Below are 224,831 nucleotides of genomic sequence, written 5' to 3'. Positions count from 1 at the left end.
CGAGTTCATCGACATCACGATGCGGCCGGAGATCCAGGCGATCATCGGCAACAACGGCGGCCTCCCCGTCGCGGCAGACACCGCCGACATCACCGATGAGAAGAGCGCGGCCCTGATCGAGACGTTCAACGGCGTGCTCGACGCCGACGGACTCTCGTTCTACCCCGACTGGCCCGCCCCCGGCTTCTACGACGTGATCGTCCAGGAGCTCCAGGGTCTGATCACCGGCACGCAGGACGCCGAGACGACCAACACCAACCTCGGCGAGCAGTACGACGAGGGCACGGCCGAATTCCGTTGATCCACTCGCGGGGGCGGCGACCGCACGTCGCCGCCCCCGCATCCTCCTGGAGATGAACATGTCACTCGTCACCCGCCGCGAGGGCCGCACGAAGCTGCCGCCCGAAGAGCCGTCGATCCCGCAGCGCAGCGGTGGGACCGGCGCCTACTGGATGTACCTGCTCCCGGGCTTCGTCCTGCTCCTCGTCGTCGTCATCGTCCCGCTGATCTGGAACGTGTATCTGACCTTCACGAAGTGGAAGGGCGTCCGCGCACCGGAGTTCATCGGTCTCGAGAACTGGCAGAAGATCCTCACCGACAGCGACTTCTGGACCTCGTTCACGAACTCGGTGTGGATGATCGTCGCCATGGTCGTGGTGCCCACGATCGTCGGTCTCATCGTCGCCGCCCTTCTCTTCGACGTCGTCGGACGCAAGTTCGGCGGCAAGGTGGGCAGCTTCCTGCGGGCGACGTACTACCTCCCCCAGATCCTCCCGATCGCCGTCGCCGGCATCGTGATCGGCTGGATCGTCCGGCCGGGTGGCGACGGCGCGCTGAACCAGATCCTCGGATGGTTCGGCATCCCCGCCTACGACTGGCTCGGCCAGATGCCCTCGGCCCTCATCGTGCTGATGGTCGTCATGGTGTGGGTGCAGCTCGGCTACCCCGTGGTCGTCTTCATGGCGGCGCTGCAGCGCGTCGACCCTGAGCTCTACGAAGCCGCCGAACTCGACGGCGCGAACTGGTTCCAGCGATTCTCGGCGATCACGATGAGCATCATCCGCCCGGAGATCTTCGTCGTCACTCTGACCTGCACGATCGCGGCACTCAAGGTCTTCGGCCCCGTCTACATCATCACCCGCGGCGGCCCCGCAGGCGCCACCCTGGTGCCCGCGTACTACGCCTACCAGGAGTTCTTCACGAAGCGGAACGTCGGCTACGGCGCGACCATCGCCACCGTGCTGACCATCGTCGTGGTGATCGTGTCGATCATCTTCATCCGCGTGCAGAACTCGCTCGAGCGCAAGGAAAGGGCGGGTCTCTGATGCACGCCACCACCGCCATCGTCACCGGCAAGCCGGCCACCAGCCGTCCGCGCGGCGGCATGACCAAGAAGCGTCCGATCGACTGGCTCATGCTCGCCCTCGTCGTGATCGGTGCGCTGCTGATCATCGCGCCGTTCTACCTCGTGCTGGTCAACTCGTTCAAGTCGCCGGTCGACTACGCGACGTCGGGTCCGCTGGCGTTCCCCGAGACCCTCGACTTCGGCGGGATCATCAAGTTCTGGGAGAGGGTGAACTTCCCCGAGAAGGTCTGGAACTCGCTCTTCATCGCTGGCGTGGTCTCCGTCCTCGCCGTGGTCATCTCGATGCTCAACGCCTTCGCGATCGGCATCGGGCGAGTCCGCGGACGCAGCTGGATCGTGCTGCTCTTCCTGCTCGCGAACCTGCTGCCCCAGGAGGCCCTCCTCTACCCGCTCTACTACATGTTCAAGTCCGTCGGCCTGTACGACAACGTGTGGTCGGTGATCATCGTCTTCACCGTGATCCAGGCGGCGTTCGGCACGTATCTGCTGTCGTCGGTCTACGGGACGTTCCCGAAGGAGATCCTCGAGGCGGCGTCTCTCGACGGCGCGAGCCGCTGGCAGATCCTGTGGCGGGTCGTCTTTCCGATCAGCCGTCCGACCCTGTCGGTGCTGCTCATCTTCTTCTTCATCTGGACGTGGAACGAGTTCCTGATCCCGCTGACCTTCCTCGCGTCGAACGCCAACCAGACGGTCCCCGTGGCGATCAGCGTGCTGCAGGGCGACCGGCTCATGGACGTCACGACGACGAGCGCGTCAGCGCTGCTCGGCATCATCCCCACGCTCATCTTCTTCCTCATCTTCCAGCGCACCCTCACGCGCGGCATCACGGCAGGAGCAGTCAAGTAATGAAGTTCACCGACGGGTTCTGGCAACTGCGTCCAGGGGTCACCGCGCTGTACGCGCAGGAGGCCTATGACATCGCCGAGACCACCGACACCCCCGACGGGCGAGGGATCGTCATCACGGCGCCCACCATGGTGATCGCCAAGCGCGGCGACACCCTGAACCGTCCCGTGCTCACGACCACGCTCTCCTCTCCCGCCGAAGGGGTGGTGCGCGTGCGCATCGCACACCACGAAGGCGGCCGCTGGCACGGCGGATTCGGCCTCCCCGGCGCAGGAGCGGGGGCCGCCTCCGTGTCCGTGAGTGAGGCGGGCGGCGTCCTGGATGCCGGTTCGCTCGTGGCGCGGATCACCCACGGTGCGCCGTGGGGCCTGTCCTTCGAGGTCGACGGCAGGCGTGTGACCGGAAGCGGGCACAAGGCCCAGGGCTACGTCCGGCTCGCTCCGGACGCGCAGGTGGATGCCGGAATCGTCGACAACGCCCGCCAGGGCGGCTCGACCCCCAGCGGATCCGTCTTCGTGCACGAACAGCTCGACCTGGGAGTGGGCGAGCTCATCTACGGCCTCGGCGAGCGCTTCGGCCCGCTGGTGAAGAACGGTCAGTCGGTCGACATCTGGAACGCCGACGGCGGGACCTCGAGCGAGCAGGCGTACAAGAGCATCCCGTTCCATGTGTCGAACCGCGGGTACGGGGTTCTCGTGAACGATCCGGGTCACGTGTCGTACGAGATCGGCTCGGAATCGGTCGAGCGCGTGCAGTTCTCGGTCTCGGGCGAGGTGCTCGAGTACTTCGTCATCGCCGGTCCGACGCCGAAGGAGGTGCTCTCGCGCTACACGGCTCTCACCGGACGGCCGCCGGTGGTTCCCGCCTGGTCATACGGGCTCTGGTTGTCGACGAGCTTCACGACCGACTACGACGAGCAGACCGTCAACTCGTTCATCGACGAGATGGCGGCGCGGGAGCTGCCGGTGTCGGTGTTCCATTTCGACTGCTTCTGGATGCGGGAATTCAACTGGACCGACTTCGTCTGGGATTCGCGGGTGTTCCCCGATCCCGAGGGCATGCTGTCGCGACTGCACGACAAGGACCTGCGCGTCTGCGTCTGGATCAACCCCTACATCGCCCAGCGCTCCCCGCTGTTCCGCGAGGCCGCCGATCAGGGCTTCCTCGTGCAGCGCCCCGACGGATCGGTCTGGCAGTGGGACCTGTGGCAGGCGGGTATGGGTCTCGTGGACTTCACGAACCCCGAGGCCACCGCCTGGTACCAGTCGAAGCTCCGTGGGTTGATCGACCAGGGCGTGGACTGCTTCAAGACCGACTTCGGCGAGCGCATCCCGACCGAGGTCGTCTGGGCCGACGGCTCCGACCCCGAGCGCATGCACAACCTGTACACCGATCTCTACAATCGCGCGGTGCACGACGTGCTCGTCGACGCCCGCGGCGCGGATGACGCCGTGCTGTTCGCGCGCTCGGCCACGGCGGGCGGACAGAGCATGCCGGTGCACTGGGGCGGGGATTCCACCTCGACCTATGCGTCGATGGCCGAGACCCTGCGCGGAGGGCTGTCGCTGGCGCTCAGCGGCTTCGCCTTCTGGAGTCACGACATCGGGGGCTTCGAGGGCACTCCGGATGCCGGGGTCTTCAAACGCTGGACGGCGTTCGGCCTGCTCGGCTCGCACTCCCGCTTCCACGGCTCGAGCTCGTACCGGGTGCCGTGGGCCTTCGACGAGGAGGCCGTCGACGTGACGAGGCGCTTCACCCACCTCAAGATGCAGCTCATGCCCTACCTCTATCAGCAGGGCATCATCGCCTCGAGAACCGGGCTGCCGGTGATGCGTCCGATGCAGCTGGAGTTCCCGGACGACCCGGCCGTCGGCTACCTCGACCGGCAGTACATGCTGGGCTCTGACCTGCTCGTCGCGCCGGTCTTCTCGGAGGACGGAACGGTGGAGTTCTATCTCCCGGAGGGCGAGTGGACGTCGCTGCTGACCGGAGAGACGGTCGCGGGTGGCGGATGGCGCCGGGAGACCCATGCCTTCGATTCACTGCCGCTGTACGTGCGCCCCGGCACCGCGCTCCCCTGGGGCGCCCGCACCGATCGGCCGGACTACGACTATCACGACGGCCTGCGACTGCGCGTGTTCCCCGGCGGATCGGGGTCGACGACGGTGACGGTCACGAGCCCCGACGGCCGTGAGAAGATCTACGAAACCGACCTGACGGAGGTGACCCGGTGACTCTCTCCCCCGCCGATGACTACCGCGGATCCGGACTCGTCCTCCCCGAGGGCTTCACGTTCGGATCGGCGACCGCCGCGTACCAGATCGAGGGTGCCGCAGACGAGGACGGCAGGACGCCGTCGATCTGGGACACGTTCAGCCGAACGCCGGGCAAGGTGTGGAACGGCGACACCGGCGATGTGGCCTGCGATCATTACCATCGCGTCGATGAGGACCTCGACCTGATGTCGGATCTCGGACTGCAGGCCTACCGATTCTCGATCGCCTGGCCGCGCATCGTCCCTGCGGCAGACGGACGAGTCAATCAGGCGGGCATCGACTTCTACTCGCGTCTCGTCGACGGACTCCTCGAGCGCGGCATCCGCCCCGTGGCGACCCTCTACCACTGGGATCTTCCGCAGTACCTCGAGGATGCGGGCGGGTGGACGTCTCGCGCCACGACCGATGCCTTCGAGCGATACGCGTCGATCATGGGCGCAGCACTGGGCGACCGGGTGCACACCTGGACCACGCTCAACGAGCCCTGGTGCTCCGCCTACTTGGGCTACGGTCAGGGCGGTCACGCGCCGGGTCGTCACGAGCCCGCCTCCGCGCTGTCGGCCGTGCACCACCTGAACCTCGCGCACGGGCGCGCCATCCAGGCGCTCCGGGCGACGTCGACCGGTGACCCGGACTACTCGGTGACGTTGAACTTCCATGTCCTGCGCGGCGTCGGCGACGGCGCTGACGAGGCCATGCGCCGGATCGACGGTCTCGCGAATCGCGCCTTCACCCACCCGATGCTGCGCGGCGAGTACCCCGCAGACCTCCTCGACGACACGGCATCGGTCACCGACTGGTCGTTCGTACAGGATGGCGACCTCGCCACGATCAACCAGCCGATCGACGTGCTCGGGGTCAACTACTACTCGACGGCGACCGTCCGCCTGTGGGACGGGGTGTCGGAGAAGCAGCAGAACGACGGGCACAAGGGCACGGCCGGAGGCACGGCGTGGCCGGGCAGCGATCAGCTGGTCGAGTTCGTCGAGCAGCCGGGGCCGTACACGGCGATGGGATGGAACATCGCGCCCGAGGGACTGGAGGAGCTGCTCGTCTCGCTGTCGGAGCAGTTCCCGTCGCAGCCGCTCATGGTCACCGAGAACGGGGCGGCGTTCGACGACGAGGTGGCTGAGGACGGCTCCGTCCCCGATCCCGAGCGCACCGACTACCTGCGCAGGCACTTCACGGCCGCTCATCGTGCGATCCAGCGCGGTGTCGACCTGCGCGGCTACTTCGTGTGGTCGCTCCTCGACAACTTCGAGTGGGGCTACGGCTATGCCAAGAGATTCGGCATCGTGCGCGTGGACTTCGACTCGCTCGAACGCACCGTCAAGGACTCGGGGCACTGGTATCGACAGCTGATCGCCTCACGGACGATCGGCGCCTGAGGCACCGCACTCACGTGAGCATCGAGCGCCGTCTTCGCCCTGCGGAGGCGGCGCTCAGCGCTTGTCCGGGCGTTTGCGTTCGTTCCACGCGGCGAACGCCGATGCGGCGGCACCGGCGGCACGGTCGATCGCCTCGGCCGACCGACTGATCACATCCTGCGCGGCATCCTGCCAGGTGGACGATGCCGAGGACGCCTCTCCCGCGTGCACCCGAGCGGCGTGCTCGGCCGCTTCGAAGGCCCGCTCGAGATCGGCGACGGCGTCGCGGTACGCGGCGAAGTCCGCCGCGCTGACCCTTCCGGTGGCGGCGCGGCGCATCTCGACCGCGTGCGCTGCCGCGCGCAGATACGCCGCAGTCGCCGGCTGTCGGACGTCGGTCATCTCCGGGTAGGCGATCTGCAGCCCCGGATCGGTCTCGTAGCTCATCCAGCGCACGACGATCGCCTCGTGCTGCGCCTGAAGCCTCTGCAGGGGGCGTGGTGCGGATGCCGTCGGGATCGCCGCACGGGCGGCGTTCAGGCGCACCTGCTTGGCGCGGACGTCGGCGGACGCGGCTTTGGCGTCGTTCTCCTTCGCCCGCAGCATCCGCTTGGCACCCGCGACCTGCTCCGGGGTCGCACGCCGCGCGCTGCGTTCGGCCGAGATGCGTGCGACGTCGGCGCGCGCCAGCTTGACGGCCATCCGCCTCTCGACCGCCGTCTGCCTGGCGGCTTTGAGATCATGCCGAGCCGCGTCGTACTCGAGTCGGCGTCCGCTCTTGATGCTGCGGCGACGCAGGCCGACCGCGCCGGCTGCGACACCCCCGGCTGCGGCGGGCGCGATCCACCACAACTCGACGGCGAGCAGCAGCGGATCCATACCTCGATGGTACCCAGAGCCAAGGCTCGTGTCCCTTCCCCCTCTCTCCTCCCCTCTCCCCCTCCTCCCTCGTGTCCCCCTCCCCCTCCCCACATCTGCGGCTTTGGTCACCTTCTGCGGCCAGGGCCGAAGCTCACGGCCGCAGAAGCTCACCCGAGCCGCCGAAGTGGAGGGCGTGACTGCCCCTCCACATCCCGCTTCGGCAGTCGGTTCTCCTCAGGATGCGGGTAGCCGGCTTTCGAGGAGGTGGGCGGGGCGGCATCCTGAGGCGATGGATCTGAGGGAATGGCTCACTGCGCGAGGCGGCATCGCCCACCGATCGGACGCTGCCGAACACGGTTTCGCCCCGAGACAGGTTCGTGGGGCGATCCGCTCCGGAGCAGTGCGCCGCCTGCGCGCTCAGTGGGTGGCCCTGGCATCGGCTCCCGACGACCTGGCGGCGGCTGCCGCGGCATCCGCGCGGCTGACCTGCGTGTCGCTCGCACGTCGTCGCGGGTGGTGGGTGCCGGATCGAGCGCCGGACGGTCTGCACCTGCAGGTCGGGCCCAATGCGCACCGCCACCGAGATGACGCGACCCTGCATTGGGGCGCGCCGCTCGTCGACTGCGGCCCGCGGCGACTCACGGCGTCCGTCGAAGACGCTTTGGCGCACATCGCCGGCTGCTGCCTCCACGAGGACGCACGGGTGATCTGGGAGTCGGCCGTCCGCATCGAGCGGCTCGACGTCGAAGCTCTTCGACTGGTGGAATGGCGTGAGCCGCGGTCGCGCGCACTGGCCGAGGAGGTCATCGGACTGTCGGACTCCGGCCTGGAGACGATGGTGGTCGTACGGCTCAGTGGTTGGGGTGTGCCCCTGCGCCAGCAGGTCCGGCTCGCGGGTCGCCGGGTCGACATCGTGATCGGCTCACACCTGGTCGTGCAGATCGACGGATACGCACATCACTCCTCGTCGGCGCAGCGGGGATCCGATGTCGCCCATGATGCCGAGCTGCGCCTGCGCGGGTACACCGTGTTGCGCCTGTCCTATGCGCAGATCGTGCACGGGTGGGAAGACGTCGAGCGCACTCTGCAGGCCGCGATCGCGCGGGGGTTGCATCTTCCACCCCGTCAGCGCCGATGATGGCCAACGGTTCGTGCGGCCAGAGTGACCTTCTGCGGCCACGACTTCTCGTCGTGGCCGCAGAAGTGCGCCCTGGCCGCAGAAGACGCGGAGGGCGACAGCAGTCGCGCTCGCTCAGGCGACGGTCACACCAGCGTCTGCTGCCAGGCGGCGTGCAACTGAGCGAACTTGCCCGTGCCGCTGATGAGGGTCTCCGGGGTGTCGTCCTCGATGATCTTGCCGTGCTCCATCACGAGCACCCGGTCGGCGATCGCGACCGTCGACAGCCGGTGCGCGATGATGATCGCCGTGCGGTCCTTGAGGAGCGTCTGCAGCGCATCCTGGATCAGACGTTCCGAGGGGATGTCGAGCGACGCGGTCGCCTCGTCGAGGATCAGCACCGCAGGGTCCGCGAGGAATGCCCGCGCGAACGAGATCAGCTGACGCTGCCCCGCCGACACCCGGCCACCCCGCTTGTTGACGTCGGTGCCGTATCCGTCGGGCAGCGACGAGATGAACTCGTCTGCCCCGACCGCACGGGCAGCCGCACGGATCTCATCCAGCGAGGCATCGGGCTTTCCGAGAGCGATGTTGTCGGCGACCGTGCCGCTGAACAGGTAGGCCTCTTGCGTGACCATCACGATGGCGCGACGCAGGTCCTTCGGATGCAGGCTGCGCAGGTCGACTCCATCGAGCGTGACCGTGCCGATCGACGGGTCGTAGAACCGGGAGATCAGCTTCGCCAGAGTGGACTTGCCCGCGCCCGTGGTACCCACCAGCGCGATCGTCTGCCCGGCAGGGATGTCGAGCGAGAAGTTCGGCAGGATGGTCTTCTCGCCGTTGTATCCGAACGTGACCTCGTCGAACCGCACGTGTCCGCGCGACTCCCACAGGTCGACCGGCTTCTCGGGATCCGGAACCGTCGGCACCTCTTCGAGCACTCCGGACACCTTCTCCAGGGCCGCGGTGGCGGACTGGTAGGAGTTCAGGAACATCGCGATCTCCTGCATCGGCGCGAAGAAGTTGCGCACGTACAGCACGGCCGACAGCAGCACGCCGACGGTGAGGGTCTCGTTCGAGACCCTGATGCCGCCCCACAGCACGACGATTCCGAGCACGAGCGCCGCGACGCCCATCAGGCCGGGCTCGAACGTGCCGAACAGCAGCATCGAGCGTCGGTTGACGTCCCGGTAGTCGCCGGCGATCTTCTGGAAGGTCACGTCGTTGCGAGGCTCCTTGCGGAAGGCCTTGACGGCACGGATGCCGGTCATGGTCTCGACGAACTGCACGATGACCTTCGCGCTGATGACGCGCGACTCACGGTAGACGAGCTGCGAGCGCGAGTAGAACCAGCGCATCAGGAAGAACAGGGGTACGCCGCCGATCGCGAGGATGAGCCCGGACTGCCAGTCCCACACGCACAGCGCGATGAAGGTGAACAGGCCGAACAGCACGCCGGAGACGAGCTCGTTCAGCCCGCCGTCGAGCAGCTCCTTGATCGAGTCGAGGTCGCTCGTCTGACGCGAGATGATGCGACCGGACGTGTAGGACTCATGGAATTCCAGGCTGAGGCGCTGGGTGTGCAGGAAGATCCGCTTGCGGAGGTCGAGCAGCACTGCCTGCGTGAGCTTGGCCGCGATGATCACGTACCAGGCGATCATCGCCGCCGCGACGGCGCCGGCGAGAAGGTAGATCCCGCCGATCATGAAGGTCGGCATCCAATCGGCGCGCTCGAGCACGGCGGGCAGGGCACGGTCGAGACCGATGCTGATGAGGATCGGTCCCGCGACCTGGAGCGCCGTCGAGATGACGAGAACGATGGCCGCCAGAGTGATCTGCGGCTTCAGCGGACGCACGAGCGATCCCAGCAGTCGGAGCGACCGGCGACGGATGGCCCGGCTCTCCTCCTTGGTGTAGCTGGAGCGGTCTTCGTCCTGGGTTCCGGTGATCGCGGAGCTCATCGCTGCACCTCCTTCTCGGTGATGATGTCTTCGTCGGCGGCGTCCTGGCGGATCCCGTCCTGCACGACGGCGTCGATCTCGTCTTCCTCATCGCGGATGATCGGGATCGCGCCGGTGCGCGCCGCCTCCTCAGCCTCGAGGCTGGAGATGACGTGGCGGTAGTGACGACTCGTCTTCAGCAGCTCGCTGTGCGTCCCGACGGCGGTGACTCGGCCCGATTCGAGCAGCGCGACCCGGTCGGCCAGAGCCACGGTCGAGGGCCGGTGCGCCACGATCATGGCGGTCGTATCGGCCAGCACGTGCCGCAGCGCCTCCTCGACGAGAGCCTCGGTGTCGACGTCGAGCGCCGACAACGGGTCATCGAGCACGAGCACCTTCGGCTTGGCGGCGACCGCCCTGGCCAGTGCGAGACGCTGACGCTGTCCGCCGGACAGGCTCAACCCTTCCTCGCCGATGACGGTCTCGACCCCCTCGGGGAGCGAGTCCACGAAAGAGGCCTGTGCCACGTCGAGCGCTTCGCGCAGCACTCGTTCGGCCTCGTCGCTGTGCACGTCGAGATCGGCCCGACCGAGCAGGACGTTCTCGCGCACGGTGGCCGAGAACAGCGTGGCGTCCTCGAACGCCATCGCGATGTGCTGACGCAGCTCGGCGAGCGGCAGGTCGCGCACGTCGACGCCGTCGAGCGTCACGCGCCCGCCGGTGACGTCGTAGAGGCGCGTGGGCAGGGTGGTCAGGGTGGTCTTGCCGCTGCCGGTCAGCCCCACGAGCGCCATGGTCTCGCCCGGGCGCAGCACGAGATCGATGCCGTCGAGCAGATCGCGCTCGTTCGCGCCCGCGTCCTGGTACCGGAAGTGCGCCTTGTCGAATGCGAGCTCGCCACGGGGTTCCGCGATGTGCACGGGGTTCTCGGGGTCGGTGATGCTGTTCGTCTCGGAGTAGATGTCGAACACGCGATCGGTCGCCGTGCGGGCGTCGAGCATGAACGAGAACAGGAACCCGATCGATTCGATCGGCCAGCGCAGCACGACGGCCATGGCGAAGAACGCGAACAGCTGAGCCTCGTCGATCTGTCCCTGCGAGATCAGCCAGATGCCGGACATCAAGCTCAGCCCGAACGCGATCTGCGGCATGAGATCGAGCCAGAACCAGATCGACGCGATCGCGCCGGCCTTGCTCATCTCGGTCTCACGCAGCGTCTCGGCCTGGCGGCTGAAGCGGCTCAGAGCGTGCTTGCCCCGACCGAACGCCTTGAGCACGCGGATGCCGTGCACGCTCTCCTCGACGCTGGTGGCGAGATCGCCGGCCTGGTCCTGGCTGCGGCGAGTGAGCGCGCCGTAACGCTTCTCGAAGAGGTAGCCGCGGATCCAGAGCGGAATGGCGGTGACGATGAAGATCACTCCCAGCAGCCAGTGCCAGCGGAACAGGAGCACGGATCCGATGATGATGGTCAGGACGTTCACCACCAGCAGGACGAGGCCGAAGGCCAGCCACCGGCGGATCAGGCCGATGTCCTGCATCATCCGGCTCAGCAGCTGCCCCGACTGCCAGCGGTCATGGAAGGAGACCGGCAGCGTCTGCAGGCGCGAGTAGAGCTCGGTGCGCATCTTGTACTCGACCTGTGTTGCGGGGTTGAGCACGAACTGGCGGCGCAGCCAGACCATGAGCGCCTCACCCAGCGCGAGGCCGAAGACCGCGAGCGCACCCCAGGCGATCGCATCGATCGCGCCCGTCCGCACAGGACCGCGGATGATCTGCTCGAGGACGATCGGAATCATCAGTGCGATGATCGCGGCGACGAGCGCGCTCGCGGCGCCTCCCGCGAGCCGCCAGATGACGGGCTTGACGAAAGGCTTCAGGCGCCACAGTGCGGCCGGTGTGGAAAGGGAGGAGGAAGGGGAGGCGTTCTGCGATGAAGGCGAGGAAGACATGTCTCTCAGACGAGTTTCGTATGGGGAAGCGGTTGCTGAAGGCGGCAGACGCAGCGAAGGACTCTCGGAGTCCGGCATCCGGTGGTCGTGCGTGTCGGAAAGTGGCTCTAGCGGAGCGGGCGCACCGGGGTCGAGCCGAGAGCGGCGATCTGCACAGCGGCGATCGATGTCATGGTGTCCTCCTCAGGGGCTCGGCTATGTCGTCCCGGTCGGTGCGACAGCCCACCAGCCTATTCCTGTGAACAAGCTGAGCACAAGAGAGATTCCCGATTCATCCCCGCGCGGCTTCTCGCTCCAGCAGGCTCGCCTTGACACCGAGGCCCCAGGCGAACCCGCCGAGGGTGCCATCCGATCGCAGCACACGGTGGCACGGCACGAAGAGCGCGGGGGCGTTGCGGGCGCAGATCGATGCCGCGGCGCGCACCGCACGGGGGTTGCCGAGCCGCGCTGCGAACAAGGTGTAGGTCAGCGGCTCCCCCGGCTCGATCGACCTCAGCGCCGACCATCCGGTGAGCTGGAGCGCCGTGCCCGTCTGCTTCACGGCGACCGCGTCGATCGCCGAGAGGTCCCCGGCATAGAAAGAGAGCGCAGCGGCAGCCGCATCCGTCTCGCCCTCGCGCACCTCCGTCGGCCGCACCGGGACGGCGAGCCGTGCGAGGATCGTCGCCTGGTCGGCCGTCCATCCAGAGGCGAGCACCCGCTGACGGTCGTCGGCGAGGATGGTGAACGGTCCGTCCAGCGTCTCGACGGTCTGGATGATGGCGTTCATGAGGTCTCCTTCACAAGGGCGGTGGTCTGTCTCGCGCTCGGCCGTCGAACCGGACGTGCGGGCGCTGCTCGCCAGAGGTGAGCACTGAGATAACTGCGCCACGGGGCAGCCCGCTCGGCCCACGCGACCAGCGGCAGCGGATCCGCCGGCAGTCCGGACGCGGCGGCCCCCGCACGAAGTGCGACGTCGCCGGGGAGCAGCACGTCGGGGTCGCCCAGCACCCGCATCCGGACATAGTCGGCCGTCCAGGGGCCGATGCCGGGCATCGCGAGCAGGGCAGCGCGCTGCTCGACTCCGTCGTCGCCGACCGTGAGAGCGAGGCTGCCGTCGGCGAGGGCCGTGGCTGCGCCGACGATCGCCCTGATGCGGGCGGCCGGTCCGCGCAGCACCGAGGCCCCGTGCTCGGCGATCGCCGCCATCGTCGGGAAGAGCAGCCCCTGCTCCGTGCGCTCCCCCAGCGCGTCGGCGAGCGCGGTGAGGGCAGTGCGCGCGGCGACGACGGTGATCTGCTGACCGACCATGGCACGGATCAGCATCTCGTGCGGATCCGCCGAGCCCGGCACGCGGATGCCCGGAGTGCGCGCGACCAGCGGAGCGATCTCGGGGTGGGCGCTCAGCGCCTCGTCGACCGCGAGAGGGTCGGCGTCGAGGTCGAAGATCCGTCGCACGGTCGACACCAGCGGAGCGAGGTCGCCGAGCTGAGCGACGCGCGCCCGAAGGTGCAGTCGCTGCGTCGAGTCCTGATGCACTTCGAACCACGCGGGCCCGCCCGCCATACGCAGGTGCCGAGAGAAAGATGTGGTCGCGGCCTCTTCGACCCCCGATACCGCACGCGCAGCCATCCACTGGAAGATTCCGGACGCATCGAGCGGCCCGCGGTACGGGAGGACGAGGTCGATCGCACCGGGAGCAGCGGACGCCGGGGGCTTCCGTCGAGCCCTGAGCTCGCCCGGAGTCAGAGTGAACACCTCGCGGATCGTGTCGTTGCACTGCCGAATGCTCGCGAAACCGGCCGAGAAAGCCACATCCGAGATCTGCATGTCCGTGCCCACCAGCAGCATGCGCGCCGTGTGCGCGCGATGCGCCCGCGCGAGGGCGAGCGGACCTGCCCCCAGCTCGGTCGAGAGCAGTCGGGTCAGGTGCCGTGTCGAATAGCCGAGACGCACGGCGAGGCCCGACACTCCCTCGCGCTCGACGACGCCCGAGGCGATGAGACGCATCGCCCGCGCCGCGACGTCACTGCGCAGGTCCCACGCAGGCGAGCCCGGGGCAGCTTCGGGCAGACAGCGCTTGCACGCCCGGAAGCCCGCCTCGTGCGCCGCTGCGCTGGTGGGATAGAAGGTGACGTTCTGCGGCTTGGGCGTGCGCGCGGGGCAACTCGGACGGCAGTAGATCCCGGTAGAGCGCACGGCGGTCACGAACTGCCCGTCGAAGCGGGTGTCGCGCGCGCTGATCGCACGGTATCGCTCATCGAAGTCGGTCACGGGGAAGCTCATGCCTCCACTCTGCCACCGCCCTCCGACATCGACTGGCGGAAATCGGACATCACGGTGGACATCGGGATCGGCCGCATCATCCGACGACGAGACCCCTCGCACCTGCATCGGCGCGAGGGGTCTCGGATGTGCCTGGGCCTCAGGGCCGCCGCACTCAGTGGAAGAAGTGACGCTCCCCGGTGAAGAACATCGTGACGCCGGCCTTGCGTGCGGCGTCGACGACCTCTTCATCGCGCACCGAGCCACCGGGCTGCACGATCGCGGTGACGCCCGCATCGATGAGCACCTGCGCACCGTCGGCGAACGGGAAGAAGGCATCGGAGGCAGCGACAGAACCGGCTGCACGATCACCGGCGCGCTCGACCGCGAGGCGGCACGAGTCGACACGGTTGACCTGACCCATGCCGACGCCGACCGTGGCGTTGTCCTTCGCGAGCACGATCGCGTTCGACTTGACGGCGCGGCACGCCTTCCACGCGAAGATGAGGTTCTCCATCTCCTCGTCGCTGGGGCGCTCGCCCGAGACGAGCTCCCAGTTCTTCGCGACCGAGACGATGTCGTCGGGGAAGCGATCGGCATCCTGCAGCAGAAGTCCGCCCGAGACGAGGCGCACATCCATGCGCTCCTGCTGCCAGTCCTCCGGCAGCTGCAGCAGACGCAGGTTCTTCTTCGCCTTGAACACCTCGAGGGCTGCGGGTTCGAACGACGGCGCGACGATGACCTCGGTGAAGATGTCCTTCAGATTCTCGGCCATCTTGAGGGTGACGGTGCCGTTCGCGGCGATCACTCCCCCGTAGGCCGACACCGGGTCGCACTCGTGGGCGCGGATGTGCGCGCTCGCGATCGGGTCGAGGGCGTTCGGGGCGGTCGTGGCGATGCCGCACGGGTTCGCGTGCTTGATGATCGCGACGGCCGGCTTCACCATGTCGTAGGCGGCGCGCAGCGCGGCATCCGCGTCGACGTAGTTGTTGTACGACATCTCCTTGCCCTGCAGCTGCGTCGCCTGGGCGATGCCGTGGCCGCCGACACGCGTGTAGATCGCGCCGCGCTGGTGCGAGTTCTCGCCGTAGCGCAGCGTCGCCAGCAGCTCGGCCTGGATCGTCAGGTGCGTCGGCAGGTCCTCGCCCTCGCCGAGCGTGCCCTCCGCGAACCATGAGGCCACCGCGGTGTCGTAGGCGGCGGTGTGGGCGAAGGCGCGGGCCGCGAGCTCGCGGCGCTGCGTCAGCGTGGTGCCGCCGTTCTCGATGGCGCTGATGATGCCCGGATACGACTGCGGCGAGACGACGATCGCGACGTTCGCGTGGTTCTTGGCCGCGGCGCGCACCATGGCGGGGCCGCCGATGTCGATCTGCTCGACGACGTCGTCGCCCTCGGCACCGGAGGCGACCGTCTCGACGAAGGGATACAGGTTCACGACGACGAGCTCGAACGGAGCGATGTCGAGATCCGCGAGCTGACGTTCGTGATCCTCGAGGCGCAGGTCCGCGAGCAGACCGCCGTGGATCTTCGGGTGCAGCGTCTTCACGCGGCCGTCGAGCATCTCGGCGACTCCCGTGACGGCGGCGACGTCGGTGACCTCGAAGCCCGCCTCGCGGATCGTGGAGGCCGTCGAGCCGGTCGAGACGATCTGCACGCCCGCGCCGGCGAGAGCGGCGGCGAGATCGAGCAGACCGGACTTGTCGCTCACCGAGACGAGTGCGCGGCGAACCGGGACGGTGTCGCGATCGCGGTACAGCGAGTGGTCGTGGCGGGGGCCGGCCATGATGGGCTCCTTCGTGCGAGGGGGGCGTGCGTGGATCGGTTCAGGATGCTGAGGTCAGCGAGAGCTCACCGATCGCGATGCGGCGCACCACGTCGATGAGAAGTCGGCGCTCGACGGGCTTGATGCGCTCGTGGAGGCTGTGCTCGGTGTCACCGGCGACGACCGGCACGCGCTCCTGCGCGAGGATCGGGCCGGTGTCGACGCCGTCGTCGACGACGATCACGCTCGCGCCGGTCTCCGAGACGCCCGCGGCGAGCGCGTCGCGCACTCCGTGTGCGCCGGGGAACTCGGGCAGGTATGCGGGATGCGTGTTGATCAGTCGTGGCGAGAGGTCGGCGACGAGGGCGGCAGGAAGCAGACGCATCAGGCCGCTGAGCACGACGAGGTCTGCGTTCCAGACGGCGAGCTGGCGGCCGAGCTCTTCGCCCCAGGCTTCGCGCGATTCGTGCTCGTGCCACGGAACCGTGAAGCTCGGGATGCCGAATTCCTCGGCGTGAGCCAGGCCGTCGGCTTCGCGGTCGGCGCCGACGACCACCACCCGCGCAGGGAAATCGGGGTGGCGAGCAGCCTCGAGGAGGGCGCGAAGGTTCGAGCCGGTGCCCGAGATGAGAACGGCGACCGTGAGCACGCGCCCAGTCTACCGGGGCCGATGGGAGGCCCCGAGCCGCATGTCAGCCGACGGGATCGCGCGGATCGCGCCGCGGGAGCCGGAATCCGCCCGCGTCATCCAGCGGCGCCGTGTCATAGGTCGACGGTCCGTCCGGCCAGCCGACCGTTCCGTCGCTGGGATCCGTGCGTGCGTTCGACACCGCATCGGATGCCGTCATCTCGGCGACCCAGCGGTCGGTGCGCTCTTCCGCGAGCTCATCGCGATTGCGGGGCGACAGGAGCAGGATCGCTGCGCCGAGCAGGACCTCTCCCCCCAGCGCGAGAGCGAACGGCAGCGGGGCAGGCCCGGCTTCGGAGAGCCGCCCCGGCCCCATCGACCCTCCGGCGAACAGGGCGGCGATCGCGGCGACAGCGGCGGTCAGCACGCCGATCCCGATGGCGATCGTCGCACGGGGGGCGAGGCCGAGCGGCGTGCCCTCCCAGACGAGGCGGGACCGGACCGCCCAGCCGGCGAAGGCACCGGCGCCGATCGGGAGGATGATGACGATGAGCATCCAGATCGACGTGCTCTCGGGAAGCAGCCCCAGCACGGGGATTCCGGGGACCACGCCGAGCTGGGTGCCCGCCGGGGACACCGCTGTGCCGACCCCCACGGCGAATCCGGGTCCGGCGAGCCAGGACGCCGCCCAGACGAGGATGGTGGGCAGATAGGCGAGATGCCCGAGAGTGATGACTCCGGCGCCGAGCGCATCGACCCGCGCCGCCTGGAAGAGGGCCACCATCTCGCCGCCTCGTGCCGCCGTGAGCACGGCGACAGCAACTGCGGAGACTGCAGTGGTCCCCACGACGGCGAAGGCCGCTCCGCGCACAGCCGCACTCGGAACCGGCCCCCAATCGCCCCACGAGTCGACGACGTCGTGGATCCGGTCGAGGAAGCCGCCGTCACCGTCCTCCCAGGCGATGCGGACGGCACCGCACACGGCGCCCACGAGATAGACGGCTGTCGGAAGCAGGATCGCCTCGACGACGGGCGTCTCGACGGCTCCGAGATGCGCGGTCAGTGCGACTCCGGTCGCGATCGCCGCGAACGTGAGGGAGCCGGAGAGCGAGCCGAGGAGCCAGGCCCCCGCGCGCGCGGCGCGGGTGCCGGAGCGGGCTGCGAAGAGCAGCGTGAAGATCAGGAACGCGAGCGGTGTCACCGAGAGTGTGAAGGCGGCGGCCGCCGGTGCGATGCCCGTCGTGCGGAGCACCTCGGTCGATACGTCGATGCTCAGCGGCACGCCGTGGCCGAACTGCCACAGGGTGCCGGTGAGCGGCCAGAGCGCTCCCCAGTCGGCCGTGACGCCGAACGAGAGCGTCCAGAGCAGGGTGAGCGGCGCCAGCAGGACCACGAGACCGACCGCCGCAGCGATTGCGGCATCGAAGGCGGCGAGGAGCGCGACGAGGAGGCGTTGCATATCGAATCGAGACTACGACGAGAACCCTGTCGTCGCCTGTGGGCGCGCGCGACTCGGGCGACACGATATCGTCTCCAGCGGAGGTTTCCCGATGACAACTGCCCCGTCCCCCACCCGCTCAGAGGCCCAACCCAAGAACGCCCTCGACCGCTTCTTCGAGATCAGCAAGCGCGGATCCACGATCGGCACCGAGATCCGAGGGGGCCTGGTGACCTTCGTCACGATGGCCTACATCGTGATCCTCAACCCGATCATCCTGTCCGGCTCGGCCGACGTCGCCGGCGACACGCTCGATTTCAGCGCCGTCGGCGCCGCCACCGCGTTGACCGCCGGCATCATGACGATCCTGTTCGGTCTCATCACCCGCCTGCCGTTCGGCTTCGCCGCCGGCCTCGGCATCAACGCCTTCGTGGCCTTCTCGGTCGTCGGTCAGGTCACCTGGCCCGAGGCGATGGCTCTCGTGATGATCAACGGTCTCGTCATCGTGCTTCTCGCGGCGACCGGCCTGCGCAAGATGATCTTCGACGCGGTTCCGTTCCAGCTGAAGATCGCGATCACGGTCGGAATCGGCCTGTTCATCGCCTTCATCGGGTTCGTGAACTCCGGCTTCGTCACAGCGACCGGCAGCGCATCTCCGCCGGTCGGTCTCGGCGTCGGCGGATCAGTCGCGACCGTGCCCACCGTGCTGTTCATCGTCACGCTCATCGTCACCGGCATCCTGGTCGCGCGCAAGGTCAAGGGCGGGCTGCTCATCGGCCTCGTCACCGGCACCGTCCTCGCGGTGATCGTCGAGGCGATCTGGCATCTCGGAGCCGCATCCGACGACAACGCGGGCGGCTGGGGGCTCACGGTTCCGACTCTCACGGGATCGCCGTTCGGTCTGCCCGACCTGAGCCTGGTCGGCGCGGTCGACTTCAGCTTCGACTTCAGCAAGGTGAGCCTGGTCGCGATCGTGATGATCGTCTTCACCCTCGTCTTCTCGAACTTCTTCGACGCCATGGGCACCATGACCGGTCTCGCCAAGGAGGCCGACCTCGCGAACGAGAACGGCGACTTCCCGCGCATCAAGTCGGCGCTGGTCGTCGAAGGTGTCGGCGCGATCGTCGGTGGTGGTACGTCCTCGTCGTCGAGCACCGTGTTCATCGAGTCCGGAGCGGGTATCGGCGAGGGTGCGCGCACCGGATTCGCCAACCTGATCACGGGTGGCATGTTCCTGCTCGCGATGTTCCTCACGCCGCTCACCTCGATCGTCCCGACCGAGATCGCGGCCGCCGCGCTCGTGATCGTCGGCGCGATGATGATGGCGCAGATCAAGTACATCGACCTCACGGAGTTCGACGTGCTGCTGCCCGTGTTCCTGACCGTGACCGTGATGCCGCTGACCTACTCGATCGCCAACGGAATCGGCGCCGGCTTCGTCAGTTGGGTGCTCATCCAGGCGTTCTCCGGCAAGGCCCGCAAGATCAGCCCGCTGCTGTGGATCGTCGCCGTCGGCTTCGTGATCTTCTTCGCCCGAGGTCCCATCGAGGCGCTCTTCGGCGTCGCCTGAGCGACGACGAACAACACGAAGGGCGGATGCTGCGGCATCCGCCCTTCTTCGTCCTACGCACATGGCGTGTCTAAAGCGTCCGGGCATAGAAGAAGGCCCCGGAGTGGAGTCCAGGGCCTTCTCCTACAGTCTAGCGCTTAGAGCGACTCGACGATCTCACGCATGAGTGCCGCCGTCTCGGACGGCGTCTTGCCGACCTTGACCCCGGCGGCCTCGAGGGCCTCCTTCTTCGCCTGGGCGGTGCCCGCGGAGCCCGACACGATCGCGCCGGCGTGGCCCATGGTCTTGCCCTCGGGAGCCGTGAAGCCCGCGACGTAGCCGACGACCGGCTTGGTGACGTGCGCCTTGATGTAGTCGGCCGCGCGCTCTTCGGCGTCGCCGCCGATCTCGCCGATCATCACGATCGCCTTGGTCTCGGGGTCGGCCTCGAAGGCGGCGAGCGCGTCGATGTGCGTCGTGCCGATGACGGGGTCGCCGCCGATGCCGATGGCCGTCGAGAAGCCCAGGTCGCGCAGCTCGAACATCATCTGGTACGTCAGGGTGCCCGACTTCGACACGAGCCCGATCGGTCCCTTTCCGGTGATGTTCGCCGGCGTGATGCCGACGAGCGCCTCACCGGGGGTGATGATCCCGGGGCAGTTCGGTCCGATGATGCGAGTCGTGTTGCCCTTGCTCTGGGCGTACGCCCAGGCCTCTGCCGAGTCGCCGACGGGGACGCCCTCGGTGATCACGACGAGCAGCGGGATCTCGGCATCGATGGCCTCGATCATCGCGTCCTTGGTGAAGGCGCCGGGCACGAAGGCGATCGACACATCTGCACCGGTCTCCTTCATGGCCTCGGCGACCGAGCCGAAGACGGGGAGCACGAAGGCGTTGCCGTCCTTGTCGGTGTGCGCGACCGTCGTGCCGGCCTTGCGTGCGTTCACGCCGCCGACGACCTGGGTGCCGGCCTTGAGCATGAGCGCCGTGTGCTTGGTGCCCTCGCCGCCGGTGATGCCCTGGACGATGACCTTGGAATCCTTATTGAGGTAGATCGACATTTCTCTAGTCCTTGTGTCTCTCTGCGATCAGGCGTTGGCGAGTTCGGCGGCCTTGTCGGCGCCTTCGTCCATGGTGCTGGCGAGCGTGACGAGCGGGTGCGCGTACTCGGCGAGGATCGCACGACCCTCGTCGACGCGGTTGCCGTCGAGGCGCACGACCAGCGGCTTGGACGCCGTGGAGCCGAGCGTCTCGAGTGCGCCCTTGATGCCGTTGGCGACGGCGTCGCACGCCGTGATGCCGCCGAAGACATTGACGAACACGCTCTTGACCTGCGGGTCGCCCAGGATGACGTCGAGGCCTGCGGCCATGACCTCTGCCGAGGCGCCGCCGCCGATGTCGAGGAAGTTCGCGGGCTTGACGCCGTTGTGGTTCTCGCCGGCGTAGGCGACCACGTCGAGCGTCGACATGACGAGACCTGCGCCGTTGCCGATGATGCCGACCTCGCCGTCGAGCTTGACGTAGTTCAGACCGCTCTTCTTGGCCTTCGCCTCGAGCGGGTCCGCTGCGTCCTTGTCCTCGAGCGCCTCGTGCTCGGGGTGGCGGATCTCGGAGGCGTTGTCGTCGAGCGTGACCTTGCCGTCGAGGGCGATGATGTCGCCCTCTTCGGTGCGGACCAGCGGGTTGACCTCGACGAGAGTCGCGTCCTCGCCCTTGTAGACGTCGAAGAGCTTGACGAACACGTCGGAGACCTTCTCGATGAGGTCCTCCGGGAAGTTGGCGGCGCGAGCGATCTCGACGGCCTTCTCCTTGTCGATGCCGGTCAGCGGGTTGACCTCGACGCGCGCGAGCGCCTCGGGACGCTCGACCGCGAGCTCCTCGATCTCCATGCCGCCCTCGACCGAGCAGAGGCTCAGGTACGAGCGGTTGGCACGGTCGAGCAGCACGGAGAAGTAGAACTCCTCAGCGATGCGGGCACCCTGCGCGACCATGACGCGCTTGACGATGTGGCCCTTGATGTCGAGACCGAGGATGGCCTTGGCCGCCTCGTACGCCTCGTCGGGGGTCTTGGCGACCTTGACGCCGCCGGCCTTGCCACGACCACCGGTCTTGACCTGGGCCTTGACGACGACGACGCCGCCGATCTTCTCAGCGGCTGCCTTCACCTCCTCAGGGGTGTCGGCGACGATGCCGGCGAGGACCGGCACTCCGTACTTCTCGAAAACGTCTCGTGCCTGGTACTCGTACAGATCCACTGTGCTTCCTTCACTGGGCTGCGGCCTGGAATTCTCTCGATGTCGAGACATCGATCAATCCCCCAGCCTACTACCGCCGCCTGAGCGCCCCTACGTCCGCAGAGCGCGGGCGACGAGCCGATGCCGTCCGGTAGCATTCTTGTGCGTTGAATCAGGGGGAGACAATGACGGACACGTTCGACTGGTCGGATCCGATCGCCACACGGGCCCGCATCGAGCAGCAGGTCAGAGACGCAGAGCGCCGCGCGGCACAGGCCGAGCAGGTGCGCGACGACATCGCTGCCGTGCGTGAGCGGGCGACGTCGCCTGGCCGTGATGTCGCGGTCACGGTGGATTCCTCCGGTCGGCTCGCCGAGGTCACGCTCACGGATGCCGCATTCGACCGATCCCCCGCAGCGCTGGGCGCTCTGATCGTCTCCCTCGCCGGAGATGCGCAGCGTGCGGCCGGCGCGAAGGCCGTCGAGATCGCCGCCGAGGCGTTCGGCGCGGACGACGCAGCCGTCGAGCACCTGCGTGAAGAGATCGCTCAGCTCCCCGACCCGAGTCAGGACGGCCAGCCACGGATCGAGTACCGCTGATGGCGGAGCTGATCGCGGTAGACACCGAAACGGTGCGCAGGCACGCGCAGCGCGTCGGCCAGATCGCGTCGGATGTCAGGCTCGCCGAGAACGCCGCCGGGTCGATGAACGTCGGCGGCGGGGCGTTCGGGGTGATGTGCGCGTTCCTGGTTCCGCCTGCGCAACTCGTCTCGTCGATCGCCATCGGCGCGATCTCCGCCGCGGCGACCATGCTCGAGCAGTCCGAGGAACAGCTCAAAGGTCTCGCCGATGACTTCGATGAGGGCGAGCAGCGACAGCTCGACACGATCAGCGGTCTGATGGCATCGGTCGAGGGCGGCGTCCGATGACGCCGCCGAACCCGCTGGTGGCCGGACCGATCGATCCGACGACGCCGTTCAGCGGCGCAGGGCTGCTCGAGGACGGCTATGAACTCGTCAACGCCATCGAGAGCGGAGACTGGGTGGCCGGAGGACTCGCATCGTTCTCCGCCCTGGCGAACACCGTCGCGACGGCGATGGATCCGCTCGGATCGCTGATCGCGGCGGGTCTGGGCTGGCTCATGGACCATCTCGAGCCGCTCAAAGGCTGGCTCAACGACCTGACCGGCGACGCAGGTGAAGTCGCCGGATTCGCCGCGACGTGGGGCAACATCGCCCAGCATCTGCAGCAGGCGGGCGAGACACTCGATTCCCGACTCGCCGACGTGAGCTCGATGTCGGGCGAGGCGATCGCCGCGTACCTCCGACTCCAGGCGGACGTCGCCGCTCATATCTCCGCCGCGGGCGCGTGGGCGGGCGGCATGAAGACCGGCATGGAAGCGGCATCCATGCTCGTCCAGGTCGTTCATGAGCTCGTGCGCGACACGCTCTCGCAGCTCGTGGGCTCGCTGATCTCCTATGCGAGCACGCTGGTGATCTCACTGGGCACTGCAACCCCGTACGTCATCGCGCAGGCGACGAGCCGGGTCTCGGCGATGACCGCCCGGATCTCCGGCACGGTGCTCAAGCTCGTCGACGCCGTCACGGCTCTCGCCAAGCACCTGGACGAACTCAAGGCGCTCTTCCAGCGCCTCGGAGACCTCTTCTCGCGCGGACCGGGCGGCGGAAACGCTCCCTCCGGCCCCGGAGCACCGCACAGCCCGAACGGCACGCCTCCACACAACCCGCCGGACGGCACGACGCCGGACGGGCCCACCTCGCCCGGTCCCAGCGTGCGCGACCAGAGCATGCTCACCGACGAGCAGCTCCAGACATATCTCGAGCGCAACTACCCGCAGTACGCCGACGACTTCGCCGACACCGGCACGCTCCCACCCGACGTGCAGATCCCCAAGGGGCCTGAGGTCCTTCAGCCGGATGGGAGCATCGACTGGAGCCAGGTGCCCGGCGGCGGGTACGTGCTGGATGCCAACGACAATCCGATCCGACAGCCGCACACGCCGCAGCCCGGTGATGTGCTCGACCGCTACGGTCCCCCCGACGGTCGATACACCTCACCGGTGCCGGATGACGGGCCGTACACGTACGACCAGCGTTCCCTGCCCTACGTCGAGAATCCCGCGCATTACCACCGCTACGAGGTCGTCGGCGATCTGTCCGATCTGCGTGGTGCGTTCGACAGCGCCCCTCAGCACGTCAAGGACGAACTCCTGGCGGGCGGTCTCAAGCCCGAATACCTCGGTTCACAGGGGTACCAGGGAGACATCGCGCCCGGATTCGGCTCGCCGGGTGGCGGCTCCCAGGTGCAGCTTCCGCTCACCGCCGAGCAGCTCATCGCGCTGGGCCTGCTTAAGGAGATCCCATGACGAACCTCACCGCCGCCGACGCACAGCGCATCATCCAGGACGAACAGCTCACCGCCACCGCGAACTGGTTCGGGCGCACCGGCCGTCGCGAACGGTCGGCATGGATCGATCGCGACGGCGATGAGTGGATCGTGTGGGACACCGACGAGCGCGGCGACCGGTTCTTCGGCCCGTCGCGCTTCTCCTCCGAAGCCGAGGCTCTCGACCAGTTCCTGCGGATGGCACGGTCGCACAGGGCAGCGGATTCCACCGCTGTGCGCCGGATCGGGGACTCCGCATGACCGAGCTCTGGATCGGCCCCGACGGCCGCGCCCTCACTCGCGAGCCCGTGCCGGCCGGCGCGGAGGTCTGGGACATGTACGGCCCCGTGAACACCCGCTATGTCTACCTCGTCGAGAACGGGCAGCCCGCTGCGTATCCTGAGCGCTCGCTCCCCTGGGTCGAGAATCCGTCGGCGTACCACCAGTTCATCGTCATCGGCGATTGCGTACACGTCCGTGCCGCATACGAGCGATCCGGCGATGCCGCGCTTCGCCGCGACCTGGATGATCTCGTGGACATCGGCTACTACCGCTGGGACGAGCCCATCTACAGCGGCAGCGTGGCTCCCGCATTCGGCGAACCCGGCGGCGCCACCCAGCTCGTGCTGCCCCTGCCGCTCTCGTTCTATCTGCGACTCGGACTCGTGCGCGAACTGAGCGTCCCTGGAGGACTGGCATGAACCGTGACACCGTGCTCGCCGACCTCCGCGCACGCGGCCATGCCGGGTACTCCCTCTTCGAGGACCCGCGCGGCAAGCCGAACGTCATCGTCCTGACCTTCGGCAGGAACGGTTTCCAGACCTGGATCCAAGACGAACGCGCACAACCCATCGCCGGTTCGCTCCGCGCCTTCGACGCGGAATCCGAGGCCCTCGCCGACTTCACCCACCGGGTGGAGATCTGGAACCGCGTCAGCGGCGTCCGTCCGACGGCATAGACGGCCACGCCTCCGTCCGGTCGCCACGGCCTCACGCCCTACGGCGACCGCCCATGATCGTCGACGACATCGACAGGTCTAGGCTCATTCCATGCACGAATCCGCAGAACTGCGCACCGGCGTCGTGGCCGCTGCACTCGAGCTCTTCGCGTCACAGGGCTTCGACCAGACCTCCGTCGAGCAGATCGCGAAGGCCGCAGGCGTCTCACGCTCGACCTTCTTCCGCCAGTTCGGCGGCAAAGAGGATGTGGTCTTCGCGGACCATGAGGTGCTGCTCGACCAGTTGCGGACCTTCCTCGCGGAAGGGCATGACGATCCCTGGCGTGCGGTCTGCGCGGCATCCGAGTCGGTCTTCGCCCACTTCGCGCACGATCCCGAACTCGCGCGTCGCCGCTATCAGATCGTCCGCCAGGTGCCGGTGCTCCGTGAGCGCGAGATCATCACGGTGTTCCGCTACGAGCGGCTGTTCGACGACTATCTGCGCAGCTCGCTCCCCGGGATCGATCCTCTCGATGCCGTCGGGTTCTCCGCCCTCGTCACCGCCGTGCACAACCATGTGCTGCGGCAGCTGCTGCGCGGCAAGAAGAAGGTGCCGCTCTCGACGCTGCAGACGGCGCTCGCCGACGTCCGCCGCCGCTACGGGGTGCCTTCCGACGCGGTCTCCGAGGCTCCGGATGACGTGGTCGTCGCCGTGTTCCCTCGCTCGATGCCGATCGCCGAGGTCACCCGGCGCCTGCGCTCTCAACTCGACTGAACCAGGACTCTCTCCACCGGAGTCGTGAAACCGAGTTTCAGAGCGTACGATACTTGGTGTCACGAAGGAGTCACCATGAGCACCGCAGCCTCTCCCCTGCCCGGCGAGCGCGTCTCGTCGTACGACATCACCGGGCGACAGGACAGCGATTATTACGCCGTCTTCGCCGACATCCCCGACGCCGACCGGTCGGCCTGGGATCGCGCCAAGGCCTACATCGACGAGGTCGGGCCTCAGATGGCGGACGCCTGGGATCGCGCGGAGTATCCGCTCGAGGCCGCGCGCCGAATGGGCGAGATGGATCTCGTCGTCGATGGCATCGAGCATCCTGCTCTCACCCGGCTCTCTCCCCTCGCTGCCGGGCTCGTGAACATGGAGATCTCGCGCGGCGACGGGTCGCTCGGCACCGTGCTCGCCGTCCAAGGCGGGCTCGCGCTGCGCACCCTGGCGCTCTTCGGATCCCCCGCTCAGCAGGAGAAGTGGCTCACGGCTCTGGCAGACGGCTCGGTCTTCGGATCCTTCGCCCTCACCGAGCCCGACCACGGGTCTGATTCGGTATCGCTGGAGACCGTGGCCCGCCGCGACGGCGACGAGTGGGTCATCCGCGGCGCGAAGAAGTGGATCGGCAACGGCGCCTCGGGCGGCATCACTTTCGTCTGGGCCCGCGTCGACGACGAGACGGCGCCCGAACACGGTGCGGTCCGGTGCTTCCTCGTCGAACAGGACACCCCTGGATACTCAGGGACCCCGATCCGCGGCAAGGCCTCGCTGCGGGCGATCCACCAGGCTCACATCGTGCTCGACGACGTCCGGGTGCCGCTCGACTCCGTACTCCCTGGCACCAAGAGCTTCAAGGACGCGTCGGTCGTCCTCTACGCCACCCGCTCAGGGGTCGCGTGGTCGGCCCTCGGCCACGCGACGGCCTGCTACGAAGCGGCGCTCGCCTACTCGACCCAGCGCATCCAGTTCGGCAAGCCGCTCGCCAAGTTCCAGATGGTGCAGGAGCGCCTCACGCACATGCTCGAGGACCTCACGGCCATGCAGCTGTACTGCCGTCGCCTCGCAGACCTCGAGACCGCGGGTGAGCTTCGCCCCACGCAGGCCTCGCTGGCGAAGTTCCACAACACGCGAGCAGCTCGACGCGTGGCATCCGTCGCCCGCGACCTCCTCGGCGGCAACGGCATCCTGCTCGAGAACGGTGTGATGCAGCACATGGCCGACATCGAGGCGATCCACACCTACGAGGGCACCGAGAGCGTGCAGGCGCTGCTGCTCGGGCGCGACATCACGGGGATGAGCGCCTTCACCTGAGCGCTCACCACCGCGGTGCCGACGAGGACGTCAGTCGCAGCCGCAGCCGCCGGCCGGCGTCTTCACCATGAAGCAGACGTCGCACACGCCGTAGTCGCGCTCTTCCGTCTTGGTCGCGCGCTCGGCCTTCGGCGCAGCCGCGACACGAGGGGTCGTCGATCTCTTCGCCTTGACAGGCGCGATCGGGCGGAACTCGCTCGGGTGCGTCACGTAGAAGTACGGTGCGCGGCCCTCGCTCGGCTGCAGTCGCAGGGGCGTCGAGCCGATGACGATCGTCTCGTCCTCGGTGAAGCCGTTGGTGTAGGTCTTGCCGATGTGCAGCGGGGCGCCGTCGCCGCGGCGGATCGCCTCGATGTAGCGACCGCGGTCGATATAGGAGGAGATACCGACGGCGTCGGTGATCGCGGAGATGAACTCGTGGTTCTCCTCGGCGATGCGATGCGCGCGGAGCGCCTCCGCGAGGGTTCGGTACGGACGGGAGTTGCCTGTGGGGGTCGGGCCCTGAACTTCATTCATTTCCTCAAGGATCTCACGCCCGGGCATGGAAGACTGGCCGAATGGCACGCGCGACGATCATCGGCTCCGGACCGAACGGCCTGGCGGCGGCTGTGTCCCTCGCGCGCGCCGGCTACGAGGTGCACGTGCTCGAAGCTGCCGACACGATCGGCGGCGGAGTCCGCACGACGGAATCGACACTCTCGGGCTTCCGGCACGACGTCTGCGCCGCCGTGCACCCGGCCGCGCTCTCTTCGTCGTTCTTCCAGGCGTTCGGCCTCGCCGAACGGGTGGACTGGATCCTCCCCGACATCTCGTACGCGCACCCGCTAGACGGTGGCAGAGCCGGAATCGCATGGCGCGACATCGAACGCACCGCGGCAGGGCTCGGCGTCGACGAGCGGGCCTGGCTGTCGCTCCTGCGCCCGCTCAGCACTCACGTCGAGGGTGTCGTCGACTTCACCGGCAATCAGATGCTCAGGGTGCCTCGCGAGCCGATCACGGCTCTCCGGTTCGCGCTGCGGATGCTCGACCAGGGCACGCCGCTCGCCCGGCGCAGCTTCCGCACCGAAGAGGCCGCCGCGCTGATGGCCGGTGTCCTGGCGCACGCGAACACCCCGCTCCCCTCGCTCGCCGGTGCCGCAGCCGGGCTGCTGCTCGCCGCGCAGGCGCACGCCGGCGGATGGATGTACCCGCGAGGCGGCGCGCAGCGCATCGCCGACAGCATGGTCGCCGATATCGAGGCCCATGGCGGATCCGTCGAATCGGGCATCCACGTCACCGACCTGGGATCGCTCGACTGGGGCGACCCCGCCCGTGGTGATCTGCTGATGCTGAACACATCGCCCCGCCTCACCCTCACCCATCCGGACATCCCCGCGGCCTACGCGCGGGCGATCCGCAACTACCGATACGGCCCCGCCGCTGCGAAGGTGGATTTCGCTCTCGACGGGCCGATCCCCTGGGCGAATCCCGACGTCGCCCAGTCGCCCACCGTCCACATCGGCGGATCGGCGGCGGAGACGTGGGCGAGTGAGAACGCTGTCGCCCGGGGACGGATCAGCGACCGACCGTACGTCCTGACGGTGCAGCCCTCGGTCTTCGACCCCAGCAGGGCGCCGGAGGGCAAGGCGGTGCTGTGGGCGTACATCCATGTTCCCCAGGACTCCGATCTCGACGCCACCGAACTCATCACGCGTCAGGTCGAGCGATTCGCACCGGGATTCCGGGACCTCATCCTCGCGCACCACTCGGTGCCGGCGTCGTCGCGCGAGGCGGTCAACCCGTCGGAGATCGGCGGCGACATCCTCGGCGGGGCGTTCACGATCCCGCAGGCGCTGCGGCGCCCGGTCCTCGGCATCGCGCCCTGGCGCACTCCGATGCACGGGGTGTACCTCGCGTCGGCGTCGACACCGCCCGGCCCGGGCGTCAACGGCATGGCGGGATGGCATGCCGCCCGCACGGCGCTCAAGGATGCCGGCATGCGCGTCTCCCTCGACGACCTCTTCTCCTGACGGGCGAAAACACCCTTCTGCCACGACGCGACCGACGCCAGGATGGATCCATGCGCTACGAGATCCCGTCCCCGATGCTGGCGAAGGCGGCAGCATCCGTCCCCGATCCCGCGAAGACCGCCGGAGGGCTGCTGTTCGAGCCCAAGTGGGACGGATTCCGCGGGCTGATCGCCTGGGACGGCGAGACCATCGAGATCGGCTCCCGCGGCGCGAAACCGCTGACGAGATACTTCCCCGAGCTCGTCGAGGCGATCCCGCGACTGCTTCCGAGGCCGTGCCTGCTCGACGGAGAGATCGTCGTGGCCACGGGACACGAGGGGGCGCAGCGACTCGATTGGGAGGCGCTGAGTCAGCGCATCCATCCCGCGGCCTCACGAGTGGCGAAGCTCGCCGCGGAGACGCCTGCGATGTTCATCGCATTCGATCTGCTGGCCGTCGACGACGAAGACCTCCTGAGCACTCCGTTCGCCGAACGCCGCGCGCGCCTGGAGAACCTGATGGAAGGGGTCGAGCATCCCCTGCACATCACGCGCACCACCCGCGATCGGGACGCCGCCGTGCGCTGGCTCGCCGAGTTCGAGGGCGCAGGGCTCGACGGGGTCGTCGCCAAGCCACTCGATCAGCCGTACGCGCCCGGAAAGCGCACCCTCATCAAGATCAAGCATGCCCGCACCGCTGACGTGGTCGCGCTCGGCTACCGCGTGCACAAGTCCGGGTCGGGCGTCGGGTCTCTGCTCGTCGGCCTCTACGACTCCGACGGCACCCTGCGGCAGGTCGGCGGCGTGGCCGCATGGAGTGATGTGCGCCGCCGGGAGCTCGTCGAGGAGCTCGCCCCGCTCGTGCAGCGCGACGACTCCGGCGAGGCCCTCACCGGCGAGGGTGAGCGTTCGCGCTTCAGCGGGTCCAAGGATGTCTCGTTCGTCCGGCTGCGCCCCGAGCTCGTGCTCGAGGTGCGCTACGACCAGCTCGAGGGTTCGCGGTTCCGCCATACGGTGCAGTTCGACCGCTGGCGTCCGGACCGGGATGCGCGCTCGTGCACCTACGACCAGCTCGACACCGTGGCCGGGTACGACCTGGCCGAGGTCATCGGCTGAGGCTCACTCCTCGACGGGATCACCGTTCGCATCCCAGTGGGCGTCGACCTTCTTGCTGGGCTGCACGCGTGGGGGCTCTCCGGGCATCTTGGGGAACTCGGGCGGGAACGACAACTCGCCGAGGCCCGCCGCCTTGTCCCGCTCCCACCACTCGAGAAGCGTGTCGATGCGCCCCGGCTCGTCCTGCTTGCCCGCCCAGGGATCACCGACCTCGGCGAGTCTCTTCGGGATGCTGCGGACGGTGAAGACCGCGGGGTCGAGACCGTCCAGCTCGTCCCAGTGCACGGGCGTCGAGACCGTGGCCCCGGGAAGCGCGCGGGGGCTGTAGGCACCGGCCATCGTGCGGTCGCGGTTCGCCTGGTTGAAGTCGATGAAGACCCGCTGACCACGCTCCTCCTTCCACCAGCTCATCGTGACCTGCTCCGGCATCCGTCGCTCCAGCTCGCGGCCGGCTGCGATCACGGCGTGCCGCACATCGAGGAACTCATGAGTCGGTTCGATGGGCGCGAACACGTGCAGTCCACGGTTGCCGCTGGTCTTCACGAACGCGGTGAGACCGACCTCCTCGAGCACCTCTCTCAGCGCGTGCGCGGCGGGGATGGCATCCGCGAACCCCGTGCCGGGCTGCGGGTCGAGGTCGATCCGCAACTCGACGGGATTGTCCGGGTCGGTGGAGAGGGACGCCCAGGGGTGGAAGACGATCGTGTTCATCTGCGCCGCCCAGACGATCGCGCTCGGGCGATTCAGGACGATCTGCGGATGCCGACGCGCACTGTTGTAGGTCACGGTGACGGCGTCGACATAGTCGGGCGTTCCCTTGGGCGGGTTCTTCGAGAAGAACCCGTCGCTTCCCACGCCGTCGCGGAAGCGCTCGAGCGAGACGGGCCGATTCCCGTTCGCCTCGAGGAACGGCACGCTGACGAGCTGGAAGTACTCCGCGAGCTCGGCCTTCGTGATGCCGTCCTTCGGCCAGACGACCCTGTTCGGGCTCGAGAGCGCGACCTCGCGCTCTCCATCGGGATCGATGACTGTCAGGGTCACGCGTTCTGAGGCCATGCTCCGACCCTAGAGGGCCGGTGCGACGCGGGGGAAGCCCGTCAGTCGTCGATGTCGATCGCGAGGATCAGCACCGAGGTGAGAGCGTCGCGCTCGACCACGATGCTGGGGCCGGCCGGATCGATGATGACCCCGGCCATATCGATGTGGCTGGAGAGGATCTTGGCCAGCTGCAGCGGCTCGAACGGCAGCGGTCGATCGCCCCGACCGAGCGCGAGCACCTCGAGCGGGTGCGAGAAGAGCTGGAGGAACCGCTTGCCGTCGGGAGTCTGCGCTTCGGCGATCCCGACCTGTCCGCCGGGGTTTCCCTCGTTGACGGCGACCCACATGCGCTTCGTCGCGAGCGCCTCGCCGACCTTCGATGCGGTGTCCTGCTCACGCGGCGCGGCGATGAGCGACTTGACCGTCATGTCGACGTCTGCCTGCTCGAGCGCCTTCTGCAGGAGCTCGGACGGGAACACCACGCGGTGCGGCGCAGAGGCGTTGTCGACGATGAGGCCGGCGAAGTCACCCGAGACGACCTGCTGCAGAACGGACGTGACGGGCTGGGCGACGGCAGATGTCGCCGTCGGGTCCTTCTCGAGCTGCACGGAGTCTCGGACAGCGGCGGCCGAACTGAAGGCGAGCATGAACTGACGATCGCCATCACGCACGACCGCGACAGCGAGAGGCTTGCCCTCACTGATCTGCGCGCGTGCATCACCGTTGACGCGGATGTACATGTGCCCCTGCAGCGCCTGGCGGAGCACTCCGAGCAGCTGCTCGTTCGTGGCGCCCTGCTCGACCTCTTTCAGGGATTCACGCAGCAGGACGTTGTCCTTCATGCCCGGGACGGTCTCGGTCTGCTCGGGCGGCATCGCGGGCGCCAGCGGCAGTCGACGCTCGGGCTCGGCCACGGGGGCGGGTGCCGGCGCAGCGGGAGCAGGGGCGGGTGCTGTCGCAGGCGCCGATGCTGCCGGCGCGTCAGGACCGGGCAGCTCGACCTCCGGTCCGGCCTGAGCACCGACCCCACGGAACGCCTGGACGGAGATACCGATGGTGGGCGTGGCCTCGGCGGCGTCCGCCGGCGCCTCCGCACCGTCCGGAGTCTCGTCGGCGGACTCCTCGGTCTCGGTGTCGAACTGGTCGGCGACGACGTCGTCGGCGGACTTCTTGCGGCGGGAGAACAGGGCCATATCAGCCAGCCTAACCCGCCAGAGGGCTAGATCTTCTCGATCGGCGCGACCTTGATCAGGAGCTTCTTCTGGCCGGCGGAATCGAAGCGCACGTGCGCGATGCGCTTGGCACCCTCGCCCGTCACCGCGTCGACCCGTCCGTCGCCGAAGTCCGTGTGGCGGATGCGATCCCCGGCGGCGAGTTCGAGGTCGCCGTTGTCACGCATCTTCGCCGTCACGCGGTTGGGGAACTTGTCCATCGCGGTCGAGAGCGGCTTGAGAGAGTCGCGCCCCGGCAGCTGCTTCACCGCGAAACGGTCGCCGGAACCGGAGCCGCCGGAGCCGCCGAATCCGCCTGCCCGGCGCGCATTGAGCGCACGGGACTGCATGCCTCCCCGGGAGTTGACGTCGCCGGGCGACTGGCGCCAGTCGATGAGTCCGGCGGGGATCTCCTGCAGGAAGCGGCTGGGCATCGCGACCGAGACCTCGCCGAACTGGGCCCTGGTCATCGCGAGCGACAGGTGCAGGCGCTTCCGCGCGCGCGTGATGCCGACGTAGAAGAGCCTCCGCTCCTCCTGAGGACCGCCCGGCTCCCCCGCCGAGATGCGGTGCGGGATCAGATCCTCTTCGACGCCGGTCACGAAGACCGCGTCGTACTCGAGCCCCTTCGCGGTGTGCATCGTCATCATCGACACCGACCCTGATTCGTCATCGAGGTCATCGGCATCCGAGACCAGGGCGACCTCCGTGAGGAAGTCCACGATCGTCCCGTCAGGATTGTTGCGCGCGAAGTCCCGCGCGACGGCGACGAACTCGTCGAGGTTCTCGACGCGCGCCTCATCCTGTGGGTCGCGGCTCGCCCGCAGGGCGTCGAGGTAGCCGCTCTTCGACAGCAGCACGCTGAGCCCGTCGGCGACGGTGGTCGGAGCGGGAACCTCGCCGGAGGCGGGGAGCATGATCTCCGTCGCCTCGGCCAGCACGGCATCGAGCTGGGCGATGCCGGCCTGGATCTTCGGACCGAAGCCCAGCTGCTCGGGCACGGACAGGGCCTGCCGGAACGTGATGTCGTGGTCTTCGGCGAACCGGGCGATCGCCGTCTCGGTCACATCGCCGATGCCGCGCCTGGGCTTGTTCAGGATGCGGCGGACAGCCATCTCGTCGGCCGGGTTCGCGACGGCGACCAGGTAGGCGAGGGCGTCCTTGATCTCGGCACGCTCGTAGAACTTCGTGCCGCCCATGATCTTGTAGGGCACGGCGGAGCGGATGAAGATCTCCTCCAGCGCACGCGATTGCGAGTTCGTGCGATAGAAGACGGCCATCTCGGAATACGGCATGCCGGCGCGATGCAGCGCCTCGACCTCGTCGGCGACGAATTGGGCCTCATCGTGCTGGGAGTACCCGGTGAAGCCGACGATCATGTCGCCGTCGCCCTTGTCGCTCCAGAGCTTCTTGTCCTTGCGGTCGAAGTTGTTGCCGATCACCGCGTTCGCCGCCGAGAGGATGTTCTGCGTCGAGCGATAGTTCTGCTCGAGCAGCACGACGCGAGCGCCGGGGAAGTCGCGCTCGAACTCGCTGATGTTGCGGATGTCGGCGCCGCGGAACGCGTAGATCGACTGGTCGGAATCACCCACCACGGTGAGTGACGCGCCTTCGAGCTCCGGTGTGGTCTCCGGCTCGAAGATCATCATGCCGTCGGAGGCATACGGGTCGGGCGAATCGCCCGAGACCGGACGCGTCAGCTCGTGGATGAGGGCGTACTGAGCGTGGTTCGTGTCCTGGTACTCGTCGACCAGCACATGACGGAACCTGCGCCGATAGGTGTCGGCGACCTGCGGGAAGGCGCGGAACAGATAGACGGTCTGGCCGATCAGGTCGTCGAAGTCGAACGCGTTCGCCTTCTGCAGCTGCCGCTGGTAGTCGGCGAAAAGCTCGACGAAGATCCGCTCGGCCGGGTCGTTCATGTTCGCCTGTCGCGCATACGCGTCGGCATCCGACAGCTCGTTCTTGAGCTTGGAGATGCGCGACTGCACGGCCCCGGGCGTGAGACCGTAGGCATCGGCCTCGTGCTGCTTGACCAGCCGCTTGATGAGCGCCCGCGAATCACCGGAGTCGTAGATCGTGAATGACTTGGTGAACCCGAACTGCTGAGCCTCACGCCGGAGGATCCGCACGCAGGCGGAGTGGAACGTCGAGATCCACATGCCCCGCGCCGCGTCGCCCACGATCGCCTCGACGCGCTCGCGCATCTCACCGGCGGCCTTGTTGGTGAAGGTGATCGCGAGGATCTGGCTGGGCCATGCCTCGCGTGACCTCAGCAGAGAGGCGATGCGCCGTGTCAGCACGCTGGTCTTGCCGGAGCCTGCACCCGCGACGATCAGCAGCGCGGGTCCGCGGTAGGTCACCGCTTCGAGCTGCTGCGGGTTGAGGCCGGCGAGGAGGTCGTCCTGTCCCTGCGCTCCGGTGGAGCGAGGGCCGACGGATCCGGGGACGATGAGGGGGGCTTCGGTCATGGCTCTACGAGTCTAGGCCGCGCCACCGACACTGCCGGCGGATGGGGCGGATGCACGGGATCCCGTGCATCCGCCCCATCCTCGTCGCGTCGCTCGTGTCAGCTGACGCGCCGGCGCCGACCGGCGACGAGCGCACCGCCGACGACGAGCATCAGGGCCAGAGCGATCAGGGCCACGGGCGCCTCCGCGCCGGTCGCAGCGAGGCCGGCGGCACCGTCACGGTCGTCACCGGAAGGCGCGCCGCCGGGCTGGCTCGAGACCGGGCCTTCGCCAGGAGTCTGCCCCGGGTTCTCCCCGGGCCCTTCGCCGGGCGTCTCTCCGGTCACTCCGGGAAGGGTGCCGACTCGCAGCGCCTCGGCGGCGAAACCGTCGGCGAACCACCAGACCGGACGCTCACCGTCGACCGACAGCGAGGCCGGGGCGGTCGCGAATCCCTCGTTGTTGATGTCGGGCATGCCGGCAGGGCGGGCGAAGTGCGCGATGCCGGGCTGTTCGGTGCCGTTCAGCGTGATCTGGGCCGACTGCCCCTGGCAGCCGTCGTCGCAGACCGCCCACAGCACGTCGAGCACGCTGTCGTAGTCGAGCGCCATGACGCCGGGCAGACCGGGTGCGATCTCCGACACCAGCGTGGCCCGGCCGTCGGCGCCGAGCGCGAACGCGTAGACGTGACCGTTGTCCTCGACCGCGACGAAGAACAGGCCGCCGCCGTGTCCGGCGTAGTCTGCCGAGTCGTACGGGGCCGCGGTGTTGACGTCGAAGAGTGCGCCGTCAAGAGCGCTGTCCGGCACCCACTGCACCGCCTCCATGCCGAGGTTCGCTCCCACGTCGGGGAGCGACGAGGTCAGATCCCACTCCTGCTCGGCGACGAGGTCGTCGGCGGAGGCTTCAGGGTCGACCTTCAGGATGGTGTTCTGGTTCACGCCCTTGGCGCTGTTGTCGCGCTCGGAGGCGACGTAGACCGATCCCTCGCCGTCGACGGTGATGCCCTCGGTGTCGGGGCCGGCGGCGTTCGGGTCGCCGGCATCCTTCTGGAATCGCACGCGCTTGCCCGACTCCCACCCGGCGATCTGCGAGAACGAGCCGTCGGCGTGGGCCTCGAGCTTCCAGATGCGCCCCTCGCCGTTGTCCACGGCCCAGAGGAACGATCCGTCCGACGTCTCCTGCACGTCGAGACCCGAGCTGTCCTCGAGGAACGTCGGCGCGGTGTCGAGCACCCGGACGTCGGCCGAACCCGGCCATGGCGAGACGGGGATCTCGCCGGCGCAGATGTTCGCCGCGCCCTTCGTGCTCTCCGCGGTCGCCGCGAAGGTGCCGGCGACGTCCGGGCAGCGCCCCCACGTGGTGGCTGCGTGCCCTGCGCCCCACGTGGTGGAGTCGATGAGCAGATCTCCATCGAAGACGCGCACGGAGTCGCCGTCACCCAGACCGAAGCCGAGGTCCGCGCCCTCGATGACGAGGTATCCGCCCGCGGCGATGGTGGTCGCCGCCGGAATGACGTAGGAGTGGGTGTCGTCGTCGTCCTTCACGACGACGCCGGAGACGTCGAGGGCGGATGCGGTGGGGTTGACGAGTTCGATCCAGTCACCGGGTGATCCGCCGTCGGACTCGACCTCGTTGATCCGCACCGGGTTCCCGCACGCGTTGCGCTGGCCCTTGGTCGAGACCGCGATGTCGGCGAACTCTCCAGCTCCGTCCGCGCATCGCGCGAGGACGCCCGCCGCATGCGCCGCGTAGACGTGCTCGTCGACGATGTTGAAGTTCGCGTCGCGCAGCGTGACGGTGTCGCCGTTGCCCAGACCGAACACGAAGTCCTTCGGCTGGTCGAAGACGAGGTACGCGCCGGGTGCGAGCACCGTGCCCGCGGGCAGCGGCGTCGTCTCCGCCGCGTGGCCGACCGGGTCGCCGTCCATGACGGTCCAGCCGGAGAGGTCGACCGGTGTGCTGCCCGAGTTGACGACCTCGGCCCAGTCGGTCGCGTCGCCGTCGGACTCGATCTCGTTGATCACGACGTCCGGCATGACGCACGTGTTCGTCGCCCCCGGGGTCGCATATGCGAGCACGAAGGCGCCCTCTCCGTCGGGGCAGCGAGCGAGGGTCGCGGCGATGGCGTCGCCGTCGATGGCGGCATGGCCGCTCCATGCCTGCGTGTCGTCGACCAGCACGCCAGCCGTGTCGAACAGGCGGATGCGGTCGGCGCTGCCGATTCCGATCGGATCGCGGAAGGCCGTCTCGACGCCACCGACGAGACCGATGGTGCCCTCCTCGACGACGAGGAACTCGCCCGCGGCGATCTCCGTGCCCGGCAGGAACTGCCAGCGGTGGTCGTCGGAGTTGTCGCGGATCTCGTAGCCCGAGATGTCGAGAGGGGCATCGCCCGCGTTGTGGAGCTCCACCCAGTCCGCCGGCTGCGAGTCGACCTCATTGATCGCGATGGTGCCGCCCAGAGGTTCGTCGGATGCGAAGACGTTCGCCGCGCCCTTCGTGGACTCGGACGTCTCCGCCCATTCGACGATGCCGTCGACCTCCCGCGCTCCCCAGGACACTGCAGCGTGAGCCGCCCACGATGTCTCGTCCACGAGCACGGCGCTCGGGTCGAACAGTCGCACCTGGTCTTCTTTGCCGAGGCCGAAGGCGAAGTCGCCCGCTCCGGCATCGGCCTGGTCGAGAACGAGATGCGCGCCGGGCTCGATCACCGATCCGTCCGGGAACGTGTACGCCTCATCTTCGCCGTCGTCCTTGACGACGAAACCGCTCAGGTCGACCGCGACGGCCGACGTGTTGACGAACTCGATCCAGTCGCCGGGTGCTCCCCCGCTCGACTCGACTTCGTTGATGCGGACACCGGGTTCGGCTCCGGTGGCGGCGAGCGGCACGGCGAGCAGGGCGGCAGCGCTGAGTGCGCAGACCGTCGTGACCGCAGCCGCAGAGTGCAGGCGGGACATAGGGCTCCTGAGGGAATCAGTCGGGTAGGACTCCACATCAGCGATTCCGCATGGCCGAACGACGGCGTGCAGGTGCACGGATGGTGAACGACCGGTGGCGGTTCGCCATCGGCCCGGGAGGCCGCGAACAGGCGGATGCTCAGACGTCGATGCGAGAATCGGCCCGTGCGCACGATCCTCAACATCATCTGGCTGGTCTTCGCCGGACTCGCTCTCTTCCTCGGCTACATGCTGGCCGGCATCCTGCTGTGCATTCCGATCGTGACGATCCCCTGGGCCATCGCCTCGTTCCGCATCGCCCGCTACGCGATCTGGCCGTTCGGGCGTGAGATCGTCAGCAAGCCGACCTCCGGAGTCGGCTCGTTCCTCGGCAACGTGCTCTGGGTCATCCTCGCCGGCTGGTGGTTGGCGATCGGACACATCGTCTCCGGCCTCGCGCTCTGCATCACGATCATCGGCATCCCGATGGGCATCGCCGACTTCAAGATGGTGCCCGTCTCGCTGATGCCTCTCGGCAAGGAGATCGTGTCGCGCCGCGGCGCCTTCGACCGCACGCTCTGACCGCGGATGCCGGCTCTAGAATTGCCGGGATGAATGCCGATCGCCTGATCGCCTGGGACGCAGAGCTGCGCCGGGCGCACACGAGACTCCGCGCCGCCCTCGAGGCCACGAGGGAGGCGGTGCAGGACGGTTCGGATGCTCCGGATGCCGCGCGCGAGCTCGCGCTGTTCTGCATCGGCTTCTGCTCGGCCCTCGATGGGCATCATCTGAGCGAGGACCGCGCCCTGTTCCCCGCGCTGCGCGACCAGCACCCGGAACTCGGCGATGTGATCGCCAAGCTGATGCAGGATCACTCGATGCTGGCCCACCTGCTCGGAGGACTCCGCACGGCCGTCGAGAGCGGAGAGGGCAGCGAGACGCTGAAGCGCCACCTCGACGGCATCGGCGCGATCATGGAGTCGCACTTCCGCTTCGAGGAGCGCGAGATCCTCGAGCCGCTGCGAGCGCTCCACCTCGATCGCCCCGTTCCGGACGTGCTCGGCCCGTTCTGATCGAGGTCAGCCGCGAAAGAATCCGACCCCGAGGTCGGGGTGATCGACGAAGACCCCGTCGACTCCCGTGCGAGCGATGACGCCCCATTCGGCCTCGTAGTCCCCGTAGGCGCTCTTGCCTCCGTGGCCGCGGAACTCCGCCGAGAGGAAGGCGTTCTCCGGCCGACAGGTCCATGTGAAGACCGTGAGCCCGCGCGCGTGCGCATCGGGGACGATCGAGTTGCCTGCGGCGAGCAGCATGCGCTTGTCGACGCTGATTCCGTCGACCCGGCCGACGAGCGCATCGAGTCCCTGCGGGGTGACGGTGGCCGCATACGTGGGCGCCTGCGTGCCCTGAGCGACGACCAGATCGTACGCGCGTCCCGACGCCTCGATCAGATAGACGTACGACGCCGCGATGCCTCGGGCCGTCAGCTGTCCGAGGATCGTCGACTCGAAGGACTCCACGATCAGCGGCAGCTCGCCCTCGGCCCACCCCGCCGCACGCAGGTCGCGTTCGATCAGCGGCGCGAGGTCGAGGCCGATGCTCGCGAAGTATGTGGCGTGCTTGACCTCGAGCACCACGCCGATCTCGCGTCCGTGCTCGACCGAGCCGGCCCGGACGATGTCGAGCACGTCGGTCAACCGCAGGATCGCCTGCGAACCGTCGAAGCTCGCGCTCGACACGCGCACCTTCGGAAGGCGCTCCCGGCTGCGCAACGTCGTGAGCTCATCCCAGGTGAAGTCCTCGGTGAACCAGCCGGTGAGGGCCTCGCCGTCGACGCGCTTGGTCGTCTTCCGGTCGGCGAACTCCCGGTGCTCGGCCACATCCGTGGTGCCGGAGATCTCGTTCTCGTGCCGCACGATGAGCACGCCGTCCTTCGTGGCGACGACGTCGGGTTCGACCGCATCGACTCCCATCGCGAGGGCGAGCTCGTATGACGAGCGACTGTGTTCCGGACGATAGCCGGGCGCACCGCGATGCCCGATCACGAGAGGCGATTTCCTGGGCACGCTCTCAGCGTAGAACACCCTGATGACCTGCCCTTCCGGGTATCGTGGAGGAAAGCGACCTACAACCCACTTTGGAGTGAGGCCCACATGAGCAACTTCGCCTTCAACAACCCGGCGTTCCAGCAGCAGGATCCGCGCAACGTCGCGACCTACCCGGGTGCCCCGCAGGGAGCGCAGGGGGCGCAAGCCGCGTCGTTCCAGCACGGCACCATGGACGCCGCGGCGAACGCACAGCTGGAGGGCATGTACGCGGCTCCCCCGGCCGGAGCGATCGAGACCGACCGCATGTCCGTCGAGGACACCGTCTGGAAGACCGCCGGACTCTTCGCCATCCTGCTCGTCACCGCCGCCGTCGGCTGGTTCCTGACTCTGGGCGGCGTCGCCGCTCCCGAGCTGAACCCTTACAACCGCTTCGAGCCGAACCTCATGCCGTGGATCGTCGGCGCACTCGGCGGCTTCGTGCTCGCGATGGTCATCACGTTCACCTCGCGCAAGAAGGTCCGCCCCGCGCTGATCTTCGCCTACGCCGCATTCGAGGGCCTCTTCGTCGGCGGCATCTCGGCGTTCTTCGAGGTCATGTGGCCCGGCATCGTCGTGCAGGCCACGCTCGCCACGGTCTCGGTCGTCGGCGTGACCCTCGCTCTCTTCGCCAGCGGCAAGATTCGCGCGTCGAAGAAGGCCACCAAGATCTTCATGATCGCCATGGTCGGCTACCTCGTGTTCTCGCTGCTGAACCTCGTGCTCATGTGGACCGGCGTCCTCCCCCAGGGTCAGGCGTTCGGCCTCTACAGCCAGCCCATCTTCGGCATCCCGCTCGGTCTGATCATCGGCGTCCTGGTCGTCATCATGGCGGCCTACTCGCTGGTCCTCGACTTCGACCAGATCCAGCAGGGCGTGCGCAACGGCGCTCCCCGCAAGTACGGCTGGCTCGGCGCCTTCGGCATCATGGTCACGGTCGTCTGGCTCTACGTCGAGATCCTGCGCATCATCGCGATCGTCCGCGGCAACAACTGACCGCGAACCGCCTCACTCAGAGGCCCGTCCCTTCGGGGGCGGGCCTCTTGGCATATCCGAGGCCTCCAGCGCAAGGGGTTGGCTGATAATCAGCTGAGAGGGCACAGTGGATCACACGAGCCCTGGCACCCCAGGGCTCACGAAACAAAGGAGCTGAACATGAGCTTTCTCGGATTCCTTCTTCTCGGCCTCATCGCCGGAGCCATCGCGAAGCTGATCCTTCCCGGCAAGCAGGGTGGCGGATGGTTCATCACCCTCCTGCTCGGCGTGGTCGGCGCCCTCCTCGGCGGCTGGCTCGGAAGCCTGATCCTGAACCGTCCTCTCACGGAGTTCTGGGACCTGGGCACGTGGCTCCTCGCCATCGGCGGCTCGATCATCGTGCTGCTGATCTACGGCCTGATCGTCAACCGCGGCAGCAAGGCCCGCAGCTGACCTCATAGCAACACAGGAAACCGCCCTCTTCCCCAGCGACGCTGGTGAAGAGGGCGGTTTCTCTGTGTGCCGTCTGCTCAGCGCGCGTCGGCCTTGGCCTGCAGCAGCGCCCGCTCCCTGTCGTTGCCTGCGAGCGCTGCGGCGACGGCGAACTCGCTGCGCGCCTCCTCCGCGCGACCGAGTCGCAGCAGCAGTTCCCCCCGCGTCGCGGGCAGCAGGTGGTAACCGGCCAGCGCACCCGAGGCGCTGAGCCGGTCGATGATCTGCAGAGCGGATGCCGGGCCCGTCGCCATCGCGACGGCAGCCGCCCGGTTGAGCTCCACGACCGGCGAGGGAGCGATCCGACCGAGCGCCTCGTACAGGAGCACGATCCGCTCCCAGTCGGTGTCGTCGACGGACGCGGCTGTCGCATGGCATTCCGCGATCCCCGCCTGAAGGCCGTAGGGGCCGCGACCCGAGCCGAGTGCGTCAGCGGCCGCGAGCGCAGCACGTCCCCGCGCGATGCGGCTGCGATCCCAGCGACGACGGTCCTGGTCGGACAGGAGCACCGGTTCGCCGTGGGCATCGATCCGGGCGGGGAACCGCGCGGCGGTGAGCTCCATCAGGGCCAGCAGGCTGTGCACGTCGCGCTCGCGCGGCATCAGCGCGGCCAGCACCCGCGTGAGTCTGATCGCCTCGAGACTCAGCTCGGGGCGCATCCAGTCGGGACCGCTGCTCGCGGCGTGCCCCTCGTTGAAGATCAGGTAGAGCACGCCCAGGATCGCTCCCAGGCGCTCTGCGTGCTCCTCCCGTGGTGGCATCTCGAACGGGACCTGCGCCGCACCGAGAGTCTTCTTGGCCCGCACGATGCGCTGCTGCACGGTCGCCGTCGGCACGAGGAACGCCCGGGCGATCTCCTCGCTCGACAGGCCGCCCACCACGCGGAGGGTGAGCGCCACCTGCGCCTCGCGCGAGAGCACCGGGTGGCACGAGATGAAGATCAGCCGCAGCACGTCGTCGTCGACCGCATCCGGGTCCCAGGGCGGCGCGTCTGCGGCATCCGCCTGCTCTCGCTCGAGGTCGTGGGCGAGCACGGCCATCCTGTCGTCGAGACGTTCGCGGCGCCGCCAGCCGTCGATCGCCTTGCGCTTCGCGACCGCCGTGAGCCAGGCGGCGCCGTTGCGCGGCACGCCCTCGACCGGCCACTGCCGCAGGGCATCGAGCAGCGCCTCCTGCGCGAGGTCCTCGGCGAGGCCGAAGTCGCCGACCACACGCGTCAGGGTCGCGACGATCTTCGCCGACTCGATGCGCCACACGGCGGCGACGGCCCGCCGCACGCCCTCGTCGGGTGCGTGGCGGACCGTCTCGCGGTGTGCGGAGTCGGTCATCTCACTGCTGGGCGCGACGCGCCTCTTCCTCTTCGCGCCAGCCCTTCTCCTTCTCGATCCACTCGTTGTCGGCCGGGAAGTCGGACTCGTCGGTCACGCGCCGCACCTCGAGGAACGACCCCTTGCCGAGGGGAGCCCTGCTCGCCCACTCCGCCGCCTCTTCACGACTGGAGACCTCGAGGATCCAGAAGCCGTTGAACAGCTCCTTCGTCTCTCCGTAGGGGCCGTCGGTGATGAGAGGCTTCTCGGCGCTGAAGTCGACGACGAATCCCTCCGCCGCGTCGCTGAGGCCCTCGCCCGCAGCCAGCACGCCGGCCTTGATCATCGACTCGTTGTACTTGCCCATCGCCTCGATGACCTGCTCGAACGGCATCTCCTTGTACGCCTCGACCGCTTCGTCGTTCGAGCGCATGATCAGCATGTACTTCATGGTGTTCTCCTCGGTGGTGGGGCCGCCTGTCGACCCTCTCATTGAAGACGTCGAACGAAGATGCCGCAGATCGACATCTCCGCGAAAAAACTCTGGGAATCTCCGGTGGCCGATCAGTCGAGCTCGTCGACCGCAGCCCGGATCGCGTCGGCCGAGGCCCGCAGCAGTGCGAGTTCGTGCTCGCTCATGGGCGTCTCGGCCAACGGCACGGCCCCGGCAGCGCCCACCACCGAGGGCACCGACAGCGCGACACCGCGAAGCCCGTATTCGCCGTCGAGCACCGTCGCGACCGGAAGCACCGCCCGCTCGTCGTGCAGCACTGCCTCGGCGATGCGGGCGCAGCTGACACCGATCGCGAGATTCGTGGCTCCCTTGCCGCGGATGACGGCATAGGCCGCATCGCGCACCTCGACGGCGATGCGGTCGAGCTCGTCGACGGTGAACGGCTCATCGGCGGGCCAGTCGAGAATCGGCACCGAGCCGATGGTCGCGTTCGACCAGAGCGGGAACTCCGTGTCGCCGTGCTCGCCCACGATGTCGGCGTGCACGCTCGCGGTGCTCACATTCGCGCGATGCGCGAGCCGCCAGCGCAGACGCGACGTGTCGAGCACGGTTCCGGATCCGAAGACGCGATGCGGCGGCAGGCCCGAGACACGCTGGGCGACGACCGTCATCACATCGGCCGGATTCGTGACGATGATGAAGACGGCGTTCGGCGCGCGCTCGACGAGCTGCGGCATGAGCTTCTCGAGCAGACGAGCGTTGATGCCCGAGAGCTCCATGCGGGTCTGTCCCGGCTGCTGCTTCGCTCCGGCGGTGACGACGATCACGTCGCTGCCCTCGACGACGGCGAGGTCGGAGCCGCCGCTCACGGCCGCGGAGGTGAACTGCGTCCCGTGCGCGAGATCGAGCACCTCGGCATCCACCTTGTCGGTGGCGATGTCGTAGAGCGCGACCTCGGCCGCACTCCCCCGGATCAGCGCCGCATACGCGACGCTGACGCCCACACTGCCTGCACCGATCACCGTGATCTTCGTCCGCGCCTTGGTCATACGCTCATCCTGCCCGAAATAACGCGAACGGGCACGGACCGTGATGGTCCGTGCCCGTTCGAGATCAGGTGAGCGAGACGCTCACTCCCATTCGATGGTCCCCGGCGGCTTCGACGTCACGTCGAGCACGACGCGGTTGACGTCGCGCACGCCGTTGGTGATCCGGTTGGAGATCTTGGCCAGCACGTCATAGGGCAGGCGTGTCCAGTCGGCGGTCATGGCGTCTTCACTCGACACCGGACGCAGCACGATCGGGTGGCCGTAGGTGCGTCCGTCGCCCTGCACGCCGACCGAGCGGACGTCGGCGAGGAGAACGACCGGGCACTGCCAGATGTCCTGGTCGAGTCCGGCCTTGGTGAGCTCCTCGCGAGCGATGGCATCGGCCTCGCGGAGGATCTCGAGGCGGTCCTGCGTGACCTCGCCGATGATACGGATTCCGAGGCCGGGGCCGGGGAACGGCTGGCGCCCGACGATGGCCTCGGGGATGCCGAGCTCGCGGCCGATCGCACGGACCTCGTCCTTGAACAGCGCGCGCAGCGGCTCGATGAGCTCGAAGTCGAGGTCATCGGGCAGCCCGCCGACGTTGTGGTGCGACTTGATGTTCGCGGTGCCTGCACCGCCGCCCGACTCGACGACGTCGGGGTAGAGCGTGCCCTGCACGAGGAACTTGACCGGGGCGCCGCCCGAGGCCTTCGCCTCGGCGACGAGGTCGAGCTGCACCTTCTCGAAAGCGCGGATGAACTCGCGCCCGATGATCTTGCGCTTCTCCTCGGGGTCGGTGACGCCCTCGAGGTGACCGAGGAAGACATCTGCCGCGTCGACCGTGATCAGACGCACGCCGGTCGACTCGACGTAGTCCTTCTCGACCTGCTCGCGCTCGCCCTTGCGGAGAAGGCCGTGGTCGACGAACACCGCAGTCAGCTGGTCGCCGATCGCCTTGTGCACGAGCGCGGTCGAGACCGCCGAGTCGACACCGCCGGAGAGGGCGGAGATGACGCGGGCGTCACCGACCTGCTCGCGGATGCGCTCGACCTGCTCGGCGATCACGTTGTCGCTGTTCCAGTCGGAGGCGAGCCCGGCTCCCTTGTGCAGGAAGTTCTCGAGCACCTGCTGTCCGTGGTCGGAGTGCTTGACCTCGGGATGCCACTGCACACCGTAGAAGCCGCGCTCCTCGTTCGCGAACGCCGCGACCTTCGTCGCGTCGGTCGTGGCGAGCACGTCGAACCCCTCGGGCGCCTTGGCGACCTGGTCGCCGTGGCTCATCCAGACGTTCTGCGCTGCCGGCTGGCCGCCGAGCAGCGTGCCGCCGTCGCCGGAGATGACGGCATCGGTCGCGCCGTACTCGCGAAGCCCGGTGTTCGCGACCTCGCCGCCGAGCGTCTGCGCCATGTACTGGAAGCCGTAGCAGATGCCCAGCGTGGGCACTCCGAGGTCGAACACGGCCGGGTCGAGGCGCGGGGCGCCCTCTTCGTAGACCGACGACGGACCACCCGAGAGGATGATGGCGACGGGGTTCTTCTCGGCGATCTCGGCGGCCGTGGCAGTGTGCGGCACGATCTCGCTGTAGACACCCGCCTCACGCACTCGGCGGGCGATCAGCTGCGCGTACTGCGCGCCGAAGTCGACGACGAGCGCGGGGCGCTGCTGGGTCTCGGACTGTTCGGTCACCGGACACCTTCCGTGGCAGGGGCGGGGGCCGCGGCGGCCTCCCGGGAAGCGAGGTAGGCCTTGACGTCGCGGGCGACGATGGCCTCCATGAAGAACGACAGCAGCGGGATGACGCCGCCGAGCGCGAGCAGGATGAAGCGCAGGAACGGCCAGCGCATCAGGCTCCACATCCGGAAGCACGCGAAGAGGTAGACGACGTAGAACCAGCCGTGCGCGACGAGGATCGAGAGCGAGATGTTGAGTCCGTCGCCGGTCGATTCGAGGCCCTCGGGTCCCTCGACCACGGGTGCGAACCACAGCAGACCGCCGGATCCCCCTGCGAAGAGCTCGAGTCGGATCGGCGTGTACTTCAGCACCATCTCGGCGACCAGCAGGAGCAGCATGACTCCGGTGATGATCGACGCGATCTGGTAGAACTTCAGCGCACCACGGATCGCCGGAAAGCTGGCGACTTTCGGTTCGGGCATGGCTCCAGTCTAGCCGGGGAGAGTCCGCGTCGATTCCGAGTCAGGGCGCGGGCGGGCGGGCGACGAGAAGCTCGCCCGCGCCCGTCGCCTCGAGCACCCCGGCCGCGTCCGGCACGAGCAGCGAGGAACCGATGCGGAGTCTCCGTCCGTCGATCTCGATGTCACCGCCGCTCACGATCACGATCGAGAAGCCGCGACCGACGACGGTCGAGCCGTCGACGGGGATCCGCTCGAGTCGGAAGTAATCGTCCGCGGCGGCTGGAAAGACGGAACCGGAATCGGGGGCGGTTCCGATCAGCGCATCCAGGTCGGCCGCCGAACGCCCACGGGTGTTCACCGCGGCGAGCGCCAGCTCGAAGCCGAGGCCGAGATGCCCGGCCTCCGCACCGTCGATCGCGAAGCCGTCCCACTCGAGAAGGATCGACAGATCCTCGGGCTGCTGGAGTTCGAGCAGCAGGATTCCGGCGCCGATCGCGTGCAGTTCGCCCGGCGGCACCCAGACGACGTCGCCCGCAGCGACCTCCACCTCGTGCAGCAGACCGAGCAGTGCGTCCACGTCCTGCCGATCCACGAGGTCGGCGAGCGCCGCGGCATCGACGTCCTCCCGAAGTCCCACATGCACCGTGCCGCCCTGCAGCATGTACCACGCCTCTGCCTTGCCGTGTGCTCGACCGAGATGCGTCGCTGCGAAGTCGTCGTGCGGGTGCGCATGCACCGGCAGTCGCTGCCCCGCGTCCAACAGCTTCACGAGCAGTCGTGTGTCCGCACCCCACCGTGCGACGTGGGCATCGCCCAGCCAGGCCGTCGGATCGTGCTCGATCACGTCACGCAGCACGCGGCCGTCCGGGAGCGTGGTGAGCCCGAGCAGGGGCTCGCCGTTGACCGTGGTCGTCGAGCCGATCCAGTCCTCCGGCTCGCGGGGAGCGTCACTGGCTTCGCCGCGGAAGGCGCTGATGCGCGCACCGCCGCGGTAGAAGCGCTCGGCGGGCCGGTTGGACGACAGCAGGATCGGGTTCACACGTTCTCCTTCGATCGCACGGCTCCGGCGAGGAAGCCGCCGACGAACGTGTCGCCGAGTCCGACGGTCGTCGGTGTGGCGACGTCGAGCGAGAATGCGGCGACCCCGACGGAACCGGGCAGACGGGCCTCGACGGCGGCGACGAGCGCCTCCCCTCCCCCGTGGCGGGGCATCGCATCGGTGTCGTCGACGTCCGCGGCGGTCAGGCCGTCACCCACGCGGTAGCGGGTGGCGGCGACGCGGACGGCGGAGTCGAGGGCGGCACCGTGCCGAGCGGCATCCGGTCCGATGGCGATCGCCCAGTAGCGGGTGTGTACGACGAGTGCCCGCGCGGGGATGATCGCGTGCACCGCGCGGAGGGCGCGGATGACGTCGTCGGTGTCGAGGAGGTTCACCGCGCGTCCGAGGTACTCCTGCAGCTCATCCTCGTTCATGCCGTAGACATGGATCTGCGGCAGCAGATGGCGGCGCACGGTGTCGGCGAAATCGCGCGTGTAGAAGCCCGCGTCCTCGTAGTAGACGAGCGCGTCGTCGGGGAGGCTGCGCATCGCGCCCTGCACCTCGGCGAGCCGGAGCTCCAGCAGGTCGTGATCCTGCATCGTGTTGAATCCCGAGACGAGGAAGATGCCCGCGTCGGCCAGCGTCGTCGGCAGATCGGTGGCGAGCAGCATCCTCCGGTTCGGCGGATCGTTCGCGAAGATCAGCCGATTGGACGCGGGCGACAGGACGTCGCCGTCCGTGAGGCGCACGTGCGCGCCGACCGGATACTGCACGATCAGATGCGGGTCGAGGGTGTCCTCGGTCGCCGAGCAGATGTAGGAGATCGTGTCCGGCAGCAGACGACGGACGTTGTCGTCGATGCTGACGAGGTGCTGCACGCTCGGGATGCCGAGGGCGTCGAGCACGAGCCCCGCTCGCACACCGGTGCCCCCGAGCGTGATCGCGTGCTCGAAGTGCGACACGAAGTCCTCGATCACCTCGGACGAGGCGACGAAACGCTCCGCCCCGGTCCCCGAGGCGACGAACGCGAGCACCGCCACCAGCAACGACCGTTCGTCGGTGATCGGCGCCGTGGTGGTGAGCTCGTGCCGCCGCACTCCGTGCGCGTGCGCCAGCCTGTCGAACACCGACGAATCCCACTTCAGCTCGTAGTCGACGGTGCCGCCGAGTCCGAGTACGAGAGTTCTGCCCACGTCGCCGATCATCCTTCCGAGATCCGGGATTCAGTACAGCGACGCCTTGCCGTCCGCACCGAACAGCTCGATCTTCTCAGCAGCGGTGGCTTTCATGGCCTCGAGCGCCGCCGGCTGGATCGCGTTCGGCTCGCGCAGACGCTGATCGGTGCCGAGGATCTCGCGCATGCGGTTGTGGTACGAGACCTTGATGTCGCTCGAGATGTTGATCTTGTTCACACCCAGCTCGACGGCGCGGCGGAGTTCCGCATCCGGGTTCGAGGATCCGCCATGCAGCACGAGCGGGATGCCGACCGCGGCCTTGATCTGCTCGAGCAGGTCGTGACGCAGCTCAGGGTTCTTGTCGCTCGGGTACAGGCCGTGCGACGTGCCGATCGCGATGGCGAGACTGTCGACGCCTGTCTCCTCGACGAAGCGCACCGCGTCTTCCGGGTTCGTGTAGATGATCTCGGCCGCTCCCGACTCGCCGTAGCTGTCGTTGGCGCCGATCGTGCCGAGTTCGCCCTCGACCTGGATGCCGACGGCATGCGCCGCGTCGACCACCTTGCGCGTGAGCGCGACGTTCTCGTCGAACGGCAGCAGCGATGCGTCGATCATGACCGAGGTGAAGCCGGCCTTGATGGCCGAGATGATCTCCTCGTAGCTTCCGCCGTGGTCCCAGTGGATCGCGACGGGCACGCTCGACCGGTGGGCGCGGGCGTGCATCGCGGGGATGAGGTCGGTGGTGATGTGCGACACCTCGTCGGGGTGGATCGCGATGATGACCGGAGCGGCCTTCTCCTCGCTGATGTCCATGATTCCGTTGAACATCGCCCAGTCGCTGATGTTGAACGCCGGGATGGCGAAGTTGTTGGCATTGGCGACATCGAGGATGGATTTGCCGGTGTAGAGCACGTGATTTCTCCTGTTTCGTGGTGGTCGTGGATCCGTCGGGACGACGTCAGCTCTTCACGGACCCCGCCGTGAGACCGCTGATGAAGTACCGCTGGAAGATGAGGAAGAGGATGAGGACCGGGATCGAGCCGAGCACGCTCATCGCCATGATCTGGTTCCACTCGTATGAGTGCTGCCCCATGAGCAGCTGGATGCCGATGGGCACCGTGCGCATGTCGATCGTGCGGGTGAGGGTGAGAGCGAAGAGGTACTCGTTCCACGCGATCATGAACGTGTAGATGCCGACGGACACGATCCCGGGGATCGAGATCGGCACGAGGATGCGCCACAAGGCGGTCATGGATCCGGCGCCGTCGACGCGGACGGCCTCGTCGAGCTCCTTGGGGAGGGTGTTGAAGTAGCCGGTCATCATGATGATCGCGTAGGGCAGCGTGAACACCATGTAGGTGAGGATCAGCCCGAGGTACGAGTTGTACAGCCCGAGCGCCACCATCAGACCGAAGTACGGGATCAGCAGGGTGATGGGTGGCACGGCCTGCACGCTGACGATGACCACGTTGAGGATGCGCTTGCCCCGGAAGTCGAACCGGCTGAACGCGTACGCCGCCTGGATCGCGACGAGGAGGGTGAGGATCGTGACGGAGCCCGCGACGACGTAGCTGTTGAAGAAGAACCGCATCGTCTCGGGGTTCGTGAAGATCGCGATGTAGGCGTCGAACGAGAACGTGTCGGTGACCAGACGAGGAGGCAGTTCGAAGATCTGCGTGTTCGACTTGAACGAGCTCGACAGCATCCACAGCACGGGCCCTGCGGCGAACACTGCTCCGAGGATGAGGCCGATCATGACCCCGGTCTTGGCGACGCGGCGCTGGTTCTGCACGGTGAGAGCCATGGTCAGTCCCTCGCTTTCTGGTGACGGACGTAGAAGACGGCGAGCACCATCGACATGAGCAGGACCAGCACAGCGGAGGTCGCCGCGAGCGAGAAGTCGTACTTCGCGAAGGCGAGCTTGTAGGTGAAGGTGCTGAGCACCTCGGTCACGTCGATCGGTCCGCCACCCGTGGTCATCCAGATGAGCGCGAACTGCTGCGACGTCCAGATCAGGTCGAGCAGCACGAGGCTGACGATGATGGGACGCAGCTGCGGGATGGTGACGTTCCAGAAGCGCTGCACGGCACCCGCGCCATCGACGGTGGCAGCCTCGTTCAGCTCATTCGGGATGCCCTGGAGGCCGGCCAGCAGGCTGACCATGAAGAAGGGGTATCCCGCCCAGATGTTGATGAAGATGATGGTGCCGAGCGCGAGCTGCGGCGATGCGAGCCATTCGATGTCGGTGTTGAGCAGGAAGTTCACCACACCGTTCGGGGCCAGGAGCATCCGCCACAGCACGGCGATCACGGCGACCGTGAACAGCCACGGCAGCACGTACAGGGCCCGGAAGAAGGACCGTGAGAACCGACCGAGCAGCGGGCTGTTGAGCATCATCGCGAAGGCGAGACCGAGCACCAGGTGCGCCACCACGCTGGTCACCGTGAAGAGGATGGTGTTGCCCGTCGCCTTCCAGAAGCGCGGATCCGACAGGATCTCGACGTAGTTGCCGATGCCGACGAACTCGGGCGACTTGTTCAGGATCACGTTGTCCTGGAACGAATAGCCGATCACCATGACGATCGGCACGATCATCAGCACGAACAGCAGGATGATGGTCGGCGAGAGGAAGGCGTACGACTCGGTCGTCTTGCGCAGCTGCCGTCGGCGACGCGACAGCGCGACTCCGGTGACGATCACCTCGGTGTCGTCGGACGTTCTCAGGCTCATGGGAAGCGTGGCTCCTTGGTTGGTCGGGTGCCGCATCGCATCGGGAGCGATGCGGCACCCCGTTCAATGCGGGTCGTGGGAGATCAGAACTCCGCGACCCACGCGTCCTGCGCCTTCTTGAGCGCGTCGTCGATCGACTGCTGACCGTCGAAGGCCGACTGCAGCTGCTCGCCGAGCTGACGCATCAGCTCCTCCGCCACGGGGAGCCCGGTGAACTCGTTCGCCGGGTAGCCCGCCTGGTAGATCTCGAACGCCGTCTTGAACAGCTCATCGTCCTCGACGAATCCGGGGACCGACTTCGAGTTGCCGGGGAACGCGTTCGCCATCGTCGAGAGCTCCGAGTTGGTCTGCTCGCTCATGAGGAACTCGACCAGCTTGAATGCCGCCTCCTTGTGCTCCGAGTTCTCGGCGACGCCGATGCCCCAGGATGCGTAGGGGATGCCGCGCTCGCCGTCGTATCCGTCCTCGGCCGGCAGCGCCGAGATCGAGAACTTCAGATCGGGGTTCGTCTCGCGGATCAGGTTGATGTGCGCGAGCGAGTCGATCATCATGCCGACACGACCGTTGGTGAACTCCTCGACCTTGTCCTGCTCCTTCATCGTGAAGGAACCGGAGGCGATCGAGCCGTCATCCCACATGCCGCCGATGAAGTCGACCGCCGACGTCACGTCGTCGTTCGTCAGATCGGGCTGACCGTCTTCGAGCATCGAGCCTCCGGAGGCCCACACCCACGACATGACGTCGTTCTGCACGCCGTTCGGCGCTTCCAGGGAGAGCGGGAGCACCCAGCCCGACACGTCGCCGCCGAGCGCCGAGACCTTCGATGCCGCATCGGCGAACTCCGTGCGCGTGGCCGGCGGGGCGGTGACGCCCGCATCTGCCAGCAGCGTGTCGTTGGTGAACATCGGGTAGACGAAGTTCACCACCGGGATCATGTACGTGCTGTCGTCGACCTGGATCTGGCTCGCCAGCTCGCTGTCGTCGTAGTCGTACTCGTCCATGAGTGCGGTGAGGTCTGCGATCACTCCCTGAGAGGCGAAGTCGTTGACCCACGCGCCGTCGAGGCCGACGACGTCCGGCATGGTGCCGGAGGCCGCTCCCGCGAACAGCTGCTCCTTGGTCGATGCGTACGGTCCGCTCACGAGCTTGACCGTGACGCCCGGGTTGGCGTCCTCGAATTCGTCGATGAGCGCCCGGAACTCACCGTCGGGGAGCTCGGGCTCCCACCACTGGGCGAACTCGATGGTGACGTCTCCGCCATCCCCTCCATCGGTTCCGCTGTCGCCTGCCGCGCACCCTGCCACGGCCAGGACTGTCACGGCTGCTGTCGCTGCGCCGGCGAGCTTCAGAATGCGTCGCCCTCGCCCCACTGTGATCATCACTTCTCCTCTTCGAGATCGTGCCGCATTCGCGCTTCAATGCTTGTTCATGCGGTTTTGAGCAATGTTATGCCGTAGTTTGCGAGATCGTCAAGCATTCTCTGCATCTATTTCGACTTGTAACTACAGATTTCACGACTGTACCCGCATTGTCACGGCGAAAACCAAGTTGGTCGCGTGGATACGTCGGATGCCGATCTCTGCCGAAGTCTGCCGGTTTATCTGCGCACCTGTGCTAGAGATGTCTGCATGGAAGCAACTCCGTCGCCCAAGCGTCGACTCCCCGCCGGCCGCAAAGCCGACCTCGCCGCCTACGTCGAACAGGTCGGCGAAGTGACCGTCGGAGGTCTCGCAGAGCACTTCCACGTCTCGATCGACACGATCCGTCGGGACCTCGATCAGCTCGACCGAGAGGGCGTCGTCATCCGCACCCACGGCGGAGCGGTCAGCGCCGAGGGGCAGCTCAAGGACCGGGCGCTCGACGTCCGTCTCCGGCTGCAGACGGAGGAGAAGGAGACGATCGCGCGTCTCGCGGCGGGACTCATCGACGACGGAGCGGTCGTGATGCTCAACGCCGGAACGACGACGCTGGCTCTCGCTCGGGCGCTTCGCAACCATCGCGACCTGACGATCGCCACGAACAACCTGCGGATCCCCGCGGAGATCTCGCCATCCGCCTTCCGCGACCTCTACGTGTTCGGCGGGGCCGTGCGGGCGATCACCCAGGCCACCACCGGACCCGTCGCGTTCATGATGACCCCGGGCGGCCCGGAAGTGGACATCCGCTGCGATCTGGCACTGATCGCCGTGGGCGCCATCGACGAGGCCGGGTTCTCGACGTCGAACATGGGGGACGCGAACATGATGGCCGAGATGATCCAGCGGGCCGAGCGCACCGCGATCCTCGCCGACTCGTCGAAGTTCGGCCGACGCCTGTTCGCTCAGGTCACCACGCTCGACCGAGCCGACTACCTGGTGACGGATTCGTCCCCGGCGCCGGCGTTCGCCGCCGCTCTCGCGCAGGCAGAGGTCGAGGTCATCAGCCCCTCAGCCTGACCGCTCTCGTCATCGGGAGGCGACCGGGCCACCGGGGGTGGGGGGAACAGCCGCGATCAGGCGCGACCCGGTGATCGCGGCGGCGACGATCGCCGCCGTGCCGGCGACCGGCAGCAGGGCGAGCGCGAACGCCGCGCTCGGACCGAAGGCGAACGCGAAGACCAGGAACGCCGCCCAGGCGACCACGCCGACTCCGACCCACGTCCACTGCATCCTGGTCGTCGCTGTGCGAAGTGCCGTGGCCGTGATCGGTCGCCCGTGATGGATCACGTTCTCCGTCCATTGGCGACCGTCCCACCACCTCTGGGTGCGTCGATGGACGTCGTACCAGCCCGGTGCAACGGGTCCGCCGCCGCTCATGAGGCGAGCGAGGGCTGGGGCCACGAGGGCAGGGCGGTGGACGAGAGAACCCCCGAGAGCACGGATGCGCGAGACTCCGAGTCACCTCGTCCGATGAAGTACCCGATCACGTTCAGCAGCAGTCCGACGATGCCGATCGCCAGTCCCACCCACGCGACGGGCGTCGCGAAACCGCCGACGATGGCGACGACGAGTCCGGCGATGCCGACGACCCCGCCGATCGCGTTGAACAGGTTCGAGGAGTACCAGGCGTCCTGCGATGCTGCCGCATCCCGGAGCACGCGTACCAGCGCGTCGATCGACGTCTCGAGTTCGTCGATCTGATCCTCATGGAGGTCATACGCCGACAGGTAGTGCCGTGCCGCGTCGGAGTCCCATGCTCCGCTTCCCAGCCCGGCCAGTCGAGCCGTGGTGCATTCCGCATCGACGCGACTCTGCACAGTGCCGATCCCGTGCACCAGCTTGTCCGCTTCGGCGCGCAGAACGGTGGGAAGACCCATGCGTGCGACCCTGTCGCGCATCGCATTGAGTATCTCCCGCATGATCCCGATGTTGGCGAGGAGCGCTGCCATCGCTGCGTGATACGCGGCGTCCTTAGCCCAGTCCGGCCAAGGAACACCGAACGTCGAAAGGCTGTCGGCCCACTCACGCGCCACGGCCGGTGCCCCTCGCTCCGCCCTGTCGAGTTCTCTGAGCCCATCGTCGATCACGTCGAGGATCCATTGCCCCATCGCCTCCGGATGCATACCTCACGCCCCCCTGATGTCGCGACCGACCTCGTCTTCGGTCTTCTCATAGATCTCCGCCACCTGCTCGAGCCGCGACCCCATGGCACGGAAGAGCGCGCCGCCGTCACGAACCTTCTGCCGGAGGTCGGCCGCCGCCGCGAGATACTCGTCGCGAAGGGCTTCGAACCCCGGCTGATCCGAGAACGCCCAGTATTCGAAGGTGTCCGAGATGCTGTCGGCGCCGGCCGCGAGAGTGTCGCCCCAACCCCGCCAGAGTTCGGCGTCAGCCCTCAGCACCCCCGTATCGACTGCGTACCCGTCACTCATCGTCGCCCCCGTCATCAACGCCTGCGCGTCGGGTGATCACCGTGTTCACGGTCGTCTTCACGGCATCCACGAACTCGACCGCGGTGGCGGACGCCCTCCACGCCGCATCGATCGTGACCGAGAACTGACCCAATGCGTCGACCTCGACCGTCACCTCGGGGAAGACGTGCCGCTCGGATTCGCCGTGAGGCTCGGCCACCACGGCGTCGATCGCATCCTCAGCCGGCAACCCGCCCTGCAACAGCTGCATCACCTGGTGCGCTTTCGCCGAGACATCGGGCATGGCTGAGATGCCCGCGAGCGCAAGAGCGGAGTCTGTGGCTGCGGCGAGCGCGGTGGCCGCCGCGTTCATGTAGCCGCTCGGATCGACGGCAACCGACGAGACGAGCCCCCGGGCATCGGCCTCGATCTCGACGAGTGGGCCACGCTGAGCGACCTCGCGGGTCAGCCGCGCCATCTCGGCCGAGAAGTCCGAGGCGATCTGTCGGGACCGGCCGCGGAGAACGTCGATGCGGGCGGTCAGGTCGTCTGAGGGAGTCATGCGAGAGGCATCCTGGTTCGTGTCAGGCGACGAGGTCGATGATGGTCGCTTCGGCGTGGCGATAGCTCGCGAGTGCGCGCTGCAGGGCCCTGATCGCGCTCGTCAGCTCGTCGAGACTGTAGGCATGGTCCGCTTGCCACTGGTCGTGCCGACTCTCGTAGGCGTCTGCGGCTTCGCCGTCCCAACCTGCGAGCATCACCTGCGAAGCGCTGTCGAGAGCGGCACCCTCGGCCCGCAGATCGGAAAGCGACCCGAGCAGGACATCGATCATGGTCTGGATCTGGTCGAAATCGACCTCGACTGCTACCCCCATGCCAGCACCATAACATCCCTCCTCCGCGCTGCAACGCGGCACCCTGACGAACCACGGGAACGACGAAGGCCGCCGGGATCACTCCCGACGGCCTTCGTGCGTGTCAGGCGGGCGTGCCGCCTATCGAGGTCAGAACCAGCCGGAGATGAGGTCCCACAGCCAGTCGATGATGCCGCCGATGATGCCGCCCGCGCGGTTGACGGTGACGGTGGCCGTCGCCTCATCGCCGTCGGCCTGAGCGACCGCGACCGTGTACTTGCCCGGCTGCGTGCTCTTCGGCACCGTGACGGTGGTCGAGAACGTGCCGTCGGCGGTGACCTGAACGGTGCCGACGTCGAGGGCCGCGCCCTTCTTCGGTCGCAGCTGCACGGTCACCGTCTCACCCGGCTGGTAGCCCTCGCCGGTGATCGTGAGCTTCTTGCCCGCTGCCACCTTCGACGAGCCGAGGTCGATCGATCCTGCGAACTCGACCGGCTCCTCCCCCGCGATCGAGAACGGCACCTGCACGGTGGTCCCGGTACCGGCGACGGCGACGGTGAGCAGCTGCTCACCGAAGACACCCGCCGGAACCGTGAAGCCGAGCGACGCGCGCCCTGCCTCATCGGTCGTGTCGACGATCGTGGGATCGACGGCGCTCGCAGCGAGCTGGGTGCCGCCGAGCGACAGGGTCACCTCGCCGGGCGCCTGCTCCCCCGCACTGAACGCCAGCGACGAGAGAGCGACCGTCACCTGGTCGCCGGCGCTGTAGCCGTCGGCATCCGGTGCACTGACCGAGACTCCCACCGCGCGCTGCGCGAGGTCGGGGGTCGCCGTCTTGTTCGCATCGAACCAGTCGACCATCGACTGCAGGTCGATCTTGCCGGTGTCACGCTTGCTCGAGCCCTCCTTGAAGGTGAAGAAGTTGTCTCCACCCCCGGCGAGGAACGAGTTCGCTGCGACCGTGTAGTTCGCCGCAGGGTCGATCGGCGTGCCGTTGAGCGTGATCGACGTGATCCTCGATCCCTGAGCCGCGGCCGGATCGTAGGTGTAGACGAGACCACCCGATACGCCGAGCTTCAGGAACGGACGGGCCGAGCCTGCCGGCTGCCACTGCTCTTCGAGCACGCCCTTGAGCTGCACGCCGCTCAGCGACAGGGTCACCAGCGTGTTGGCGAACGGCTGCACCGTGGCCGCCTCGCGGTAGGTGACATTGCCGTTCGGGTCGTTGGCGTTCGACGAGGCGTACGTCAGGTTGGCGCGGATGCCTCCCGGGTTCATCAGCGCGATGTCCGCACCGGTGGACCACTTCTGCACGTCGGCGACGAAGTTGCCAATGGTGGACTCCCCTCCGCGGTTCTCCGAGCCGTTCGTCTGACGAGCGCGGTTGAAGTCGGCGGTGATGTCTCCGACCTTGACCGCGCCGAGCACGTCGGCCTCAGCCTTCGCCTTCGCGACGATGTCGGCGACCTCCGGGACGGCCGGGTAGAGCGCCTTCCCTGCCGAGGTGAGGGGCTTGATCTCGTTGGTGATCGAGATCAGGTCCTTCGTCTTCGGGTCGACCTGGATGTTCATCAGTCCGAGGTTCTCGCCGTACTGCCCGGCCGAGATGACCGGACGCCCGTCGATCACGTGGTTGTAGGCGAGGTGCGTGTGTGCCGAGACGATCGCGTTCACGTCATCGTCCACGCCGTAGACGATCTCGCCCAGGGGCGAATCCGGTGTGATGCTCGACAGCTCGACGCTCGACGCGCCCTCGTGAACGAGAAGGATGACGACATCCGCTTCGCCGTTGGACGCGTCTCCGTCACGCAGGTCGTCGGCCACGGCGTTCACCGAATCGACGATGCTGCGCACCTCGAGATCCGCGATGCCCTCAGGCGACACGAGCGAGTCGAGGTCCTCGGTGACGGCGCCGACGAAGCCGACGCGCACGCCGTCGAGCTCCTTCACCCAGGCCGGTGCGAGCGCGGGCTCGCCCGTCTCGGTGACGAACACGTTCGACGAGATGTACTCCCAGTCCGCGCGGTCCTGCACGCGGTCGCGCAGGTCCTCCCAGCCCTGGTCGAACTCGTGGTTGCCCGCGGCACTGACGTCGAGGCCGGCGGCGTTGAGCGCGTCGATCGTCGGGTTGTCATCGTTGATGAAGGAGGTGAACGTCGATGCGCCGATCAGATCGCCGACACCGGCGAAGATCGTGTTCGGGTTCTCGGAACGGAACTGCTGCACGGCTCCGGCGACGACCGCCGCGCCTGCGGCAGCGCCGTCGGCCTCGATGCGACCGTGGAAGTCGTTCATGGTGACGACGTCGATGCTCACCGGCGGGACCTCGGAGGAGACGCCGACGATGATCGGGTCGTGGTCGCTGGAGCGGAACGGTGTTCCCGCCTCGGTGGCGCCGAACGCGTAGCCGCGGTCGCTCCACTCCGGAGAGTTGATGCTCCACACACCCGCGCCCGTGATGGATGCGGCGAGCGACGGCGACGCGAGCACGTGGTCGAGCGAGCCGAGCTCGCCGTCGAACGTGTACGTGTGCTGTTCCGGAGCCTTCTCGCGTGCGACGTCGCTCCACCCCTCGCTCGTGAAGACCTCGATCGGGTCCTCCTTCGCGTAGGCGTTGAAGTCACCGATCAGCAGGATGTCGCTGCTGCCTGTCGTCTCCTCGATCTCGGTGGTGAAGGTCTTGAGCGAGTTCGCCTGCTTCACGCGGTCGGCGTTGAAGAAGCCCTGGCCGTCTGCCGGCTCGGCGCCGCCGCCCTCGGGTGCCGACTTCGACTTGAAGTGGTTCGCCACCACCGTGACGACGCGTCCGTCGATGTCGAACGCCTGCGCGATCGGCTCGCGGGCGTTGCCCCAGACGCTCTCGTCCGTCACGGTCAGGCTGTCGCCGACCGTCTCGACCGCGTCCTTCTTGTAGATGATCGCGCTCGTGATGAAGTCGGTCGTCGCCGAGTCGTTCAGCTCATCGGGAGTGCGGACGTAGTCCCACTCCGCGCTGCCGAGTGCGTCGTTGAGCCCGTCGACCAGATCGGCCAGCGCCTCGTCGAGCGAGCCGCCGAGCTTGATCGAGTTCTCGATCTCCATCAGCGACACGATCTCGGCGTCGAGGCCGTTGATCGCCGCGACGATCTTCGACTTCTGGATCTCGAACTGGGCAGCATTCGCCGCGCCTCGTGCGTTCGAGTTCTCGCTCTTCAGCGTGGTGAAGTAGTTGAAGACGTTGAACGACGCCACCTGCACGTCGCCGCCGACCGTCGGGGCGGTGTCCGTGCGAGGGTTCGTGGGCTGGAAGCCGACCTTCAGGTCGGCGGACGACGTGCTGTCGATCGGCACGACCGGCTGAAGACGCCAGTCGTCGAAGCCGTACTGGAGCACGTACCCGTTCTCGCTGAAGTCGACCGTGTCGCCGTTGCGGACGACGAGGTCCTTCGTGAAGTACGGCTGGTCGTTGGGGTGCCCGCTGTTCGAGACCTGGATCGACCACCCGTCGTCGAGCAGGATCCGGTTGGCGCGGTTCGCCGCGGTGATCGCCGCCGCCTCGGCTCCCGGGCGCACAAGCTCCGTGCTCTTGACGTTGAGATCCGCCCCGGCGTTCAGCCAGAGGGTTCCGAAGTTGAAGAGCTGGTGGCTGGAAGCCAGGCGATAGGTGCCCGCCGGGGCCACGTACATGTTCTCGTACTGCTCACGGTCGCCGCCGACGGCGGCGTCGGGAAGCGGGGTGACCTCGGGAACGCCCACCCCTGCCTGCAGGACCGAGATGCCGGTCAGCGCTGCCGGGTTGATCTGCGTCTGGCCGAAGTACTCGCTGACCGAGCCGGTGACCGAGACGCGATCGCCGATCGCGAGCGTGGGAGCGAGCGCGTTGAGGAAGACGAAGACGCCGTCCGATGCGCCGGGGGTCGCGTCGACCGCACCGCCGGAGCCCTCTGTCTGGATCACGATGCCCTTGTAGCCGCCGGTCCGATAGTCGGCGGTGACGATGCCCTCGACCGTGACGGTCTGGCCGTTCAGCGGCGAGACATCGGTCGTTCCCTGGACGTCGGCGATCGACACGTCGGTCGGCTCGGGCTCAGGCTCAGGATCCGGATCGGGGTCGGGAACCGTGCCCGCATTCTGCGGCGTGATGGAGGCCGACAGGCTGAAGTCCGCCTTGTTGTCGTCGGTGTCCTTGCCGCCCGTGCGGTTGAGCGACTTGACGTCGGTGTTGCCCGTGGGAGGAGTCGCGGCGGCAGTCTCGAATGTGTTCGAGGTGCCGTAGCCGAGCACGTCGATGACGCCGTCGACACCCGTGACCGAGCCGGGGGTCAGTGTGACCGCCGCGGTGCCCTCGACCAGCGCGAGAGTGCCGTTCGTTCCGCTCGGGTTGAGGGTGCTGACGACGTCGGCCGTCGGCAGTGCTGCGCCGTTGGCTCCGTTGCTGCCCGCCTGCACGAGATAGTGGCCGCCGGCGGGGATGACGCCGGTCAGCGGCGCGACGCCGTTCGAACCGCCCGTTCCTGTCGCGGATCGATACTGCAGCGAGAGCCCGTCGAGGGTGACGGGTGCCGCCGTGGGGTTGTAGAGCTCGACGAACTTGTTGGTGAACGCCGCCCCGGCACTGCCCCCGGAGAGGTAGGCCTCGTTGATCACCACCCCCGTTCCCGAGACGTCTGCGGAGGCTGGCGCGGCGATCAGGGCGCTGGCGCCCAGTGCGGCGACGCAGGTGGCGGCGAGAACGCCGAGACGCCCCCGACTTCTGCGGTCTGACCCGGGAACCTGATGGTTCGCGGCGTCGGGAGCGGACATCATCTGTGTTGTCTCCTCGGGTGTGTTCTGGCGACGGCTCTCGTGAAACCGGGCGGTGCGGGCTCTCAGCCGACGCACATGTGAGCGAGCATACGGAGGCCCTCCGACAACCTCAACGGAGTTTTCCGATTGGTAACCAAGCCCTCACCGAACGTCCGGACCCGCCCCTGACGAAGGTGGAATATCGGACCGCGAACCGCTCACATGCGCGCGCAGCGCCGCGCGGATGCGGGTCAGGTCAGGCGGAATCAGACGGAGTCGCCGGCGGCGGTCGCTGCGTCCTCGAACTCCTCGACCTCACGCTCCCAGGCGTCCTTGGCGAGTCGATACCAGAGGTAGAAGGCGAACCCGGCGAAGATCGCCCACTCCGCGGCATAGAAGATGTTGAGCCAGTTCACCGGCGACTGCTCCTCGGGTGCAGGCGAGGAGATGTCCGTGAGACCTGCCGTCGCCGTGATCGAGGCGAGGTACGGCCGATACACGTCGAGCTCGTCGACGTCGTGCCAGTGGCTGAGCAGCGCAGCGGTCGACATGCGGTCCATGCGCTGGGGATCGTCCTTCGGCGGCACCGATGGCCCCTCGTCCGAGATCACCCGACCGACGAGGGATACGTCCTCTGCGCTCTCGTCGAGCTTCTCGACGGCCGCCTCGGCGACGGCACGGTCGGCGGTCCAGCCGATCGCGACCGCGATCGACGTGCGCTCCGCGACCCGCAGCTGACCGGTCACCCAGTAGCCCTCGACGCCGTCGTTGAACCGGCTCGACACGATGAGGAAGTCATCGCGGATCCAGGTCCCCGACGTCTCGACCTTCTGCCCGACCAGCGGCTCGGGGAGGTACGCACCCGGCTCGACCACATCGGTCAGCGGTCGCACCTGCTCGGTCGCTCCTGCGGGCGGCGGATCGGTCTCGATCGCGCGCTCGAGCTGCCACTGCCCCAGCCACGCGAACACGCCGGCCACCACGAGGCACAGCACGAGCATCCCGATCCAGCGTCCCCGGAGCATGACCTCGCGGAGAGTCGGGGGGAACAGAGCAGCAGAAGTCACGGCGTGGTGCGGGCCTCAGGCCTCGTACGGTGCGAGGACGACCTCGACCCGCTGGAATTCCTTGAGGTCGGAGTATCCGGTGGTGGCCATCGACTTGCGCAGCGCCCCGATGAGGTTCGCCGTGCCGTCGACGACGGGCGCCGGACCGTAGAGGATCTCCTCGAGCGTGCCGATGCCGCCGACCTCGACGCGACGACCGCGCGGGAGCTTGGGGTGATGCGCCTCGGGACCCCAGTGGAAGCCACGACCCGGTGCATCGGTGGCGCGTGCGAGGGCGACGCCGAGCATGACCGCGTCGGCACCCATCGCGAGTGCCTTGACGATGTCACCGGACGTGCCGACCCCACCGTCTGCGATGACGTGCACGTAGCGTCCGCCGGACTCGTCGAGGTAGTCACGGCGGGCCGCGGCCACGTCCGATACGGCCGTGGCCATCGGAGCGTGGATGCCGAGGGTCGCGCGCGTGGTCGACGCCGCTCCCCCGCCGAACCCGACGAGGACACCGGCCGCACCCGTGCGCATCAGATGCAGGGCCGCGGTGTAGGTGGCTGCGCCTCCGACGATGACGGGCACGTCGAGGTCGTAGATGAACTTCTTGAGATTCAGTGGCTCGTCGACGCTCGAGACGTGCTCGGCCGACACGGTGGTGCCGCGGATGACGAACAGGTCGACCCCTGCGGCGGCGACCGTGTCGTAGAACTCCTGCGTGCGCTGCGGCGTCAGCGATCCGGCGACGGTCACTCCGGCTTCACGGATCTCGGCGAGACGCTGCGTGATGAGCGCGGGCTTGATCGGCTCGGAGTAGAGCTGCTGCATGCGCGCGGTCGCCTCTCCCTCGCCGAGGGATGCGATCTCCGCAAGAAGGGGCTCGGGGTTCTCGTAACGGGTCCACAGTCCTTCGAGGTCGAGGACGCCGAGTCCGCCGAGCTGCCCGAGCATGATCGCCGTCTGAGGGCTCACGACGGAGTCCATCGGTGCGCCGAGCACCGGGATCCCGAAGCCGAAGGCGTCGATCGTCCAGGCGGTCGACACGTCCTCCGGGTTGCGGGTGCGCCGCGAGGGCACCACCGCGATGTCGTCGAACGTGTACGCGCGACGCGCACGCTTGCCTCGGCCGAGCTCGATCTCCATGGTCACCACCCCAGACTACCGGGCGTACGCGATGACACCGACGGCTGGGAGACTGAGTGCGAGGTCGGGAGGCAATATGTCGGATTCGGTGGAGGTCGCCGTCGTCGGTGGCGGCGTGATGGGCCTTGCGACCGCGTGGGAGCTCACCCGACGAGGGATGAAGCCCGTCGTCTTCGAGCGCTTCGCCCGTGGCCACCACCAGGGCGCCTCGCACGGCGCCACGCGCAACTTCAACAACGCCTACGACGAGGACCACTATCTCGACCTCCTCGTCCGCGCACGCGCCGGATGGGACGCCCTCGGGCAGGTGGGCGGCGAGCCGCTGCTGCGTCTGCACGGCCTGGTCACCCACGGAGATGTCGACGTCGCCGCGATCGAACGGCGGCTGACCGAGCGCGGCATCCACGCCGAGATGCTGACGGCGCACGAGGCATCGTCGCGATGGTCGGGTATGCGCTTCGGCGACGATGTGCTCTTCTCCCGCGACGCGGGCGTCGCCCGCGCATCCGCCGCGCTGGGCGAGTTCGAGCGACGGATCGTCGCCGCGGGAGGCGAGGTGCGCTGGGAGACCCCCGTGACGCGGATCGACGAGACCGAAGACGGCGTCGACATCGTGCTGCCTGACGCCCTCGTGCGGGCAGACGTCGTCGTCGTCGCGGCCGGCGCCTGGACCGAGCGGATGCTTCCCGGCATCCCGCTGCCGCGCCTGGAGGTCACCGAGGAGTTCCCCGCGCACTTCCGCCCCGCCGCCGGCTCGGTGTGGCCCTCGTTCAATCACTACGTCGATCCCGGCCGCTACCCGGCGACGGTCTACGGGATGCCGACGCCCGGCGAGGGCGTCAAGGTCGGGTTCCACCGCGTGGGCGACGTCGTCGACCCGGATGCCCGCCCGCACGCGGTGACGCACGCGCAGGCCCTCGCCGACTATGTGGGCGAGTGGATGCCGGGCCTCGACCCGGCATCCGCGGAGCCGATCAGCTGCACCTACACCTCGACCGATGACAGCGCCTTCGTGCTCGACCGATCGGGGCGGATCGTCGTCGGCGCCGGCTTCTCCGGCCACGGCTTCAAGTTCGCCCCTGGCGTGGGCGCGACCCTCGCCGATCTGGCCCTCGATCCCTCCGCTCTCGCGGCGGAGCCGTTCCGACTGCGCTGAACTCAGCGGGCTCGCACCACGCGGCGCTCGTCCCACACGGGGGCATCGGCTTCGTACACCTCGCCGTCGGAGCCGAACACGAGGAACCGGTCGAACGAGCGGGCGAACCAGCGATCATGCGTGACCGCGAGCACGGTCCCCTCGAAACGACGCAGAGCGTCTTCGAGCGCCTCGGCCGACTCGATGTCCAGGTTGTCCGTCGGCTCGTCGAGCAGCAGCAGCGTCGCACCGGAGAGCTCGAGCAGCAGCACCTGGAACCGGGCCTGCTGGCCGCCCGACAGCGATTCGAAGGTCTGCTGCGCCTGCCGCACGAGTCCGTACCGGTCGAGCGCCGAGCTCGCGGCATCCCGCGGCATGCCGGCCCGTCGTTCGTCTCCCCTGTGGAGGATCTCGAGCAGCGTTCGGCCGACGAACTCGGGATGCGCATGCGTCTGCGCGAACAGCCCCGGCACGACGCGCGCTCCCAGCACGGCCTGCCCACGGTGATCGACCGTCGCGAGCTGCTCCCCGGTGGACGTCACGTGACCCAGCGTCGGGTCCGGATCGCTGCCCCCGCGTGCGAGGAGGCGGAGGAAGTGCGACTTCCCCGATCCGTTCGACCCGAGCACGGCGACCCGATCGCCGTACCAGACCTCGGCGTCGAACGGCCTCATCAGGCCGGAGAGCTCGAGCCCGTGTGCGACCACCGCGCGCTTGCCCGTGCGTGACCCTCGCAGCCTCATGTCGAAGTCCTGAGCCGGGGGTCGCTCCTCCGGCGGTCCGGCCTCCTCGAACTTGCGCAGTCGCGTCTGCGCCGCCTGGTACCGCGACGCGAATCCGTCGTTCGCCGACGCCTTCACCTTGAGGTTCGCGACGAGGGTCCGCAGCTTCTCGTGCTGCTCGTCCCACCGGCGGCGCAGCTCGTCGAGTCTGTCCATGCGGTCGCTGCGCGCCTGGTGGTAGGTCGCGAATCCGCCGCCGTGCACCCACGCCGAGGCCCCCGCGCCGCCGGGCTCGAGGGTGATCAGCCGATCGACCGCACGGGCCAGCAGCTCTCGGTCGTGCGATACCAGCAGCACGGTCTTCGGCGTCTGCCTGAGCTGCTCCTCGAGCCAGCGCTTGGTGGGAACGTCCAGATAGTTGTCCGGCTCGTCGAGCAGCAGCACCTCGTCGGGTCCGCGCAGCAGCGCCTCCAGAGCGAGTCGCTTCTGCTCGCCACCCGACAGCGTCGTGAGATCGCGGAAGCGGGCACGCTCGAAGGGCACTCCCAACGCGGCGACCGTGCACTGGTCCCAGACCGTCTCGTGCTCGTAGCCGCCGGCATCCGCGTACTCCGCGATCGCCGTCGCATACGCCATCTGCGTGTCGTGCTCATCGCGCTCGATCAGCGCGTCCTCCGCAGCCTCGAGAGCCTGCGCCGCCTGCCGGATGCGATGGGGCGCGACCCGCACCAGCAGCTCGTGAACGGTCTGACCGGACTCGCCGTGGCCGACGAACTGGTCCATCACGCCGAGGCCGCCGTCGATCGTCACGACGCCGTCATCGGCGGGCTGGTCGCCTCGGATGATGCGGAGCAGCGTCGTCTTGCCGGCCCCGTTGGGCCCGATGAGGGCGCTCGTCGACCCGGCTCCGACGCGAAAGCTCGTCTCGTCCAACAGCGGTCTGCCGTCGGGAAGGGTCAGCGAGACCCCCGCAACATCTATGTATCCCACCGTGCGTGGCCGTCCTTCCGCCCGCTTGGCGAGCCGACCAGGCTATCAGCAATCGGGCCGACCGGTCAGCGAGTGCGGCCGACCACCTGGATCGCCTCGGTGCGCGGCGCCGCCGGGAGCAGCATGCGGAACTCGGTGCCGACGCCCTCTCTGCTCGTCACGTCCATCGTGCCGCCGTGGGCGAGCACGATCGCCCGGGTGATCGTGAGGCCCAGACCGACGCCGGGCACGGCGTTGCGGGTCGCTGTCGACGCGCGGAAGAACCGGGTGAACAGCATGCCCTGCTCGTCTTCGGGGATGCCCACACCGGTGTCGCGCACGGAGAGCTCGACGCCTCCGTCGACGAGACGCACGCCCGCGGTGACCCGCCCGCCCGCAGCGGTGAACTTGATCGCATTCGAGAGCAGGTTGTCGAGGGCCTGGCCGATTCGTCCCGAGTCGAGCGAGAGCACGACGGGAGTCGCCGGGATCTCGGCCACGATCTCGATGCCCTCGCGCTGCGCATGCGGGCCGGACGATGCGACGGCGCTGCGCACCAGCTCGGTGACGTCGGCGTCTCGGCGCTCGAGCGGGAAGCGGCCCGACTCCACCTGGGCGGTGAACAGCAGGTCCCCGACGAGGTTGAGCAGGCGCTGCGCGTTGCGCTCGATGATGTCGACGAACTCCTGCTGGTCGGTCGTCAGAGGCTGCGCGGGATCGTTCTGCAGCAGGTCGAGGAAGCCGATGATGGCGCTGAGCGGTGTCCGCAGCTCGTGCGAGATCATGCCGACGAACTCGTCCTTCATGCGCGCGACCTCCACCGCCCTGGTCTCGTCGGTGATCACCAGCAGGTAGCCGTGTCGGGAGCCGTCGGAGTCCTGGTAGGGAGTGACGGTGACGCGCGCGGGAACCGTCGATCCGCCGACGGTCGCCACGTCGATGTGCGAGTCCACCGGCAGACCGGCGTCGGCATCGTCGAACAGCGCACGCAGGCCGGGGTGGAGCCCGTCGTCAGCGTGGGCGGCGGCCTCGGTCGCGAACGGGGCGAGAGCGTGCGAGGGGAAGAACCGGTCGACCGGAACGGCGGCGAGCGCGTCCGGCACCGCCATGCCGAGCAGGCGCACCGCACCCGGATTCCATGCCGTGATCACCCCGCAGTTGTCGGTGGCGATGACCGCCTGGCCGGTAATGGAGTTCCACAGGCTCGTGAAGGACTCGGAGAGCGCGCGGTACTGCTGCTCGCTCGACTTCAGCTGCTCGAGCATCGCCTCGTTCGCGGCGAGAGCGGCCGTGCGCTCGACGACATGCGCCTCGGCCTGGGCCGTGCGCAGTCTCTGCAGTCGGGAGAGCTCGTTCACGATCGCACCGACGGTGGCGAACACCAGCGGGCCGATGACACCGCGAAGCCAGGCCACGGGGTCTTCCGGCGGATCGATGATGTTCGGCATGAGCAGCGCGATCGATGAGAACACACCGACGATCACGACCTGGCGGCGACCGGGGGCTGCGGCGATCCAGATGACCGGGAGGAGCACGAATGAGGAGAAGAGGGATGCCGGCCCACCGGTACCCGCCCTAATCGCACCCAATCCGAGGATGTCGATCATCGGGATGAGCATCACGACCCAGCCGTCGTACACCCCGCGCACCGAGAGCACGGCCGCGAGTGCCGTCACCACCGCGATGGTGACGAGGCCGAAGATCGCGACGCCGGTGTCGGTCACCGGGATGCCGGGGATTGTGAACATGAGGACGGAGGCGACCGCGACGGCGATCGCCGTCGGCCCCTGCTTCATCAGCGGCGTCGGATTGTCGAAGTACCGGCGCCAGCTGCGCTCCATCGTCTGCTGGACGGTGCTGGTCGGAGTCATCGTGCCACTTCTCTGAGGAGTGCCCGCAGTTCGGCGCCGATGATCGGCTTGGGCAGTGCCGCGTCGGCGTCGGGGTAGTCGGCGACGTCGAGCACGGAACTCACGATCAGGAAGCACTCCGGGAAGCGGGTCTTGATGAGTCTCGCCAGCTCCGAGCCGCTGATGCCGGGCAGCAGCAGGTCGAGCACGGCGACGACCGGTGAGATCGTCGAGAATGCGGCGATCGCCGATTCGGCGTCCACCGCGGCGAACACGTCGAAGCCCTCGCGGTCGAGATAGCGCTTCAGGAGCGCTGTCTGGTCTGCGCTGTCCTCGACCACGAGGGCCAGCGGCCGCGCGGTCATCGCAGGAACAGCTCTCGCACGATCACGATGACGACGACGATGCCCAGGGCGAGGAGGGCCTGCGGGATCAGGAGCTTCTCCCGACGGGCGTCGGCGGCGATCTCCTCCTCCTCGGCGCTTCTCGAAGGTGCTTCGGTCATGAGTCGACCCGTCCGATCTTCTCGGTCTTGATCCATGCGGCGTCGGCGTGGCGCCACTCTTTGATGTAGGAGTCCACCGTGATGGCGCAGAGCAGCGAGCCGTACCCGCAGACGTAGAGCAGCAGCCCGGCGAAGAACCGTCCTGCCGGCAGGGGCTCGACGACACGGGCGAGCCAGATCCCGAGCATCGAGATCGGTCCCCAGAGGTAGAAGACGACAGCCCACATCAACCGCGTCTCGTCGGTGAGCGCGAGCCCGAGGTCGTTCAGGCCCGATTCGAACAGCCAGGGGAACAGGGCGATCGCCATCAGGATGAGGGCGCCGAGCCCGGGGAACATCAGCGCCTCACGCCACGATTGTCGGCCGATCCGCCCATCGAGCTGCACGGCGTAGAGCATCGAGAACAGATAAATGCACGCGGCGGCGATCCACATGAATCGGAACACGAACTCGGCGATGTCGCTGTGCAGGACCAGCAGCACGAGCAGCGCGGTGGCTGCGAGGATCATGAAGGCCGGCAGCAGCAGGATGGTGAACCACGCGAGCCCGAAGGCGAAGCTGCCGAGGTTGTGCACTCGGCTCGGGCGGAACCACAGATGCCGGTAGATCGACGTCAGCTGCACATTGCCGCGGGCCCACCGCAGGCGCTGCTTCCACAGACTGTCGATCGTGCGCGGCTCTTCGGCCAGCACGACCGCGTGCGGCTCGAACACCATCCTGCGCCCGGCCAGCTGCCCTTCGAAGGTCGTCATGGTGTCCTCGGCGAGCGTTCCCGTCGGGATCCGGCCGCCGATCGCCTCGAGATTCGCGCGTGAATGCAGCTGCGCACCTCCGGCGAGGCACGCGATCGCTCCCCCGACGTTCTGCGTCCGCCGGGCCGAGAGCTGCCCGATGACGTACTCGATCGCGATGAACCGGGTGAGGTAGTTGCGGTCGCGACTGCCCTCGGCGATATACGCGGTGACGGCGCCGACCTTCTCATCGGCGAGATGCCGGCTCATCTTGCGCAGCGAATCCCGCGCGAAGATCACATCGGCGTCCATGATCAGCACCGCTTCGGTCCACTCGTCCGCGAGCACGATGTCGAGTCCGTGGTTGAGCGTGTGCGCCTTGCCCTCGCCGCCCTTGTCCCGACGCAGATGCACGACCCGTCCGGGGAATGCCGCCGCCTTCGCGGCGACCACCTCGGGGGTGTCATCGGTCGATGCATCGTCGATGACGAAGATGCGCAGGCGGTCGGCCGGGTACTCGAGCTGCATCAGGCGTTCGATCGCCTGGCCGAGCACGAGGCCCTCGTTCCACGCCGGGATCAGCACCGCGACGCGGGGATGGTGCGGTGCCGCTTTGCCGTAGTGGTTGCGGAACGCGTGCACGGGCAGGGCGAGGAACTGCAGCCCGGTGTTGATCACCGGCAGGGTGCCGACCAGCACGCAGAGCAGGAGGATGACGACGACGACGGTCTCGACCCAGTTCAGTTCGGCCATCAGCTCGCCCTCCATCGGTCGAGGATCTCTGTCACGCGCGCGTAGCGTCCGACGTCGGACGCGATGTGGCTGTCCGTGGACGCGACGATCTCGGCGCCGGCGCTGCGCAGCGCCTCGAGCAGGGGGATGCCGGGGCAGCCCCACTTCTCGTTCACCTCGACCTGCGTGTCGGTCTCGGCCGCCGTCGTCGCCCACGCGGTGATGCGATCGGCACCGAGTTCCGCTTCGGAGAGACCGATCTTGGGCAGGATCGAGAAGCAGTGGGCGAGCTGATTGCCGGGGTGACGTCGCATCGCGGCGATCAGTGCCGACACGAGCTGATCGAGCGCGTCCTCGGCGGCCCAGCCGCCGTCGAGCCGTTCGCGGACGGCGCTCGGACCGAGGGGTCCGTCGATTCCGGGGAACTGGTGGTCGGCGATCAGGATGCGATCGATCCCGCTCGGCAGCTCGGGGATGTCCAGTTCTCCCGAGGCATCGAGGATCTTCGCCTCGACTCCCGTCAGTACTGTCAGACCCTCGGGCACGCGCAGCGCCCTCACCGCCGCGAGGTACTCGGGCACCCAGGGCGTCGACTGCCGCACGTGGTCGACCAGGCGCACGGTCGTGAGACCGGCAGCGGATGCCGCGGCGACGTTCTCGGCGAGAGTGGAGACCGCGTCATCCGAGAACGTCGAATGCACGTGGTGGTCGCCTCGCAGCAGCGCGTGACTCACAGTTCCTCCTGATGTCCCGCGTGCGCGGAGACGAGGATCTCGTCGACCTCGACGATCACGTCCTCGAGGAAGCGCACCGACGCGATCTCGCGGAAGGCGACCGTCGACGGGATCCCGCGGCCCAGGAACAGGTCGGCGACGAGCGAGGGGATGTCGACTCCCGCGGCGATCGTGAGCGGAAGCGCGCCAGGGAATCGGGGATTCACCTCGAGGAGCACCGCTCGGCCGTCGCGGTCGCGCCGGAGCTGGACGTTGGCGACGCCGACGAGTCCGATCGCCCGGGCGATGGATGCCGCCGCGTTCTCGAGTTCGTCGTCGTGCACCGTGCGCCCCGCGATGGCCACACCGGAGTCGACCCTGGCTCGGGTCCGCGGCACCGCCGCGACGACCGAGCCGGAGGCATCTGCGATCACATCGACCGAGTACTCCTCGCCCGGGAGGAAGTCCTGCACGATGAGTCCTTCGTCCTGCGGCAGCGCTTCGAGCGCCGCCCGGTCGGGGACGAGCCGTACGCCGCGGCTGCCGGCTCCCTGACGAGGCTTGGCGAAGACGGGGAACTCCCAATCGACCGCCAGCGCATCGGGGCCCGCGAGGACAGTACGCGGCGTGAGACCGGTCGACTCGCACCGCTCGGCGAGCAGCAGCTTGTCGAGGGCAACGGCGAGCGTGTCCTGCGAGGGCGCGGCGAGCACAGCCGGAGCCAGCTCCTCGCGCCTGCCGGCGAGCGCGATCAGCTCGACATCGACGGTGGAGATCACGAGATCGAGCCTGTCATCCTCGACCATGCGGGCTATCGCCGAGACGAAGTCGTCATCGCGCCCCGGCGGCACGAGACGGCGGTGCGTCGGCGGCACGAGGTAGATGCCGCTCGCCCAGCCGTCCATGTCCGCGGCGAAGACCTCGAGGTCTTCACGACGAAGCAGCGAGCGGATGACGGCGACGCCCGCCGGGCCACCGGCGCCCGTCACCAGTACGCGCGCGCTCATCAGCTCTCCCGTCGCGTGAGTTCGTGGGCGCCGATGAACTCGGCGGTCTCACGGACGACCTCGAGCGGCTCGACCGCCGATCCTCCGCCGAAGCGCGACCAGTAGCGAGCGGTGGCCGTCACGAACTCGGGTTCGAGGTAGTCCCGGGTCGCCGTCTGCGAGCCGAAGCATTCGAGCAGCCGCAGCTTCTGACCGATGTACTGGTCGATGCGGACGAAACGCGTCGGGCGGAAGTCGATCGTCGCCGAGGGGCTCTGGTAGCAGGCGACCGTTCCGACCCGCCGGGTCGCGGCGATCGTCGCCTCGCTCACCGCTCGGTGATCCTGGTGCCGATCGTTCGACGAGTGCGTGTAGACGATCGTCGGCTGGACCTCCTGCACGACCTCCTCGATCAACCGGACCGTGGCTCCGCCGCCGGAGATCTCGGTGTCGATGAGGTCTTTGACGAACAGTCGCGCACCGAGCATCTCCGCCGAGGCGAGCGATTCGTGCTGCCTGCTGTCAGCGTCTCCCCCACGCGCACCGCGCGAGAGGGTGAGGATCGTGATCGAGTCGCCCGCCTGGGAGTGCGCGGCGAGGAGTCCTCCGACGCCGATCTCGACATCGTCGGGGTGCGCGCCGATGGCGAGCACCACCTCTTTGGTGCGGTTGGCCTCGCGGCGCGTGCGCCCCTCCGTCACGAGCCGGGTGACCGCCTCGACGAGCTTCACGTTGTCGAGCGGCTTGGTGAGGAACTCGTCGGCCTGCGCGCGCAGAGCCGAGACGGCGTACTCGACCGAGACGTGCGCGGTCATGACGACCACCGGCAGGAGCGGGTCGTTCCGACGCAGCTGCGCGAGCAGCTCCAGCCCGTCGAGTCCGGGCATCTCGATGTCCGTGACGACCACGTCCGGCGTGAAGGTCTCGAGCCGCGCGACGGCGGACTCGCCATCGTGAGCGACCACGACCTCGCAGCCGGCCCGCCTCTCGAGCACGGTCTTGACGAGCAGGGCGACGTCTGGGTCGTCGTCGACGACGAGGACGCGGGGAGCATCCTGGGGCATATCTGCAGCTCTCAGTGGGGAAGTCCCCCTGCCGGTCAGCTGCCGGCGTGGCACTCCCTGCGCCCTTCGCGCCGGGAGCTCGAGGGGAAGTCGAGCGGGTGTCTCTAAATACTGGCATATCAACAGACCGCCGCGATGGCGGCCACGGCTGCTCCCTCAGTACTCTCGAGGATGAAAGCGGTCTGCGGACGGCCGCCCCTCTCGAAACGGAGCGACCATGACCGACTCGACGCGGCCCGAAGACCCGCAGTACAGCCCTCCCGCGTGGGACGGAGCGCGACCGGCGGATGCCGCCGTGGATCCTGCCGCCTACCCGATGGCCGGCCCGGGACAGCCCACGCCGTACCCCTCCCCGGCCGGGCAGGGGCTGGCGGTCGCGGGACTCGTCCTGGCCTTCGTCATCGCCCCGCTCGGACTGATCCTGAGCATCGTCGCCGCCGTCAGGCTCGGCAAGGCCGGGGCACCGCGCGGCCTCGCCATCGCGGGAATCGCGGTCGGCGCCGTCATCACCGTGATCTGGATCATCGGAATCATCGTGCTCGTGAGCGTCTTCGCGAACCTGTTCGCGATGTGCGCCGACCTCGGTCCGGGCGTGTGGCAGGTCGGCGGAGTCACCTACACCTGCAGCTGAGTTCGCGGCCGGACGAGAAAGGGGCCGGATGCGTTCGCATCCGGCCCCTTTCTCGATCCGTCTCAGCGCTTGTAGTTCGGCGCCTCGACCACGATCTGCACGTCGTGCGGGTGCGACTCCTTGAGACCCGCCGCGGTGATGCGCACGAACTTGCCGCGCTGCTTGAGCTCTTCGATGGTGCGGGCTCCGACGTAGAACATCGACTGCCGCAGTCCGCCGACCAGCTGATACGCGACGGCCGACACGGGGCCGCGGTACGGCACCTGTCCCTCGATGCCCTCGGGGATCAGCTTGTCGTCGCTGGGCACGTCGGCCTGGAAGTAGCGGTCCTTCGAGTACGAGGTCTGCTTGCCGCGGGTCTGCATGGCCCCGAGGGAGCCCATGCCGCGGTACTGCTTGAACTGCTTGCCCGACTGGAAGACGATCTCGCCCGGCGACTCGTCGGTGCCGGCGAGCAGCGAGCCGAGCATCACGGCGTCAGCACCCGCGACGAGCGCCTTGGCGATGTCGCCGGAGTATTGCAGACCACCGTCGGCGATCACAGGGACGCCGGCCGGACGTGCGGCGAGCGACGCCTCGTAGACGGCCGTGACCTGGGGCACGCCGACGCCGGCGACGACGCGCGTCGTGCAGATGGAGCCTGGCCCCACGCCCACCTTGACCGCGTCGACACCTGCGTCGATGAGCGCCTGAGCGCCCTCGCGGGTGGCGACGTTGCCGCCGATGACGTCGATGTGCGCGAAGCTCTCGTCCGCCTTGAGCCGCGTGACGAGGTCGATCACGCCCTGTGACTGGCCGTTGGCCGTGTCGACGACGAGGACGTCGACTCCGGCGTCGCGCAGCGCCTCTGCGCGCTCCCAGGCATCGCCGAAGAAGCCGATGGCCGCGCCGACACGCAGACGACCCTGGTCGTCCTTCGTGGCGAGCGGGTACTTCTCGCTCTTGTCGAAGTCCTTGATGGTGATGAGACCGGCCAGCTTGCCGTCCTCATCGATGAGCGGCAGCTTCTCGACACGGTGATGCGCGAACAGGGCGATGACCTCGCCGGCGGCGACGCCCACCGGTGCGGTGACGAGACCCTCCGACGTCATGACGTCCTTCACGAAGGTGGTCTGACGCTCGAAGCCCGAGACGAAGCGCATGTCGCGGTTGGTGATGATGCCGACGAGGCGGCCGTCGGGGTCGACGACCGGCAGACCCGAGATGCGGTACTTGGCGCAGAGCGCGTCGACCTCTTCCACGGTCGCGTCGGGCGACGTCGTGATCGGGTCGGTGATCATGCCCGACTCGCTGCGCTTGACGCGGTCGACGTGGGCCGCCTGATCGGCGATGGAGAGGTTGCGGTGCAGGATGCCGATGCCGCCCTCTCGCGCCATCGCGATGGCCATGCGGGATTCGGTAACCGTGTCCATGGCGCTGGAGAGCAGCGGAGTCGCGACCGAGATACGGCGAGTGATCCGCGACGAGGTGTCTGCCTCGCTGGGGATGACGTCGGTGTGCCCGGGAAGGAGCAGCACATCGTCGTACGTGAGTCCGACGAAGCCGAAGGGGTCGTGCTGGTCCATGGATAGTCCTCCTGCGGGCGCGATCTGGGGCGAGGGTGTACCAATTCTAAGTGCGGAGCGGCTGAGGAAATTCCCTGCGCCCGCTGACATCGCGCGCAGGACGCCCCGAGTGACCTATCGGTATTTCGCAACTTCGTGATGGGATCGTTCTCACCGTGAGCAGATCGTGCCTTGGTTGAAACAGAGCCGACACATTACGCTCATACCGTCGTACATCAGGGCCGATGAACAACTCCGTCATGGCCTGTGTACTGGGCTGGAGGTTCTGTGCGTCCGACGATCTCGGCGAATCGAAGCGGAATGCGGTGGGTCATCATCCTGCTCGCGTCGCTCCTCGCCATCGCTTTCCTGTGGTTGCAGCCTCCGGCTGCGGCTTCCGCCGAAGAAACGGACGACGGCCAGGAGATCACAGACTTCTACTTCGCCGGTGTCATCACCTTCGATGACGACCCCGTCGAAGGCGTCCTGATGACGATCGAGGGCGGCGGCTTCGAAGGCGAGACCGAGACCGACGCCGAGGGCAAGTGGCGCCTGTACGTGCCCGAGAAGGACACGTACACGCTCACGGTCGACGAGGAGACCCTCCCCGACGGCGTGATCGTCGATGCGGCGCAGCTGCCCGAGGGCACCCAGCCCATCGCCGGCACGACGGCGTCGTTCGAGGTCGAGTTCGGCCTGACCGGCACGAAGATCCTCAACCTCTTCCTCGGTGAGGGCGAGAGGATGACGACGTCCTTCATCGACCAGCTCCTCTCACGTCTCGTGGGCGGCCTGAACTTCGGTCTGCTGCTGGCGCTCGCCTCCATGGGCGCGGCGCTCATCTACGGCACGACGCGGCTGTCGAACTTCGCTCACGCCGAGATGGTCACCTGGGGCGGCCTGGTCGCCCTCGTGACGACGAGCTTCTGGCATCTGCCGCTGTGGCTCGGCATCATCGCCGCCGTGATCGGGGGCGGTCTCTTCGGCTGGGCCCTGGATGCCGGCATCTGGCGTCCGCTGCGACGACGAGGCCTCGGTGTCGTGCAGCTGATGATCGTCAGCATCGGTCTGTCTCTCGCCCTGCGCTATGCGTTCCAGTACATGATCGGTGGTGGCACTCGCCAGCTCCCCGGGGCCAGCCCCGAGCCGTTCCGGTTCGGTCCGATCTCGCTGTCCTACATCGACCTGATCGGCATCGTGGTCAGCATCGTCGTGATCGTGGGCGTCGCGTTCTTCCTCACCCGCACCCGCATCGGCAAGGCGACCCGCGCCATCTCCGACAACCCGCAGCTCGCCGCAGCATCCGGCATCGACGTCGACAAGGTCGTGCGCTACGTCTGGATCCTGTCCGGCACGCTCGCCGCCATCTCCGGCATCCTCTGGGCCTACTTCCGCCCCGGCGTGAAGTGGGACATGGGCATGCAGATGCTGTTGCTCATCTTCGCCGCCATCACGCTCGGCGGGCTCGGCACGGCGTTCGGTGCGCTCGTCGGCTCCCTCATCGTCGGCATCGCGGTCGAGGTCTCCACCCTCTGGATCCCCTCGGATCTGAAGTATGCGAGCGCCCTGGTCGTGCTCATCGTGATCCTCCTCGTCAGACCTCAGGGCCTGCTGGGACGCAGGGAAAGGTTGGGCTGATCGCCATGGACTTCGGAAGCATCTTCTCGAACACAGCCGTCTATCTGTTCAGCCCCGTCACCCTCGCCTACGCGCTGGCGGCGACCGGTCTGGCCGTGCACTTCGGCTATGCGGGCCTGCTCAACTTCGGCATGGCCGCCTTCATGGCGGTCGGCGGATACGGCTACGCGATCTCCGTGCTGACCTTCGGGCTCCCCTGGTGGGTCGGCATGCTCATCGGTCTCCTGGGGGGCGCGTTCTTCGCAGTCCTCCTCGGAATCCCGACGCTGCGGCTCCGTGCCGACTACCTCGCCATCGCGACGATCGCCGCGGGTGAGATCGTACGACTGCTCTTCACCACCCAGATCTTCGACGAGTACACCAACTCGGCCGACGGTCTCGCGCAGTTCAACGGCGGGTTCCGCGACGCCAATCCGTTCCCGCCGGGCACCTACGGCTTCGGACCGTGGACCTACAGCGCGAACGACCTGTGGAACCGGGTGTTCGGACTCATCGTGCTGCTCGTCGCGATCCTGCTGGTGTGGTCGCTCATGCGCAGCCCGTGGGGACGCGTCCTCAAGGGAATCCGCGAGGATGAGGATGCCGTGCGCTCGCTCGGCAAGAACGTCTTCGCGTACAAGATGCAGGCGCTCGTCGTCGGTGGCGTGATCGGCGCAGCCGGAGGAATCGTCTTCGTCCTCCCCTCGGCTGTCGTGCCGGGCAGCTACACGACCTCGCTTACGTTCTTCCTGTGGACGATCCTGCTGCTGGGCGGCGCGGCCACCGTGTTCGGCCCGACACTCGGGGCCATCCTCTTCTGGGTCGTCTTCGCTTTCATGGCGAACCTGCTCCCGGCGATGGCGCGGTCCGGAATCCTGCCCATGTCCGACAGCCAGGCCTCGACCCTGGTGTTCATCTTCGTCGGCATCGCCCTGATGCTGCTCGTGATCTTCCGACCTCAGGGCATCCTCGGAGACAAGAGGGAGATGACCTTTGTCAAATGAACTGACCCCCGACGAGAGCGCCCAGACGGCGCCCGCGACCGGCAGCATCCGCCGACCGAAGACCACCGGACTCGCCAAGGGCCCTGCGGCCCCCGGCGTGCCGAAGGTCGATCCCATCCTGATCGCGGATGCCGTGCAGCGGCGCTTCGGCGGTCTGACGGCCGTCGACGTCGACCACGTCGAGATCCCTCGCGGCGCCATCACCGCTCTGATCGGCCCGAACGGAGCAGGGAAGACGACCCTGTTCAACCTGCTCTGCGGTTTCGACAAGCCGAACAGCGGGACCTGGTCGTTCGACGGCACGAGCCTCTCGGGCGTTCCCTCCTTCAAGGTGGCGCGCATGGGACAGGTGCGCACGTTCCAGCTGACCAAGTCGCTGTCGCTGCTCACGGTGCTCGAGAACATGAAGCTCGGTGCTCCTGGACAGCGCGGCGAGGGCTTCTGGTCGAGCCTGTTCCCGTTCCTGTGGCGCAAGCAGGATCAGGAGATCGAGGTCAAGGCCCGCGAGCTGCTGGCCCGCTTCAAGCTCGACGCCAAGGAGAAGGACTTCGCCGCGGCGCTCTCGGGCGGCCAGCGCAAGCTCCTCGAGATGGCGCGAGCGCTCATGAGCGATCCGACCCTGGTGATGCTCGACGAGCCGATGGCCGGCGTCAATCCGGCGCTGACCCAGTCGCTCCTCGATCACATCCTCGACCTCAAGGGCCTGGGCATGACGGTGCTGTTCGTCGAGCACGACATGCACATGGTCCGCCACATCGCCGACTGGGTCGTGGTCATGGCCGAGGGCAAGGTCGTCGCCGAGGGCCCGCCCGACGAGGTCATGGAGGACCCGGCCGTGGTCGACGCCTATCTCGGCGCCCACCAGGACCTCGATCTCGGTGCCGTGACCGGTCGCATCCCCGTGATCGAGAACGCCACCGCCGCCAAGCTCCGCGAGCAGATCGAAGCAGAAGCCGAGGCGGAGCTCGAAGCGACGAGCACGCCGGATCACGACCAGAAGGACAACGCATGAGCGCCGAGACCTCCGCTGCGGCACCGCGAACGGACGACATCGTCGTCGAGCTGAAGGACGTGCACGCCGGCTACCTGCCCGGTGTGAACATCCTCAACGGCGCCAACCTCGTCGCCCGACAGGGCGAGCTGATCGGCATCATCGGCCCCAACGGCGCCGGCAAGTCGACCCTGCTGAAGGCGATCTTCGGGATGGTGAACGTCCGCAGCGGCGAGATCACCGTGAACGGAGAGAGCATCATCGGGTTGAAGGCCGACAAGCTCGTCAAGCGGGGCGTCGCCTTCGTGCCGCAGACGAACAACGTGTTCCCCTCGCTCTCGATCGAGGAGAACCTGCAGATGGGGCTGTATCAGAACCCCAAGATCTACGCCGAGCGACTCGAGTTCGTCACCGGCATCTTCGCCGAGCTCGGCAAGCGCCTCAAGCAGCGCGCCGGTTCGCTCTCGGGCGGCGAGCGGCAGATGGTGGCGATGTCGAGGGCACTCATGATGGATCCGTCGGTGCTGCTTCTCGACGAGCCCTCCGCCGGCCTCTCCCCCGTGCGTCAGGACGATGCGTTCATCCGCGTCTCCGACATCAACAAGGCGGGCGTGACGACGATCATGGTCGAGCAGAACGCGCGGCGCTGCCTGCAGATCTGCGACCGCGGCTACGTGCTCGACCAGGGCAAGGACGCGTACGAGGGCACCGGACGCGACCTGCTGAACGATCCGAAGGTCATCGGTCTCTACCTCGGAACTCTCGGCACCGACGCCGCCTGAGGGCTCCCACGACAGAGGGGCGGATGCGACTCGCATCCGCCCCTCTTCTGTCCCCTCGCGCAGCGGGGCACGCACACGACGAAGGCCCCGGATCGAGGATCCGGGGCCTTCGCTCGTGATCAGTTGGTGCGGGAGATCAGGTTGTCGGCGCCGTACTCGTACGTGCCGATCGATGCACCCTGCGGGTCGCCGTTCTCATCGAACGTGATCTCGCCGGAGTAGCCGTCGTAGTCGGCGGTTCCACCGTCGTTGATGATCGCCGCGCAGTCCTCGAAGCTGGTGCACTTCTCACCGTCTCCGCTGCCGCCCGAGACCTCGGCCATCTTGGCCGCGATGTCCGCGCCCTCGGTCGAACCGGCGGCGAGAGACGCGAGTGCGACGAGCACGACCGCGTCGTAGGCCTCGGCTGCGTAGGTGAAGTCGTTGACCTCGGGGTTGCCCTCACCGGTCCAGAACGTCTGCAGACGGTCGGTGAAGTCGTCCTCGAGCGCCGGTCCCGGCTTCGTGCCCTGTGCGCCCTCGAGCGAGAACGGGAAGTTCGTGTCGGGCGAGGAGCCGTAGTCCGACAGGTTTCCGTCGACGAGGTAGAACTTGTCGGGCGAGATGCCGGCGTTGACCAGCAGCGGGGCGATGGTCTTGAACTGGTCGAACGACACGATCGCGACGGCGTCGGGGTTCTGAGCCTTGATCGTCTCGACCTGTGCGTCGAACTGACCGTCACCGACGTTGTACGACGCGTCAGCGACGACCTCGCCACCCGCGTTCTCGAACGTCGACTTGATGTTGTCGAACAGTCCGGTTCCGTAGGCGTCGTTCTGGTAGATCACGCCGAGGGTCTTGTGTCCGTCTTCGGCGATCAGGTTGCCGAGGACCTCACCCTGCAGAAGGTCGCTGGGCGCGGTGCGGAAGTAGAGACCGTTGTCGTCCCAGTCGGTGAAGTCCGGGCCGGTGTTCGAGGCCGAGATCTGCAGGATGCCGGCGCTGACGTTTCCGTCGAGGATCAGGCGGGAGACGCCCGACGCCGCGGCACCGACGATGGCGGTGACGCCCGCGCCCTGGAGCTTGCTGATCGACGTCTCGTAGGCCTTGGTGTCGGTGTCGCCTTCGTCTTCAGCCGTCAGGTTGATCGTGACGCCGGCAGCAGCATCGTTGACCTCCTTGACCGCGAGGCCGACGCCGGATTCCATGGGCGGGCCGAGGAACGACAGCGAACCGGTCTGCGGCAGCAGCGAGCCGAGCTCGAGCGTGAGGTCGGCCGACGATCCGCCGCCGCCACCACCGTCGGACGGCTCCTCAGAGGGCGTGCCGCTGCAGCCTGCGACGACGATCGCCGAGACGCTCAGCAGCGCGACTCCGGCGAGAATCTTGGCGCTGCGCGAGCGCGTGAATGAGGTCATGATGCTCCCTTGCGTGACTGGCCGTGGATTGTGACCACGGTCGGGTGCTCTAACACTAGGACTGAAAGGCTTCGCGTAGGGGTCGCCGATGTTTCGGTGCGTTAACGATCCGACACCGAGTTTCCGGACGGATGAACCGGGAGTTCAGACGAGTGTCGGCTGATCGATCCGGCGTCCGCGACGCGCGGCGAGCAGCAGGTCGATCAGGAACACGAGGATCGCGACCCAGACGATGATGAAGCCTGCCCACCGCTCGGGCGGCATCGGCTCGCCGAGCACGACCGCGCCGATGATGAACTGCATGACGGGGGTGATGAACTGGATCATCCCGATGACGGTGAGGTTGATGCGTCGGGTGCCCGCGGCGAAGAGCAGCAGGGGCACCGCCGTGGCCACACCGGCGAACGCGAGAAGCACCGCATGCCACACACCGTGGGAGCCCATCGTGATCCCGGCGGGGGTGGCGGCGACGAGGATCAGCTGCACGACGGCGATCGGGATCAGCCAGAACGACTCGAGCGTGAGTCCGCTGACCGCATCGACCGCGGGGCCGATCTTCTTCTTGATGAGTCCGTAGACGCCGAACGAGGCGGTCAGCGAGAGGGCGATCCACGGGAACTCGCCGTAGAAGAGGACGATCACGATCACGGCGACCGCCGCGATGCCGATCGCCGCCCACTGGAGCCTGCGAATGCGCTCCTTGAGCACGAACACCCCGAGCAGCACGGTGGTGATCGGGTTGATGAAGTAGCCGAGGCTGGTCTCCACGATGTTCCCGGAGAGGGTTCCGATGAGGAACACCTGCCAGTTGACGTAGATCAGGACACCCGCCAGAGCCGTCCATCCCAGCAGCCTCGGCTGTCGGACGATGACGCCGAAGGCGGCCCAGCCGCGCATCACGGTGAGGAGGAGCAGGCAGAAGACGAACGACAGCAGCACGCGCCACGCGACGACCTCCCACGGACCGGTGGGCACGAGCAGCAGGAAGTAGAGGGGCAGCACGCCCCAGAGCAGATACGCTCCCCCCGCGTACGCGACTCCCGCCGTCTGAGTGGCTCGGGAGGCGGCGTTCGTCGGGGTCACCGCACAACCCTATGCCCGTCGCCGCGCCGCCTCCGCCCCACGAGACCAGCCGTCCGGACATTGGCAGAAATCGATGCACCGGTGGCCGAACGCGCAGGAAGGCCCGGATGCGTGATGCATCCGGGCCTTCCGAAGACGTTGTCTCAGCGGACGACGACTGCGAGCACGTCGCGAGCCGACAGGACGAGGTACTCGTCTGCGCCGAACTTCACCTCGGTGCCGCCGTACTTGCTGTAGAGCACACGGTCGCCCACGGCGACGTCGAGCGGAACGCGGTTGCCGTTGTCATCGATGCGGCCGGGGCCCACGGCCACGACCTCGCCCTCCTGGGGCTTCTCCTTGGCGGTGTCGGGGATGACCAGGCCACTCGCGGTGGTCTGCTCGGCCTCGACCTGCTTGATGACGATGCGGTCCTCGAGCGGCTTGATGGAAACCGACACGGTCTACCTCTTCTTTCTTGACGCTGACAGGAAGACTTTTCGCACTCTCAACCCGAGAGTGCTAATCCAGTCTAGGCGTTCCGCTGGCACTCACGCAATGCGAGTGCCAATGCGGCGAACAGCCCGCCGCCTAAGCTGGGGCAGTGGAGATCTCCGAGCTGCGCGCACTGCTCACCCCCGAGGGCCTGAAGGCGCTGGACGAACTCGGCCCCGTCGACGAGGTCGCCGACGTCGCTCGGATCGTATCCCGGCTGCGTGCGGCCGGCCACTCGCCCGAGCTCGTCTCGGCCGTGGTCGGACAGGCACGACTTCGCACCAAGGCGAAAGGCAAGTTCGGCGACTTCGCGGCCCGGATGCTGTTCACCCGCGCCGGACTCGAGCAGGCGACGCGGCTGAGCGTGGCCGCCCGGCATGCCCAGCGGATGCGCCGCGCCGGCATCACTCGCGTCGCGGATCTCGGCTGCGGCATCGGCGGGGATTCTCTTGCCTTCGCCGGTGCAGGGCTCGTCGTCGTCGCCGTCGACGCCGACGAGGTGACCTCGGCGATCGCGGCGTACAACCTGGCGCCTCTCGGAGACAGCGCGAGGGTGATCCACGGCACGGCCGAGGCGCACGTGCCCGTCGAGGGCCACGAGAACCAGGCGATCTGGATGGATCCGGCCCGCCGCACCGCCGGGCACAGCGAGACGCGCCGGGTCTCGTCCGATGACTACTCTCCGCCGCTGGACTGGGCCTTCGCTGTGGCCTCGCGCACATCGACGGGCATCAAGCTCGGTCCCGGTCACGACCGCGATTCGCTTCCCGTCGACGCCGAGGCGCAGTGGGTGAGCGCAGACGGCAGCGTGGTCGAGCTCGTGCTCTGGACGCGCGCACTCGCCCGCGACGGCATCCGCCGTTCCGCCCTCGTGATCCGCGGCGAGCGCTCACATGAACTCACCGCAGGCGCCGACGCCGTCGACGAGCCCGTGCGGGAACTCGGCGCGTTCCTGCACGAGCCGGACGGGGCGGTGATCCGGGCGCGTCTGATCGGCGATGTCGCGCGCAGCCTCGACGCGGGAATGCTCGACGAGCGCATCGCGTACCTCACCTCTGACGCCGCGGTCACCAGTCCGTTCGTGCAGTCGTTCCGGGTGCGCGAGACGATGCCGGCGAACCCGAAGGCGATCAGCGCCGTCCTCAAGGCGAACGACATCGGATCCCTCGAGATCAAGAAGCGCGGCATGGACATCGACCCCGCGGCCTTCCGCAAGAAGCTGGCGCTGCGGGGCGAGCAGACCGCGACGCTGATCCTCACTCGCGTGGGTGATCAGCGACGAGCGATCCTCGCCGATCGGGTGCCGGCAGCCGGCTGACGTCTCCCCGGCGCCTAGCCCTCGGAGTCGTCGGACGGGATGTCGACCTGGATCGGATCCTGGTATTCGCCGCCGAGCTCGAGTGTCTCACCGGGCCTCACCGTCTGCTCTGCCGTCGCCGTCGTGCTGTCTCCGGACACCACGAGGTAGGGCATGCCGTTCAACGTGTACGCGAGACGCACGCTCCAGTCGGAGATCATCCCTCCGGCCTCGTCCACGATGGTTCCGGCGACCTCGATGACGTCCGCCGACGATTGTCCCTCGCTCGCCGGGCGGCATTCGACGGCCTTGACGGCATCGACGATGAGGCAGTCCTGGATGTCGTCGCTCTCGACGCGCTGTGCGCGCCAGACCGGGGCATCGCGGAAGTACCCGACGACCGAGAAGGAGAACTCTTCGAAACCCTCCTCGACCAGCTGCTCGGCGCGTTCCCGCTCGTCGCCCTGGAACTGCGACAGCCAGGAGTTCTCGTCCGAACGCCATCGCTGGATGATGCCGACGACCTCCCCGTTCATCGCTCGCGCGGCGGATGCCCAGATCTCCTCGAGGCCCTCGTCCCCCTCCCCCGGCACCGCGACGCTCGCGTTCAGGCCGATGCCGTTCCCGTTATCGAGATCGGCCGCGGGCTGGCACTGATCCGCCGACTTGTCGGCGGCGTCGAGCGTCAGGCACACCGTCTCGCCGTCGTCCTTCGTCGCGTACCAGACGAGGGCGTCCTCGTCCTGTCCGATCGCGCGCAGACTGCCCGGGTCGAACCCGCCCTCGGCCTGCAATTCCGCACGCCGCTCCTGCTGCGCGGAAGTCAACGCGACGGCATCGCCGGAACGCCCGAAGAGCGCCCAGCCGGTGCCGAGACCGATCACGAGCAGAAGTGCGGATGCCGCGGCGACCGCCTTCCAGTGCTGACGGAATGCGGCGCGGAGGCCTCCGGTCTCGGCAGACCGGCGTCCGTCGTCCGCGTGTTCGTCGGGAGCGCTGGGGGAAGCGTCGGCGACGGGTGCCCGACCGTCACGGAACGGTTTCTCCGACGTCGGCGGCTCGTGGGCCGGTCCCTGCCCGACCGGCGCGTCGACCCGGTCACGCGGGCCAGGGTCGACCCGGTCAGGCCTGCCAGGCTCGCCGCGCAGCGATTCGAGCTCTCTCAGCCTCGCCGCCTCGGCCTCGGTCAGGCCACCGTCGCGGCCGTACGCTTTGACCTGCAGCCCGCGCAGCTCGGCAGAGTCACTCTCCTGCAGCATCGTCGCCCTCCCAGCCCTTCGTCACGGTCAGGTACTGCTGACCGTAGCCGAACCGGTACTCGTAGCGGGTCGTCTTCCCCTCACCCACGACGTCGAGCACGAGCGTCCTGTCCGCGTCGGCGAGCATGATGCTGTCATCGCAAGCCATCGGAGGGTCGGGCATCGACCCGTCGTAGACGAGACAGTACCTCTGCGTGGACATGTCGATCCCCGTCCAGATCGGCACGTCGTCGTCGTAGCCGGCGACCAGGATCGTCCGCCGGTCCAGTCCCGTCCGCTCGGCGAGGGCGGTCGCCGCCTCCGCCTCGTCGGGGCTGGCGAACATCGCCGTGGACTGCGGCGAGGTGATGTAGCCGCGGGTGACGACCGCCGGCTCGCCGGCCGGCGTGAGGAACATCTGCGCCTCGACGTCGTAAGTCTGACTCTGGCTCACAGGTTTCGTGAGAGTGGCATTCACGCCCTGGACCACGGCCTGCTCCCGCGTCGTGCACGCGGGAGCCGTCGCGTCCTCGTGTCCGAGCACCAGGCACACGTCAGCGCTCTCGTTCTTCGTCGCGAACCAGATCACGACGCCTTCTTCCTCCGCCATGGCCCGCACCGACCCCGGGTCGAAGTCCCCCGATGCGACGATCGCGCTCTGCCACTCCTCCTGCTGGGCGCTGAGCTGCATCGGCGCGGGACCCCGGTCGGTGAAGAGAAGCCAGCCCAGCGCGAGGCCGGTGACCGCGAAGGCCGTGGCGACCGCGACCGCGAGACGCCGATGGTGTCGCAGCGCGATGAGCGGGGACTCGCCCTGGCGCTCGACGTCCACGACCGGGTCGGCAGGTGACGCGCTCCCCTCCTCCTCGGCAACGCCCCGCGGAGCCTGCGCAGGGTCCGGCGCACGCGTCTCCGGACTTCTCGTCGCCGGCGGCCCCGCCAGACGCGTCTTCGTGGATTCCAGCTCGCGCAGCCGCGCTGCATCCGCCGCGCTCAACGCCCCCGCACGGCCGTACGCCCGCGCCTCGAGCGCGCGCAGCTCGACGGATCGGTCCGCGTCGAGCATCGGCTATCCGAGTCTCTCGAACTGCATCCCGGCCCAGACGAGCCAGCCGAGGCTGTAGACGGTCGCACACAGACCGAGAACGAGCGCCCAACGAGCGATGGCGCGGCTCTCGACCGGTCGGCGCAGCGACATGATCGACGCGATCACGGCGACGATGGCGATCGGGATGCCCCAACCGACGAAGAACGACGCGGCCAAGGCGACGACCGCCGCCATCAGCGCCCAGGGAGCGAGGCGGGTGTCGTCCACGGCGGACGTGCCCGTCGCCGGCTCCCAGTCGCTCTCCCGACCGATGTCCTCGGCGACTGGCCCCGTGACGACCACCGGCTCGACTCCGACCGGGCCGGTGGGGAGCTTCGTGTATCCCTCGCGGCGCGACCCAGGTATGCGTGCCGACCCCGCCGGGTGCTCGACCTCGCCGCTCGGGCGCTCGATCCTGGTCGGCGGCACCGCGGCACTCGAGGCGGGCCCCGGTTCTGCACCCGCCCGATCCGGAGTGCGAGGCACGTCGCTCATCACATCACCGCGACGCGCTCGTCGACCTGGATCTCGGTGACGGGAAGCGTCGAGTCGGCTCCGAACGCCAGCGTCGACGGGCGACGGCCGGACGCGATGAGCTCCGCGGCGAGCGCCGCGATCATCGCACCGTTGTCGGTGCACAGCGACAACGGCGGGATGCGCACCGTCACGCCGGCCTTCTCCGCCCTCGCGAGGGCGACCTCGCGGAGTCGTCGGTTGGCGATCACTCCTCCACCGAGCAGCAGGCGGGGCACGCCGAGGTCTGCGCACGCGGCGAGCGCCTTCGTCACGAGCACATCGACGACCGCCTCACGGAAGCTCGCGGCGACGTCGGCTACTGGCACGGGAACGCCGTCTGCCTCGCAGCGCTCGACCCAGCGCGCGACAGCGGTCTTGAGCCCGGAGAAGGAGAAGTCGTAACGGTGCTTCGCGAGGTCGGAGGCGCGCGAAAGGCCTCGAGGGAAGCGGATCGCGTTCGGATCTCCGTCGAGTGCCGCTCGATCGATCTCGGGTCCGCCGGGGTACGGCAGCGACAGCAGTCGGGCGACCTTGTCGAATGCCTCCCCCGCGGCATCGTCCATGGTCTCGCCCAGCATCTCGACGTCGGTCGTGAGATCGCGCACGTGCAGCAGCGAGGTGTGCCCGCCCGATACCAGCAGCGCGATCGTCGGGTACTCCAGCGGCTCGGAGTCGGGAGTCAGGATGTCCGCGGCGATGTGTCCGACCAGGTGATTGACCGCGTACAGCGGCTTGTCGAGCGACACCGCCAGACCCTTGGCGGCACCGACGCCGACCATGAGCGCTCCCGCGAGGCCGGGTCCGCTCGTGACGGCCACCGCGTCGAGGTCGCCGAGCCGCACCCCGGCCTCGGCCAGGGCGGCGTCGATCGAGGGTTGCAGGGCCTCGAGATGGGCACGGGCGGCGACCTCGGGAACCACTCCGCCGTAGCGGGCGTGCTCGTCCATGCTCGACGCGATCGTGTTCGAGAGCAGCCTGCGTCCGCGGACGATCCCGATGCCGGTCTCGTCGCAGCTCGTCTCGATGCCCAGCACCAGCGGCTCGGTCATGAGGTCGCCTCCTTCGCGGCATCCGACGCCGTCTCATCTCGATGCTCGGAGCGCGGATGCTGCAGGGCGAGGCGCATCACGATCGCGTCGACGTCGTCGGGCTGGTAGTAGCGGGGGCGACGTCCGATCTCCTCGAACCCCTCCGAGCGGTACAGCCCCTCGGCACCGGGGTTGTCTGCCCGCACCTCGAGGAAGACCTCTCTGGCTCCGCGTTCCACCGCGGCATCGAGAAGGGACCGCAGAAGCGCCCGGCCGCGGCCGCGACCGCGGTGCTCGACGTCGAACGCGATGGTCTGGATGTCGGCGTCACTCGACCCCTGCAGTGCACGGACTCCGCCGTAGCCGATGATCGCGCCGTCCTGCTCGTCGACCAGATAGCGTCCGTGCGGGCTCGCGAGCTCCAGGGCCATCGCCTCCGAGCTCCACGCGTCGGTGGGGAACGAGCGGTGCTCTATCGCCATGATGGCGTCGAGATCGTCTGGCGTCGCGTCGCGCAGCGTCATGACCCCACCTTCTTGGGCGCTCCCGGCACGGTGACGTCGGGCTGACGCAGATAGATCGGCTCGGTGCCCGCGAGTGTGCGCCCGGCAGCCAACGCCCTCGCGCCCACGCGAGCCAGATCGACGCCCGACAGCGTCTCCACATCGATACGGCGGATCCCCTGGAGGTGCTCGTCGGCGTCGACGCGTGCGACCAGCACGGTGTCGGTGATGACGTGCGGGATGCCGTCGGCATCCGTTCCGTCGAAGACGGTGATGGCGACCTCTCGGCGGCGGGCGTCCGTCACGATGGCGAACGGCCCGGTCACGGCGTGATGCTCGACGGCCGTGAGCGCTGCGGCGAAGTGGCTCGGCACGGGGACGACGGGGATGCCACGCCCCAGCGCGAACGTGCGTGCCGTCGCGATGCCGATGCGGAGTCCGGTGAACGGCCCCGGGCCCATACCGGCCACCACATGATCGATCGGGCCTGATCCGGACGCGTCGAGGGCCCGCACGAGCAGCTCGCCGATGACCTCCGCGTGACGGAGCGGATCGGCGGCCGAGGCGTCTGACAGACGCGTGCCGTCATCGTCGATGAGGGCGACGGCGGTGCCCAGGGAGGTGTCGACGGCGAGGATCACCTCTCCAGGGTAGTCGTCGTTCAGCCGGTGATCGCTGAGCGTCCGCCACGCGTGATCGACACGTGCCGCGGTGCGTCGGCGTCAAGCTCCGAGGGGTCGAGCTCGTCGTCACCGCCGACGGGACGCTCCAGCTCGATGTCCCACCAGGTCTCGGCCAGGTCCTCGGCCATCCCGCGTCCCCACTCGATCACCACGACCGATCGTGCGAGGTCGAGGTCGAGATCGTCGAGCTCTGCCCCTGAGCCGAGCCGGTAGGCGTCGACGTGCACGAGCGGCGCGCGTCCGACGAGCGAGGGGTGCGTGCGGGCGATCACGAAGGTGGGGCTCTGCACGGGGCCGCGTACGCCCAGACCCTCCGCGAGTCCGCGGGTGAACGTCGTCTTGCCTGCGCCGAGCGGGCCGGTGAGGATCAGCAGGTCGCCCGCTTCGAGCTGCTCGCCGATGCGGAAGCCGAGCTGCTCCATCGCGTCCGAGGTCTCGATCTCGCGGCGCCCCAGGAAGGACGGGTCGACGCTCATGCCGACCGCCGGGGAACACGGGCGCCGATGCGCGTCACGATCTCGTAGTCGATGGTCGATGCGGCGTTCGCCCACTCCGATGCCGAGGGCACGCCGAGCGTCGGGTCGCCGAACAGCACGACCTCGTCGCCGATCGACACCGGGGCGTCCCCGACGTCCACGACGAACTGGTCCATGGCGATGCGGCCGACGTTCGTGTATCGGCGCCCGGCGATCGATACGGGCAGGCGCCCGGATGCGTGGCGCGGCACGCCGTCGGCGTATCCCAGCGGGACGAGCACCAGCGTCGTGTCGCGGGAGGTGCGGTGGTCGTATCCGTACGACACCCCGGCGCCGGCCGGCACGCGGCGGACGGCGGCGATCGCCCCCCGCAGCGTCATGGCCGGGCGAAGCCCCAGCTCCGCAGAAGAGCGGTCATCGAACGGCGAGAGGCCGTAGATACCGATGCCGATGCGCACGGCATCCAGACGCATCTCCGGCAGGTCGATCGCGGCCGCTGTCGCCGCGATGTGCCGGATCTCGGGATGGATGCCGAACGACGCCGCCGCCGTGACCGCCTCCTCGAACTTCGCGAGTGCCGCCCGGTCGTCCTGGGGCGACGTGTTCGAGAGGTGGCTGAAGAGCCCGACGATGCGCAGCCGCCCGATGCGTTCGAGGCGCGCGGCTTCGGCGAGCACACGACGCCAGTCCGCCGGGGCGATGCCGTTGCGCGACAGCCCGGTCTCGAACTTGAGGTGCACGCCGACCGGGCGGTCGACCGAGGCGACCGCTCCCGCCGCTTCGAGCTGGTCGAACGACGAGATTCCCACCTCGATGTCGTGCGCCGCAGCCTGGTCGAAACGCTCGCCCGGCGCGTGCAGCCAGGCGACGATCGGAGCGGTGATGCCCTGACGACGGAGTTCGAGCGCCTCAGGGATCTCGGCGACCCCCAGACGAGTGGCACCCCCGGCGAGGGCGGCGACGGCAGTCGCGGCAGCCCCGTGGCCGTAGGCGTTCGCCTTCACGACGGCGATGACCTGCACGCCGGTGAGTCTGCGGAAATGGCGGACGTTGTCGCTGATGGCATCCAGCTCGATGCGGGCTTCGCGGAACGGAACGGTCACAGCGGCTCTCCTTCGGCGACCACGAACGCTGCGGCGAGCCCCGCGTCATGGGTGAGGGTCAGGTGCAATCGGGTGATCCCGCGCTCTGCGACGACGTCGGCGGTGGAACCGGAGAGCACGAAATGCGGGCGGCCGGATGCCTCGGAGGCGATCTCGATCTCGATCCAGTGCACGCCGTCAGAGCCGCCGAGCGTCTTGATCAGGGCTTCCTTCGCGGCATAGCGCGCGGCGAGCGACGGCAGTCTGAGACCCCGCTCCCCCGGCGCGAACAGCCGCTCCCGAAGCCGCGGCGTGCGCTCCATCGTCCGCTCGAACCGCGGGATGTCCACGAGGTCGATGCCGGTCCCGATGATCACCAGTTCAGCCTAGTCGCGGCATCCCGAATCGGTCGGCCCAGCCTCTGCACGGTGCCCGTGCCCCGGACGGGTGACGTGTCTCGACGAGCCGCCTCCGGAGGCCGACGACGCTTACTCGACGGTGACGGACTTGGCGAGGTTGCGCGGCTGGTCGACGTCGAGCCCCTTGGCCGTGGCGAGCGCCATCGCGAAGATCTGCAGCGGGACGACAGCGAGCAGCGGCTCGAACATCGCGCCGGCGAGCGGGATGCGGATGACTTCGTCGGCGAACGGCAGCACGGCCGCATCGCCCTCTTCCGCCACCACGATCACCCGAGCTCCGCGAGCACGGATCTCCTGGATGTTCGAGACGACCTTGGAGTGGACCACAGCCGAGTGTCGAGGCGAAGGCACCAGCACGAAGACGGGCTGTCCGGGCTCGATCAGTGCGATCGGGCCGTGCTTCAGCTCGCCGGCGGCGAAGCCCTCCGCGTGGATGTACGAGATCTCCTTGAGCTTCAGCGCGCCTTCGAGTGCGATCGGGAAGCCCACGTGGCGACCGAGGAACAGCACCGAACGAGTGTCGGCCATCCAGCTCGCGAGCTGGGTGACATGCTCCTGCTCGCTCTCGAGGACCTTGGCGATCTTCTCGGGAAGTGCGGTGAGCTCGGCGACGTCGACCGACGCATCCTGGACGGAGCCGCGCACGCGCCCCACGTGCAGGCCGAGCAGCAGCAGAGCGGTGATCTGCGCCGAGAAGGCTTTCGTCGACGCCACTGCGACCTCGGGCCCGGCGTGGGTGTAGACCACCGCATCGGACTCGCGAGGGATCGTCGCACCCTGCGTGTTGCAGATGGAGAGGGTGCGCGCGCCGCGCTCCCTCGCGTACTTGACGGCCATCAACGTGTCCATCGTCTCGCCGGACTGGCTGATCGAGATCACGAGGGTGTCGTCGCCGATCACCGGGTCGCGGTAGCGGAACTCGTGCGCGAGCTCGACGTCGACGGGGACCCGCGCCCACTGCTCGATCGCGTACTTGCCGACGAGCGCCGAGTACGCGGCCGTACCGCAGGCGGTGATGATGATGCGGTTGATGCCGAGGAACAGGTCGTCGAGCCCGTCGAGCTCGGGGATCACGACCTGGTCGCCCTGGATGCGGCCACGGATCGTGTTGGCGACCGCCTCGGGCTGCTCGGCGACCTCCTTGGCCATGAAGCTCGACCAGCCGCCCTTCTCGGCGGCGGCGGCGTCCCACGAGACGTCGAACGGCTCGGCCTCGACAGGCGTGCCGGCGAAGTCGGTGACGGTGACGGCGTCCGGGGTGATCGAGACGATCTGGTCCTGGCCGATGGCCAGTGCCTTGCGGGTGTGCTCGATGAACGCGGCGACGTCGGAACCGAGGAAGTTCTCACCCTCGCCGAGGCCGATCACCAGGGGCGAGTTGCGGCGAGCACCCACGACCAGGCCCGGGTGGTCCTGATGCATCGCGAGCAGGGTGAAAGCGCCCTCGAGGCGGTTGACGACGGCGCGGAACGCGCCCTGCAGGTCTCCGCCGTTGTTGCGGTACTCGCGGCCGAGCAGCGCGGCAGCGACCTCGGTGTCGGTCTCGCTGCGGAAGCTGACGCCATCGGCGAGCAGCTCGTCGCGGAGCGAGGCGAAGTTCTCGATGATGCCGTTGTGGATCACGGCGAGCTTGTCGTCATCGGCGAGATGCGGGTGCGCATTCTCGTCGGTGGGCCCACCGTGGGTGGCCCAGCGGGTATGCCCGATGCCCGTGTTGCCGTCCGAAAGCTCGGCATCCTTCAGCGAATCGCGCAGCATGGCGAGCTTTCCCGCCTTCTTGCGCATCCCGAGGGAACCGTCGCCGTCGATGACGGCGACACCCGCGGAGTCATACCCGCGGTACTCGAGACGGGCGAGGCCTGCGAGCAGGATGTCCTGGCTGGGCCGCGGGCCCACGTATCCGACGATTCCACACATGTCGTCAAGAGTAAGGCGGGCTTTTTGCGAAGGTTCCGAACGAAATAGCCGACCGGTCAGAGCTTCCGCAGGAGCACGCTCTCGACGCTGTGGTCGACGCCCTTGTTGAGCACGAGACGCGCGCGATGCTTGGTCGGCATCACGTTCTCGACCAGGTTCGGCATGTTGATCTCGTTCCAATAGCCGAGAGCCGTCGTGATCGCCTCGTCATCGGTCAGGTGGGCGAAGACGTTGAAGTAGGACGAGGGATTCGAGAACGCGCCCTGGCGCAGTGCGAGGAACCGATCGACGTACCACTTCTCGATGTGCGAGGTGTCGGCGTCGACGAAGATCGAGAAGTCGAAGAGGTCGCTGACGGCCACGTCATTGGGGGCGGGCGGCGGCTGGAGGACGTTCAGGCCCTCGACGATCACGACGTCGGGGCGACGGACGACCACATGGGCGTCGGGGACGATGTCGTAGCGCATGTGCGAGTAGAACGGCGCCCGCACCTCTGCCGCACCGCTCTTCACCTCGGTGAGGAACTCGAGCAGCGCCCTCCGGTCGTAGGACTCCGGAAAACCCTTGCGCTCCATCAGCCCCCTGCGCTCGAGCTCGGCATTCGAATACAGGAACCCGTCCGTCGTCACGAGCTCGACGCGAGGGGTGCCCGGCCAGCGGCTCATCAGCTCGCGCAGCAGACGGGCGATCGTCGACTTTCCGACGGCGACGGAGCCGGCGACTCCGACCACGAACGGGGTCGTGGAATCGTCCTCCTGAAGGAACGAGCTGGTCGCGGCGCCCAGACGCTTGGTGGCCGTCGCGTAGAGGCTCAGCAGTCGACTGAGCGGCAGATAGACCTCGCGCACCTCGGCGAGGTCGAGCCGGTCGCCGATGCCCCGGAGTTCGACGACCTCGGTCTCGGTGAGCGGCTGGTCGAGTCCCGCCGCCAATCGCGCCCATTCATCGCGCCCGATCTCGCGATACGGAGACAGCGGCAGCGTGGGGTCGGCGGTGGTCACGGATACATCGTAACGGCGCACGAGTAGTCTCTATCCGTGCGCCTGGGAGTACTCGACATCGGTTCCAACACCGTCCACATGCTCGCCGCCGATGTCCGGCCCGGCGGCAGGCCGCTGGCGACCACCAGCGACCGCACCGTCCTGCGCCTGATGCGCTACCTCACGGATGACGGATCGATCTCGGAAGAGGGGGTGCGCGCACTCGAAGCGGCCGTGGCCCAGGCGCGCGCGGTCGCGGAAGCCGAGCGGGTCGATGAGCTGCTCGCCACCGCGACGAGTGCGGTGCGCGACGCCCGGAACGGTGCCGACGTGATCGCCCGCATCGAAGCCGCCCTCGGCCAGCCTCTGCAGGTGCTCGATGGAGAGACCGAGGCCGAACTCACCTTCCTCGCCGTTCGGCGCTGGTTCGGCTGGTCGGCCGGCCAGCTCCTTCTCCTCGACATCGGCGGCGGATCGCTCGAGGTCGCGGCGGGCGGTGACGAGCTTCCCGACGCCGCGGCATCCGTCCCACTCGGAGCCGGTCGGATGACCGTGCAGTTCCTTCCGCAGGACCCGCCGGGCGAAGACGACGTCGAGCGGCTTCGCGAGCACGCGAGCGCCACCCTTGCCGAGGTGCTTCCCCGATTCACCGCGCTCCCGCGGCCCGATCACGTCGTCGGCTCCTCGAAGGCGATCCGATCTCTGGCTCGACTGGCCGGCTATCCGGTTCCCGGCTGGTCGGGGATCCAGCGCATGGTGCTGCCGCGAGCAGCGCTGGGATCGTGGATCCCTCGACTCGCTCGCCTGCCCGCTTCCGCGCGGCAGGAGCTGCCCGGGATCACGGCGGATCGCACGTTCCAGATCGTCGCCGCCGCGGTATCGCTGCACACGGCCATGACGGCGCTCGACGTCGACGAGCTCGAAGTGTCGCCGTGGGCTCTGCGCGAGGGCGTGCTGCTGAGATACATCGAGCAGTTGAACTGGAGCGCGCCGCGCGACTGACCAGGGGTCGGTGCCGCACGGCGCGCTCGACGGTTCAGAGGGAGAGGCGCTCCCGCACCACATCGACGAGGCGGTCCGCGTACGACTGCGCGGATTCCGCATCCGGCGCCTCGACCATGACTCGGACGAGCGCCTCGGTGCCCGACTTGCGCAGGAGCACCCGGCCCGTCTCGCCGAGTTCGGCTGCGACCTCGCGAACGGCCTGCTGCACGACGGCATCGGACTCGAGCGCGTCCTTGTCGACGTCGCGGACGTTGATCAGCACCTGCGGGTAGACGGTCATCACGCTCGCGAGCTCGGCGATCGTCTTGTTCTGGCGCGCCATCTCGGCGACGAGGTGGAGCCCTGTGAGCAGACCGTCACCGGTGGTCGCGAACTCGCTCATGATGACGTGTCCGGACTGCTCTCCGCCCAGGGCGTAGCCGCCCCGGTTCATGTCCTCGAGGACGTAGCGGTCGCCCACCGCGGTCTGTCGAACCGTGATCCCCTGCTCGCGCATGGCGATGTGCAGACCGAGATTGCTCATCACGGTGGCGACGAGGGTGTCGTCGGTGAGGTGACCGCGTTCCTTCATCGCGACCGCGAGGATCGCCATGATCTGATCGCCGTCGATGACGTTGCCCTGAGCGTCGACAGCCAGGCATCGATCGGCATCGCCGTCATGCGCGATCCCGATGTCGGCACCGAGACGGACGACAGCCTCGGCGAGCTGGTCGAGGTGCGTCGAACCGACGCCGTCGTTGATGTTCCAGCCGTCCGGATCGGCACCGATCACGGTGACATCGGCCCCGGCATCGCGGAAGGTCTCCGGCGAGACGCCGGATGCGGCGCCGTGGGCGCAGTCGAGCACGACCTTGATGCCGTTGAGCCGGTTCGGCAGCGAGCCGAGCAGGTGGACGACGTAGCGGTCTTCGGCGTCGGAGAATCGGATGATCCTGCCCACGCCGGCACCGGTCGGACGCAGCTTCTCGCCGGCCATGGCCTCTTCGATCCGCTGCTCGACGACATCGGGCAGCTTTACGCCGCCGCGGGCGAAGATCTTGATCCCGTTGTCGGGTGCCGCGTTGTGCGAGGCCGAGATCATCACACCGAAGTCGGCGTCGCGGTCGGCGACGAGGAACGCGAGAGCCGGCGTCGGGATCACTCCGGCCTCGAGCACGTCGACGCCGGAGGATGCGAGTCCTGCGGAGACGGCAGCTGTCAGGAAGTGACCGGAGACCCGGGGGTCGCGGGCCACGACTGCAGTGAGTCGCTTGCCTTCGGCTTTACGAGCCTCCGCAGTACGGCCCTGGCCCAGGACGACAGCAGTCGCCTGGGCCAGGGTGAGCGCGAGGTCGGCGGTGAGGATGCCATTGGCAAGCCCTCGCACGCCGTCCGTGCCAAAGATCGGCATCGGAGCGGTGGACCTTAACGCTTCGAGTACTGAGGCGCCTTGCGGGCCTTCTTGAGTCCAGCCTTCTTACGCTCCTTGACGCGAGCATCGCGCGACAGGAAGCCGGCCTTCTTCAGGGTCGGACGGTTGTTCTCCTCGTCGATGCCGTTGAGCGAACGAGCGATGCCGAGACGCAGTGCACCGGCCTGGCCCGAGGGGCCACCGCCCGAGATGCGCGCGATGACGTCGTAGCCGCCGGCGAGGTTGAGGATGGTGAACGGGTCGTTGATCAGCTGCTGGTGCAGCTTGTTCGGGAAGTAGTCCTCGAGCGTGCGGCCGTTGACCGTGATCGTTCCCGAGCCGGGGACGAGACGCACGCGGGCGATGGCCTGCTTGCGACGGCCGACAGCGGCACCCGGGACGCTCAGCACGGGGCGGGGAGCCGCCTCGACTGCGTCGGTCTCGGGAGTCGACGTCGAGAAGTTCTGGGGGTTTTCGGTGGTGTCCTGGATGTCAGCCACGAGTATGTCCTTAAGTCTTTACGGCGCTTACTGGGCGACCTGGTCGAGGGTGTACGTCTTCGGCTGCTGAGCGGCGTGCGGGTGCTCTCCACCGACGTAGACCTTGAGCTTCGACAGCTGCTGACGGCCGATGCTGTTCTTGGGGAGCATGCCACGGATGGCCTTCTCGACAGCACGGACCGGGTTCTTCTCCATGAGCTCGGCGTAGGTGACCGACTTCAGGCCGCCCGGGTAACCCGAGTGGCGGTAGGCCAGCTTCTTCTGGAGCTTCTGACCGGTGAGCGCGACCTTGTCGGCGTTCACGATGATGACGAAGTCACCCGAGTCGATGTGGTTGGCGAAGGTGGGCTTGTGCTTGCCACGCAGGAGCGTAGCGGCGTGCGAGGCCAGACGGCCGAGAACGACGTCAGTGGCGTCGATGACGACCCAGTCACGCTGGACCTCGCCGGCCTTAGGGGTGTAAGTGCGCGTCACGATAGTGCTGCTTTCTTGTTCGAACGGAGAAGTTCGTGAATCCCACTCCGGGGTGGTTCTTCCCTACAGGGAGGAACACGCCAGTGGAGGGCTCACGTTCGTGGCACTCGGCAGTCGAGTACCAAAGTGACAGCTTACGTCATTCCGAGCGTTCTCCCAAACCGGGCCGGTCGGCGGTCAGTCGAAGCGGGTCGTCACCAGGATCGGACGGTGGTCGCTCATCCCCTGCGGGAGCGTGGTGACCCGCTGGATCTCGAAGCCGACAGAGGTGGCGAAGTCGTAGTGGCCGCGGAACACGCGGTACCGGGTGTAGGTGTGATCGTCGCTCAGTGTCAGCGCGTATCCGTGTTCGCGGATCGTCTGACCGAGGTTCTCCTTGAACACGGGGTAGTTGTAGTCGCCGACCATCAGCTGCGGCAGTCCCTCGCCGAGCGTCGCCAGCTCGGTGAGCGCCGCCCGGATCTGATGCCGCCGCAGGGAGTTCAGGGCCGTGAGCGGCGCCGCATGGAACGACGCGGCGATGAACTCGCGCCCCGCGTCGATGTCCCGCAGCCGTGCGCCCAGGACCCGCTCGTGCGCGGGCTTGGCGATGCGGTCGTGCAGCGACTTCTTCAGCTCGATCGTGCGGATGCCCTGCAGGTGGAACTCGCTCGCGCGATAGAACATCGCGAGTCCCAGCCGGTTGCCCTGCGTCGCATCCGCGAGGGTGAGGTCTCCGATGGTCTCCGGCAGGTCCGCGACATCGCACTCCTGCAGGCACAGGATGTCAGGATCGTGCGTCGAGGCCAGCGCCGCGAGCTCTCCTGCGGCGCGGTGCTTCTGCAAGTTGTACGAGATGACCTTCATCGCACTTCACGGTAGTGCGTCAGTCTTGGATTCCGGTGGCAATCGCCCGCCCTCGCGTCGTCGCGTCGCCGCGGCGTCCGACGTCGCCGGGGAACAGTGCATCCCGCGCGAGTTGGCGCTCTCTGCGACGTCGGCTCGAATCCGCCCAGCCGATGACGAAGCCCGAGGCGATCAGCACGACGGCGGCGACAAGGGGCCACCGTGCGTCCATCGCCGTCCAGTCCGCCCAGATCGCGCCGGTGCCCACGATGAGAGCACCCGCCCCGACCACGGACAGACCGATCTGCAGCCGGACCATCGACCGATTGCCCGAGAGCAGGGACTCGACCAGGCTCGTGTCGACGCGACGCGGCACGCCGTCCGAGACCCACCGCACCAGCGCGCGCTCGCGCGAGAACTGCAGGACGACTCCCCCGAGCCAGGCGACGATGCCGAGGGCGGCGCACATCGCGATCGCTGCGCCGCTGGTCAGGCTCAGCACATCGATGCCGTTCTCGATGGGCTCGTCCCAGTAGACCGGGTCGCAGGTGCGGCACTGCTGTCGCATGAACACCGACAGCATGAAGGCCGCGAGCGAGAGGAGCGTCGCCGTCAGCAGGAACTTCGCGATCCGGCCGACGGTCCGCGCGCTCGGCACCGCGAGCCAGCGGGGCACGACGGTGCGCATCGCCGCGTCCCTGCGGTCGGCGTCGCGCCTTTCCGCGAGCGGCACCAGCCGCTTCCACCGGCTCCACTGCGTGCTCATCCGCGGCCCAACGCGCTCGACGGCTCGTCGCCCGAGTCGTCGCACCGCCGCGGCGCCGGCGGCCAGCACGGCGATGACGAGGAGCGCGACCCAGCTCACCGCATCCTCACGGAGATCTTCCGTGAAGAGCACCCCCAGCGCGAAGAGGGCGCCGAGTCCCACCACGCACCAGAACACCACCGTGCCGGTCTTCTGCAGGAGTGCGGCCGGCGACGCCTGCAGCGTCTGGCGCAGGGAGTGCTGCGGCACGGCATCCGGGTTCTCGAGCGCAGCGGCTTCGACGGCGCGCAGTGCCGCGAAGCGTTCGGCGACCACGACGACGGGGACGAGAGCTGCCAGCAGCGCAGCCGCGAGCAGGAAGACGCCCATGCTCGCTCGGAACAGAGGGTCGAGGTCGATCTGCCAGTACAGGGACGACAGCGCCTCCTCCCCCACGATGCCGACCACGATGATGCCGACGAACGTGTAGAGCGTGCCGACGATCAGCCCGATGCAGGTGTCGACCAGCGCTCGCCAGAACGCCCAGCCCGGCGAGGTGACTTCGACGAACATCGCAGCCAGCCGACTCATGCGCTCGTGCCGTCACGACGGGCGCGCGTCTGCTCCGCCCTGGTCGACAGCAGATCGTCGGCGGGATAGCCGACCTCGGTGAGCGTGAGTCCCCGCGCCGCCAGGACCTTGAACTCGCTGGTGCGGGTGAGCGCGTCGCGCAGCACGACCAGATCGTCGATGTCGAGACGCCCTTCCCCCACGGCGACACACGCGCCGACGAGGGCCCGCACCATGCTGTGGCAGAACGCGTCGGCCTTCACCTCGGCGACCAGCACACCCTCGGCGTCCCTCGACCAGCGGTAGTCGAGGAGCGTCCGGATCGTCGTGGCCTCCTCACGAGGTTTGCAGTAGGCCGCGAAATCGTGGAGTCCGATGAGCGTCCGCGCCGCGGCATCCATCGCCTGGTCGTCGAGAACGCCGCGGTGCGCGGTCGTGTCGTGGCGTCGAAGAGGGTCGTACCCCGCCGTCGAGTCGGCGAGACGGTAGCGGTAACGCCGCCAGACCGCAGAGAATCGGGCGTCGAATCCATCGGGAGCGATGGACGAGCGCGTGACGGTCGCATCGGGGTAGGCGCCGAGCACTCCCCTCATCCGTCGCGCGATCGACGCCGCAGGGTCCTGCGGCGCACGACCCTGACGCGACTCGATGCGGGCCCACTGCTCCTCGTCGAGGTCGACGTGCGCGACCTGACCCAGGGCGTGGACCCCGGCATCCGTCCGTCCTGCGACGACGAACTGCACCTCGGAGCCGACGATGCGAGCAAGCGCGGCCTCGAGAGTCCCCTGCACTGTGCGCAGGGTGGGCTGCTTGGCCCACCCGCGGAAGTGGGTGCCGTCGTAGGCGATGTCGAGCCGGATGCGCACGGATAAAGCCTAGGGCGTACCCGCGCGCGATCCGGCTCGGACAGGATGCCGCAGCTCAGATGCCGCCGTCGATCGAGCGGATCAGGCCCGGCTCGTCGGGCACCATCACCTGGGTGTCGCGGTTGAGGCTCTCGCCGCGGAAGAACCTCTTCGACCGCGGGAACAGGTACCAGACGAACATGAGCACGAGGCCGAACGCGAGCGCTCCGATGCCGATCACGAAGGTGCCGCCGATGCCGAAGAGCACCGTGTAGCCGTAGTCCACGTCCCACATGTCGATCGCCGACTGCACGAAGGCCCAGGTGAGCATGGCCGCGCCCAGCACCGGGAACAGCCCCTTGAAGAGGAAGTCGCGCGCCGAGCGGGTGAGATCCTTGCGGAAGTACCAGGCGCAGGCGAACCCGGTGATGGCGTAGTAGAACGCGATCGCCAGACCGAGCGACAGGATTGAGTCCTGGAGGATGTCGTCGCTGATCAGGGTCATGCCGATGTAGTACGCGATGGCCACGACCCCCATGACGATGGTCGAGAAGGACGGAGTCTTGTAGGTCGGGTGCACGTCCTTGAACTTCGCCGGCAGAGCGCGGTACACGCCCATCGCGAGGGTGCCGCGGGCGGTGGGGAGGATCGTGGTCTGCGTCGACGAGATGGCCGAGAGCACGACGGCGACCACGAGCACCCAGCCGAACGGGCCGAGCAGGCCGTCCTTGATCGCCAGGAAGAAGTCGTCGGCGTTGGCCTCGTTGCCGAGCCCGGTGCCCTCCGACCCGAGACCGGCGTACATCATCGCGGCGATCGTGACGCCGACGTAGGTGACGAGGAGGATGACGGTCGTCAGCAGCGCCGCGCGGCCGGGGATCTTCTTGGGATCCTTGGTCTCCTCGTTGAGCGCGAGGCACGTGTCCCAGCCCCAGTAGATGAAGAGAGCGAGCAGGATCGACTCGGTGAATCCGGGCCAGCTGGTGAACGCGAACGGGTTCAGCCATTCCATCTCGAACGGCGTCGGGTTGGGGGCGGTACCCGCGAAGAACTGCCAGAGAGCGGCGACGACGAAGATCGCCAGGGCGAGGTACTGGATGCCCAGCAGAACGTTCTGGATGCGCTCACCGATCTCGACGCCGCGCCAGCTGACCCAGGTCATCGCGGCGATGAACAGCACAGCGACGAGGACGATCCGCCAGTCGTTGTTCTCGAGATCGAACCCGATCAGGGACCAGAAGTAGACCGATGCGATCTGGGCGAGGTTGGCGAGCACCACCATGCCGGCGACTGCGACCCCCCAACCGCCCATCCAGCCGACCCAGGGACCGAACGCCTTCGTCCCCCACGTGAACGTGGTGCCGCAGTCGGGGACGGCGTTGTTCAGCTCACGGTAGGCGAAGGCGATCAGCAGCATCGGCACGAACGCGATGATGAACGCGATCGGTGCCTGAGCTCCGACGGCCAGCACCACATAGCCGAGCGTCGCGACGAGTGAGTAGACGGGGGCCGTCGAGGCCAGGCCGATGACGGTCGAGCCCCACAGACCGAGGGTGCCGGCGGCCAGGCCCTTGCCGTCGGGGCGTTCGAGATGGATCGGCGTCGTAGCTGACATGCTCAGAACATACGGGTACCGCGTATATCGCGTCAATCCTTTTCTTATACCGACGGATTCCGTGGGCGTCTGCGCAACTGAGCGACGGAATCAGTCGAGTGAGTCACGAACGATCATTCCGTCGGCGTGGTCGGCGACCCACTCGACGAGCGGCAGCATCCGCCCCATGAGATCCCGCCCGAGAGGAGTCAGGCTGTACTCGACGTGCGGAGGCACCGTCGGGAAGGACTCACGACGCACCAGCCCGTCGTCGGCGAGGGTTCGCAGGGTCGAGGCGAGCATCTTCTCGCTGATGCCGCCGACCTCGCGGCGCAGTTCGCCCCAGCGATGGGTGCCGTCGGAGAGGGACGAGAGCACGAGCACGCCCCACTTGCTCATCACGTGGTCGAGGATGACGCGGGTGCTGCATCCCGGCTCGAAGATCTGCGGAGTCGACTCGCGGATCTGTGCATAACTAACCGTCATGTAGGTACCTTACTTCAAAGTGGGTACCCGCAGTATGGAATGTTCCGACACGGTGGCCAGGTTATCGCCTCTGTCACCTACGAAAGGACACCCCATGACCATCCTCGTCACCGGTGCGACCGGCAACCTCGGACGCCTCGTCATCGCCAGCCTCCTCGAGCGCGGCGCCGACCCGCAGTCGATCATCGCCGGCGCCCGCGATGTCGCGAAGGCCGAGGATCTCGGCGTGCGGGTCGCGCGGCTCGACTACACCGACCCCTCCTCCGTCACCTCCGCCCTCGAGGGCGTGGACAGCGTCCTGCTGATCTCGGGTTCCGAGGTCGGGCAGCGCGTCGCGCAGCACCAGGCGGTCATCGACGCCGCCCGGTCCGCCGGTGTCACGAAGTTCGTCTACACCAGCGCTCCGAAGGCCACGACGAGCGATCTCGTGCTCGCCCCCGAACACAAGGCCACCGAGGAGCTCATCACGGCGTCCGGTCTCCCGGCAGTCATCCTGCGCAACAACTGGTACACCGAGAACTACGCCGCTGACCTCGCCCGTGCAGCCGAGACCGGAGTGCTCGCCTCCGGAGCCGGCGACGGCCGCGTCGCGTCGGCCAGCCGCAAGGACTTCGCCGAGGCCGCAGCCGTCGTGCTGCTCGAAGACGGTCACATCGGGCAGGTGTATGAACTCGGCGGCGACGTCGCGTGGGACTACACCCAGCTCGCAGCCGCGATCGCGGAGCTCTCCGGCCGCGACGTGACCTATCAGCCGCTCACGGCCGACGAGCAGCTCGCCGGACTCCAGGCGGCCGGTCTCGACGAGGGCACGGCGGGCTTCGTCGTCGCTCTGGATGCCGGCATCGCGTCGGGCGCGCTCTCCGAGTCGGACGGCACGCTCGCGCGCCTCATCGGCCGTCCCACGACGCCTCTCGTCGAGGGCCTGCGCGCCATCGCCTGATCCGCCGTTCGGCATCCGGCCGACCGCCCCACCAGGAGGCGCCGATCCTCACCCAGGACCGGCGCCTCAGCGCGCTCACGCGGACTCAGTCCGACGATGCCTCCCGAGGATGGACATACGCGATCGTGAGCACGATCTCGACGGACCCCAGCCCGTCCTCCGCCAGGACCTTCTCCAAGGCCCCGCGGACGTCCTGCAGCAGCTCGACGGCACTCGCCGAGTACTCGATGCCGAGCGATGCCTCGACCACGACGCCCTCGTCGGCGACGCGAACCGCCACGAGCGGCTCGTCGACCCGGCTGATGCCGATCGCGACCGCACCTTCTCCGACGAGATTCGACACCAGTGAGCCCGCCCGGTAGACGCTGCGCACACCCGGGGTGGCCAGCACGGCCGCCTCGATCCTCTCAGCGAGTCCCGTGGGATCGGTAACGCTCATGGTGTCTCCTCCGCCGCGCTGCTGATTCTCTGGATGTCCCGCACGGTGACGTCGATCGCGGTCACCGTGAGGGACGTCTGCCGCCGCAGACGCTCGGCGACCTCTTCGCGGAGCCGGTCCACCGCCTGCGGGATCGACTCGCCGTAGACGGCGTTGACCTCGATCGCGATGCGGATCGGCTCGCCCACGGCGGTGACGTCGCCGTCGAGTGTCGACCGCCCGACCAGAATGCCGGGCACAGCGTTCTCCGCCGAGCGGATGAGGCCCCGGACTGCCCCCTCGGTGATTCCGAAGTCGACCGCGGGGTCGGTCTCTGCGAACGGGATCCGACGCCCGGCGCGGGCGTCCAGGGCGATGCCCGAGAGGATGCGATCGACCCAGCTGTCATCGACCTCGGGCATGGCGGCGGCATCGGCGTCGATCAGCTGACCGCCGAGGCCGTGCAGCCGCTCGAGTGCGTCGAGAGCGAGCTGGCATCCCGGCGAGCCCTCGATCGACGGGTCGAGGGGAACCCTCCCTGCTTCGAGATAGTCGCTCAGCTCTTCGAGCGTGTGCCCGTCGAGATCGCCCGGTTCGAGACCGAGCTGACGGACGTCGGGGGTCGCCTGATCATCGCTCATCGCCAGGCCTCCATTCGCACGATCATGAATTTGCGGGCTCTGGCGAGAAGGCCACGCGCCGTCGACACCGATATGTCGAGCTCGGCGGCGATCTCGTCGTACGAGTACCCGCCCATCTCCCTGAGCACCCAGCACTCTCGCTGGGCGGCCGGCAGCTCCTGCAACGCCGCCCCCAGCGCCTCGATCCCCGCGCGGGCCTCGACGACGCGCGCCGGAGCACCCTGCGGCGGCGCGGCCTGCTCAACGTCGTCGACGTCGATCATCGGTCGCTGTGCGCGGATGCGATCCACCGCCTTGCGGCTCACGATGCGCATCAGCCAGCTCTTGACCTTCGCGGGGTCGTCCAGTTCGGAGAACCGCTGCCACGCGGTCACGAACGTCTCCTGGACGATGTCGTCGACATCGGCCGAGGCGTTCAGCATCCGCTGCGTGTACGCGCGCATCATCGGCGTGTACCTGCGCACCAGCACCGCGAATGCGGCGACGTCCCCATCCATCGCCCGACCGGCGACGATCCGGTCGTCCGCCTGCTCGAGTGCAGAGCGAAAGCGTTCCCCAGCCATGCGTCGACTCCCTTTTCCATTCCCCCGAATAGATTCGGAGCGGACCCGTGATCGGATCGGATCATCGACCCGATCACGAGGTCACGAGATGCTGATCCGATCACTCGTTCGCATCTCGATGGATCACAGGACACGCGTCTCCACGGCGTCGTCGGCGGCGGCGACGACGTCGTCCGACGCGTCATCGGAGGGGATGTGGACGTCGTTGATGGTGACGTTGACCTCGACCGCCTGCTTGCCGACGAACTCGCTCATCGCGACGGAGATCGCCGCGCGGACATCGTCTGCGACCTTCTGCAACGATGCCGGGTACTCGGCGACGATCGTCACGTCGACCGCGACCTGCGTCTCGCCCACTTCGACGCTGACACCCTGGGTCAGGTCGGTGGAGTTGAGAGCATCACGGATGGCTCCGACGGCGCGAGCGGCTCCGCCACCGAGCGCGTACACACCGGGAACCTCGCGAGCCGCGATTCCCGCGATCTTCGCGACCACGCCGTTCTCGATGATCGTCGCACCCGTCGAGGCGACGGTCGAACCTGCCGGGGCGACCTGGACCTTGGGCTGCTGTGCGTTCGAGACGTTCGCCATCATGTGCTCCTTCGTCAGTGTGTTCCGATCCCCTGCGGGGAGGGCCGCAGTGCAGCGACACCACTAAGACGGATGCTACGAACGATTCGTCACAAATTGGTCGTCATTCATGACGGAGGCCGCTCCCCGACGGGGAGCGGCCTCCGCTGAGAGGGGACGTCAGCGAGCCGTGCGGGCGAATGCGACGGATGCCAGCGCCGCAGCCTGGTCGCCGAGCACCGCGTCGTCGAACAGCACCCTCGGCGAGTGGTTCCACTCGATCGTGCTCGGGTCCGCGTCGGGCGGCGAGGTCATCAGCGCGATGAACGTGCCGGGCACCTCGTCGAGGACGAAGGCGAAGTCCTCTGATCCCATCATCGGCGTCGGCATGATGACGACGCGCTGCTCGCCGAAGACACCCTGCAGCACGTCGACGGTCTCGGCCGTCTCTGCGGGGTCGTTCACGGTCACCGGATACATCGTGTCGAAGCGCACGTCGGCGGTGAGGCCGTGCGCGGCCGCCACCCCCTCGATCACCCGAGGCAGCCCCTCCTGGAGGGTCGCGAGCGACGCGGGCGACATGTTGCGGACGGTCGCAGCGAGCTCGACCTGCTCGGGGATGACGTTGACCGCTCCCTCACCCGTCGAGAGCCGGGTCACCGACAGCACCACGGGATCGAAGGCATCGAACCGCCGCGTCACGAAGCTCTGGAGCGCCAGCACGATCTCGGCCGCGGCGGGCACCGGATCGAGCGTCTGATGAGGCTGCGAACCGTGCCCTCCCCTGCCGTCGACCGTCACGAAGAGCTGGTTGGATCCTGCGGCCACCGCTCCGCTCCTCGTCGCGAAGAGGCCGCGCGGACCGGGTGCGACATGGATCGCGTACGCGGCGACCGGACGTTCACCGGCCGCGTCGAGCAGCCCCTCCTCGATCATGACCTTCGCGCCCCCGTGTCCCTCCTCCCCCGGCTGGAACATGAAGATCACCGAGCCGTGCAGCTCGTCGCGTCTCTCCGAGAGAAGCCTCGCCGCGCCCACGAGGCCCGCGGTGTGCAGGTCGTGCCCGCACGCGTGCATGGTGCCGTTGGTGGAGGCGAACTCCAGACCGGTCGTCTCCTCGATCGGCAGGGCGTCCATGTCACCGCGCAGCAGCACCGCGGGCCCCGGCCGCCCTCCGCGCAGAACCGCCACGACCGAGGTGGTGCGCGTGCCGGTGGTGATCTCGAGGGGCAGTCCTTCGAGCGCGTCGAGAACCTTCTGCTGCGTGCGCGGCAGGTCGAGTCCGAGCTCGGGGTCGGCGTGCAGAGCTCGTCGCAGGGCGACCAGGTCGGGCAGGATCGCGACGGCATCGGCCGCGAAATCGGGGGCGCTCACGAGTGGGCCTTTCGTGCGGAGGAGTCGGTGAGGCGCGGCATCCGCATGAATGCGAGCGCGAGGGCGGAGATGATGAACGCGCCGGCGCAGACGCTCCAGATGGTGATGTAACCGCCGATCGACGAGCTGAGGGATCCGGATGCGGTGAAGCCCGCGAGCAGCACGGCGAACACCGCGCCGGCAGCCGACCCTCCGAGGGTGCGCAGCGAGTTGTAGACCCCGGCCGCGATCCCGGGTCGAATCGCTCGGGGCCAGTTCGGCGACGAGCGCGGGGAGAACTCCGAGGAGGAAGCCCATACCGACACGATCGGAGCACGGAGCTCACAGTGCACTCTTAGGTTCAGAGTGCAAGATTGCACTTCATGAGCGAGAGTGCAGATTCATTGCGAGAGCAGCGCAAGAGGGAGACGTCCCGCGCACTCACCGACGAGGCTCGCCGACTGACGACCGAGCACGGTTTCGCCGGCTTCACCGTCGAGGAGCTCTGCTCTGCGGTCGGTGTCTCGCGGCGTACGTTCTTCAACTACTTCGAGAGCAAGGAGAACGCCGTCTTCGGGTTCGCCGCGATCGACTCGCGACAGGAAGCGCTCGAGGCCGCCTTCGTCGCGCAGGACGGCGAGCTGCTCGACGACTTCATCGGGTTGACGATCGCGCGATTCGAGCTCTTCAATCCCCTCGACGACGCGCCGGCCCTGTTCGCGGTGATCGAGCAGGAGCCTCGGCTGCTCAAGGCCGCATTCGAGCAGCTGGCGAAGAACGAGAGGCGCGACGGCGAGCTCGTCGTTCAGCGAAGCGGTGGAGGCGACGATGCCGAGCTGCGCGCCGAGGTCATGGTCCACACTGTCGGCGCCCTGGTGCGCCTGTGCATGGACCAGCTGCTGCACCACCACTCGGCCGACTCCTTCAGCGACCTCGTCAGCCGACGCCTCGAGATCGCTCGCTCCGTGTTCGCACCATCACAGAAAGCCCACTGAATGTCCGCCACCGCCACCATGGATGCGCCCTTCCTGCTCACGAAGCGCCGCATCTGGATCATCTTCAGCGCCCTGATAGCGGGCATGCTGCTCTCGAGCCTCGACCAGACGATCGTCTCGACCGCCATGCCGACCATCGTCGGACAGCTCGGCGGCGTCGACCACCAGGTCTGGATCACCACGGCCTATCTGCTCGCGACCACCATCGTCATGCCCATCTACGGCAAGTTCGGTGACGTCCTGGGCCGACGCAATCTCTTCCTCGTCGCGATCGCGCTGTTCACGCTCGCGTCCGTCGGCTGCGCCTTCGCGACCGACTTCTGGATGTTCGTGATCTTCCGCGCACTGCAGGGCCTCGGCGGCGGCGGTCTGATGATCCTGTCCCAGGCGATCATCGCCGACATCGTCCCCGCGAACGAGCGCGGCAAGTACATGGGCCCCCTGGGCGCCGTCTTCGGTCTGTCGGCCGTCGCCGGCCCCCTGCTCGGCGGGTTCTTCGTCGACCACCTCACCTGGCAGTGGGCGTTCTACATCAACATCCCGGTCGGAATCGCCGCCTTCATCATCGCCCTCGTCGCGTTGAAGCTGCCCAGCAAGAAGGCCCAGAAGCCGATCGACATCTTCGGCGTCATCTTCCTCTCGATAGCGACGACCTGTCTGATCTTCTTCACCGACTTCGGCGGCGACAAGGAGTTCGGCTGGGATTCGCTCGCCACATGGGCCTGGGGAGCCGGGCTCATCGTGGCCGCGACCGCGTTCGTCATCACCGAGGCCAAGGTGCAGGACCCGATCATCCCGCTGAGCCTCTTCCGCAATCCGATTTTCGTCAACGCGACCGCGATCGGTCTCGTGCTCGGCATCGGGATGTTCGCGGCGATCGGGTTCGTCCCGACGTTCCTGCAGATGTCGTCGGGCACGTCGGCCGCCGCATCCGGTCTGCTGATGATCCCGATGATGGTGGGACTGATCGGAACGTCGATCTTCTCGGGCATCGCGATCTCGAAGACGGGGAAGTACAAGATCTACCCGATCGTCGGAACGATCCTGACGGGCATCGCGATGATCTCGATGACCACCCTCTCGGCCGAGACGCCGATCTGGCTGATCTGCGCCTTCCTCTTCGTGTTCGGCGCCGGTCTGGGCCTGATCATGCAGGTCGTCGTGCTGGTCGTGCAGAACGCCGTCCCCGCCGGCGAGATCGGCACAGCGACGAGCACGAACAACTACTTCCGCGAAGTGGGTGCATCACTCGGAACCGCCGTCTTCGGCACGATCTTCACCACCCGCCTGACCGAGAACCTGCTCGGCGTCTTCGCCGACGCCGGAGCATCACCGGATGCCGCCTCGCAGGCGGCGTCGACGATCGACCCCGCGACGTTGAACTCGCTGCCGGACGAGGTCAGGGACGGCATCGTCACGGCCTACGCGGATGCCCTCGCACCGGTCTTCTGGTACCTGGTGCCCTTCATCGCTCTCGCTCTGGTGCTCTCGCTGTTCCTCAAGCAGATCCCGCTGTCGGATCAGGCGGGACTCGTCGCTCGGGGCGAGGCCATCAGCGGCGAGGAGGCGGAGCGTCTCGAGGCGGAGCAGCGCGGCGGCTCCGGTCGAAGTGACGCCGCTCCCGGCGACGAGGACCGCATCGCAGCCGGTCGGCGCGACATCCCGCCCGCCGGTCGCTGACCTTTTCACGAACGACGGGCCCGCTCCTCAGATGAGGACCGGGCCCGTCTTCGTGCGTGGTCAGGGGAGGTCGCCGACCTCGAGCTCGTCCGGGTGATCCGCATTGTCGCCGTCGGCCTTCTGGCTCTCACCCGGGGTGGCGGGGTCGACCTCGGGGTCCGGGTCGTTCGTCACGAAGTCGGCGTCCACGCCGGTCGCGTCGATCTCGGCGCCTTCGTCCGGTGCTGCCTGGGGGTCTGACATGAGTCGCTCCTATCGTCCGGGTACTGGACCACCAGTGTGACCGCCGCAGGCCTCGCCACGGCATCCCCTTGACATCGCGCACGCCGAGCCGCATCCGATCCGGTGGGTACCGCGCGAACATCGTGCCCGGAGTGCGTGTCGGTCGATCGTGAGCCCGGGTACGCAAAAACCCCCGGGAATCCCGGGGGTTTTCATCTGTAGCAGGAGCGGGGCTTGAACCCGCGACCTCACGATTATGAGTCGTGCGCTCTGACCAGCTGAGCTACCCTGCCACACCGCATCCGCATCGCAGATACGAACGCTGTGAGCCCCGAGTCAGGATTGAACTGACGACCCCTTCCTTACCATGGAAGTGCTCTGCCACTGAGCTATCGGGGCGTGCTGCCCCTCGCGGGGGCAACCACACGAGAATACCATCACTGTGGCGTCCTCATGAAATCGAGGTGTCAGTACGAGGTCCGACCCGCGTTCTCGCGCAACCACGGCAGCGGATCGATCGTGCCGCCGTTGATGATGATCTCGAAGTGCAGGTGCGCTCCGTAGGAACGACCGGTGTTTCCGGTGTGGCCGACGACGTCGCCGACCTTCACGGTCTGCCCGGGCTTGACCTGCAGCGAGCCGTACTGCATGTGCGAGTAGTGGCTCGTGACGATCTGTCCGTCGATCACGTGGTCGATGTACACGGTGACGCCGTAGGCGCCGCCCTGCTCAGTGGCGATGCGCACCACGCCGTCGGCGATCGCCTGGATGGGCGCTCCCTCACCGGGGACGAAGTCGATTCCCTCGTGCAGACGGCCCCAGCGCATGCCGTATCCCGAGCTCATACCCACGCCGACCTTGAACGGCCACTGGATGGCAGCCTCGGCGTCGTTGGTGAAGACCTCGTTCGAGTAGTTGATGCCCTCTTCCGATGCCACCTGGATGAGAGACACGCTCGAGAAGCTGTCGGAGCGCGCGAGCGGCTCGTTCTGCACGTCGGAAGACGTGACGAACGCCTGGATCTCGTCGTCGGATGCAGCCTTCGACGCCGTACCCGATGCAGCGACGAGGGACGTCGCCGCGAGCGACGGCGTTCCCTGCACTGCGGCGACGGCTTCGGCAGGAAGCGTCATGCCGACGGCGAGGAGACCGGCGAGGCTCATCACGCCGACGGTCGCGCCGACGGCGAGGAACTTGCGTGCAGACGGGCGACGGCGCACGACATGCTCGACCGGAGTCTCGTCAGCCTCGGCGGCCTCAGTCGGGTCCTCGGCGGGCTCGGCCGCGGCCTCGGGTGCCACGCGACGGAATGCACGGGCAGCCGTCTCGAAGGCATCCTCGTCGCTCGAACGGTGGCTTGCGCCGTCCGCGCGCTCCGAGTCGGGCTGATCGTGCTCGGCTGCTGCGGGCATCGCAATCGGCTCGGCGACGATCGGCTCGATGACGATCGGCTCGGCGACGTCCGCGGGAGCCTCATCGGTCTCGCTCACGACGACGTCGGCGGAGTCGGATGCTGCTGACGCCGCCGCGACCGCGGTCGCGGCGATGAAGACCTCTGCGGTGTTCAGTCGCTGGCGGGCGGCACGGCGAGACAGGGGAGCCTCGGAGGGGACGGCCGTGGCTTCGGAGACGGGCGCGGCTTCGGAGACGGCTTCCGTCACTCCTGCCGCGGAGGCCTCGAAGGCCGCAGTGCGGGGACGGCTGGAGCGGCGCGTGGGCGCAGAGGCAGCCTGGGGATTCTCGAAGGGCAAATCAGATTCTCTCGGGTTCAAACGTCAAGCTCGGGGGCGCTTACGACCTTCACCGATTCGGGCCGATGAAAGTAACGATCGGATAAACCCTAGCCTGATCCACCTGTGAATGCCATGAATCGTTCACGTTTCATCTCGAAGAATATCGAGGACGCGCTGATGGACCTCAGTGCCACCCGCGATGAGCATGGGTCTCGCGGAGGCACGGTCGATCAGCGAGACATCGCCCCCCGCCTCGGTGACCAGCAGCGCGCCTGCCGCGTGATCCCACGGCTTCAGGCCGCGCTCGAAGTAGCCGTCCAGCCGCCCGGAGGCCACGAAAGCGAGGTCGAGGGCGGCAGAGCCTGCGCGGCGGAGGTCTCTCGCGATCGGCATGATCCTGCGCACGGTCGCGAGGTCGCCGTCATGCGTCGCGGGGTCGTAGCCGAATCCGGTGGCGAGCAGCGCTCCCGCCGGCGTCTCGGTCGTGACCGACAGCCGCACGTCGCCCAGGAAGGCGCCATGACCTCGAGCGGCGGTGAACATCTCGGCGGTTGCGGGCGCGTAGACGGCAGCGGCGAGCGCCTCCCACTCCCCCGCGACTGCGCTGCCCCTCACTGCCGCGATGCTCACGGCATAGGAGGGGATTCCGTAGGCGTAGTTCACCGTGCCGTCGATCGGATCGACGACCCAGGTGATGCCGGTCACGCCGGGTTCAGCCTCCGACTCTTCGCCCAGGAAGCCGTCGCCGGGTCGAGCGACCCTCAGCCGGTCGCGGACGAGCGCTTCGACTTCGCGATCGGCATCGGTGACGATGTCCGCCAGCGTCGACTTCGTGGCGGCGAGGTGCACGCCCTCGTCGCGACGGCGCCGCGCCAGGTCGCCCGCCTCGCGTGCGATCCGGCGGGCGAGGTCAGCCAGTTCGAGTTCGATGCTCACTGGGGAGGCAGCGGCGGAGCCGGCGGGTAGGCGTCGTGAGCAGTGGGAGCCGGCGGGTAGGCGTCGTGAGCCGCGGGCGCGGGCGGAACCGGAGGCGTCGCCGGGCCCTGCGAGTACGGCTCAGGCGCGGTCGGGAACGGCGCGACGGGGAACCCCTGCGGCGCGGGAGCGACAGGGAGCGCCTGCTGCGGCTGCGGCGACGGGTGGCCGGTGTAGTAGGCATTCCAGTCCGGCGAGCCGTCGGGCAGCACCGGCAGGGGCGTCACACCGTCTGCGTAGGTCGGCCATGCCGGAGCGGCTGCGACACTCTGCGCCGCGGCGGCGGCACGAGCGCCGGCCGGCTTGCGAGGAGCGAACAGGGCGTTGAGCAGCGGGATCAACGTGGTTCCGACCGCGGCCAGGATCGTGAGTGCGACGACGATTCGCCAGTACAGCTCGCCATAGTCGAAGGTGTGCGGGAAGGTGAGGAAGAAGATCAGCATGGCCACGAGGCCGCCGAGGAACACGATCGTCGCGATGTAGATGATGCGGGTGAACGTCGTCACGTGACGCTGCGCGGCCGGAGTGAACAGCCTCACATGCAGCAGGGCGAGCTGGAGGATTCCCACCACGAGCAGCAGCTGGAAGAAGCGCTCTGCACCGGTGAAGAACGCGTCGTCCTCGGGCAGCCAGATCTTGACCGCTCCGACCAGCAGAGCCACGATCCAGCTGACCATGCTCGACAGCGCGAGCCAGTCGGGACGGTTGGGGGCGAGTCCCGCCTCGAGGATCGCGATCCCTGCGAACGCGGCGAGCAGGAGGATCGTGAGAAATGCCCGCCCGATCAGCCCGTCCTGATCACCGATCAGAACCCAGACGACGCACACGAGCGCCGCGGAGATGAGTGCACCGATGGCGATCCAGATCGCCCCTCTGATGAGAAGGGACATGTTCTTCTTCTCGACCAGCGCGGGGGGCTGCTGGGTGATCTCCGGCTGCGACATCGCGTTCCTCTCGTTGAGCGGCGTTGCGTTCATCCTTGCATGCGCCGGCGCGGAGGCAGGAGCCTCGACGTGATCCGTGGATACATCGGGGCGAACCGGCTCCCGCGGGAATCAGCCCTTGCGTGCGGATGCCGCGGCGAACGCGGCGATCCGGGCCTGAGCGTCCGGGGTCGCCAGGGAGGCGCCGATCGAGCGCGCCTCCTCGCTCAGCTGCTCGGCGAACGTCCGCTCGGGCTGAGAGCGGACGAGGCGCTTCGCGTGACCGTACGCTTCAGCCGCACCGGCGAGCCAGAAGCGGGCGATCTCTTCCGCACGCCCCCTCACCCGGCCGGCTTCGTCCGCAGAGTCGGCCCCGTCGACGGCCTCTGCGACGAGGCCCCATTCCACGGCTTCCGCAGCCGTCAGGAGGCGGTCCTGCAGCACCAGCTGCAGCGCGCGGCGCTGTCCGACCGCTCGAGCGAGCTGAGCCGAGACCGACAGGTCGGGTGTCAGCCCGATGTTCGCATAGAGGCTGCCCAGCCGAGAGCGTGAGCCGACCACGGCGTAGTCGCTGCTGAGCAGTATGCCGAGCCCGCCGCCGGCGGTCGTCCCGTGGGCTGCGGCGACGACCGGCACCGCGGACTCGGTCAGCGACCGGATCCCGGCGTTGATGACTTCGGCCAGGGCCGTTATCTCGTCACCCGATCCCATCGTCGTCGCCATCTCGATGACATCACCGCCGGCGCAGAACGCGGGGCCCGCCGCATCGATCAGGATCGCCTTCACATCCGTGCGCGACGTCGCCTCGGCCGTCGCGTCGCGCCACGCGTGCGCCAGATCGGAGTTGAAGGCATTGAGCCGTGAGGGACGGTTCAGTGTGAGCCGGGCCAGCCCCTCATCGACGGTGAACAGGATGGCATCGTTCATGGCTTCTCCTTCGAGCGCAGGACGTATGCGACCAGGCTAACCGTGATCAGGCCTGCTGCCTCACGCGGCCCACGAAGGCCTCCATTCGCCGCCTCGTGCCGTCGAGACGGACGTCCACCTGTCCGGGGGCGAGGATCTCGTTCGGGGCGAGCGGGTGGGCGAGTCTCACGTTCTCGTGACAGGAGAGATCGGCGCACATGTAGGTGCCGACGGAGTCGCCCCGCTCACCGGCCTCGCCTGCGAGCCGTGCTGAGAAGAGCGCCACCTGGTTTCCCGGCTGCATGGTGTGGCAGATGTTGCACATGCCCGAACGACCTCGGCCGGGGTCCGAGACTCGCAGCACGAACCCCGAGACCTCACCGTCGTGCTGAGTGAGCACGTAGCCGCGCCGACCCGCACTCGGGTCTCGCCACGCGAAGAAATCCAGGTAGTCCCAGTCGATCAGGACGAAGTCGTGGGGCATCTCCATGACCCGCAGCTCGTCGGCATCCGCATTGACGAACGAGGCACGGACGTCTGCTTCGGTGAGCGCTCGCATCGCTCCAGTCTATGAACACCGGTGCGCATGGGGTCGCGGCCAGGCGTCCGAGATCCCGGCGAGGCGCGGCCAGGGTGAGTTCCAGGGCGAAATACCGCGTGTTCGATGCGCTCCCTCACGACCCCGACGCGCCCGCACCTATCGTGAACACAGGTCGACGAGAGCACGAACCCCCAGGTTCACCCCTCCCACGCTCCCGACTCTGAGGCGCACCACGCGTCACCCGAACTCGGGGTGCGCCTCGATCGACCGGTCAGTCGCTCAGTCCTCGAGCAGCCCCAGCTCTGCGGCGCGCAGAAGAGCCTGCTCCCTGTTCGACGCACCGAGCTTGCGATACGCGCTGCGACGTTGGACCTTCACCGTGTTCGGTGAGACGAAGAGTGCCGCGGCGAGCGCGTCGGTGGACGACGTCCTCCGCAGCTCTCGCATCACCGCGAGTTCTCTCGACGTGAGCCTGACCGGGGGCGGCAGCGCCGGGAACGGGCATCCGTCCGAGGCGCGCGCGAGATAGGAGTCGAGGAATTCCTGCTCGGTCGGCGCGCACAGTTCGCGCACCTCGCTCAGCACGTCACCGGCGAAGAGCGCGAGCGGAGCCTGAGAGCGCTGCTCTCGCATCACGGCGACGGCGCGAGACATCGCGCGGGCAGATGCCTCACGCCTGCCCAACCGTGCTGCCGCGGCTGAGGACGTGATGGCTGCGAGGCAGAGCCGGTCGAGGTCAGGGTCGCGTTCGGCATGGGCGACCTCGGCCGCGGCGTAGGAACGCGCGTCGTCACCGGTGAGGAGCGCGACGAACGCCTCGACGGCGAGCCGAGCCGGATCATCGCCCGGGAGCCCGGCCGCAGTCCGTCGGGCCGCCGTCTGGTCGCCGAGCGCCAGCGACGCCATCGCCTGCGCGACGGTCAGCCGGGACGATCCGTAGTCGGAGACCGCCGAGTTCACGCCCCGTCCAAGCGAATGGGCGATGGCCAGCGATGCCTCGGCCGCGCGCCCCTCGCGCACCTCGATCTCGCTCTGAACGCAGACGAGGTAGGGCCAGAGCTCCGTCGTTCCCAGGTGGTGTGCGATCGAATCCGTACGGCGTCTGGCCTCGTCGAGATCGAGCGCCGCGATGGCGATGACGGCGTGGGCGATCTGCTCCAGTATCCCGAACTGCTCCGATCGCCAGGCGGGCGGCGGATCGACGCCGTCGATCTCGTCGAGGACCCGCCGCGCATCGGACAGCCGTCCCCGCAGGGCGTATACGCCGGCGAGAGTCGCAGCGCAGTGATACCAGCCGCCGTCGTCATCGGGCATCCGCAGACCGACACCGTCTTCGAGGATCATGACGGTATGCGCGACCTGAATCGTCATGCCGAGCTCCAGGACCTCGATGGCATCCGAGATCCGACCCAGCTGAAAGAAGCTGAGCCCGCAGTTGCTGAGCAGCAGCGCCGCGAATCCGGTGCACTCCGCACGCTGCTCGGCCTCCATCGTGTGGAAGACCTGAACAACCAGATCGGCGGACATCCCGGATCGCCGGAACTGCCCGGCGAACCGCTCGGCCAGCGCCTTCGCGCTGAGCATCCAGAACCGCTCGACGGGGTCATCGTCGACGCCCCGGCGGCCGAGTGACAGCGCGGCGCCCTGGAAATAGGCGAACGCGCGCAGCCGTTGACCGAGACGCAGCAGGACCAACGCCAGCAGCATGCCGAGCAGCGGATGACGCGCGAGCACGAGAGGATTCTCGCGACGCAGCAGCGTCTCGACTTCGCGCGGACTCGACCGGGAGAGGATGAACCACGACTTGCGCCCGAGGCGCACCGCGAGGACGTAGTCCCTCGCTCTCATCGCATTGGTCAGCGCCTCGAGATGGCGGCCGTGCTCGGAAGCCCACAGCGCGACTGTTCGGCGGATCGGTGCCACGGCGTCGAGTGGCCGCTGATCGAGTCGGCGCGCGAGCGCTTCGCGCAGCAGCGGGGTGTAGACGAACCCGAGACCGTCATCCGCCGGTTCCCACATGCCCAGTCCGTAGAGCTCGGCCCGATCGAGGTGCTCGTCCCCGCCATCCGGCCATCCGAGACGCCGGACGATCTCGCGCGTCACTCTCCCCGGCACCGAAGTCCGAAGCAGGAACTCCCGGAAGTCGGCCGGAGCATCCGGACCGATCAGGCTGGCCATCAGAGCATCAGCGAGCCCTTGTACCTCGACTGCGGCGATCTCGACCGGTTCCCGATGGGTCGCGAGAGCAAGGCCCAACGCTCGGGCTGCGAGGGGCAGTGCGCTCTCCTCACCGAGCGGATGCGGCGGGAGCGCCTGACCGGATACGCGTTCCACCACCGCCCGAGCCTCGTCACACGTGAAGAAGAGATGCGCGGGTCCGACGACGCACACGTCCGCGGACGCGACCATCTGCAGCGTCCGCGTCACCGTCGAGCGGCGCGTCGCCACGACGATCCGCAGGAGCGGTGCGGCGTCGAGAAGATCGAGAGCCCGCCCGAGAAGCGACCGCTCATCGGCCCGCTCCGCATTGTCGATCAGTAGAACGCACGGTCGACTCAGGTCGCCGAGCAGGCGCCCGAGTTCGCCGCCCGGATCCCGGACGCTGTCGAACCCACGCAGCGCCGAGCGAGCGGTGCTCCGATCAGCGATCAAGTCCTGGACGATGACCTTGGTCAGGATCTCGCGAAGCATGAGGTGCTCGTTCGTGACGCTCTCGTCGAACCCGAGTCGCACCGCAGCAGCCGCTCGTTCTTCCTGCATCGTCGCCCACTGGCTCAGCAGAACCGACTTCCCACCTCCGGCGGGGCCGCTGATGACCGTCAGGGCATGCCCTCGATCGAAGATCTCCGTCAGCCGCGGACGATCGAGCATGTGCAGGGGAAGACGCGCGCCGCGCGCACGTCCGCCTGTCCCCTGCTCCATCGCCGGCCTCCCCCGAGAACGCGAAACTCTCCGCGATCCGATCGTAGGTCTGCGAACGATTCCGGAATACTGCGAAAGCCGACGTATACCGAGATATCGGCTGAGTATGCCGCTCTTCGGCTATTCGGCAGCGCGCTGCATCGCCTCGTCAGCCTCCATAACGATGCTCCGCATCGCTGACGCGGCGGCATCGGCGTCTCCGCCCGCAACCGCGAACGCGACATCCCGATGCCACTGCACAGCGCTCTGATTGGCCACGTGCGGCATGAGGTCATGCGCCGTGCGCCCCCTGAGCACCGCCTCGACCATGCCGCCCAGAGCGGCGAGCATCCGATTGCCGGACGAATCCAGCAGAAGACGGTGAAGCCTGATGTCCGCGGTGAGGTAGCGCTCTCGGTCGGCCTCGTGGTCCTCCTCGCTCATCGCGACGACGAGTGAGACGAGCTCGACCTTCTGTTCCGACGTCGCGTTCACCGCAGCGAGTCGCGCAGCGAGCGGTTCGATCACGGAACGGAGCTGGCTGAGCTCGCGAAGCTGCTCATCGCGACCGGGGCCCGCGAGTCGCCACGCGATCACCTCGGGCGCGTAGACGTTCCAATCGGCCCGCGGCCGCACCTCGACACCCGATTTCCGCCGCACCCAGACAAGACCGAAGGACTCGAGGACCCGCACCGCCTCACGGGCGGCGGAGCGGGACACTCCCCGCTCCTGAGCGAGCTCCACCGTCAGCATCCGCGAGCCCGGGGGGTGCTCGCCGTCGACGATCGCGCGACCGAGCTCGGCGACGAGCGAGTCGTGGACAGGGCTTGCAGGGCCGGCGACGGTCATATGTCGAGTATGCCCGCCACAGGGTCGCTGACGTGGGACGTCTCAGGCGACTGTTTCGGTTATGTTGCGCATGACGTGGTATGCGTGCTTATTATGTACGGCATAAGGTCGTAAACCACGCCCGGATCAAGGAAGCTCATGGCACTCTTCACCCCCGCCGCCGACGCGCTCATGACGGCAGTCGCCGACACGGCAGCCCCTGACCGCCCCGCCGGTCAGCTGATCACCGCCGCAGTGCTCGGGATCGCGATCATCATCGTCCTCATCACGTGGGTGAAGCTGCATCCCTTCCTGTCGCTCACCATCGGCGCGCTCGCCACCGGCGCGATCGCCGGCATGGACATCGCGGCATCGGTCACCAGCTTCTCGACCGGATTCGGCACCACGATGGGCGGGGTGGGAATCCTGATCGCCCTCGGTGCCATCTACGGAAAGCTCCTCGCCGACTCGGGTGGTGCCGACCGCATCGTCGATACGCTCGTCAGCCGTGCCAGCGCACGGTCGCTGCCGTGGGTCATGGGACTCATCGGTGCGGTCATCGGTCTCCCGATGTTCTTCGAGGTCGGCCTCGTGCTCCTCGTGCCGGTCATCATCCTCGTCGCACGGCGCTCCGGGGCGCCACTCATGCGCATCGCGATCCCGACGCTCGCCGGCCTCTCGGCCATGCACGGCCTCGTGCCGCCGCACCCGGGCCCGCTCGCCGCGATCGACGCGCTCGGAGCCAACCTCGGCCTCACCCTCGCCTTCGGTGTGATCGTCGCGATCCCCGCCGTGATCATCTCTGGGCCGCTGTTCGCCCGCTTCGCAGAGCGCTGGGTCGACGTCCCGGTCCCCGAGCTGTTCGTGACGGACGAGGACGAGGGCATCGAGCAGCGTCGCCGCCCATCGTTCGGCGCGACGCTCTTCAGCATCCTGCTCCCCGTGTTCCTCATGCTCGCCAAGGCCGTCGCCGACATCTCGGCCGCAGGCTCCGACGCCCCGTGGAAGGTCGCGCTCGACTTCCTCGGCACGCCGGTCATCGCCCTGCTCATCGCCGTGCTCGCCGGATTCTTCATCCTCGGCCGCGGCGCCGGATTCGACCGCACGAAGATCAACGACATCGTCGGCTCGTCGCTCGGCCCCATCGCCGGCATCCTGCTGATCGTCGGCGCGGGTGGCGGATTCAAGCAGGTGCTGGTCGACACCGGCATCGGCAACGTGATCGCCCAGTTCGTCTCCGGGTCGTCCGTCTCGGTGCTGATCCTCGCGTGGCTGGTCGCCGTGGTCATCCGCATCGCCACGGGATCCGCGACCGTCGCGACGATCACCGCCGCCGGCATCCTGCAGCCGCTCACCGAGACCCTCGACTCCCCCATGGTCGCGCTGCTGGTGCTGGCGATCGGCTCGGGCTCGGTGTTCCTGTCGCATGTCAATGATGCGGGTTTCTGGCTCATCAAGGAGTACTTCGGCCTCAGCATCCCGCAGACTCTGAAGTCATGGACAGTACTCGAATGCCTCATCTCCGTCACCGGTCTCGCCGGCGTCCTCGTCCTGAGCATGTTCGTCTGAGCGCGCCATGATGTCCGTCAACGCACCCGTCCTCGTCTTCATGGGCGTCGCCAGCACCGGAAAGTCGACCGTGGCAGCGATGCTCGCCGGCCGTCTCGGCTGGGCGTTCGAAGAGGGCGACGACCTGCATCCCGAGGCGAACGTCGCCAAGATGGCTGCCGGCCACGCTCTGAACGACGAGGACCGCTGGCCCTGGCTCGACCGCATCGCCGAGTGGATCGATGAGCGCATCGACGCCGGCGAGCCCGGCATCGTGACCTGCTCCGCCCTGCGACGCAGCTACCGCGACGTGCTTCGCCGGGATGCGGTCACGTTCGTGCACTTCGCCGGCGAGCGCGAGCTGATCCTCGAGCGGATGCTGCGCCGCCAGGGGCACTTCATGCCCGCCACATTGCTCGACTCGCAGTTCGCGACGCTCGAGCCCCTGGAGGCGGACGAGCGGGCCATCGAGATCGACATCGCTCTGACGCCGGCTGAGCAGGCCGCTCAGATCGCGTCACGGCTGCGGTTGCACCCGGACTACTGAGACGATGCCTCGGCCCGCGACACTCTGAGTCATGAAGAACTCGATGCGGCGCGCTGTGCGGATCCTGGTCGCGGCGACGACGCTCAGCGTCGGGCTGACTGGCTGCTCGCCCTCCTCCGGCGGAACTCAGCCTGCGAACGATGCGTCGACTGCTGAGACGACCCTTGGCGCCGGTTCGGTCAGCGACGCCCCTCGTGCGAGCCCTCTCAGCTGCGATGGCGTGGCTGTGATGTTGACGGTCGATCCGCTCTCAGCCACCGCCGGGCAGACGGTCTCCGTGTCAGTGCATCCCCCCGAGTGCCTCGACGAGCTCTGGGCGGGCGAGGTGATCATCCGCTCCCCCGAGGGCGATCTGCGCACCGGTTCACGTCTCGAGGTCGGAGCGACCTCGGTGTCGGTCGAGGTGCCGCCCGATCTCACGGGGACGCCGATGCTGATGCTCGTACCCGATCTCGATTGCGAGCGATCAGGTGCGACCGGCGACTGCCACTATCCATACGCGGAGATCGAGATACGCGCCGCTACTCCGTGAGCAGACCCAGCCCTGCGATCCCCTCGACGACCAGGTCGTGGTCGTCCGATGACGGAAGTCCCGACACCGTCGCGACCGCGACGACACCCACACCGTCGACGCGGATCGGCACCGACCCACCCGCGACCGCGTAGACGACCGGATCGAGCCATCCCGGCTCGTACATGTCCCGGCCGCCATTCTCGATGCGCGCTTCGAGCAGGGCAGTGCTGGTCTCGAACCTGAGAGCGGTCGCCGCCTTCTTCGCCGCCCATGCGTCGTTGTCGGCCGTCGCGCCCGGCAGAGATGCGTGGAAGAGGACCCCTGACGGGGTGCGCACGTCCACCGCGACCGGGTGACCCTCGGCCAATGCCCGTTCTGCGATCGAGCGACCCAGCTCCCATGCGTCCCTGCGGTCGAAGCGGCGCAGGACGAGTTCGACGTGCTCCTTCTCGAGCTGCGCGATCCGTGTCTGGTCACTCATGTCCGGTACCTCTCGTGTGCGTCTGTTCAGCCGAGTTCCCCCGATCCGTACGGTCGAATCGGCTGCTGCCTCTGGAAGGCGTACTCGCCACCCTGACGCCCTCCGAAGGGGCGTCCGTGATCGGCGAACTCCTCACGATAGAACGCCAGCCGCCAGGATCCGATCTCGATCCGCGATCCGGTGCGCAGAATCCGGGCATCCTCCGAGCTGTGCGGCAGATTGGGCCGCCCGCCGCCGGTGGGGGCGTACGAATACAGGACGTACTCGTCGTCCTCGTTGTGGCGGACTTCGGCGTGCAGCGCCTCCACTCCCTCGAGCCGCAGGTCGGCGTCCTTGCCCGAGCCGATCGTCGTCCGTCCGGGAAGGAGATCGAACTCACGCGGCCTGGTGCTGTTCCAGTCGCCGTTCCCGACCGCGAAGATCAGCCGTGGTCGACCGGATCCGGGAAGGTAGTGGGTGGTCGTCACCCGCCGCGGCACCCGACGTGCCAACGTGGGAACGAGGGGGAAGAGAGTGGGCGGCGGGGCGGGGAGGCGGAACCGGCTGCCATCGTCCCGGTGCTTCACCTCCGAGAGCAGCGCCGACAGATGTCCGAGCCTGATGTGCGACGACCCGGCGATCGCACGGCCGACAGGCCCTGACCTGACGTCGCCGAGCTGGAGCAGAGTCCCCTTTGGCCCTTCCACACGCACGCTGAGGCCTCGTCGCGACAAGGCATCGGCGAGAGGTGCCAGCTGCGTGAGCTCGCGGCGACCCATGCCGGTGAGGCCCGCAGTGGACTCGAACGAGATGACGACCTCCCGACCCGCGGCACGCACCGTGAAGCGAGTCGGAGATGCGCCGTCCGAAGCGACGTGCTCGACCTTCAGGTCGATATCGAGACGGATCATGGTGGCAGGCCGTCAGGCCGGCCGGCTCTCGCCGGACTCGCTGTCGCTGGTCGTCACGCGCAGCGTGCCGTTGAACTTCCACGTCGCGCGAGGTGCATCCGGCCCGATATCCCGAGGGACTTCCACGGTCATGTCCTCGAACGTGTAGTTGACCGCCGCTCCGCGACCGGTCAGATAGGCCCACATCTCTCGGCCGAGATCCGTCCAGTCCGTGATCGATGCTCCACTCGGCCCCGAGGCCTCGGAGAACAGTTCGGACGTTTCCTTCTCATCACTCATGGGGTGCTCCTTCGCTGGTGCCCGGTGGTGTTGAAGCGATTATGCGCGCCCCCGATCACTCTGTCCATATGTTTTTGAATACAGTCCAGAAACTGTCTTCCGCTCTCCGAGGCAGCTCAGAGAAACTTCGCGGCCGGTGCATCCGAACGGTGGTGACCAGCGGAATAACCCTGTGTCACGACCCTCGCCGTGACTCCGATCGACAATGGAGTTGAACGATGACTGGAAAGATCCGCGCCTCCCTCGCAGGGGTGGCCGCACTCGCCCTCGTCCTGACCGCCGCGCCCGCACAGGCCGCAGAGACAGCACGCCCCTCGGGGAACATCGTCGATGTTCTCGTCACCGCCTCAGGAGGAGGCGCTCCAGACCGAAACGCCAACGACTACGACCTGCTCGTCCAGGCGGTGCTCGCCACCGGCCTCGACAGCACGCTCGCAGATCCGGCGGGAACGTTCACCGTCTTCGCTCCGAACGATCGAGCCTTCCTGCGGCTGGTGTCCGACCTGACGGGCACCGCACCCGCATCCGAGGCGGCGGCACTGACCACGCTCACGACCGCCTTCACCACCGACCAGATCGCCGACATCCTGCTGTACCACGTCGTCGCGGGCAAGAAGCTGGGCCCGATCAAGGTCATCACGTCGAAGTCGCTCACCATGGCTAACGGCGGGGTCGTCCGGCCGCGCGGCGTCTTCTTGCGTGACGAGAGCCCCACCCTGCGGGACCCGGCCCTGGTGCTGTGGCGGGTGAACATCACCGCGAACAATGGAGTGATCCACACGATCGATCGCGTCCTGGTTCCTGCGATGTGAGCACGCCGTGAAAAGGAAACGCCCCCGAGGACGCGGGCGTTTCTCCGGCTCGTGGATCTCGTGATCGAGAACAACGAACAGATGGTGGGGTTTTCCCGTATCTCCCCGAGTCCTACCCTTTACAGGGATCGGGGCCCGCGATTCCTAGGCGTTTCCCACGCGTTCCTTTCGCGATTCCCACGGATACCCCCGACTGCCCTACTCCTGCTTGAGGTGCCAGCGGGCGAAACTCAGGATTCGGCCGCGGCGCCGTCGTCCTCAGGTTCTGGCTCTCCCCAGGGCTGCAGCGCGACGGCCGCAGCGATGGCACGGTCTCGGGCGGCCGTCCACCTCGCCGCTTCTTGCGACCCGAACGATGTCGCGACCTCGCGGAGCTTGTCACCGACCAGAACGCAGGCCGCGCTCAGCGCGGTCTTCGTCGGACAAGGAACGCAGCGCGGTCTCGATGACTGAGGCCATGTGTTGGCTCTGCTGCTCCAGGTTGTCGAAATGCAATTCTGTTCCCCGGGCACCGTGGAGGATCGCAGCTTGGATGACAGGGTCGTTGAATCGGTCGAAGTTCGCCGGCGACAGGACATGGCCGAACCCGGGCTGTTCGAACAGTGAGAACTTGGCGTCTTTTGAGTGACGTGCGCGATGCAGCACCGACGAGATGGTGAAGTACACCTCCGCGTGACTGGCGGTCGTCATGTCGCCGATCTCGGGCTCCCAGAACGCGAAGTTCGGATTGAGAGCCATCGGCAGCACCATGCCCGAAGTCCCGTAGTTGCTCGGTAGGAAACCGGACCGGTCACCGAGAGGCGCCTAATTGGCGTCCCAGAGTGTGTATCCAATGACGCCAGCGGGGATGAAATCCTGAGCAGCCGTCAGCTCGTTCTCCATGCCGACGATCCGGCCGGTGTCGCGGGAGATGAGAACCGTGTCTTGGTAGGTCGTTGCCGGGTCCGCGACGCGCAATCCGATGACATCGCGCCCCAGTCGGTCCGTTGACTCGCCCAGGACCGTGACACCACCGGCCTCGACCAGCCGGTCGATGAGGATGTTGTGCTGCTCATTCGTCAAGGTCCAATAGCTCAACAGCCGGCCGATGACGACGAGGACCTCGCCCGATGATGAGGACTCCGTCGCGCCGAGGCTGGTGAGTGCCTTGTCCATCGACTCGCGAGACCCGTCATTCAGGTTCATCACATCGGCGGGGATCTTCAGATCCTGTGGTGCCGTCACCAGCTGTGTGATGGTGTCACCCGGTTGATACGGGCTCTCCTCGATGCCTTCGGGTCGCACACCGGCTGGCCAGTGAGATTCCCCGGCGATGATGGTGTTGCGGGACCCGGTCTCGGGCGCCCACTCGAATGTGACCCTCTGGGGCACAGACTCGACGCGTTCTTTCGCCAGGTCGATGCTCCACCCCCACACGAGCGAGGAGACTCGACGTTCCTGGACCACGCTCACCGTCGACCCGAGGCGCTCCTTCGCCTCCTGCACGACTGTCGCAAGCGGCTGAGCGTTGTCATACTGCAACGGCGGAGGTGTGAGCGCTGTGGCCCGCTGGGCCGGTGCGAGAACGTTGGTCGCGACGATCACAATGGCCACGATGGCCGCCACTGCGACGGCAAAGCGCCCCCACGCCCATCCTCGCCGTTGTCGCGCGGGGGCGTACGTGCCTCGGATGATGCTCTCGCGCACAGCGATGGCCTGAACACTGAGCTCGTCAGCGGACGCCGTGGCGGGGTTGACAGCACGGAGCAGGCGGTCGATCTCGTCGTCAGGAATGTTCACGATCTCCGCTCCCTCGGTTCAAGCTGTGCCCGCAGTTTCGCTCGTGCGCGAGTGAGGGTCGTCCACACAGCCGCCTGACTGGAACGAAGGACATCGGCGATCTCTCCGGCGCTGAGCTCATCCCAGTAGGTGAGGACAACGACCTGTCGCTCTCGGGCGCTGAGCGACTTCATCGCCTGTTGCAGCGCCAACGCGTCCAGTGGATGGATGGTGTCAGCTGCGCTGCGCAGTCCGCGGGTGAGAGCTTCCATCGCCCGCGCGCGAGAGTGAGCCTTTCGGTCGACGTCACGTAGCTTGTTGTCGGCGGTGCGGATGAACCATCGCAAGCCCATCGGCTTCACCGCGTCCAACTTCCGCCATGCGATGACGAACACCTCAGCTGCGATCTCGTTGACCTCGTCGGAGTTGTCGAGGTAGCACTCGAGATGCCGGTGCACCTTCGGCCAGTACTCGTTGAACAGCGACCGGAAGACCACGGCCTTGTTCGGGGCCGGTGCACCTGCAGCAATATTTGTCGGGACGAATGGGAAATCTTCAGCGACAGCGAAGACGACACGGAGTCCGTCCCCGAACCCCCATCGCATCACTGCAGCCGCCTCACTCATCGCACGTACCTTTCAGGCTAACCCGACTAAAGAGTGCAGAGGAGGTTCGTCGTGCCGGTTCCCACATCGGTTGAACTGTTCGGACCGGCGGTCCCGAGGACGGTCGCGGCGGAGTTGCGCGCGCGAACCAAACCAGAACTGCGCCCGTTAGCGATAGACCCGACCGACCGAAGCGCCGAGGTATTCACGTTCGTGCAGATGGTGAACGTCAGTTTCGATCCACTCATCCCGCTCCCGCTGTACGCGCAGTACGTGCCCGTGGCGCAGTTTCCCACTGCGCGGGCTGAGGTCGACTCGGTGGTGAGCGTCATCCCTAGTTCGGGCCACACCACCGTGGTGTCGCTGAGGGCGATACCGCCCGGCACCGCCTCCAGCGCATACTCGACATCGGGATGGAAGTCGTCGGACGCGTGCGCGACGGCGGGGCTCAAAGTCGCGGCGACGAGCACTGCGACAGCGACGCTGAGGATTCGTTTCATGATGCCTCCGAGGCAGGCGGGCGTGGACCGCGTACACACACGGGTCAGGGCGTGGGTGCGCCCGTAATTCAGTATCTGCCGAGGCGTGTTCGCAGCCGGTGGCTAGGAGGCGCCCTTGCAGCTGCCGCAGAATCCTTACAAACATTTTCGGAGGGTGTCACCCCGGACAACGGTCCAGAGAAGACCTGGGACGCTAAAACCCATCTCGACACGATGCTCTGTGAGAAAAGCCAGAATCGGATCCGCGGCGGCAACAAGGTTGCCTCGTCCGGTGAGTCGTTCGTCCAAGGCGAGCGCTGTGCTGCCTGCAAGCGTCAGCTTCGACGCACCGGGGGCGCGGTCTTCAAGCCGGGAACCGAAACAGGCCTCCCACGGAACGCGACCTCGAGGGCGCCGGCCAGTGCCAGGCTCCGAACCGCGCAGACGACGAAGCCGAACAGGAGCGCTCTCGTGGGAGTGAGGACACGCAGGTAGGGCACAGCCGCCGGATCGATTTCCACCTCGACACCCTCCGCTTCATACACCTCAAGTTGCCTGACAACGTCGAGCTGCTCGTCGGCGATCCGCTGTATGGCTTTGCGCATGCCGTCGTCCGTCAAGCCCACCAAAGTCTTCACCTGGTCGAGTTCGATGCTGAACATCATCTCGTGCGCGCTCTTGTTGCGCAGCCTGTTGAAGCTCTTCACCGCTCGCGCGAGAGGGACCTCGGCGGCTCCGGTCGCTTCGGCCAACGCGAGCTTGTGCTCGAACCTCGCGTTCGTCCAGTCGATGGCATCGGGACGCTCCAGCTTCACTCTCGTCGCGTATTCGAGGAGAGCCTCGATCCAGAGATGCCCGCGCAACAGGACCCCGACGTCATCGGCGTCTCGAAGAGCGTGGACGAGGTCGGCAAAGTGGACGTTATTCAAATCCGCGCTCTTGATACCCACACCACGAACGTAGAGGTTCGGTGGCTACTGACCGACATTCCGCGCCGGACCAGCTCGGTCACGTCACCACTGAGTCAGGGACGGAGATGAACTGTCAAGCGCGGCCTCGATTAGAGCACGACGGTGCCGAGATGCCGAGCTCGACCGAGTTGCAGCGCCACGAGCCCCAGCACAAGGGATGCAGTGATCTGAACGAGTATGAGCAGGTTGCCACTGAGTATTGCGAGGTCCTGGGCGGTGTAGTCGGTCAGGGCGAACTGGACGATGAGAGTAGCGGCCACGACGACACCGAAGACAATCGCGGGCAGGGTCCGCCACGGAGACGGGAGGTTACTGCGCAGAAGGCATCCCACAGCAGCCCCACCCAGCAGAATCTTCATGAGTGCGTCAACGAGTCGCGCCCCGTCAGGAGATGTTCCGCCCAGGATCAGAGGAGACAGGACACCAATCCACACCGCGAAGACGGCGGTGGCGACGGATGCCGCGCGCACGACCGGTGAGGAGCCGGCGCGCACCCACAGACCCACCGCTGAAAGGAGGCACGCCAGACTGAATGAGATCGCGACCAGCTGTCCGAGGAGCGTGATCGCTTCCCCGGCCATGTTGCTCGGCATACTCCGGACCGCCAGCAGTGCGCCTGATGCAGCGAACAGTGCTGCCGCAAGGGCCCACAGCACCCGAACTTTTCGGTGCGGAGCGTCGATGGTCACTTCTGGCGTTGTCACTACTTCTCCTCGTCGTCCACGAAGTGCACGCCTTGTGCATTCTGAGTGCAGTAGTCCGAAATGGTCTGCCAGTGCTCGCTGATGGCGGCGAGCACGTCGAGCGAGTCAACGGGGCTCTGCTCGAGAGAGGCCTGCACGTCCTCATGGGTGTCCACAATCAGGGTGGAGATATCCGGGTACATCTCATTGAGGTCTTCGGCGCTGGACAACGACGAAGCATCCTCCGCAGCCATCTCAACTGCCGACGTCACATAAGAGATGCAGATCTGCTGTTTCAGGTCCCCGTCGGAGATGGGGCGTGCGGGCGCGGGCGCGGACGTGAGCCGTTCCGCTGAGGCGAGTTGCGGGATTCCACCGAGCGCCTCCAACGAGTCGGGCGCTCCCACCGCGAACCAATCTGCACCCAGCGCGACCTGATACTCCGGCGTGATGAGTCCGTCCCATTCAGCGACGACGTTTTGAGCAGACCCCTCATGCTTATAGACGCGGAAATGCAGAGGCGTACCGCCCGCGTCGTAGCAGCCGAATCCGTACATCTCACCCTGGAAGTAAGGGTCGCCCTGGAAGAGGCGCGCGTCGGAACACGGCGCCTCCTCCAGGACGTCCGCGACGGCTGCTTCCCGGTCGCTCCACCCGATTGAGGCGGGATCAACGGATTCGACTCCGTCGTTCTCGGCGTCGTCGGGGACGCAGCCCGCCATCAGAAGCGTGCCGAGGATTGCGCCCAGAGCAAGGGTGGTCAGTCGTCGCATCGGGTCCAGTATTCCGTCGTATCAGCGAAGCCGCGAACTCAACCCCTCCACTGGTAGGCCGCGCCAGTTACGAGTGAGCCCGACTGAGCTCGGACCTGCGAGTTGGCCGCGACGTTACCCCCGGCGACCGTGCCACCGCCTGTGCTACCCGACCCGAGGCATCCGAATCCGTACCAGCCCTGCGTTCCCGCCGAGTTGAACCCCTTGCCCTGTGAGCAGATGTTCACATCGGACGCGTTGCAGACGTCATACCCCTTCTTGAACCCCACCGACCCCCAGATCGAACACCCGTTCGCGGACGTCCAATACGTGCCGGGGCCGGCAATGGCGTTCTTCCACGTTTCCACGCACACCGCCAAAGGTGCGACCACCGAGCCTGAGCGCGCACTCTGCACAGCCGACGTCTCCCCGGCGCGAAGTGCGGCGACCGTTTCCTCCGCCTGTCCTTACTCGACGTTGATCTCCACCAGCTGACCATCGAGTTCGATGGTCAAGGGACCCTCGAACGTATCCAGGTCGATGGGTCCAGAGACCTCCGGCTCGTCATGATTCGGCGCATACGCGGCTCCCGTCGCGATTCAGTCTGCCTATGCTCGCGAACGAGGGTTTCGGGGGCTTTTGCACGACACGCGAATTCCTTACCTCCCGCTTCGAGGTGCGAATCACGTCGGCGCACGCCTAATGACCGCGCCCCGGGGATCGCCTACCTGAGGGCCTGGAACGTCGAGACTGAGCTCGCCCTGCGACGCTCTCGTCGTGCTTGTTGTCTCATCGGGTGAGCTGCCACTGCCCGACGGTCGCGCACAGTGCGACCCAGCCAGCCCAGGGACCTCTGGGCGGCCTGCCGACAGCTCCGCAAGAAGCAGAACTGGCACCGAAACGAGGAAAGCCCCCGGTATTCCCGGGGGCTTTCCTCGTTTGACCTGGCATTCTGAGATACGAGAACAAAATCCTCGAGATCCGGGAATACCCCATGGTGGCGAGTGAGGGATTCGAACCCCCGAATGCTGAGCAGTCTGATTTACAGTCAGATCCCTTTGGCCGCTTGGGTAACTCGCCAGAGCGCACCCGTCCGACTTCGACAGCCAACCGGGGGCACGATAGATAATCATACCTGCCGAGGGCAAGCGTGAGAAATCGAACGCTCAGCTGCCGAACACGCCGCGATCGGCGTCAGCGATCGACTCCGGAGTCCGCAGCAGGCCGCCCTCGGCTCGGCACGTCGCAGCGGCCACATCCATGGCTCGATCGAGCAGCTGCTGCCACCCTTCCGCATCGGAGGGTGTCCCCTGAGCAAGGCCGGCCGCCACGGCCGCGAGAGTCGCATCTCCGGCTCCCACGGTGTCGACGACGCGACCGGGCAGCGTCGAGATGGGCGCCGTGACGATGCCGGCATCCGACTCGAGGGCTGCACCATCGGCGCCTGCGGTCGCGAGCACCGCGCTCACCCCGAGCGCGCGCAGCCGCGCCCTCAGCGCATCGAGATCGCCGTCATAGAGGAGAGCCGCATCATCGGCGCCGATCTTGACGATCGACGCTCCTGCGGCGGCGCGCTCGAAGCCCTGCACGAACTCGGCACCGTCGCTCAACATCCCCGACCGTGGGTTCGGGTCGACAGCGAGGCGAGTGTCGCCGACGGCGTCGAGCAGGGCGTCGACCTCACCGGGCACGTCGAAGGGGAAGCAGCTGACAGCCACGAGATCCGAATCGGCGATCGCACGGACAGCCTCGTCGGAATAGCGGATGCTGCGCCGCTGCGCGGCCTCGTTGAACACGTAGACGGGCTCGCCGTCGGGACCACGCTGCACGATCGCCCGAGACGAGCCCAGCGGCGCCTCGCTGGCGATCAGCCGCACGCCGTGATCGTCGAGGTATTCGCGAATGTGCGCCCCCGCTTCGTCGTCCCCGACCATCGCGATCAGGGTGGTCGGCACACCGAGCCTGCGAAGACCAACGGCGACGTTCAGTGCCGCGCCGCCGACCAGCTCACGCACCCCGCCGACGTCGTGGATCTCGTCGATCAGCGCGTCTCCGACGACGACTGCACCGGGCATACGGGAGGAATCATCACTCATTCCGCCGACACTACCGCGAGAGCGGCTTCCGCGGCGGTTCGGTCAGCCTCCCTGCACGGGCTGGGCACAGCGCTACGGTGAGCGCATGAACGCTCGAATCGCCGCCGGCGCTGCGGCTCTCCTGCTCCTCGCCGTGCTCACCGGCTGCGATCCGACCGGTTCGGGCACCACGCCGTCGAACGATTCCGCTGAACCGTCGTCGAGTCCGGGACCGGACGAATCGGAGAGCCCGTCGCCCTCCCCCACACCGACAGAGACTCCGATCGCTCTGCCGACCGACTGCAGGGCGATCCTCTCGGACGACGTGCTCGCACAGCTCGAGGGAGTGCCACTCAATGACGCGGCCTTCGGACCGTCCGGGGTAGGAGACGATGGCGAGCTCACCTGCATCTGGGCGGATCCGAGGGCGGACACCACCCGGCTGGTCACCACCATCTCCCTGATGAACCGAGGGCCGGCCCTCGACATGCTGAACGCTCTCGTGGCCGACGAGGGCTACACGTGCTTCACTCCCGACGGCGGCACGCGCTGCGAGAAGACCTGGCAGAACGAGCAGTACCCTGTCACCGACGGTCGCACCCTCTTCTGGCGGGACGACGTGCTGATCGACTCCCAGTACTCGAATCTCGCGCCCGAGGGATACACCTCGAGCATCGTGGCGCACCTCTTCGACTGATCCGTCGCCCTGTCCACGGCAGGCACCCCGGATCCGGGCACGAAGAAGGCCCCGGGCGAATCGCCCGGGGCCTTCTCACTCACTCACTCGATCAGTTGTACGTACCCGGCGTGATGTCGTCCGTCGAGAACGCGTCGAAGTCGACGTAACCGAAGTCGCCGTCGGCGTACGCACCGTCGGATGCGAAGATCCGGTTCGGGTAGCGCTCGCTCTTGGCTTCCTCCGTCGCCTCGACCGTGACGTCGCGGTACTTCGAGAGACCGGTTCCGGCGGGGATGAGCTTTCCGATGATGACGTTCTCCTTGAGACCGACCAGCGGGTCGCGCTTGCCCTCCATGGCGGCCTGCGTGAGAACGCGGGTCGTCTCCTGGAAGGAAGCGGCCGACAGCCACGACTCGGTCGCGAGCGACGCCTTCGTGATACCCATCAGCTCCGGACGGCCGGACGCGGGGCGCTTGCCCTCTGCCACAGCCTCGCGGTTGATCGCCTGGTAGCGCTTGAGGTCGACCATCTCACCCGGGAGCAGGGTCGTGTCGGCGTGATCGACGACGGTGACCTTGCGGAGCATCTGACGGACGATGACCTCGATGTGCTTGTCGTGGATCGGCACACCCTGCGAGCGGTAGACGCCCTGGACGCCGCCGACGAGGTAACGCTGCACCTCGCGGGCACCCATGACACGCATGACCTCCTTGGGGTCGAGCGTGCCGACCAGGAGAGGCTGACCGACCGTGACGTGCTGACCGTCCTCGACCAGAAGCGTCGCACGCTTCAGGACCGGGTAGATCACTTCCTCGTCACCGTTGTCGGGCGTCAGGATGACCTTCTTGGCCTTGTCCGTCTCGTCGATCGTGATGCGGCCATCGGCCTCGGCGATCGGCGATGCGGCCTTCGGGGTGCGAGCCTCGAAGAGCTCCTGCACGCGAGGCAGACCCTGCGTGATGTCATCTGCCGACGCCGAACCACCGGTGTGGAACGTACGCATCGTCAGCTGGGTACCGGGCTCACCGATCGACTGTGCCGCGATGATGCCGACGGCCTCGCCGATGTCGACGGTCTTGCCCGTCGCGAGCGAACGGCCGTAGCACTGCGCGCAGACACCGACGGCGGAGTCGCAGGTGAGGACCGAGCGCACCTTGATGCTCTCGACACCGAGACCGACCAGCTTGTCGATGAGAACGTCACCCACGTCGTCGCCGGCAGAGGCGAGGACCTCGCCCTTGCTGTCGACCACGTCGGAGGCCAGCGTACGAGCGAACACCGAGTTCTCGACGTTCGCGTCGCGCACGAGCTCACCCTGCGAGTTCGGAGCGGCGATCGGGAGCTCGAGGCCCTTCGACGTGCCGCAGTCCTCTTCGCGGATGATGACGTCCTGCGAGACATCCACCAGACGACGGGTCAGGTAACCCGAGTCGGCGGTACGCAGAGCGGTGTCGGCGAGACCCTTACGGGTACCGTGCGTCGCGATGAAGTACTCCGCAACCGACAGACCCTCGCGGTACGAGGAGATGATCGGACGCGGGATGATCTCACCCTTGGGGTTGTTCACCAGACCACGCATACCGGCGATGTTCCGGATCTGCAGCCAGTTACCACGAGCACCCGACGACACCATGCGGTTGATGGTGTTGTCCTCGGGGAAGTTGGCCTTCATCGCAGCCTGGACCTCGTCGGTCGCCTCGGTCCAGATCTTGATGAGCTCCTGACGACGCTCGACGTCGGTCGTGAGGCCCTTCTCGTACTGGGACTGGACCTTCGCGGCCTGCTTCTCGTAGCCCGCGACGATCTCAGCCTTGTTCGGCGGCGTGAGGATGTCGCTCAGGGCGACGGTCACACCCGAGCGCGTGGCCCAGTAGAAACCGGCGTCCTTGATGCGGTCCAGCGACGCAGCCGTCTCGACCTTGGGGTACTCCTCGGCCAGCTTGTTGACGATCTGCGACAGCTTGTTCTTGTCAGCCTGCTCGCGGACGAACGGGTATCCCTTGGGCAGCGTGTCGTTGAAGATCGCCTGACCGAGCGATGCGTCGACGAGACCGTGACGCTCGTAGCCCTCGGGAGCTTCGCCCTCGAGGAACGTGAGACCCGGGATGCGGATGCGGACCTTGGCCTGCAGGTCGAGGGTTCCCTCGTCCTTCGCCAGGATCGCCTCGCCCACCGAACCGAATGCACGGCCCTCACCGGCTGCGCCCGCCTTGACCGTGGTCAAGTGGTGCAGACCGATGATCATGTCCTGCGAAGGCAGGGTGACCGGGCGTCCGTCGGACGGCTTCAGGATGTTGTTCGACGCGAGCATCAGCACGCGGGCCTCGGCCTGAGCCTCGACCGACAGCGGCAGGTGGACAGCCATCTGGTCACCGTCGAAGTCGGCGTTGAACGCCGCGCAGACGAGCGGGTGCAGCTGGATGGCCTTGCCCTCGACGAGCTGAGGCTCGAAGGCCTGGATGCCGAGACGGTGCAGCGTGGGCGCACGGTTGAGCAGCACCGGACGCTCGCGGATGATCTCCTCGAGCACGTCCCAGACCTCGGGACGCGTGCGCTCGACGGCGCGCTTGGCCGCCTTGATGTTCTGCGAGTGACCGAGGTCGATCAGGCGCTTGATGACGAACGGCTTGAAGAGCTCCAGAGCCATTTGCTTGGGCAGACCGCACTGGTGCAGCTTCAGCTGCGGGCCGACGATGATGACCGAACGGCCCGAGTAGTCGACGCGCTTGCCGAGCAGGTTCTGGCGGAAACGACCCTGCTTGCCCTTCAGCATGTCGCTGAGGGACTTCAGGGCACGGTTGCCGGTACCGGTGACGGGACGACCACGGCGACCGTTGTCGAACAGTGCGTCGACGGCCTCCTGCAGCATCCGCTTCTCGTTGTTGACGATGATCTCGGGAGCACCGAGGTCGATCAGACGACGAAGACGGTTGTTGCGGTTGATCACACGACGGTAGAGGTCGTTGAGGTCGGAGGTCGCGAAGCGGCCACCGTCGAGCTGCACCATCGGGCGCAGCTCCGGCGGGATCACCGGAACGACGTCGAGGACCATGGCGGCCGGGCTCATGCCGGTCTCCAGGAACGAGTTGACGACCTTCAGACGCTTGATCGCGCGGATCTTGCGCTGGCCCTTGCCCTCGGAGATCTGCAGGTGCAGGCTCTCCGCCTCGGCTGCCAGGTCGAACGCCGCGAGGCGACGCTGGATCGACTCGGCGCCCATGTAGGCCTCGAAGTACTGACCGAAGCGGTCCTGGAGCTCGTGGAAGACGTCGTCCTCGGGACGCAGTGCGCCGACCTCGAGCGTGCGGAAGTCCTCCCACACGCGCTCGAGCTTGGCGATCGCCTCGTCGGCACCCTTGCGGATGAGCGACATCTCCTTCTCGGCGGCGTCCTTGACCTTCTTCTTCGCGTCGGCCTTGGCACCCTCCGCCTCGAGGGAAGCGAGCTCCTCCTCCAGGCGAGCCAGGCGCTCGGCGATCTTCGCGTCGCGACGGTCTCCGAGCGTCTTCAGCTCGAGACGGATGTTGTTCTCCTGCGTGCCCAGGTCGCGGTGACGAGCATCCTCGTCGACCGAGATGACCATGTAGGCGGCGAAGTAGATGACCTTCTCGAGGTCCTTCGGCGCCATGTCGAGCAGGTACCCGAGACGCGAGGGAACACCCTTGAAGTACCAGATGTGGGTGACGGGAGCGGCGAGCTCGATGTGACCCATGCGCTCACGACGGACCGAGGACTTGGTGACCTCGACGCCGCAGCGCTCGCAGACGATGCCCTTGAAGCGGACACGCTTGTACTTGCCGCAGGCGCACTCCCAGTCGCGGGACGGGCCGAAGATCTGCTCTCCGAAGAGACCGTCCTTCTCCGGCTTCAGGGTGCGGTAGTTGATGGTTTCAGGCTTCTTGACCTCGCCGTAGGACCAGGCGCGGATGTGGTCCGCGGTGGCCAGGCCGATGCGAAGCTCATCGAAAGTGTTTGACTCGAGCACAAATTCTCCTGTGTAGGAATTCTTCTGAAGAAATCGGGGAGGTGGGCCGCCGACCGGGCGTGACGCGCGGTCGGCGGCCTGGACCTTAGATCTCGTCGATCGAGGCGGCCTCGAAGCGGCTGGAGATGTTGATGCCGAGTTCCTCCGCAGCGCGGAAGGCCTCGTCGTCGGTGTCACGCAGGTTGACGAGCGTGCCGTCTGCCGAGAGGACCTCGACGTTCAGGCAGAGCGACTGCATCTCCTTCATGAGCACCTTGAAGGACTCGGGGATGCCGGGCTCCTGGATGTTCTCGCCCTTGACGATCGCCTCGTACACCTTGACGCGGCCGAGGATGTCGTCGGACTTGATCGTGAGGAGCTCCTGGAGCGCGTATGCGGCGCCGTAGGCCTCGAGGGCCCACACCTCCATCTCACCGAATCGCTGGCCACCGAACTGCGCCTTACCACCGAGCGGCTGCTGGGTGATCATCGAGTACGGACCCGTCGAACGTGCGTGGATCTTGTCGTCGACCAGGTGGTGCAGCTTCAGGATGTACATGTAGCCCACCGAGATCGGCGCCGGGAACGGCTCACCGGAGCGGCCGTCGAACAGCTGCGTCTTTCCGGTCGAGTCGATCAGGCGGATGCCGTCACGGGTCGGGGTGGTCGCGTCGAGGAGACCGGAGATCTCCTCCTCGCTCGCACCGTCGAACACCGGGGTCGCGACCTTGGTGCCGGGGGCAGCCTCGAACGCGTCCTTGGGGAGTCGCGCAGCCCACTCCGGGGTGCCTTCGACCTTCCAGCCCTGCTTCGCGATCCACCCGAGGTGGGTCTCGAGCACCTGGCCGAAGTTCATTCGACCGGGGATGCCCAGCGGGTTCAGGACGATGTCGACCGGGGTTCCGTCCGCGAGGAACGGCATGTCCTCGATCGGGAGGATCTTGGCGATGACACCCTTGTTGCCGTGACGACCGGCGAGCTTGTCACCCTCGGTGATCTTGCGCTTCTGGGCGATGTAGACCACGACGCGGCGGTTGACACCGGAGCCGAGCTCGTCGTCGCCGTCCTCGGCGTTGAACTCCTTGACGGCGATGATCGTGCCCTGCTCGCCGTGGGGCACCTTGAGAGAGGTGTCACGGACTTCGCGGCTCTTCTCGTTGAAGATCGCGCGGAGCAGACGCTCTTCCGCCGACAGCTCGGTCTCGCCCTTCGGCGTGACCTTGCCGACGAGGATGTCACCGGGGCGGACCTCGGCACCGATGCGGATGATGCCGCGCTCGTCGAGATCCTTCAGGAGCTCGGGGCTGACGTTGGGGAGGTCACGGGTGATCTCCTCCTTGCCGAGCTTCGTGTCGCGCGCGTCGACCTCGTACTCCTCGATGTGGATCGAGGAGAGGGTGTCGTCCTTGACCAGGTCCTGGCTCAGGATGATCGCGTCCTCGAAGTTGTAGCCCTCCCACGTCATGAACGCGACGAGGAGGTTCTTTCCGAGTGCCAGTTCGCCGTTCTCGGTGGCGGGGCCATCGGCGATGACCTCTCCGACCTCGACGCGGTCGCCCTCGTTGACGACGACCTTCTGGTTGTACGACGTGCCCTGGTTCGAGCGGTCGAACTTGCGCAGGTGGTAGTCCTGCGTTCCACCCTCGTCGAGCATGACGGTGACGCGGTCTGCGGAGACCTCGGTGACGACACCCGGCTTCTCAGCCGTGAGCACGTCGCCGGCGTCGATGGCCGTGTAGCCCTCCATACCGGTTCCGACGAGCGGCGAGTCGCTGCGGAGCAGCGGCACAGCCTGACGCTGCATGTTGGCGCCCATGAGTGCGCGCTGTGCGTCGTCGTGCTCGAGGAAGGGCACGAGCGAGGTCGCGACCGACACCATCTGGCGCGGCGAGACGTCGATGTAGCCGATCTCCTCCGGAAGGAAGAGGTCCACCTCACCGCTACCGCCCTTGGGGCGCGCGAGGACGTGGCTCTCGCGGAAGCGACCGTTCTTGTCGAGCGGGGCGTTCGCCTGCGCGATGTTGAAGTCGACCTCTTCGGAAGCGGTCAGGTAATCGATGTGCTCGGTGACGACGCCACCCTCGACCTTGCGGTACGGGGTCTCGATGAAACCGAACGAGTTGATGCGCGCGAAGGTCGCGAGAGCACCGATCAGACCGATGTTCGGGCCTTCAGGGGTCTCGATGGGGCACATGCGGCCGTAGTGCGACGGGTGGACGTCACGGACCTCGACGCCTGCGCGGTCACGGCTCAGACCACCGGGGCCGAGAGCCGAGAGGCGGCGCTTGTTGGTCAGACCCGCGAGCGGGTTGTTCTGGTCCATGAACTGCGACAGCTGCGAGGTTCCGAAGAACTCCTTGATCGCGGCGACGACGGGGCGCACGTTGATCAGGGTCTGCGGCGTGATCGCCTCGATGTCCTGCGTGGTCATGCGCTCGCGGACGACGCGCTCCATGCGGGACAGACCGGTGCGGACCTGGTTCTGGATCAGCTCGCCGACCGCGCGGATGCGACGGTTGCCGAAGTTGTCGATGTCATCGGTCGCGATGCGGATGTCGGCCTTCTTGCCCGAGCGGATGCCGGGGAAGGTCTCTTCCGTGCCTGCGTGCAGACGCACGAGGTACTTGATCGTCGCGACGATGTCCTGAACCGTGAGGACCGAGTCGGTCAGCGGAGCGTCGAGACCGAGCTTGTGGTTGATCTTGTAACGACCCACCTTCGCGAGGTCGTAGCGCTTCGGGTTGAAGTAGAAGTTGTCGAGGAGCGCGCGGGCGGCCTCGGCGGCGACCTGCTCGCCCGGACGCAGCTTGCGGTAGATGTCGCGGAGCGCATCTTCCTTCGTGACGATCGTGTCCTTCGCGAGCGTCTCCTCGATCGAGGTGTAGCCGGCGAACTCCGTGAGGATCTCCTCGCTGGTCATGCCCAGCGCCTTGAGGAACACGGTGACCGACTGCTTGCGCTTGCGGTCGACGCGCACGCCGACCTGGTCGCGCTTGTCGATCTCGAACTCGAGCCATGCACCACGGCTCGGGATGACGCGAGCCGACACGATGTCCTTGTCGGACGTCTTGTCGGGGGTCTTGTCGAAGTACACACCGGGCGAACGCACGAGCTGCGAGACGACGACGCGCTCGGAGCCGTTGATGATGAACGTTCCCTTGTCGGTCTGCAGCGGGAAGTCGCCCATGAAGACCGTCTGGGTCTTGATCTCACCCGTGAGGTGGTTCATGAACTCGGCCTCGACGTACAGCGGAGCGGCGTACGTCTTGCCGCGCTCCTTGCACTCCTCGATCGAGTACTTCTCCGGCTCGAGGTAAGGGTTGGTGAACGACAGCTGCATCGTCTCGCCGAGGTCCTCGATCGGAGAGATCTCCTCGAAGATCTCGCCGAGACCGCTGTTCTCGTTCACGTCGGTGCGGCCGGCCTTCTTGGCCTCTGCGACTCGAGCCTTCCAGGCGTCGTTGCCGACGAGCCATCCGAAGGATTCCGTCTGCAGAGCGAGAAGGTCAGGGACCGTCAGCGTGTCGGAGATCTTGGCGAACGAAAGACGGGAAGCTCCGCGTCCGTTCTTGGTGGTGGTGGATGTGGATGCGTTGCGAGCAGCAGCCAAGGGAATAACCTCCGTGAGCCCCGCAGGGCTTCTCGATTCCTTTGTCGTCAGGTGGAGTGTGCGCTCAAAGACTCAACGAAATGCCGACCACCATATGAGGGCACGGAGAAGCGAGCGCAACTACCAACTATACGCGCGATCTTGCGACATGGCAAGCGCAATCCTTGACCTTCTTCGGATGCTGCGGTAATGGCACCCGGAAGCGTCGTCCGCCGACCCGTGCGCCCGCCCCGGAGCTCGCGCTCGGGGCGGGACGCATCGTCGTCGTCAGGAGGCGATGTTGAGTTCGTTCCCCGGGATCGACGCCAGCAGACGTCGCGTGTACGGGTCTCGAGGATTCGTGAAGATCTCCTCCGAGGATGCCGCCTCGACGAGCGAGCCGTCCTTCATCACGCACACGTAGTCGCTGATCAGGCGGACCACGGCGAGGTCGTGGGAGATGAAGAGATAGCTGAGTCCGTACTCGGTCTGCAGGTCGCCCAGCAGGTTCAGGATCTGATCCTGCACGAGGACGTCGAGCGCTGACACGGGTTCGTCGCACACGATCAGCTCGGGCGAGAGCGCAAGCGCACGGGCGATCGCGACACGCTGACGCTGACCGCCGGACAGCTCGGACGGATACCGGCGCAGCATCGACTGCGGCAGCGCCACGTCGTCGAGCAGCTGCCGGACGCGCTTGCGCCGATCGGCGCCGCTCCCCCGCTTGTAGAAGTCCAGCGGCTCGGAGATGAGGCGCTCGATGGTGAACATCGGATTCAGGCTCGAGTACGGATCCTGGAAGATCGGCTGCACCTTCTGCCGGAAGTCCCGGGTCTCCGCACGGGTCAGCGAGGAGACGTCCTTTCCCTCGTAGCGGATGAGACCGCTCGTCGGCTCGATGATCTTCAGCAGCATCCGCGCGGTCGTCGTCTTGCCCGAACCGGACTCGCCCACGATCGCCACCGTCTCGCCGCGCGGGATGGCGAGCGACACGTCGTCCACGGCGACGAAGTCCTCTTTCTGCCCACGGACCGGATAGACCTTGGTGAGGTTCTCGATCTCGACGATGTTGTCCGCTGTCGGCAGGGCGAGCGCGCTCGAGGCATCCTCGGCTGCGTTCGGATCGGACGGACGCTCCTCGGCGTGGAACGCCTCCGGGCGCAGACGCGCGGCAGCCACCGACGGCGCCGCCTGCACGAGCGACTGGGTGTAGGGGTGCTGCGGATTCTCGAGGATCTGCTTCGCCGGCCCCTGCTCGACCACCTTGCCGCGGTGCATCACGATGACGCGCTCGGCTCGCTCGGCCGCGAGTCCCAGATCGTGCGTGATGAGCAGCACGGCGGTGCCGAGCTCGCGCGTCATGTCGCCGATCTGGTCGAGGATCGTCTGCTGCACCGTCACGTCGAGCGCGCTCGTCGGCTCGTCCGCGATCAGCAGGCGCGGTTTGCACGCCAGGCCGATCGCGATCAGTGCGCGCTGGCGCATGCCGCCGGAGAACTCGTGCGGGTACTGCTTCGCGCGCTTCTCGGGATCCGGCAGTCCGGCGGCTGTCAGCGCCTCGACGACCTTCTGCTGCACGTTCTGCCTGGTGGCGAGTCCGTGGGCGAGCAGGGTCTCGGCGACCTGGGTGCCGATCTTCGCGACCGGATTCAGGTTCGACATGGGGTCCTGCGGCACGAGGCCGATGTCGCGCCCGCGGATGGTGCGCAGCTCGCTCTCGGGAGCGCGGGTGATGTCCTTGCCGTCGAGGCGGATGCTGCCGCCGGCCACGCGCCCGCCACCGGCGAGCAGGCCGATGATGGCCATGGCAGTCGTCGACTTGCCCGATCCGGACTCCCCCACGATCGCGACGGTCTGGCCCGGCGCGATCTCGAGGTCGACTCCCTCGACGGCGTGCACGACGCCGTCCATGGTGGCGAAGTCGACCGCCAGCCCTTCGACGGACAGCAGCGGAGCGTCCGTGGTCCGTGTCTCTTTCGCAGCGTTCATCGTGCTCTCGTCCTCGGGTCCATGGCCTCGCGCAGGGCTTCACCGAACAGGGTGAAGCCGAGCGCGGTGACCGCGATGCAGATGCCGGGCAGGAATGCCAGCCATGGCGCGATGGCCAGCTCGGCCTGGGCGTAGGTGAGCATGCGGCCCCACTCGGCCGTCTCGGGACGACCGCCGCCGAGACCGAGGAACGACAGCGCCGCCGCATCGATCACCGCCGTCGCGAGCGTGAGCGTGCCCTGCACGATGACAGGTCCGATGGCGTTCGGCAGCACGTGCGACATGGTGATCTGCCCGCGACCGAGCCCCAGCGTCTGGGCGGAGAGCACGTAGTCGCTCGATCGCTGCTGCAGCATCGACGCCCGCAGGAGGCGGGCGAAGATCGGAACCTGGGATGCTCCGATGGCGATCATCACCGCGAAGGGCGTCTGACCCAGGATCGCGGCGATGGATACCGCCAGCAGCAGGTTCGGCACCGACAGGATGATGTCGACGATGCGCATGATGAGGGTGTCGACCCATCCGCCGAACGTGCCGGCGAGGAGTCCGAGGATCATTCCGCCGACCAGACCGAGCGCGGTCGAGATCACACCGATCAGCAGCGACGCCTGCGCACCCCAGATGAGCTTGGAGAGCACATCGCCACCGAAGCGGTCGAGCCCGAGGGGGAACTCCGGCAGCTCCCCCGGACCGGGGATGTGCGTCGGCGTGATGTACTTCGCGCCGGGCAACGCCGTCTCAGGGTAAGGAGCGAGCAGTGGCGCGAGCACCGAGACGAGGACGAACACCAGAACGATGCCGGCGCCGATCCAGGCCGTCGGGTTGCGGCGCAGGCGGCGGAACACGTCGCGCCAGAACCCCCCGGGCCCTTCTTTGAGGCCGGCCTGATTCACGGCGACCGTGTCGACGACCGAGCCGCTCGCCGCGGACGGACCCTGCGCGGGTGGGAGCGAGATGGTCATGACGCCACCCCCTTTCGGAGAACGAGACGGATCATCACTGCACCCGCACTCTCGGATCGATGAAGCTGTACGACACGTCGACGGCCAGGTTGATCAGCGCGTAGGCGATCGCGATGAAGATGATGAACCCCTGCAGCACGGGGAAGTCCCGTGTGAAGATCGCCCTCGCGAGGAAGGACCCGATGCCGGGGAATGCGAAGACGGTCTCGGTGAGCACTGCCCCCGAGATCAGGAGCCCGGTCTGCAGACCGATCGTCGTGATCACCGGCAGCATCGCGTTGCGGAGGATGAAGCGACTGCGCAGCGTCGACGAGCCGACGCCCTTCGCCCGCCCCGTCCGCACGTAGTCCGCGTTCTGCACTTCGAGCACGCTCGCCCTGGTGATGCGGACGATGATCGCGAGCGGGATGGTGCCGAGCGCGAGTGCCGGGAGCACCAGGTGCATGAGGGCATCCCACGAGGCGTCGAACTCGCCGGTGATGATGCCGTCCCACACATAGAACCCCGTCGGATGGGTGGCGTCTATTCGTGGGTTCTGCCTGCCGTCCGACGGCAGCCAGCCGAGCTGCACGGCGAACACGTACTTGAGGATGAAGGCGAGGAAGAACACCGGGATGGTGATGCCGATGAGACTCAGCACGACCGACGCGTGGTCGGTGAACTTGCCGTGGCGGCGAGCGGCCCAGTATCCGAGCGGGATGCCCACGCCGACCGCGAAGATGAGCGCGACGACGCTCAGCTCGATCGTGGCCGGGAATCGGCGGAAGAACTCCTCCGTGACCGGCCGGTTGGTCTGGATCGATGTGCCGAAGTCGCCCTGCAGCAGGCGGCCGACCCAGATGAAGTACTGCTCGATGATGGGCTTGTTGAAGCCGTAGAGCTCGTTGACCCTCGCGATGGCCTCGGGTGTCGCCTTCTCGCCGAGAAGCGCGACGGCCGGGCCGCCGGGGAGGGCCCTGACCCAGGCGAACAGCAGGATGCTGAGGCCGATCAGGGTGGGGATGAGGAAAAGCAGTCGTCTGCCGATGGTGCGCAGCAAGAGGTCTCCGTTGATCAGAAGGTACGCCGGGCCCGGGTCCCCGCGGCGAGCGCGGGGACCCGGGTGGGCAACTCAGTCGGTCAGACCTACTCGGTGAGGACGATGTCCGTGAAGACCTCGTCGTTCACCGGGCTGGCGGGGTAGCTCTCGACACGCGGGTCGAACGCCAGTGTGGGCGCCGGGTGCGCGAGCGGGACACCGGGGATGAACTGCGCGACCATCTCGTTGATCTCCTCGTAGAGGGCCGTCTGGTCCTCGAGGTTGGAGACGCCGCGAGCCTCGTTGAGCTTCTGGAACAGCTCCGGGTTGTCGAAGCCCCACTCGGAGCTCTGCTGCCCGAAGAAGACGCCGACGAAGTTGTCCGTGTCGTTGTAGTCACCGGTCCAGCCGAGCAGGTGGATGCCGTGGTCCGACGTGCCTGTGGTGCGGTCGAGGTACTCGACCCACTCCTCCGAGACCGGGGTGGTCTCGACGCCGACCTCGGCGAGCTGCGACGAGAGGACCGTGAAGATCTGCTCGGGGTCCGGCATGTAGGGACGCGAGACGTTGACCGGGTAGTTGAAGGTCAGCTTCAGCGGGTTGGCCTCGTCGTAGCCGGCCTCTGCCAGCAGCTCCTTGGCCTTCTCGGGGTCGTAGTCGTAGGTCGTGACATCGGGGTTGTAGCCGTTGACGGTGTCGGGCACGAACTCGATCGCCTTCTCGGTGCCCTCGGGCAGGACCTGGCTGATCAGGGCATCCTTGTCGACCGCGTACGAGAGCGCCTCGCGGACCTTCGGGTCCTGCAGCTCAGGGAGCGCCTGGTTGAACGCGAGGTACAGGATCGTGAACGGAGGACGGGAGACCATGGTGAAGCCGTCGTCCTCGAGTGCCTGCGTGTCGGCCGGACCGACGAGGTCGTAGCCGTCGATGGAGCCGGACTCGAGAGCCTGACGACGCGCGGTCGGGTCGTCGATCGTGCGGAAGATGATCTCGTCGATCTGACCCGCCTCGCCCCAGTAGTCGTCGTACGCCTTGAGCGAGACCTGCTCGCCCGGCGCCCACTCGTCGAACTGGTACGGGCCGGTGCCGACCGGGTGCCCCATCGCGTACTCCGAGAGGACGGGTGCCTCGGCCGAGCCGCTGACCTCGTCAGCACCGAACTCCTGCAGGGCCGAAGGGCTCTGCATGGAGAAGGACGGCAGCGACAGCGACGCCACGAACCCTGCGAACGGCTTGTTCAGGTCGATCGTCACGGAGTAGTCGCCGTCGGGGGTGCAGGACTTGTAGACGGCGTCAGCCGGGTTCTCCGCGTAGCCCTTGAAGAGCTTGTTGTAGTAGTAGCCGAACGCCTCGGAGGCCGCGAGGCCGGTCCAGTTGAACCAGCGGTCGAAGTTCGCGCATACGGCTTCGGCGTTGAACGGCGTGCCGTCGTGGAAGGTCACGTCCTCCTTCAGCGTGAAGGTGTGGCTCATGCCGTCTTCGGACGATTCCCATGACTCGGCCAGCAGCGGTGCCGGGTCGGCCGTGCCGGGCTCGGTGCCGACGAGGCCCTCGAAGATCTGACGCGAGACGCGGAAGCTCTCGCCGTCCTGGGCGAAGGCCGGGTCGAGGCTCGCGGGGTCGGAGGACGCCGCGAACACGAAGGTTCCGTCGACATCGCCGGACGCCTCTCCGCCGTCGTCGCCGCGCTCGCTGGCGACGCATCCTGAGAGGACCATCGCGGCGACTGCCGCTCCGGTGACGGCGATGAGACCTCGCCGACGCATGACTGAGTGGTGCATTGTGTGACCTTCCTGTCGAGCGCTGCTGTGCGCGTTCCGAAGACATCGTCGACTTCGGAAACGGTGATTCCTTGAAACTACCCAGTGCGCAGACCGATGCCAAACACCTGCAGGTTTCATTCCTGTTACGGATGTCCGGGGGTGTGGCCGATCCGGTAATCTCCAGAGCGTGCCCGACACGTCTCCCCTCGCCGTCTGCGTCGGCGAGGGCCTCGTCTCCTTCGTCCCGGCCATCGCCGCGCCCCTCGAGGACGTGCGGACGTTCCACCGCTCGCTCGCCGGAGCGGAGTGGAACACGGCGATCGCACTGGCCTCGGCCGGCATCCGCACCGCCGTCGTCTCCCGTGTGGGCGACGACGGGTTCGGGCGCTTCCTCACCGCCGAGCTGCGCCGGCACGAGGTCGACGACTCCGCCGTGGAGATCGACGCCGAGGCGCCCACCGGCCTCTACGTCAAGGAGCTGTCACCGCGGCCGGACGGCTCCGTCGACGGGACCATGCACTACTACCGCTCGGGCTCCGCGGCCGCGGCCCTGTCGCCGGCGACGCTCGACTCCGACGCGGCATCCGCGCTGCTGTCACAGGCCGCCCTCGTGCACACCTCGGGGATCACGCCTGCTCTCTCGGACACCGCTCACGCAGCGCAGAACGCCCTCTTCGATGCGCCACGCGACGGGCGGCTGCTCAGCTTCGACGTGAACTGGCGACCTGCGCTGTGGCGCGGGCGACAGGAGGAGGGGCGCGCGGTGATCGCGGACTACGTCCGTCGCGCCGACATCGCGTTCTGCACACGCCCCGACGCCGAGGCGGTCTTCGGCACCGGCGAGCCCGATCGACTGCGCGAGTTGTTCCCCGAACCGAGGTATCTGCTGGCCACGAGTCCAGACGGCGCTGTGGCCTTCGACGGCGCCGAGCGCACCGACAGCAGGTCGCTCGATGTCCCCGTCGTGGAGTCCATCGGCGCCGGAGATGCGTTCGCCGCCGGATTCCTGGCCGGCGTCCTGTCGGGACTCTCGCTCACCGGCAGCCTCGCTCGCGCGCACCGGATCGCGACCAGGGCACTGGTCAGCACCCGAGACCACATCGACTGATCAGCGACGCTGTTCCTGCCGGTCGCCACGGGCACCGGTGACGGTCGACGGGTATCTCATCGCCTGCTTCTAGCGACGTCGACGCGGCGCCGCAGCGTCGTGCGTCAGCTGCAGCGGGATGACCACGGGTTCACCCCGGTGCTGGACGACCCGGACGAAGAGGATGTCGACCAGCGCCAGCTGCGCGATGCGGCTCGACATCGCGGCCATGCGGAACGGCGACTCCTGCGCGTAGGTGATCAGCGAGACGTCTGCGGCGAGCGCGAGCGTCGAGTCGGAGGCGCTGGTGATGGCCACCGACAAGGCGCCCGCATCTCTGGCGATCTCGACAGCCCGGACGACCTCCTGCGTCTCGCCCCCGTGGGAGAACGCGATGACGACGTCCTCCGGGGTCCGCAGCGACGCCGTCGTGAGGGCGAGGTGCGGATCGGCGGAGTGCGCGACCGAGCACCCGATGCGCGCGAGCTTCTGCTGAAGGTCCTGAGCGGTCAACGACGATGCGGCCTGCCCGAACAGATCGACGTGGCGCGCCGCCACGACGGCCCTGGCGACGCGGTCGAGCGCGTCGGCATCCAGTCCGAGCGCCGTCTTCTCGATCGCGTCGATCTCCTGTGCCGCGAGCTTCGCGGCGATGGCGGACGGCTCGTCATCGGGATCGATCGCCGTGGTGTCGAGGCCGAAGCGCGCCTGCTGCGCCTGGGCGAGCGTGATCGTGCGGGCGACCGCGACCCGCAGCTCCCGGTATCCGCTGAAGCCGAGCGACTGCGCGAAGCGAGCCACGGTCGACAGCGATGTGTGACAGAGCTGGGCGAGGTCGTTGATGGCGAGGTCGACGACGAGCGTGGGGTCTCCGAGGATCGTCTCCGCGACCCGTGCTTCTGCAGCACTCAGTCGGGGAACGGATCGGCGCACCAGCGCGAGAACATCGGCGTCCACGGTGTCATCCTGCCTCAGTCGGCGGCACCTGCGCTGTCGGGCGACGGATCGGCGCGGCGCGACGAGCCCCCGATCAGTCGATCTCTGGCGGCCTGGGCTCCGATCCGGCTCGCGGATCCGACCTCCACGAGCGCGAGGGGCAGAGGCCGCCGTGCCGCGAGTCCGACGTTGACCACGACCGCGTCGGGATCACGCAGAGCGGCGCGCTCGACGAGCGCACGCTGCCCGTCGTCGGTGTCTGGACGATCCAAGAGGACGACCGTCAGTCCGTCTGCCGCGACAGCCGCGTCGAGAGCCCCATCCTGCTCGTCGATCGTCGTCCGTGCGACGTCGACGCGCACGCGATGACCGTCTGCCGCCAGAGTCTCAGCCACGTACGCCGACGCGCTGTCGACCGCGAGCGTCGAACGTCGGCGAGCATCGACGACGGCGAGCGCCTCGGCATCGCGCGTCACTCCTGTGATCGCGCGTCGGACGATGTCCGATCCGTCGTAGTCGACGGGAGTCGCAGTCTCGGCACGGATGCTCAGGGTCTGAGCCAGGCGGGAGACCCTCCCGGCCGCTTCGGCGAGTCGCTCGCGAGAGACTGAGCCGTCGTCCACCGCCGCGAGGATCCCGTCGCGCGCGGCGAGGAAGTCTCGACGGTCCTGGTCGGGGAGCGTGGCCTCACCGCGGTTCGTCGGGTTGCCGATGCACAGCAGATCCGCTCCGGCCGCGAGGGCACGCGCGGCGCCTTCGCCGATGCCGACGGTCTCGCGGATGGCCGCCATGTCGAGGGCATCCGTGATGATCACGCCGTCGAAGCCCCAGCCACGGAGCAGCCCGAGCACTCGGGGGTTCAGCGTCGCCGGCTCGGCGCCCCAGGCGGGAACGACGATGTGCGCGGTCATGACGGCGTCGACACCTGCAGCCACCGCCGCGCGGAACGGCTCGAGGTGCACCCGCTCGAACTCCTCGATCCCCAGCGAGATCTCGGGCAGTGCGTGGTGCGAGTCGGTGTGCGTGTCACCGTGCCCCGGGAAGTGCTTGACGCACGCCGCGACCGCCGTGCTCTGCAGTCCCTCCACCGCCGCCTGCACGTGTCGGGCGACGAGCTTCTGGTCGCTGCCGAAGGAACGAACGCCGATCACAGGATTCCGCGGATCGGTGTTCACATCCGCGACGGGACCGAGCACGACGTTGCCGCCGATCGCGGCCACTCGTCGAGCCAGCTCGGCACCCGATGCCCGCGTCGCCTCGACGTCGTCGACGATGCCCAGCTGAGCCGCCCCCGGAAGCGTGGAGCCGGCTGCGGACTCGAGGCGTGTGACGTTGCCGCCCTCCTCGTCGATCCCGATCAGCGCGTCCGGATTGGCCCGGAGGATCTCGTCGCTCAGAGCCGGAAGTCCCTCGCCGACGTTCTGACTGAAGTACACGACACCCGCGAGGCCGTCGCGCAGCTCGTCGAGAAGCCATTCGGGGGCCTCCGTGCCGAGGAACCCCGGCCAGAGCACCCCGTTGGCGAGGCGGACGAGGTCGTCGGTCATCCCTTCACCGCTCCCGCGACCATGCCGGCCGAGAGACGACGCTGCACGATCACGAAGAACACCATCACCGGGATCGTGATGATCGTCGACGCGGCCATGATGCTGCCCCAGTCGTTGGAGTGCAGGCCGAAGAACGACTTCAGTCCGATCGAGACCGTGTACTGGTCGGTCGCGCTGCCGAGGATCGTCATGGCGAAGATGAATTCGTTCCAGGCCGTGATGAAGCTGAAGATGCTGGTCGCGACGAGACCGGGCATCACCAGCGGCAGCAGGATCGAGCGGAACATCCGCCACCAGCTGGCGCCGTCGATGTACGCGGCCTCCTCGAGCTCGACGGGCACGGCGGCGACGAATCCGCGCAGCATCCAGATCCCGAACGCCAGCGAGAGCGCGACGTACACGACCATCAGGCCGAGGATGCTGTTGAGCAGCCCGAGGCTCTTGACCTGCAGGAAGAGCGGGATGACGAGGGCCTCGAGCGGAACCATCTGCACGACGAGGATCATCATCAGGATGGTCGTGCGGAACTTGAAGCGGAACCGGGCGACCGCGACAGCCGCGAGCAGACACACGAGGGCGCTGACCAGGACGGTGACGAGAGCCACGATCGCGGAGTTGCGGAGGTAGGTGCCGAAACCGCCGTCGGTGAGGACGAAGGCGAAGTTGTCGAACGTGAACTCCTGAGGCAGCAGCGACTGCCCTCCGCTGGACGCCTTGGCGTCGAGCGCACTGGAGACCATCCAGTAGACGGGGAACAGCGTGAAGATCAGGACGGCGGCGATCGCGATGCCGGTGCCGACGCGCGACATGACAGACGGGCGGGGGTTCACAGCTCGTCCTCCTTCATGAGGGAGCGGATGTACACGATCGTGATGCCGATCAGCACGAGGGTGAGCAGCACGGCGAGCGCGGCACCGAAGCCGTAGCGGTTCTGGCCGAAGGATTCGACGTACGACCAGACGCCGAGGTTCAGCACCGACCGGTTGCCGCCGCCTCCACCGGGCATCAGGTAGACCTGCGCGAAGACCTTGAAATCCCAGATCGTCGACAGGATGATCACGACCGAGAAGACGGGCTTGAGAGTGGGGAAGATGATCTTCCAGAACCGCATCCACGCGTTCGCGCCGTCGAGCGCGGCCGCCTCGAGCATCTCCTTCGAGACGCCGAGCAGGCCCGCGAGCACCGTGATGGCGACGAACGGGAAGCCGTGGTGCACGACGTTCAGCAGCACGATCGCGTAGAACGACCACTGATTGGTGAACCAGTTCACCGGGTCGTCCATCAGGCCGAGATCCTGCAGGACGGTGTTGAAGATGCCGCGGTCGGCATCGAAGATGAACGTCCAGACGTAGGTTCCGGTGACGGCGGGCATCGCCCACGCCACCATGATGCAGCTCGAGACGATGGTGCGCCACACCGTGCCCAGCTTCGCGAGCAGCAGCGCCACGAGCGTGCCGACCGCGACCGTGACGAACACGGCGACGGCGGCGAAGCCGACGGTGTTCGGCAGGACGACGGTCCACAGTGTCGGGTTGGTGAGCGCCTCGACGTAGTTGTCGACGCCGATCCAGTTGTTCTCGCCGGTGTTGATCTCGCGAAGACCGTAGTCCTGCAGCGAGAAGATGACGACCTGGATGAGCGGCCAGAGCATGAGCACCGCGAGGATGACCAGCCCGGGGGCGAGAAGAAGCCAGGGGCGGGCCGTGATCAGCGAGAAACCCCGCTTGGGCGGCCGGCCGCCGGCCACGGAGGCGGAGGTGGACTCCGCCTTCGTGACCGGCAGTGGCGCTTGCACCATCGACATGAAGGGATACAGCCTTACTGGTTGAGCAGATCGGTCATCTCAGCGGCGGCATCCTTCGTCGCCGTGGCGACGTCCTTCTGCCCGCTGAGGATCGCCTGGATCATCGAGTTGGTGGTCTTCTTCGCCTGAACGGCACCGAAGTTCGGCGTGACCGGCACGGATGCGCCGCCCTCGACCATCTGCTGCGCGAACGGAGCGACGAGCGGGTCGGTCGAGGCCAGGGCCTCCTCCATCGCGGACTGCACGCCCGGGAAGTATCCGGTCTCGTCAGCCCACTTCTCGGCGAACTCGCCCGTGGTCATCAGCTTGACGAACTCCCATGCGAGGTCGGCGTTCTCGGTCGTGTTGAAGACCGACAGGTGCGAGCCGCCGAGCACGGACGGAGCGATGCCGCCGTCCTCGCCGGGGATCACGGCGGCGCCGATCTTGCCCTCGAGCTCGGGGTTGGCCTCGATCAGAGCCTTCGGGGTCCAGGAGCCCGAGAGCATCATGGCGACGTTGCCCTGCGTGAACGAGTCACGGAGGTCCGTCTCCTTCCAGGTCGTGGCTCCGGCGGAGGAGAAGCCGTGCTCGGTCGCGAGTCCGGTGTAGAACTCGATGCCGGCCTGCGACTCCTTGCTGTCGAGCTCGCTCGTCCAGGTCTTGCCGTCGAGGGTCGCGACCTCGCCGCCGGCGCCCCAGACCCAGGGATACACCTGGAACTCCGCGTCACCCGCGACGGGGAACGGCAGCATGTCGGGCTTGGCGGCCTTGATGGCCTCGCCAGCGGTGACGATGTCGTCCCACGTCTTCGGGGCCTCGAGACCGAGCTCCTCGAACACGTCGGTGCGGTAGACGATGGAGCGGACTCCGGCGTACCAGGGCATGCCGTACAGCTCGTCTTCGTAGGTGCCGGCGACCGCGAGGCCCTCGACGAGGTCGTCACGCAGGCCGTCTTCGGCATCGACGTACTCGTCGAGCGGCTCGAGGGCACCCGCGTCCGCGAACTCCGCGGTCCAGGTGGTTCCGGTCTCGGCGATGTCGGGCGTGGTGCCGCCGGCGATCGACGTGACGAAGCGATCGTGAGCGTCCGCCCACTGGATCTCCTCGATCTTGACCGTGGCGCCGGTCTCGTCTTCGAAGGCGCTCGAGACCTCGTCGTAGAACGCGCTCGCGTCCGGGTTCGTGCCCTTCATGATCCAGACGGTGAGCTCCTGGCCCTCTCCGTCGACGGCTCCGCCGGTGTCGGCTCCGCCGCCGGCACAGGCCGCCAGGCCCAGGGTGGCCACGGCGCCCAGCGCCACGACCGGAAGAATGCGCTTGTGCATCAGGGATCTCCTCTTTGAACGTCCTGGCGGCATCGGGTGCCTACCACGTAGGAAAAAGTATTCATCACTAACTAATTCCCTGCAAGTTATTCTCGGAAACGTCATGCGGCCGTAACATCGAGCCTCCGCGGCAGACTCGCGGCGAGTCAGCAGCTCTCAATCCTCCCATCGCGTGAGCCGACCACACGATGTCGAGGCGGAGTGAGCGCGTAGTCTCGGAGGATGGGCAGGACGCGAGCGAAGGACACCGAGCACCCGCAGGTCCGTCTCGACCACGGAGGCATCGCCCGCATCGTGCCGTCGGAGTTCACCAGCGGATTCGAGCTCATCGTCGACGACACCCCGCAGTCGCACGTCGACCTGGATGACCCCACGCACCTGCACTTCGAGTACATCGTGCGGATGGGCGCCGTGATCGACCAGCTCGCCGCCGGTCCCCTGACGGCGGTGCACCTCGGCGCGGGCGCACTGACGATCCCCCGCTACATCGAGGCGACCCGCCCCGGTTCCCGGCAGCAGGTGATCGAGCTCGAGGCACCGCTGGCCACCCTCGTGCGCGAGCACCTCCCCCTGCCGCGAGGCGCGGCCATCCGGCTCCGCATCGGAGATGCCCGCGAGGGCGTCCGCCGCCTCCCCCCGGCGATCGTCGGCACCTGCGATCTGGTGGTGTCCGACGTCTACTCCGGAGCCCAGACGCCGGCCCACCTCACCAGCATCGAGTTCTACCGCGAACTCGCCGAACTGCTCGCGCCCGCCGGCGTGCTGCTCGTGAACGTCGCCGACGGGCCGGGCCTCGCCTTCGCGCGGCGACAGGTCGCGACGATCGCGGAGGTTCTGCCCGAGATCGGCGTCCTCGCCGACACCCAGGTGCTGAAGGGGCGCAGGTTCGGCAACCTCGTGATCGCCGCATCGGCGGCTCCCCTGCCGACCGAATGGCTGCCCAGGATGCTCGCCGCGGGGCCGCATCCGGCGAAGATCGCGCAGGGTGCCGAGGTGACCGCCTTCGTGCAGGGTGCACGCGTGGTGACCGATGCGGATGCCGTCGCCTCCCCTCGTCCGGACGCCTCGCTGTTCCTCCGCTGAGGCCTCGATCGAGATCGGATGCGGGGCCGTGGGGCGTGCCGCCCCGACGACTGCGCCGACGCGAGGCACACTTGACGGGGGACGCTGCGGAAGGAGAGCAATGAGTTTCATCCAGGGATACGACCCGGAGGGCCTTCGCGAGCTGGTCGACCTCGGTGAATGCGCCGCACGGCTGGAGGAGATCGAGAGCCAGCGGAGCCTTCCGGCACTGCTGGAGCGGGTCTGGCTGCTGAAGGTCCTCGACCGTCTGGACGAAGCGCTCCCCCTCGCCGATGAGGCCGTGCGCCAGTCGCGCATGGCGGGCACACGCAAGGACGTCCTGCGCTCGAGGGTGCTGCACGCCACGATCCTGCAGCACCGCGGCGCCCACGCCGCCGCCGAGCAGGAGCTCGCGACGTGCGCCGCCGAAGCCGAGGGACAGCGCTGGCTGTCGATCGCCGCGTTCGCGCACCACCATCACGGCAGGAACGCCTACGAGGCCGGCGACTACGAGACCGCTCGCGAGAGCTTCAAGCAGTCCCTCTTCCTGCGCCGCGAGGCCGGGGCCGAGGACCGAGAGCTCGAGACGGTGCTGCTCGCCATCGAAGCCGCCGAGCGGCGCCGCACGACGCAGCTCGTCGCGGGCTGACGGCAGCACACGCCCGCCGGTGCCCCGCTGAGGGGCGATGTCGGCGGTATGGCTTAGCCTGATCGCATGGCGGAACTTGACCGGGTGCGCGTCTGGGGCGAGGCACTGATCACGCTGCACCTCGACGACAGCTGGTCATTCGGCTTCGACCACGCGAAGCGTCGGGCGGGGCAGTGCGACTACACGAAGAAGCGCATCACCGTGTCGCGGTATCTGGCTGCGCGGTTCGAGGACGACGAGATCCATCAGGTGCTGCTGCACGAGGTGGCGCATGCCCTCGCGGGTCATGAAGCGGCCCACGGCCCGACCTGGAAGCGCGTGGCCCGAGACCTGGGCTACGTCGGCGGAACCACCCACCATGGCGAGACGGCGGTCGAACTCGCGCCGTGGGTCGGCCAGTGCCCCGCTGGTCACGTGACCTACCGCCATCGGCGTCCGTCACGCGCCACATCGTGCGCGCGGTGCTCCCGCTCGTACGACGCGCGCTATCTGTTCGACTGGACTCGGCGCGAGATCACGGCCGACACAAGGCTCGCGGCGCAGATGTCGCGCTGATCCGCGCACGACGTCGACCCGCCCCGAGCGCCGCGAACCGCCAGAGTGCGGTCAGCGCGCGTGAGGACCTGATTCCGGATCGGCCTCGGGCGAGGGTTCCTCCTGCGCTCGCTCCGAGGCTGCCGCGTCGGCGGGTGCGTCCCGGTCGACGGGAGTGTCGTCATCCTCCGGCTCCTCAGGCCGCCCGCGCGCCGCACCGACGTCGCTCGCACGCCCCGCACGCCGACGCAGGAGCGCTGCCACGGCTCGCCACCCGACGAGGAAGACGCCGAGCACGAGGGTCGTGACGATGATGAACGCGATCTGCGCGGTGTCCCCCGCCACGACCCGCAGCAGCAGCCCGCCGACCACGGTGACGAGCCAGACGACGGCACCCCAGGCCAGCGACCACGGTCGACGCGGTCTCGCCGGCAGAAGCGCGGCCACGATGTGACCCAGCAGAAGGGCGACGATGAACGGCCAGGCGGTGAGCAGGAACCCGCCGGGATCTTCTCCGTGCGAGGCACGGCCGATCACGGCGAAGACGAGCACCAGGACGGCATCGACGATGAAAGCGGGGACGAACCTCATGCCATGACCCTACGTCGCGGAACACGAAACCCGTGCCGGATGCACGGCCTGTTGCCGAGCGCGTGCAGGGACGAGATCCACAGGCGCCTCACCCACGAGCGGGGATGGCCTGCGCGCCAGGGACGACCGCAGACCGCTCAGTCGAAGGCGACGAAGAGCCCGTCACGCAGCACGGGGACGACATCCAGGGCGTCGAGCTCGGCGGCGTCCGACACCGTCGTCGGCGCGGCACCGGACGCCCGCATCCGCTCGGTCGCGGCGACCCCGTCCGCGAGCTCACGCGCCGAACCGCTCGCGCTGACCATGTGGCGCAGCGCCCTCTTCAGCGCGCGGAATCCCTCGGCGGCCACGGCCGCATCGGGCGCCGTGTGGTCTATGCCGAGTTCGGTGAGCGCGGCGATGATCGCGCCGGCTCCCAGGTGGTCTTCGACCGCGAAGCGCACGGCGCCCGCGGCGTCGGCTTCGCCCGCGGCGATCACGCTCACGGAAGTGCGTGACTGGTTGCGCTCCTGCAGCGTCGCGATCGCTCGTGCCACTGCCGCCGCGTTGCGGAGACTTCCGATCAGCACGACCGCGTCGCCGGCGCGGGCGGCGACCGCGGCGCCGTTGCGGGACCATTCACGCGCGTCGTCGAGCGAGACCGCGGAGCCCGACGCGACAGCGTCTGCCACCGTCGACGAGAAGCGGAGCACGTCGACCACCACGACGACATCGGCGGTCGCGAGGCGATCGAGCCCGTCGACGCCCCACTCGAGACGCACCTGATACGTGGACTGGTCGAACGGAGACGGCATCCGTCCAGCCTAGAACGACCGCCCGGGTGCCGATGCCCCGATGACGGATTCGGTCATCGGGGCATCCCCAGGCGTCGTCGTCAGTCGGCGGCCAGTGCGTCGACGGGCGCCACGCGGGTGGCGAGGCGGGTCGGCGTCGCGGCAGCCACCAGGGTCAGCACAGCGGTCGCCGCGACGATGATGACCACGGGCAGCCAGGGCACGTGCGGTGCGACGAGCCCGGCGGCCTCGAAGTCGGGCAGGGTCGGCACGGAGCCGAGCAGCGACTGCGCCGCGATCCATCCGTAGGCGATGCCCAGGATCAACCCGGTCAGCGTCGCGGCCACCGTGATGTGCGCCGCCTCGAGTAGCACCATGCGGCGCACCTGCCCATTGGACAGGCCGATGGACCGGAGGAGTCCGAGCTCGCGACGACGCTGCACGACGCCGATCGTCAGAAGATTGACGAGACCGACCGCGGCGATCACCGCCGACACCGCCACGAGCACCATCATCACCGATGCGAAGGCGTCGAACGGGGTGAAGAACTCTGCAGGCGTCTCGCCCTCGACCTGACCGATCAGCATCTGCTTGACCGATTCGAGCGCGACCGCGAACATCGTGACCAGTGTGACCCCCATCACGACGCCGATCGCCATGCGCGACGAGCGCTCGGGATAGCGGAGGGCGTTCTCGGCCGCGAGTCGTGCCGTGGCACTCGATCCGAACATCCGCCCGACCAGACGCAGCACGGGAGGCATGAACAGCACCGATCCGAGCGCGAGTCCGGTGAAGGAGAGCAGTCCGCCGACGAAGGCGACGACCACCCCGAGCGGGTGCACGAGGCCGACGACGACCCCTGCCGCCAGCAGCACGGTGCCGGAAGCCAGCAGGATCCATGCGCCAATGTGCCGCCCGGGGCGGGACAGCTCTTCGCGAGTGCGCTCGACCGACCCGCCGATCGCCTGCAGCGGCGTGACCGCGAGGACGCGTCTGGAGCCCACCCATGCCGCCGCCCAGGTCGTGAGCGCGACGCCGACGACCGGCAAGGCGATGAAGGGCTGGGCGAGAGAGAACCCCTGCGGCACGTTCTCGATCAGTCCGGAACCGATCTGCACGCCGACCGCGGCGATCACGAGGCCGGCGAGAAGCCCGAGTGCCGCGCCGATGACCCCCACCGCGAAGCCCTGCCGGCCGACCACGGCCCGCTGGGACCTCGCGGTCGCGCCGATGAGGCGCATCAGGGCGATCTGACGCGTGCGCCCGGCGATGATCGTCGAGAACGTGTTCGCGGTGACGATCGCGGCGACGTACATCGCGACGCCCGTGAGCAGAACCGAGAGCAGTCCCACGATGAACGCGAGCGTCTCGCTGTCGCCGATGAAGGGGTCGGCCTGCAGCACGGCTCCGAGGTAGGCCGTGGTCTCGACCAGCACCACTCCGAAAGCGGCCGAGAGCGCTGCGACCAGGATGCTGGCGCCCATGCCCCGGTCGCGCAGCCAGGCGAGGCGCGGACCGGTCGCGGACGTCTGCGGTACGACGGCGAGAGTCGGAGACTCGATGACGGCGCTCATGCCGCGACCTCGGCGGCGAGCATGTAGGCCGAGATCTCCTCGGCGGTCTGGCGCGGGTGGTCGGCGACGATCCGGCCGTCTCCGAGGAACAGCACCCGGTCGGCGTGGCTCGCCGCGATCGCGTCGTGGGTGACCATGGCGATGGACTGTCCGTGCTCGCGGCTCGCGGTGGCCAGCAGCTGCAGCACCTCGCGCCCCGTGCGGGAATCGAGATTGCCCGTGGGCTCGTCGGCGAACACGAGATCGGGCGCCGTGGCGAGCGCACGGGCGATGGCGACGCGCTGCTGCTGGCCCCCCGAGAGCTGATGCGGTCGGTGCTGCAGACGGGATCCGAGCCCGAGCGTCTGGATCAGTCCATCGATGCGCGCCTTCTCGATCGCGCTGGGTCGCCGCCCGTCGAGCTCGAACGGCAGCATGATGTTGCCGAGGGCGGTGAGCGTCGGCACGAGGTTGAACGCCTGGAAGATGAAGCCGACCCGGCGGCGGCGCAGGATCGTGAGATCGAGGTCTCCGAGCTCCGTGATCTCGGTGTCGCCGATCCAGCTCCTCCCCTGCGTCGGGGTGTCGAGGCCGGCCATGATGTGCATGAGCGTGGACTTGCCCGAACCGGACGGTCCCATGATGGCGGTGAACTGTCCGCGGCGGATGCCGACGCTGACGTCGTCCAGCGCGTGGACGGTGCCCTCGCCGGCGCCGTAGGTCTTCTTGAGGTGCTGGACGCGGGCTGCGAGCCCGAGGTCGGTGGTCGTGATCTCCATGCCTTCGACGCTACGGACGCCGGCTGCTCCGCCGCGTCGGCCTGACGGCGCATCCGCCTACATCGTAAGGATGATTCCGCGGACAGGAATCGGGTCAGGCGAGTCCGTGCTCGAACGCGAATACCACCAGCTGCACCCGGTCGCGGAGGGTGAGCTTCGTCAGGATGCGGCTGATGTGGGTCTTGACGGTCGCCTCGCTGAGATATTCGCGAGCGGCGATCTCGGAGTTCGAGAGCCCCCGGGCGGCGAGCGCGAAGATCTCGCGCTCACGCTCGGTCAGCGCGGAGAACTGCACCGGCACCGGCTTCGGCTCCTCGGCGAAGTGCTCGAACAGCTCGCGGGTCGCCGACGCGGCGATGACGCTCGAGCCCGCGTGGACGGTGCGGATCGCGGCGAGGAGGAACTCGGGGTCGGCGTCCTTCAGGAGGAATCCGCTCGCCCCCTGACGGATCGCGCGAGCGGCGGCCTCGTCGAGGTCGAAGGTCGTCAGCATGACGATGCGCGGCGGGTCGGGCTGAGCGAGGATCTCGGCGGTCGCAGCGAGCCCGTCCATGACCGGCATCCTGATGTCCATCAGCACCACGTCCGGTCGAGTCGCGTGCACGAGAGCGACGGCTTCGCGGCCATCGCCCGCTTCTCCGACGACGTCGAGGTCGGGCTGCGAGGCGAGCAGCATGCGGACTCCGGCGCGGAACAGCGCCTGATCATCGACGAGGACGACCCTGATCATGCGACTTCTCCGATCGGGAGCGAGGCGCGGACGACGAACTGCGCTCCCTGGCGCTCCGCCTGAAGGCTACCGCCGACGAGCTGCGCCCGTTCACGCATGCCGATCACCCCGTGACCGCCGCCGATCTGCGGCTGCTCCCGTCCCACGGTGTTGCGCACCTGGATGTCGACACGGTCGGGAAGCCACGCGAGGTGCACGTCGACCGCGCCGTCGCCGTGACGGATGGCGTTCGTGAGCGCCTCCTGGAGGATCCGGTACACCGCGAGCTGGATGGCTCCCGGCGGCTCCCCCGGCGGCATCGGATCGACGGTGATCCGGGGCTCGACTCCTGCCTGACGCACCTGCGCGAACAGCGACTCGAGGTCTGCGAGCGTCGGCTGGGGACCGTCCCCCTGTCGGTGGCGCAGCTGCGTGAGCAGCAGACGCACGTCGCTCAGGGCGCTGCGAGCGGTCTGGGCGATGGTCCCGAGGGCCTCGGTGGCCATCTCGGGCTTCGCGGCGGCCGCATACCTGGCGCCGTCGGCCTGCGCGATCACCACGGCCAGCGAGTGCGCGACGATGTCGTGCATGTCGCGGGCGATCCGCACACGCTCCTGCTCCTCCGCCGCGAGCGACTCCGCCTTCAGCTGCGCCGAACGGGTGCTCCGCGCGCGCAGCACCACCCGCCACAGCAGACCGCAGACCCACGCGAATCCGAGCGCGAGCACCGAGACGACCAGGAGCAGCGTGCCGGTCGTCAGCTGATCCCACCCGCTGGCGCCGGAGGTGACGCCCGTGACGACGACCAGGTAGACCGCCGAGACCAGAGCACCGAGCAGCGCCGAGCCGAAGCCCCACCACAGCACCGCGCGGGACCCCCAGGCGGCGGTCGCGTAGAGCACCAGGAGGATCGCCACATCGATCGGCAGCGGACCGAATCCGGACAGCATCTGCACGATCGCGCCCGCCCAGGCCGCGGCGAGCGCGAGTCCGGGGGCGAGCCTGCCGATCGCGACTCCGCCGAACATCAGGATGCCCGCGGTGACGATCGCCGCGACCGCCGCACCGCTGATCCCCTCGCCGACCGCCCCCGGGCCGTAGAAGACGACGGAGAACGGCGTGAGGATGACGAAGAGCAGCGCCGCCCCGACGATGTCGAGCACGAGCGCCGTACGGGAGAGCGGGCGGATCACTCCCCCACGCTACGCGGCACGGCATCCGCCTCGCATCCGCTTGCAGATGTATCCGCGGTCCGGTCAGGCGCGGGCGATGATCTCGCCGTGCGGCACGAGGTACCAGCCGTCGCCGTCGTCGGCCCAGCGCTTCCACGCGTCGCTGATCTCCTGCAGGTCGCGCCGCGTCGCCATCTCGCCGTCGACCAGCTGCCGGGCGAGCGCGGACTCGAGGATGCGATCGGCCCACATGCCGCCCCACCATGCGCGATCCTCGGGGGTCGCGTACGTCCACGTGGAGGACGTCGCCGTGATGTCGTCGAATCCGGCGGCCCGCGCCCAGGCGAGCAGTCGACGCCCCGCATCGGGCTCGCCGCCGTTCGCTCGGGCCGCGCGACGATAGAGGTCGAGCCATCGATCGAGCTCGGGCAGGATCGGGAACCAGAGGAAGCCCGCGTAGTCGGCGTCGCGCACCCCCACGACACCACCCGGCGCCGTCACCCGACGCATCTCCCGGAGCGCCTGCACGGGGTCGCCGACGTGCTGCAGCACCTGGTGCGCATGCACCACGTCGAAGCTGTCGTCGGCGAAGGTCAGTGCATGCACGTCCTGGACCGCGAAGTCGAGGTTGTGCAGTCCCCTGCGCGATGCGAGATCGCGCGACAGCGAGAGTGCGTTCTCATCGATCTCGGTCGCCGTGACATGGGCGACGGTGCCGGCGAAGTCGATCGTGATGCTGCCTGGCCCCGCTCCGACATCGAGAAGCCGGGTGGTCTCTGTCAGGTGCGGGCGGAGGTACTCCGCCGAGTTGGAGATGTCGCGACTGCTGTGCGAGCGGAGGACGGTCTCGTGATGCCCGTGCGTGTAGGTGGCCATGACTCAGTCTGGCAGTGCTCTTCTCGCCGCTGAAATCCGCCGTCAGTGCAGTTCGGCGACGGCCCGCCTGATCGACTCGCGGTCCGGCTTCCCTGAGGCCAGCACGGCCAGTTCGTCGACCATGATCAGCCGAGCCGGTCTCGCGTGCCTGCCGAGCTCGGCGGCGACGAGATCCCTCGCGTGCGCGAGCTGCTCGGCCTCGCTGCGCCGCAGCGCCTCGCCTCTCGGGGCGACGATGACCGAGGCCTCGCCCCATCGCTCGTCCGGCACGCCGACCACGACGGCATCGGTGAGACCCGGAACGCCGCGCACCAACCGCTCGACCCGATCGAGCGAGATGTTGATGCCGCCGGAGACGATCACGTTGTCGGCACGACCGTGCACCCGCACGACGCCGTCGTCATAGAGCCCGAGATCGCCGGTGTGATACCAGCGGATGCCGTGCTCGTCGCGCGAGAAGTTCTTCGCCGTGAGCTCCCCGTCGCCGAGATAGCCGTCAGCGAGCATCGGACCGGCGATGCGCAGCTCTCCGTCGACCGTGCGCACGGCGACGGTGTCGAGGGGGACGCCGTCGTAGACGCATCCCCCGCTCGTCTCGGTGGAGCCATAGGTGCGGACGAGTCGGATGCCGAGATCGGCGGCGCGGTCGCGCAGCGGTTCCGGCAGCGCTTGGCCACCCACGAGGATCGCCCGGTACGCCTGAAGGGCCGCACGCACAGGTCGGTCGTCTGCCGCATCGAGAAGCGTCGACAGCTGCGCGGGGACGAGCGAGGTGTACAGCTCGGGGATGCCGGCGGAACCGCCCGGCAGCGGGCGGAGCATCGACAGTGTCGCGTCGGCGAACGAATCGGGTGAGAACCGACCGCTCAGCGCGACAGGGTGCGTGCCTGCCATCAGAGACCGCACGATGACCTGGAGTCCGGCCACGTATCCGGCGGGCAGGGCGAGCAGCCAGCGCCCGCCGCCCACTCTCGACGCCGTCGCCTCGGCACTCGCCCGCAGCGCCTCGCCGCTCAACGCGACCCGCTTGGGGACCCCGCTGGAGCCCGAGGTGGCGATCACGACGGCCGTGCCGTCCGGCACCCATTTCGGGGCATCTCCGAGCATCCCGAATCCGAGCGCCGGCCCGCCGTCGATCGCGCGCGCCAGAGCGGCCCGGAGTTCGGCCGAATCCTCGGCATCCGTCGGCGTCAGCGCGACCATGTGCGTCTCGATCCGCTCAGTAGTGCCAGGGGAACGAGGTCCAGTCGGCGTCCCGCTTCTCGAGGAACGAGTCGCGACCCTCGACCGCTTCATCGGTGCCGTAGGCGAGACGCGTGGCCTCGCCCGCGAACACCTGCTGCCCCACGAGCCCGTCGTCCACCGCGTTGAAGGCGAACTTCAGCATGCGGATCGCCGTGGGCGACTTGGTGAGCACGGTGCGCGCCATCTTCAGCGCCTCGCGCTCGAGGTCGGCATGGGGCACGACCCGGTTGACCGCCCCGGCCTCGTACGCCCGCTGCGCCGAGTACTCCTCGGCGAGGAAGAACACCTCGCGCGCGAACTTCTGCCCGGTCTGCCTCGCCATGTACGCCGATCCGTACCCCGCGTCGAAGCTGCCGACATCGGCGTCGGTCTGCTTGAACCGCGCCTCCTCGGCGGAGGCGATCGTGAGGTCGCACACCACGTGCAGCGAGTGCCCTCCGCCGGCCGCCCAGCCCGGCACGACGGCGATGACGACCTTCGGCATGAAACGGATGAGGCGCTGGACCTCGAGGATGTGCAGGCGACCGGCGCGAGCCGGATCGTGCACGGTCGTCTCGTCATCGGAGTACTTGTATCCGTCGCGGCCGCGGATGCGCTGGTCGCCGCCCGAGCAGAACGCCCACCCGCCGTCCTTCGGACTCGGTCCGTTGCCGGTGAGGAGGACCGCGCCGATGCGGGGGTTCTGCCGTGCGTCGTCGAGTGCCCGGTAGAGCTCGTCGACCGTGTGCGGGCGGAAGGCGTTGCGCACCTCGGGGCGGTTGAACGCGATGCGTGCTACTCCGCCGTCCGTGCTCACGTGGGCGGTGATGTCGGTGTAGTCCTCGGCACCGGGCGCGAGCACCCATTCGTCCGGGTCGAACAGGTCTGAGACGAATGCGCTGGTCACAGCATCCAGCCTATTCCCGCCCGGGTTGCGCGCGGAGACGGCGTCGCCCCGAAGAGGCGACGCCGTCTGCGTGCGGTGATCAGCCGCGGCGAGCGCGAGCGGTCTTGATCCAGCCGTCGACGATGTCCCAGATCGGGAACGCGATGAGGGCGAACCCGGTGATCACGGTCAGGATGCGCATCGTCTCATCGGTCACGCCGTTGTCGGTGAAGACGAAGCGGAGGAACTCGGGGTTGAGCAGCTCGCCCTGCACCAGCAGCGTCAGCGACCAGACGGCGAACACCGCCGCGAGCACGGTGTTGACCACAGCGGCACCGATCGTCCAGCGGCGGCGAGCGTAGACCACCACCGTCAGCAGCGCCTCGGCGACGAAGAGCCCGAGGAAGAACGTGATCCCCCAGGGCCACAGACCCGGGTTCAGGATCGCGATGGGAGCTCCTTCCGTCGGGAAGAAGCCGATGAATGCGTCCCAGAAGACCGCGCCCACCCCCAGCACGAGGAACACGAGCGACGCGATCGCATCCGCCCTGCCCGCTCCGTTCTGGGTCGGCTCGGGCAGCTGGTCGACGTCCCACTTCACCCCGGTGTCCGCTCCGGTGCGCTCGAGGATGAAGAAGACCAGGGTCACCCAGAAGCAGACGTGCACGATGACCGAGATGCCGACCGTGACGGCGGCGCCGATCATCGTTCCGATGGGTGCGCGCTCGATCGCCTGCGCGATCGCGACACCGCCCATCGCGCACACCGGCACGATGATGAGCAGCAACTTGAGCAGCCGCCACCACACGAGGTAGTACCGGGGTCCGATCAGGTGCAGCGGCCGGTCGGCGTAGCCGGCGGCGAGGACGCCGGGGTCGCCCAGCTCTGTGAGGACCGCTCGTTCCGCCTCGGTCGGGTCGTCCCCCTGTTCGAGTCTCGCGTCGATCGCGTCGGCGATGGATCCTTCGAGCTCGGCGCGGACGTCGTCCTGCACCTCGGGCGTGAGGCTGCGGATCGTGGCGCTGATGTATCGCTCGGTGAGCGTGGCTGTCGAGGGCATGTCAGTTCTCCTCAGCTGTGAGGGTCGCGATCGCCGTCGTGAGCGATCGCCATTCTTCGGTCAGGGTGTCGGCGAGCAGGATGCCGGCTTCCGATGTGCGGTAGAACTTGCGGGGCCGCGCCTCGTCGGTGTTCCACTCGCTCGTCAGGTACTCCTGCTTCTCGAGACGCCGAAGCAGCGGGTACAGCGTGTTCGCATCGGTGGCGAAGCCGCGGCGCTCGAGGTCTTCGAGCAGCCCGTAGCCGTACCCCGCCGTGCGCAGCAGCTGCAGGCACGCCAGCACCACGGTGCCGCGGCGCAGTTCCTGCAGATGCGTGTCGAGGGTCTCGTTCATGTCCATCACATTACTGTGCGTCACACACCATTGTCAATCACACATTTATGTGAAGGACAAGGCGCGTACGGTGGTCGCATGGCGATCGAGATCCTCCGCATCGACGCGACCGATGACCGGTCCGTCGATGCGTGGTGGGATGCGTACGCCACCGCCGAACGCGCGGATCGCGGCGCGGATGCCGTCGTGTGGTCGCTCGAGGAGTCGCGCAGCGAGCTGCAGCAGGAGTCGGCCGTCGTCGATCGACGCGCCTATCTGCTGCGCCACGCCGACCGGATCGTCGGCTCCGCGAGCCTCGCGCTCCCCCTGAAGGACAACACCCACGTCGCCCATCTCGCGATCAGCGTGCCGCCCGAGCACCGACGGCGCGGCATCGGCTCCGAGGCCCTCGCGTTCCTCGAGGCGGAGGTCACGGCGTCCGGTCGGACGATCGCGCAGGGGGCGACGTCGTGGCGCCACGCACTCGGTTCGGAGGGTGCCGGATCGCCGGGGCGTGAGTTCGCACGCGCCCGCGGCTACAGCCTGGCCCTCGGCGACGTGCAGAGCAGGCTCGACCTCCCGGTCGACCCCGCACTGCTCGACCGGATCGAGAGCGACATCGCATCGGCGATCGCTCCGTACGAGATCCGCAGCTGGGTCGGCCGCATCCCCGACGAGGTCGTGGAACGCTGGACGATCCTCGACGCCGCGCTCGAGACCGAAGCCCCGACCGGCGAACTCGCCATCGAACCCCAGAGACCCGATGTCGACAGCATCCGCGAGAGCGAGGAACTGCTCGACCGCCAGAGGCGCGTGTCGTTCGGGGCCATCGCCCTCGCGGCCGACGGCGAGGCCGCGGCGTATTCGCAGCTCGTCGTGTCGACCGACGACGGCAACGCCTATCAGTGGGGCACGCTCGTGCGCACCGCGGACCGGGGGCACCGGCTCGGCATCGCGGTCAAGGCAGCCAATCTCCGGATGCTGCAGAGGGAGGCGCCGCAGACCCGCGCCGTCTACACCTACAACGCCGAGTCGAACGCGCACATGCTCGCCGTCAACACCGCGCTCGGGTTCCGCCCCAGCGAGCGGATGGGCGAACTGCAGAAGCGCCTGCGCTGAGGCGGACCCGTCGGCACGGCGGATCCCCGACGAGGCGTCGACAGAGCAGAATGAGCACATGCTCCCACCGCTCGCAGATCTGCTCGGCTCGGCCAGGGTCGTCTCGCTTCCGATGCACACCCGCTTCCGCGGGGTCGACAAGAGAGAGGCGCTGCTCGTCGAAGGGCCGGAGGGATGGGCGGAATTCTCTCCGTTCGTCGAGTACGACGATCTCGAGTCGGCCACCTGGCTCGCGGCGGCGATCGACTTCGCCTGGAGGACGCAGCCCGAACCTCTCCGCGAGCGCATCGGCGTGAACGCCACCATCCCGGCTGTCGAGGCGGCGCAGGTCGCCGAAGTGCTGGCCCGCTTCGCCGGCTGCCGCACCGCCAAGGTCAAGGTCGCGGAACCCGGGCAGACGCTCGCAGACGACATCGCCCGTGTGCGGGCCGTGCGCGAGGCCATGGGGCCGGAGGGTCGCATCCGCGTCGATGCCAACGGCCTGTGGAACGTCGACGAGGCCGAGCACGCCGTGCATGCGCTCAACGAGTTCGATCTCGAGTACGTCGAGCAGCCGTGCGCGACAGTGCCGGAGCTCGCCGAACTGCGCACCCGGGTGAAGTACATGGGCATTCCGGTGGCCGCCGACGAGAGCATCCGCAAGTCCTCCGACCCGCTCGCGGTCGCGCGCGAGAAGGCCGCCGACCTGCTCGTCATCAAGGCGCAGCCGCTCGGGGGCATCACGCATGCGCTGCAGATCATCACCGCCGCGGGCCTGCCCGTCGTGGTCTCCAGCGCGCTCGACACCGCGATCGGACTCTCGCAGGGTGCGGCGCTAGCCGCCGCCCTGCCGACTCTCGACTACGACTGCGGGCTCGGCACGGCATCCCTGTTCCTCGACGACGTCGCCGACCTGCGCCCGGTGGACGGTTCGATCCCGGCAGCTCGGGTCACCCCGGATCCCGACGCGTTGGCGCGGCTCGCCGCCTCGGACGACCGACGGGACTGGTGGCTCGATCGCCTCGCGCGGTGCTACGCCGTGCTCGACGCGCGCTGACCGCCGTTCGTCTGCGAGGTCACTCCGCGAGCAGCAGCTGCACGAGGCGCCCCAGCTCCTCGCCGCTGGAATGCCGCAGCTGGTCGGAGTCCTGACCGGCCATCGCTCCGCGAACGGTCATGCCCTCCCAGATGATCATGAGCATGCGCGCGGCCTCTTCGGCGGGAACCTTCAGCTCGAGCGAGCTCACCGAGACGATGTCCGTGATGATCACGGCGATGCTCGACACCATCTCGCGCTCCTGCACGAGGTAGGCAGCGCCGAACTGATGGTCACGCAGAGCACGGATCCGGATCTCGCTCATCAGCATGACGCCCAGGCGGTCATCGCCGCCCGCGTCCATGATCCGCTGGACGAGCTCGACCGGGTCGCATCCCTCTGACAGACCGCCCTCGGCGGCGATCTCGTCGACGCGGTCACGCACCGCATTGACGCGCTGCTCGCCGACGCTGCCGGCGAGCACGAGGAAGAGCTCGTCCTTCGACTCGAAATTCGAATAGAACGCGCCGCGGGTGAACCCGGCGCGATCGCAGACCGCTTCGACGGAGGCGCCGTCGAGGCCGACCTCGGCGAAGACCTGCGCGGCCGCATCGAGAAGCCGGGCTCGCGTGTTCTCCCGGCTGCGGGTGGCGGGTGTCGTCATCGAATCCTCCTGCCTCTCATTCTCACACCCCGCACACAGACTCCGGGGCTCGGACCACCTTACGATACAGGTATGTATTGGATACACCTGTGTATCCAGCCCGTATTCCCTGAGGAGCCTCGTGTCCACACTCCTGTCCTCGCTCGGTCGCTGGTCCTACCGGCACCCGTGGCGCGTTCTCGTCTCCTGGCTGCTCGCCCTCGGCATCGCGGGGGCCGGCGCCCTCGTCCTCGGGGCTGGCACGGACAACTCCTTCTCGATCCCGGGCACCGAGTCCCAGGCCGGCCTCGAGCAGCTCAACCGCTCGTTCCCCGCGGTCAGCGGCACCAGCGCGCAGATCATCGTGGTCGCCGCCGACGGCGACTCGATCACGGATGACGCATATAAGACCGACATCGAGGATGCCGTCGACCAGCTCGCCGACCTCGACGACTCGGTGCTCTCGGCGACCTCCCCGTTCGACGAGATGGTCAGCGGCATGATCAACGACGACGAGACGGCCGGTATCATCCGCCTGCAGTTCGACGGCCAGGCCAGCGATGTCTCGGAGGAGACGCAGGATGACCTGCGAGCCGTCGTGGCCGAACTCGCCGACGAGCTGCCGGACGGATCACAGACCTCCCTCGGCGGAGAGCTCTTCGCCACCTCCATCCCCGGTGTCACGCTCACCGAGGCCGTGGGTCTGCTGATCGCGCTGCTGGTGCTGATCGTCACGTTCCGCTCGTTCGTCGTCGCAGGGCTCCCGCTGCTCACGGCCGTGCTCGGTGTGGGCATCTCGATGGCCGGCATCTTCGCCGCCACCGCCTTCGCCACGGTCTCGTCGACCACTCCCCTCCTCGCCCTGATGCTCGGGCTCGCCGTCGGAATCGACTACGCACTGTTCATCATGGCCAGGCACCAGGATCAGGTCCGCGAGGGAGTCGACCCCGAGGAGTCGACAGCGCGGGCTGTGGGCACGGCAGGCTCGGCGGTGGTGTTCGCGGGCGTGACCGTGCTGATCGCCCTGATCGGACTCGGGTTCGCGGGCATCCCGTTCCTGACGACGATGGGCATCGCGGCCTCCGCCGCCGTCGCGGTCGCCGTCGCCATCGCCGTGACGCTCACCCCCGCTCTGCTCGGCTTCATGAAGGGCCGGGTCGCCGGTCGACCGCGCCGGGCTCCGAAGGCGAAGAAGGGCAAGGCAGCCCCCGCGCAGCGCCGTCGCTTCAGCGAGCGCTGGGTGACCGGCGTCACCCGGCGTCCGATCCTCGTATCCCTGGCCGTCGTGCTCGGGCTCGGCATCGTCGCCGTGCCCGCCCTCAGCCTGAATCTCGCGCTGCCCAACGCGGGCGTGCTGCCGCAGGACTCCGAAGCGCGGCAGAGCTACGACCTGGTCGGCGAGCAGTTCGGTCCCGGGTTCAACGGACCGCTGATCCTGACGGGCACGATCGTCACGTCGACCGATCCGCTGACCCTGATGGAGGATCTCGGCGACGAGGTCGCCCAGATCGACGGGGTCAAGGAGGTCGCCCTCGCCACCCCGAACGAGACCGCAGACACCGGCATCGTGCAGATCATCCCCGAGACCGCACCCGATGACCCCGCGACGGCCGATCTCGTGCGAGAGCTGCGCTCGCACCACGACGAGTGGCTCGACGAGTTCGGCATCGACCTGAAGGTGACCGGGTTCACCGCGGTGGGCATCGACATCTCCGACCAGCTGGGCAACGCCCTTCTCCCGTTCGGCATCTTCGTCATCGGCCTGTCCCTGATCCTGCTCACGATCGTGTTCCGCTCACTCTGGGTGCCGGTCACGGCAGCCGCCGGCTATCTGCTCTCGATCGTCGCCGCGTTCGGCATCGTGGGAGCCGTGTTCGAGTGGGGCTGGTTCGCCGACGCCCTCCATGTCGCGAAGGTCGGTCCGATCATCAGCTTCATGCCGATCATCCTGATGGGTGTGCTGTTCGGGCTCGCGATGGATTACCAGGTGTTCCTGGTGTCTCGGATGCGCGAGGACTTCGTGCACGATCCCGACGGCAGGAGCCCCGATCGCGCGACTCGCCGAGCCGCGGCACTGCGTGCCGTGCGCAGCGGCTTCACGGGATCGGCGAAGGTCGTCACCGCTGCCGGCCTCATCATGTTCGCCGTCTTCGTGGCGTTCGTCCCCGAAGGCGACTCGTCACTCAAGCCGATCGCGCTGGGCCTCGCGGCCGGCATCGCGATCGACGCGTTCCTGGTGAGGATGACGCTGATCCCTGCACTCATGGCCATCCTCGGGGAGCGCGCGTGGGAGATCCCGGCCTGGCTGGAGCGGATCCTCCCGAGCGTCGACATCGAAGGAGAGGCGGTCGAACGCGAGCGTCACCTGGCGGGCTGGCCGGGCGACGAGTCGATCGTCGCCGCCGACGACCTCACGATGACGGATGCCGGCATCGACGGCCTCCACCTGCGCCTCGCACCCGGGGCCTCCGCCGTGCTCACCGGATCGTCAGCCGGCGCATTGCGCGCGCTCGCTCTGACGATCGCCGGGCGGGCGACTGCGGACGACGGCCGCCTCCGGGTCGCAGGCCATCTTCTGCCCGGTCGATCCGCGTGGGTGCGGGCGCATGTCGGAGCGGTCATGGCCGCCGATGCCGCGAGCCTGTCGGCCGACCTCGCCGAGGCACTGCGCGGACGGCCGGCTCTCGTGGTGATCGACGGAGCCGACCGGCTCTCCCGCCCCGAACGCGATCAGCTCGCGGCGCGACTGCGCGACTCCCGCAGAACGACGGCGATGCTGCTCACCGCGCTCGATCCCCAGGCGGCCCTGGAGATCCTGGCCGATGCCGGCCGTTCATCGGCTGACACGATCGACATCGACGCGCCAGCCGCACAGTCGCAATCCGAGTCCCCGGTGCCCCGCATCGTCGACGGCACCACCGAATCGACCGAGGTGAACGCATGACCCTCCCCATCGAACGCGCCCGTTCGCGCAAGCCCATCACGTGGCTGACGATCCTCGGCGTCCTGCTGCTTCCCGCGGCAGTGGGCGGCATCCTGGTCGCTGCCCTGCAGAATCCCACCGAGCGTCTCGAGTCGATGACCGCGGCGATCGTCAACCTCGACGAGCCCGTCGAGATCGACGGGCAGCTCACTCCGCTCGGTCGACAGCTCGCCTCGGGGCTCGTCGAAGGATCGGACGAGCTCGATTCCAACCTCACCTGGGTGATCTCGAACGAGGACGACGCCGCCGACGGTCTCGCCGACGGCTCGTATCAGGCCGTCATCACGATCCCCGAGGAGTTCTCGGCCGCAGCGACCTCGGCGGGGCAGGCGATCTCGGACGGCGGCGGCGACGCGGAGCAGGCCACGATCCAGGTCACCACCCCGGAGGACGGGCTCGTCGCCGATGACCTGATCACGAGTCAGATCGCGAACGTGGCGGCCTCGAGCATGGGCACACTGCTGTCGGAGGCGACGACGGAGAACATCCTCGTCGGCTTCACCACGATCGGAGACCAGATCGGTGAGGCCGCGGACGGCGCCGCCGAACTCGCCACCGGCGCGCGGGATGCGGCCACGGGAGCCGCGGCGATCCCCGACGGCGCGACTCAGCTCGCCTCGGGTGCCACGGAGCTCGGAAACGGCGCATCCTCCTTGGCATCCGGGCTCGACACACTCGCGTCGAAGACCCGCGAGGCCGCGAACGGCGCGAGCCAGATCGGCACCGGGCTGACCGCAGGCGCGACGGAGCTGCAGAATCAGGCCGGTCAGCTGCCCGCTCTCGTGGGAGCTGTCGAGACCGGGACCGCGGCCGCGACGGATGCCGCCACCCAGACCGCCGGGCTTGCTCAGCGCCTCGGCGCGATGGCCGCGAGCTGTGACCCCATGACCTCCGGTGATCTGTGCGCCGAGCTCGCCGCCGAGGCCGCGAACGCTGCGGATGCCGCGACGTCGGCCGGAACCGCATCGGGGTACCTCACGACCGTCTCTCCCCAGATCGCGACTCTCCCGGGCGCATTCACCACTCTCGCGGCCCAGCTCGGCGAGGCGGGTGCGGGGGCGACAGGTCTCGCGGACGGTCTGAACCAGTTGGCGTCGCAGGGTCTCGACGAATCGGCGAGCGGTGCACGAGCACTGGCGACGGGCGCATCCCAGCTGTCGGACGGAGCGACCGAGCTCGCGACCGGTGCCGACGAGCTCGCGACCGGCCTCGACACCCTCGCCACGGGAACCGGCGATCTCGCGAGCGGCCTGCGCACCGCATCCGATTCGCTCCCCTCGTTCAGCGACTCCGAGTCGACCTCGCTCGCGTCGGTGATCGCCGATCCGGTGGCGTCCAAGGGCGCCGACGGCGCCACGATCTTCGGCCCGACCGCGATTCCGCTGCTCGCCGCCGTGGTGCTGTGGTTCGGGTCTCTCGCCTCGTTCCTGGTCATGCGGGCCTACACCGCGCGCACCCTGACCTCCCGGCGCTCGTCGGCCGGACTCGCCCTGCGCGCCTTCGCCCCGGCTGCCGCCATCGGTGCAGCCCAGGGTCTGCTGGTGTCGCTCATCGTGCAGATCGTCGCCGGATACGACGCCGCGGCCTGGTGGGCCTTCGCAGGAATCGCCGTGCTCGCCGGGGTCGCCTTCGCGGCCGTGAACCAGGCACTCGTCGCGGTCTTCGGCGGCGTCGGCCGCTGGGTCAGCGCGCTCGTCGGCGTGCTCGCGATCGCGACCGGTCTGATCTCGACCGTGCCGGGATGGCTGGCGGATCTCGGCGCATCGCTGCCGACCTCCCCCGCGTTCGCCGGGCTGATCACCGCGAACGGCGGCGCAGCCGCAGGCCTCATCGTCTGGGGCGTGCTGTCGCTCGTCGCGACCACCGTCGCGGTGGCACTGCGGCGCACCACCTCCGTGAAGGCGGCCCTCGCGACGGCGTGAACCACCCCACCGAGCACCGCTTCGGACCATGACGCAGGACGCGCCGCGCATCGATCACGATGCGCGGCGCGTCCTGTATCCGCTCGGAATCCGTGCCCGCTCGAGATCGAACGGTATTCGGACGTGTGCCCGCGCACGTACGATCAGAGGATGCGTCGCCCCTTCATGACCTCTCCCGCCCAGCTCGAGTCACTCGAGGGACAGCAGTATCTCGTGCTGCGGCCCACGCGGGCCGTGTCGGACGTGTACCGGGCCGAGCAGAGGTCGGCGCTCGGCCGGATGGATGCTCCGCACCCGCACACCGAGCACGTCACCCTGCGCGCGTTCCATGAGCCCGAGCGCCGCGACGAGCTGCTCGCGCTGATCCGCGAGTGGGCGGTGGCGCAGCGTCCGATCGAGGTCGTCGCCGAGGCCGTCGACGTGTTCCCCGCCCCCTGGCAGGTCGTCATCCTGCGGCTGCGGCGCACCGCATCCATCGTGTCGGCGTACTCCACACTCAGCGAAGCGCTCGAAGGAACGGACTTCCGCCGTCTCGACGAGCGCAGCACGGACGACTGGACGTTCCACCTGTCGGTGATCTATGCGAAGACGCTCGCGCCCGCGGCGTGGACGGAGCTGTCGCACAAGTCGCGGCGCTCGCTCAGCTCGCGCCCCGCCGAGACCATCAGCGAAGTCGAGCTCGTCTGGTACGAAGACGGAGCCGAGCACTCCGAGGTCATCCCCTTCGGACTGCGCTCGTTCAGATGAGCCGCGCTCGGGCGCTCAGCTGAGGCCCGAGTATGCGTGCAGACCCTTGAAGAAGACGTTGACGATCGTGAAGTTGAAGAGCACGGCCGAGAAGCCGACGATCGCCAGCCACGCCGAGGGGTTGCCACGCCAGCCGCGCGTCGCGCGAGCGTGGATGTACCCGGCGTAGAGAACCCAGATGACGAAGGTCCAGGTCTCCTTGACGTCGAAGCCCCAGAAGCGGCTCCAGGCGTAGTAGGCCCAGATGGAGCCGGCGATCAGCGTGAACGTCCAGAGGATGAAGCCGATGATCGTGAAGCGGTAGGCCATGCTCTCGAGCCGCTCGGACCCGGGGAACGTGCGCAGGAATCCGGGGCCGGTCTTCTCCGCGCCCTCGGAGATGAGGCGCTCGCGACGCGACTGCATCAGCTGGATCACCGAGAGGGCGAAGGCCAGAGCGAAGAACGCAGTGCCGAGCGACGCCACGAAGACGTGGATCACCAGCCACACGCTCTTCAGCGGGTCCATCAGGGGCGAGACGTCGACGTAGAAGTTCGTGGCGGAGAGACCCAGCAGCACGACGACCAGACCGGTGATGAACGTGCCGAGGAAGCGCAGATCGATGCGCGTCAGCACCACCAGGAACACGGCGACGATCAGCAGCGTTCCCATCATCGCGAATTCGTAGAGGTTGGCCCACGGCACTCGCCCGGCCGCGAGACCACGGGTGAGCGTGGCGGCGAGATGGAAGATGAACGCGAGCACGGTCAGCGAGGTCCCGATGCGTGCCATCACGAAGCGCTGCGGAGCGACCTCGGATCCGGACGCCGCGGCAGCCGTCGCCGCCTTGCCGCCGCGCGAGCGGGTTCCGGCTCCGACGAGTTCGAACTCCTGCACGGTCGCCGCGTCCGCGGACAGCTGCGACCGACGGGCGAGGTCGAAGGCGTAGGCCACGAAGGCCGCCGCATAGATCGCGATCGCCGTCCACAGCAGGATCGGCGAGATCACTTCGAGATCGAACATGGTGTCAGTCTACTTTCGGGGTGTCGGATGCGGGGCGCGCGGAGTCGCGGTCGGCGGGCGTCTCGGGTGCCGTCGCCGCCTGGTCGGAGCCATCGGCGTCGGAGCCGTCAGCCTCAGCGTCTTCCGCCTCTGAGGCGTCGGCGTCGGTGTCGGGCTCCTCGACCTCGACCGCCGTCGTGACCCCGGCCGCGTCCATCAGACGCGCATGGCCTGCCACGAGGTCGTCGACGGCCGTCGCGAGCGTCGGGTCCTCGCCGCGAGCGAGACCGGCGTACTCGAGAGAGACGGCGCCGTCCTGTGCCGTCGCCTTGACCCACACCCGGCGTCGCGGGATGAACAGGGCGAGCATCAGACCGCCGAGCGCGAGAAGTGCGAAGCCGAGCACCCAGGGGCCAGACGCGTCGCGGTGGATCTGCAACGAGGCGAAGCGCTTGACCGATTGCGACGCGTCTGTCGCACCCGCCGGGGACTCGTCTTCGAAGGTCACCGTTCCCATGCCGTTCGGCAGGTCGGCTGTCTGTCCGGGTGCCAGCTCGATCGATTCGAGGTCCGTCGTGCGCCCGGTGACCTTGGTCATGCCGGTGGTGTCGAGCACGTAGACCGACCGCGGAATGCCCTCGTTGATGCCCAGGTCGCCGGTGTAGACGTCGAGCGTGAGGGTCGGGTTGGTGAGGTCGCCGAATCCCGAGAAGAACGCGCCGGTGTCGAGCACCCCCGTCGTCGGGTAGAAGAAGCCGACGAGGCCGACCTGCTCGCTGAGGCCGTCGGGGATCTTGATGACGCCCAGCGAGGTCATGTTGTTGTCCTGCGGCAGGAACGGCGTGCTGTTCGTGAACACCACGTCCCCATCGGGGTTGCGCACGGTGATCGTCGGCGCGTAGCCGTTGCCGAGCAGGAAGACGTTGTCGTCGGCGACGCCGAGGGGCTCGTTGACCTTGACCGATCCGGTGCGCTCCTCGCCGTTCTCCTGCACGGTGACGTTGGCCGAGAAGTCGCCTGCCTGGCCCGAGCCCGGCTCGCCGAACGGCTGGTACGTGACGTCGAAGCTGTCGAGACGCATCGAGTAGGGCGCGAGTGCTCCGTCGCTCACGAAGCGGCCGCGGTTCATCGAGTCGTAGTCGAGCAGGGTGTTCGCGAACGTCTCGCCCTCGACCAGGACGCGCTGTCCGGTGTACGCGAACCCTCCCCCGACGCCCACCGTGATCAGGACGCCGACGAGAGCGAGGTGGAAGAGCAGGTTGCCCGATTCACGCCAGTAGCCGCGCTCGGCCGAGACCGACGACGATCGCTTGTCGTCGTACCGCTCGACCCGGTAGCCCAGAGCTTTGAGCTGCTTCTGCGCGATGTCGATCGATGCGGCGGCCTCCGCCGGAGCGTCCGTCGAGGTGCGCTCGACCGCGCGGAAGTCGGCGAGGCGCTTCAGACGTGCAGGGGTGCGCGGGGGGCGTGCCCGCAGGGCCTTCGCATGGTGGCGGATGCGCGGGATCACACAGCCGACGAGCGAGGCGAACAGCAGCAGGTAGATCGCCGAGAACCACGGCGAGAGGTAGACGTCGAACATCTTCAGCCCGTCGAGCACGGGGAAGAGATCGGGGTTGTCGCGCTCCCACTGCGTGACGCCGTTGGGGTCGGCCATCCGCTGGGGGAAGATCGAGCCGGGGATCGCCGCGATCGCGAGCACGAGCAGCAGGATCAGCGCGGTGCGCATCGAGGTCAGCTGACGCCATCCCCAGCGCAGCCAGCCCACGAATCCGAGGCGGGGCTGGGTGATCGACTCCTCGCCGTCGACGTGGTCGGACGGCCGGAGCGGATCGCTCGACCTCTCGGTTGTACTGCTCACGTCATCCTTCCGATGCGTCTTCTTCTGATCAGATCGGGAGGTCGACACTGCTCATCACCGCCGTCAGTCGGGACATGATGTCCGTCCAGAGCCCCGTGACCATCAGCAGCCCGAGGAGGATGAGCAGCACGCCGCCGATCACGTTCACGACGCGGATGTGCCGGCGCAGGAATCCGATCGCCTTCGTCGCCCATCCGAAGCCGAGCGCGACCAGCAGGAACGGGATGCCGAGGCCGAGCGAGTACGCCAGCCCGAGCAGGCCCGCCCGCACCGGGTCGCCGGCGTTGAACGAGAGGGCGAAGATCGCGGTGAGCGTGGGTCCGAGGCACGGCGCCCATCCGATGCCGAGGGCGATGCCGAGCAGCGGTGCGCCGATCAGGCCGGCCTTCGAGTCGACGTGGAATCGCAGCTCGCGCTGGGCGAACCCGAACAGACCGAGGAACACGAGGCCCATCAGGATGATCACGCCGCCGAGGATGCGAGTGATCAGCTCGCCCCACTGCAACAGGAAGACGTTGGCGAGCCCGCCGAGCGCGGTGAGGGACACGAACACGAGGCTGAAGCCGAGGATGAAGAGCAGCACGCCCACGACGAGTCGGCCGCGAGCGGGGGCCTCGACCGTCGACACCGCCGAGCCGTCCGTCGGGTTCGGGACGCGGCGGGGGGCGACCGCTCCCCCGAGGAATCCGAGGTAGCCCGGCACCAGGGGCAGCACGCACGGCGACAGGAACGACACGAGGCCCGCGAGCAGCGCGACGGGGATCGCGAGCCAGAGGGCTCCCGATCCGATGATGACTTCGGGGTTCACGCCGCTCCCGGGAGACTCACGAGTCCTCCGCGAGCGCGTCCTTGACGAGCGTCGAGAGGATCGAGGTGCCATCGATGGGCCCGATGATGCGGGCGGCCACGCGACCCTGCTTGTCGAGCACGAGAGTGGTGGGGGTCGCCTGGATCGGCACCGACGACGCGAAGGCGAGCTTCGCCTCGGCCGTGTCGACGTCGATGAGGCTCGGGTAGGTCACACCGAACTCGGCGGAGAACGCCTTCGCGGTGTCGGCCTGATCGCGCGTGTTGATGCCCAGGAAGGCGACGTCGTCGCCGCCATGCTCCTGCCAGACGCTCTCGAGGTCTTCCGCCTCGAGGCGGCACGGGGCGCATCCGGCGTACCAGAAGTTGACGACCGTGACCTTGCCCGCGAGGTCAGAGCTGGAGAAGTCCTCGCCGTCCTCGGTGAGTCCGCCGAAATCGGTGACGGGTTCGCCGCGTTCGGCGACCGGAATCTCGACGATCGCTCCGTCTGCCGCGACATAGCCCGGGTTGTCACCGCTGAGGAACGAGTCGTTCACGGGATCGGGAGCGCAGGCGCTCAGACCGATGGCGAGCACCGCGGCGAGCGCGGCCCCGACCGCGCGGCGAGATGGCCGGATGCGGGAGGAGCGGCCGCTGCGGATCGGACGAACCGTCGAGGCGAGTGGCACGATTCCCAGTTTACGCGGGGGTTCCTATGCATGGGCCGGATGCCCCGGGGGTGCTCGCCCGCCGTCAGAGACGCGCGAGGACGTCCTCCACGCTGGCCCGGAAGCGCGGGCAGGTGGCGATGTCGTGCGACCGGCATCCCATCGCGTGCTCGGTCATCTCCCGCGATCGGCGCATGTCCTCCATGCGCCGATCGAGATCGTCGAGGTGCCGCTGCAGCACCTCGTGACGCCCCGCACTGCCGTCGTCGAGGAGCACGGCGATCTGATCGAGGGTCATCCCGGCTGCCTTGCTGCGCTGGATGACGGCGATCCGCACGACGTCGTCCTGGCCGTAGCGGCGCCTCCCTGCGGTGTCCCGCGCGGGGCGCAGCAGGCCGACCGACTCCCAGTGCCTGAGCACGTTCGTGGGCAGCTCGAAGCGTTCGGCGACCTCTCCCACGGACCACGGACTCTCGATGCTTGACTTCATGTTGACATGAAGTCACAGACTGAGGACGAACGCAAGCGAGCACCCCTCGGAAGGACCCCACATGTATGACGCGATCGTGATCGGCGCAGGCCCCGCCGGCCTCCAGGCGGCATTGACCCTCGGGCGGATGCACCGCCCCACGCTGCTTCTGGATTCGGGCGAATACCGCAACGGCACCGTGCTGCACATGCACAACGTCGTCGCGAACGACGGGACTCCCCCGGCGGAGTTCCGCGCGACGGCGCGAGCGCAGCTCGCCGAGTACCCGGATGTCGAGCTCCGCGACGTCGGAGCACAGACGGTGACCGGCTCAGACGGCGGCTTCGTCGTACGACTCGCCGACGGCGAGACGGTCGAGACCCGACATGTCGTCCTCGCGACCGGCGTCGCCGATGATCTCCCCGACATCCCCGGACTTCAGGACCTCTGGGGCACGAAGGCCTTCAGCTGCCCGTTCTGCGACGGTCACGAGCACGCCGGTCGCTCGATCGGCATCCTCGGGCCCGCTCCTCGAGCCGAGCACCTGATCGGGCTGCTCGGGCGCATCGTCGGCGACATCACGGTGTTCCCTGTCGAGCAGCCGTTCGCGGCCGACGAGACGCGGACTCTCGAAGGGCTGGGCGTTCGGGTCAGTGCGGAACCGGTCGCCGCCGTCGCGCCGGAGGCGGCTGATGTGCGCATCACCACGGCGTCGACCGCGCACACCGTGGCCGGCGTGTTCGTGGCATCCGGTTCACTGCGCCACCGTGCGCCGTTCGCCGATCAGCTCGGCCTGGAACTGCTGCCCTCCGGCTCGATCGAGATCGACGACTTCGGGCGCACATCGCAGCCCGGGGTCTTCGCGGCGGGCGACCTCGCGCACCGGGCGTCGCTTCCCGGACCCATGGCATCGGTGCTGCTCGCGTCCGCTGCCGGCCAGATGGCGGCGGTCGGCGTCATCCAGTCGCTGATGGCGCACTGACCGCAGCGGAAGGGAGACCGAGGCGAGGGGTCAGACTGCTCCCACGTCCACCGCACCGCCGGTCGCCGCAGGTTCGGCGTAATCGACCTCACGCCACACGTCGCCCACCAGCTCGAACGAGGTGACGCTCGACAGTGCGCAGCGCCGGGTGCGCGGGTCGTGCTGCAGGGGCAGACCCGCCACCCGGAGGTGGGTGATCCAGATCGGCGCCTGATGGGACACCATCACCAGATCGCCGTCGTCGACCGACCGCCACGCCTCGGCCATCATGCCCAGCATCCGCTCGGCGATCGACGCGTAGGGCTCACCCCAGCTGGGCAGCGACGGCTGCCGCAGGTGCCACCACTTGAGCGGGTTCAGAAGCGAGCGGCGCATCTGCGTGCCCTCGAACACGTTGGTCGGCTCGATCAGACGGATGTCGATCTCGGGCGAGAGGCCGAAGCGCTCGGCGAACGGCTCAGCAGACTCCTGCGCCCGCTCGAGCGGAGAGGAGTAGAGCCCCCGGACCGGACGATCGAGCCCGGCGATGTGATCGGCGGCGGCTCGCGCCATCTTCCGTCCCGCCCTGCTCAGGTGATAGTCGGGGAGCCGACCGTAGAGCACGCGCTTGGGGTTGTGCACCTCGCCGTGGCGGACGAGGTGCAGTCGCGATGCCACCACGTCACGCCCTGCTGTAGCGGGAGTCGCCGAAGCCGAGGATGAGATACCCGATATAGGGGAAGACGAAGAGCAGGAAGAAGGAGAAGAGCCCTCCCTTGCCGAACCGCTCGCCGAGTCGCACCGCCACGATGATCCCGAAGACGAAGCCGACGATGGGGATGAGATAGAGCAGTGCGAGCCAGCCGGACATCCCGGCGATCTTCACGAGGAACACCACATTCACGATCGGGATGACGGCGAGGATGCCGGGGTACCCCGCCTTGGTGAACACCTTCCACAGACCGACCGCGACGAGGACGTAGAAGACGAGCACGATGAGTCCGGTCGTGCCGGAGAAGATCGACGCGTACAGGTCGGAGATGCCGTTGGAGTCCATGGTGACCCTTTCTGTCGTGGCGATCCTACTGACCGATATGCCGCGGGCAGAGGAGGCGACACCCGCCCACGTAGAATGGGCGGGTTCATCATTTCCCAGATCAGGAGGAATCCTCCGTGCTTCGCACCCACTCGGCAGGCTCACTGCGAGCCGAGCATATCGGTCAGACCGTCACCCTCTCGGGTTGGGTCGATCGCCGTCGTGATCACGGAGGAGTCGCGTTCATCGATCTTCGGGATGCGTCCGGCATCGCGCAGGTCGTCATCCGCGATGAGGAGATCGCGCACCCGCTGCGCAACGAGTTCGTCCTCAAGGTCACCGGCGAGGTCTCGCGTCGCCCCGAGGGCAACGCGAACCCCAACCTGCCCACCGGCGAGATCGAGCTCATCGCGACCGACGTCGAGGTGCTGAACGAGTCCGCTCCGCTGCCGTTCCAGGTGTCGACCGCCGTCGCCGACACCGAGACGGTCGGCGAGGAGGCGCGCCTCAAGTACCGCTATCTCGACCTGCGTCGCCCCGCCGCGGCATCCGCTCTGCGTCTGCGCTCGAACGTCTACAAGGCCGTCCGCGATGTGCTGCACGGCGAGGACTTCACCGAGGTCGAGACGCCGACCCTCACGCGCTCGACGCCCGAGGGCGCCCGCGACTTCGTCGTGCCCGCCCGCCTGCACCCGGGCAGCTGGTACGCCCTGCCGCAGTCGCCGCAGCTGTTCAAGCAGCTGCTCATGGTCGGTGGCGTCGAGAAGTACTACCAGATCGCCCGCTGCTACCGCGACGAGGACTTCCGCGCCGACCGCCAGCCGGAGTTCACGCAGCTCGACATCGAGATGAGCTTCGTCGACCAGGAAGACGTCATCACGCTGATGGAGTCGCTCATCGTCGCGATGTGGAAGACCATCGGCGTCGATGTGCAGACCCCGCTGCCCCGCATGACCTACGCCGAGGCGATGGCCAAGTACGGCTCCGACAAGCCCGACCTGCGCTTCGGACTCGAGCTGGTCGAGGCGACCGAGTACTTCGCGGAGACCCCGTTCCGCGTGTTCCAGGCCGAGTACGTCGGCGCGGTCGTCATGCCCGGCGGTGCGAGCCAGCCCCGCAAGCAGCTCGACGCGTGGCAGGACTGGGCCAAGCAGCGCGGTGCGCGTGGCCTCGCGTACGTCCTCTTCAACGAGGACGGCTCGCTCGGCGGCCCCGCCGCCAAGAACCTGTCCGAGGCGGAGCAGGCGGGCCTCGCCGAGTTCGTCGGCGCATCCGCGGGTGACTGCGTGTTCTTCGCCGCCGGATCGACGAAGGAGAGCCGTGCACTGCTCGGCGCCGCCCGCGTCGAGATCGGACGTCGTCTCGGCTTCCTGAACCCCGACGAGTTCGCGTTCACGTGGGTCGTCGACGCTCCGATGTTCGAGCCGGCAGCGGATGCCGTGGCGTCGGGTGACGTCGCCGTCGGCGCCGGAGCCTGGACGGCCGTGCACCACGCGTTCACGGGGCCGAAGCCGGAGTTCCAGGACACGTTCGACACCGACCCCGGTTCGGCTCTCGCCTATGCATACGACATCGTGTGCAACGGCTCCGAGCTCGGCGGCGGATCGATCCGCATCCACCGCGAAGACGTGCAGAAGCGCGTGTTCGAGGTCATGGGCATCAGCGACGAGGTCGCGCAGGAGCAGTTCGGCTTCCTGCTGGACGCTTTCAAGTTCGGCGCCCCGCCGCACGGTGGAATCGCCCTCGGCATGGACCGCGTGCTGCAGCACCTGTCGAAGACCGAGTCGATCCGCGACGTCATCGCCTTCCCGAAGTCGGGCAACGGGTTCGACCCGCTGACAGCCGCTCCGGCACCGATCACGGCCGAGCAGCGCGCCGAGGCCGGCGTCGACTTCGAGCCCGAGGACGACGAGGCCTGACGCCGCATCGCCCGTCGCACCGAGACCCCGTTCCGCTCAGCGGAGCGGGGTCTCTGCGTATGCGCCAGGCCGGATCCCGGACGCATGCACCGCGCATCCCCCGCTCGGCCGAATGCGTCAGAATCGGCCGGACTCGCCGAATCCGGCCGATACACGCGCAGAACACCGCGCGGACGGCGAGCGGATGCCGGAGCGCAGGCGGATGCCGGAGCGCAGGCGCGGGGGCGGAGGTGCGCCAGGGCGGATGCTCAGTGCAGCTGCGCGAGCGCCGGAACGATGTTCTCGTTCCACACGTCGACGCCGAGCTTGGCGATGAGGGCGACCACCACGACGAGGAACACGACGCGGATGAAGGTCGTGCCGCGCGAGATGGCCATGCGGGATCCGAGGTAGCTGCCTGCGACGTTCGCGACCGCGAGGATGCCGCCGAGCAGCCACAGCACGGCGCCGTGCGGGATGAAGAGCAGCAGGGCGCCGGTGTTCGTGGCCAGGTTGACGATCTTCGCCTTCGCGCTCGCCTGCAGGAAGTCGTAGCCGAGCAGCGCGACGAGCGAGATCACCAGGAACGTGCCGGTGCCCGGCCCGATCAGACCGTCGTAGAAGCCGATCACGAGCCCTGACAGACCCGCCATGATGTGGTGCTTGTGCCCGCTGAAGCGCAGCCGCGTCGCGGCGCCCATCTGCGGGCGGAAGGCCGTGAAGAGCGCGACGGCGAGCAGCGCGACCACGATGATCGGCTTGAAGGCGGCGGCCGACAGAACAGTCGCGACGGCAGCTCCCCCGAATGATCCGACCAGGGCGATCGCGGCCATCGGCAGAGCCGTGCGGATATCGGGTTTCGCACGTCGGTAGTAGGTGACGCTGCTCGTGGCCGTGCCGAACACGGACGCGAGCTTGTTGGTCGCGAGAGCCTGGATCGGCGAGATCCCGGGGATCAGCAGCAGGGCGGGGAGCTGCAGCAGACCACCGCCGCCCACCACCGCATCGATCCACCCGGCAGCGAAGGCCGCGACGACGACGAGGATCAGCGTGCCCCAGGTGAGCTGTTCGAGCCCGAGCACACTGCCGATGTCCATCCGTCCAGGATGTCAGACCACGCGGCACCTCGAACGCCACTGCAGTCCGACCCGTCACACCTTCGACACCTGTCGTTCACCCGAGCCGCGATCATCGGCAACCCTCGGCTCATAGTGTCCTCTCGCAACCCGAATCCGGCTCACAGCGCCGGGCACCGAGAGGACCCTGATGACCAACTTCCACCGCCGCGCACGAATCGGCGCCGGCATCGCCCTGTTCACGACCGCCGCGCTGGGTCTCACCGCCTGCGCCACCGGCGCGGAGACCCCGGCCGCAGGCAGCGACGCTGTCGACGCCGCATCCGCGACCTCGGTCGAGGACTTCGGTTCCTTCTCCGACCTCGAAGAGGCCGCGAAGGCCGAGGGCCAGCTCAACGTCATCGCGCTTCCGCGTGACTGGGCGAACTACGGCGAGATCCTCGACCTCTTCGCCGAGAAGTACCCCGAGATCACGATCAACGAGGCCTCTCCCGACGTGTCGAGCGCCGAGGAGATCCAGGCTGCGAAGACGAACGAGGGCCTCGACACCGCGCCCGACGTGTTCGACCTGGGTCTGACCGTCGCATTGCAGAACACCGACGTCTTCGCGCCGTACCAGGTGCAGACGTGGGACGAGATCCCCGACGCTCTCAAGGAGCCGACCGGCCTCTTCGTCGGCGACTACGGCGGATACATGTCGATCGGCTACGATTCGTCGAAGTTCGACGCTCCCGAGTCGCTCGACGACCTGAAGGATGCCGCCTACAAGGGCGCCGTCGCCATCAACGGAGACCCGACGCAGGCCGGCGCGGCCTTCGCCGCCGTGGGCCTCGCGACCGTGCAGTCCGACGGCACCCTCGACGACTTCCAGCCCGGCATCGACTTCTTCTCCGACCTTCAGAAGGCCGGCAACCTGCTCAAGGTCGATGTGACCACCGCGACCGTGGCCAGCGGCGAGACCCCTGTCGTCTTCGACTGGGACTACCTGAACGCGGCGCACGCCACCGACAACAAGGACTGGAAGGTCGTCGTCCTCGACGGCACCGGCTACGCGGGCTACTACAACCAGGCGATCAACAAGGATGCTCCGAACCCGGCCGCCGCACGCCTGTGGCAGGAGTTCCTCTACAGCGACGAGGTGCAGAACCTGTGGCTGAAGGGCGGCGCACGCCCGGCCCGCATGGAGGCCATGACCGAGGCCGGCACCATCGACGCCGACCTGGCTGCTGCTCTTCCCGAGGTCCCCAGCGAGACGGTCGTCCCGACCGAGGAGCAGTCGACGAACGCCGGCACGCTGCTCGGCGAGAAGTGGGCCGCGGCGGTCCAGTGACGACTGCCACCGCAGCGGGGGCGGATGCCACGGCATCCGCCCCCGTCTCCCCCGCAGCGCACAGCGCTGGGCCTGCGACGTCGTCGCGGGCCCAGCGCTCCGCGCCGTCCGTCGCCTGGCTCGGTCTCGTGCCGTTCGCCGCTTACGTCGTGCTCTTCCTCGCCGTTCCCACCCTCCTCGCGATCGGCTCCGGCTTCTTCACGAAGGACGGGTCGTTCACCTGGTCGAACCTGTCGGCCCTGGCAGACCCCGTCGTCCTCACCACGTTCGCCAACTCCGCCGGCCTGTCGCTGCTGACCGCCGTCGTCGGCGCGATCGCGGGTGCTCTGGTCTGCTATGCCCTGCTCGGCATGAACCCGGACGGCGCCGTGCGCTCGACCGTGGATGCTGCGGCCGGCGTCCTCGCCCAGTTCGGCGGCGTGATGCTCGCCTTCGCCTTCATCGCCACGATCGGCATCCAGGGGGTCGTCACCCTCTTCCTCAAGAACGACCTCGGCATCGACATCTTCGCGAACGGCACGTGGCTCTACGAGCTTCCCGGGCTGATCCTCCCGTACATCTACTTCCAGATCCCGCTCATGGTGATCACCTTCATGCCCGCCCTCGCAGCCCTCAAGCCGCAGTGGGCCGAGGCGAACCTCACGCTCGGCGGCACGCCCGCGAGCTTCTGGCTGCGCATCGGCGTCCCCGTGCTCGCACCCTCGTTCCTCGCGAGCCTCCTGCTGCTCTTCGCGAACGCCTTCTCGTCGTACGCCACCGCCGCCGCCCTCGCCAGTCAGGGTTCGCAGATCGTGCCGCTGCAGATCCGCGCCGCCCTCACGAGCGAGACCCTTCTCGGCCGTGAGAATCTCGCCGGCGCGCTCGCGCTCGGCATGATCGTCATCGTGGGAGTCGTGATGGCCCTGTACTCGCTCATCCAGCGTCGGGCAGCGAGGTGGCAGTCATGAACCGCCTCGGCCCGTCACTCGCGACCCGCTGGATCATCGGCGTGGTCGTCGGCGCATTCTTCGCGATCCCGCTCGTCTCGACCCTGCTCTACACGCTGCGCCAGACCGACGGCAGTCTCGGCCTCGAGCGGTGGGCCGCGCTCTTCGATCCCGCGAAGTCGGCGGCGATCAGGCCGATCTGGATGGGCCTGGGCAACTCCCTGGTCCTCGCGGTCGTGACCGTCGCGATCGTGCTCCTGCTGCTCGCACCGACCATGATCCTGGTGAACCTGCGCTTCGCGAAGCTCACACCCGTCTTCGAGTTCGCCGTGCTGCTGCCGATCTCGATCCCCGCGATCGTGCTGGTCGTGGGTCTCGCACCGATCTACCTGCAGATCGGACGCACCCTCGGCACCGGCACGTGGACGCTGGCCTTCGCCTACGGCATCACCGTGCTGCCGTTCGCGTACCGCTCGATCCAGGCCTCCATCGACGCCGCCGACCTGCGCACGCTCGCCGAAGCCGCCCGATCCCTCGGCGCCGGCTGGCCTACCGTCGTACTGAAGGTGCTCGCTCCCAACCTGCGTCAGGGACTCCTCGCGGCGTCTCTCATCTCGATCGCCGTCGTGCTCGGCGAGTTCACGATCGCCTCGCTCCTCAACCGCCAGGTGTTCCAGACGGCCATGGTCGTCGTGCAGAAGCAGGATCCGTACGCTCCGGCGATCTTCACCCTGCTGGCGCTGCTGTTCGTCTTCCTGCTTCTGCTTCTCATCGGCCGCGTCGCCCGCGGCACCGGAAAGGCCCGCTCATGACCCTCCCTCAGACCGCCGACAACATGCTGCTCGCCGAAGCCGGAGAGGGCACACGCGTGCAGCTGCAGGGCATCGTGAAGAGCTACTCGGGCAACACGGTGCTGCACGGCGTCGATCTCGACATCGCCCCCGGTGAGTTCGTCTCGCTGCTCGGCCCCTCCGGCTGCGGCAAGACGACGCTGCTTCGCGTGCTCGCCGGACTCGAGGGGCTCGACAGCGGTGCGGTGCTGCTCGGCGGCAACGATGTCTCCCGGGTGCCCACGAACAAGCGGGACATCGGCATGGTGTTCCAGTCGTACTCCCTGTTCCCGCACCTGCGGGTCGCGGAGAACACGGCGTTCGGGCTGCGTCGCCGCGGCGTCGGCAAGGCCGAGGCGGCAACGCGCGCCCTCGATGCCCTCGCGCTCGTGGGGCTCTCGGACTTCGCCGATCGCTACCCGCATCAGCTCTCCGGAGGTCAGCAGCAGCGCGTCGCGCTCGCCCGCGCTCTGGTCACCGAGCCGAAGGTCCTGCTTCTCGACGAGCCGCTCTCTGCCCTCGATGCGAAGGTGCGGGTGCAGCTGCGCGATGAGATCCGGCGCATCCAGCTGCGGCTCGGCATCACCACCGTGTTCGTCACGCACGACCAGGAGGAGGCCCTCGCGGTCTCCGACCGGATCGCCGTGATGAACGCCGGCATCATCGAGCAGATCGGAACCCCGGAGCAGCTCTACACGACGCCGTCCACGGCGGGCGTCGCCGCCTTCGTCGGACTCTCGAGCGTCGTCTCGGGTGTCGCCGAGGGTGATCACGTGGTCGTGTGGGGTCAGAAGCTTCCCCTGCAGTCGCCGGCCGACGGGCCCGTCGACGTGTACCTGCGCCCGGAGAACGTGCACTTCGCATCCGAGGCCGATGCCGCGACCGATGCGCTGGTGCAGGAGAGCACGTTCCTCGGCAGCATGCGCCGCACGCTCGTGCGCACCGAATCAGGCGAGCTGGTGCGCCTCCAGCACGCTCCGGGCATCCACCCGGCCTTCGGCGATCGCGTGCGGATCGCCGTCGCTCCCGAGCCCGTCGCCGTGCATCCGCGCGGCTGACCGAGCCCTATCGCTGGCGCAGTACTCCGAGATACCGTGATGCTCGAGGGCCTCGTGCCCTCCTCACCGTCGAGAAAGGACACCTCATGGCAGGCACGTTCGAGCTGTACACCGACAAGTCCGGCGAGTACCGGTTCCGCCTCAAGTCCGGCAACGGCGAGGTGATCGCGATCAGCGAGGGCTACTCGTCGAGATCGTCCGCGCTCAACGGCATCGACTCGGTGCGCCGCAATGCCGCGGATGCCGAGGTCGTGGAGGCCTGACCTCGCACCGCACTCTCCGCACACGAGACCCCCTCGCGCTGACTCAGCAGGAGGGGGTCTCGTCGTGACAGGTGAGACGCGAACTCAGAGGACGCGAGCCAGGAAGTCCTGCGTACGCGGATGCTGCGGGTTCGCGAGCACCTCGCGCGGGTCGCCCTCTTCGACGATGTAGCCGCCGTCCATGAAGATCAGACGTGATCCGACCTCGCGGGCGAAGCCCATCTCGTGCGTGACGACGAGCATCGTCATGCCCTCGTCCGCGAGCGAGCGCATGACCTGCAGCACCTCGCCGACGAGCTCGGGGTCGAGCGCCGACGTCGGCTCGTCGAACAGCATCATGTCCGGGTTCATGCACAGCGCCCGCGCGATCGCGACACGCTGCTGCTGACCGCCCGACAGGTGTCCGGGAAAGGCGTCCGCCTTCTCGGCGAGCCCGACGCGTCCGAGCATCTCCTTCGCGACCCGCTCAGCCTCAGCCTTGGACCGCTTCTTCACGCGCTGCTGCGCGATCATGAGATTGCCCATCACATCGAGGTGGGGGAAGAGGTTGAAGCTCTGGAACACCATGCCGATGCGGGTGCGCACCCGGTCGATGTCGACATCGGGATCAGTGATGTCGATCCCCTCGATGAGCACCTTGCCGCCGGTCGGCTCCTCGAGCAGGTTCACCGAGCGCAGCAGCGTCGACTTGCCCGAGCCCGACGGGCCGATGATGCAGACGACCTCTCCGGCGGTGACGGTGAGGTCGATGCCCTTGAGCACCTCGTTGTCGCCGAAGCTCTTCACGAGCCCCTGCAGGTCGATCGCGGGGGCGTGGACGTCAATCAGATCGGTGATCATCGCTGCCTCGACATCCTTCGTTCCAGGTACGCGCTGAAGCGCGTGAGGGGGATCGTGACGATCAGGTAGAGGGCCGCCGCCATGATGAGCGGCGTTCCGTTCGCGTTCTGCGTGCTCGCGTCACGCGCGAAGTTCGTCAGCTCCTTCGACCAGATGAAGGAACCTGCCACGAAGAGCAGCGACGTGTCCTTCAGCAGCAGGACGAACTCGTTGGTCAGCGGCGGGATGATGATGCGGAACCCCTGCGGGACCACGATCCAGAACGTCGTCTTCATGGGCGACATGCCGAGCGAACGTGCCGCCTCGGTCTGCCCCTTGGGAACGGCCTGGATGCCGGCGCGGATCGTCTCGGCCATGTACGCCGATGCGACCAGGATCAGACCGATCAGGCCGAGCACGACCGGTCCGCCGAGCTTCGTGCCCGGCACGCCGAGTCCGATCGGCAGGATGAACGCGATGGCGAAGATCGTGAGGATCGCGGGAAGCCCGCGGAAGAGCTCGATCCACGCCGTCGCGATCCATCGGAAGGGTCCGATTGACGACAGCTTCAGCAGCGCGAGCACGACGCCGAGCAGCAGACCGCCAGCGAACGCGACGGCCGTGAACCACAGAGTGTTCACGAGCGCCGTGGTGATGATGCCCGGAAGCATCTTCGCCGCGACCTCCGGGTTGAAATACAGCTGCGCGATGCGGGCCCAGTCGGTGCTGACGATCAGCCAGACGGCGACCGCGATCAGCACCGCATAGACGGTGTACCGATACAGCTTGCTCTTCGTGGTGCGCCTCAACGCCATTGTCAAGGTCTCCCTGTCCTACGTCGCTCGCCGATTACTTCGCGGTGAAGTAGGTGTCGTAGATCGTCTGGTAGTCGCCGCTGTCGCGGAGATCCTGCAGCGCGCCGTCGATCGCCTCGCGCAGAGCGTCCTTCTCGCCCTTCGCGTATGCGAAGCCGTACGACTCGCCGGTCTCGTACTCCTCGACGATCTTGTACGCGCTGTCGGCCTTCTCGTGCTCGAGGTTCACCGGCTGGTCCTGAAGGATCGCGTCGATCTGTCCGGCCTGCATCGCGGGCCACAGCTCTCCGTCGGAGGGGTACTGGACGAGTTCTGCGCCCTCGGCGTTCTCGGTCGCGTAGGCCTCTCCGGTGGTGCCCTGCTGCACTCCGACGTTCTTGCCCGAGAGGTCGTCGATCGACTCGATGCCCGAGTCGGTGCGCACGAGCAGCGACTGCAGCGACTCGTAGTACGGCTCGGAGAAGTCGATGTTCGCCTTGCGCTCGTCGGTGATCGTCATGGCCGAGGCGCCGACGTCGCACTGTCCGGCGGCGAGCGTGGTGCCCGACTGCAGCGCGTCGAATCCGACGTCCTGCACCGAGAGCTTCAGGTCGAGCTCCTTCGCGATCGCGTCGAGCAGGTCGATGTCGAAGCCGGTGTAACCCGTGCCGTTGTCGCCGCCCTCGAACTCGAACGGTGCGTAAGGGATGTCGGAGCAGACCGTCAGGGTGCCCGCCTCGATGAGGTCGTACTCGTCGCCGGCCGCAGGCTCACCCGATCCCGCGTCACTGCCGCCGGTCGCGCATCCGGCGAGGGCGAGGGTGGCGGTCGCGGCGAGCGCGATCCCGGCGATGATGTTGCGACGCTGCATGTCAGCTCCTGAAGGACGAGGGTGTGGTTCCCCACGGACGGGTAGGAGAACATCTAAACATGCACCACCGGGCCGAACCCGCCGTCGGCCGCCTTCTGCGGATCACATTTGTGTTGCAAGTGTGACCGAATATGACGGGCGTGTTACGCACGATGCGGCACCGATTGTTCACCTTGCCTGAGTATCCTCTGTGCCGACAGCCCGAGCCGACACGCTCCGGACTCAGAGGAGACCCGATCATGGCAAAGAAGACCTCAGCACAGCGCACCGCCGAAGCCGCTCTCGACGCGGCGAAGGATGCGGCGAAGGACGCGAAGAAGCTGATCAAGTCCCTGCCCAAGAAAGACGCCAAGAAGCTGAAGCCTCTCGTCGAGGACGCGAAGGACGCGGCGAAAGTCTCGAAGAAGAAGGTCGCGGACCGGCCCAAGAAGGTCGCGAAGTCGGCGACCGCGGCGACCGCGCGCCTCACCCAGGCCACCGCACGCCTGGAGGCCGAGAAGAAGGCGTCGGACAGGAAGTCCGCCGCGAAGAAGGATCAGAAGAAGGCCGACAAGAAGTCCGCCGTCGAGCCGACGCCGGATGCGAAGCAGCCGGCCCCGAAGAAGGCCCCCAAGAAGGCCGAGGCGAAGAAGGCCGTGGCCAAGAAGGCCGTGGTCGCGGCTCCGACCGTCGAGCCGACGGTCACGATCACGACCCCGACGTCGGCACCCGCACTGGCACCAGCACCAGCACCGGCACCGGCACCGGCACCGGCACCGGTACCAACAGAGACCTCTGCAGCGGCACCGGAGCTCAGCGCGCTGACCCTGGTCCAGCTGCGCGCCCGCGCCCGCGCCGAGGGCCGCACCGGATACTCGCGCCTGACGAAGGCCGCTCTGCTCGACCTCCTTGCGCGCTGACGTGCAGGAGGCGCTCGACCGGGGCGCCGACGCGCCTCCTCCCCGCACGCTGATCGACATCCTTCAGGAGACGACCCGGCGATATCCCGACGCCTCGGCCATCGAGGACGCGGACGGGGCGCTCAGCTACGCCGAGTTGCTCGCGCACGTCTGGCGTACGGCGGCCCTGCTGCACGAGAGAGGCGTGCGCCGCGGCGACCGCGTCGGCATCCGCATGTCGTCCGGACACCGCGAGCTGTACATCGCGATCCTCGGCACCATCGCGGCGGGCGCCGCCTATGTCCCCGTCGATGCCGACGACCCGCAGGAGCGTGCCGATCTCGTGTTCCACGAGGCCCGCATCGCGGGCACGATCACCGACGCCGGCTACATGCCGGCCGGAGCGACCGAGGCGGTCGATCTCCTCGGCGGCGAGTCACCTCATCCGCGCACCTCCGCGATCCCGATCGTCGCGCCGCCGACGGTCGACGACGATGCCTGGATCATCTTCACCTCCGGGTCGACCGGCGTGCCCAAGGGCGTCGCGGTCTCGCACCGTTCGGCCGCGGCCTTCGTCGACGCCGAGGCACGTCTGTTCCTCCAGGCCGCACCGCTGAGTCCCGGTGATCGCGTGCTCGCAGGCCTCTCGGTCGCCTTCGACGCGTCCTGTGAGGAGATGTGGCTCGCGTGGGGCCACGGCGCCTGCCTGGTGCCCGCACCGCGAGCTCTCGTGCGCTCGGGCGAAGACCTGGGGCCCTGGCTGCTCGGCCACGGCATCACCGTCGTCTCGACGGTGCCGACGCTCGCCGCCCTCTGGCCGCAGGACGCGATCGAGAACGTGCGCCTGCTGATCTTCGGCGGGGAGGCCTGCCCGCCCGAGCTCGTCGCCCGATTGGCATCGGACGGACGTGAGGTGTGGAACACCTACGGCCCGACCGAGGCCACGGTCGTGGCCTGCGCCTCGCTGATGGACGGTACGGGTCCCGTGCGCATCGGCCTCCCGCTCGACGGGTGGTCGCTCGCCGTGGTCGATGCTGACGGACAGCGCGTCGCCGAGGGCGAGACCGGCGAGCTGATCATCGGCGGAGTCGGTCTCGCCCGGTACCTCGACCCTGCGAAGGATGCCGAGAAGTACGCGCCCATGCCCACTCTCGGCTGGGACCGGGCCTACCGCTCCGGCGACGTCGTGCGGGTCGAGTCCGAGGGACTGATCTTCCAGGGTCGCGCCGATGACCAGGTCAAGATCGGCGGCCGCCGCATCGAGCTCGGCGAGGTCGAGGCGGCGCTGCAGGCGCTGAGCTCCGTCTCGGCGGCGACCGTGGTGGTGCAGAAGACCGAGACGGGCATGCCGATCCTCGTCGGCTATGTCGTGCCCGACGAGGGGTTCGACCGGCAGGTGGCGCGTGGTGAGCTCTCGGAGACGCTTCCCGCTCCGCTGATCCCCCTGCTCGCCGTAGTCGACGACCTGCCCGTCCGCACGTCCGGGAAGGTCGACAAGGCGGCTCTCCCCTGGCCGCTCGATTCCGGCGACGCGAACGACTCGTCCCTGTCCGGCACGGCGGCGTGGCTCGCCGAGCAGTGGTTCGCCGTGCTCGGCGTGCGCCCGGGCGACGAGGACGCCGACTTCTTCCAGCTCGGCGGCGGGTCGCTCGCGGCCGCCCAGCTGGTCTCCCGCCTGCGCACCCGGGCGCCGGAGTTCACGATGACCGACGTCTACGATCTGCCGCGGCTGCGCCAGATGTCGGATGCCGTCGACGATGAGGCCGATGACGAGCACGCCGAGGAACGCGTCTTCAGCCAGCCCGTCCCGACCCCCCGACGGATGCAGTGGGTGCAGACGATCGCGGGTCTCCCGCTGTTCGTGTTCACCGGGATCCGCTGGCTGCTGTACCTGCTCGCCGCGAGCTGGCTCCTGCGGCTGTCCCCCGGATTCGAATTCCTGCCCGCTGTTCCGGTGTGGACGATCATCGTCGGCCTGCTGATCTTCGTCACCCCGGTGGGGAAGATGACGATCGCCGCCGTCGCCGCGCGTCTGCTGCTCGCCGGACTCCGCCCTGGCGACTATCCGCGCGGCGGCGGAGTGCATCTGCGTCTGTGGCTCGCGGAGCAGATCGCCCAGCAGGTCGACCCGGTCGGCCTGGCCGGTGCTCCCTGGGTCGTCTACTACGCACGAGCTCTCGGCGCCCGCATCCACAGAGATGTCGATCTGCACACCGTCCCGCCGATCACGGGCATGCTCGACATCGGCTCCGGAGCCTCCATCGAGCCCGAGGTCGACCTCACCGGCTATTGGATCGATGGCGACACCGTGCGCATCGGCGGCATCCGCATCGGCGCGGGAGCGACCATCGGCGCCCGCAGCACCCTCGCCCCCGGCACGAAGATCGGTCGCGGCGCCGAGATCGCACCCGGCTCGGCCGTGTTCGGTCGGGTCCGCGCCGGGCAGCGCTGGGCAGGATCGCCGGCGGCACGCGTCGGCGGAGTGTCGCGGCCGTTCGCGGAGGGCCGCCCACCCAGCCGCACCCGGTGGTTGTGGGCCTACGCCGCCTCCTCCGCCGCGCTCGGCGTCCTCCCTGTCCTCTCGCTCGCCGCCGGCGCCTGGGTGCTCGCGCTGGGCATGCGCGGGTCCGACTCCCTGACAGCGGCCGTCCCGAGCATCCTGGCGCTGCTGGTTCCCGCAGTGCTGCTCGCCGGCTTCGTCTTCGCCGGTCTCGTGCTCGGCCTCGTGCGTGTGCTCGGAGCCGGTCTCGGCGAAGGCGTGTACCCGGTGCGCTCGCGCATCGCCTGGCAGGCGTGGACGACCGAGCGTCTGCTCGATTCCGCTCGTACCTTCCTCTTCCCGCTGTACTCGAGCAGTGCCACTCCCTTCTGGCTCAGGGCCCTCGGGGCCGAGGTCGGGCGCGACGTCGAGGCGTCGACCGTGCTGCTCATCCCGAAGCTCACGACCATCGCCGACGGAGCGTTCCTCGCCGACGACACCATGGTCGCGACCTACGAGCTGCAGGGCGGATGGATGCGGCTGGGCACCGCGCGCATCGGCAAGCGCGCGTTCCTCGGCAACTCCGGCATGGCCGCCGGCGGGCACAACGTGCCTCGCGACGGCCTCGTCGCCGTCCTGTCCGTCGCTCCGCCCAAGGCCAAGGCGGGCTCATCGTGGCTGGGCTCGCCCGCCGCGCGACTGCGCCGTGTGGTGAACGACTCCGATCTCGAGCGCACGTATCGCCCGCGCCCGGGACTCCGCCTCGCGCGGGCTCTGTGGGAGCTGTGCCGCATCATCCCGGTGTTCGTGACCTGCGCGATCGGAGTGAGTGTGATGCTCACGCTCGCCGCGGTGGTCGAGGCCTGGGGACTCGCATGGGCTGTGCTGCTCTCGAGCGCCGTGATGCTCGCCGCAGGCGCCTTCGCCGCTCTGATCACCACCGCCGCCAAATGGCTGATCGTGGGGCCGATCCGTGCCGGCGAGCATCCGCTCTGGTCGAGCTTCGTGTGGCGCACGGAGGTGTCGGACACCTTCACGGAGATGGTGGCCGCACCCTGGTTCGCCAACGCCGCATCGGGCACTCCTGCACTCGCCATCTGGCTGCGCACCCTCGGCGCGAAGATCGGCCGAGGCGTCTGGACCGACAGCTACTGGCTGCCCGAGCCCGACCTGGTCACCCTCGGGGACGGTGCGACCGTGAACCGCGGATGTGTGGTTCAGACGCATCTGTTCCATGATCGAGTGATGAGCATCGACGCAGTGACCCTCGAGAGCGGTGCGACCCTCGGTCCGCACAGCGTGATCCTGCCCGCGGCCACGATCGGATCGGATGCCACGGTCGGGCCCGCCTCACTCGTGATGCGGGGCGAGTTCGTGCCGATCGGCAGTCGATGGAGCGGCAACCCCATCGGACCGTGGCGTGCCGTCAAAGTGCGCTCCTACCAGGCCTCGAACGCATGACCGTCGACCCCTACACCCCGCACAGCGGCGATCGGCGCTACGGGGTGCTGCACTACGACCTGGCCATCGACTATCGCGTGACCACGAACCGCATCGCGGGCACGGCGACGATCCGACTGCAGATGCAGGAATCGGCGAAGCACGTCTCGTTCGACCTCGTCGGGCTCAAAGTCACGAAGGTGCGGGTGGTCGGTGACCGCGCGGCGTCGTTCAGACAGGACGACCGGCGACTCAAAGTGGTCTTCGGGGGCGAGCGGGCGAGCGGTCAGGAGCTCACGGTCGCGGTCGAGTACTCCGGGTCTCCGTCGCCCCGGCGCACTCGATGGGGGCTCCTCGGGTGGGAAGAACTCGAAGACGGCGTGCTCGTCGCGTCGCAGCCGACCGGCGCGCCGACCTGGTTCCCCTGCAACGACCTGCCCTCGGACAAGGCGACGTATCGGTTGGAGTTCACGGCCGATCCCGAGTACACCGTGGTCAGCGGCGGCGCAGCCACGCGATCGACGCAGCGCGGTCGCACCCGATGGATCTTCGAGCAGCCGGTGCCGACCGCGACATACCTGATGACCGTGCAGATCGGCCAGTACGACGATGACAGGGTCGCTCTCGGTACGACTCCCGGGCGTCTGTTCCACCCGCGGGCTCTCGCGGGTCGCGTGCGCTCCGACTTCGCCCCGCTGCCGCACATGATGGAGACGTTCGTCGAAGCCTTCGGCACGTATCCCTACGAGTCCTACAAAGTCGTCATCACACCCGACGATCTCGAGATCCCCCTCGAAGCGCAGGGCATGGCGATCTTCGGTGCGAATCACGTGGACGGAGCCGGGGGCAGCGAGCGCCTGATCGCGCATGAACTCGCGCACCAGTGGTTCGGCAACAGCGTCGGCGTCGCCCGCTGGCGGGACATCTGGCTGAACGAGGGATTCGCCTGCTACGCCGAGTGGCTGTGGTCGGAAGCGTCCGGCGCGTCGACCGCCCACGAGAACGCTCTGGCCCATCACGCCGCCCTCCGCGGCCTCCCCCAGGATCTGCTGCTCTCGGATCCCGGTCCGAACGACATGTTCGACGATCGCGTCTACAAGCGCGGCGCCCTCACCCTGCATGCCCTGCGACTCACGATCGGCGATGAGCGGTTCTTCGCTCTGACGCGGGAGTGGACCGCGCGGTTCGCGCGACTCGCTGTCACCAGCGACGACTTCCTCGGCCTCGTCGGCGAGGTGGCCGACGACCGGGCGCGCACCCTGGTGCGGACCTGGATCGACGAACTCCCGCTGCCCGCGCTTCCTGCATCCCGGTCCTGAGACCGAGCGGGATCACCCCCGAGCGACGCTCAGCACGTACCCCGGTGGGCCGACCAGCGTCGTGACGTCGATCGTGGCGGCACGACCCGGAAGCGCTGCCGACCACACGCAGGGATCCGTGTTCGCGCGCAGTCGGAGGAGCACCTCTGACGGCTCTGTCTCGAATCCGCGACCATCCGCCTTGACCGCCGCCTCGATGCGCGTCCACCCCGCGAGATCCGGGGCGGCACCGTCAGGGAACATCGTTCGCAGCTCGTCGACCCGGCCGGCCGCAGATGCCTGCTCGACATCGACGCCGAGCGACGCCGCAGTCCCCACCGCTGCCGGAGCCACTGCGACGACGACGAGACCCTCCGCATGACTCACGCTGAGCAAGACGCCGTCGGCGCGCGGCGGACCGTGGTCCGCCCCGCACCTGGCACAGCGGCTTGAGATGACGATGTCGTGAGTCCCGGTGATCCTGCGTACGAGGGCGCGCATCAGTGCCCTGCCGGCGAGGAACGCCTGGGCACGGCTGCCGCTCAGCTCGCGGAGGCGTTCCCGCTGCCCTATCGCCGCGGCATCGGCTTCAGTGACACCGTGCGGCTGCGAGGGCGATGCCCAGGCGATCGTGATGTCACGCCAGGTGGTCTCGCCTGCGATTCCCCCTGCGCTCATCACACCGAGAACCGCCGATCAGAGGTTCAGAGGTTCAGAGTTCGAAGTCGACGGCCACACGGGAGGCGACGACCGAGCGCACATACGCCACGACCTCTTCGTGCGCCGGGTGCACCTGATACTCCTCGAGCGCAGCGATCGAATCGACGTCCGCGACGAGGGTGACGTCCCAGTTCGCGTCGGGATAAGCGACGTTCGCGCCCGCGGTGATCGAGCGCAGCTGCGGCACGACGCCGTCGAGAGCGTTCAGACGACGGGCGACCTCGGCGGCCTGCTCGGCGCGTGTCGCCGCATCGTCGGCTGCGAGCTTCCAGGTGACGACGTGACGGATCATCGGGCTTCCTTCTCGAGTGCGTCCTGCTGCACGGCTGATTCGAGCGCGTCGCGCAGTCGGTCGGCGGACAGACGCCAGTGCGCGTGCAGGTCGCCGTCGATCAGGACGACGGGGATCTTCTCCCACCACAGCTCGTAGAGCACAGGATCGTCGGCGATCGAGGCCTCCACGATCTCGATGCGCTCGGCTGCCGCGTCAGGCAGGTCGGCGACGACGGCGTCGATGATCTCGGACGCGACATCGCAGAGATGGCAGTCCGGCTTGCCGATGAGGGTCAGCGTGGTCACGCCGACGGCACCTCGATATCGCGGCCCTGCGCGATCCACTCGCCCGTTCCGCCCTCGACGTTGGTGGCGTCGTATCCGCGGGACTCGAGCGCTTCGACGACGCGCGCCGACCGCCCACCCGCTTGGCAGATGACGTCGAACGACTCTGCGGGCAGCTCTTCGAGCCGGTTGCCGATCTCGGACATCGGGATGTTGACGGCCCCGGGTACGTGACCGGCGGCGAACTCATCCACCTCTCGGACATCGATGAGCGGGGTGTTCGACCGCTCGGCGAGCTCGGTGACGGTGATCGACTTCATGGCATGCTCCTGCGACGAGTGGGAAACCGGGGGCAGAGACACAAAGCGCCCGTCCGGAGACAGGCGCTCGTGTCTGGTCGCTTACTTCTTGTTGCGACGCTGGTGGCGAGTCTTACGAAGCAGCTTGCGGTGCTTCTTCTTCGCCATGCGCTTGCGGCGCTTCTTGATGACAGAACCCACGGAAACCTCACTAAGTCAGTGGCTGGGTGTCGTCGGTGACGGACACCCGGGTACGGGCACGGAAAAATGCCTCGGATCAGTCTAGCAAACCGTGGAGCTTCTGCTGCACGCGCTCACGAGACGACGCCGAGGACGTCAGCCGACGTCGGCTATCGGTCGCTGCAGGGCCTCGGCGACCGCGGATTCCGGAACACGGAAACTGCGACCGAAGCGGATGGCTGGCAGCTCCCCAGCGTGCACCATCCGATAGACCGTCATCTTCGACACACGCATGAGTTCGGCGACCTCGGCCACCGTAAGGAACCGGACATCTGGAACCTCGGGCATCCCACGTACCCCTTTCTGGATTGTGTGCACACTCTATGGGCAAGGTGGGACACGTGTAAACCCATGTGGCCTGTGTGATCAGTGTGCATCCCCGATGGTCGCGAAGGCGCGCACGGGAAAGGTCCCGAATCCGCGCACGGCCGGCGGAACGGGCGAGGTCACAGCGGAGACATAGGAGGTATGCCGGAACCGCTCAGACTGCCCTGCGAGGCTGACCACACGACTCACGATGGCACCATCCGAGTCACGCGGGCTGGGGCCCGCGGCCTCGCCCCTGACGACACGCCCCCCGATCGTCAGGGGCGATGTGTGTCTCCGGCCGCGATCAGCCGCCGAGGCGCTTGAGAGCCGTCGCGACCACGTGCTTGGCCGATGCCGCGGCGCGGCCGACGACCTCGGCCGCGTGTGCGGCTCCGTCGGGCAGCGGCAGTCCGGGGTAATCGATGTCGGGTGCGTCGTCGCCGTAGGCATCCATGAGGAAGGGCACGAGCCAGTCGTCGACGACCTCGAGCGGCTCGACGGCCAAGCTGTAGAAACGACGCTGCCCGTCTTCGCGGACGCTGACCAGCTCGGCCTCGCGCAGGACCTTCAGATGCTTCGAGACGGTCGGCTGGCTGATGCCGAGGTCGGCGACGATCTGGCTCACGCTCGTTCCGGCGTCCCCTTCGGCGGTGCGTCGCAGGAGAAGCTGGAGAATGTCTCGCCTCGTACCGTCTGCGATCACGTCGAAGATGTCCGTCATGTGATCAGGGTAGTCGTCCCCGGCACGGAGTACCATGACGAAGGCTCGGCGATCAGCGCCGTGCATCCGCGTACGTCGGAGCAGGAAGATCGAAGGGGGACGCGATGTCGGGCATCGTTTCGGCGTCGTCGCCTCGACAGCGTCTCCAGAACGCCGCCTCCTGGGGCAAGCACATCATCACGTCGTCGCCCTCGCGCTTCGCGATCGTCATCTTCGCGCTGCTCATCCTGGTCTTCACGGTGCTGCTCTCGCTGCCGATCGCCTCGGCCTCGCGCACGGTCACGCCGTTGGCGGATGCACTGTTCACCGCGGTCTCCACCATCTGCGTCACGGGACTCGCGACCGTCGACATGGCGACGTACTGGTCGCCCTTCGGTCACGTGCTGATCTTCATCGGTGTCAACATCGGCGCGCTCGGCGTTCTCACCCTCGCCTCGTTGATGGGCATGCTCATCTCCAAGAGACTGGGACTCCGCGCCAAGCTCCTCGCCGCGGGAGACACCAACCCCCTTCGCGCGCACGGTGGCGTGGTGAACGAGAGCCAGACCGTCCGGCTGGGCGAAGTCGGTCAGCTCCTGACGACCGTGGCCGTCTCCGCGCTGATCATCGAGGGCGTGCTCGCGGTCCTCCTCTACCCCGCACTCGTGATGGCCGGGGTCGAGCCGATCGCAGCGCTCTGGGAGGCCCCCTACTTCGCCGCGATGGCCTTCACCAACACCGGCTTCGCGCCGAACGCCGGCGGAGTCGCCGTGTTCGCCGACGACTATCTCGTCCTCACGCTGCTGATGGCCGGCGTGTTCCTCGGCAGCATCGGCTTCCCGGTGATCTACACCCTGGCCAAGCACGTGTGGCACGTGAAGAAGTGGTCGCTGCACACCAAGCTCACCCTGGTCACCACGGTGCTGCTCTTCGTGCTCGGCGCCGCCGTCTTCCTGATCCTCGAGTACGCGAACCCGAAGACGTTCGGGTCGATGGATGCCGCGGACACGACCTTCCAGGCGTTCTTCCTGTCCGCGATGACGAGGTCGGGCGGCTTCAACGTGATCGAGATGGACGATCTGAACGGCTCATCCCTCCTCGCCGCGAGCATGCTGATGTTCGTCGGCGGCGGCTCGGCCTCCACCGCCGGCGGAATCAAGGTGACGACCCTGGCGGTGCTCGCGATCGCGGTGTGGTCCGAGGCCAAGGGCCGTCAGTCCGTCGAGGCGTTCGGCCGTCGCATCCCCAGCGACGTGCAGCGCGTCGCGTTGAGCGTCGTCGCCTGGGGAGCCACGATCGTGGCGCTCTCGACGATCATCATCGCCCAGATCACCAAGGCGGACATCAGCCACGTCCTCTTCGACGTCATCTCGGCTTTCGCCACCGTCGGACTCTCGACCGGCCTCACCGCCGATCTCCCCGACGCCGGTTCGTACGTCCTCGCGACCACCATCTTCATGGGGCGCGTTGGTACAGTGACTCTCGCCGCGGCCGTCGCCGCGACATCGCGAACGCAGTACTACTCACTGCCCGTGGAAAGGCCGATCGTTGGTTGAAGTCCTCCGGGGCGACGCTCCCGTCCTCGTCATCGGTCTCGGCCGGTTCGGTGCCGCCTGCGCAGGCGAACTCGATCGTCTCGACCGCGAGGTCCTGGCGATCGACGACAACCTCGAGCTCGTGCAGAAATGGTCGGACCGCGTCACGCACACGGTGCAGGCCGACGCCAAGAACATCGACGCCCTGCGGCAGATCGGCGCGCAGGACTTCCAGGTCGCCGTCGTCGCCGTCGGCTCGTCGATCGAGGCGTCGGTGCTGATCACCGCGAACCTCGTCGACCTCAAGGTGCCGCAGATCTGGGCCAAGGCGGTCTCGCAGTCGCACGGCAAGATCCTCGCCCGCGTCGGCGCCAACCACGTCATCTACCCCGAGCGAGAAGCCGGTGAGCGCGTCGCGCACCTCGTCTCCGGCCGGATGCTCGACTTCATCCGCTTCGACGACGACTTCGTGCTGGCCAAGATGTACCCGCCGAAGTTCATCCGCGGCGTGGGTCTGAACGAGTCCGGCGTGCGCAGCAAGTACAAGGTCACGGTCGTGGGAGTGAAGAGCCCGGGCAAGCCGTTCCGCTACGCCGAGGCGAACACGATCGTCACCAACCACGATCTGATCATCGTCTCGGGCACCAACAGCGACATCGAGCGCTTCGCCGCCCTCGACCGCTGACCGGCATCCGCGCGACGGACGTCAGGCGTCGATGTCGAGCGCGATCTCGACGAGGTCGTCGACGCCGACGCCCTCACGGTCTTGCAGGGCCTTCTTGATCGGCACGATGTAGCCGCCGTCCTTGGGCCAGAGGGCGGTGGTCACCGTCGTGTCGCCGATCGTGACGGATGCGGGGATCATCCCCCATCCGTAGGTGACGACGCTCGCGACCTCACCGATCATCTCGCTCTCCGCCGGCGGCACGGTGACGAAATGGAACGGCGCGGGACCGCGCCAGAACCAGATCTCCCCGGAGAACCGCAGCTGCATGTCAGGCTCCGGCCGCGAGTTCCTTCGCGCGGGCGAGTGCGGCAGCGGCGGCATCCGCGAAGGTGCGATCGAGGTGCGCGTCCTGCAGCACCGCCACGGCCTTCTCGGTGGTGCCTTTGGGGCTCGTGACCCTGCGGCGGAGCTCGGACGGCTCCTCACCCGACGCATCGAGCAGCGCAGTGGCGCCGATGAAGGTCTGCTCCACCATGACCCGCGCGTCGCTCTCGCTGAAGCCCATTCCGACGGCTGCCTTGGTCAGCTCCTCGATGAGCAGGTAGACGTAGGCGGGGCCGGAACCCGAGATCGTCGAGAGTGCGTCGATCTGCGATTCGGGAACCTCGACGACCGCGCCCACGGTGGCGAAGAGGCGGTGCACGAGGGCGAGATCGTCGTCGGATGCCGCTGCCCCCGCGGCCAGACCGGTGACTCCCTTGCCAACTGTCGAGGGCGTGTTCGGCATCGATCGGATGACCCGCACGTCGGCACCGAGGTTGTCGGCGAAGGTCTGGAGCGTGACGCCCGCGGCGAGGCTCACGACGATCGCGTCGTCGGCCAGATGCGGGGCGATCTCGCGCAGCAGATCGGGCACCATCGCCGGCTTCACCCCGACGACGACGATGCGAGCCTTCGCGACCGCATCCGCGTTGCCGTCGGTGGTCTCGGACAGGGCGATGCTCCTGACCCCATTGAGGTCGGCGAGGGCCGCCGCCTTCTCGGGCGTGCGGTTCGTCGCGGTGATTCCCCCGTCGACCTGGATGCCGGATGCGACCACCCCTCGGAGGATCGCGCCGCCCATCGATCCGGCACCGAGGAACGCGAGAGCGGGAAGCGAGTCAGCCATGTCGCCATCCTACGGCGGGCGCACCAGGCGACCACGGACGTGCCGATCTAGACTCGACGCATGAGTGCATCCGGCGGCGGCAAGGCCATTCTCGCGGCGTTCCTGGCGAACCTGGGCATAGCCCTGGCGAAGTTCCTCGCGTGGGCGCTGTCGGGATCCGCATCCATGCTCGCCGAGGCGATCCACTCGGTCGCCGACTCCGGCAACCAGCTGCTGCTCATGCTGGGCGGACGCAAGGCGAAGCGCGAGGCGGACAGGGCGCACCCCTTCGGCTACGGGCGGGAACGGTACGTCTACGCGTTCGTGGTGTCGATCATCCTGTTCTCCGTCGGAGGTCTGTTCGCGATCTACGAGGCGATCGACAAGCTCACGCACCCGCATGAACTCGACAAGACGTGGTGGTGGCTGCCGATCGTCGTGCTGGTGGTCGCGATCGGCCTCGAGTCGTTCTCGCTGCGCACCGCCGTCAGAGAGAGCAATCTCGTCCGTGACACGGGCCAGTCCTGGGTGTCGTTCGTGCGCCGCGCGAAGGCGCCGGAGCTCCCCGTCGTGCTCCTCGAGGACGTCGGGGCACTCACCGGTCTCACGTTCGCACTGCTCGGCGTCGGGCTCACCGTGATCACCGGAAACCCGCTGTTCGACGCACTCGGCACATTGATGATCGGCATCCTGCTCGTGCTCATCGCGATCGTGCTCGGCGTCGAGACGAAGAGCCTCCTCGTGGGCGAGGGCGCCACGCAGGCCGATCACGATCGCATCGTCGACGCGATCAACGCGGGCGACGAGATCGAGAAGATCATCCACATGAAGACCCTCTACCTGGGCCCGGACGAGCTCATGGTCGCGGCGAAGATCGCACTCAACGTCAACAAGCCGCTGCGCGAGGCAGCTGTCGACATCGATGCGATCGAGGCCCGCATCCGCGAGGCTCTTCCGATCGCACGCGTGATCTACATCGAGCCCGACGTGTACCGGCCGTCGCTCGACCCCGAGCCGTCGACCGACGTCTTCGTGCTCAAGTCCTCCGACTGATCGCGCGCGGGGTGCGGTGGCCGTCAGCGCCGCTGCTCGAAGAAGCTCCGCAGCAGGGCCGTGGCGGCATCCGCTTCGACCCCGCCGACGACCTCGGCGCGGTACGGCAGCCGACGGTCGCGCAGCACGTCGTACATGGAGCCGGCGGCCCCCGCCTTGTCGTCCCACGCGCCGAAGACGACGCGGCCGATCCGCGCCTGCAGGATCGCCCCCGCGCACATGATGCAGGGCTCGAGGGTCACGACGAGGGTGTGGCCGTCGAGATTCCACGAGCCGACGGACGCCGCGGCCGACCGCAGCGCCGCGATCTCGGCGTGCCCCGTGGGGTCGTGGGTCGCCTCACGATGATTGCGTCCTTCGGCGATGATCCGGCCCGCTGCGTCGAGCACCACCGCGCCGACCGGGATCTCCGAGGCCGCCGACGCCTCGGCCGCGAGCTCGAGCGCGCGTCGCATCGCACGGGCGTCGGAGGCGGTCATGCGTCGAGCCTACGACAGCCGCTCGGGCAGCCGACGGCATCCGATGTCGTACCGGAGCCCCCGGCGCATTAGCCTGTATCCATGCGTGTCCACGTCGCCGACCACCCTCTCGTCACTCACAAGCTCTCGGTGCTGCGCGACCATCGCACCCCGTCGCCCGTCTTCCGGCAGCTGACCGAAGAGCTCGTGACGCTTCTCGCGTATGAGGCGACCCGCAACGTGAAGGTCAGTCCGGTCGAGATCACCACTCCCGTGACGACGACGATGGGCGTGAAGATCTCGGAGCCCCGTCCGATCGTCGTGCCGATCCTGCGCGCCGGCCTCGGCATGCTCGAGGGCCTGGTGAAGCTGCTGCCGACGGCAGAGGTCGGGTTCCTGGGAATGGTCCGCGACGAGGAGACCTTCGAGCCGACCACCTACGCCGAGCGCCTTCCCGACGACCTGAGCGATCGTCAGTGCTTCGCGATCGATCCGATGCTCGCGACCGGCGGCTCGCTGGCTGCCGCCATCCAGTTCCTCTTCGACCGCGGGGCCAAGGACGTCACGGCGATCTGCCTGCTCGGCACTCCCGAAGGCCTCGCCGCCATCGAGGCGCTCGTCGGAGACCGCGACGTGACGATCGTGCTCGGGGCCCTGGATGAGCGCCTCAATGAGAAGGGCTACATCGTGCCCGGACTCGGCGACGCCGGCGATCGGCTCTACGGCACCGTCTGACGGATCTCCGGCTCGCGCGGTTCGTCCTCGAGAAGGGGCACGCCGAAGCTCGCCACCACGTCTCGCACCTCGCCGAGGTACTGCTGAGCCTGTTCGGTGAGCGGTATGGCCGTGCGTCCGATCCAGCCGATCTCGATGCGCTCGTCGACGTCGAGGGGCACGGCGACGATCTCGGGATCGAGATCGTCGCTGATGATGCCGGTCGAGATCGTGTATCCGTCGAGACCGATCATCAGGTTGAAGATCGTCGCTCGATCGGAGACCCTGATCTCCCGCGCACTCGAGAGGGTCGAGAGGATCTCCTCCGCGAAGTAGAACGAGTTGTTCGCGCCCTGGTCGAAGGTGAGACGCGGAAGGCCGACGAGATCCTCGAGGGTCGCACCGTCTCGCGACGCGAGTGCGTTCCGGCGTGAGACGAAGATGTGCGGCTCGGCGATGAAGAGCGGATGGAATGCGAGACCCGAGTCCCGCAGGAGCTTGTCGATCACGTTGCGGTTGAAGTCGTTGCGGAAGAGGATGCCGAGTTCGCTGCGGAGCGTCCGCACATCCTCGATGATGTCCCACGTGCGGGTCTCGCGGAGCGAGAACTTGTATTCGGCGGCGCTCGAGCGCTTGACCATCCGCACGAATGCGTCGACGGCGAAGGAGTAGTGCTGGGTGGAGACCCCGAGGAGGCGGCGCGACGGTGGCCGCCCGAGGTAGCGCTGCTCGAGAAGCTCGGCCTGCTCGACGATCTGTCTGGCATACCCGAGGAACTCCGTGCCGTCGCTCGTGAGCGTCACCCCTCGCGCCGAGCGGGTCAGCAGATCGCGTCCGACTCGGCTCTCGAGGTCTTTCATCGCCGCGGACATCGTGGGTTGCGCGACATAGAGCACGTCGGCCGCCGCGGTGATGGACCCCTCCGCAGCGACCTCGATGAAGTACTGGAGCTGTTGCAGTGTGATCCCGCTCGATCGCCTAGGCATAGGAGAAGGCTATATCACCGCATAGCGGAGCCGAATTACCCGATAGCTCTGGCATCGCTGCACTATGAGATCACCGCTTTCGCGAGGCCCGATGGGCCTCCCCTCTCCCGGATTGGCCCCTCATGGCGAACGAGATCACGTTCAGCATCACGACCACTCGCTTCGACGAGGACTATGCCCCGTCCGACAGCTCGCGCATCACCACGAACTTCGCCAACCTCGCGCGCGGCGAGCGCCGCCAGCAGAACCTCCGCAACGCCCTGGAGATGATCGACCGTCGCTTCAACGACCTCGCGGGCGGCGACGAGCGCTACACGGTCGAGCTCGACATCGTCTCGGTGCAGTTGCGATTCGCCGATGGCAACGATGAGGAGTTCCCGGTGCTCGAGGTGCTCGACGTCCACATCGTCGACCGGCTGACCGGCGAACGCCACCATGGGATCGTGGGAAACAACTTCTCCTCCTACCTCCGCGACTACGACTTCAGCGTCGTCCTGCCTGCGGCGAGCGCGGCCGCCGGCGGATTCTCCACTCCCGACGACTTCGGCGTGCTGCACGGCAAGCTCTTCCAGCATTTCCTCGAGTCCGAGGCGTACCAGGAGCGCTTCTCGACCCTGCCGGTGATCTGCATCAGCGTCTCGACCAGCAGGACCTATCACCGCAACGGCAACCACCACCCCGTGCTCGGCGCCGAGTACGTGCAGGACTCCTTCTCGCTCACCGACGAGTACTTCGGGAAGATGGGGCTGCAGGTCCGCTACTTCATGCCACGCGGCAGCGTCGCCCCCCTCGCCTTCTACTTCCGCGGCGACCTCCTGAGCGACTACTCCGATCTGCAGCTCATCGGCACGATCAGCACCATGGAGACCTTCCAGAAGATCTACCGGCCTGAGATCTACAACGCGAATGCGTCCGCCGAGAGCGTCTACCGTCCGAGCCTCGCCCACGACGACTATCAGCAGACGGAGATCACGTACGACCGCGAGGAGCGCAGCCAGCTCGCCGTCGTGCAGGGACGCTACGCCGATGAGCACTTCGTCACGCCGCACCGGACGGTGCTGGACCGGTGGGCTGCCGAATATCCCGCTCCGTCCTCCCCCGCGTCCGCCTCCCCCGTTGCGGTCCGATGACCGGCCGCGGATCGTCGACCGTGCGAGAACTCCTCCCCTCCTCGATCGTCGGAAGTCTGCCCAAGCCGGCGTGGCTGGCCCGGCCCGAAGTCCTCTGGTCGCCGTGGGAGCTGCAGGGCGATGCGCTCGTGGAGGGCAAGCATGACGCCCTGCGCGCCGCAGTGCACGAGCAGCGTCGACGCGGGATCGACATCATCAGCGACGGGGAGCAGACCCGTCAGCACTTCGTCACCACCTTCATCGAGCATCTCGACGGAGTCGACTTCGAGAATCGGGAGACGGTCCGCATCCGCGATCGCTATGACGCGAGCGTGCCGACCGTCGTCGGCGCAGTGAGCCGCCGCGCGCCCGTGTTCGTGGACGACGCGGCCTTTCTGCGCCAGCAGACCGACCAGCCGATCAAGTGGGCGCTGCCTGGCCCGATGACGATGATCGACACGCTGTCGGACCGCCACTATCGCAGCCGCGAGAAGCTGGCATGGGAGTTCGCGACGATCCTCAATCAGGAGGCGAAAGAGCTCGAGGCAGCCGGAGTCGACATCATCCAGTTCGACGAGCCCGCGTTCAACGTGTTCTTCGACGAGATGAAGGACTGGGGCGTCGCTGCTCTGGAGCGGGCAGCAGAAGGACTGCGTGCGGAGACCGCGGTCCACATCTGCTACGGCTACGGGATCAAGGCCAACAACGATTGGAAGGCGACCCTCGGAGCCGAGTGGAGGCAGTACGAGGAGTCGTTCCCCCTTCTGCAGCGATCCACCATCGACATCGTCTCGCTGGAGAGCCACCACTCCCACGTGCCGCTCGACCTCATCGAGCTGATCCGCGGCAAGAAGGTGATGCTCGGCGCGATCGACGTCGCGAGCGAGCAGATCGAGACTCCGGAAGAAGTCGCCGACACCCTGCGGCGCGCGCTCGAGTTCGTCGATGCGGATTTGCTCATCCCCAGCTCGAACTGCGGGATGGCGCCCCTACCGAGGCGCGTCGCTCTCGACAAGATGAGCGCCCTGTCAGCGGGAGCGCGAATCGTGCGCGACGAACTCGGCGGCACCGGCGCCTGACCGCGCTCGAGCAGCCGCGTCGTGTGACTCACGCCCTCAGGAGGTAGCAGCGCTCCTCGCCGTACTTCGTGAAACCCGCTCGCGCGAGGATCGGCGCGGAGGTGGCGGTGCGCCCCTTCACCAGCGCCGTGGTCGCTCCCCGTGCCGCGCTCTGGCGAAGCCGCTCCACGAGGACGGCACGGTAGGCTCCTCGTCCCCGTGCCTGCTCGATCGTCGCCGCTCCCCAGAGGCGTGCGAAGCCGTCGACGATCGTGCAGCCGCCCGTGCTGACCGCCTCGCCGTCCGCGCCGAGCCGGGCGAGAACACGCACCTGCGTGCCTGCGTCGTACGCCGATGTGATCTCGTCGAGTTCGATGCGCAGGCCTTCGTCATCGAGCGGCTGCTGCTTCCAGACCGGCACATTGATCGCGTCGACTTCGCGAATCTGCTCGAGCTTCCGCACGACCTCCGCCCTGGCTTCAGGCGGGACATCGCTCGCAGCGCTGTCGATCGTGGCGCTGTCGATCCGGCTCGCGAAGACGGCTACGGTGTCGATGTGCTCGGCTCCGCGCCTGCGGAGCTCGGCTTCGAGATCGGGGCGGTCGGACGCGTTGGTCCAGAACCGCAGCTCGCTCTCGTCCCACGCCCTCGTGCGGTCGATGGCGTGTTCTACGACGGTCGCGGCATCCGCATCCGAGTCGACCTGAGAGCCGCGCACTCCGCCACCGAATCGCGTCGGATACCGCACCAGCTGCAGATGGCTCCGCTGCTGCTCGCTGCCGCGGGGGAACCACACCCACGCCGCCGAGGCTCGCAGGACATCATCGATCGTGTGAGTCATCGCTCTCCTCTGCCGACGGCGACCTCAGCTCGCCGCTCCGACCAGACGCGCGAAGGCGCTCATCCGAGCGACCCCCTCGGGAGTGCGCGGAAGATCGTCGAGCAGGGCCGGTGAGTGGATGAGGTACGCCGCGACCTGCGCCCTCGAGATCGCCACATTCAACCGATTCTGCAGCAGGAGGAACTCCGGGCCTCGCGGAGCATCGCGTCCGCTGGACGCCGCGAGCGAGGTGATCGAGACCACCGCCTCCTTGCCCTGGAAGTTGTCGACCGTGCCGACCGGGACGTCGTGGAAGCCCGCCGCGGCGAGCGCATCGTGCACGGTCTGACGCTGGGCGTTGTAGGGCGCGACGACGATGATGTCGTTCTGCGCCAGGGGGCGCGCCGTGGACTCTGCGTCATTGTCGGTGAACGTGCGTCCGACGAGACCGCGTACCAGCGCCACCACTTCGGCCGCCTCTTCCGGCGACTCTGTGGCGTTGCCTCGATGCCGCAGCGGGACGACGTGGAGCCCCGCGTCGACGCCGTCGATCGACCGCCTCTCGGTTCCGGGTGCCGAGGCGAGCTGGCCCGCGTACGCGAGCCTGGACACCGGGGCCGCGACGAACGGATGCATGCGCCACGATCTCGCGAGGAAGTAGCCGTGATCGGGCTTGATGACCGCGTCGCCGTCCATGACCCAGCCGAGCGCCGAAGTGTCGACCGGCTCGGGGTGCGCGCCCTGACTGACCTGAGGAAGCTGCTGCGGGTCTCCGAGGAGCAGCAGGTTCTTCGCTCCGGCCGCGACGGCGATCGTCGACGCGAGCGAGAACTGCCCTGCTTCGTCGACCACGAGGAGATCGAGCCCTCCGCGCTCGACGCGGGCGGTGTTGCTGAAGTCCCACGCTGTGCCGCCGACGACCGCACCGTGCTCGGCGTGCTCGGCGAGGAATGACGCCATGCCGTTCTTGGGGATGACGGTGTAGCCCGGCTCGACGGAGGGGTCTTTCGGAGCCTTGCCGACCTGACTCGCCGGCACGCCGCCGGCGACGACTCGTTCGAGGAGGTTCTCGATGATCGCGTGGGACTGCGCCACGACACCGATCCGGAAGCCGTGCTCCTTCACCAGCCGGGCGATCACCTGCGAGCCCGTGTAGGTCTTGCCGGTCCCCGGGGGGCCCTGCACAGCGAGGTAGCTGCGGTCGAGATCGAGCACGCCTCGGACGATGGCGTCGATCACGTCGTCGCCCTGCTCGGGCAGCGGACGACCGGACAGCGTGCGCGGAGGGATGCGACGAAGCACGTCGGTGGCCGCGTCACGCGGGAACCCGGGTGCGGCCGCGTGGACGGAGTCCGCCCACTCATCGATCGCGCCCTGCAGCGAGACGACGCGTGGCGGCGCAGCCGGAGTGAGAGCGAGGGGAAGCTCGTCCCAGGTCTGCCCCTGAATCGCCGTCTCGGTGATCAGGTAGCCGTCGTCGAGCAACTCGGCGACCGTGACGGTGTGAGGGACATGCACCGCTCGTGACGGTGCCTCGGTGTCGAAGGGAGCCGGCACCGGATACAGGGCGAACGGCTGCGCCCCGGCGCCCAGAGTGGTGCCCGGCGACACCTCGCCGCGGATCTCGATGTCGCGCGACATCACCCGTCGGCCCTCGCCGATGCTCCAATCCCTCTGCACGCGCGATGAGGCGCGGTCGATGCGCACGACGTCACGCGTGCCGTCCCACATCGTGACGGGTTCGCGCAGTCGCTGGAAGTGCGAGACCCAGAAGCTCTTCGCCTCGCGCGGGAAGTAGTCGATCGCCGCGGCCGCGATGCGATGCACCTGACCGTCGTCGCCTGCGTCGACCGCGCGCTCCGCATCGGCGAGCAGTGACACCGAGCGCGGTGACGGCTCGTAGATCACCTCGTCCGCTTCATCCGGCGGCGCCGGAGTCACGCCCTCAGCCCTCGCGATGTCGATCAGCCAGTTGCGGAGGCGCCGGGTGGAGACGCAGTCGTAGCGGTTGTAGTCGGCGAGGTCGGCGAACACGGCATCCGCTTCTTCCTGCTCCCCCGCCGCCGCGAGCTCTCGAGCCGCGACGTACTGCACGATCGAGTCATCGCCCTTCTGGACGTCGCTCGTGCGCACATCCGCGCCCATGTAGAGAGGCTCGAGCTTCTTGATGGAGTACGACCTCGTGCCGACCCGCACGGTCCGCAGCACGAGCGGATACAGGTCGACGAACACTCCTTCACGCAGCAGTCGATCGATCTCGCCCTCACGGACGCCGTGCCGCGCCGCCATGGCCACGAGGTGCGAGGTCTCATACGGGGCGTAGTGATAGATGTGCATGCCCGGATGAGCCGCACGCCGCAGCTTCACGAAATCGAGGAACCTCTCGAACGCCTCGCGTTCCGCCGCGAAATCGTGTGCCCAGAGCGCGGTGTACTGATCGGAGTTGTCGACCCATCCGAAGAGGTAGTCGATCCCCCAGTGAGCCTGACCGTCCGGCGCCGGCTCGGTGTAGAGAGGGTCACCCTCGAAGTCGAAGAAGATGTCTCCGTGGCTCGGCACCGGGAGCGTATGGATCGCGGCCGCGTAGTGCACGTCATAGGTCGGCGCACCGTCGGCATCCGCCTGGATCTGCAGTCGGGCCTGTGCCCTCAGAGTCTCGAACGTGTCGGTGTTCATGCCGTCAGGGGGCGTGGGCGCCTCTGCCAAGGCGTCGATGGTCTCGATGCCGGCGGCTCTCAGTCGCGCACGCTGCACGGGCCGCATGCGGGCGACCATGAGGAGATCTCGGTGCGCGATCACCTGTTCCTCGCAGGTGGCGCAGCGCCCGCACGCCACGACCTCGAGATCGCCGCGGTCGTCGCCCCACGCCAGCGCGGCCCCGGCGGAACCGTCGTCGATGCGACGATCTGCGATGAGCGCGCGCAGACGCGCCCGTCGCACCTGGAACAACGGGAGGAGGTCGTCGACGGAGTGGGTGCTCACTGAGCCGTCGCCGAGGATGAGGTCGACCTCGTCGGATCGTGGGATGCCGAGCCGATCGAGCTGATCGACATATGCCGCGAGCTGCATGAGGGCCGTGACCCGCGCTTTTCGGGCGAGCTTCGAATCCTGCACCCGCCAGCGACCGTCGTCGTCGCGCTTCAGGAAATCTGCGAATCCCACGAACTCGGGTGTAGCGAAAGCCGCCTGGAAGACGACGACAGCGTCGGAGCCGAGTGCCTGAACCGTCTCTTCGACCGCCGCCGCCAGGGCAACTGCGTCGACGGACGACACCTTCTCGACGAGATGCACCCGATCGGCGCCGAGATCATCGAGATAGCGCGCCAAGACGTTCCGCTCATGCACGTCTCCGAGCAGCGCCGCCCGCGCCAGCGTCGCGTCTTCGGGCTCGTCGACCGCGGGGACCCGCCCCAGCTTGGCGTCGATCGCACGGCACCACGCGAACTCGCATTCGGCGGCCGCCTTGAGGTCGCTCGCGCTCCAGATGACGCGCTGCGCCTGAGTGTCGATCCGCACGATGCTCCCGTTCTGTCGGACACTTCGACACTAGCCGCGGCATCCGACACGGGATCACGATGGGCCGCTCAGCGCCACCAGGAGTCGTCGGGCGTGACCGGCAGGTTGCGCTTGTGCTGGGTGGCGAGATAGCGCGACTCGATGCGCCCGGCGACCTCCGGGTCGACCTGGCGCCCTTCGAGGAAGTCGTCGATCTGCTCGTAGGTGAGTCCGAGCTCGTCCTCATCGGCGCGACCGGGCTGACCGTCGAGCAGATCGGCGGTGGGCACCTTGTAGGCGAGCTGGTCGGGAGCGTCGAGGAGCAGGAGAAGCGAACGCCCCTGCCTCTTGGTGAGCCCGGAGAGCGGGAGGATGTCGGCGGCCCCGTCGCCGAACTTCGTGTAGAAGCCCGTCACGGCCTCAGCCGCGTGGTCGGTGCCGATCACGAGCAGACCGTCGTGGCCGGCCAGCGCGTACTGCGTCACCATGCGCACTCGCGCCTTGATGTTGCCGCGATTGAAGTCGCTGATGTCGCTCGTGACGGCGAACTCGATGTCCTCCTCGACGCCGTCGACGCCGTTCTGGATGTTCACCTCGACCGACGCATCCGGCTCGATGAACTCGAGTGCTGCCTGGGCATCCGCCGCGTCCTTCTGGATGCGGTACGGCAGCCGGACGGCGAGGAACTTCGCCTCCCCGCCCTCTGCTCGCACCCGCTCGACGGCGAGCTGCGCCAGACGACCGGCGAGTGTCGAGTCCTGACCGCCCGAGATGCCGAGCACGAAACCTTTCGCGCCGGTGGTGCGCAGGTAGTCGACGAGGAACTGCACGCGGCGCTCCACCTCGATCTCGGGGTCGATCTCAGCCCTCACGCCGAGCGCTTCAGAAATCTGCTGCTGCAGGGTCATGTGTTCCTCCGGTCTACCCGACGTCAGTATCCTCCTCCAGTGTTACATCGAGATGACGTGGATCGCACGCGCGTGACTCCGCGGCGGCCGATGCACCTGAGAGGATGGCGGAGTGAAACTTCTCGTCGCAGCCATGGCCTCCGAACTCGCAGCGTTCCCGGAGGAGCTCGAGGGATTCGACCAGCTCGTGACCGGCGAGGGCAAGATGCAGGCCGTCTACGCCCTGACCCGTGCGCTCGACGCCAAGGAGTACTCCGAGGTCGTGGTCGTCGGCACCGCCGGTGGGATCGACCCTGAACTCGAGGCGACGGTCCACGAGATCGGCAGCGCGCTGCAGCATGACGTGTTCGACCTCGACGGTGTCGCAGGGCAGCACGTCTCCCTGCCGGCGCGCGTGTCGACGGGCCGCGAGGGTGTGCTGATCGCGACCGGAGACAGCTTCGTCGGCGATGCGGGGATCACGGCCGTCATCCGGCCGTCCGGTGCGGGACTGGTCGACATGGAGACCTATGCGTACATCTGGGTCGCCGAAAAGTTCGGGGTGCCGATCCGTGCTTTCCGAGCGATCTCCGATCGAGCCGAGGACGGTGCGCTCGTCGACTTCCGCGAGGCGATCGCCCGCTGCAGCGTGCAGCTGCGCGACGTGATCCGTCGGGAGTACGGCGTCTGAGACGGGCACCGCGTCGGTGCGGGGTCTCAGCGCGTCTCGATGACGCTCGGCCCGTTCGGCGTCGCGCGTACGGAGAGCTGCGCGGGGATCTGCTCCTGCATCGCCTCGACATGGCTGATCACCCCGACGGTGCGACCGCCCTGTCGGAGCTCGTCGAGGGTGCGCATAGCGACGTCGAGCGTGTCGCCGTCGAGGGATCCGAACCCCTCGTCGATGAAGAGGGTGTCGAGACGGATGCCGCCGGCTCGCGCCGTGACCACCTCGGCGAGTCCGAGAGCGAGGGCGAGCGAGCTCAGGAACGTCTCGCCTCCTGACAGGGACTGCGCTGGCCTTGTCTGGCCGGTGAATGCGTCGAACACGACGATCCCGAGCCCGGATGCCGCGCCGCGCGCGGCGAGCGCGTCGGAGTGACGCAGTTGGTAGCGCCCGGTCGACATGTCACCGAGGCGTCGATTGGCCGCCTGGACGATCTCCTCGAGCTCCGCGGCCAGCACGAACGTCTCGAGGGTCATCTTGCGCGTGTTCGCACCGCGCCCGGCGATGGTGTCGGCCAGGTTCTGCAGGACTTCGTACTCGGCGGCGTCCTCCGCGGTGCGCGCGTGCTCGGCGGCGGCGGCCTCGATGAGTGCTGCGAGCTGCTCCGCCACGGCGGCAGCTCGCCCGGCTTCGTCGACCGCTGCCGACCAGCGCTGCCGAGCGGCGAGGGACCTCAGCTCGGCGGGATCGAGGTCGATCGGCTCCTCGGGCAGCGTGCGCAGTTCGAGGTCGAGGAGGATCGCGCGCTCCTTCTCTCTGAGCACGGCATGCTGCGTGATCCGGCTCTCGAGCGCCGCCTGGGAAGCGGCGGAGCGCAGCGCCCGCTCGACAGCGGCCACGTCGGGAAACTCGGAGGCGGCGAGTGCGGCGTCCCGCTCGAGCATCGCCGCGGTCGCCGCCTCTGCTCTGCGCTCACGTTCGGCCGACGCCTCGACCAGCGCGAGAGCAGCCTGAACTTCATCGAGCGTCGCAGCGAGCCGCGCTGCCACGGAGTCGAACGGTCCTTTCGCGTCGGCGATCGCCTGACGCGCCTCGGCCATGCGCTGAGCCACGAGCGAGTGCTCCTCGCGGGCTGCGGCCAGCGCGGCGGTGTCACGTTCGCGATCGATCTCGAGCCGCCGGATGCGTTCGATCAGGGCGTCGCGCCGCTGTTCGAGCATCGTCCGCTCGCGCGAGGCCTCGACGCTCTCCGCGTGTGCGGCGGTCGCGTCGTGCAACTCTGTGGCAGCCTCATCGGCTGCTCGGCCGTCGGCCCGGGTGACTGCGGCGGCGAGATCCGCACGCAGCGACGACACGTGCTCGGCGGCGTCCCGCTCCCGCCGGGCGATGATGTCGCGCTCGGTCTCGGCTTCGTCGACGTCGTCGGCGGACACCGGATCCGTGTGCACGGCGGGAGCGGGATGCTCGGGGGATCCGCATACCGGACACGCCTCGTCGTCCTGCAGGGAAGCCGCCAGCTCTCCCGCGATGCCGTCGAGGCGCCGCTGTCTGAGCTGAGCCAGCGCCGTCTGGGCCGCGGCGAGCGCGGCGCTGGCCTCAGCGAGCTCTCGCTCCGCGCCGCCGTGCGCGACGCGGAGGCGTTCCGCCTCGAGCGCCGCCGCATGCCGCACGGCGGCACCATCTCGCAATGCAGCGAGGTCCGCGACGCGATCGGCACGCTGCCTCGCGGCGTCGCGGTCCAGAGTGAGCTGTTCGAGCTGTCCCGGAAGAGCGAGGCGATCGGCCTCCGCGGCCTCGATCCGCGCGGTCGCCGCCGCCACGGCATCCGCGGCCGCGGTGAGTTCGGCGTCGAGAGCGGACGCGGAACCCTCCAGTTCCGCCGCCCGCTGCCACGTGCCCGTCTGCCTGGTGCGTTCAGCCGCCCATTCCGCGAGATCGTCCGTGACGATGTCGTGAGCCGCCCACACGGCGCGTGCGCGCTTCTCGGCTTCGACCGAAGCATCGAGCGCAGAAGACGCCGTCGCCGCGGCCGTGATCGGGCCCCGAAGAAGCTCCGCAGTCCGAGCCTCGTGCAGTTCCGTGCGCGCGTCCGCGATCCGAGGCTCCTCGGCCTCGAGACGATCGAGCGCTGCCCTGGCACGATCGCGCTCGATCTGCGCCCTCTGCTCGTCTCGCAGCGTCGCGAGCGCCGCATCCGCGGCATCCGACTCCTTCTCGGCGTCGACACGCTCCGCCGCGCGACGCTCGGCGCGGTAGTCCGCTCGAGCCTGAGCGCGACGCAGACGGTCGAGACGCTCGTCCGTCGTCATCACGAGGGACTCCGCCTCACTCGAAGCGGTGTCGCCTCCCTGCGCGTCGGTGTCATGCCCGAGGTCGGCGTTGTCGACCAGTCGCTCGCCTTCGTCGAGGCGGACTGACACGGTGGCGAGACGGGCTCCGAGCGACCGCTCCGCCGCCTTGCGTCGCTCGTCGAAACGTGTCTGCACGTCCTCGAACCGCTCGGTGCCGAACAGCCGCCGCAGCAGTGCCTGCCGCTCACGGCTGCCGGCGAGCAGGAACTCCGAGAAGCGGTTCTGCGCGAGCAGGATCACCTGCAGGAACTGCTCACGGCTGAGCTGCAGGATCTCGTCGAGTTCGTAGGCTGCCTCGCGCTCCTTCGCAGCGAGTCCGATCCACTCGCCGCCGACCAGCGTGTCGAGCTGCACGGCTGCCGACTGCACCGTCATCCCGCCGCCACGCTTCTTGGGCCGCTCGTACTCGGGCGAACGTGTGACCCGGTATCGGCCGGCCGGAGTGCTGAACTCGACGACGACCTCGGTGACGTCGTCGGGCTCGCAGTGGTCGCTGCGCAGTCGCTTCTCGCCACCCTCGTACCGTGGCACCCCACCGTAGAGAGCGAAGCAGACCGCATCGAGGATGCTGGATTTGCCTGCTCCCGTGCGACCGGCGATCAGGAAGATGCCGTCGTCTGCGAAGGCGTCGAAGTCGACGACCTGACGATCGCGGAACGGCCCGAAGCCCTCGACCTCGAGGAGGTGCAGCTGCATCAGAGCGCCTCCTTCGCTGTCGGAGAGTCTTCGCGTCGAGCGGCCACCGGACTAGACGAGGGCTTCTGCACGAACGCGGTCATCGAGCACCTCGCGGATCAGCTCGGCCTCGCGCTCGGTCGCCCCGTGTCCTGAGCGGACGTGCTCGAGGAAGGCCTCGATCCGTTCAGGATCGGTCACGGCACCCTGCAATCTCTCGACGTACGACCGCTCGATCGTCTCCGAGGTCTGGGACGGCTGATGCTGCACCATCGCGCAGTGCGGATACCGCTCACGGAGTCGGCGCATCGGCTCTGTCTGGGCGAGCGCGTCGGTGTAGACCGCGCAGACCCAGTCCTCCGCGTGAGCGGCGACGTTCTCGGTCGACAGGATCTCCTCGAGGGTGCCCGTGAGCGTGACGAGACGGCGAGGCACGGGGAGCTCGAGCCACTCGACCGATGCCAGTCCGGTCGCGTCGAGCTCGACCAGCCAGGACCCGCGCGGCTTGTTCTGCTCGCCGAAGCTGTAATGCAGGGGGGCGCCCGAGTAGCGCACGCGCTCGCTGATCTGCTGGCGCCCGTGGATGTGACCGAGGGCGACGTAGTCGGGACCGTCGAACACGGTCAGCGGCACGACGTCGAGACCGCCCTGCCGGACCTCGCGCTCGAGGCCCACCGTGGCGTCGACCCCGGCGGAGAAGCAGTGGGCGATCGCGACGGACCGGCCGGGGTGTTCATTCATACCGACCCGTACGAGGTCCATGGCGTGCGCCAGCGTCTGCGCCTGCGTGCGCAGTTCGGCCCCGTTCCAGTGCTGTCGGACGATGGCGGGCTCGAGGTAGGGGATGCCGAAGAAGTGCACGGGGCCGTCGGCGTCTGTCAGTGTCACCGGAGTGCCGATCGCGAGGGGGTCGGTCAGCACATGGATGCCGTCACGCAGCAGTCGCGCCTGGAACCCCAGCCGCGCGGCGGAGTCGTGGTTGCCGCTCGTGACGATCACACGGGCCCCCGTCTCGTGCAGCGCCACGAGAGCGTCACCGAGAAGCGTGTACGCGGGGCCGGCGGGGGTCGCCGAGTCGAACACGTCGCCGGCGACGATGACGACGTCGACCGCGTGGTCGCGAACCTGCGCCGTGAGCGCCCCGAGCACCTCGGCCAGCGCGTCCATGGTCGAGTTGCCATGGAAGGTGCGGCCGATGTGCCAGTCGGAGGTGTGCAGGATTCGCATACTCACACGCTACGAACCCCCACCGACATTCGGTCCGAGGCGTGCCGTGGCGCCCGTTCCCCGCATCGAGATCTCCGCGATCCGGCCGAGAGAGGACGCCACGACGACGTCAGTGCGCAGCGACGGCCAGTCCCGGCTGCGCCGGCATCAGCTCGTCCTTCGTGCCCCGCACCATCACCGCGGCGATCACGGCGGCGACGAGCATGAGGATCGACGCGACGATGAAGACCCAGCCGTAAGCGTCGGTCAGCTGCCCGGGGTCGAGATCCGCCTGGGCGTGCCCTCCGACCGACGCGGCGTACACGGCTGTGAACACCGACAGGCCGATCGATCCGCCGATCTGCATGGCCGAGTTGGCGACTGCCGACGCGATGCCCGCGTCGTGCGGAGCCACTCCGGTGAGAGCGAGGTTCTGCAGCGGGATGAAGACGAAGCCCATGCCGACGCCGAGCAGCACGAGCGCCGGGGCGATCTGCACCAGGTAGGCGCCGTCCGGGGTGATGCCCGACAACAGGAACAGACCCGCCGCGGCGATGAGCGGTCCGACGATCATCATCGGCCGCGGTCCGATCACTCCGAGCAGCTTGGTCGCGATCGGGGCGATGATCATCGTGGCGATCGGCAGCGGCAGGGTCGCCGCGCCCGCCTGAAGCGCGCCCATCCCGAGCACGAACTGCAGGTGGAAGGTCAGGTAGAGCGTCGCGCCGATCATGATCGCTCCGGCCACGCCCTGGATCAGGAACGCACCACCCCTGACCCGGTCCGCGACGACCCGCAGCGGAAGGAGCGGCTGGGCCACGCGGCTCTCGACCCAGACGAACGCGGCGAGCAGCACGACTCCGAGCACGAGGAAGGTGATGGTGAGCGGGTCGCCCCAGCCGTTCTCGGCGAGGCTGAACCCGTAGACGAGGGAGCCGAGACCGAGGGTCACGGTGATCGCGCCCCAGACGTCGTAGCGGTTGTCGCCGTCCGCCTTGCTCTCCGTCAGGAAGAGCGCTCCGCCGATCAGTCCGATCGCGACGAAGAACAGGTTGACGAGCAGGCACCAGCGCCAATCGGTGAACTCCGTGAGGAATCCGCCCAGGAGCAGACCGACGGCCGCTCCTGTTCCTGCGACCGTCCCGAAGACGGCGAACGCCGTGTTGCGCTCCTTCCCGGAGGGGAAGGTCACGGTGAGGAGAGCGAGGGCGGCGGGAGCGAGGAGCGCGGCGAAGACCCCCTGGAGGCCGCGCGCGAGGATCAGCTCCCAGCCGGACTGCGCGAGGCCGCCGAACAGGGACGCCGCGCCGAAGCCCACCATCCCGATCATGAAGGTGCGCTTGCGACCGAGGTAGTCGGCGATGCGTCCTCCGAGCAGAAGCAGCGCGCCGAAGGCGAGGGCGTAGGCCGTGACCACCCACTGACGCTGGCCGTCGCTCAGACCGAGCGATGCCTGCGCCTGCGGCAGGGCGATGCTGACGATGGTGCCGTCGAGGACGACGATCAACTGCGTGAGGGAGATGACGACGAGCGCCCACCACCGTGTCTGGGGGCGGGCGCGCAGGGACGATGACATGGAAGAACCTCCGGTGTCGGGGACGATGCCGGAGGTTTCGAGCCTCGGACCAGCGCGCGTCAGCGCCTGACCACCTCAGCCGACGGGGCTGAGCAGAGCATCCATATTACCGGAGGAATGACGCCGCGTAACACAGCGTCACACGTCGATGCGTCAGCGCGAGCGCAGCAGAGACGCGTGCTCGGGATGCGCCTGGAACCAGTCGGCGACATACCAGCACACGGCGTCGACCTTGCGATCTCCGCGCTCCTCGATCTCGGCGACCGCTCCCTCCACGACGACGCCCGCGTAGCCGTGGCCGCGGAAAGTCGGGATGGTGAAGGCTCGCGTCAGGGCGATCGTGTTCCCGTCGTCGCGATAGTCGAGCACGCTGACGAGCTGCCCGTCGCGCGTCAGCGTGTACCGCGAGGCGTCCTTCTCATCAGTGAGGATGAAGCCGGCAGCGAGGGTCGAAGTGGTCACCTTCTCCACGTTACGCCTCGCTCCCCGGCCGGCGGCCGTTTTGACACGCGCGGACTTCTTCCGACATAATCCCCCCATGACTACCAACGCAAGCCCTTTGTCCGCCCAGGAGGCGAACAGGACTGCCGGGATGATGATGCCCGGTCGCGTTGGCATGTGTTGCCGAATGTGTCGCTGAACGAACAGCCACTCCGTCTGACCTGACTTCTCGCGATCTGCGAGGACTGGTCTCCGAGCACCCACCCCGTGCTCGCTTCCCGGCTCGCCCGGTCATTCATGCAACGCATCAGAGCCTTCTTCCGGCTCACGTCCTGAGGACTACATCATCATGTCGAACATCGCACTTCTCGAGCGTCCCGCCGCCGCCACCGCCGTCCGCACCGTCTCGTCGGAGCCCGCCGCACCGCTCGATGCAGATCTTCCCGCCGTCCGCTCGCCGCGAGGATTCGCCCTCTACGTCGGTCTCGACGAGATCAAGGCGGCCGAAGCCGGCGTCAGCCTCCCGCTCCTGGTCGACGCTCTGCGCCGCACCCTCGCCGAGCTCGCACCGGGTGCCGAGACGCACGCCACCGTCGCCCTGGCCCCGCACGGCTCCGGCGGCCGCGACCTCGACGTCGTCCGTCTCGCACTGCACGAGCCGGGTGCGATCGCACGCACCAAGGCCGCTGCCGAAGAGGAGGCGACCGACGAAGAAGGCGGCGTCGTGGTCGACATCTCCCGCAAGCGCGTGCTGATCGACGGCGAGTCCGCGGCGTTCACCTACAAGGAGTTCGAGCTGCTGCAGTACCTCGTGCTCCGTGAAGGACGGACGATCGAGCGCAGCGAGCTGGTCTCCGCGCTCTGGCAGGCGCAGGACGACGAGACTCCCGGCGAGCGCACGATCGACGTGCACGTGCGGCGTCTGCGCGCGAAGCTCGGCCGCTACGAGGACATCGTCCGCACCGTGCGCGGCATCGGCTACCGCTTCGACCGGCACGCCGACGTCGTCATCCGCTACGGCCACGGAACGCCCTCGCCCGACCGCTTCTGATCCGAGTGTCAGCCCCGCCACGTATGGTGGGCGCATGACCCTGACCGCGGATGCCGGAGCCGCCGATGCGGCCTCCCGCGGCGCGCCGCGCGAGACCGTGTATCGGCCGGCCGCACCCGTCGATCTCCGCGCGACGGTGGGCATGCTGCGACGGGGGCCCGGCGACCCGACCATGGTGTTCGACGGCCCGGTGATCTGGCGCACGCTGCGAACGCCGCTCGGTCCTGCCGCACTCGCGCTGCGCGCCCGCGGCGACGAGATCATCGCCACGGCGTGGGGCGACGGAGCGGAGCACGCGCTCGACAGCGTCCCGGAGCTGTGCGGCGCGAACGACGACCCCACCGGCTTCGATCCCTCCCATCATCCGCTGATCGCCGACGTCGCACGCCGGTCGGTCGGCATCCGCCTGGCTCGCACGGGCGTCGTGTTCGACGCTCTCGCGTGCGCGATCATCGAGCAGAAGGTGACCGGCCTCGAGGCGTTCCGCGCATGGAGACAGCTCGTCACGAAGTTCGGCGAGCGCGCACCCGGTCCCACCCCGAGGCCGATGTACACCGCCCCCACCGCCGCGCAGTGGCGCCGCATCCCGTCGTGGGACTGGCACCGGGTCGCGGTGCAGCCGCCGCAGTCGAAGACCGTCGTGCGCGCCGCCGAGCGCGCTGAGAGCGTCTCGCGCGCACTTCTGGTCGCCCCCGCCGGCGAGGAGCGCGATCGCGTGCTGACGAGCTTGCCGGGCGTCGGTATCTGGACCTCGGCCGAGACCCGCATCAGAGCCCTCGGCGATCCTGACGCCGTGAGCGTCGGGGACTACCACCTGGCCCATCAGGTCGGCTATGCCCTCACGGGCCACCGCACGGATGACGACGGGATGCTCGAGCTGCTCGCCCCGTGGGCCGGCCACCGGCAGCGAGTGATCCGCCTCATCTTCGCGAGCAGGGTGAGCGAACCCCGTCGTGGGCCGCGGCTCTCCCCCGAAGACCATCGGAGTCGCTGACCCTGCCGCACGGCGCGGATCGCCCCTAGGCTGAGGCCATGTCCCGCAACGCACTCCGCTTCTCCGTCACGGCAGGGCTGCTCATCGTCGGTGTCGTGATCGGCCTGATCTTCCAGAACGTCTGGCTCGGCATCCTGCTCGCCGCGATCGTCTGGCTCGGCTGGTTCATCGGCTACGAGTCCCGGCGCGGCCACAACACCGGCGTCAACGACGAGGACCACGGCGTCGAGCTCTGAGCGTCAGTAGTAGACCGCCAACGGACCGGACGGCCCCTCGACCACCCGCACGGGCGTATCGAACACCCGGGTGAGCACGTCGCCGGTCATGATCTCGGCGGGCGACCCGAACTCGATGACGGCTCCGTCCTTCATGGCGCAGATGTGGTCGGCGTAGTGCCCCGCGAAGTTGATGTCATGCAGCACGATGACGATCGTGCGCCCCAGCTCCTCCGACGCCCGGCGCAGGTGCTTCATCATCTGCACGGCGTGCTTCATGTCGAGGTTGTTGAGTGGCTCGTCGAGCAGAACGAACTCGGTGTCCTGCGCCAGGACCATGGCGACGTAGGCTCGCTGTCGCTGGCCGCCGGAGAGCTCGTCCAGGTATCGACCTTCGAGGTCCCCGAGATCGAGGAAGTCGATCGCTCTGCTGATGAGCTCCTCGTCGGCGCGCGTCAGCCGGCCCTTCGAATGCGGGAAGCGCCCGAAGCCCACCAGCTGGCGCACGGTGAGACGGGTGACGAAGTGGTTCTCCTGCCGCAGCACCGAGACGATCTTGGCGAGATCCTTCGACTTCGTGGTCGCCACGTCGTATCCGGCGATCTCGATCGCTCCGGCGTCCATGCCGCCGAGCCGGCCGATCATCGTCAGCAGAGTCGACTTTCCCGCGCCGTTCGGACCGATCAGTGCCGTGATGCCGCCGGAGGGGATCCGGAGGTCCACAGGGCCGATCGCGACCTGGTCGCTGTAGTCGCGGCGGACGCCGTCGAGTGTGATCACAGCCTGCCCTTTCTGAGGATGACGACGAGGAACACGGTTCCTCCGACGAGTTCGATGAGGATCGACACCATGCCCTGCGCGTAGAAGACGTTCTTCATGACGAAGTACGCCCCGGCGAGGATCGTGAAGGCGGTGAGCACCGCCACCGGGAAGATGAGCCGGTGGTCGTATGTATCGGCGAACTGGTACGCGAGGGTCGCGACGAGGAAGCCGAGGAACGTCATCGGGCCCACCAGCGCGGTGGAGGTCGCCATCAGCACGGCGACGAGAAAGAGCACGGCATAGAGCTCGCGCTTGTGGTCGAGTCCGAGCGAGCGCGACACGTCGGGTCCGAGCGCGAGGAGATTCAGCCGCCGTGCCCGCAGCCACAGCAGCGCGGACGCGGCGACGCACAGCGGGATCGCGAGCGGCAGGTAGGACGCGTCCGCGTTGGAGACGTTGCCGAACAGGCGAGCCGCCAGCACGTCGAACTCGCTCGGTGTGAGCAGCCGCTGCATGAAGGTCGATATCGCCCCGAGTCCGCCGCCGATGATGATCCCGATCAGGAGCATGATCTGGAGGCTTCCGTAGCGCCCCGACAGCAGCCATCCGTAGAGCGCCATCGCGAGCCCCACCATGATGACGACCTGCAGGCCGAACTGCCAGACGCCCTGGATCGCGACGAGCCCTGCGACGCCGAACAGGTAGACCGTAGTCGTCTGCACCATCCGATAGAGCGATTCGAACCCCATGATCGACGGCGTGATGATGCGGTTGTTCGTGACCGTCTGAAAGCTCACGGTCGCAATCGCCTGCGCCACCGCGACCACTGCCATCACGGTCACATTCGTCACGCGGAGCTTCGCGATGCGCCAGAACCCAGGCGATCCGATCGGCATGGGGTTGTCCCAGGCGAGCAGGGCGAAGGCGAAGGCCGCGGAGAGGACGACGAGGACGCCCAGCACCAGGGCGTAGCGACGGCGCGCATGCGCGGACGTGAAGGATCCGGAGGTGCGGGCATCGACCGCGAGTGCGCTAGCCACGACGACGCTGCCTCAGCAGGAGGAGGATGAAGACGATCGCGCCGACGATCCCGAGGATCAGCGAGACCGGGACCTCGAACGGCATGATGATCGTGCGGCCGATGATGTCGCAGACCGTGACGATCGCGATGCCCAGCAGACACACCCACGGCAGGTTGCTGCGCAGGTCGTCTCCTCGGACCATCGAGACGATGTTGGGCACGATCAGTCCGAGGAACGGGAGGTTGCCGACGACGACCGTGACGACTCCGGTGGTGACGGCGATCAGCACGGTCCCGAGCAGGATCACGCGGTTGTAGTCGACGCCGACGTTGGTGGCGACCTCCTCCCCCAGTCCGGCGATCGTGAGGCGGTCCGCCACGATGAAGACGACGACCCCGACGACCGCCACGATCCAGAGCATCTCGTACTGCCCGCGGAGCACCGAGGTGAAGCTGCCGGCGAACCAGACGCCGATCGCCTGCAGCGAGTCGGTGACGAGCGCGAAGTACGTCGACACCGATCCGACGACGGCCCCGAGCATGATCCCGACGATCGGGACGATGAGCGACGACCGGAGGGAGACGCGGCGCAGGAATGCGAAGAAGACCATCGTGCCGATGAAGGCGGCGATGATGGCGCCCGTCATCCTCAACGGGATCGACGGGTTCGGCACCAGCACCATGACGGTCAGCAGACCGAGCCCTGCCCACTCGGTCGTGCCGGTGGTCGTGGGTTCGACGAAGCGGTTCTGGGTGAGGAGCTGCATCACGAGTCCGGCCATCGCCATGGCGGCTCCCGCGAGGACGAGAGCGATCGTGCGCGGCACGCGGGTGATCTGGAACATCTCCGCGCCGTCTGCGGCCCCCGCGATGTCGTACACACCCGTGAAGAGCGACACGACGAGGAGTGCGACGACGACGAGGATGCCGATGAGCAGCTTCACGTCGAAGAGCCGCCCGACGGAACGGGGCGACTCGATGGATGCGGTGCGGGTGTGGGTGCGGGTCATCATGCGACGCCGGACGGCGGCATCCGCTCGGAGCGGATGCCGCCGGTCGGCCCTACTTCTGCGCGGCCTCGAGCGCGTCGGCGAGGTCCTCGAGGAACGTGGTGTACGTCTGGATGCCCTCGTTCAGGTAGGTGTCCGTGGGCATGTAGACGATCTGCTCGTCAGCGACGGCGGTGACGCCGGCGAGCGCCTCCGAGCTCTCGAGGATCTCGGACGCCTGCACGTAGTCGGGGGTCTCGGCGGCGAAGACCGCATCGCGGTCGAGCACGAGAAGCCAGTCGGGGTTGGAGGAGGCGATCGCCTCGACGGAGATGTCGTCGCCCTGGTGGTCGTCGGAGGCGTCATCGACCTCGAGCGCCGGCGTCAGACCGAGGATGTCGTAGATCGGTCCGAGCGAGCGCCCGACGGTCGGCGCGAGGTACCCGATCCCGCCGCCGGAGGTGTTCACCGCCATGACGGTGTCGGCGTCGTCGTATGCGGCCTTGGCCCGCTCGACGGCCGCGTCGAAATCGTCGACGAGCGCCTGCGCCTCGTCCTGCTTGCCGAAGATCTCGCCGAGGACGGTGGTCTGGCGCTTGAGCTCCTCGTCGAAGGGCTCGCCCTCGCGCGGCTCGAGGTCGATAATCGTGGCGTCCGGCACGAGCTCGGCGATCGCCTCGTTGTGCTGGGTGAATCGCTGGCCGCTGATGATGAGGTCGGGTTCGACGGCGACGATCGCCTCGAGGTCGGGCTCGCTGTGCAGGCCGATGTCGACGATCGACTCGTCGTCGAGGTACGCCACGGTGTCCGGCATGAGCGCGACAGCGCCGGCCGAGAGCTCGACTCCCCAGTCGGAGAGGGTCTGGAACGTGCGGTTGTCCAGTGCGACGACGGATGCAGGGGGCGTGGCGATCTCGTGCGATCCGCTGTTGTCCTCGACGGTGACCGAGTCCGCTGCGGCTGCGGTCCCCTCCGGCTCGGCGTCGGAGCCGGAGGCGCAGCCGGCGAGGGTGAGGAGGCCGACGAGACCGACGCTCGTAGCGGTGAGGATTCTGGGCATGGACATGGAGAGACTCCTGTTCTGCGGTGATGAGTGCGCCGAAACGGCGCGGGAACGGTGGACTTAGGATGCCCTAACTCCACCTCCAAGATAGGTTAGCCTTACTTTATGAGCGATACGAAATCCCGCTTCTCCATCGAGCGCCGCGGCCTCGATCTGCGCTTCCGCACCGTCACGCTGACCGCCCGGGAATGGCTGGCCCCTGGCTACGTGCGTGTCCGACTCAGTGGCAGTGACCTCGAGGGCTTCGACTCTCCCGGCTCCGACGACCACATGCGCCTCTTCTTCCCGTCCGGTCCCGTGGAGTCCCTCGAGCAGATGCGGGAGGCGCCGAGTCGCGAGTACACACCTCTCGCCTGGGGCGACGACTGGCTCGACGTCGAGTTCGCGGTGCACGGCGACGCAGGGGTCGGCGCCCCGTGGGCCGCGACCGCTCCGCTGGGTGCATCGATCGGAGTCGGTGGACCCCGCGGTTCGGCCGTGCTCAGCGGCAGCCCCGGATCCTGGCTTCTCGTCGGAGACGAGACCGCCATCCCGGCGATCCGACGCTTCGCCTCGTCGATACCCACCGGGGTGCCCGCCCGCATCGTGATCGAGACGGCCTCCGTCGGCCGGGAGATCGAGATCGACACCCCGGTCGACGTGGAATGGCTGCACCGTGGCGACGCCGCCGAAGGCTCCGCCCTCATCGCATTCCTCAACCGCCTGACCGCCGACGATTCGGTCGGCGACGACCCGTTCGTGTTCATCGCCGCCGAGCAGTCGGTCGTGAAGCCCGGGCGCGCGCTGCTCAGCCGGTGGGGCGTCGACTCCGCGAACACGGTGGTCAAGGGCTATTGGAAGCGGGGCGAAGCGGAGTACCACGCTCCGCACTAGTGCGATCCGGGCGCCGACTGGAAGACTGGACGCATGGCTCTTCTGGATCACCTGGGCATCACCGTCAACGAGCTGGAGCGCGGTCGCGCGCAGTTCCATCCCGTGCTGACGGCCCTCGGCTATCAGAGCGGCGGCGAGGACGACCACTCGATCTCGTGGCACAACGGCGACGAGACCGAGATCATCCTGTACGCCTGGGATGAGGAATCCGGGCCCCATCGTCACG

At 68.0% G+C, this 224,831-nt stretch carries 216 protein-coding genes and 3 tRNA genes (2 of these 219 only partly in view); 69 read left to right on the top strand and 150 right to left on the bottom strand.

Annotated elements, in window-relative coordinates:
* The 5 genes in view from AKG07_RS17285 to AKG07_RS17265 are tightly spaced (at most 58 nt apart) and all read left to right on the top strand, a layout consistent with a single transcriptional unit that may run on beyond the window.
* A protein-coding gene (locus tag AKG07_RS17285) for an ABC transporter substrate-binding protein (RefSeq protein WP_053099021.1) crosses the window boundary here: on the top strand, positions 1–301 show its end. It extends 1,007 nt beyond the left edge of the window; only the last 301 of its 1,308 coding nucleotides appear in the window; its start codon lies beyond the left edge, outside the window; it ends in the stop codon at positions 299–301.
* Between the two features lie 58 nt (positions 302–359).
* Positions 360–1,325 carry a carbohydrate ABC transporter permease gene (locus AKG07_RS17280; RefSeq protein ID WP_150115167.1) on the top strand — a complete coding sequence of 322 codons (966 nt, stop codon included), beginning with the start codon at positions 360–362 and terminating at the stop codon, positions 1,323–1,325.
* Entirely contained in the window at positions 1,325–2,212 is an 888-nt protein-coding gene (locus AKG07_RS17275; protein WP_198032385.1) for a carbohydrate ABC transporter permease, read from the top strand. Before AKG07_RS17280 ends, AKG07_RS17275 begins: the two co-directional genes overlap by 1 nt.
* Positions 2,212–4,446, top strand: coding sequence for an alpha-xylosidase (yicI, locus tag AKG07_RS17270; protein WP_053099019.1), 2,235 nt, complete (start codon positions 2,212–2,214; stop codon positions 4,444–4,446). The genes AKG07_RS17275 and yicI overlap by 1 nt, the downstream gene beginning before the upstream one ends.
* A complete protein-coding gene (locus AKG07_RS17265) occupies positions 4,443–5,876 on the top strand; it encodes a GH1 family beta-glucosidase (RefSeq protein WP_053099018.1) in 1,434 nt (477 codons plus the stop codon). Before yicI ends, AKG07_RS17265 begins: the two co-directional genes overlap by 4 nt.
* A 54-nt stretch (positions 5,877–5,930) precedes the next feature.
* On the opposite strand, the gene AKG07_RS17260 is transcribed toward AKG07_RS17265, so the two are convergent.
* Entirely contained in the window at positions 5,931–6,734 is an 804-nt protein-coding gene (locus AKG07_RS17260) for a hypothetical protein (protein WP_053099017.1), read from the bottom strand.
* Positions 6,735–7,005: 271 nt separating this feature from the next.
* Here AKG07_RS17260 and AKG07_RS17255 point away from each other — a divergent pair, with 271 nt between their 5' ends.
* Positions 7,006–7,854, top strand: a complete 849-nt coding sequence (locus AKG07_RS17255) for an endonuclease domain-containing protein (RefSeq protein WP_053099016.1) — start codon at positions 7,006–7,008, stop codon at positions 7,852–7,854.
* A gap of 125 nt (positions 7,855–7,979) precedes the next feature.
* On the opposite strand, the gene AKG07_RS17250 is transcribed toward AKG07_RS17255, so the two are convergent.
* From AKG07_RS17250 to AKG07_RS17220, 7 genes are all read right to left on the bottom strand, one after another.
* Positions 7,980–9,794: an ABC transporter ATP-binding protein gene (locus AKG07_RS17250; protein WP_053099015.1), complete on the bottom strand. Its 1,815-nt coding sequence runs from the start codon at positions 9,792–9,794 to the stop codon at positions 7,980–7,982.
* Positions 9,791–11,722: an ABC transporter ATP-binding protein gene (locus AKG07_RS17245; RefSeq protein WP_053099014.1), complete on the bottom strand. Its 1,932-nt coding sequence runs from the start codon at positions 11,720–11,722 to the stop codon at positions 9,791–9,793. Before AKG07_RS17245 ends, AKG07_RS17250 begins: the two co-directional genes overlap by 4 nt.
* 271 nt (positions 11,723–11,993) lie before the next feature.
* Positions 11,994–12,491 (bottom strand): methylated-DNA--[protein]-cysteine S-methyltransferase, encoded by a 498-nt coding sequence (locus tag AKG07_RS17240; RefSeq protein ID WP_053099013.1) that lies wholly within the window; start codon positions 12,489–12,491, stop codon positions 11,994–11,996.
* Positions 12,488–13,987, bottom strand: coding sequence for a DNA-3-methyladenine glycosylase 2 family protein (locus AKG07_RS17235; protein ID WP_053099012.1), 1,500 nt, complete (start codon positions 13,985–13,987; stop codon positions 12,488–12,490). The genes AKG07_RS17240 and AKG07_RS17235 overlap by 4 nt, the downstream gene beginning before the upstream one ends.
* A 154-nt stretch (positions 13,988–14,141) precedes the next feature.
* A complete protein-coding gene (purH, locus tag AKG07_RS17230; protein WP_053099011.1) occupies positions 14,142–15,749 on the bottom strand; it encodes a bifunctional phosphoribosylaminoimidazolecarboxamide formyltransferase/IMP cyclohydrolase in 1,608 nt (535 codons plus the stop codon).
* 40 nt (positions 15,750–15,789) lie between these two features.
* On the bottom strand, positions 15,790–16,377 hold the full coding sequence (gene purN / locus AKG07_RS17225) for a phosphoribosylglycinamide formyltransferase (protein ID WP_053099010.1): 588 nt from the start codon (positions 16,375–16,377) through the stop codon (positions 15,790–15,792).
* A 43-nt stretch (positions 16,378–16,420) separates the two neighbouring features.
* On the bottom strand, positions 16,421–17,815 hold the full coding sequence (locus tag AKG07_RS17220; RefSeq protein ID WP_053099009.1) for a cell division protein PerM: 1,395 nt from the start codon (positions 17,813–17,815) through the stop codon (positions 16,421–16,423).
* Positions 17,816–17,906: 91 nt separating this feature from the next.
* On the opposite strand from AKG07_RS17220, the gene AKG07_RS17215 reads away from it, so the two are divergent.
* Positions 17,907–19,364: an NCS2 family permease gene (locus AKG07_RS17215; protein ID WP_053099008.1), complete on the top strand. Its 1,458-nt coding sequence runs from the start codon at positions 17,907–17,909 to the stop codon at positions 19,362–19,364.
* 137 nt (positions 19,365–19,501) lie between these two features.
* Here the strand turns inward: AKG07_RS17215 and sucD are convergent, their stop codons facing one another.
* Together sucD and sucC are read right to left on the bottom strand one after the other, a co-directional pair.
* Positions 19,502–20,404, bottom strand: a complete 903-nt coding sequence (gene sucD, locus AKG07_RS17210) for a succinate--CoA ligase subunit alpha (protein ID WP_053099007.1) — start codon at positions 20,402–20,404, stop codon at positions 19,502–19,504.
* A gap of 27 nt (positions 20,405–20,431) precedes the next feature.
* Positions 20,432–21,598, bottom strand: a complete 1,167-nt coding sequence (gene sucC, locus AKG07_RS17205; protein WP_053099006.1) for an ADP-forming succinate--CoA ligase subunit beta — start codon at positions 21,596–21,598, stop codon at positions 20,432–20,434.
* Between the two features lie 164 nt (positions 21,599–21,762).
* Here sucC and AKG07_RS17200 point away from each other — a divergent pair, with 164 nt between their 5' ends.
* The 8 genes from AKG07_RS17200 (at position 21,763) to AKG07_RS17165 (ending at position 27,005) form a co-directional block, all read left to right on the top strand.
* On the top strand, positions 21,763–22,176 hold the full coding sequence (locus AKG07_RS17200; protein ID WP_053099005.1) for a YbaB/EbfC family nucleoid-associated protein: 414 nt from the start codon (positions 21,763–21,765) through the stop codon (positions 22,174–22,176).
* Positions 22,176–22,505 (top strand): type VII secretion target, encoded by a 330-nt coding sequence (locus tag AKG07_RS17195; RefSeq protein WP_053099004.1) that lies wholly within the window; start codon positions 22,176–22,178, stop codon positions 22,503–22,505. The genes AKG07_RS17200 and AKG07_RS17195 overlap by 1 nt, the downstream gene beginning before the upstream one ends.
* Positions 22,502–23,962 carry a glycohydrolase toxin TNT-related protein gene (locus AKG07_RS17190; protein ID WP_053099003.1) on the top strand — a complete coding sequence of 487 codons (1,461 nt, stop codon included), beginning with the start codon at positions 22,502–22,504 and terminating at the stop codon, positions 23,960–23,962. The genes AKG07_RS17195 and AKG07_RS17190 overlap by 4 nt, the downstream gene beginning before the upstream one ends.
* On the top strand, positions 23,959–24,243 hold the full coding sequence (locus AKG07_RS17185) for a hypothetical protein (RefSeq protein WP_053099002.1): 285 nt from the start codon (positions 23,959–23,961) through the stop codon (positions 24,241–24,243). The genes AKG07_RS17190 and AKG07_RS17185 overlap by 4 nt, the downstream gene beginning before the upstream one ends.
* Positions 24,240–24,683 carry a glycohydrolase toxin TNT-related protein gene (locus AKG07_RS17180; RefSeq protein WP_053099001.1) on the top strand — a complete coding sequence of 148 codons (444 nt, stop codon included), beginning with the start codon at positions 24,240–24,242 and terminating at the stop codon, positions 24,681–24,683. Before AKG07_RS17185 ends, AKG07_RS17180 begins: the two co-directional genes overlap by 4 nt.
* Positions 24,680–24,940: a hypothetical protein gene (locus AKG07_RS17175; RefSeq protein WP_053099000.1), complete on the top strand. Its 261-nt coding sequence runs from the start codon at positions 24,680–24,682 to the stop codon at positions 24,938–24,940. The genes AKG07_RS17180 and AKG07_RS17175 overlap by 4 nt, the downstream gene beginning before the upstream one ends.
* Positions 24,941–25,031: 91 nt before the next feature.
* Positions 25,032–25,694, top strand: coding sequence for a TetR/AcrR family transcriptional regulator (locus AKG07_RS17170; protein ID WP_053098999.1), 663 nt, complete (start codon positions 25,032–25,034; stop codon positions 25,692–25,694).
* Positions 25,695–25,769: 75 nt separating this feature from the next.
* Positions 25,770–27,005 carry an acyl-CoA dehydrogenase family protein gene (locus tag AKG07_RS17165; RefSeq protein WP_053098998.1) on the top strand — a complete coding sequence of 412 codons (1,236 nt, stop codon included), beginning with the start codon at positions 25,770–25,772 and terminating at the stop codon, positions 27,003–27,005.
* Between the two features lie 30 nt (positions 27,006–27,035).
* Here the strand turns inward: AKG07_RS17165 and AKG07_RS17160 are convergent, their stop codons facing one another.
* Positions 27,036–27,521, bottom strand: coding sequence for a hypothetical protein (locus AKG07_RS17160; RefSeq protein ID WP_053098997.1), 486 nt, complete (start codon positions 27,519–27,521; stop codon positions 27,036–27,038).
* 41 nt (positions 27,522–27,562) lie between these two features.
* Between AKG07_RS17160 and AKG07_RS17155 the strand changes: the two genes are divergently transcribed.
* Complete coding sequence (locus tag AKG07_RS17155) at positions 27,563–29,014, top strand: phytoene desaturase family protein (RefSeq protein WP_053098996.1); 1,452 nt, start codon at positions 27,563–27,565, stop codon at positions 29,012–29,014.
* A gap of 50 nt (positions 29,015–29,064) precedes the next feature.
* Positions 29,065–30,108: an ATP-dependent DNA ligase gene (locus AKG07_RS17150; RefSeq protein WP_053098995.1), complete on the top strand. Its 1,044-nt coding sequence runs from the start codon at positions 29,065–29,067 to the stop codon at positions 30,106–30,108.
* Between the two features lie 3 nt (positions 30,109–30,111).
* Here AKG07_RS17150 and ligD read toward each other — a convergent pair whose 3' ends face one another.
* The 4 genes from ligD to AKG07_RS17130 form a co-directional block, all read right to left on the bottom strand.
* Positions 30,112–31,164 (bottom strand): non-homologous end-joining DNA ligase, encoded by a 1,053-nt coding sequence (ligD, locus tag AKG07_RS17145; protein WP_053098994.1) that lies wholly within the window; start codon positions 31,162–31,164, stop codon positions 30,112–30,114.
* 41 nt (positions 31,165–31,205) lie between these two features.
* Entirely contained in the window at positions 31,206–32,339 is a 1,134-nt protein-coding gene (locus AKG07_RS17140; protein ID WP_053098993.1) for an SseB family protein, read from the bottom strand.
* A 26-nt stretch (positions 32,340–32,365) separates the two neighbouring features.
* Complete coding sequence (locus AKG07_RS17135) at positions 32,366–34,828, bottom strand: ATP-dependent helicase (RefSeq protein ID WP_053098992.1); 2,463 nt, start codon at positions 34,826–34,828, stop codon at positions 32,366–32,368.
* A gap of 98 nt (positions 34,829–34,926) precedes the next feature.
* Entirely contained in the window at positions 34,927–37,770 is a 2,844-nt protein-coding gene (locus AKG07_RS17130; RefSeq protein ID WP_053098991.1) for a lamin tail domain-containing protein, read from the bottom strand.
* A gap of 165 nt (positions 37,771–37,935) precedes the next feature.
* Here AKG07_RS17130 and AKG07_RS17125 point away from each other — a divergent pair, with 165 nt between their 5' ends.
* Together AKG07_RS17125 and AKG07_RS17120 are read left to right on the top strand one after the other, a co-directional pair.
* A complete protein-coding gene (locus AKG07_RS17125; protein WP_053098990.1) occupies positions 37,936–38,331 on the top strand; it encodes a YccF domain-containing protein in 396 nt (131 codons plus the stop codon).
* Positions 38,332–38,360: 29 nt separating this feature from the next.
* Complete coding sequence (locus tag AKG07_RS17120; RefSeq protein ID WP_053098989.1) at positions 38,361–38,822, top strand: hemerythrin domain-containing protein; 462 nt, start codon at positions 38,361–38,363, stop codon at positions 38,820–38,822.
* Positions 38,823–38,828: 6 nt separating this feature from the next.
* On the opposite strand, the gene AKG07_RS17115 is transcribed toward AKG07_RS17120, so the two are convergent.
* A complete protein-coding gene (locus tag AKG07_RS17115; RefSeq protein WP_053099398.1) occupies positions 38,829–39,815 on the bottom strand; it encodes a glycerophosphodiester phosphodiesterase family protein in 987 nt (328 codons plus the stop codon).
* A gap of 87 nt (positions 39,816–39,902) precedes the next feature.
* Here AKG07_RS17115 and AKG07_RS17110 point away from each other — a divergent pair, with 87 nt between their 5' ends.
* Complete coding sequence (locus AKG07_RS17110; protein WP_053098988.1) at positions 39,903–40,829, top strand: Bax inhibitor-1/YccA family protein; 927 nt, start codon at positions 39,903–39,905, stop codon at positions 40,827–40,829.
* A 159-nt stretch (positions 40,830–40,988) separates the two neighbouring features.
* The gene (locus tag AKG07_RS17105; protein ID WP_053098987.1) at positions 40,989–41,261 is read left to right on the top strand and encodes a GlsB/YeaQ/YmgE family stress response membrane protein; all 273 of its coding nucleotides are present in this window, start codon (positions 40,989–40,991) and stop codon (positions 41,259–41,261) included.
* 77 nt (positions 41,262–41,338) lie between these two features.
* On the opposite strand, the gene AKG07_RS17100 is transcribed toward AKG07_RS17105, so the two are convergent.
* The 11 genes from AKG07_RS17100 to AKG07_RS17050 all read right to left on the bottom strand — a co-directional run bounded on the left by AKG07_RS17100 (position 41,339) and on the right by AKG07_RS17050 (position 52,547).
* A complete protein-coding gene (locus AKG07_RS17100) occupies positions 41,339–42,628 on the bottom strand; it encodes an RNA polymerase sigma factor (RefSeq protein ID WP_053098986.1) in 1,290 nt (429 codons plus the stop codon).
* 1 nt (position 42,629) lies between these two features.
* A complete protein-coding gene (locus AKG07_RS17095; protein ID WP_053098985.1) occupies positions 42,630–43,058 on the bottom strand; it encodes a YciI family protein in 429 nt (142 codons plus the stop codon).
* Between the two features lie 113 nt (positions 43,059–43,171).
* Entirely contained in the window at positions 43,172–44,110 is a 939-nt protein-coding gene (locus tag AKG07_RS17090; RefSeq protein ID WP_053098984.1) for an L-lactate dehydrogenase, read from the bottom strand.
* Positions 44,111–44,191: 81 nt separating this feature from the next.
* Complete coding sequence (gene guaA, locus AKG07_RS17085; protein WP_053098983.1) at positions 44,192–45,778, bottom strand: glutamine-hydrolyzing GMP synthase; 1,587 nt, start codon at positions 45,776–45,778, stop codon at positions 44,192–44,194.
* Positions 45,775–46,245, bottom strand: a complete 471-nt coding sequence (locus tag AKG07_RS17080) for a DUF3817 domain-containing protein (protein ID WP_053098982.1) — start codon at positions 46,243–46,245, stop codon at positions 45,775–45,777. The genes guaA and AKG07_RS17080 overlap by 4 nt, the downstream gene beginning before the upstream one ends.
* A gap of 40 nt (positions 46,246–46,285) precedes the next feature.
* Positions 46,286–47,263 (bottom strand): class I mannose-6-phosphate isomerase, encoded by a 978-nt coding sequence (locus tag AKG07_RS17075; RefSeq protein WP_053098981.1) that lies wholly within the window; start codon positions 47,261–47,263, stop codon positions 46,286–46,288.
* Positions 47,260–48,456, bottom strand: coding sequence for an ADP-dependent glucokinase/phosphofructokinase (locus tag AKG07_RS17070; RefSeq protein ID WP_150115166.1), 1,197 nt, complete (start codon positions 48,454–48,456; stop codon positions 47,260–47,262). The genes AKG07_RS17075 and AKG07_RS17070 overlap by 4 nt, the downstream gene beginning before the upstream one ends.
* Before the next feature lie 30 nt (positions 48,457–48,486).
* On the bottom strand, positions 48,487–49,350 hold the full coding sequence (locus AKG07_RS17065; RefSeq protein ID WP_053098979.1) for a ketose-bisphosphate aldolase: 864 nt from the start codon (positions 49,348–49,350) through the stop codon (positions 48,487–48,489).
* A 46-nt stretch (positions 49,351–49,396) separates the two neighbouring features.
* Positions 49,397–50,242 (bottom strand): carbohydrate ABC transporter permease, encoded by an 846-nt coding sequence (locus AKG07_RS17060; RefSeq protein WP_053098978.1) that lies wholly within the window; start codon positions 50,240–50,242, stop codon positions 49,397–49,399.
* Between the two features lie 2 nt (positions 50,243–50,244).
* Positions 50,245–51,168 carry a carbohydrate ABC transporter permease gene (locus tag AKG07_RS17055; protein WP_053098977.1) on the bottom strand — a complete coding sequence of 308 codons (924 nt, stop codon included), beginning with the start codon at positions 51,166–51,168 and terminating at the stop codon, positions 50,245–50,247.
* Positions 51,169–51,251: 83 nt separating this feature from the next.
* Positions 51,252–52,547: an ABC transporter substrate-binding protein gene (locus tag AKG07_RS17050; protein ID WP_053098976.1), complete on the bottom strand. Its 1,296-nt coding sequence runs from the start codon at positions 52,545–52,547 to the stop codon at positions 51,252–51,254.
* Positions 52,548–52,796: 249 nt separating this feature from the next.
* Between AKG07_RS17050 and AKG07_RS17045 the strand changes: the two genes are divergently transcribed.
* The gene (locus AKG07_RS17045; protein WP_053098975.1) at positions 52,797–53,603 is read left to right on the top strand and encodes a DeoR/GlpR family DNA-binding transcription regulator; all 807 of its coding nucleotides are present in this window, start codon (positions 52,797–52,799) and stop codon (positions 53,601–53,603) included.
* 9 nt (positions 53,604–53,612) lie between these two features.
* Here AKG07_RS17045 and AKG07_RS17040 read toward each other — a convergent pair whose 3' ends face one another.
* From AKG07_RS17040 to AKG07_RS17005, 8 genes are all read right to left on the bottom strand, one after another.
* Positions 53,613–53,963, bottom strand: a complete 351-nt coding sequence (locus tag AKG07_RS17040) for a DUF2510 domain-containing protein (protein WP_150115165.1) — start codon at positions 53,961–53,963, stop codon at positions 53,613–53,615.
* Positions 53,960–54,694 (bottom strand): hypothetical protein, encoded by a 735-nt coding sequence (locus AKG07_RS17035; protein ID WP_150115164.1) that lies wholly within the window; start codon positions 54,692–54,694, stop codon positions 53,960–53,962. Before AKG07_RS17035 ends, AKG07_RS17040 begins: the two co-directional genes overlap by 4 nt.
* 18 nt (positions 54,695–54,712) lie before the next feature.
* Positions 54,713–55,018 carry a hypothetical protein gene (locus AKG07_RS17030; RefSeq protein ID WP_150115163.1) on the bottom strand — a complete coding sequence of 102 codons (306 nt, stop codon included), beginning with the start codon at positions 55,016–55,018 and terminating at the stop codon, positions 54,713–54,715.
* A complete protein-coding gene (locus AKG07_RS17025) occupies positions 55,011–55,559 on the bottom strand; it encodes a hypothetical protein (RefSeq protein ID WP_053098971.1) in 549 nt (182 codons plus the stop codon). Before AKG07_RS17025 ends, AKG07_RS17030 begins: the two co-directional genes overlap by 8 nt.
* 22 nt (positions 55,560–55,581) lie before the next feature.
* Positions 55,582–55,872 (bottom strand): WXG100 family type VII secretion target, encoded by a 291-nt coding sequence (locus AKG07_RS17020; protein ID WP_053098970.1) that lies wholly within the window; start codon positions 55,870–55,872, stop codon positions 55,582–55,584.
* 129 nt (positions 55,873–56,001) lie between these two features.
* Positions 56,002–60,636, bottom strand: a complete 4,635-nt coding sequence (locus AKG07_RS17015) for an ExeM/NucH family extracellular endonuclease (protein ID WP_053098969.1) — start codon at positions 60,634–60,636, stop codon at positions 56,002–56,004.
* A gap of 245 nt (positions 60,637–60,881) precedes the next feature.
* Positions 60,882–61,640, bottom strand: coding sequence for an SURF1 family protein (locus AKG07_RS17010; protein WP_082298004.1), 759 nt, complete (start codon positions 61,638–61,640; stop codon positions 60,882–60,884).
* A 57-nt stretch (positions 61,641–61,697) separates the two neighbouring features.
* A complete protein-coding gene (locus AKG07_RS17005) occupies positions 61,698–62,813 on the bottom strand; it encodes a GuaB3 family IMP dehydrogenase-related protein (RefSeq protein ID WP_053098967.1) in 1,116 nt (371 codons plus the stop codon).
* A gap of 76 nt (positions 62,814–62,889) precedes the next feature.
* Here AKG07_RS17005 and AKG07_RS17000 point away from each other — a divergent pair, with 76 nt between their 5' ends.
* The gene (locus AKG07_RS17000) at positions 62,890–63,969 is read left to right on the top strand and encodes an FAD-dependent oxidoreductase (protein WP_053098966.1); all 1,080 of its coding nucleotides are present in this window, start codon (positions 62,890–62,892) and stop codon (positions 63,967–63,969) included.
* A gap of 2 nt (positions 63,970–63,971) precedes the next feature.
* On the opposite strand, the gene AKG07_RS16995 is transcribed toward AKG07_RS17000, so the two are convergent.
* From AKG07_RS16995 to AKG07_RS16965, 8 genes are all read right to left on the bottom strand, one after another.
* On the bottom strand, positions 63,972–65,660 hold the full coding sequence (locus AKG07_RS16995; RefSeq protein WP_053098965.1) for an ABC-F family ATP-binding cassette domain-containing protein: 1,689 nt from the start codon (positions 65,658–65,660) through the stop codon (positions 63,972–63,974).
* Between the two features lie 65 nt (positions 65,661–65,725).
* Positions 65,726–67,510, bottom strand: coding sequence for a sensor histidine kinase (locus AKG07_RS16990; RefSeq protein ID WP_053098964.1), 1,785 nt, complete (start codon positions 67,508–67,510; stop codon positions 65,726–65,728).
* A complete protein-coding gene (locus AKG07_RS16985) occupies positions 67,507–67,854 on the bottom strand; it encodes a response regulator transcription factor (RefSeq protein ID WP_053098963.1) in 348 nt (115 codons plus the stop codon). Before AKG07_RS16985 ends, AKG07_RS16990 begins: the two co-directional genes overlap by 4 nt.
* A complete protein-coding gene (locus AKG07_RS17925) occupies positions 67,851–67,994 on the bottom strand; it encodes a hypothetical protein (RefSeq protein WP_171821987.1) in 144 nt (47 codons plus the stop codon). Before AKG07_RS17925 ends, AKG07_RS16985 begins: the two co-directional genes overlap by 4 nt.
* Complete coding sequence (locus tag AKG07_RS16980) at positions 67,991–69,478, bottom strand: glycosyltransferase family 2 protein (RefSeq protein WP_053099397.1); 1,488 nt, start codon at positions 69,476–69,478, stop codon at positions 67,991–67,993. Before AKG07_RS16980 ends, AKG07_RS17925 begins: the two co-directional genes overlap by 4 nt.
* Positions 69,478–70,191 (bottom strand): PHP domain-containing protein, encoded by a 714-nt coding sequence (locus AKG07_RS16975; RefSeq protein ID WP_053098962.1) that lies wholly within the window; start codon positions 70,189–70,191, stop codon positions 69,478–69,480. The genes AKG07_RS16980 and AKG07_RS16975 overlap by 1 nt, the downstream gene beginning before the upstream one ends.
* Positions 70,188–71,177: an ATP-grasp domain-containing protein gene (locus tag AKG07_RS16970; RefSeq protein WP_053098961.1), complete on the bottom strand. Its 990-nt coding sequence runs from the start codon at positions 71,175–71,177 to the stop codon at positions 70,188–70,190. Before AKG07_RS16970 ends, AKG07_RS16975 begins: the two co-directional genes overlap by 4 nt.
* Positions 71,177–72,220 (bottom strand): response regulator, encoded by a 1,044-nt coding sequence (locus AKG07_RS16965; RefSeq protein WP_053098960.1) that lies wholly within the window; start codon positions 72,218–72,220, stop codon positions 71,177–71,179. Before AKG07_RS16965 ends, AKG07_RS16970 begins: the two co-directional genes overlap by 1 nt.
* 217 nt (positions 72,221–72,437) lie before the next feature.
* Here AKG07_RS16965 and AKG07_RS16960 point away from each other — a divergent pair, with 217 nt between their 5' ends.
* Entirely contained in the window at positions 72,438–72,851 is a 414-nt protein-coding gene (locus tag AKG07_RS16960; RefSeq protein WP_053098959.1) for a hypothetical protein, read from the top strand.
* 62 nt (positions 72,852–72,913) lie between these two features.
* Here the strand turns inward: AKG07_RS16960 and guaB are convergent, their stop codons facing one another.
* Positions 72,914–74,416: an IMP dehydrogenase gene (guaB, locus tag AKG07_RS16955; protein WP_053098958.1), complete on the bottom strand. Its 1,503-nt coding sequence runs from the start codon at positions 74,414–74,416 to the stop codon at positions 72,914–72,916.
* Between the two features lie 300 nt (positions 74,417–74,716).
* Between guaB and AKG07_RS16950 the strand changes: the two genes are divergently transcribed.
* Genes AKG07_RS16950 through AKG07_RS16935 form a run of 4 tightly spaced genes read left to right on the top strand, consistent with a single transcriptional unit; the run spans position 74,717 to position 78,789 of the window.
* Positions 74,717–76,033 (top strand): branched-chain amino acid ABC transporter permease, encoded by a 1,317-nt coding sequence (locus AKG07_RS16950; protein WP_053099396.1) that lies wholly within the window; start codon positions 74,717–74,719, stop codon positions 76,031–76,033.
* Positions 76,034–76,038: 5 nt separating this feature from the next.
* Positions 76,039–77,016: a branched-chain amino acid ABC transporter permease gene (locus AKG07_RS16945; RefSeq protein WP_053098957.1), complete on the top strand. Its 978-nt coding sequence runs from the start codon at positions 76,039–76,041 to the stop codon at positions 77,014–77,016.
* Between the two features lie 46 nt (positions 77,017–77,062).
* Entirely contained in the window at positions 77,063–78,028 is a 966-nt protein-coding gene (locus AKG07_RS16940) for an ABC transporter ATP-binding protein (RefSeq protein ID WP_053099395.1), read from the top strand.
* The gene (locus AKG07_RS16935) at positions 78,025–78,789 is read left to right on the top strand and encodes an ABC transporter ATP-binding protein (protein ID WP_053098956.1); all 765 of its coding nucleotides are present in this window, start codon (positions 78,025–78,027) and stop codon (positions 78,787–78,789) included. The genes AKG07_RS16940 and AKG07_RS16935 overlap by 4 nt, the downstream gene beginning before the upstream one ends.
* A gap of 119 nt (positions 78,790–78,908) precedes the next feature.
* On the opposite strand, the gene AKG07_RS16930 is transcribed toward AKG07_RS16935, so the two are convergent.
* The 3 genes from AKG07_RS16930 to groES form a co-directional block, all read right to left on the bottom strand.
* Complete coding sequence (locus tag AKG07_RS16930; protein ID WP_053098955.1) at positions 78,909–80,186, bottom strand: ABC transporter substrate-binding protein; 1,278 nt, start codon at positions 80,184–80,186, stop codon at positions 78,909–78,911.
* A 144-nt stretch (positions 80,187–80,330) separates the two neighbouring features.
* Entirely contained in the window at positions 80,331–81,269 is a 939-nt protein-coding gene (rarD, locus tag AKG07_RS16925; protein ID WP_053098954.1) for an EamA family transporter RarD, read from the bottom strand.
* A 143-nt stretch (positions 81,270–81,412) separates the two neighbouring features.
* On the bottom strand, positions 81,413–81,709 hold the full coding sequence (gene groES, locus AKG07_RS16920) for a co-chaperone GroES (RefSeq protein ID WP_039394204.1): 297 nt from the start codon (positions 81,707–81,709) through the stop codon (positions 81,413–81,415).
* 143 nt (positions 81,710–81,852) lie between these two features.
* Here groES and AKG07_RS16915 point away from each other — a divergent pair, with 143 nt between their 5' ends.
* The gene (locus AKG07_RS16915) at positions 81,853–83,061 is read left to right on the top strand and encodes a THUMP-like domain-containing protein (RefSeq protein ID WP_053098953.1); all 1,209 of its coding nucleotides are present in this window, start codon (positions 81,853–81,855) and stop codon (positions 83,059–83,061) included.
* A 14-nt stretch (positions 83,062–83,075) separates the two neighbouring features.
* On the opposite strand, the gene AKG07_RS16910 is transcribed toward AKG07_RS16915, so the two are convergent.
* The 11 genes from AKG07_RS16910 to coaA form a co-directional block, all read right to left on the bottom strand.
* On the bottom strand, positions 83,076–84,299 hold the full coding sequence (locus AKG07_RS16910) for a hypothetical protein (protein WP_053098952.1): 1,224 nt from the start codon (positions 84,297–84,299) through the stop codon (positions 83,076–83,078).
* Entirely contained in the window at positions 84,283–85,344 is a 1,062-nt protein-coding gene (locus AKG07_RS16905; protein ID WP_053098951.1) for a hypothetical protein, read from the bottom strand. The genes AKG07_RS16910 and AKG07_RS16905 overlap by 17 nt, the downstream gene beginning before the upstream one ends.
* 3 nt (positions 85,345–85,347) lie before the next feature.
* On the bottom strand, positions 85,348–85,860 hold the full coding sequence (locus AKG07_RS16900; protein ID WP_053098950.1) for a hypothetical protein: 513 nt from the start codon (positions 85,858–85,860) through the stop codon (positions 85,348–85,350).
* Entirely contained in the window at positions 85,860–86,930 is a 1,071-nt protein-coding gene (tsaD, locus tag AKG07_RS16895; RefSeq protein WP_053098949.1) for a tRNA (adenosine(37)-N6)-threonylcarbamoyltransferase complex transferase subunit TsaD, read from the bottom strand. Before tsaD ends, AKG07_RS16900 begins: the two co-directional genes overlap by 1 nt.
* Entirely contained in the window at positions 86,927–87,433 is a 507-nt protein-coding gene (gene rimI, locus AKG07_RS16890; protein ID WP_053098948.1) for a ribosomal protein S18-alanine N-acetyltransferase, read from the bottom strand. Before rimI ends, tsaD begins: the two co-directional genes overlap by 4 nt.
* Positions 87,430–88,053: a tRNA (adenosine(37)-N6)-threonylcarbamoyltransferase complex dimerization subunit type 1 TsaB gene (tsaB, locus tag AKG07_RS16885; RefSeq protein ID WP_053098947.1), complete on the bottom strand. Its 624-nt coding sequence runs from the start codon at positions 88,051–88,053 to the stop codon at positions 87,430–87,432. Before tsaB ends, rimI begins: the two co-directional genes overlap by 4 nt.
* Before the next feature lie 20 nt (positions 88,054–88,073).
* Entirely contained in the window at positions 88,074–88,571 is a 498-nt protein-coding gene (gene tsaE / locus AKG07_RS16880; RefSeq protein ID WP_053098946.1) for a tRNA (adenosine(37)-N6)-threonylcarbamoyltransferase complex ATPase subunit type 1 TsaE, read from the bottom strand.
* Positions 88,568–89,674: an alanine racemase gene (gene alr, locus AKG07_RS16875; RefSeq protein ID WP_053098945.1), complete on the bottom strand. Its 1,107-nt coding sequence runs from the start codon at positions 89,672–89,674 to the stop codon at positions 88,568–88,570. The genes tsaE and alr overlap by 4 nt, the downstream gene beginning before the upstream one ends.
* Positions 89,671–90,030, bottom strand: coding sequence for a holo-ACP synthase (locus tag AKG07_RS16870; RefSeq protein WP_053098944.1), 360 nt, complete (start codon positions 90,028–90,030; stop codon positions 89,671–89,673). The genes alr and AKG07_RS16870 overlap by 4 nt, the downstream gene beginning before the upstream one ends.
* Positions 90,031–90,141: 111 nt before the next feature.
* Positions 90,142–91,989, bottom strand: a complete 1,848-nt coding sequence (gene glmS / locus AKG07_RS16865) for a glutamine--fructose-6-phosphate transaminase (isomerizing) (RefSeq protein WP_053098943.1) — start codon at positions 91,987–91,989, stop codon at positions 90,142–90,144.
* A gap of 56 nt (positions 91,990–92,045) precedes the next feature.
* On the bottom strand, positions 92,046–92,990 hold the full coding sequence (gene coaA, locus AKG07_RS16860) for a type I pantothenate kinase (RefSeq protein ID WP_053098942.1): 945 nt from the start codon (positions 92,988–92,990) through the stop codon (positions 92,046–92,048).
* A 36-nt stretch (positions 92,991–93,026) separates the two neighbouring features.
* Between coaA and AKG07_RS16855 the strand changes: the two genes are divergently transcribed.
* Entirely contained in the window at positions 93,027–93,971 is a 945-nt protein-coding gene (locus tag AKG07_RS16855; protein WP_053098941.1) for a Ppx/GppA phosphatase family protein, read from the top strand.
* 34 nt (positions 93,972–94,005) lie between these two features.
* Here the strand turns inward: AKG07_RS16855 and glmM are convergent, their stop codons facing one another.
* The 8 genes from glmM to AKG07_RS16815 all read right to left on the bottom strand — a co-directional run bounded on the left by glmM (position 94,006) and on the right by AKG07_RS16815 (position 101,403).
* Entirely contained in the window at positions 94,006–95,364 is a 1,359-nt protein-coding gene (gene glmM, locus AKG07_RS16850) for a phosphoglucosamine mutase (RefSeq protein WP_053098940.1), read from the bottom strand.
* Between the two features lie 14 nt (positions 95,365–95,378).
* Positions 95,379–95,864: a 30S ribosomal protein S9 gene (gene rpsI / locus AKG07_RS16845; protein ID WP_042539158.1), complete on the bottom strand. Its 486-nt coding sequence runs from the start codon at positions 95,862–95,864 to the stop codon at positions 95,379–95,381.
* Positions 95,865–95,891: 27 nt separating this feature from the next.
* Complete coding sequence (rplM, locus tag AKG07_RS16840) at positions 95,892–96,338, bottom strand: 50S ribosomal protein L13 (RefSeq protein WP_045253410.1); 447 nt, start codon at positions 96,336–96,338, stop codon at positions 95,892–95,894.
* Positions 96,339–96,515: 177 nt separating this feature from the next.
* On the bottom strand, positions 96,516–97,184 hold the full coding sequence (locus AKG07_RS16835) for an endonuclease/exonuclease/phosphatase family protein (RefSeq protein ID WP_053098939.1): 669 nt from the start codon (positions 97,182–97,184) through the stop codon (positions 96,516–96,518).
* A 19-nt stretch (positions 97,185–97,203) separates the two neighbouring features.
* Positions 97,204–98,499, bottom strand: coding sequence for a hypothetical protein (locus AKG07_RS16830; protein ID WP_171821986.1), 1,296 nt, complete (start codon positions 98,497–98,499; stop codon positions 97,204–97,206).
* The gene (truA, locus tag AKG07_RS16825; RefSeq protein ID WP_053098937.1) at positions 98,496–99,344 is read right to left on the bottom strand and encodes a tRNA pseudouridine(38-40) synthase TruA; all 849 of its coding nucleotides are present in this window, start codon (positions 99,342–99,344) and stop codon (positions 98,496–98,498) included. The genes AKG07_RS16830 and truA overlap by 4 nt, the downstream gene beginning before the upstream one ends.
* 55 nt (positions 99,345–99,399) lie before the next feature.
* Positions 99,400–100,938, bottom strand: coding sequence for an APC family permease (locus AKG07_RS16820; RefSeq protein ID WP_053098936.1), 1,539 nt, complete (start codon positions 100,936–100,938; stop codon positions 99,400–99,402).
* A gap of 90 nt (positions 100,939–101,028) precedes the next feature.
* Positions 101,029–101,403 carry a winged helix-turn-helix transcriptional regulator gene (locus tag AKG07_RS16815; RefSeq protein WP_053098935.1) on the bottom strand — a complete coding sequence of 125 codons (375 nt, stop codon included), beginning with the start codon at positions 101,401–101,403 and terminating at the stop codon, positions 101,029–101,031.
* 94 nt (positions 101,404–101,497) lie between these two features.
* On the opposite strand from AKG07_RS16815, the gene AKG07_RS16810 reads away from it, so the two are divergent.
* Positions 101,498–102,343 carry an SDR family oxidoreductase gene (locus AKG07_RS16810; RefSeq protein WP_053098934.1) on the top strand — a complete coding sequence of 282 codons (846 nt, stop codon included), beginning with the start codon at positions 101,498–101,500 and terminating at the stop codon, positions 102,341–102,343.
* 85 nt (positions 102,344–102,428) lie between these two features.
* On the opposite strand, the gene AKG07_RS16805 is transcribed toward AKG07_RS16810, so the two are convergent.
* From AKG07_RS16805 to AKG07_RS18150, 6 genes are all read right to left on the bottom strand, one after another.
* Positions 102,429–102,782, bottom strand: coding sequence for a hypothetical protein (locus AKG07_RS16805; protein ID WP_053098933.1), 354 nt, complete (start codon positions 102,780–102,782; stop codon positions 102,429–102,431).
* Positions 102,779–103,402, bottom strand: a complete 624-nt coding sequence (locus AKG07_RS16800; RefSeq protein WP_053098932.1) for an Asp23/Gls24 family envelope stress response protein — start codon at positions 103,400–103,402, stop codon at positions 102,779–102,781. The genes AKG07_RS16805 and AKG07_RS16800 overlap by 4 nt, the downstream gene beginning before the upstream one ends.
* Positions 103,399–103,965 carry an RNA polymerase sigma factor gene (locus AKG07_RS16795; protein WP_053098931.1) on the bottom strand — a complete coding sequence of 189 codons (567 nt, stop codon included), beginning with the start codon at positions 103,963–103,965 and terminating at the stop codon, positions 103,399–103,401. The genes AKG07_RS16800 and AKG07_RS16795 overlap by 4 nt, the downstream gene beginning before the upstream one ends.
* A 123-nt stretch (positions 103,966–104,088) precedes the next feature.
* Positions 104,089–104,556 carry an Asp23/Gls24 family envelope stress response protein gene (locus AKG07_RS16790; RefSeq protein ID WP_082298078.1) on the bottom strand — a complete coding sequence of 156 codons (468 nt, stop codon included), beginning with the start codon at positions 104,554–104,556 and terminating at the stop codon, positions 104,089–104,091.
* Positions 104,557–104,715: 159 nt separating this feature from the next.
* On the bottom strand, positions 104,716–105,909 hold the full coding sequence (locus AKG07_RS16785; RefSeq protein ID WP_053098930.1) for a M20 metallopeptidase family protein: 1,194 nt from the start codon (positions 105,907–105,909) through the stop codon (positions 104,716–104,718).
* Positions 105,906–106,214: a hypothetical protein gene (locus AKG07_RS18150; protein WP_233277293.1), complete on the bottom strand. Its 309-nt coding sequence runs from the start codon at positions 106,212–106,214 to the stop codon at positions 105,906–105,908. The genes AKG07_RS16785 and AKG07_RS18150 overlap by 4 nt, the downstream gene beginning before the upstream one ends.
* A 57-nt stretch (positions 106,215–106,271) precedes the next feature.
* On the opposite strand from AKG07_RS18150, the gene AKG07_RS16775 reads away from it, so the two are divergent.
* Positions 106,272–106,883: a TetR/AcrR family transcriptional regulator gene (locus AKG07_RS16775; protein WP_053098928.1), complete on the top strand. Its 612-nt coding sequence runs from the start codon at positions 106,272–106,274 to the stop codon at positions 106,881–106,883.
* Positions 106,884–108,563, top strand: coding sequence for an MDR family MFS transporter (locus AKG07_RS16770; protein WP_053098927.1), 1,680 nt, complete (start codon positions 106,884–106,886; stop codon positions 108,561–108,563).
* Between the two features lie 60 nt (positions 108,564–108,623).
* Here the strand turns inward: AKG07_RS16770 and AKG07_RS16765 are convergent, their stop codons facing one another.
* From AKG07_RS16765 to AKG07_RS16720, 10 genes are all read right to left on the bottom strand, one after another.
* Complete coding sequence (locus AKG07_RS16765; RefSeq protein WP_053098926.1) at positions 108,624–108,806, bottom strand: hypothetical protein; 183 nt, start codon at positions 108,804–108,806, stop codon at positions 108,624–108,626.
* A 198-nt stretch (positions 108,807–109,004) separates the two neighbouring features.
* Positions 109,005–109,078, bottom strand: a tRNA-Met gene (locus AKG07_RS16760).
* A 34-nt stretch (positions 109,079–109,112) separates the two neighbouring features.
* Positions 109,113–109,184: transfer RNA gene (locus tag AKG07_RS16755), tRNA-Thr, on the bottom strand.
* A 68-nt stretch (positions 109,185–109,252) separates the two neighbouring features.
* On the bottom strand, positions 109,253–110,536 hold the full coding sequence (locus tag AKG07_RS16750; RefSeq protein ID WP_053098925.1) for a M23 family metallopeptidase: 1,284 nt from the start codon (positions 110,534–110,536) through the stop codon (positions 109,253–109,255).
* 123 nt (positions 110,537–110,659) lie between these two features.
* Positions 110,660–111,454, bottom strand: coding sequence for an inositol monophosphatase family protein (locus AKG07_RS16745; protein WP_053098924.1), 795 nt, complete (start codon positions 111,452–111,454; stop codon positions 110,660–110,662).
* Positions 111,451–112,470: a hypothetical protein gene (locus tag AKG07_RS16740; RefSeq protein WP_150115161.1), complete on the bottom strand. Its 1,020-nt coding sequence runs from the start codon at positions 112,468–112,470 to the stop codon at positions 111,451–111,453. Before AKG07_RS16740 ends, AKG07_RS16745 begins: the two co-directional genes overlap by 4 nt.
* A gap of 78 nt (positions 112,471–112,548) precedes the next feature.
* On the bottom strand, positions 112,549–113,343 hold the full coding sequence (locus tag AKG07_RS16735) for an enoyl-CoA hydratase/isomerase family protein (RefSeq protein WP_053098922.1): 795 nt from the start codon (positions 113,341–113,343) through the stop codon (positions 112,549–112,551).
* A gap of 46 nt (positions 113,344–113,389) precedes the next feature.
* Positions 113,390–113,881 (bottom strand): FBP domain-containing protein, encoded by a 492-nt coding sequence (locus AKG07_RS16730; protein ID WP_053098921.1) that lies wholly within the window; start codon positions 113,879–113,881, stop codon positions 113,390–113,392.
* A gap of 261 nt (positions 113,882–114,142) precedes the next feature.
* A complete protein-coding gene (locus tag AKG07_RS16725) occupies positions 114,143–116,785 on the bottom strand; it encodes a LuxR C-terminal-related transcriptional regulator (protein WP_053098920.1) in 2,643 nt (880 codons plus the stop codon).
* Positions 116,786–116,905: 120 nt separating this feature from the next.
* Positions 116,906–117,613, bottom strand: coding sequence for a FadR/GntR family transcriptional regulator (locus tag AKG07_RS16720; protein ID WP_053098919.1), 708 nt, complete (start codon positions 117,611–117,613; stop codon positions 116,906–116,908).
* A gap of 138 nt (positions 117,614–117,751) precedes the next feature.
* Here AKG07_RS16720 and AKG07_RS16715 point away from each other — a divergent pair, with 138 nt between their 5' ends.
* From AKG07_RS16715 to AKG07_RS17775, 3 genes are all read left to right on the top strand, one after another.
* Entirely contained in the window at positions 117,752–119,161 is a 1,410-nt protein-coding gene (locus AKG07_RS16715) for a GntP family permease (RefSeq protein ID WP_372984322.1), read from the top strand.
* A gap of 10 nt (positions 119,162–119,171) precedes the next feature.
* Positions 119,172–119,687, top strand: coding sequence for a gluconokinase (locus tag AKG07_RS16710; protein ID WP_372984381.1), 516 nt, complete (start codon positions 119,172–119,174; stop codon positions 119,685–119,687).
* A gap of 277 nt (positions 119,688–119,964) precedes the next feature.
* The gene (locus tag AKG07_RS17775; protein WP_150115160.1) at positions 119,965–120,219 is read left to right on the top strand and encodes a hypothetical protein; all 255 of its coding nucleotides are present in this window, start codon (positions 119,965–119,967) and stop codon (positions 120,217–120,219) included.
* Here AKG07_RS17775 and AKG07_RS16700 read toward each other — a convergent pair.
* From AKG07_RS16700 to AKG07_RS16690, 3 genes are read right to left on the bottom strand one after another with little or no spacing between them, the layout of a single operon-like run.
* Entirely contained in the window at positions 120,209–120,682 is a 474-nt protein-coding gene (locus AKG07_RS16700; protein ID WP_053098916.1) for a heme-binding protein, read from the bottom strand. The two genes, AKG07_RS17775 and AKG07_RS16700, sit on opposite strands and share 11 nt — an antisense overlap.
* 26 nt (positions 120,683–120,708) lie before the next feature.
* Entirely contained in the window at positions 120,709–121,572 is an 864-nt protein-coding gene (locus AKG07_RS16695) for an FHA domain-containing protein (RefSeq protein WP_053098915.1), read from the bottom strand.
* 12 nt (positions 121,573–121,584) lie between these two features.
* Positions 121,585–121,851, bottom strand: coding sequence for a hypothetical protein (locus AKG07_RS16690; RefSeq protein WP_053098914.1), 267 nt, complete (start codon positions 121,849–121,851; stop codon positions 121,585–121,587).
* 218 nt (positions 121,852–122,069) lie between these two features.
* Here AKG07_RS16690 and AKG07_RS16685 point away from each other — a divergent pair, with 218 nt between their 5' ends.
* The gene (locus tag AKG07_RS16685; protein ID WP_053098913.1) at positions 122,070–122,663 is read left to right on the top strand and encodes a fasciclin domain-containing protein; all 594 of its coding nucleotides are present in this window, start codon (positions 122,070–122,072) and stop codon (positions 122,661–122,663) included.
* A gap of 378 nt (positions 122,664–123,041) precedes the next feature.
* On the opposite strand, the gene AKG07_RS16680 is transcribed toward AKG07_RS16685, so the two are convergent.
* The 9 genes from AKG07_RS16680 to AKG07_RS16635 all read right to left on the bottom strand — a co-directional run bounded on the left by AKG07_RS16680 (position 123,042) and on the right by AKG07_RS16635 (position 130,007).
* Entirely contained in the window at positions 123,042–123,413 is a 372-nt protein-coding gene (locus AKG07_RS16680; protein ID WP_053098912.1) for a hypothetical protein, read from the bottom strand.
* 54 nt (positions 123,414–123,467) lie between these two features.
* Positions 123,468–124,349, bottom strand: coding sequence for a hypothetical protein (locus AKG07_RS16675; RefSeq protein ID WP_150115159.1), 882 nt, complete (start codon positions 124,347–124,349; stop codon positions 123,468–123,470).
* Positions 124,350–124,438: 89 nt separating this feature from the next.
* Entirely contained in the window at positions 124,439–125,047 is a 609-nt protein-coding gene (locus tag AKG07_RS16670) for an RNA polymerase sigma factor (RefSeq protein WP_082298001.1), read from the bottom strand.
* Positions 125,048–125,073: 26 nt separating this feature from the next.
* On the bottom strand, positions 125,074–125,526 hold the full coding sequence (locus tag AKG07_RS17770) for a hypothetical protein (RefSeq protein ID WP_150115158.1): 453 nt from the start codon (positions 125,524–125,526) through the stop codon (positions 125,074–125,076).
* 314 nt (positions 125,527–125,840) lie between these two features.
* Complete coding sequence (locus tag AKG07_RS16660; protein WP_053098908.1) at positions 125,841–126,455, bottom strand: hypothetical protein; 615 nt, start codon at positions 126,453–126,455, stop codon at positions 125,841–125,843.
* A gap of 110 nt (positions 126,456–126,565) precedes the next feature.
* Positions 126,566–127,180, bottom strand: coding sequence for a hypothetical protein (locus AKG07_RS16655; RefSeq protein WP_053098907.1), 615 nt, complete (start codon positions 127,178–127,180; stop codon positions 126,566–126,568).
* The gene (locus AKG07_RS16650) at positions 127,180–127,932 is read right to left on the bottom strand and encodes a hypothetical protein (RefSeq protein WP_053098906.1); all 753 of its coding nucleotides are present in this window, start codon (positions 127,930–127,932) and stop codon (positions 127,180–127,182) included. The genes AKG07_RS16655 and AKG07_RS16650 overlap by 1 nt, the downstream gene beginning before the upstream one ends.
* A 974-nt stretch (positions 127,933–128,906) precedes the next feature.
* Positions 128,907–128,991: transfer RNA gene (locus tag AKG07_RS16640), tRNA-Tyr, on the bottom strand.
* 86 nt (positions 128,992–129,077) lie between these two features.
* On the bottom strand, positions 129,078–130,007 hold the full coding sequence (locus AKG07_RS16635) for a carbohydrate kinase family protein (RefSeq protein WP_053098904.1): 930 nt from the start codon (positions 130,005–130,007) through the stop codon (positions 129,078–129,080).
* 85 nt (positions 130,008–130,092) lie between these two features.
* On the opposite strand from AKG07_RS16635, the gene AKG07_RS16630 reads away from it, so the two are divergent.
* A complete protein-coding gene (locus AKG07_RS16630; protein ID WP_053098903.1) occupies positions 130,093–130,683 on the top strand; it encodes a hypothetical protein in 591 nt (196 codons plus the stop codon).
* Positions 130,684–130,774: 91 nt separating this feature from the next.
* Here the strand turns inward: AKG07_RS16630 and rpoC are convergent, their stop codons facing one another.
* The 6 genes from rpoC to AKG07_RS16600 form a co-directional block, all read right to left on the bottom strand.
* A complete protein-coding gene (gene rpoC, locus AKG07_RS16625; RefSeq protein WP_053098902.1) occupies positions 130,775–134,650 on the bottom strand; it encodes a DNA-directed RNA polymerase subunit beta' in 3,876 nt (1,291 codons plus the stop codon).
* 85 nt (positions 134,651–134,735) lie between these two features.
* A complete protein-coding gene (gene rpoB / locus AKG07_RS16620) occupies positions 134,736–138,239 on the bottom strand; it encodes a DNA-directed RNA polymerase subunit beta (protein WP_053098901.1) in 3,504 nt (1,167 codons plus the stop codon).
* 267 nt (positions 138,240–138,506) lie between these two features.
* Positions 138,507–140,207: an ABC transporter ATP-binding protein gene (locus AKG07_RS16615; RefSeq protein ID WP_053098900.1), complete on the bottom strand. Its 1,701-nt coding sequence runs from the start codon at positions 140,205–140,207 to the stop codon at positions 138,507–138,509.
* Complete coding sequence (locus tag AKG07_RS16610; protein ID WP_053098899.1) at positions 140,204–141,169, bottom strand: ABC transporter permease; 966 nt, start codon at positions 141,167–141,169, stop codon at positions 140,204–140,206. The genes AKG07_RS16615 and AKG07_RS16610 overlap by 4 nt, the downstream gene beginning before the upstream one ends.
* A gap of 34 nt (positions 141,170–141,203) precedes the next feature.
* Positions 141,204–142,208 (bottom strand): ABC transporter permease, encoded by a 1,005-nt coding sequence (locus tag AKG07_RS16605; protein WP_053098898.1) that lies wholly within the window; start codon positions 142,206–142,208, stop codon positions 141,204–141,206.
* Between the two features lie 86 nt (positions 142,209–142,294).
* Positions 142,295–143,968, bottom strand: a complete 1,674-nt coding sequence (locus AKG07_RS16600) for an ABC transporter substrate-binding protein (protein WP_053098897.1) — start codon at positions 143,966–143,968, stop codon at positions 142,295–142,297.
* Between the two features lie 169 nt (positions 143,969–144,137).
* On the opposite strand from AKG07_RS16600, the gene AKG07_RS16595 reads away from it, so the two are divergent.
* A complete protein-coding gene (locus AKG07_RS16595) occupies positions 144,138–145,058 on the top strand; it encodes a sugar kinase (protein ID WP_053098896.1) in 921 nt (306 codons plus the stop codon).
* A 69-nt stretch (positions 145,059–145,127) separates the two neighbouring features.
* Here the strand turns inward: AKG07_RS16595 and AKG07_RS16590 are convergent, their stop codons facing one another.
* Genes AKG07_RS16590 through AKG07_RS16570 form a run of 5 tightly spaced genes read right to left on the bottom strand, consistent with a single transcriptional unit; the run spans position 145,128 to position 150,631 of the window.
* Positions 145,128–145,994, bottom strand: a complete 867-nt coding sequence (locus AKG07_RS16590; RefSeq protein ID WP_053098895.1) for a MurR/RpiR family transcriptional regulator — start codon at positions 145,992–145,994, stop codon at positions 145,128–145,130.
* Between the two features lie 14 nt (positions 145,995–146,008).
* Positions 146,009–147,520, bottom strand: a complete 1,512-nt coding sequence (locus AKG07_RS16585; RefSeq protein WP_053098894.1) for a glycoside hydrolase family 3 N-terminal domain-containing protein — start codon at positions 147,518–147,520, stop codon at positions 146,009–146,011.
* Entirely contained in the window at positions 147,517–148,350 is an 834-nt protein-coding gene (locus AKG07_RS16580) for a carbohydrate ABC transporter permease (RefSeq protein WP_053098893.1), read from the bottom strand. The genes AKG07_RS16585 and AKG07_RS16580 overlap by 4 nt, the downstream gene beginning before the upstream one ends.
* Entirely contained in the window at positions 148,347–149,324 is a 978-nt protein-coding gene (locus tag AKG07_RS16575; protein WP_053098892.1) for a carbohydrate ABC transporter permease, read from the bottom strand. Before AKG07_RS16575 ends, AKG07_RS16580 begins: the two co-directional genes overlap by 4 nt.
* 14 nt (positions 149,325–149,338) lie before the next feature.
* Complete coding sequence (locus AKG07_RS16570; RefSeq protein WP_053098891.1) at positions 149,339–150,631, bottom strand: sugar ABC transporter substrate-binding protein; 1,293 nt, start codon at positions 150,629–150,631, stop codon at positions 149,339–149,341.
* 222 nt (positions 150,632–150,853) lie between these two features.
* On the opposite strand from AKG07_RS16570, the gene AKG07_RS16565 reads away from it, so the two are divergent.
* The 3 genes from AKG07_RS16565 to AKG07_RS16555 all read left to right on the top strand — a co-directional run bounded on the left by AKG07_RS16565 (position 150,854) and on the right by AKG07_RS16555 (position 152,897).
* Positions 150,854–151,714, top strand: a complete 861-nt coding sequence (locus tag AKG07_RS16565; protein WP_053098890.1) for a spermidine synthase — start codon at positions 150,854–150,856, stop codon at positions 151,712–151,714.
* Between the two features lie 100 nt (positions 151,715–151,814).
* Positions 151,815–152,342, top strand: coding sequence for a hypothetical protein (locus AKG07_RS16560; RefSeq protein ID WP_053098889.1), 528 nt, complete (start codon positions 151,815–151,817; stop codon positions 152,340–152,342).
* A gap of 66 nt (positions 152,343–152,408) precedes the next feature.
* Complete coding sequence (locus tag AKG07_RS16555; RefSeq protein ID WP_053098888.1) at positions 152,409–152,897, top strand: SprT-like domain-containing protein; 489 nt, start codon at positions 152,409–152,411, stop codon at positions 152,895–152,897.
* Between the two features lie 51 nt (positions 152,898–152,948).
* Here the strand turns inward: AKG07_RS16555 and AKG07_RS16550 are convergent, their stop codons facing one another.
* The 11 genes from AKG07_RS16550 to AKG07_RS16500 form a co-directional block, all read right to left on the bottom strand.
* Complete coding sequence (locus AKG07_RS16550) at positions 152,949–153,467, bottom strand: DUF3054 domain-containing protein (RefSeq protein WP_082298000.1); 519 nt, start codon at positions 153,465–153,467, stop codon at positions 152,949–152,951.
* A gap of 137 nt (positions 153,468–153,604) precedes the next feature.
* A complete protein-coding gene (locus tag AKG07_RS16545; protein ID WP_053098887.1) occupies positions 153,605–154,261 on the bottom strand; it encodes a 2-phosphosulfolactate phosphatase in 657 nt (218 codons plus the stop codon).
* Positions 154,262–154,341: 80 nt separating this feature from the next.
* A complete protein-coding gene (locus AKG07_RS16540) occupies positions 154,342–155,814 on the bottom strand; it encodes an ABC transporter permease (RefSeq protein ID WP_053098886.1) in 1,473 nt (490 codons plus the stop codon).
* Positions 155,811–156,572: an ABC transporter ATP-binding protein gene (locus AKG07_RS16535; protein WP_053098885.1), complete on the bottom strand. Its 762-nt coding sequence runs from the start codon at positions 156,570–156,572 to the stop codon at positions 155,811–155,813. The genes AKG07_RS16540 and AKG07_RS16535 overlap by 4 nt, the downstream gene beginning before the upstream one ends.
* Positions 156,573–156,666: 94 nt before the next feature.
* Positions 156,667–157,302: a response regulator gene (locus AKG07_RS16530; RefSeq protein ID WP_053098884.1), complete on the bottom strand. Its 636-nt coding sequence runs from the start codon at positions 157,300–157,302 to the stop codon at positions 156,667–156,669.
* A complete protein-coding gene (locus tag AKG07_RS16525; RefSeq protein WP_053098883.1) occupies positions 157,299–158,474 on the bottom strand; it encodes an ATP-binding protein in 1,176 nt (391 codons plus the stop codon). The genes AKG07_RS16530 and AKG07_RS16525 overlap by 4 nt, the downstream gene beginning before the upstream one ends.
* A gap of 63 nt (positions 158,475–158,537) precedes the next feature.
* A complete protein-coding gene (locus tag AKG07_RS16520; RefSeq protein WP_053098882.1) occupies positions 158,538–159,329 on the bottom strand; it encodes a class I SAM-dependent methyltransferase in 792 nt (263 codons plus the stop codon).
* A gap of 42 nt (positions 159,330–159,371) precedes the next feature.
* Complete coding sequence (locus AKG07_RS16515; RefSeq protein ID WP_053098881.1) at positions 159,372–160,532, bottom strand: AMP-binding protein; 1,161 nt, start codon at positions 160,530–160,532, stop codon at positions 159,372–159,374.
* Positions 160,533–160,548: 16 nt separating this feature from the next.
* Positions 160,549–161,460, bottom strand: coding sequence for a 1,4-dihydroxy-2-naphthoyl-CoA synthase (locus tag AKG07_RS16510; protein WP_053098880.1), 912 nt, complete (start codon positions 161,458–161,460; stop codon positions 160,549–160,551).
* Between the two features lie 79 nt (positions 161,461–161,539).
* Positions 161,540–162,499, bottom strand: coding sequence for a permease prefix domain 1-containing protein (locus AKG07_RS16505; RefSeq protein ID WP_053098879.1), 960 nt, complete (start codon positions 162,497–162,499; stop codon positions 161,540–161,542).
* Between the two features lies 1 nt (position 162,500).
* Complete coding sequence (locus AKG07_RS16500; protein ID WP_082298077.1) at positions 162,501–162,833, bottom strand: PadR family transcriptional regulator; 333 nt, start codon at positions 162,831–162,833, stop codon at positions 162,501–162,503.
* A gap of 78 nt (positions 162,834–162,911) precedes the next feature.
* On the opposite strand from AKG07_RS16500, the gene AKG07_RS16495 reads away from it, so the two are divergent.
* Together AKG07_RS16495 and AKG07_RS16490 are read left to right on the top strand one after the other, a co-directional pair.
* On the top strand, positions 162,912–163,931 hold the full coding sequence (locus tag AKG07_RS16495; protein WP_053098877.1) for a GNAT family N-acetyltransferase: 1,020 nt from the start codon (positions 162,912–162,914) through the stop codon (positions 163,929–163,931).
* 58 nt (positions 163,932–163,989) lie between these two features.
* Complete coding sequence (locus tag AKG07_RS16490; RefSeq protein WP_053098876.1) at positions 163,990–164,967, top strand: o-succinylbenzoate synthase; 978 nt, start codon at positions 163,990–163,992, stop codon at positions 164,965–164,967.
* Positions 164,968–164,986: 19 nt separating this feature from the next.
* Here AKG07_RS16490 and AKG07_RS16485 read toward each other — a convergent pair whose 3' ends face one another.
* Positions 164,987–165,610 carry a TetR/AcrR family transcriptional regulator gene (locus tag AKG07_RS16485; RefSeq protein ID WP_053098875.1) on the bottom strand — a complete coding sequence of 208 codons (624 nt, stop codon included), beginning with the start codon at positions 165,608–165,610 and terminating at the stop codon, positions 164,987–164,989.
* Between the two features lie 121 nt (positions 165,611–165,731).
* Between AKG07_RS16485 and AKG07_RS16480 the strand changes: the two genes are divergently transcribed.
* The 3 genes from AKG07_RS16480 (at position 165,732) to AKG07_RS16470 (ending at position 171,241) form a co-directional block, all read left to right on the top strand.
* Positions 165,732–168,533, top strand: a complete 2,802-nt coding sequence (locus AKG07_RS16480) for an MMPL family transporter (protein WP_053098874.1) — start codon at positions 165,732–165,734, stop codon at positions 168,531–168,533.
* Positions 168,530–170,494, top strand: coding sequence for a YhgE/Pip domain-containing protein (locus AKG07_RS16475; RefSeq protein WP_053098873.1), 1,965 nt, complete (start codon positions 168,530–168,532; stop codon positions 170,492–170,494). Before AKG07_RS16480 ends, AKG07_RS16475 begins: the two co-directional genes overlap by 4 nt.
* Before the next feature lie 165 nt (positions 170,495–170,659).
* Entirely contained in the window at positions 170,660–171,241 is a 582-nt protein-coding gene (locus tag AKG07_RS16470) for a 2'-5' RNA ligase family protein (RefSeq protein WP_082298076.1), read from the top strand.
* A gap of 15 nt (positions 171,242–171,256) precedes the next feature.
* Here the strand turns inward: AKG07_RS16470 and ccsB are convergent, their stop codons facing one another.
* The 5 genes from ccsB to AKG07_RS16445 form a co-directional block, all read right to left on the bottom strand.
* Positions 171,257–172,243, bottom strand: a complete 987-nt coding sequence (ccsB, locus tag AKG07_RS16465; protein ID WP_053098871.1) for a c-type cytochrome biogenesis protein CcsB — start codon at positions 172,241–172,243, stop codon at positions 171,257–171,259.
* 4 nt (positions 172,244–172,247) lie between these two features.
* A complete protein-coding gene (gene resB, locus AKG07_RS16460) occupies positions 172,248–174,083 on the bottom strand; it encodes a cytochrome c biogenesis protein ResB (protein WP_053099392.1) in 1,836 nt (611 codons plus the stop codon).
* A gap of 28 nt (positions 174,084–174,111) precedes the next feature.
* The gene (locus AKG07_RS16455; RefSeq protein WP_053098870.1) at positions 174,112–174,891 is read right to left on the bottom strand and encodes a cytochrome c biogenesis CcdA family protein; all 780 of its coding nucleotides are present in this window, start codon (positions 174,889–174,891) and stop codon (positions 174,112–174,114) included.
* A gap of 16 nt (positions 174,892–174,907) precedes the next feature.
* A complete protein-coding gene (locus tag AKG07_RS16450) occupies positions 174,908–175,561 on the bottom strand; it encodes a TlpA family protein disulfide reductase (protein WP_082297998.1) in 654 nt (217 codons plus the stop codon).
* Between the two features lie 64 nt (positions 175,562–175,625).
* On the bottom strand, positions 175,626–176,030 hold the full coding sequence (locus AKG07_RS16445; RefSeq protein ID WP_053098869.1) for a MerR family transcriptional regulator: 405 nt from the start codon (positions 176,028–176,030) through the stop codon (positions 175,626–175,628).
* Positions 176,031–176,091: 61 nt separating this feature from the next.
* Between AKG07_RS16445 and AKG07_RS16440 the strand changes: the two genes are divergently transcribed.
* Complete coding sequence (locus tag AKG07_RS16440; protein WP_053098868.1) at positions 176,092–176,991, top strand: NAD(P)/FAD-dependent oxidoreductase; 900 nt, start codon at positions 176,092–176,094, stop codon at positions 176,989–176,991.
* A 30-nt stretch (positions 176,992–177,021) separates the two neighbouring features.
* On the opposite strand, the gene AKG07_RS16435 is transcribed toward AKG07_RS16440, so the two are convergent.
* Both AKG07_RS16435 and AKG07_RS16430 read right to left on the bottom strand, forming a co-directional pair.
* A complete protein-coding gene (locus AKG07_RS16435) occupies positions 177,022–177,651 on the bottom strand; it encodes a histidine phosphatase family protein (RefSeq protein ID WP_053098867.1) in 630 nt (209 codons plus the stop codon).
* A gap of 1 nt (position 177,652) precedes the next feature.
* Positions 177,653–178,027, bottom strand: coding sequence for a DUF5684 domain-containing protein (locus tag AKG07_RS16430; protein WP_053098866.1), 375 nt, complete (start codon positions 178,025–178,027; stop codon positions 177,653–177,655).
* A 116-nt stretch (positions 178,028–178,143) separates the two neighbouring features.
* On the opposite strand from AKG07_RS16430, the gene aspS reads away from it, so the two are divergent.
* Positions 178,144–179,925: an aspartate--tRNA ligase gene (aspS, locus tag AKG07_RS16425; RefSeq protein ID WP_053098865.1), complete on the top strand. Its 1,782-nt coding sequence runs from the start codon at positions 178,144–178,146 to the stop codon at positions 179,923–179,925.
* Positions 179,926–180,173: 248 nt separating this feature from the next.
* On the opposite strand, the gene AKG07_RS16420 is transcribed toward aspS, so the two are convergent.
* Complete coding sequence (locus AKG07_RS16420; protein WP_053098864.1) at positions 180,174–181,001, bottom strand: sulfite exporter TauE/SafE family protein; 828 nt, start codon at positions 180,999–181,001, stop codon at positions 180,174–180,176.
* Between the two features lie 169 nt (positions 181,002–181,170).
* On the opposite strand from AKG07_RS16420, the gene AKG07_RS16415 reads away from it, so the two are divergent.
* The 5 genes from AKG07_RS16415 to AKG07_RS17595 all read left to right on the top strand — a co-directional run bounded on the left by AKG07_RS16415 (position 181,171) and on the right by AKG07_RS17595 (position 185,387).
* Positions 181,171–182,310 carry an ABC transporter substrate-binding protein gene (locus tag AKG07_RS16415; RefSeq protein ID WP_053098863.1) on the top strand — a complete coding sequence of 380 codons (1,140 nt, stop codon included), beginning with the start codon at positions 181,171–181,173 and terminating at the stop codon, positions 182,308–182,310.
* Positions 182,307–183,257, top strand: coding sequence for an ABC transporter permease (locus AKG07_RS16410; protein ID WP_171821985.1), 951 nt, complete (start codon positions 182,307–182,309; stop codon positions 183,255–183,257). The genes AKG07_RS16415 and AKG07_RS16410 overlap by 4 nt, the downstream gene beginning before the upstream one ends.
* Positions 183,254–184,048 carry an ABC transporter permease gene (locus AKG07_RS16405; RefSeq protein WP_053098861.1) on the top strand — a complete coding sequence of 265 codons (795 nt, stop codon included), beginning with the start codon at positions 183,254–183,256 and terminating at the stop codon, positions 184,046–184,048. The genes AKG07_RS16410 and AKG07_RS16405 overlap by 4 nt, the downstream gene beginning before the upstream one ends.
* Positions 184,045–185,124 (top strand): ABC transporter ATP-binding protein, encoded by a 1,080-nt coding sequence (locus AKG07_RS16400; protein WP_053098860.1) that lies wholly within the window; start codon positions 184,045–184,047, stop codon positions 185,122–185,124. The genes AKG07_RS16405 and AKG07_RS16400 overlap by 4 nt, the downstream gene beginning before the upstream one ends.
* 86 nt (positions 185,125–185,210) lie before the next feature.
* Entirely contained in the window at positions 185,211–185,387 is a 177-nt protein-coding gene (locus tag AKG07_RS17595; protein ID WP_082297996.1) for a YegP family protein, read from the top strand.
* An 84-nt stretch (positions 185,388–185,471) separates the two neighbouring features.
* Here AKG07_RS17595 and AKG07_RS16395 read toward each other — a convergent pair whose 3' ends face one another.
* Genes AKG07_RS16395 through AKG07_RS16385 form a run of 3 tightly spaced genes read right to left on the bottom strand, consistent with a single transcriptional unit; the run spans position 185,472 to position 187,871 of the window.
* The gene (locus tag AKG07_RS16395) at positions 185,472–186,227 is read right to left on the bottom strand and encodes an amino acid ABC transporter ATP-binding protein (protein WP_053098859.1); all 756 of its coding nucleotides are present in this window, start codon (positions 186,225–186,227) and stop codon (positions 185,472–185,474) included.
* Positions 186,224–187,021 carry an amino acid ABC transporter permease gene (locus tag AKG07_RS16390; RefSeq protein ID WP_053098858.1) on the bottom strand — a complete coding sequence of 266 codons (798 nt, stop codon included), beginning with the start codon at positions 187,019–187,021 and terminating at the stop codon, positions 186,224–186,226. Before AKG07_RS16390 ends, AKG07_RS16395 begins: the two co-directional genes overlap by 4 nt.
* A gap of 34 nt (positions 187,022–187,055) precedes the next feature.
* A complete protein-coding gene (locus tag AKG07_RS16385; RefSeq protein ID WP_053098857.1) occupies positions 187,056–187,871 on the bottom strand; it encodes a transporter substrate-binding domain-containing protein in 816 nt (271 codons plus the stop codon).
* A 239-nt stretch (positions 187,872–188,110) separates the two neighbouring features.
* On the opposite strand from AKG07_RS16385, the gene AKG07_RS17765 reads away from it, so the two are divergent.
* From AKG07_RS17765 to AKG07_RS16370, 3 genes are read left to right on the top strand one after another with little or no spacing between them, the layout of a single operon-like run.
* Positions 188,111–188,770, top strand: coding sequence for a hypothetical protein (locus AKG07_RS17765; RefSeq protein WP_053098856.1), 660 nt, complete (start codon positions 188,111–188,113; stop codon positions 188,768–188,770).
* Positions 188,760–192,689 carry a Pls/PosA family non-ribosomal peptide synthetase gene (locus tag AKG07_RS16375; RefSeq protein WP_053098855.1) on the top strand — a complete coding sequence of 1,310 codons (3,930 nt, stop codon included), beginning with the start codon at positions 188,760–188,762 and terminating at the stop codon, positions 192,687–192,689. Before AKG07_RS17765 ends, AKG07_RS16375 begins: the two co-directional genes overlap by 11 nt.
* A complete protein-coding gene (locus AKG07_RS16370) occupies positions 192,686–193,987 on the top strand; it encodes a M1 family metallopeptidase (protein ID WP_053098854.1) in 1,302 nt (433 codons plus the stop codon). Before AKG07_RS16375 ends, AKG07_RS16370 begins: the two co-directional genes overlap by 4 nt.
* Positions 193,988–193,999: 12 nt before the next feature.
* Here the strand turns inward: AKG07_RS16370 and AKG07_RS16365 are convergent, their stop codons facing one another.
* From AKG07_RS16365 to AKG07_RS16340, 7 genes are all read right to left on the bottom strand, one after another.
* Entirely contained in the window at positions 194,000–194,644 is a 645-nt protein-coding gene (locus AKG07_RS16365; protein ID WP_053098853.1) for a hypothetical protein, read from the bottom strand.
* Between the two features lie 34 nt (positions 194,645–194,678).
* The gene (locus AKG07_RS16360) at positions 194,679–194,978 is read right to left on the bottom strand and encodes a Dabb family protein (protein ID WP_053098852.1); all 300 of its coding nucleotides are present in this window, start codon (positions 194,976–194,978) and stop codon (positions 194,679–194,681) included.
* Positions 194,975–195,265, bottom strand: coding sequence for a glutaredoxin family protein (locus AKG07_RS16355; protein WP_053098851.1), 291 nt, complete (start codon positions 195,263–195,265; stop codon positions 194,975–194,977). Before AKG07_RS16355 ends, AKG07_RS16360 begins: the two co-directional genes overlap by 4 nt.
* On the bottom strand, positions 195,262–195,564 hold the full coding sequence (locus AKG07_RS16350) for a rhodanese-like domain-containing protein (protein ID WP_053098850.1): 303 nt from the start codon (positions 195,562–195,564) through the stop codon (positions 195,262–195,264). Before AKG07_RS16350 ends, AKG07_RS16355 begins: the two co-directional genes overlap by 4 nt.
* 81 nt (positions 195,565–195,645) lie before the next feature.
* Positions 195,646–195,744 (bottom strand): 30S ribosomal protein bS22, encoded by a 99-nt coding sequence (locus tag AKG07_RS17585; protein WP_003792170.1) that lies wholly within the window; start codon positions 195,742–195,744, stop codon positions 195,646–195,648.
* Positions 195,745–195,879: 135 nt separating this feature from the next.
* A complete protein-coding gene (locus AKG07_RS16345; protein ID WP_053098849.1) occupies positions 195,880–196,071 on the bottom strand; it encodes a helix-turn-helix domain-containing protein in 192 nt (63 codons plus the stop codon).
* Positions 196,072–196,396: 325 nt separating this feature from the next.
* Positions 196,397–196,813 (bottom strand): ArsR/SmtB family transcription factor, encoded by a 417-nt coding sequence (locus AKG07_RS16340; protein ID WP_053099390.1) that lies wholly within the window; start codon positions 196,811–196,813, stop codon positions 196,397–196,399.
* A 104-nt stretch (positions 196,814–196,917) separates the two neighbouring features.
* Between AKG07_RS16340 and AKG07_RS16335 the strand changes: the two genes are divergently transcribed.
* Both AKG07_RS16335 and AKG07_RS16330 read left to right on the top strand, forming a co-directional pair.
* Entirely contained in the window at positions 196,918–198,348 is a 1,431-nt protein-coding gene (locus tag AKG07_RS16335; RefSeq protein ID WP_053098848.1) for a TrkH family potassium uptake protein, read from the top strand.
* Positions 198,341–199,012 carry a potassium channel family protein gene (locus AKG07_RS16330; protein ID WP_047520565.1) on the top strand — a complete coding sequence of 224 codons (672 nt, stop codon included), beginning with the start codon at positions 198,341–198,343 and terminating at the stop codon, positions 199,010–199,012. Before AKG07_RS16335 ends, AKG07_RS16330 begins: the two co-directional genes overlap by 8 nt.
* 21 nt (positions 199,013–199,033) lie before the next feature.
* Here AKG07_RS16330 and AKG07_RS16325 read toward each other — a convergent pair whose 3' ends face one another.
* Together AKG07_RS16325 and proC are read right to left on the bottom strand one after the other, a co-directional pair.
* A complete protein-coding gene (locus AKG07_RS16325; RefSeq protein ID WP_053098847.1) occupies positions 199,034–199,321 on the bottom strand; it encodes a DUF1905 domain-containing protein in 288 nt (95 codons plus the stop codon).
* 1 nt (position 199,322) lies between these two features.
* A complete protein-coding gene (gene proC, locus AKG07_RS16320; RefSeq protein ID WP_053098846.1) occupies positions 199,323–200,162 on the bottom strand; it encodes a pyrroline-5-carboxylate reductase in 840 nt (279 codons plus the stop codon).
* A 60-nt stretch (positions 200,163–200,222) separates the two neighbouring features.
* Here proC and AKG07_RS16315 point away from each other — a divergent pair, with 60 nt between their 5' ends.
* Complete coding sequence (locus AKG07_RS16315) at positions 200,223–201,194, top strand: cation diffusion facilitator family transporter (protein ID WP_053098845.1); 972 nt, start codon at positions 200,223–200,225, stop codon at positions 201,192–201,194.
* Positions 201,195–201,217: 23 nt separating this feature from the next.
* Here the strand turns inward: AKG07_RS16315 and tadA are convergent, their stop codons facing one another.
* Positions 201,218–201,673 carry a tRNA adenosine(34) deaminase TadA gene (gene tadA / locus AKG07_RS16310; RefSeq protein WP_053098844.1) on the bottom strand — a complete coding sequence of 152 codons (456 nt, stop codon included), beginning with the start codon at positions 201,671–201,673 and terminating at the stop codon, positions 201,218–201,220.
* 81 nt (positions 201,674–201,754) lie between these two features.
* Between tadA and upp the strand changes: the two genes are divergently transcribed.
* A complete protein-coding gene (gene upp / locus AKG07_RS16305; RefSeq protein WP_042538962.1) occupies positions 201,755–202,387 on the top strand; it encodes a uracil phosphoribosyltransferase in 633 nt (210 codons plus the stop codon).
* On the opposite strand, the gene AKG07_RS16300 is transcribed toward upp, so the two are convergent.
* Positions 202,372–203,352, bottom strand: a complete 981-nt coding sequence (locus AKG07_RS16300; RefSeq protein ID WP_053098843.1) for a LysR family transcriptional regulator — start codon at positions 203,350–203,352, stop codon at positions 202,372–202,374. The genes upp and AKG07_RS16300 overlap by 16 nt on opposite strands.
* Before the next feature lie 122 nt (positions 203,353–203,474).
* Here AKG07_RS16300 and AKG07_RS16295 point away from each other — a divergent pair, with 122 nt between their 5' ends.
* On the top strand, positions 203,475–204,482 hold the full coding sequence (locus AKG07_RS16295; RefSeq protein ID WP_053098842.1) for a putative oxygenase MesX: 1,008 nt from the start codon (positions 203,475–203,477) through the stop codon (positions 204,480–204,482).
* 20 nt (positions 204,483–204,502) lie between these two features.
* Positions 204,503–205,540 carry a methionine synthase gene (locus AKG07_RS16290; RefSeq protein WP_150115157.1) on the top strand — a complete coding sequence of 346 codons (1,038 nt, stop codon included), beginning with the start codon at positions 204,503–204,505 and terminating at the stop codon, positions 205,538–205,540.
* A 28-nt stretch (positions 205,541–205,568) separates the two neighbouring features.
* On the opposite strand, the gene AKG07_RS16285 is transcribed toward AKG07_RS16290, so the two are convergent.
* From AKG07_RS16285 to nadE, 3 genes are all read right to left on the bottom strand, one after another.
* On the bottom strand, positions 205,569–206,360 hold the full coding sequence (locus AKG07_RS16285; RefSeq protein WP_053098840.1) for a GNAT family N-acetyltransferase: 792 nt from the start codon (positions 206,358–206,360) through the stop codon (positions 205,569–205,571).
* A 24-nt stretch (positions 206,361–206,384) separates the two neighbouring features.
* A complete protein-coding gene (locus AKG07_RS16280; protein ID WP_082297992.1) occupies positions 206,385–209,855 on the bottom strand; it encodes a TM0106 family RecB-like putative nuclease in 3,471 nt (1,156 codons plus the stop codon).
* Between the two features lie 68 nt (positions 209,856–209,923).
* A complete protein-coding gene (gene nadE, locus AKG07_RS16275) occupies positions 209,924–210,742 on the bottom strand; it encodes an ammonia-dependent NAD(+) synthetase (RefSeq protein ID WP_053098839.1) in 819 nt (272 codons plus the stop codon).
* A gap of 112 nt (positions 210,743–210,854) precedes the next feature.
* Between nadE and AKG07_RS16270 the strand changes: the two genes are divergently transcribed.
* A complete protein-coding gene (locus AKG07_RS16270; protein ID WP_053098838.1) occupies positions 210,855–211,412 on the top strand; it encodes a phosphorylase family protein in 558 nt (185 codons plus the stop codon).
* A gap of 26 nt (positions 211,413–211,438) precedes the next feature.
* Here AKG07_RS16270 and AKG07_RS16265 read toward each other — a convergent pair whose 3' ends face one another.
* From AKG07_RS16265 to AKG07_RS16250, 4 genes are all read right to left on the bottom strand, one after another.
* Positions 211,439–214,435 (bottom strand): AAA family ATPase, encoded by a 2,997-nt coding sequence (locus AKG07_RS16265; RefSeq protein ID WP_053098837.1) that lies wholly within the window; start codon positions 214,433–214,435, stop codon positions 211,439–211,441.
* 51 nt (positions 214,436–214,486) lie between these two features.
* Positions 214,487–215,641: an exonuclease SbcCD subunit D gene (locus AKG07_RS16260; protein WP_053098836.1), complete on the bottom strand. Its 1,155-nt coding sequence runs from the start codon at positions 215,639–215,641 to the stop codon at positions 214,487–214,489.
* 109 nt (positions 215,642–215,750) lie between these two features.
* Positions 215,751–217,196 (bottom strand): MFS transporter, encoded by a 1,446-nt coding sequence (locus AKG07_RS16255; protein ID WP_053098835.1) that lies wholly within the window; start codon positions 217,194–217,196, stop codon positions 215,751–215,753.
* A gap of 153 nt (positions 217,197–217,349) precedes the next feature.
* Positions 217,350–217,658, bottom strand: coding sequence for a GNAT family N-acetyltransferase (locus tag AKG07_RS16250; protein WP_053099389.1), 309 nt, complete (start codon positions 217,656–217,658; stop codon positions 217,350–217,352).
* 328 nt (positions 217,659–217,986) lie between these two features.
* Here AKG07_RS16250 and AKG07_RS16245 point away from each other — a divergent pair, with 328 nt between their 5' ends.
* Genes AKG07_RS16245 through AKG07_RS16235 form a run of 3 tightly spaced genes read left to right on the top strand, consistent with a single transcriptional unit; the run spans position 217,987 to position 219,918 of the window.
* Entirely contained in the window at positions 217,987–218,688 is a 702-nt protein-coding gene (locus AKG07_RS16245) for a winged helix-turn-helix domain-containing protein (protein ID WP_053098834.1), read from the top strand.
* A gap of 34 nt (positions 218,689–218,722) precedes the next feature.
* Positions 218,723–219,682 (top strand): DNA-3-methyladenine glycosylase family protein, encoded by a 960-nt coding sequence (locus AKG07_RS16240; protein WP_053098833.1) that lies wholly within the window; start codon positions 218,723–218,725, stop codon positions 219,680–219,682.
* A gap of 38 nt (positions 219,683–219,720) precedes the next feature.
* A complete protein-coding gene (locus tag AKG07_RS16235; RefSeq protein ID WP_053098832.1) occupies positions 219,721–219,918 on the top strand; it encodes a hypothetical protein in 198 nt (65 codons plus the stop codon).
* 3 nt (positions 219,919–219,921) lie between these two features.
* Here AKG07_RS16235 and AKG07_RS16230 read toward each other — a convergent pair whose 3' ends face one another.
* From AKG07_RS16230 to AKG07_RS16215, 4 genes are read right to left on the bottom strand one after another with little or no spacing between them, the layout of a single operon-like run.
* A complete protein-coding gene (locus AKG07_RS16230; protein WP_053098831.1) occupies positions 219,922–220,677 on the bottom strand; it encodes an iron ABC transporter ATP-binding protein in 756 nt (251 codons plus the stop codon).
* Positions 220,674–221,699 (bottom strand): iron chelate uptake ABC transporter family permease subunit, encoded by a 1,026-nt coding sequence (locus AKG07_RS16225; protein WP_053098830.1) that lies wholly within the window; start codon positions 221,697–221,699, stop codon positions 220,674–220,676. Before AKG07_RS16225 ends, AKG07_RS16230 begins: the two co-directional genes overlap by 4 nt.
* The gene (locus tag AKG07_RS16220; protein ID WP_053099388.1) at positions 221,692–222,690 is read right to left on the bottom strand and encodes an iron chelate uptake ABC transporter family permease subunit; all 999 of its coding nucleotides are present in this window, start codon (positions 222,688–222,690) and stop codon (positions 221,692–221,694) included. The genes AKG07_RS16225 and AKG07_RS16220 overlap by 8 nt, the downstream gene beginning before the upstream one ends.
* A gap of 52 nt (positions 222,691–222,742) precedes the next feature.
* On the bottom strand, positions 222,743–223,735 hold the full coding sequence (locus AKG07_RS16215) for a siderophore ABC transporter substrate-binding protein (protein ID WP_053098829.1): 993 nt from the start codon (positions 223,733–223,735) through the stop codon (positions 222,743–222,745).
* Positions 223,736–223,837: 102 nt separating this feature from the next.
* Between AKG07_RS16215 and AKG07_RS16210 the strand changes: the two genes are divergently transcribed.
* Both AKG07_RS16210 and AKG07_RS16205 read left to right on the top strand, forming a co-directional pair.
* Complete coding sequence (locus AKG07_RS16210; protein ID WP_053098828.1) at positions 223,838–224,605, top strand: siderophore-interacting protein; 768 nt, start codon at positions 223,838–223,840, stop codon at positions 224,603–224,605.
* A gap of 33 nt (positions 224,606–224,638) precedes the next feature.
* Positions 224,639–224,831 carry the 5' portion of a VOC family protein gene (locus AKG07_RS16205; RefSeq protein ID WP_053098827.1) on the top strand. The gene runs 212 nt beyond the window's last position, so the window shows 193 of its 405 coding nt (coding positions 1–193); it begins with the start codon at positions 224,639–224,641; its stop codon lies off the right edge, out of view.

The organism is Microbacterium sp. CGR1 (genome assembly GCF_001266755.1).
In the GTDB taxonomy this organism is placed as follows: domain Bacteria; phylum Actinomycetota; class Actinomycetes; order Actinomycetales; family Microbacteriaceae; genus Microbacterium.
The sequence above is the reverse complement of the archived record's forward strand: the minus strand, read 5'-3'. Positions and strand labels throughout refer to the sequence as shown.

What these genes read in the sequence shown, in the direction of transcription:
- AKG07_RS17280 (WP_150115167.1), top strand. Translation starts at nt 360, where the DNA reads ATGTCACTCGTCACCCGCCGCGAGGGCCGCACGAAGCTGCCGCCCGAA.
- AKG07_RS17275 (WP_198032385.1), top strand. Translation starts at nt 1,325, where the DNA reads ATGCACGCCACCACCGCCATCGTCACCGGCAAGCCGGCCACCAGCCGT.
- yicI (WP_053099019.1), top strand. Translation starts at nt 2,212, where the DNA reads ATGAAGTTCACCGACGGGTTCTGGCAACTGCGTCCAGGGGTCACCGCG.
- AKG07_RS17260 (WP_053099017.1), bottom strand. Translation starts at nt 6,734, where the DNA reads ATGGATCCGCTGCTGCTCGCCGTCGAGTTGTGGTGGATCGCGCCCGCC.
- AKG07_RS17255 (WP_053099016.1), top strand. Translation starts at nt 7,006, where the DNA reads ATGGATCTGAGGGAATGGCTCACTGCGCGAGGCGGCATCGCCCACCGA.
- AKG07_RS17250 (WP_053099015.1), bottom strand. Translation starts at nt 9,794, where the DNA reads ATGAGCTCCGCGATCACCGGAACCCAGGACGAAGACCGCTCCAGCTAC.
- AKG07_RS17245 (WP_053099014.1), bottom strand. Translation starts at nt 11,722, where the DNA reads ATGTCTTCCTCGCCTTCATCGCAGAACGCCTCCCCTTCCTCCTCCCTT.
- AKG07_RS17240 (WP_053099013.1), bottom strand. Translation starts at nt 12,491, where the DNA reads ATGAACGCCATCATCCAGACCGTCGAGACGCTGGACGGACCGTTCACC.
- AKG07_RS17235 (WP_053099012.1), bottom strand. Translation starts at nt 13,987, where the DNA reads ATGAGCTTCCCCGTGACCGACTTCGATGAGCGATACCGTGCGATCAGC.
- purH (WP_053099011.1), bottom strand. Translation starts at nt 15,749, where the DNA reads ATGGCCGGCCCCCGCCACGACCACTCGCTGTACCGCGATCGCGACACC.
- AKG07_RS17220 (WP_053099009.1), bottom strand. Translation starts at nt 17,815, where the DNA reads ATGCAACGCCTCCTCGTCGCGCTCCTCGCCGCCTTCGATGCCGCAATC.
- AKG07_RS17215 (WP_053099008.1), top strand. Translation starts at nt 17,907, where the DNA reads ATGACAACTGCCCCGTCCCCCACCCGCTCAGAGGCCCAACCCAAGAAC.
- sucD (WP_053099007.1), bottom strand. Translation starts at nt 20,404, where the DNA reads ATGTCGATCTACCTCAATAAGGATTCCAAGGTCATCGTCCAGGGCATC.
- AKG07_RS17200 (WP_053099005.1), top strand. Translation starts at nt 21,763, where the DNA reads ATGACGGACACGTTCGACTGGTCGGATCCGATCGCCACACGGGCCCGC.
- AKG07_RS17195 (WP_053099004.1), top strand. Translation starts at nt 22,176, where the DNA reads ATGGCGGAGCTGATCGCGGTAGACACCGAAACGGTGCGCAGGCACGCG.
- AKG07_RS17190 (WP_053099003.1), top strand. Translation starts at nt 22,502, where the DNA reads ATGACGCCGCCGAACCCGCTGGTGGCCGGACCGATCGATCCGACGACG.
- AKG07_RS17185 (WP_053099002.1), top strand. Translation starts at nt 23,959, where the DNA reads ATGACGAACCTCACCGCCGCCGACGCACAGCGCATCATCCAGGACGAA.
- AKG07_RS17180 (WP_053099001.1), top strand. Translation starts at nt 24,240, where the DNA reads ATGACCGAGCTCTGGATCGGCCCCGACGGCCGCGCCCTCACTCGCGAG.
- AKG07_RS17175 (WP_053099000.1), top strand. Translation starts at nt 24,680, where the DNA reads ATGAACCGTGACACCGTGCTCGCCGACCTCCGCGCACGCGGCCATGCC.
- AKG07_RS17170 (WP_053098999.1), top strand. Translation starts at nt 25,032, where the DNA reads ATGCACGAATCCGCAGAACTGCGCACCGGCGTCGTGGCCGCTGCACTC.
- AKG07_RS17165 (WP_053098998.1), top strand. Translation starts at nt 25,770, where the DNA reads ATGAGCACCGCAGCCTCTCCCCTGCCCGGCGAGCGCGTCTCGTCGTAC.
- AKG07_RS17160 (WP_053098997.1), bottom strand. Translation starts at nt 27,521, where the DNA reads ATGAATGAAGTTCAGGGCCCGACCCCCACAGGCAACTCCCGTCCGTAC.
- AKG07_RS17155 (WP_053098996.1), top strand. Translation starts at nt 27,563, where the DNA reads ATGGCACGCGCGACGATCATCGGCTCCGGACCGAACGGCCTGGCGGCG.
- AKG07_RS17150 (WP_053098995.1), top strand. Translation starts at nt 29,065, where the DNA reads ATGCGCTACGAGATCCCGTCCCCGATGCTGGCGAAGGCGGCAGCATCC.
- ligD (WP_053098994.1), bottom strand. Translation starts at nt 31,164, where the DNA reads ATGGCCTCAGAACGCGTGACCCTGACAGTCATCGATCCCGATGGAGAG.
- AKG07_RS17140 (WP_053098993.1), bottom strand. Translation starts at nt 32,339, where the DNA reads ATGGCCCTGTTCTCCCGCCGCAAGAAGTCCGCCGACGACGTCGTCGCC.
- AKG07_RS17135 (WP_053098992.1), bottom strand. Translation starts at nt 34,828, where the DNA reads ATGACCGAAGCCCCCCTCATCGTCCCCGGATCCGTCGGCCCTCGCTCC.
- AKG07_RS17130 (WP_053098991.1), bottom strand. Translation starts at nt 37,770, where the DNA reads ATGTCCCGCCTGCACTCTGCGGCTGCGGTCACGACGGTCTGCGCACTC.
- AKG07_RS17120 (WP_053098989.1), top strand. Translation starts at nt 38,361, where the DNA reads ATGAATGCCGATCGCCTGATCGCCTGGGACGCAGAGCTGCGCCGGGCG.
- AKG07_RS17110 (WP_053098988.1), top strand. Translation starts at nt 39,903, where the DNA reads ATGAGCAACTTCGCCTTCAACAACCCGGCGTTCCAGCAGCAGGATCCG.
- AKG07_RS17105 (WP_053098987.1), top strand. Translation starts at nt 40,989, where the DNA reads ATGAGCTTTCTCGGATTCCTTCTTCTCGGCCTCATCGCCGGAGCCATC.
- AKG07_RS17100 (WP_053098986.1), bottom strand. Translation starts at nt 42,628, where the DNA reads ATGACCGACTCCGCACACCGCGAGACGGTCCGCCACGCACCCGACGAG.
- AKG07_RS17095 (WP_053098985.1), bottom strand. Translation starts at nt 43,058, where the DNA reads ATGAAGTACATGCTGATCATGCGCTCGAACGACGAAGCGGTCGAGGCG.
- AKG07_RS17090 (WP_053098984.1), bottom strand. Translation starts at nt 44,110, where the DNA reads ATGACCAAGGCGCGGACGAAGATCACGGTGATCGGTGCAGGCAGTGTG.
- AKG07_RS17080 (WP_053098982.1), bottom strand. Translation starts at nt 46,245, where the DNA reads ATGCCCGAACCGAAAGTCGCCAGCTTTCCGGCGATCCGTGGTGCGCTG.
- AKG07_RS17060 (WP_053098978.1), bottom strand. Translation starts at nt 50,242, where the DNA reads ATGGCTCTCACCGTGCAGAACCAGCGCCGCGTCGCCAAGACCGGGGTC.
- AKG07_RS17055 (WP_053098977.1), bottom strand. Translation starts at nt 51,168, where the DNA reads ATGAGCCTGAGAACGTCCGACGACACCGAGGTGATCGTCACCGGAGTC.
- AKG07_RS17050 (WP_053098976.1), bottom strand. Translation starts at nt 52,547, where the DNA reads ATGATCACAGTGGGGCGAGGGCGACGCATTCTGAAGCTCGCCGGCGCA.
- AKG07_RS17045 (WP_053098975.1), top strand. Translation starts at nt 52,797, where the DNA reads ATGGAAGCAACTCCGTCGCCCAAGCGTCGACTCCCCGCCGGCCGCAAA.
- AKG07_RS17040 (WP_150115165.1), bottom strand. Translation starts at nt 53,963, where the DNA reads ATGAGCGGCGGCGGACCCGTTGCACCGGGCTGGTACGACGTCCATCGA.
- AKG07_RS17035 (WP_150115164.1), bottom strand. Translation starts at nt 54,694, where the DNA reads ATGGGGCAATGGATCCTCGACGTGATCGACGATGGGCTCAGAGAACTC.
- AKG07_RS17030 (WP_150115163.1), bottom strand. Translation starts at nt 55,018, where the DNA reads ATGAGTGACGGGTACGCAGTCGATACGGGGGTGCTGAGGGCTGACGCC.
- AKG07_RS17025 (WP_053098971.1), bottom strand. Translation starts at nt 55,559, where the DNA reads ATGACTCCCTCAGACGACCTGACCGCCCGCATCGACGTTCTCCGCGGC.
- AKG07_RS17020 (WP_053098970.1), bottom strand. Translation starts at nt 55,872, where the DNA reads ATGGGGGTAGCAGTCGAGGTCGATTTCGACCAGATCCAGACCATGATC.
- AKG07_RS17015 (WP_053098969.1), bottom strand. Translation starts at nt 60,636, where the DNA reads ATGATGTCCGCTCCCGACGCCGCGAACCATCAGGTTCCCGGGTCAGAC.
- AKG07_RS17010 (WP_082298004.1), bottom strand. Translation starts at nt 61,640, where the DNA reads ATGCTCCGGGGACGCTGGATCGGGATGCTCGTGCTGTGCCTCGTGGTG.
- AKG07_RS17005 (WP_053098967.1), bottom strand. Translation starts at nt 62,813, where the DNA reads ATGGAGATCGAGCTCGGCCGAGGCAAGCGTGCGCGTCGCGCGTACACG.
- AKG07_RS17000 (WP_053098966.1), top strand. Translation starts at nt 62,890, where the DNA reads ATGTCGGATTCGGTGGAGGTCGCCGTCGTCGGTGGCGGCGTGATGGGC.
- AKG07_RS16990 (WP_053098964.1), bottom strand. Translation starts at nt 67,510, where the DNA reads ATGACTCCGACCAGCACCGTCCAGCAGACGATGGAGCGCAGCTGGCGC.
- AKG07_RS16985 (WP_053098963.1), bottom strand. Translation starts at nt 67,854, where the DNA reads ATGACCGCGCGGCCGCTGGCCCTCGTGGTCGAGGACAGCGCAGACCAG.
- AKG07_RS17925 (WP_171821987.1), bottom strand. Translation starts at nt 67,994, where the DNA reads ATGACCGAAGCACCTTCGAGAAGCGCCGAGGAGGAGGAGATCGCCGCC.
- AKG07_RS16980 (WP_053099397.1), bottom strand. Translation starts at nt 69,478, where the DNA reads ATGGCCGAACTGAACTGGGTCGAGACCGTCGTCGTCGTCATCCTCCTG.
- AKG07_RS16970 (WP_053098961.1), bottom strand. Translation starts at nt 71,177, where the DNA reads ATGAGCGCGCGCGTACTGGTGACGGGCGCCGGTGGCCCGGCGGGCGTC.
- AKG07_RS16965 (WP_053098960.1), bottom strand. Translation starts at nt 72,220, where the DNA reads ATGCCCCAGGATGCTCCCCGCGTCCTCGTCGTCGACGACGACCCAGAC.
- AKG07_RS16960 (WP_053098959.1), top strand. Translation starts at nt 72,438, where the DNA reads ATGACCGACTCGACGCGGCCCGAAGACCCGCAGTACAGCCCTCCCGCG.
- guaB (WP_053098958.1), bottom strand. Translation starts at nt 74,416, where the DNA reads ATGGACCAGCACGACCCCTTCGGCTTCGTCGGACTCACGTACGACGAT.
- AKG07_RS16950 (WP_053099396.1), top strand. Translation starts at nt 74,717, where the DNA reads ATGCGGTGGGTCATCATCCTGCTCGCGTCGCTCCTCGCCATCGCTTTC.
- AKG07_RS16945 (WP_053098957.1), top strand. Translation starts at nt 76,039, where the DNA reads ATGGACTTCGGAAGCATCTTCTCGAACACAGCCGTCTATCTGTTCAGC.
- AKG07_RS16935 (WP_053098956.1), top strand. Translation starts at nt 78,025, where the DNA reads ATGAGCGCCGAGACCTCCGCTGCGGCACCGCGAACGGACGACATCGTC.
- AKG07_RS16930 (WP_053098955.1), bottom strand. Translation starts at nt 80,186, where the DNA reads ATGACCTCATTCACGCGCTCGCGCAGCGCCAAGATTCTCGCCGGAGTC.
- AKG07_RS16910 (WP_053098952.1), bottom strand. Translation starts at nt 84,299, where the DNA reads ATGCTGCAGGAGAGTGACTCTGCCGAGCTGCGCGGGCTGCAGGTCAAA.
- AKG07_RS16905 (WP_053098951.1), bottom strand. Translation starts at nt 85,344, where the DNA reads ATGCTCGACGCGGACCGATCCGTCGAGCTGCGCGCGCTCGAGGCGCGG.
- AKG07_RS16900 (WP_053098950.1), bottom strand. Translation starts at nt 85,860, where the DNA reads ATGAGCGACGTGCCTCGCACTCCGGATCGGGCGGGTGCAGAACCGGGG.
- tsaD (WP_053098949.1), bottom strand. Translation starts at nt 86,930, where the DNA reads ATGACCGAGCCGCTGGTGCTGGGCATCGAGACGAGCTGCGACGAGACC.
- rimI (WP_053098948.1), bottom strand. Translation starts at nt 87,433, where the DNA reads ATGACGCTGCGCGACGCGACGCCAGACGATCTCGACGCCATCATGGCG.
- tsaE (WP_053098946.1), bottom strand. Translation starts at nt 88,571, where the DNA reads ATGAGCGTCGACCCGTCCTTCCTGGGGCGCCGCGAGATCGAGACCTCG.
- glmS (WP_053098943.1), bottom strand. Translation starts at nt 91,989, where the DNA reads ATGTGTGGAATCGTCGGATACGTGGGCCCGCGGCCCAGCCAGGACATC.
- glmM (WP_053098940.1), bottom strand. Translation starts at nt 95,364, where the DNA reads ATGCCGATCTTTGGCACGGACGGCGTGCGAGGGCTTGCCAATGGCATC.
- AKG07_RS16835 (WP_053098939.1), bottom strand. Translation starts at nt 97,184, where the DNA reads ATGAAGGTCATCTCGTACAACTTGCAGAAGCACCGCGCCGCAGGAGAG.
- AKG07_RS16830 (WP_171821986.1), bottom strand. Translation starts at nt 98,499, where the DNA reads ATGAGTCGGCTGGCTGCGATGTTCGTCGAAGTCACCTCGCCGGGCTGG.
- AKG07_RS16820 (WP_053098936.1), bottom strand. Translation starts at nt 100,938, where the DNA reads ATGTCAGCTACGACGCCGATCCATCTCGAACGCCCCGACGGCAAGGGC.
- AKG07_RS16815 (WP_053098935.1), bottom strand. Translation starts at nt 101,403, where the DNA reads ATGACGGTTAGTTATGCACAGATCCGCGAGTCGACTCCGCAGATCTTC.
- AKG07_RS16810 (WP_053098934.1), top strand. Translation starts at nt 101,498, where the DNA reads ATGACCATCCTCGTCACCGGTGCGACCGGCAACCTCGGACGCCTCGTC.
- AKG07_RS16805 (WP_053098933.1), bottom strand. Translation starts at nt 102,782, where the DNA reads ATGAGCGTTACCGATCCCACGGGACTCGCTGAGAGGATCGAGGCGGCC.
- AKG07_RS16800 (WP_053098932.1), bottom strand. Translation starts at nt 103,402, where the DNA reads ATGAGCGATGATCAGGCGACCCCCGACGTCCGTCAGCTCGGTCTCGAA.
- AKG07_RS16795 (WP_053098931.1), bottom strand. Translation starts at nt 103,965, where the DNA reads ATGGCTGGGGAACGCTTTCGCTCTGCACTCGAGCAGGCGGACGACCGG.
- AKG07_RS16790 (WP_082298078.1), bottom strand. Translation starts at nt 104,556, where the DNA reads ATGGCGAACGTCTCGAACGCACAGCAGCCCAAGGTCCAGGTCGCCCCG.
- AKG07_RS16775 (WP_053098928.1), top strand. Translation starts at nt 106,272, where the DNA reads ATGAGCGAGAGTGCAGATTCATTGCGAGAGCAGCGCAAGAGGGAGACG.
- AKG07_RS16770 (WP_053098927.1), top strand. Translation starts at nt 106,884, where the DNA reads ATGTCCGCCACCGCCACCATGGATGCGCCCTTCCTGCTCACGAAGCGC.
- AKG07_RS16765 (WP_053098926.1), bottom strand. Translation starts at nt 108,806, where the DNA reads ATGTCAGACCCCCAGGCAGCACCGGACGAAGGCGCCGAGATCGACGCG.
- AKG07_RS16740 (WP_150115161.1), bottom strand. Translation starts at nt 112,470, where the DNA reads ATGAACGCAACGCCGCTCAACGAGAGGAACGCGATGTCGCAGCCGGAG.
- AKG07_RS16735 (WP_053098922.1), bottom strand. Translation starts at nt 113,343, where the DNA reads ATGAACGATGCCATCCTGTTCACCGTCGATGAGGGGCTGGCCCGGCTC.
- AKG07_RS16730 (WP_053098921.1), bottom strand. Translation starts at nt 113,881, where the DNA reads ATGCGAGCGCTCACCGAAGCAGACGTCCGTGCCTCGTTCGTCAATGCG.
- AKG07_RS16725 (WP_053098920.1), bottom strand. Translation starts at nt 116,785, where the DNA reads ATGGAGCAGGGGACAGGCGGACGTGCGCGCGGCGCGCGTCTTCCCCTG.
- AKG07_RS16720 (WP_053098919.1), bottom strand. Translation starts at nt 117,613, where the DNA reads ATGACCGTCGCCGGCCCTGCAAGCCCTGTCCACGACTCGCTCGTCGCC.
- AKG07_RS16715 (WP_372984322.1), top strand. Translation starts at nt 117,752, where the DNA reads ATGGCACTCTTCACCCCCGCCGCCGACGCGCTCATGACGGCAGTCGCC.
- AKG07_RS16710 (WP_372984381.1), top strand. Translation starts at nt 119,172, where the DNA reads ATGTCCGTCAACGCACCCGTCCTCGTCTTCATGGGCGTCGCCAGCACC.
- AKG07_RS16700 (WP_053098916.1), bottom strand. Translation starts at nt 120,682, where the DNA reads ATGAGTGACCAGACACGGATCGCGCAGCTCGAGAAGGAGCACGTCGAA.
- AKG07_RS16695 (WP_053098915.1), bottom strand. Translation starts at nt 121,572, where the DNA reads ATGATCCGTCTCGATATCGACCTGAAGGTCGAGCACGTCGCTTCGGAC.
- AKG07_RS16690 (WP_053098914.1), bottom strand. Translation starts at nt 121,851, where the DNA reads ATGAGTGATGAGAAGGAAACGTCCGAACTGTTCTCCGAGGCCTCGGGG.
- AKG07_RS16685 (WP_053098913.1), top strand. Translation starts at nt 122,070, where the DNA reads ATGACTGGAAAGATCCGCGCCTCCCTCGCAGGGGTGGCCGCACTCGCC.
- AKG07_RS16680 (WP_053098912.1), bottom strand. Translation starts at nt 123,413, where the DNA reads ATGGTGCTGCCGATGGCTCTCAATCCGAACTTCGCGTTCTGGGAGCCC.
- AKG07_RS16670 (WP_082298001.1), bottom strand. Translation starts at nt 125,047, where the DNA reads ATGAGTGAGGCGGCTGCAGTGATGCGATGGGGGTTCGGGGACGGACTC.
- AKG07_RS17770 (WP_150115158.1), bottom strand. Translation starts at nt 125,526, where the DNA reads ATGAAACGAATCCTCAGCGTCGCTGTCGCAGTGCTCGTCGCCGCGACT.
- AKG07_RS16650 (WP_053098906.1), bottom strand. Translation starts at nt 127,932, where the DNA reads ATGCGACGACTGACCACCCTTGCTCTGGGCGCAATCCTCGGCACGCTT.
- AKG07_RS16635 (WP_053098904.1), bottom strand. Translation starts at nt 130,007, where the DNA reads ATGAGTGATGATTCCTCCCGTATGCCCGGTGCAGTCGTCGTCGGAGAC.
- AKG07_RS16630 (WP_053098903.1), top strand. Translation starts at nt 130,093, where the DNA reads ATGAACGCTCGAATCGCCGCCGGCGCTGCGGCTCTCCTGCTCCTCGCC.
- AKG07_RS16615 (WP_053098900.1), bottom strand. Translation starts at nt 140,207, where the DNA reads ATGAACGCTGCGAAAGAGACACGGACCACGGACGCTCCGCTGCTGTCC.
- AKG07_RS16610 (WP_053098899.1), bottom strand. Translation starts at nt 141,169, where the DNA reads ATGACCATCTCGCTCCCACCCGCGCAGGGTCCGTCCGCGGCGAGCGGC.
- AKG07_RS16600 (WP_053098897.1), bottom strand. Translation starts at nt 143,968, where the DNA reads ATGCACCACTCAGTCATGCGTCGGCGAGGTCTCATCGCCGTCACCGGA.
- AKG07_RS16585 (WP_053098894.1), bottom strand. Translation starts at nt 147,520, where the DNA reads ATGACCGACGACCTCGTCCGCCTCGCCAACGGGGTGCTCTGGCCGGGG.
- AKG07_RS16575 (WP_053098892.1), bottom strand. Translation starts at nt 149,324, where the DNA reads ATGTCGATGGTGCAAGCGCCACTGCCGGTCACGAAGGCGGAGTCCACC.
- AKG07_RS16570 (WP_053098891.1), bottom strand. Translation starts at nt 150,631, where the DNA reads ATGCACAAGCGCATTCTTCCGGTCGTGGCGCTGGGCGCCGTGGCCACC.
- AKG07_RS16565 (WP_053098890.1), top strand. Translation starts at nt 150,854, where the DNA reads ATGGGCAGGACGCGAGCGAAGGACACCGAGCACCCGCAGGTCCGTCTC.
- AKG07_RS16560 (WP_053098889.1), top strand. Translation starts at nt 151,815, where the DNA reads ATGAGTTTCATCCAGGGATACGACCCGGAGGGCCTTCGCGAGCTGGTC.
- AKG07_RS16555 (WP_053098888.1), top strand. Translation starts at nt 152,409, where the DNA reads ATGGCGGAACTTGACCGGGTGCGCGTCTGGGGCGAGGCACTGATCACG.
- AKG07_RS16550 (WP_082298000.1), bottom strand. Translation starts at nt 153,467, where the DNA reads ATGAGGTTCGTCCCCGCTTTCATCGTCGATGCCGTCCTGGTGCTCGTC.
- AKG07_RS16545 (WP_053098887.1), bottom strand. Translation starts at nt 154,261, where the DNA reads ATGCCGTCTCCGTTCGACCAGTCCACGTATCAGGTGCGTCTCGAGTGG.
- AKG07_RS16540 (WP_053098886.1), bottom strand. Translation starts at nt 155,814, where the DNA reads ATGAGCGCCGTCATCGAGTCTCCGACTCTCGCCGTCGTACCGCAGACG.
- AKG07_RS16535 (WP_053098885.1), bottom strand. Translation starts at nt 156,572, where the DNA reads ATGGAGATCACGACCACCGACCTCGGGCTCGCAGCCCGCGTCCAGCAC.
- AKG07_RS16530 (WP_053098884.1), bottom strand. Translation starts at nt 157,302, where the DNA reads ATGATCAGGGTCGTCCTCGTCGATGATCAGGCGCTGTTCCGCGCCGGA.
- AKG07_RS16520 (WP_053098882.1), bottom strand. Translation starts at nt 159,329, where the DNA reads ATGGCCACCTACACGCACGGGCATCACGAGACCGTCCTCCGCTCGCAC.
- AKG07_RS16515 (WP_053098881.1), bottom strand. Translation starts at nt 160,532, where the DNA reads ATGGTCGCGCTGACGCCGACGGATGCCGAGGATTCGGCCGAACTCCGG.
- AKG07_RS16505 (WP_053098879.1), bottom strand. Translation starts at nt 162,499, where the DNA reads ATGCCCTCGACAGCCACGCTCACCGAGCGATACATCAGCGCCACGATC.
- AKG07_RS16500 (WP_082298077.1), bottom strand. Translation starts at nt 162,833, where the DNA reads ATGAACGAGACCCTCGACACGCATCTGCAGGAACTGCGCCGCGGCACC.
- AKG07_RS16495 (WP_053098877.1), top strand. Translation starts at nt 162,912, where the DNA reads ATGGCGATCGAGATCCTCCGCATCGACGCGACCGATGACCGGTCCGTC.
- AKG07_RS16490 (WP_053098876.1), top strand. Translation starts at nt 163,990, where the DNA reads ATGCTCCCACCGCTCGCAGATCTGCTCGGCTCGGCCAGGGTCGTCTCG.
- AKG07_RS16485 (WP_053098875.1), bottom strand. Translation starts at nt 165,610, where the DNA reads ATGACGACACCCGCCACCCGCAGCCGGGAGAACACGCGAGCCCGGCTT.
- AKG07_RS16475 (WP_053098873.1), top strand. Translation starts at nt 168,530, where the DNA reads ATGACCCTCCCCATCGAACGCGCCCGTTCGCGCAAGCCCATCACGTGG.
- AKG07_RS16470 (WP_082298076.1), top strand. Translation starts at nt 170,660, where the DNA reads ATGACCTCTCCCGCCCAGCTCGAGTCACTCGAGGGACAGCAGTATCTC.
- ccsB (WP_053098871.1), bottom strand. Translation starts at nt 172,243, where the DNA reads ATGTTCGATCTCGAAGTGATCTCGCCGATCCTGCTGTGGACGGCGATC.
- AKG07_RS16445 (WP_053098869.1), bottom strand. Translation starts at nt 176,030, where the DNA reads ATGAAGTCAAGCATCGAGAGTCCGTGGTCCGTGGGAGAGGTCGCCGAA.
- AKG07_RS16440 (WP_053098868.1), top strand. Translation starts at nt 176,092, where the DNA reads ATGTATGACGCGATCGTGATCGGCGCAGGCCCCGCCGGCCTCCAGGCG.
- AKG07_RS16430 (WP_053098866.1), bottom strand. Translation starts at nt 178,027, where the DNA reads ATGGACTCCAACGGCATCTCCGACCTGTACGCGTCGATCTTCTCCGGC.
- AKG07_RS16420 (WP_053098864.1), bottom strand. Translation starts at nt 181,001, where the DNA reads ATGGACATCGGCAGTGTGCTCGGGCTCGAACAGCTCACCTGGGGCACG.
- AKG07_RS16415 (WP_053098863.1), top strand. Translation starts at nt 181,171, where the DNA reads ATGACCAACTTCCACCGCCGCGCACGAATCGGCGCCGGCATCGCCCTG.
- AKG07_RS16405 (WP_053098861.1), top strand. Translation starts at nt 183,254, where the DNA reads ATGAACCGCCTCGGCCCGTCACTCGCGACCCGCTGGATCATCGGCGTG.
- AKG07_RS16400 (WP_053098860.1), top strand. Translation starts at nt 184,045, where the DNA reads ATGACCCTCCCTCAGACCGCCGACAACATGCTGCTCGCCGAAGCCGGA.
- AKG07_RS17595 (WP_082297996.1), top strand. Translation starts at nt 185,211, where the DNA reads ATGGCAGGCACGTTCGAGCTGTACACCGACAAGTCCGGCGAGTACCGG.
- AKG07_RS16395 (WP_053098859.1), bottom strand. Translation starts at nt 186,227, where the DNA reads ATGATCACCGATCTGATTGACGTCCACGCCCCCGCGATCGACCTGCAG.
- AKG07_RS16390 (WP_053098858.1), bottom strand. Translation starts at nt 187,021, where the DNA reads ATGGCGTTGAGGCGCACCACGAAGAGCAAGCTGTATCGGTACACCGTC.
- AKG07_RS16385 (WP_053098857.1), bottom strand. Translation starts at nt 187,871, where the DNA reads ATGCAGCGTCGCAACATCATCGCCGGGATCGCGCTCGCCGCGACCGCC.
- AKG07_RS17765 (WP_053098856.1), top strand. Translation starts at nt 188,111, where the DNA reads ATGGCAAAGAAGACCTCAGCACAGCGCACCGCCGAAGCCGCTCTCGAC.
- AKG07_RS16370 (WP_053098854.1), top strand. Translation starts at nt 192,686, where the DNA reads ATGACCGTCGACCCCTACACCCCGCACAGCGGCGATCGGCGCTACGGG.
- AKG07_RS16365 (WP_053098853.1), bottom strand. Translation starts at nt 194,644, where the DNA reads ATGAGCGCAGGGGGAATCGCAGGCGAGACCACCTGGCGTGACATCACG.
- AKG07_RS16360 (WP_053098852.1), bottom strand. Translation starts at nt 194,978, where the DNA reads ATGATCCGTCACGTCGTCACCTGGAAGCTCGCAGCCGACGATGCGGCG.
- AKG07_RS16350 (WP_053098850.1), bottom strand. Translation starts at nt 195,564, where the DNA reads ATGAAGTCGATCACCGTCACCGAGCTCGCCGAGCGGTCGAACACCCCG.
- AKG07_RS16345 (WP_053098849.1), bottom strand. Translation starts at nt 196,071, where the DNA reads ATGCCCGAGGTTCCAGATGTCCGGTTCCTTACGGTGGCCGAGGTCGCC.
- AKG07_RS16340 (WP_053099390.1), bottom strand. Translation starts at nt 196,813, where the DNA reads ATGACGGACATCTTCGACGTGATCGCAGACGGTACGAGGCGAGACATT.
- AKG07_RS16335 (WP_053098848.1), top strand. Translation starts at nt 196,918, where the DNA reads ATGTCGGGCATCGTTTCGGCGTCGTCGCCTCGACAGCGTCTCCAGAAC.
- AKG07_RS16325 (WP_053098847.1), bottom strand. Translation starts at nt 199,321, where the DNA reads ATGCAGCTGCGGTTCTCCGGGGAGATCTGGTTCTGGCGCGGTCCCGCG.
- proC (WP_053098846.1), bottom strand. Translation starts at nt 200,162, where the DNA reads ATGGCTGACTCGCTTCCCGCTCTCGCGTTCCTCGGTGCCGGATCGATG.
- AKG07_RS16315 (WP_053098845.1), top strand. Translation starts at nt 200,223, where the DNA reads ATGAGTGCATCCGGCGGCGGCAAGGCCATTCTCGCGGCGTTCCTGGCG.
- tadA (WP_053098844.1), bottom strand. Translation starts at nt 201,673, where the DNA reads ATGACCGCCTCCGACGCCCGTGCGATGCGACGCGCGCTCGAGCTCGCG.
- upp (WP_042538962.1), top strand. Translation starts at nt 201,755, where the DNA reads ATGCGTGTCCACGTCGCCGACCACCCTCTCGTCACTCACAAGCTCTCG.
- AKG07_RS16300 (WP_053098843.1), bottom strand. Translation starts at nt 203,352, where the DNA reads ATGCCTAGGCGATCGAGCGGGATCACACTGCAACAGCTCCAGTACTTC.
- AKG07_RS16295 (WP_053098842.1), top strand. Translation starts at nt 203,475, where the DNA reads ATGGCGAACGAGATCACGTTCAGCATCACGACCACTCGCTTCGACGAG.
- AKG07_RS16285 (WP_053098840.1), bottom strand. Translation starts at nt 206,360, where the DNA reads ATGACTCACACGATCGATGATGTCCTGCGAGCCTCGGCGGCGTGGGTG.
- nadE (WP_053098839.1), bottom strand. Translation starts at nt 210,742, where the DNA reads ATGACCCTGCAGCAGCAGATTTCTGAAGCGCTCGGCGTGAGGGCTGAG.
- AKG07_RS16265 (WP_053098837.1), bottom strand. Translation starts at nt 214,435, where the DNA reads ATGCAGCTGCACCTCCTCGAGGTCGAGGGCTTCGGGCCGTTCCGCGAT.
- AKG07_RS16260 (WP_053098836.1), bottom strand. Translation starts at nt 215,641, where the DNA reads ATGCGAATCCTGCACACCTCCGACTGGCACATCGGCCGCACCTTCCAT.
- AKG07_RS16255 (WP_053098835.1), bottom strand. Translation starts at nt 217,196, where the DNA reads ATGTCATCGTCCCTGCGCGCCCGCCCCCAGACACGGTGGTGGGCGCTC.
- AKG07_RS16245 (WP_053098834.1), top strand. Translation starts at nt 217,987, where the DNA reads ATGTCGAACATCGCACTTCTCGAGCGTCCCGCCGCCGCCACCGCCGTC.
- AKG07_RS16240 (WP_053098833.1), top strand. Translation starts at nt 218,723, where the DNA reads ATGACCCTGACCGCGGATGCCGGAGCCGCCGATGCGGCCTCCCGCGGC.
- AKG07_RS16235 (WP_053098832.1), top strand. Translation starts at nt 219,721, where the DNA reads ATGTCCCGCAACGCACTCCGCTTCTCCGTCACGGCAGGGCTGCTCATC.
- AKG07_RS16220 (WP_053099388.1), bottom strand. Translation starts at nt 222,690, where the DNA reads ATGACCCGCACCCACACCCGCACCGCATCCATCGAGTCGCCCCGTTCC.
- AKG07_RS16215 (WP_053098829.1), bottom strand. Translation starts at nt 223,735, where the DNA reads ATGTCCATGCCCAGAATCCTCACCGCTACGAGCGTCGGTCTCGTCGGC.
- AKG07_RS16210 (WP_053098828.1), top strand. Translation starts at nt 223,838, where the DNA reads ATGAGCGATACGAAATCCCGCTTCTCCATCGAGCGCCGCGGCCTCGAT.